Genomic DNA, 230686 nt, shown 5'->3' with positions numbered 1-230686 from the left:
CGCGAGAAGCCGTGGCGGGTGCGTTCGGCGGACTTCGACATGCGCCCTGATCCCGACGTCGCCGGGTCGCTGCACGCCGTGCAGGCGGTCGCGTCGGTCGGTCTGGAGTCGGAGTTCCTGCGCGCGATGGACTGGTTCTCGCGCATCGACCGTGAGAGCGACGAATGGGTGCAGGCGACGACGTTCACGCGCTCCTCGTTCTGGGCGACCGCCGAAGAGCTGGCACAGCTGAGCCGTGACGTGCAGGACCTCACCGATCGGTTCGCCGGCCGGCACGCCGACCCGTCGAAGCGTCCGGAGGGAGCGAGGTTCTCGAAGTTCTTCGCGGTGGTCAACCCTGAGCCCCTGGGTGACGCGAACGAGGAGCGTGACCGATGACCGGCCGACTCCGTCTTCCGGTCGCGTGGTCGGCCCCCGGGTTCCCGCGGCTGGCCGGCGCCTGGGTGGCCACGAACCTCGGCGACAGTGCGCTGTACCTCATGATCGCCGTGTGGGTGAAAGAGCTCACCGGGTCGGACGTCGCGGCCGGGTTCGTGTTCGTCGCGCTCGGGGTTCCCGCGATCCTCGCGCCGTTCATCGGCATGATGGCCGACCGGATGCCGCGCCGCCGGCTGCTCGTGATCAACAATGCCACGCTGGTGCCGGTGCTGCTGACACTGCTGCTCGTGTCGGGTCCGGGTCAGCTGTGGCTCGTCTACGCGGTGGTCGTCATCTACAGTGCGGCCGGGTATGTGACCGCCTCTGCGCAGTCCGGCATCATCCGGGCGATGCTGCGCGACGACCAGCTGGCCTCGGGCAACGGCATGCTGTCGACGATCGACAACGCCCTGCGACTGGTGTCGCCCCTCATCGGCACCGCCCTGTACGTGTGGCTCGGCGCTCCGGCGGTCATCGTGCTGACGGCGGCATGCTTCGCCGTCGCTGCGGTCGTCGTCGCCGGACTGCCGGTCGGGGCGGCGAAGCCCGAGCGCGAGCCCGGGCGCGGATACTTCCGCGAGCTGGCGGCCGGATTCGAGCAGCTGTTCGCGCCGCAGAGCCTGCGCGTGGTCACGATCGCGGTGGCGATCGGCTTCGGCGCCACCGGGCTGCTCAACATCGTGGTCTTCCCGGCACTGGACGCGATGCAGGCCGACCCTGCCGCGATCGGCGTCCTGGTGCCGATCCAGGGAGCGGGCGCCGTGATCGGCGGCCTGCTGTCGGCCACTCTCGTGACGCGCTGGGGCGAAGGGCGCACCGCCGCGCTCGGTCTGCTGCTGGTCGCGGCAGGCAGTGTGCCGTTCGCCTTCGGCTCGGTGATCGCCGGCGGCATCGGCATGTTCGTGCTGGGGCTCGGAATCCCGCCGACCGTGGTCGCCTTCGCGACGCTGCGCCAGCGTCTCACGCCCGACGCGCTGCAGGGCCGCACCGGAGCCGCCGGCAACGTCGTCATCAACCTGCCGCAGACGCTCGCGTCGGTGCTCGGCGCAGGTCTGCTGGCGGTCGTCGACTTCCGGGTGCTGATCTGGGTCTCGGTCGTCGCCGTCGTCCTCGGCGCAGCGACCGCCCTGCTGGCCCGTCGGACGGCGCCGGTGCTGCCCGCCGTGGCCTGAGGAACCAGGGGATGCCGCCACCCGGCCGGGTGGCGGCATCCCTCGCTTCCGCAACCGGGGCCTACGCGGCCTCGGCGACCGGCTCGCGCTCGTGCGGCTTCGCGGTGGGGATGACCAGCCCGGTCGCCGGACCTGTCAGGGCGCGCAGGGCGTACAGGATCGTCGCGAGATCGACGCCCTCCTGGATCAGTGCACCGGCGACTGCGGGGATCACGCCCGTCGTCGCGATGAGCATGAGGGCGATGCTCAGCGAGATGCCGATCCAGATCGCCGTGTACGCGACGCGCAGCGTGTGGCGCCCGATCGAGACCGCGTCGGCGATGCCGGCGAGCGAGTCCTTCAGCACGACGGCGTCCGCCGCCTCACCGGCGGCGGTCGACCCCTTCGCGCCCATCGCGATGCCGATGTCGGCCGCCGCGAGCACCGGCGCGTCATTGACGCCGTCGCCCACCATCATCACCGGACGCGGCCGCATCTGCGCCGCCAGATGCACCTTCTCGGGCGGCAGCAGCTCGGCGTGGACGTCGGTGATCCCGACGCCTCGAGCCACGGCATCCGCCGTCGCCTGGGCGTCGCCGGTGAGCATCGCGATCCGCTCGACGCCGGTGTCGCGCAGCCAGGCGACGACAGCGGCGGACTCGGGGCGCGGATCGTCCGCGAGCACAAGCGTGCCTGCGAAGCGTCCGTCGACCGCAACATACGCGGCCGCTTCGCCCTCGCGGATGCCACGCCGTACCGTGTCAGGCGCGAGCGAGGCCACGTACGCGGGCTTGCCGACGACCACCGTCCTCCCGCCGATCTGCGCCGTGACGCCGTTCGTCGCCACCTCATGCGCCTCGACGGCGGGAAGCAGGTGGATGCCGCGGGCCGCCGCCGCGCGGCGGATCCCGTCTGCGAGCACATGGCTGGAGTACTGCTCGGCCGAGGCCGCGAGCGTGAGCAGCTCGTCCTCGGCGAAACCGGCCGCCGGGACGACCGCGACCAGATCGGGCCGGCCCTCGGTGAGCGTGCCCGTCTTGTCGAAGGCGGCGGACCGGACGCGCGCCAGCTGCTCGATCACCGCGCCGCCCTTGACGATGATGCCCGCCTTGGCCGCTCTCGACAGGCCGCCGAGGAACGCCACGGGCGCGGCGATCAGCAGCGGGCACGGCGTCGCGAGCACCAGCACCTCGGCGAACCGGGTGGGATCGCCCGAGATCGCCCACGCCGCCCCCGCGATCACGAGCGACACCGCCGTGAAGGGGATCGCGAACCGGTCGGCCAGCCGCACCGTGGGCGCGCGATCCTCCTGCGCCTGCTTCACGAGCTCGACGATCTGCTGGTACTGGCTGTCGGCACTGCGACGCAGGGCGCGGATGCGCACCGCGCGCGACCCGTTCACCGACCCCGAGAGCACCTCGTCACCAGCCGAGCGACTCACCGGCAGGCTCTCACCGGTGAGCGACGACTCGTCGAACGAGCCGTCGTCGCTCAGCAGCGTGCCGTCGACCGGCACGATCTCGGCGGGTCGCACGAGCAGGACGTCGCCGACGCGCACGTCGGCGGCATCCGCGTCCTGCACCTCGTCACTGTCGGACTGCGGGTGCACGAGCACGTGCGCGACCTGCGGCGAACGGTCCAGCAACGACGTCAGCTCGCGCTTGGCGCGACGGCTGGCGTAGTCCTCGAGCGCCTCGCCGCCCGAGAGCATCAGCACGATCACGAGCGATGCCACATACTCGCCGACGGCCAGCGTCGCGATCATCGCCACGACCGCCAGCACGTCGAGCCCGACATGCCCGCGCATCACGTCGCGGATCATTCCGACGAGCGTCCACGCGATGATCAGGCTGACGTAGACGACCGCGATCCACTTCGTGGTGCGCTCGTACCCGGCTGCACCGAGCGCCAGCACCACGATGAGGACGACGATCGTGAGCCACACGATGGGGAATCGCACGAACCAGCGGAGGAACCTCATGCCTCACACCCTGGCACAGCAGGTGCGGCGGGGTCAGCCCGCCAGCTCGTGCAGGAGGAACGCGCCGAGGAACCCGATCGTCGCCCACAGCCCGGTCAGCGCGTGCTGCTCGTCGAAGGCCTCGGGGATCATCGTGTTGCACACCATCGCGAGCAGGCCGCCCGCCGCGATCGTCGTGATGAGCGCGACGAGGTTCGGCGGTGCGGCCTGGAACGCCGCGAACCCGAGCATCGCGGCCGCCACGGTGATGAGGGCGATGCCGACCCACAGCAGCGCGACGAACCGCCCGGTGCTGCCGCCGCGCTTCAAGGCGGCCGTCGACCCCAGTCCCTCGGGGATGTTGCTGATCGCGATCGCCGCCACGATCGGGATGCTGATCCCGCCCTGCAGCACCGACAGGCCCATGACGATCGACTCCGGGATGCCGTCGATGAGCGCTCCGATGGCGATCACGAGCCCCGCCCCGCTGGCCGCGCCGGCGGCGCCGGCGCGCCGCGCGACGATGCTCGCGCTGCCGTCGCCGTCCACGCCGGCGACGGGCTTGCGCTTCTTCGGCCTCGAGACGAGCTGGTCGGCGACGATGTACAGGATCGCGCCGCCGAGGAACCCCACGGTCGTCGGCACCAGCCCGCCGTCAGCGGCCGCCTCTTCGACGAGCTCGAAGGCGAGGGTCGAGATCAGCACGCCCGCGCCGAGCGCCATGATTCCGGCGACGACCCGCTGCGGGATGTCGATGAACCACGCGACACCGGCGCCGACGAGCAGCGTGCTGCCACCGATGATGCCGCTCAGCGCGGCGAGCCAGAGCCCATCCATGGCGCCAACCTAGTGGCGCCAAGACAGGATGCCCCGGCGAAACGCGTCGCCGGGGCATCCTGTCGATCGTCGCGCGTCAGACCTTCGCAGCCTCGCGCGTCCGCAGATCCTTGCGGAGGATCTTTCCGGCGCTGGACTTCGGGATCGCGTCGATGAACTCGACGCGGCGGATCTTCTTGTGCGGCGCGACCTGGTCCGCCACGAACGCCATGACCTCGTCGGCGGTGAGACCCGAGTCGGGCGCGGCGACGATGAAGGCCTTCGGGATCTCTTGCCTGTCGTCGTCGAGGACGCCGATGACGGCGGCATCCATCACCTTCGGGTGGCTCAGCAGCAGAGCCTCGAGCTCCGCGGGGGCGATCTGGTAGCCCTTGTACTTGATGAGCTCTTTCACCCGGTCGACGATCGAGAAGTAGCCGCCCTCGTGGTACACCGCGACGTCGCCGGTGTGGAGGAAGCCGTCGGCGTCGAGCGTCTCGGCCGTCGCCTCGGGCTTGTTGAGGTAGCCCAGCATGACGTTCGGGCCCTTGACCCACAGCTCGCCCGGCCTCGTCATGCCGTCGGGGCCGATCTCGGTGATCTCTTCACCGGTCTCGGTGTCGACGAGCTTGTTGAGCGTGTTGGGCAGCATGCCGCCGACCGAGCTGACCGGTTCGTCATCGCGGGCGTAGTACATCGCGTGCGACACCGGGCTCAGCTCGCTCATGCCGTACCCCTGCAGGAAGCGGGCGTGGATGCGGCGCCCGGCGACCTCGGCGGTCTCGCCGTCCAGCGGCGCCGCTCCCGAGAACACGGTGTGCACGCTCGAGATGTCGAACTGATCGACGATCGGGTGCTTCGCGAGCGCGACGGCGATCGGCGGCGCGATGTACAGGTACGTGCACTGGTACTTCTGGATGTTCGTGAGGAACTCGACCAGGTCGAACTTCGGCATCGTCACCAGGCTCGCGCGCTTGCGCAGCGCGAGGTTCAGCAGCACCGTCATGCCGTAGATGTGGAAGAACGGCAGCACCGCGAGCACGCGGTCTTCCGAGGTCAGGTTCATGTTCGGCACGCACTGGGCCACGTTCGCGACCAGGTTGCGGTGCGAGAGCATGACGCCCTTCGGGATCCCGGTCGTGCCCGACGAGTACGGCAGCACCGCGACGTGCGTGGCCGGGTCGAACGACACCTCCGGTGCCGGCGCACCCTCGCCCAGCAGTTCGCGCAGGTTCGGGTGGCCGGCAGCGCCGTCCAGCACGATGACGCGTTCGTGGGGAATGCCGACGGCCTCGGCTGCGGCGACGGCCTGGGGCAGCAGGGGACTGACCGTCACGAGCCAGGTGGCCCCGGCATCCTTCAACTGCTTCTCGATCTCTCCCGCGGTGTAGAGCGAGTTGATCGTGGTGACCGTCGCTCCGGCGCGCAGGATGCCGTGGAACACCGTCGCGAACGCCGGAACGTTCGGGCACAGCACGCCGACCACGGTGTCCAGACCCACCCCGCGCGCCGCGAGCGCACCGGCGAACAGATCGATCTGCGCGCGCAGTGCGCCGTAGCTCGTCTCGGCCCCGGTGGCGGGGTCGACGAGGGCGACACGGCCGAGGTCCTCGTCCGTCAGCGTCGCGAACAGGTAGTCGTAGACGCTGAGTTCGGGGATCTCGACATCGGGGTGGGTACTGGTGAACACCGGATCTCCTTTGATCGGTCGGGGTCGCGTAGCGCGGGTTGCGCCCATCATGCCACCTCGCACCGAGGATGTGGAACCGGATTCCGCTGCCTGTGGAACGCGGTCTCAGGCCAGTACGGCCTGCCGTCCTCCGGCGGCGAGACGCTCGGCGGCGAGACCCTCGGCCGCCTCGAGCGGCGTCACGCCCCGAGCCTCTGCCTCGTCGAAGATCCGGCGCACGGTGTCGCCGATGCGCCCGACGCGGCTCATGATCTCGGCGCGCGTGCCCAGCTGCTTGGCCTCGAGGTCCAGGTAGATCACACCGCCCGCGTTGACGACGAAGTCGGGGGCGTAGAGGATGCCGCGCCCGGCCAGTCGCGACGCTCCGCTGTGGTCGGCCAACGGGTTGTTCGCGGGCCCGCACACCGCCTTGGCGTCGAGCGCGTCGATGATCTCGTCGGTGAGCAGGCCGCCGATCCCGGCCGGGACGAACACGTCGGCGGGCACCAGGTGCTCCGCTCCCGGCTCCGCCCAGGCGGCACCGAGCTCGATGGCGAGGTCGCGCTTGGCAGGGTTGACATCGGTCACGGTGAGCCGGGCGCCCTCCGCCGACAGGCGGACGGCCAGGCGGCTTCCCACCTGACCGAGGCCCGAGATCGTGATGCGTCGGCCGTCGACATCGGCTGTGCCGGTGACGCGCTCCAGCGTGGCTCGCAGCGACTCGTACACGCCGAGGCTCGTCGGGCCGGCCGGCTCGCCCGAGCCACCGACCGCGTCGGGCAGGCCGACGACGTGCTCGGTGCGCTCACTCACGACCAGCATGTCTTCGGTGGTCGAGCCGACATCCTCGGCCGTGCGGTACAGGCCGTGCAGCGACTCGACCGCGTCGCCGAGGTCGAGGAACGCTGCCCGCCGGCGCTCCGTGTCGAGCACGGTCCCGGGTGGCAGCGCGATGACCGACTTGCCGCCGCCCGCGTCGAGGCCCGCCGCCGCGTTCTTGAGCGTCATGGCCGCCGACAGCCGCAGCGCGTCGCCGAGCGCGTCGCTCCAGTGCGGGTACGTCCACAGCCGTGCCCCGCCGAGCGCGGAGCCCAGCACCGAGGAATGCAGCGCCACGGCGATGAACAGTCCGCTGCGTCGTCCGGTGATCACCTCCACCCGTTCATGCGCGAAATCAGGCAGGGGCAGGGTGGTGTGCGTCATTGCGTGCTTCCTTCGGCGGGCTTCGTGGGCCGCTGGGTGGTGCTGCGGGTGCGGGTGGCGCGTCGCAGCGGACGACGCTGCGTCGCGGCATCCACTCTCATTCCACACCGGGGCGGCGGATTGTTCAACCGTTCGCGTGGCGATTGCGCAGATTGAAAGGTCGTGCGCGCATCTCGTGTACAGGCCGCGGCACAGTGCGCTGCTCATTAGGCTGTCGCCGTGACCGTGCTTCCCACTCGCAGCCTGCTCGTCCACGACGCCCTCCGTGCCGCCGGGATCGCCGGCGACATCGTCGTGCTTCCGGATGCCGCATCGACCGCAGTCCTCGCCGCCGAGGCGCTGGGTGTCGAGGTCGGCGCCATCGCCAACAGCCTGGTGTTCATGAGCGACGGCGAGCCGCTGCTCGTGATGACCAGCGGCGCGCACCGCGTGGACACGGCGGCGCTCGCCGAGCGGCTCGGACGCGGGAGGATCCAGCGTGCGAACCCGGATCAGGTCCGCGAGGCCACAGGCCAGGCCATCGGGGGTGTCGCGCCCACCGGGCACCCCGCGCCGCTCACGACGGTCGTCGACGAGGACCTTGCGCAGTATCCCGAGATCTGGGCGGCCGGCGGCACGCCGCACACGGTGTTTCCGCTGACCTACGACGAGCTGGTGCGCCTCACCGGCGGTACGGTGTCGAAGGTCGACTGATGGGGGCGGACGCGCGGGCCCGGGGTCTGCAAGCGGTCGCAGCCCTCAAGCGCGGCGACACCGACTCGGCGCTGGCGCTGATCGCGGCCGGAGCCGACGTCAACGTGCGCGACGACCGGCTCGACTCGGTGCTGCTGTACGCCGGGGCGAACGGTTACGACGACGTCGTGCGAGCGGCGCTCGCCGCCGGCGGCGACCTCGCCGTCACGAACCGGTACGGCGGCATCGCCGTGATCCCCGCCAGCGAGCGCGGGCACGTCTCGACCGTCGCGCTGCTGATCGAGGCGGGCGCGAACCTGGACCATGTCAACAACCTCGGCTGGACGGCACTCATCGAGGCGATCGTGCTGAGCGACGGCGGCCCCGCGCACCAGCGCATCGTCGAGCTGCTCCTCGACGGCGGGGCCGACCCGGCCCTCGCCGACGGCGACGGCGTCACCCCGCGCGAGCTCGCCGCGAGCCGCGGCTACGACGAGATCGTGGCGCTCCTCGACGCACACCTGTAGCCGCGGCGAGGAGCTACGCCCGCCTGGCGCGACCGATGCGGCGCTCGAGCTCGACGGCGGCCGCCTCGGCGCGCGCCGCGAGCTCGTCGGCGCGCGCATCGGCGTCGTCCGCAGGCCACGTGAGCGCGATCGCCGCCACCGGCCAGTCCGACGTCTCGCGCACGGCGACACCGACCGAGCGCATGCCCAGGGTGACCTCGCCGTCCTCTTCGGCGAACCCCCGCGTGCGCACCTCGCGCAGCAGCTCGCGCAGCTCTCTCGGCCGTCGGGGACCGCGGCCCGTGCGGTCGGCGAAGGCGGCGGCATCCGGGAACAGCGCCCGCACCTGCTCGCGAGGCAGTGCTGCGAGCATCGCCCGGCCGGTGGCGGTCAGGTGCGCGGGAAGACGCACGCCCACGTCGGTCACGAGCGCGGGCCGCCGGGGTGCGCGCTCCTCGACGATGTACAGCACATCGCGACCGTGCATGACGGCGAGGTGCGCGCTCTCTCCGGCCCGGTCTGCGAGGTCGGCGAGCACGGGACGGCCGAGGCGCGCGAGCGGCTCCTGACGCGAGTAGCCGCCGGCGAGCTCGAAGGCAGCGATCCCGAGACCCCACCGGCGATCCTCGGGCAGGTGCACGACGAACTGGTGCTCCTGGAGGGTCGCGAGCAGGTGGTACACGGTCGATCGCGGGATGCCGAGCGCGGTCGCGATCGTGCGCGCGGGGGTGGGCCCGCGCTGCCGGGCCAGGAACGACAGGATCCGCAGCGTGTGGTCGGCCGCCGGCACCTGCGGCCGGTCGGGCGATGGCGCCGCGTCTGGGATCACAGACACAGGATCCCACGACCCGCTGTCGCGCGGCACCCGCCCGGTGTGGAATCGAGGCATGACTGCTGAGCTCTCCGTCACCGTCGGCGCGACACCCCTGCGCCCCGAGGACGTCGTCGCCGTCGCCCGCCACGGTGCGCGGGTCGAGATCGCCCCGGAGGCGCTGGCGCGCGTCGCCGCCGCCCGCACGCTCGTGGAGGGTCTCGCCGACGATCCCGAACCGCATTACGGCATCTCGACAGGCTTCGGCGCGCTCGCCACGACGTTCATCGCCCCGGAGCGCCGCCTGCAGCTGCAGGCGAGCCTCATCCGCTCGCACGCCGCGGGCACCGGACCCGAGGTCGAGCGCGAGGTGGTCCGTGCCCTGATGCTGCTGCGCCTGCAGACGCTCGCCACCGGCCACACCGGCGTGCGCCCGGTGGTCGTCGAGACGTATGCCGCCATGCTGAACGCCGGCATCACCCCGATCGTGCGGGAGTACGGCTCGCTCGGCTGCTCGGGCGACCTCGCCCCGTTGTCGCATGTGGCCCTCGCCGCGATGGGCGAGGGACGCGTGCGCGACGCCGAGGGGATCGAGAGGGATGCCGCCGACGCGCTGGGTGCGGCATCCCTCGCTCCGCTCGTGCTCCGCGAGAAGGAGGGGCTCGCCCTCATCAACGGCACCGACGGCATGCTCGGGATGCTGCTGCTCGCGCTGCACGACCTGTCGATGCTGCTCGACACCGCCGACGTCGCCGCCGGCATGTCGGTCGAGTCGCAGCTGGGCACCGACGCGGTCTTCGCCGCCGACCTGCAGGCGCTGCGTCCGCAGGTGGGTCAGGCCGTGTCGGCCGCGAACCTTCGCGCCGTGCTCGCCGGATCGCCGATCGTCGCTTCGCACCGCGACCCCGCCGTGTGCACGCGGGTGCAGGACGCGTACTCGCTGCGCTGCTCGCCGCAGGTGCACGGTGCCGCCCGCGACACCGTCGACCACGCCGCGCTGATCGCGTCGCGCGAGCTCGCCGCCGCCGTCGACAACCCGGTCATCACCGACGACGGGCGCGTCGAGTCCAACGGCAACTTCCACGGCGCGCCCGTCGCGTACGTGCTGGACTTCCTCGCGATCGCCGTCGCCGACGTCGCCTCGATCTCGGAGCGCCGCACCGACCGTGCGCTGGACCGCGCACGCAGCAACGGACTGCCGCCGTTCCTCGCCGACGAGGTGGGCGTCGACTCCGGCCTCATGATCGCGCAGTACGCGGCCGCGGGCATCGTGTCGGAGCTCAAGCGCCTGGCCGTGCCGGCGTCCGTCGACTCCATCCCGTCGTCGGCGATGCAGGAGGACCATGTGTCGATGGGCTGGGCGGCGGCCCGCAAGCTGCGCCGCGCGCTCGACGGCCTCGCCCGCGTGCTCGCGATCGAGATTCTCACCGCTTCCCGTGCGCTCGACCTGCGGGCACCGCTGCAGCCTGGTGCCGCCACCGGCGCCGTCCGCGATCTCGTCCGCACGGTCGCCGGCGGCCCCGGACCCGACCGCTTCCTGTCGCCCGAGATGGAGGCGGTGACCGCGCTCGTCGCGTCCGGCGCCGTCGCCCGTGCGGCCTACTCGACCACCACGAAGGAGTGACGATGACTGTTTCGACAAGCTCGACCACCGAAGCGGGGGCGCGCACCGTCCGCGCCCCGCGCGGCGCCGAGCGCACCGCGAAGAGCTGGGGCGCCGAGGCCGCGAAGCGCATGCTCATGAACAACCTCGACCCCGAGGTCGCCGAGCACCCCGAGGATCTCGTCGTGTACGGCGGCACTGGCCGTGCCGCACGCAGCTGGCAGGCGTTCGACGCCATCGTGCGCACGCTCGACGAGCTCGAGCCCGACGAGACCCTGCTGGTGCAGTCGGGCAAGCCGGTCGGCGTGTTCCGCACGCACGAGTGGGCGCCGCGCGTGCTGATCGCCAACTCGAACCTCGTGGGGGACTGGGCGACGTGGCCCGAGTTCCGTCGTCTCGAGGCGCTGGGCCTCACGATGTACGGCCAGATGACCGCGGGCTCGTGGATCTACATCGGCACGCAGGGGATCCTCCAGGGCACGTACGAGACGTTCGCCGCCGTCGCCCGGTCGCTGGGCCGCGACGACCTGTCGGGCACGCTCACCCTCACCGGCGGCGCCGGCGGCATGGGCGGCGCGCAGCCGCTCGCCGTCACGCTCAACGGGGGAGCGGTGCTCATCGTCGACGTCGACGAGTCGCGCCTGGCCCGCCGCGTCGAGCACGGCTACCTCGACGAGTACACGACCGACCTCGACTCGGCTCTCGCCCGCGTCGTCGCCGCGAAGCAGGCCGGCGAAGCGCTCAGCGTGGGTGTCGTCGGCAACGCAGCCGAGGTGTTCGGCGATGTGCTGCTGCGCCAGCGCGCCGGCGAGCTCACGGTCGACATCGTCACCGACCAGACCAGCGCCCACGACCCCCTGGCGTACCTGCCGGTCGGCATCGCGTTCGAGGACTGGAAGGCCGAGGCATCCCGCGATCCCGAGGGCTTCACCGCCCGCGCCCGCGGCTCGATGGCCAAGCACGTCGCCGCCATGGTGGGATTCCAGGATGCCGGGGCCGAGGTCTTCGACTACGGCAACTCGATCCGCGCCGAGGCGCAGCTGGGCGGCTTCGACCGGGCGTTCGCGTTCCCCGGGTTCGTGCCGGCGTACATCCGCCCGCAGTTCGCCGAGGGCCGCGGACCGTTCCGCTGGGTGGCGCTGTCGGGAGACCCCGAAGACATCCGCAAGACCGACGAGGCGGTCAAGGCGCTGTTCCCCGACAACGCCGGGCTGGTGCGCTGGCTCGACAAGGCCGGCGACGCCGTGCACTTCGAGGGGCTGCCCGCCCGCATCTGCTGGCTCGGCTACAAGGAGCGCCACCTCGCCGGACTGAAGTTCAACGAGATGGTCGCCTCGGGAGAGCTGTCCGGGCCGATCGTGATCGGCCGCGACCACCTCGACGCCGGCTCGGTCGCGAGCCCGTACCGCGAGACCGAGGCGATGGCCGACGGCTCCGACGCGATCGCCGACTGGCCGCTGCTGAACGCCCTGCTCAACACCGCGTCCGGAGCGGCGTGGGTGTCGATCCATCACGGCGGCGGTGTGGGCATCGGGCGCAGCATCCATGCCGGGCAGGTCACGGTCGCCGACGGCACGGCGCTCGCCGCCGAGAAGCTCGAGCGCGTGCTGACGAACGACCCCGGCACCGGTGTGATGCGTCACGTGGACGCCGGGTATGACCGGGCTCGCGAGGTGGCGGTCGAGCGCGGCCTGCAGGTGCCGATGCTGGACGCCTGACGGCGGCATCCATGTCCCGAAGTTCACCGCCCTCAGGCCCCGCGGCGCGGCGAACTTCGGGACACGAAAGAGAGAGGGTGACATGACCGCGACACTCATCACCAACATCGGCGAGCTGACGACCAACGTCGCACGGCCCGGTGACGCCCTCGGGACGCTGCACGAGGCGGCGGTGCTGCTCGAGGGCGACCGCATCGCCTGGGCGGGCGCGGCGTCCGACGCACCGCACGCCGACGCGCTGGGAACAGTGGATGCCGGCGGCCGGGCGGTCATGCCGGGCTTCGTCGACAGCCACACGCACGTCGTGTTCGGCGGCGACCGGGCCGACGAGTTCGAGGCGCGCATGACCGGCACGCCGTATGCGGCCGGTGGCATACGGCGGACGGTCGCCGCGACGCGGGCCGCGAGCGACGAGGAGCTGCGCCGGCGCCTGAAGGGGTTCACGCGCGAGCTGCACGCGCAGGGGACGACGACGTTCGAGGTCAAGACGGGCTACGGGCTCACCGTCGACGACGAAGCGCGCCTGGCGCGGCTCGCGGCCGAGGTCACGCCCGAGGTCACCTACCTGGGCGCGCACGTCGTGCCTGCGGAGTACTCCGAGCGGCGCGACGAGTACGTCGACCTCGTGTGCGACGAGATGCTGCGCGCGTGCGCACCGCACGCCCGGTGGGTGGACGTGTTCTGCGAGCGCGGCGCCTTCACGCCCGAGGAGTCCCGCCGCGTCCTCGCCGCCGGGATGGCCCACGGCCTGCTGCCGCGCGTGCACGGCAACCAGCTCGGCCCCGGCGAGGGTGTGCGACTGGCCGTGGCGATGGGAGCGGCTTCCGTCGACCACTGCACGTACCTGTCGGACGACGACGTCGCGGCCCTCGCGGGCTCGTCGACCGTCGCGACGCTGCTGCCGGGGGTGGAGTTCTCGACGCGCCAGCCGTACCCCGACGCCCGCCGCCTCCTCGACGCCGGCGTCACCGTTGCGCTCGCCAGCGACTGCAACCCCGGCTCGAGCTTCACCAGCTCGATGCCGCTCATGATCGCCCTCGCCGTGCGCGAGATGGGAATGACGCCCGCCGAGGCGGTGTGGGCGGCGACCGCCGGTGGCGCCCAGGCGCTGCGACGCACCGACGTCGGCGTGGTGCGGCCCGGTGCGCGCGCCGATCTCGTGATGCTCGACGCCCCCACCCGTGTGCACCTCGCGTATCGCCCCGGCGTCCCGCTCGTCCACACGGTGTGGCTCGGCGGCACCCCGCTCTGACACCGCAGCCCCGGGCGGAGAGCCCTCAGGCGGTGGCTCCGGCTCAGGCGGGATCGAAGGCGATGTCCACGTAACCCGCGACGGGGTGGAAGCCCGCACGCGCGTTCACGGCGAGGATCGCGGCGTTGTCGGCCATGTTCTCGGTGCGCAGCGTCCGGAACCCGCGGCGGCGCATCTCGTCGGCGTGCACCTGCTTGACCCAGGTCGCCAGCCCGCGCCCGCGGTGAGCGGGGACGACGCCCGTGAACACGATGTGGGCGGCATCGCCGTCGCCCATCGCCGTCGTGAGTGCGACGTCCTCGTCGGCGATGCGCAGCACCACGGCCTGCCAGTCCTGTGTGAACCACGCGTCGAACATCTCGCGCTGCAGCAGCACGACGCCCGGCCCGGCGTCGGGCGCGTCCTCGCCGCGCTCGGTGAGGAACCGGTATAGGCGGTCGCGCTCGGCGCGGTCCGCGAGGTCGGGATGGTGCACCCTCGCACGCGGATCGGGAGGCTGGGTCGCCGGCGGCGATGCCGTGAGATCAAGACGGCTCACGATGTGCAGGCCGACTTCGGCGCCGCCGTGGCGGGCGGCGGTGCGGCGGCTCTCGGGGTCGTCCCTGTCGACGGACGTCACGAATCGACCGGACTCCCACGCCTCGCGCTCCGGGGCGAGCGCCTCCCACAGGGCCCGGCCGATCCCCGCGCCGCGGGCGGTCGGGGTGACCCGCACCCGGAACGGCGCGTAGGCACCGCGCCACGCCGCGCGACGGAGCAGGCTCGCGTGGCCGAGGATCGCGCCATGGTCGTCCTCGGCGACGACCACGCGGCCCGGAACCGACGAGAACACGCTGAGCTGGGTCGCCGCGCCCCCGAAGGGCACCGCATCACCGTCCCACAGGGCGTCCACGGCCGAGACGTCCTGCTCCGCGAGCGGTCGGATCCTCACCATCGCCGAGCGTCCTCTCGCCCCGGGCCGCGTCAGCGAGGCGTGTCGAAGGTCCAGTCGTCAGGGTCGAGCGCGGTCGCGACGTCCCAATCGTCCTCCTGCCACGTGAACGTCGCAACGGCGCATGTGGGCATGTGGGCGATGCCGTCGCCCGACAGCCGCCCGGCGAGCACGGTCATGCCCGGGTCGTGCGCGACGACCATGATCGACGGCATCCCCGCGGCGGCCGCGGCGGCCAGCAGCGTCGCGGCCGGCGCCCCGTACAGCGCCGGATCGCGCGAGACCGCGACGCCGAGCTCGGCAGCGAACGCCTCCGCCGTCGTGCGGGCGCGCAGCGCGGTGCTGGTGAGGATGACGTCGGGGCGGAATCCGGATGCCGCCAGCCGGGCCGCCATCACCGGGGCATCCCGCATGCCGCGGTCGTTGAGGGGACGGTCGTGATCGGCGAGGTCCGGGTCGCCCCAGTCCGACTTGGCGTGGCGCACCAGCGCCAGGCGGATCATGCGGCACTCCGGCGCGCCGCGAGGCCGGCGAGCAGCTCGAGGACGCACAGCGCGGCGAGGCGCACGGTGCGCCCGTCCGGGGCGTCGGCGGTGGCGTCGACCTCGGCGATGTCCGCGCTGTGCAGGCGCGGATCGGCGGCCGCCGCCCGCACGAGCGCCCGCAGCTCCCACGCCGCCAGCCCGCCGGGCACAGACGCGGGGCAGCCCGGCGCCACGGAGCGGTCGCACACGTCGACGTCGATGTCCAGGTGGATCGCGCCGCCTCCGGCGCCGGCGATCTGCACAGCTTCGTCCATGACAGAAGCGGCGCCCCGGCGGCGCACCTCGTCCATGGTGATGACCGTGATTCCGAGGTCGGCGGCGCGGCGCGCGTAGGCGGCCGAGTTCGCGAAGTCGGCGATGCCGAGTTGCACGACGCGGCGTCCGTCGAGCCCGTCCTCGACGAGCCGCCGCACGGGGGACCCATTCGACACGCCGTCGCGCAGGTCGAAGTGCGCGTCGATCGTGATGAGGCCGTCTGCGGCGGCGCCCTGCGTCACGGCGTAAGTGAGGGAGTTGTCGCCGCCGAGCGCAATCACGAGATCGGCCCGCCCGCGCAGTGCCCCCACCGCGGCGCGGACGGATGCCTCGCCCGCGGGCCCGTCCGGTTCGTCGACGTCGCCCGCGTCAGCGATGCGCAGCACCTCGTTCAGGTCGACCGGCGGTGGCCCGAGGAGGGTGGGGCTGTACCGGCGCAGCGCCTCGCGGATCGCGCCCGGGGTCGCGTGCGCCCCGGTGGGCGAGATCGAGGTGCGGTGCGCCGGGACGCCCAGCAGGACGGCATCCCACCCCCCGCCGGAGTCGATGCGCGGCCACGCGCCGGCGCGCGGCCAGAGTTCGTCGTGAGAGAGCGCCACGACTGAACGCTACCCGAGCAGGGCGTGCGCGACCGTGAAGATCGCGACGCCCGCGAGCGCCCCCACGATCGTGCCGTTGAGGCGGATGTACTGCAGGTCGCGGCCGACCATGAGCTCGATCTTCTCGGTGGTCTCGGCCGGGTCCCACCGCTCGACGGTGTCGGTGATGATCGAGGCGATGTCGTGCCGGTAGCGGTCGACGAGGAACACCGCGGCGTCGGTGACCCACGAGTCCACTCGGCGCTGCAGCGCGGGATCCGTCGTCATCCGCTCGCCGACCTCAACGAGCGCCGCCACGGCGCGTCGCCGCAGTCCGCTCTCGGGATCGGCGAGCGAGCGCAGCAGACCCGCCTTGGCCGTCGCCCAGGCTTCGGCCGCGAGCTCGCGCACCCGCGGGCTGTCGAACACGGCGAGCTTGGCATCCTCGAAGCGCCCGATGGTCGCGGGGTCGTGCTGCAGGTTGGAGGCGAGACGCTCGAGATAGCCGTCGATCGCGAGACGGGCGGGATGCCGGGGGTCGCGCTGCACCGCTCCGACGAACTTGACCGCCTCGTTGTAGACGGTGTCGTCGACGAGCCGGTGCGCCACCGACGGCACCCACGACGGCAGGCGCCGCGAGACGAGACCGGTGAAGGCGCGGTGGTTGGCGGCGAGCCATGCGGCGATGCTGTCGGCTGCGAGGTCGACGGCGCCGCGGTGCGCGCCGGCATCCACGATGCGCTGCAGCCATTCGCCCAGCGGCGGGCCCCACTCCGGGGCGATGAGGTGCTCGCGTGCGAGCTCTTCGATCACGTCGCGCACGTCGTCGTCGCTGAGCGCCTGCAGCACGCTGGACGCCATCACCGACGCCTCGGCGGCCACGCGCTCGGCATGCACGGGCGTGCCCAGCCACTCGCCGAGCCGCGCCGCGATGGGCGTCTCGACGAGCTTCGTGCGCACCACGTCGCCGCGCAGGAACTCCGTCTCGACGAACTCCCCGAGTGTGCGGCCGATCTCGTCCTTGCGGCTCGGGATGATCGCGGTGTGCGGGATCGGGATGCCCAGCGGATGCCGGAACAGCGCCGTGACCGCGAACCAGTCCGCCAGCGCGCCGACCATGCCGCCCTCGCCCGCGGCACGCAGGTACGCCAGCGCCGGCACCTCCTGCTGGAAGGCGAACGACACCGCGAACAGCGCCGCCATGAACAGCAGCGCTCCGAGCGCCACTCCCTTCATGCGCCGCAGAGCGCGGCGGCGCTCCTGATCGGCCGGGCTCAGGCCGACGGGCGAGGTCGCCGTCGCGGTGCCGGACACGTCAGTCCTCGACCGGACCGAGCCAGGCGGTCGCGACGGTGGAGTGCGCCGACTCGGGGTCGGACGGGTGGAAGAGTCCCGCCAGCACATCCCGGTACAAGCGGCCGAGTTCGTTGCCCGAGAAGTACGAGGACCCGCCCGCGACCAGCACCGCCTCGTCGACGACGGCCTTGGCGGCTGTCACTGCTCGGTGCTTGACGCCGGCGAGCAGCGCGAACCACTGGGATCCGCGATCGGCGAGCTCGTCCACGTCGCGGGCGAGCGAATCGATCTGCGGCGGCAGCGCGTCGTACGCGAGAGCCATGTCGGCGATGCGCCAGCGGATGTCGGGGTCCTGGCTGTAGGCCTTGCCGGTGCGCTTCGAGGTGCGCTTGGCGGCGGTGGCGACGGCGAGCTCGAGCGCACGCCGCGCGATGCCGGTGTACACGGAGGCGAGCAGCAGCTCGAAGACGCTGAAGATGCCGAACACGAGCGGGTCGGGGTTCGGCCCCGGCGCCAGACGTCGCACCACCCGGTCCGCGGGAGCGACCGCATCGTGGAGCTCGGTCGTGCGCGACTGCGTGCCGCGCATGCCGAGCGTGTCCCAGTCGTCGCGGACGACGACGCGGCCGGTCCGCACCTCCGAGCGCGGCACGAACGCGTACACCATCCGCGGCGCGTCGTCCGACGACGTGTCGAGGCCGTGCAGGCCCAGCTGCGTCCACACCGGCGAGAGCGACGTGAAGATCTTCGTGCCGGTGAACGAGTAGCCGCCGTCGGGGAGCGGTGCGGCATCCGTCCCGCTCCCGAACAGGACGAGATCGTTGCCGGCCTCGCTGATCCCGAACGCGAACACCTCGCCGTCCGCCGCGCCCTCCTGCACGAAGCGCAGGTCGTCGCTGCCGCGGTCGGCGAGCACTTTGGCGACGCCGGTCCACACCAGATGCATGTTGATCGCGAGGGCGGTGGCCGGCGCCGCACCCGCAAGACGCTGCTGAAGGATGGATGCCTCGGCCAGGCCCAGTCCCGAGCCCCCGAGCGCCTCCGGCACGAGGATCGCGAGGTACCCGGCCGCCTTCAGGTCGGCGAGGTCGTCGTCCGGGAAGGTGTTCTCGCGGTCGTGGACGGCGGCGCGGGCGCGGAAGCGCTCGAGTAGGTCATCGGGCAGGAACCGTGTCGGATCGAAGAGCGTCACCCCGCCATTCTTCCCCCGCCTGCGCGGTTCGGCGAGGAGGTGCCTCAGCGCAGCAGCGCGAGGACCGCCTCGATCGTCGCCTCGGGGCGGTCGCGGTGCGGCGAGTGTCCGGCGCCGTCGATCACGACGGCGGGCGAGAAATGGGCGTTGGCGGCGACCGCCGCCTCGACCGGCGTGTCGCGGAAGATCGAGCCCGTGCCGGCGGCGATCACGTCGACCGGGACCGCCACCTCCCGTGCGGCATCCGTCACGTCCCACGTCGGGTTCTGGGCAGTCGTCTGCTCGACGGCCCACCGGCTCGTCTGCTGCGAGGCGAGCGCCTTCAGCTCGATGTCCTGCGGGTGCCAGTGCGGGTGCGCGCGGCGAACCGCCTCTTGCGTCGGGTCGTCGAACGCGGCGGCGAGCCCCGCGCCGATCCCGGCACGATCGTCGGTCCCGAGCGCGATCGCGGGGTCGATGAGCAGCAGCCTGCGGGTCCAAGCGGGGTCGCCCGCCGCCGCGAGGACGGAGGCCGCCCCGCCCAGCGAGTGGCCGATGACGAGGTCCCAGGGTCCGCCGTCGGCGGGCCGGGCGGCCGCGACATCGCTCCCGTAGGCGGCAAGTGTGTAATCCAGCGCGCGCGGGGCGGCGCCGTGTCCGCGCAGATCCACGGCGTCGGCGCGCCAGCCGGCATCGGCGAGCGCCACACCGTAGCGCCACATCAGGGCGCCGGTGGAACCCAGTCCGTGCACGAGCAGCGCGCGGCGCTCGGCGGCGGCCGAGCCCCACGACAGGCGGGGGAGCGAGAGGGGCGCAGACATGCGCTCAGCCTAGGAGCAGAGCGCGAGACACCCTGCCCTGCGCGCCACCCGGCGTCACGCACGGCAGGATGGAGGCGGAGGTTGGCGTGATCTCGACGGAACTGGCGATGGCCCTGCGCGACGCGGGACTGGTGTGGCACCCGCACTCGGGCGACCGCTTCCAGCTCGACGAGCCCGAGTTCGAGGCCGACGTCTTCACGGTCAGCGAGATGACGATCGAGCCGCGGGAGTACCCGACCGGCCGCATCCTGGCCTTCAACGGCACCACCGAATGGGCACTCGACTCCGTCGCACTGGAAGACGCGCTGTGGCTGCCGCACGAGCACCAGCTGCGCGAGCTGCTGCGCGGCGCGTTCCGGTCGCTCACGCGGCTGCCCGACACGCACGAGGTCGAGATCGTCGTCGCGGGGGACCGCAAGGTCTTCGAGCACCCCGAACCCGCCGACGCCTACGCCCTCGCACTGTTGGAGCTGCTGCGACGTCTCGCCTGAGCCGGCGGGGGCGGCATCCACTTCCCGAAATCAGGAGATCTCGCGGACGCAGGCCGTTTCGTCGCAGACCGTCCTGTCTTCGCGAGATCTCCTGATCTGGGATGCCTCGCGGCCGAAGCGACCGACGGGCGCGGTCAGCCGATCGTCGGCACCGGCTCGGTGTCGGGGATGGGGCTCGCGCCCCGCTCGCGCAGATCGGGCTGATGCCGCACGAAGACGAGCGCCACGACCAGGGCGAGCGCACAGAACGAGGCCGCCGCCACGTACGCCGCCGTGACGCCGCCCGGACCGTCGATGAGGAAGCCGGCCACCGCGGAGCCGACCGCGGCGCCGATCAGCTGCCCGGTGCCGACCCAGCCGAACGCCTCGGCCGTGTCGCTGAACTTGACGCTCGCGGTCGTCATGGCCGACAGCACGCCCAGAGCCGGTGCGATGCCGATGCCCGCCACGAACAGGGTCGCGCCGATCCACCACACGTTCAGCCACAGGGTCGTGAGCACGAGGCCGAAGGTCACCACTGCCAGCCGGCGCACCATCGCCCAGCGCCCCATCGGCAGATGGCCGAACGCGAGCCCGCCTGCGAGGCTGCCGACCGAGAACACCGCGAGCACGAGACCGGCCTCGACGCCGCCGTGCGAGAACGTCGCCACGACGCTCGCCTCGACGGCCGAGAACGAGCCGATGAACAGGAAGCCGATGACCGTGGCGAGGAGGATCGGCGGACGTGTGAGCACCTTGCCCAGCGACCGCTTGCTGCGCGGGATGCGCACGCGGCCGACCTCGGGCGAGAGGATGAACCACGCGCACCCCGACAGCAGGATGACCACGACCAGCACGAGGCCGACGACCGTGCCGGCCTGCGTGGCGACGAAGGTGATCAGCACGGGCGCGAGGATCCAGATGATCTCCTGGAGCGACGCGTCCAGCGAGTACAGCCCCGTGAGCTGCTTCGAGTTGACGAGCTTGGGGTAGATGGTGCGCACGGCCGACACGATCGGCGGCGTCGACATCCCCGCGACGAACCCCAGCACGACGTACACCGGCACCGGCGCGATGAGGAACGCGATGGAGAGGAGGGATGCCGCCGACACGAGCGTCGTGAGCGTCAGGACCCGCCGCATGCCCCAGCGGCCCATCCACCGGCTGGTCACGGGGCCCGCGATCGCCTGGCCGATCGACACGGCCGCGAGGACGACTCCCGCGGCGCCGTACGAGCCGGTGATGCCCTCGATGTGGAGGAGGATCACCAGGCTGATCATGCCGTTGGGGAACCGCGCGACCAGCTGGGCCGAGATCATGCGGAGGACGCCAGGAGTGCGCAGAAGATCCCCGTAGCCGGCCACCAGACAACGTTACGCCACGGCCGTCGCACCACGACACGCCGACGACACGCCGACCAGGTGCGCGACACGCCGGGGACGCATTCCACAGCCGAATCCGATGTCGGACCCCGCGTCTACCGTCGGGGCTGTGGAGGGAAGCGGCCGTGGCTCCTGAAAGCCCCGTGATCCCGGCGGTTTCGAGAGCCCCAGGGCTGTGGATGAATCCGTGGAGAACCTGTGTTGTACATGGGGAGAACGGTGGAAAATCACACCGATGTAACTACTAGCCCTTGTGGTGCTTACGGATGTCGGTACCCATATGTAGTATTGGTCTCCCGGCGGGGGGACTGCCGGAGAAGTAACGACGGGAGCAGAATCGACATGGCGATCACGGTCTACACGAAGCCCGCATGCGTGCAGTGCACGGCGACCTACCGAGCCCTCGACTCGAAGGGCATCGAGTACGAAGTCCACGACCTCTCCGAGGACCCCACGGCCCTCGAGCAGGTCAAGGCGCTGGGGTACCTCCAGGCGCCGGTCGTCATCACCGATGAGGACCACTGGTCGGGCTTCCGTCCCGACAAGATCGACGAGCTCGCCGCGCGTCTGGCCTGAGGTTTCGGCGGCGCTCAACCACCGCCCTCAGGTCTGTCTCGTCGAAAGGGGGCAGGCATGAGCATTGTCGCGACGAGCGCACCGCTGCTGGTCTACTTCTCGAGCGTGTCGGGCAACACCGCGCGGTTCATCGAGAAGCTCGGCGCACGAGCAGTCCGGATCCCGCTCCATTCGACGGATCCGGCGCTCGTGGTCGACGAGCCGTACGTCCTGGTGACACCCACCTATGGCGGAGGCCAAGGGCGGGGAGTCGAGAAGGGCGCCGTTCCCAAGCAGGTCATCCGGTTCCTCAACGACGAGCGAAACCGCAGCCTGATCCGCGGAGTGATCTCCGCAGGGAACACCAACTTCGGCGAGCACTTCTGCATCGCCGGCGACATCATCAGCCGCAAGTGTCACGTGCCGCACTTGTACCGGCTAGAGGTATTCGGCACGCCTGAAGATGTGGAACGCGTGACCGCGGGATTGGAACGATGGTGGGAACTCTGACGCAGGCCGACTTCAAGACGGAGGCGCGCTTCGAGGGCATGGACTATCACGCCCTCAACGCGATGCTCAACCTGTACGACGCGAACGGGCAGATCCAGTTCGACGCCGACAAGCGCGCGGCGCGGGAGTACTTCCTGCAGCACGTGAACCAGAACACGGTGTTCTTCCACTCGCTCAAAGAGCGTCTGGACTACCTGGTCGAGAAGGAGTACTACGAGGGCGCGGTCCTCGACAAGTACTCGTTCGAGTTCATCCAGAAGCTCAACGACCTGGCCTACTCCAAGAAGTTCCGCTTCGAGACCTTCCTCGGGGCGTTCAAGTACTACACGAGCTACACGCTCAAGACCTTTGACGGAAAGCGGTACCTGGAGCGGTTCGAGGACCGCGTCGTGATGACCGCGCTGGCACTCGCGGACGGCGACGAGCGGCTCGCCGTCGGCCTCGTCGAAGAGATCATCTCGGGCCGCTTCCAGCCGGCCACCCCGACGTTCCTCAACGCCGGCAAGGCGCAGCGCGGCGAGCTCGTCTCGTGCTTCCTGCTGCGCATCGAAGACAACATGGAGTCGATCGCGCGCGGCATCAACTCCGCGCTGCAGCTGTCCAAGCGCGGCGGCGGCGTGGCGCTGCTGCTGTCGAACATCCGCGAGTCGGGCGCCCCGATCAAGCAGATCGAGAACCAGTCGAGCGGCATCATCCCCGTGATGAAGCTGCTCGAAGACTCCTTCTCGTACGCCAACCAGCTCGGTGCGCGTCAGGGCGCCGGCGCGGTCTACCTCAACGCGCACCACCCCGACATCATGCGGTTCCTCGACACCAAGCGCGAGAACGCCGACGAGAAGATCCGCATCAAGACGCTCTCGCTGGGTGTCGTCGTGCCCGACATCACGTTCGAGCTCGCCAAGAACGGCGAAGACATGTACCTGTTCTCGCCGTACGACGTCGAGCGCGTCTACGGCGTGCCGTTCGGCGACATCTCGGTCACCGAGAAGTACCGCGAGATGGTCGACGACCCGCGCATCAAGAAGACGAAGATCAACGCGCGCGAGTTCTTCCAGACCCTCGCCGAGATCCAGTTCGAGTCGGGTTACCCGTACATCATGTTCGAAGACACGGTGAACAAGGCCAACCCGATCAAGGGCCGGATCAACATGTCCAACCTGTGCTCCGAGATCCTGCAGGTCAACACGCCCACCACGTTCAACGAGGACCTGTCGTACGACCAGATCGGCAAGGACATCTCGTGCAACCTGGGCTCGCTCAACATCGCGCTGGCGATGGACGGCGGAGACCTGGCCAAGACCGTGGAGACCAGCATCCGCGCACTCACCGCGGTCAGCCAGCAGAGCCACATCGCCTCCGTCCGCTCGATCGAGGACGGCAACGACCGCTCGCACGCCATCGGCCTCGGCCAGATGAACCTGCACGGCTACCTCGCCCGTGAGCACGTGTACTACGGCTCGGAAGAGGGCGTCGACTTCACGAACATCTACTTCTACTCGGTGCTGTTCCACGCGCTCACCGCGTCCAACAAGATCGCGATCGAGCGCGGCGAGGTGTTCGACGGGTTCTGGGACTCGAAGTACGCCACCGGCGAGTTCTTCGACAAGTACCTCGAGCAGGAGTGGGCGCCCGCGACCGAGAAGGTCAAGGAGATGTTCGCCGGGCACCACATCCCGACGCAGGACGACTGGCGCGCGCTGAAGGCCTCGATCCAGCAGCACGGCATCTACAACCAGAACCTGCAGGCGGTTCCGCCGACCGGCTCGATCTCGTACATCAACAACTCGACGTCGTCGATCCACCCGATCGCGGCGAAGATCGAGATCCGCAAGGAAGGCAAGCTCGGTCGCGTCTACTATCCGGCGGCGTTCATGACGAACGACAACCTGGAGTACTACCAGGACGCCTACGAGATCGGCTACGAGAAGGTCATCGACACGTACGCCGCCGCCACCCAGCACGTCGACCAGGGCCTGTCGCTGACGCTGTTCTTCAAGGACACCGCCACCACGCGCGACATCAACAAGGCTCAGATCTACGCCTGGCGCAAGGGCATTAAGACGATCTACTACATCCGCCTCCGCCAGATGGCGCTGGAGGGTACGGACATGACCGAGTGCGTCTCGTGCACGCTTTGATGCTCTGACCAGGGATTTTTTGGAGAAGAAGGAAAGATGAGCGAGAAGCTCCAGCTCCTGAACCACGTTCAGGCGATCAACTGGAACCGCATCCAGGACGACAAGGACCTCGAGGTGTGGAACCGCCTCGTGAACAACTTCTGGCTGCCCGAGAAGGTGCCGCTGTCGAACGACATCCAGTCGTGGAACACGCTGACGCCCGACGAGCAGACCCTCACGATGCGGGTGTTCACGGGGCTCACCCTGCTCGACACGATCCAGGGCACGGTGGGCGCGGTGTCGCTGATCCCGGACGCGATCACGCCGCACGAAGAGGCCGTGTACACGAACATCGCGTTCATGGAGTCGGTGCACGCGAAGTCGTACTCGTCGATCTTCTCGACGCTGTGCTCGACGAAAGAGATCGACGAGGCGTTCCGCTGGTCGGTCGAGAACCCGAACCTTCAGAAGAAGGCTCAGATCGTCATGGAGTACTACCGCGGCGACGAGCCCCTCAAGCGCAAGGTCGCCTCGACCCTGCTGGAGTCGTTCCTGTTCTATTCGGGCTTCTACCTGCCGATGCACTGGTCGAGCCGCGCGAAGCTGACGAACACGGCCGACCTCATCCGCCTCATCATCCGCGACGAGGCCGTGCACGGGTACTACATCGGCTACAAATTCCAGCGTGGGCTCGAGACGATCGACCAGGCCAAGCGCGACGAGATCAAGGACTACACGTTCTCGCTGCTCTACGAGCTCTACGACAACGAGGTGCAGTACACGCAGGACCTCTACGACGGCGTCGGCCTCACCGAGGACGTCAAGAAGTTCCTGCACTACAACGCCAACAAGGCGCTCATGAACCTGGGCTACGAGGCGATGTTCCCCTCGACGGTCACCGACGTGAACCCGGCGATCCTGTCGGCCCTGTCGCCGAACGCCGATGAGAACCACGACTTCTTCTCGGGATCGGGCTCGTCGTATGTCATCGGCAAGGCCGAGGCCACCGAGGACGAGGACTGGGACTTCTGACCACCTCGTTCTGATCGACCTTTGAGATGGTGGATGCCGGGCGCCCGGCATCCACCATCTCAGTAGACCATGCCCATCGCGGCGCGCACCTCGTCGAGCGTGTGGTCGGCGACGGCGTTGGCCCGTGCGTTGCCCTCTCGGAGCACGGCAGCGGCGTCGGCGGACGACAGCGCGGCCCGTCTCTCGCGGTGCGGGCGCAGGTACTCGTTGACCGCCTCGGTGGTGAGCCGCTTGAGGGCGCCGCTTCCGGCCGCCCCGATCTCGGCGGCGACCTCGTGCGGCGTGCGGCCCTGGACGAGGGCCGCGGTGGCGAGCAGGCCGGCGACCCCGGGACGGTTCTCGGGGTCGTAGGCGATTTCGCGGTCGGAGTCGGTGCGGGCGCGGCGGATGGCAGCGGCGGTCTCGTCTTCGGTCATGCCGAGAGCGATGGCGTTGCCGTAGCTCTTCGACATCTTGCGCCCGTCGAGGCCGGGAAGCTCCGGCGCATCGGTCACCAGGGCGTCGACCATGATGATGCCGAACAGCGGACCGAGCAGCGCGCCGAGCCCGCCGAGGAAGTACACGATCACCACGGGCGAGTTGTACAGGTTCCACGGCAGGATCACGAGGCCGATGACCGCCGAGATGAGCGCGGCGCGACGGAAGTTCAGGTGCTTCGGGAACAGGTTCGTCAGCGCGTACGTCGGCGCCACGAAGTTGGCCATGAGGTTCACCGCGACCGTCAGGACGATGAGCGCGAGCGAGGCGAGCACGAGCAGCGCGGTGTGGGGGATCGCCGCCACGATGTCGGCGGGCGATTCGATGATGCGGCCGTCGATCGCGTACTGTGCGCCGGCGAGCGTGACGACGATGGCGCCGAACAGCAGCATGTTGGCCGGGATGCCCCAGAAGTTGCCGCGGACGATCGCCTTCTTGGACGTGGCGCCGCGCGTGAAGTCGCAGAAGTTGAGGACGAACGTGCCGTAGATCGCGATCCACAGCGCGGCGCCGCCGAAGATGTGGCCCCACATCTCGGCGCCCGTGAAGGCGCCCTCGGTCTGCCACGAGATCGTGAAGCCGGCCTCGGCGAGCATCCAGATCGCGAGAGCGAGGAAGGTGATGAGGATGATCGGCCCCGCGAAGGCCTCGTACTTGCGGATCATCTCCATGCCGTAGCTGACGATGATGACCTGCACGATCCACAGCGCGACGAACGTGATCCAGCCGAGAGTCGACAGGCCCAGGATGCTGTTCTCGTCGAGCGGCTGGAGGCCAGGGAAGACGGCGATGAGCGCGACGCGCAGCACGAGCGAGGCGAGGAAGGTCTGCACGCCGAACCATGCGATCGCCACGCCGCCGCGGACCAGGGCGGGGATCTGCGCGCCGTAGATGCCGAACGAGATGCGGCTCATGACGGGGAAGGGCACGCCAGTCTTCTCACCCATGAAGCCCGAGAGCGTCAGCAGCAGGAAGAGGAACACCGCCCCGATCGCGAGGGCGGCGAGCAGCTGCCAGCCACCCAGTCCCAGCGCGAAGAGCCCGATCGCGAAGGCGTAATTGCCGAGGCTGTGCACGTCGTTGGCCCACAGCGTGAAGATGCTGTAGGCGCTCCAGCTGCGGCCCGCGCGCTTGCTGGGGGGCGAGGTCGCGGTTGTACAGACGGGGGCTCGTCGACTCGGGGATCTCGTGGACCGTTCCGGTCATCGAGATCGCGGTGTGGGCGACGTGCTCGTTCGTCAGCTGTTCCGACACGGGGTTCTCCATCGATTCCGCGCGACGTCGATGTCGCGGCGCCCGATAAGTGTAAGAACGAAGCCAGGAATTCCACAAGGAAGAATTGCGTATCCACATCGTGGAATTCAGTGAGATTCGACCGAGCCGCGTAATAACCACGCCAGATCGTCGTCTCTAGGGCGGGGGAGACTGCCGGAGCCCCGGTCCGGCGCCCCGGCCGCGGGTCCCGAGCCCGTGGCTACCGGGGGAGCCGGCATCTCGCGTCGGCCCCCCGGTCAACTCAGCCCTGGACCACCCGTCAGCGTCGCGCCGACGCCGTGATCGTGAACTTCGCGTTGCGCGCGATCTGCCGCGTCGGTCCGACGAGGCGCTCGAGTGCCGGCCGGTACTGCAGCCCCGAGTTCCACACCGTCCACAGTTCGCCGCCGACGCGCAGCGCGCGTGCCGCCTCGGCGAACATCCGCGGCGCGATGCCCTCGTGCACGGCGGCGCCGGAATGGAACGGCGGGTTGAGCGCGATGAACGCCGCGGATCCGTCGGCTTGCGCGCCCAGCATGTCGTCGCGGACGATCGAGACGCGCTCGGCGACCCCGTTCGCCGCCGCGGTGGCGCGCGCCGAGGCCACGGCGACGGCCGACTGGTCGCACCCGATCACCTTGAGCGAAGGATGCCGCAGAGCCAGCGTCGTGGCGATGACGCCGGTCCCGCACGCGAGGTCGATGACGCTGCCGTCGGCCGGGAGGCGGGCCGGAAGATGGTCCAGCAGGAACCGGGTGCCGATGTCGACGGCGGTGCCTGCGAAGGCTCCGCCGAAAGCGCACACGACCAGCCCGTCGTGGGTCGCGCAGGCCGGAGCCGGGTCGCGGCCGGCCCCCGGGTCGCGCGCGATGAGGACGCGGGACTTCTGGCGGGCGAGGGTGACGTCCAGGTGTGCGAAGTCGGCGCGCAGCACATCGTTCATCACGAGTGTCATGTGCTTGACTCGGCCTCCTGCGAACACGACGACATCGCGTGACGCGTGCGCGGCGAGCAGGCCGGCGATGTCGCGGAGCGCGTCGAGCGAGCGCGGCAGACGGAGCAGCACGACACGCGCATCGCGCACGAGATCCGCGTCGAGCGCGCGGGATGCGAACGTCCCGTCCAACCCGGACGCGTTCGCGTTCGCGTGCAGCGCCCGCTCGCCGGTGAGCGGGTCCTGGTGGACGCGGATGCCGCGTGCGCCGGCCGCGGCAGAGCCGAGCGTGAGCGCACCATAGGCGTCGCCGATCACCACCAGCCGACCATCGTCCGCCTCGGCACGCGCGGCGGCGGATTCGTCGAGGATCAGCCGGTCGGCGGCATCCACCGCGACGAGATCGGGTGCCTCGACATCGGGCCGGCGGCGCAGGCTGTCGAGCGAGAACGTCACCGCTCCACGGTAGCGGGCTAGCATTTACCCCGTGTCGTCCGAGCGTCCCTTCAGTCCTGTCATCTCGCTGCTCACCGTGGCGAGCGTATGGGACGCGCACCTCGGCGCTCAGCTGCGAGACCTCGGGCTCACCACGCGCAAGTACGGTCTGCTCGCCCACATCCGCTCGACGCCGGGCATCTCGTTCAGTGAGCTGGCGCGTCGCTCGCAGGTGACGGTCCAGTCCGCCCACACGGCGGTGCAGGCGCTCGTCGGTGACGGGCTCGTCGCGGACGCCACCGCGCATGCGGGGGCCGCGTCGGACCTGCGCGTGACCGCGCGCGGAGGCGAGGTGCTGCAGGCCGCCGAGCAGCGGCTCGCCGCGCTCGACGCCGGGCTGGCCGCCGGGGCGCCGGACCTGGCGGCGGCGCTGCGGGGACTGCACGAGGAGCCGATCGGCCTCGCGGGCGAGGCGCACGGCTGACCTTCAGAAAGCCTGAAGCACTTTCAGTTAGGCTGAAGGTGTGTTCCGAACCCCTCACACCCTCTTCCGTGCCCTCGCGATCGCCGAGGCGATCTCGTGGACGCTCCTCATCGTCGGACTGATCGTCCGGGCCACGACCGACTGGGCGCTCGGCGTCACGATCGGCGGCGGCATCCACGGCTTCATCTTCCTGTCATACGGCGCGACCGTGATCCTGGTCGCCCTCAACAACCGCTGGCGCGTAGGGCCCACCGTCGTCGCGCTCGTGAGCGCCATCGTCCCGTACGCGACCATTCCCGCCGAGATCTGGCTGCAGCGCACCGGCCGGCTCGCGGGCGCGTGGCGCCTCGAAGCGACCGACGACCCGCGAGACGGACGCTGGTACGACCGGCTGATGCGCTGGTTCCTGCGCCGGCCCTGGGTGCTCGGCGTCCTCATCGCCCTCGCCGTAGTGGCGCTGTTCGCCGTGCTGCTCATCATCGGACCGCCCGGCGGACGCGACTGACTCGGGTGTGACCGGCTCAGCGGGGCGGCAGCTGCTGCAGCGTCCAGGTGTTGCCGTCGGGGTCGTCGAACTGCACGAACCGTCCCCACGCCTGCTCGTCCACCCCGCGGGCGTCGACGTCGACGCCCTTCAGATGTGCCAGAGCCTCGTCGGCGTCGGCGACCACGAGCTGCACCGTCTTCTGCCTGCCGGGCTCCAGATCGATGCCGAGACCCGTCCCGAACGCGATCGAGCAGGCAGAACCGGGTGGCGTCACCTGCACGAAGCGCAGACCGTCGAACGGGGTCTGGTCGTGGTCGACGTTCCAGCCGATCCGTTCGTAGAACTCCTTGGCGCGGTCGACATCCGTGACCGGCACGAAGATGAGCTCGATCTTCCAGTCCATGGTTCTCCCTCTTCTTGCTGAACGGGTCCCCTCCGAGCCTGACGCTACGCCCGGTCGCCGACATCCACGCGGTGTCGAACTGTTTCGCCCGCTGGGGAATACCTGCAGATCTCTCCCGTTGAACTTGACATCGCCTGTGTCAAGTTCATAACTTGATACCTGTCCACTCAAGTTTCAGGAGAGCGGGAATGCCCGAAGACTTCAACTCCCAGCCCGGTGACGGCAGCGCGTTCGACGACTTCCTGGCGCGCTACCTCGCGGGGGAGCGCGCCCGAGCGGAGCGCTCGATCGACCTCAGCCGCTTCCTCGGCGCACGCACGCAGGAGCTGCTGCAGCGCGCCGGCAAGTATGCGCTCGACCGCGGCCAGCGCGAGCTCGACGCCCTGCACGTGCTCCGCATCCTCGCCGCCGAGGCGCCCGCGCGCGAGGCGATCCGTGGCATCGGCGCCGACCCCGACGCGATCGTCCGGGCCACCGAGGAGCGTCTGCCGGCAGCATCCGCCCCAGCCGACGTCGACGGCGCCGTGATCACGCCGTCCGTGCAGCGTGCGCTGTTCCACTCGTTCCAGGTGGCGCGTTCGTCGGGTTCGACGTACGTCGACCCCGAGCACCTCTTCTTCGCCCTCGTGCTCGCGCAGGACACGCCCGCCGGCCAGGTGCTGGCGCGTGCCGGCGTCACCGCCGAGGCGCTCACGCAGGGGGCGCGCGAGACGGTGACGCCGTCGGGGACGACGTCGACCGACGGAGAGCAGGATGCCGCGGCATCCGCCTCTCCGATGCTCGACACCTACGGCACCGACCTGACCGCACGCGCACTCGCGGGCGAGCTCGACCCCGTGATCGGCCGCGCCGACGAGATCGAGCAGACGATCGAGATCCTCAGCCGCCGCACCAAGAACAACCCGGTGCTCGTCGGCGAGGCGGGCGTCGGCAAGACCGCGATCGTCGAGGGCCTGGCGCAGGCGATCGTCGACGGCGCCGTCCCCGAGCAGTTGCTCGGCAAGCGCGTCGTCGCCCTCGACCTGCCGGCCATGCTCGCCGGCACCCGCTACCGCGGCGACTTCGAGGAGCGCCTCACCAAGACGATGGACGAGATCTCCGCCCGCAAGGGCGAGCTCATCGTGTTCATCGACGAGGTGCACACCGTGGTGGGCGCCGGTGGTGCGGGCGACGGCGGCATGGACGCCGGCAACATCCTCAAGCCGCGTCTGGCACGTGGTGAGCTGCACCTCGTGGGCGCCACGACGCTCAAGGAGTACCGCGTCATCGAGAAGGACCCGGCGCTGGAGCGGCGCTTCCAGCCGGTGCGCGTCGGCGAGCCGTCGATCGAGGACGCCGTCCTGATCCTGCGCGGTCTCAAGCCCGCGTACGAGGAGCACCACGGCATCGTCTACACCGACGAGGCGCTGCGCGCCGCCGTCGAACTGAGCGACCGGTACCTGAGCGAGCGCGTGCTGCCCGACAAGGCCATCGACCTCATCGACCAGGCCGGCGCGCGCCTGCGGCTGAGCCTCGGATCGAAGGTGGACGTGAGCGCGCTCGTGGAGCGCCTCGCGACGCTGGAGGCCGACAAGAACGCCGCCGTCTCGGCCGAGCACTACGAAGAGGCCTCGCAGATCCGCGACCAGATCGCCGAGGTGCAGGAGCGCCTCGAGCGCGCCACCGCCGCCGGCGCCGCGACCACCACCGCCGCGATCGTCGACGAGCCCGAGATCGCGGCCGTGATCAGCCGGGCCACCGGCATCCCGGTCAACCGCCTCACCGAGACCGAGCGCGAGCGTCTCGCCTCGCTCGAGGACGAGCTGCACGATCGCGTGATCGGGCAGGACGACGCTGTGACGGCGGTCGCCAAGGCCGTGCGCCGCAACCGCACCGGCATGGGCGATGCCCGCCGCCCGGTGGGCTCGTTCCTGTTCCTCGGCCCCACCGGCGTCGGCAAGACCGAGCTGGCCAAGGCGCTCGCGGCGAGTCTCTTCGACGACGAGACCGCCGTCGTCCGCTTCGACATGAGCGAGTTCGGCGAGCGCCACACGGTGTCGCGTCTCGTCGGAGCCCCTCCCGGATACGTCGGGTACGACGAGGCCGGCCAGCTCACCGAGCGCGTGCGGCGCAACCCGTACTCGATCGTGCTGTTCGACGAGATCGAGAAGGCGCACCCCGACGTGTTCAACCTGTTGCTGCAGGTGCTCGACGACGGGCGCCTCACCGACGGGCAGGGCCGCACGGTCGACTTCCGCAACACGGTGGTCGTCATGACCTCGAACCTCGGGTCGGAGTTCCTCGCCTCGCGCGGCGGCGCCATCGGCTTCCTCGCCGACGGCGGCGGCTCGACGGGCTTCGGCTCGGAGAAGGACCTGCGCGACCGCGTGTTCGCGAAGCTCCGCGAGGCGATGCGGCCCGAGTTCCTCAACCGCATCGACGAGATCGTGCTGTTCCGCAAGCTCGAGAAGCCGCAGCTGCAGAGCATCGTGCGGCTGCTGCTGGCGGCTTCCGATTCCCGCCTCGCCAAGCGCGACGTGGGTCTGGTCGTCACCGACGAGGCCGTCGCCTGGCTCGCTGAGCACGGGTACGAGCCGGAGTACGGCGCCCGGCCGCTGCGCCGGCTGATCCAGCGCGAGGTCGACGACCGCATCGCCGATCTGTTCGTGACCGGCGCGCTGGTCGACGGCGGGACGGTGACGGTGGATGCCGCAGCCGACGCCTTGACGGTCCTCGCGGCCGCGCCGTTCGCGACCGCTGCCTGATCCGCGTCCGACACCCGCGATGTCCGCATCGCGGGTGTCGGCGGCTCCTGCCAGAGTGGGAGCATGACCCGCATCGGTGCGATCTTCAACCCGTACACCCACACCCCGGACGAGTTCCACGACGCCGTGACCGCGGCGGAGCGGGCGCGCCTGCCGGAACTGTGGATCTGGGAGGACTGCTTCCGGCAGTCGGCGTTCGCGACGGCGGGTGCCGCCCTCGCCTGGACGGAGTCGCTGCGCATCGGGATCGGCATCGCCCCCATGCCGCTGCGCAACGTCGCCGCCACGGCGATGGAGATCGCGAGCATCGAGAGGCTTTTTCCCGGGCGTCTGCTGCCGGGCGTCGGCCATGGCGTGCTCGAGTGGATGGGGCAGGCGGGTGCGCGCGTGGCGTCGCCGCTGACCCTGATGCGCGAGTACGTCCCCGCACTGCGCGGGCTGGTCGCCGGTGAGCAGGTCACGACGACGGGACGCTACGTCACGCTCGACGCGGTGCAGCTGAACCACCCGCCGGTCACGCCGCCGCCGGTGTACGCCGCTGCCGAGGGGCCGAAGACGCTGCGCCTGAGCGGCGAGGTCGCCGACGGCACGGTGCTCGACAGCGGTCACACCGCCGCGGAGTATCAGACCGCCGTCGCGGCGATCCGCGGCGCCCGTGCCGAGGCCAGTCGGGGCGACGGCCACGACGTCGTCGCCTATGTGGTCACGGCATTCGGCGCGGACTCCGAGGCACGCGCGATCGCGGACGTGGGCGACAAGCCCGACCCGGCCGAGCGCGCGCTGTGGGGGGACCCGGCGCAGGTCGCCGCGGGTGCCCGACGTTACTTCGACGCCGGCGTAGACGACGTCGTGCTGCTTCCGGCGTCGCGCGGCGACATCGCCGAGTTCTACGCCGCAGCCGGCGAGGTGGCCCGCATCGTGGTGGGCGCATGAGCGCGGTCGTCTCGCTCGGCATCGCCGCGGCTGCCGGCGCCGATGTCGCCGCGCACCTCGCGCCGGCGGTCGAGCAGGCAGGCTTCCACGGGCTGTGGGTCAACGACACGCCGGGTGCCGACGCGCTGGGCGTGCTCGCGGCAGCCGCGAGCGTGACAGACCGCCTGGTGCTCGCCACCGGCGTGCTGCCGGTGGACCGACGCGGCACCGATGAGATCCTCGACCGCGTCGCTCACCTGGGTCTGCCGCAGCATCGCCTCGTGCTGGGCATCGGCTCGGGCACGCGGCCGGCGGGGGCTCTCGCGCGCGTGACCGAGGCGGCAGCCGCGCTGGAGGTGCAGTCGCAGGCCCGCATCGTCGTCGGCGCCCTCGGTCCCCGGATGCGGCGGCTCGCGGTGACGGCCGCCGACGGCGTGCTGCTGAGCTGGCTCACGCCGCATGCCGCCCGCTCGCAGGCCCGTGAAGCGCACGATCTCGCGCCGGGCGGCCACGTCGCGCTGTACGTCCGCGCCGCGACGGATGCGGCAGCGATCTCGCGGCTGGATGACGAGGCCGACCGCTACGCAGGCTACCCGGCGTACGCGGCGAACTTCGAGCGGCTGGGGATCGCCGCGGGCGACACGGTGATGCGCCCTGACGACATCGCGGACAGCATTGCGGCGTATCGCGAGGCCGTCGACGAGGTCGTGCTGCGCGCGATCGTCGCCGACGACACGGTCGACGCCTACCTGTCCTTCGTCGCTGCGGCTGCCGCCGTTCTGTGAGCGTGTCGGCGGCCGGTGCGAGAATCCCCTCATGCTGCTGCAGGAGCTCGTGACGGTCACGGATGCCGTCGTCGCGACCTCGTCCCGTCTGGCCAAGGTCGCCGCGCTCGCCGACGTGCTGCGCAGGCTCGACCGTGCGGAGATCGTACCCGCCGTCGGGTTCCTGCTCGCCTCGCCGCGGCAGGGTCGCCTGGGCGTCGGATGGCGAAGCGTCACGAACCTCGACGTGCCTCATGCGCAGAACCCGTCCCTCACCCTGAATGAAGTGGATGCCGCCCTCGACGCGCTCGCCGGCACCGACGGACCCGGATCGGTCGCCGCGCGCTCCGCCGAGCTGGAGCGGCTCGCACGCCGCGCCACGGCAGGGGAGTGGGACCTGCTCGCACGCATCATGCTCGGCGAACTGCGCACGGGCGCGCTCGAGGGCGTCCTGCTCGATGCGGTCGCGAAGGCCTCCGACCGCACACCGGCCGCTGTGCGGCGCGCGGCCATGCTGTCGGGTGACCTGGGCGAGACCGCACTGCTCGCGCTCACCGGCACCGCCGACGGACTCGACGCCGTCGGACTCCGCGTCGGCCGTCCCGTCATGCCGATGCTCGCGTCGACAGCCGGCAGCATCGCCGACGCCCTGGATGGGCTGGCCGCGGGCGGCGACCGCGTGGCGGCATCCATCGAGTACAAGCTCGACGGTGCCCGCATCCAGGTGCACCGCGACGGCGACGAGGTGCACGTCTACACGCGCAGCCTGGCGGAGATCACCCACCGCGTCCCCGAGATCGTCGACGCCGTGCGCGAACTCCCTGCCGAGCGCGTGATCCTCGACGGCGAGACGCTCACTCTCGACGAAGACGGTGCACCGCGCCCTTTCCAGGACACGATGGCGCGGTTCGGCTCCGAGACCGAAGCGGCGGCCGTGCTGCGGCCGTGGTTCTTCGACATCCTGCACCTCGACGGCGACGACCTCATCGACGCGCCGCTCTCGACGCGGCTCGACGCGCTCGCCCGCGTCGCCGGTGAGGCGCGGATGCCCGGCATCATCACCGACGATCCGGCGGTGGCTGAGGAATTCTCGCGCGAAGCGCTGGCCGCCGGGCACGAGGGCGTGATGGTCAAGACTCTCGACGCGCCGTACGCTGCCGGGCGCCGCGGAAAGGGCTGGCTCAAAGTGAAGCCCGTGCTCACCTACGATCTCGTGGTGCTCGCCGTCGAGCCCGGCTCGGGACGCCGCACCGGGATGCTGTCGAATCTGCACCTGGGCGCGCTCGATCCGACGGGGGAGTTCGGCGAACCGGGCGGATTCGTCATGGTGGGCAAGACGTTCAAGGGCCTGACCGACGCCACCCTGCGCTGGCAGACCGAGCACTTCCCCACGATCGAGACGCACCGTTCCGCCTACGCCCTGCACGTGCAGCCCGTCACCGTCGTCGAGATCGCGATCGACGGCGTGCAGCGCTCGGCGCGCTACCCCGGCGGGGTCGCGCTGCGGTTCGCCCGTGTCAAGGGCTACCGCCCCGACAAGCGTCCCGACGAGGCCGACACGATCCAAGCCCTGCGCGCGCTGCTGCGGGGCTGAACCGCCTCGGCGCGGTGCCCGCCGCGTCGCCGTCGCGGTCGGTCGAATCGATGCTGGTGCATGCGATCGACCGCTGGCTACGATGCGGCTCGGGGAAAGACCGCGCCGCGCATCGATGCTGCGGCCGGCTGGGGAAGGGGAACACCACCATGGCTCGAACGCGCCCATTTCGCGTGCTCGCAGGACCGGCCGCAGCGCTGCTGCTGATCGGAGGAGGGGCGACTGCGGCGTTCGCCGATCAGCTCGTCATCGACGGGGACGGGCTCGCTCCCGTACTGGGGCCCGACGGCCAGGCCGCGGAGGTCGCCGCCTGCACCGACCAGCCCGTCACCTTCACGGTGCTCATCGCGGCGCGGCGGAACGGGGGAGACAACGTCACCTTCGCGAACGGAAGCACGGTCACGGTGTCCGTCGACTCCGCGGACGCGTCCATGACGGTGGCTCTGCCCGAGGATCCCACGATCACCGTGCTCAGCAACTGGCAGACGCGGACGAACGGCACCCTGTCAACGGACTACATCGCCGCGAGCATCACACTGCCTGCCCAGACTGCGGCAGGTGGCGGCGCGGTGACCTTCCGAGCCACCGGTCCACGCGTGTCCGATGGCCAAAACCACACGCAGACGAAAGACGTCTCCGTGAGCTGGGGTGCACCGCAGAAGTGCATCCTGGACAGCACGCCGCCGGTGGTGACGGTTCCCTCCGGGGTCACCGCCGAGGCGACAGGTTCCGCGGGCGCGGTCGTGACCTTCGTGGCCTCTGCGACGGACGAGACGGCGCCCGCCGCGCCGGAGGTGAGCTGCACGCCCGCCTCGGGATCGGTGTTCGCGCTCGGCGACACGAAGGTCGACTGTTCGGCCACCGACGCCGCGAACCACACCGCGACGGCGTCGTTCTTCGTCCATGTCGTCGACACGACGGCTCCAGTCGTCGGCCCGGTCACGGACATCGGCATCGAGGCCACGGGCGCAGGCACCCTCGTGACGTGGGATGCGCCGGCCGTCTTCGACGCTGTGTCCGACGGACTGAGCGCTGACTGCCTGCCGGCGTCGGGAGCGATCTTCCCCGTCGGGACCACGACCGTCACCTGCGCCGCCACCGACGCGGCGCACAACACCGGCTCGACGAGCTTCACCGTGACGGTGTCGGACACCACGGCCCCGAGCATCGTCGTTCCCGGTGACATCCAGCGCGAGGCCGACGGGCCGCTGGGCACGCAGGTCGCCTTCACGGCGACCGCGCTGGATCTCGTCGACGGTGCACTGCCGGTCCACTGCGTGCCCGCATCGGGCACGGTGTTCGCAGTCGGGGTCACCTCGGTCGAGTGCAGCGCCGCCGATGCGGCGGGCACCATCGCCGTGGGCCGCTTCGAGATCCGGATCGTGGACACCACCCCGCCGGTCGTCACCGTTCCGGCTCTCGACCCGATCGAGGCCACCGGACCAGGCGGCGCCCCGGCGAGCTTCACGTCGACGGCCTTCGACACCGTCGACGGCGCGCTTCCGGTGACCTGTGACGCGGCATCCGGCGACACCTTCGCACTCGGCGCGACGACCGTGACGTGCACAGCCGAGGATGCGGCGGGCAACGTCGGCGAAGCGAGCTTCGTCATCTCGGTCGTCGACACGACGGCGCCGGTGTTCGCGCCGCAGGCGGACCTCGAGGTCGAAGCGACCGGCCCGCTCGGCGCACCGGCGAGCTACGAACCCACCGCGACGGACCTCGTCGACGCCCAGGTCGAGGTCGTGTGCGACTCGGTCTCGGGGTCGACCTTCGCCCTGGGCGAGACGGCCGTGAGCTGTTCTGCCGCCGATCACGCGGGCAACACGGCGGTGCTCGCCTTCGTGGTCCGCGTCGTCGACACGAAGCCGCCGACCATCACGTGGGTGGGTGGACCCGTCGACGGAGCGACGTACGTGTACGGCAGCGTGCCGCCGGCCGGCTCGTGCACGGCGGTCGACCTCGTCGACGGTGCTGTGGCGTGCGCGGTCGGAGACAGCGGTCCCGCCACCGGCGCGCACACGCTCACCGCGACTGCGGTCGATGCACACGGCAACGCCGCGGCCGCGCAGCGCCACTACACGATCGCCGCGTGGACCCTCGGCGGCTTCTTCCAGCCTGTCGACGTGAACGGCACCTGGAACTCGGTGAAGGGCGGCGCCACGGTGCCGCTCAAGTTCGAGGCGTTCGCCGGCTCGACCGAGCTGACCTCCGTCACCGCGGTCCAGGGGTTCACGGTCAAGGGCGTCGCGTGCCCGGGCAGCGGCACCGCGACCGATGACATCGAGCTGACGACGACGGGCGGCACGAGCCTGCGTTACGACGCGACGGCCGGACAGTTCATCCAGAACTGGCAGACGCCCAAGTCGCCGGGTTCGTGCTACAAGGTCACGATGACCACGCTCGACGGATCGAGCATCAGCGCCCTGTTCAAGCTGAAGTAGACCGCGCACACGCGAGAGGCATCGGGACGCGGCATCCCGATGCCTCTCGCACTGCCCACCGAAGCGGTTCGGGCATGATGGCGTCATGCGCATCGTCGTGCTCACCGGTGCCGGCATCTCGGCCGAGAGCGGGATACCCACGTTCCGCGGCCCCGACGGACTGTGGGAGGGCCACCGCGTCGAGGACGTCGCGACGCCCGAAGGCTACGCTGCCGACCCCGACACGGTGCTCGCGTTCTACGACGCCCGGCGCCGCGCGTTGGCGGGCGTGGCGCCGGGCGCCGCTCACCGTGCGCTCGCGCGGCTGGAGGGTGCGATCGGCGACGATCTGCTCGTCGTGACGCAGAACGTCGACGACCTGCACGAACGCGCGGGCACCCGAAATCTCGTTCACATGCACGGAGAGCTGCGCCGTGCCCGGTGTCCGGCGTGCGGGGCGAGGCCGGCATGGGACGCCGACCTGATCGACCGGCCCGCGTGCCCCGGGTGCGGAGAACGGATGCTGCGACCCGATGTCGTGTGGTTCGGCGAGATGCCGTACGACCTCGATCGCATCGAGCAGGCGGTGGTCGCGTGCGAGGTGTTCGTATCGATCGGGACCTCGGGTGAGGTCTACCCCGCGGCGGGCTACATCGCGCTGGCCGCCGCATTCGGAGCGCGGACCGTGGAGCTCAACCTCGAGCCGACTGATCCGGCTGTGCCATTCGATGACGCGCGTGCGGGGCGGGCGGGGGAGCTCGTCCCGGCGTGGGTGGATGAGGTGCTCGCGGCGCGGGCGTGAACGACCCCGGCAGACCGAGGGCGCCGGGTGGAAGCATCCACCCGGCGCCCTCGATCACGAGCCGCGCGTCACATGCGCATGCCGCCGGACCTCACCCGCGACAGCGCATCGACGGTCGCCGCGAGGATCAGCACGCCACCGGTCACCAGCAGGTTGATGCCGGCGGGCAGGTTGAGCAGGCCGAGCCCATTGGTGATCGTCGCGATCACCAGTGCGCCGATGGCTGCGTGGACCAGGCGACCGCGCCCGCCGAAGAGGCTGACGCCGCCGACCACGGCCGCCGCGACACCCGACAGCACGATGTCGCGTCCGACGGTGGCGTCGACGGCGCCGACGCGGGCGACGCTGAGCAGACCTGAGAACACCGCGAGCGCCGAGCAGATCACGAACGCCCACCACTTGATCCAGCGGACCTTGACGCCCGAGCGGCGCGCGGCCTCGGCGTTGCCGCCGATCGCGTAGAGGTAGCGGCCGAACTTGGTGCGGTCGAGCAGGAACGTGCCCAGCCACAGCAGGGTCAGCACGATGGGAACCACGATCGGCACCCCGGCGACCTCGACGAGACCCTGGCCACGGTTCTCGTTGAGGAAGTAGACGACCACCCCTCCGCCGACCGCGATCGCCGCGAGCTTGATGAACACCAGCGACAGCGCACGGTTCGGCACTCCGGCGCGCCTGCGGCGCGCGCGGTCCCAGAACGCGGTGCCGCCGGAGATCAGCAGCATGATGACCAGCATCACCCAGCCGCCCCAGACCGGCAGGTTGCCGTTCTGCAGCGCGATCAGCTCGGGCACTTCGAGACGGAACTGGCCGCCCGAGCCGATGACGACGAGGGCCAGGCCCTGGAACCCGAGGAACAGACCCAGCGTGACGACGAACGAGGGGATGCCCACCCGTGCCACGAAGAAGCCGATCAGGGCGCCGGTCGCGAAGCCGAAGCCGAAGCCGATGAGCAGCGCGAGCGGCCACGGCACGTGGAACTGTGCGTTCAGCACCACGAACAGGGCCATGCCGACACCGCCGGTTACACCCGCTGACAGGTCGATCTCGCCGAGCAGGAGGACGAAGACGAGAGCGATGCCCAGCACCACGAGCGTCGCCGCCTGGTTCATGAGGTTCGCGAAGTTGCGCTCGGTGAGGAAGTAGGGGCTCAGGATCGAGAACAGGATGCCGAGCACGACAAGGCCGCCGACCGCGGGGAGCGCCCCCATGTCGCCGCCGCGCACGCGCTGCCACCATGCCGAGAGCTGGTCCGAGAGGCCGCCCTCCACGCCGCTGCCGATGAGGTCGCCGGCGACGGGATCGGGCGAGGCCTCAGTCCGGGTCACGCTGCTGGTCATTCCGCGCCTCCTTCGGTGCGAATCGTGGACGTGTCGATGATGCCGACGCCGCTCTGCGGCGACTTCGTGCCCGTGATGTAGCCGACGATGTCGTCGCGGGTGGTCTCGGCGGTCGGGATCTGCGCGACCATCTGCCCGAGGTAGAGGACCGCGATGTCGTCGGCGACGGCGAACACGTCGGCGAGGTTGTGGCTGATGAGCACGACGGCGACGCCCTGCTCGGAGAGCCGCTTCACGAGGTTGAGCACCTGCTCGGTCTGGGCGACGCCCAGGGCGGCGGTCGGCTCGTCGAGGATGACCACGCGGGCCTTCTTGAGCACGGCGCGGGCGATCGCGACCGTCTGGCGCTGACCTCCCGACAGGCTCGAGACCTTCTGGCGGACGGACTTGACCGTGCGCACCGACAGCGAGCGGAGCGTGTCGGACGCCTCTTTCTCCATGCGGCCCTCGTCGAAGGTGCCGAACGAGAGCTCCTCGCGACCGAGGAACATGTTCTGCACGATGTCGAGGTTGTCGCACAGTGCGAGGTCCTGGTAGACGACCTCGATGCCGAGACCCGCGGCATCGCGCGGGGCGTGCAGGTCGCGGTGCTGCCCGTCGATGAGGACTTCGCCCTCGTCGTAGGGCTGGACGCCCGCGAGGCCCTTGATGAGCGTGGACTTGCCGGCGCCGTTGTCGCCGACGAGGGCGGTCACCTTGCCGGGGCGCACGACGAGGTCGACGCCCTTGAGGACGCTCACCGGGCCGAAGGACTTCTTGATGCCGACCAGCTGGATGATCGGCTCCGCGTCGCTGCCGACGGAGGCATGGACGATGGGCGGGGAAATGGTGTCTGACATGCTCGCTTCCTTGCGGGGTTCGGGTCCGGGTTCACGGTGCATGCGAGGGCGCCGCGCCTGTCGACGCGACACCCTCGCTGTGCGGACGGGACCTTACTTGGTGACCCCGTACTGGTCGCACGCCGCCATGACGTCGGCGGTGCAGACGTCGTCGTACGACGCGTCGCCGGCGGCGACGACGTCCTTGACCTGGTCGGGTCCGACGAGCTGCGGGGTGACCTGGATGTACGGCGTGCCGTCGTCGAGCTTGGCGCTCGTGGAGGGCTTGTCACCGTTCAGCAGCGACACGGCGGTCTCGACCGCGGCGGTCGCCTCGTCCTTGACCGGCTTGTACACCGTGGCGGTCTGCCAGCCGAGCAGGATGTTCTGCAGGCCCGCGACGTTCGCGTCCTGACCCGACACGGCCACGCCGGTCAGGTTGTTGTCCTGCAGGACCTTGATGACGCCGGCCGCGTTGGTGTCGTTGGCGACCCACACGCCGTCGACCTTGCCGCCGAGCGAGGTGAGCGCCTGCTCGAAGTTGGTCTGCGACTTGGCCTGGTCCCACACACCGGTCGGCTCGGCGGCCGGCTTGATGCCCGCGGCCTCCATGACCGACACGGCGCCGTCGTGGAACATGGCGGCGTTGCCGTCGGTCGGGTCGCCGCCCATGTACACGACGACGGCGGTCGCCGGGTCCTTGCCGGCGGTCTTGAGGCCGTCGAGGACCGTCTGGCCCTCCATCTCTCCGACCTTCACGTTGTCGAACGAGACGTAGTAGTCGGCGCCGGTGAAGGGGCGGTCGTAGGCGATCACGGGGATGCCCTCGGCCTTCGCCTTCTCGGCGACGGCCTCGGCCGCGCCCTGGTAGTCGACGAGGAGCATGACGCCGCAGCCCTTGGTGAGCTGCTGGTCGGCGATCGTCGAGTACTTGTTGACGTCGCCCTGAGCGTTCTGGATGTCGGCGTCGAAGCCGGCGTCCTTCAGGCCCTCCTCGAGGTACTTGTGGTCGAAGTTCTCCCAGCGCGGCGACGAAGCCGCGTCAGGCAGGATGACACACGCGCGACCTGCGGTGTCGGCACCGGCGTCGGTGCTGCCGTTGTCGTCGCCGGAGTTGCTGCTGCTGGAACAGCCGGCGAGCGCCATGGCCGCGACACCCGTGAGGGCGGCGACGGCCAGGAGTGAAGACTTCTTCATCTTTTGCCTTTCGTCATTGAAGCGAGCGGGTGATCCAGGAGCGTCCCTGTGTTCATCGCTGAAGCGATCATTGACGATGACGATTCTTGTCGTCAAGTCTTGAACGTAACGCTTTGGCAACGCACAGGGATACGGAGCGATGTCGCCGGGCGCGAGATTGCGCAGAGAGCGCTTACCGTGCAGATTGCACAGCGTGCGGCATCCAAGCAGTCATTTCTGCGCAGCGCAAAGAGAGCGTCGATGGATGCCGCCACCGCCCGTGTTCGTCAAGTGAAGGCAGCGGCGGGTCGCACGATTCAGGCGCGTCCGGTCGCCGCGCGGGTGCGGCGTGACAGCGAGTCGACGATGACGGCGAGCACGAGCACCACGCCGGTGACCATGAACTGCACCGACGAGTCGAGGTTGAGCAGCGTCAGACCCGACGAGATGGACTGGATCACGACGATGCCGACGAGGGCCGAGAAGGCCGATCCGCGACCGCCGAACAGGCTCGTGCCGCCGATCACGGCCGCGGCGATCGCGTTGAGGTTTACGTCGCCGGTGCCCGAGCTCTGATTGGCCGAGGCGAGCCGCGCGGCCGCCAGGATGCCGCCCACCGCCGCGAGCGTCGAGCACAGGGCGAACACCGAGAGGTAGATGCGATCGACACGGATGCCCGCACGGCGGGCCGCCTCGACGGAGCCGCCGACGGCGTAGACGGAGCGCCCCCACCGCGTGCGCGTGAGCAGGAAGTTCATGACGACCACGAGAGCCAGGAAGAACAGGAACATCACGCCGACCCCACGGTCCAGCGAGAGATACCAGATCGCCGCCACCACGAACAGCAGCAGCAGGCCGCTGCGCACCGCGATCGACGCGTAGCCCTGGCTCACGAGGTTGGCTGCCGCCCGCCGCTGGGCGTGTCGCACACGGGACCACGCGTACACGCCGACGGAGACCACGGCGAGGGCGTACGCCGCCCAGGGCGGCAGGAACAGCTGCTGCGCGAACTGCACGATCCAGGAGTCGAACGGGATCGCGATCGACCCCGTCCTGCCGAGCACCCACAGCTGCAGCCCGAGGAACCCGAGCAGCCCGGCCAGCGTGATGACGAAGCTCGGCAGCCCGAATCGGGTGAACAGATAGCCGTAGAGGAGCCCGACCAGGCACCCGATCGCCAGGGCGGCGACGAGCGAGAGCACGAGGTTCCACTGCAGCTGCACGAAGGTGACCGCGAGCACCGCGGCCGCGAGCCCCGACACCGATCCGACCGACAGGTCGATCTCACCGACGAGCAGCACGACCACCACGCCCAGGGCGATGGTGCCGATCGCGGCACACTGCATCGTGAGGTTGACGAGGTTCTCGCTGGAGAGGAACGCCGGGTTGAGCGCCTCGAAGACCGTCCAGATGACGACGATGCCGAGGACGACCGGCAGCGCGCCGAGGTCGCCGCCGCGGATGCGCGCCACAAAGCCCTCGAGCAGTCCGCGGATGCTGCTGCCGCTGAGCAGCCGCTCGTCCGGGATCTGGTCGACGAGCCGCTCGTCGCCGCGCGCGCTCACCGGCGACCGTCCTCTCTGGGGCGCCGACGGGAGCCGGTGCTCGGCATCCGGATGACGGTGCCTCCGGTGTCCTCGTCGAGCGGCGCCTCGTCAGCGGCCGCCGGGTCTGCGGCCGCCGGGTCTGCGGCCGCCGGGTCGGCGACCGCCGGGCCGGGAGGACGGACACGGCCGGGCCGGGCGGGCGTCGCCGGCGCCCCGGGGGCCGCGGCCGCTGGAGGCGTCGCGCCGGACGCCGTCCACCGTGCGCCCGAATGGTCGACCGCACCCGTGATGGCGGCGATGAGCGTCTCGCTGGTGACGTCGGCCACGTTGTACACGCCGTTGTTGCGGCCCAGGCGCAGCACGACGACGCGATCGGCGACCGCGAGCACGTCGGCCATGTTGTGGCTGATGAGGATGACGCCGTGCCCGCGCTCGCGAAGCCGCTCGATGAGGTTCAGCACCTCGGCCGTCTGCGCGACGCCGAGCGCCGCCGTCGGCTCGTCGAGGATCACGACGCGCGGCTCGCCGATGAGCGACCGGGCGATCGCCACGGTCTGGCGCTGTCCGCCCGACAGCGAGGCGACGGGCACCCGCACCGAGGGGATCTTCGCCGAGAGCTCGCGCAGCAGCGTCCACGTGCGCTGCTCCATGTCGACCTCGTCGAGCGTCGCGCCGTCGCGCAGCTCGCGGCCCAACCACAGGTTGGCCACGACGTCGAGGTTGTCGCACAGGGCGAGGTCCTGGAAGATCGTCTCGATCCCGAGGTCCTGCGCGTCGGCGGGGGAGTCGATCTCGACGGGCTCGCCGTCGAACTCGATCGTGCCGGCATCCGGCGGATGCACCCCGGCGAGCACCTTGACGAGCGTGGACTTGCCCGCGCCGTTGTCGCCGACGAGCGCGACGACCTCGCCCTCGTTGACCCAGAAGTCCACGTCGGTGAGCGCTCGGACGGCGCCGAAGCGCTTGCCGATGCCGTGCATCGTGAGCACGCGCTCGCGTGGTCGTCCGGTCCGGGGGTGCGTCATCGACATCCTCGCGACCCTACTCGATGCCCGCGGCTGCGCACGCATCCGCATACGCCGGTGTGCAGATGTCGTCCACGGTCCAGAATCCGTCGGCGACGACGGTCTGCATGATGTTGTCGACGGTGACGGCGACGGGGTCGAGCAGCGTCGACGGCGTGCCCTGGATCTGCAGCGGCGCGGTCACCGTCTCGCCGTGCAGCAGCTTGACCGCGACCTCGGCGGCGAGCCGCGCCTGCGGCTTGATCGCCTTGTACACCGTCATGTACTGGTCGCCGGTCAACAGCCGCTGGATCGCCGAGAGCTCGGCGTCCTGACCCGTGACGATCGGCCACGGGTCGACGTTCGCGACCCGCAGCGCCGCGACCGCCCCGCCCGCGGTGGCGTCGTTGGCGGCGTACACGCCGGCGATCTGCCCGCGGTGCTGCGCGATCTGCCCCGACACCCACTCCTGCGCCTTCTCGGGGTTCCAGCCGGGCGTGTCGTACTCGGCCAGGACGTGCAGCCCGCTGTCGTCGATGATGCTGTGCGCGCCCTCTTTGAAGAGGGCCGCGTTGCTGTCGGTGGGCGAGCCGTTGACCATCAGGATGCCGCTGCCCTCGGCAGCTTCGTCGGTGCTGTCGCGCATGCCCTCGACGAACGCGGCGGCCTGCAGCACGCCGACCTTCTCGTTGTCGAACGACACGTAGTAGGCGAGGTCGCCGCCCGCGATGAGGCGGTCGTACGAGATCACCGGCACGCCGCGGGAGTTCGCCGAGGTCACGATGCTGACCGCCGCGTTGGCGTCCACGGGATCGAGCACCAGCACCCCGGCGCCGGCGGTGAGTGCCGACTCGGCCTGCTGCTGCTGCTTCGCCGCGTCCTGGTCGGCGTTCGCGTACAGCACCTTGTAGTCGCCGAGTTCGCCGACGCGCTCTTCGAACAGCGGCCGGTCGAAGGTCTCGTAGCGTGCGGTCTTGGCGTCGGGCAGCAGCAGCGCGATCGTGGAGTCGTCGGGCGTGCCCTTCGGCGCGGGTGTCGCGGTGCACGCGGCGAGCATCGCCACCCCGACGAGCAGAGTGGATGCCGCCACAGCGCGCGACAGGCCACCGTGCGAGGGCGTCGGGCGCCGTCGCGGCCTGAGCAGTCGCGTGAAGGGCATCGCAAGAGCCTAAGCCGTGATCGGCAGAGAGGACGCACCCGGGCCGGTGCCCGACAGCCCGTCGGGGCCGGCACCGGCATCGAGCCCGGCACCGGCGTCCAGCACCGTCACGTGGTCGAGGGCGATCGCGATGGCGCCGCGGGTCTCGGCCCATTCGCCGAACGAGGCGCCGACGATCTCGGGCAGCCCGTCGCCCGAGGGCAGGGCGGTGCGCTCCAGCGAGTGACGCATCGGGGCCATCAGGATCTCGCCCGCCTGACCGAGCTCTCCGCCGACGACGATCAGCTCCGGGTCGAACAGGTTGCACAGGCTCGCCGCGGCGATGCCGATGTGACGTCCGGCATCGGCGATCACGCGACGGGCGCTGCCGTCGCCCGCCTCGGCCGCCTGCAGCAGGTCACCCAGCCGGTGCATGCCCTCACTCGGGGGGAACAGCGACAGCAGCGCCGGCCCGCCCGCGTAGGTCTCGAGGCATCCGCGGTTGCTGCAGCGGCAGATCGGCCCGTTCTCGTCGAGGGTCACGTGCCCGATCTGCCCGGCCTTGCCGTTGACGCCCCGGAAGAGGTCGCCGTCGACGACGAGTCCCGCGCTGATCGTGTGGCCGACGCGGATGAAGACGGTGGATGCCGCAGCCCGGCCGTTCCCCTCGCGCGCTTCGGCGAGGCCGCCGAGGTTGGCCTCGCTGTCGACGTAGACCGGCCGGCCGATGCGGATCGACAGCGACTCGGCGACATCGACGCCCTCCCAGCCGCGCAGCAGGCCGGGCGTCGACACGCGGCCGGTGCGCGGGTCGATGGGAGCCGGAAGGGCGAGGCCGACCGCCAGCAGATCCGAGAGCGATCCGCCGATCGACTCCATCATGTCGCCGAGCAGCAGCGCGAGACGGTCGAGCTCGGAGTCGTGACGGTGGTCGAGCGGGAGTGGCAGCGACGACTGCGTGACGATCGTGCGCGCGGTGTCGGCGATCGCGATGTGCAGGTGGCGCGAGCTGTAGTGCACCCCGGCGACGAGACCGAGCCGCCGGGCGAGTGACACGAGGGTCGCTCGGCGCCCGCTGCTCGTGGTGAACGACGTGTGCAGCAGGCCGGAGGCCGTGAGCTCTTTGACGATGTTCGACACCGTCGCCGGCGACAGCCCCGTGCTTCCGGCGAGCTCGATCTGGGTGAGACGGCCGTGGCGCTTCAGAGACTCGACGACGCGCGCGCGATTGGCCTCGCGCAGCGAGGTCTGCGAGCCCGGCGGGGCGTTACGGCGTGCCACGGGTCACACTGTACCCGAGGGCGTGTTTCTGCGGCCCGATCGGCGGCGAACCGTGACCTGCGTCACCGTCGGGACGGCGCCAGCCGGATGAGGACGATGTTGCCCGACTCGTCGACCTCCGCGACGTCGGGGTGCGCCTTCACGAACTCCGAGAAGCTCTTGTGCCCGAGACCCTTCTCACTGAACGACGGGTCCAGCCGCTTGATGAGGCTCTTGACCGCCGAGGCGTGCTGCCACTCCACGCCCTCTTTGTCGCTCTCCAGCCGCAGCGCGCGCTCGAGCAGGCTCTCGACGGGGTCGGCCGACGCCTTCTTCGCGCGGCGCCCGCCCTTCGAGGAGCCGGTGGGGGCGGCATCCTTCTTCCCCGTCGGCGGGGCGGCGACGCCGGGGAGCGCGTCGTACGAATCGAACTGGTCGCACGCGGCGGCGAGCGACTTGGCCGTGGAGCCGGCGACCCCGACGCCCACGACGAAGCGGCCGAGACGCTTGCAGCGCTGGGCGAGCGGGACGTAGTCCGAGTCGCCGGCGACGATCACGACGTGCGTGAGATCGGGCAGGCGGAACATGTCTTCGACCGCGTCGACAGCGAGGCGGATGTCGGCCCCGTTCTTCGCGTACGCCGCCGCGGGGAACAGCTGCACGAGGTCGACGGCGCGGGCCACGAGCTGCGACCGGTACTCGGCATTCACGGGAGAGGACCAGTCCGCATACGCCCGCGTGAGCACGAGCGTGCCGAAGGAGGTCGCGTAGTCGATGATCGCGCCGACGTCGATCGTGGCGGTCGCCAGGCGCTCGGCGATCGCGGGGTCGGTGGGATCGGCGGCGATCTTCTGGCGGTCGCGCGAGTACGAGTTCTTGCCGTGGACGCGGTCGTACCACGACATCACGATGTTGTCGAAGTCGAGGTAGACGGCGACGCGGGCACCCTGCAGATCGGGCATGTCAGTCCTCTCCGGGATACCGCACGCCGACGAGCTCACGGATCTCGTCGAGCGTCGCCATGATCGCGACGGTCTCGTCGATCGGGAGCTCATCGGAGTCCGTGGCACCGGCCGCGACGATGCGCTCGGCCGCGAGCGCCTGGTACTGCATGCCGCGGCCCTCGATCTCGGAGCGGTACTCCTCGAGCACGCTGCCGTCGGGCGTGACGACGCGGAACGACGTCGGGGTGTACCAGACGCGGTCGATGTCGATGCGGGCATCGGTGCCGACGATCGAGGCGGCGTTGGGGCCTGCCGAGCGCGACGAGGTCAGGGTGGTCGACAGGGCGCCGTTGGCATGCGCCATGATCGTGGCGATCTCGGTGTCGGCGCCCGTCTCGCCGAGCCGCGCCGAGGCGACGACCGTGAGCGGCTCGCCCAGGATGTCCCACGCGAACGAGATCGGATAGATGCCGAGGTCGAGCAGGGCCCCGCCGCCGAGCTCCATCGCGTTCAGCCGGTGGGCCGGATCGCTCGTGACGCGCTGCGTGTGGTCGGCGGTGACCGCGCGGATCTCGCCGAGCACTCCCGAAGCGACGATCTCTCGGATGCGCAACATGTGCGGCAGGTACCGCGTCCACATCGCCTCCATCGCGAGCAGTCCGCGCTCCGCGGCCGCGTCCCGCACGGCCGCGGCCTCGGCGGCGTTCAGCGTGAACGGCTTCTCGACGAGGACGTGCTTGCCGGCTTCGAGGGCGAGGAGCGCGTTCGCGGCATGCATCGGATGCGGCGTGGCGACGTAGACGATGTCGACCTCCGGATCGGCGACGAGGTCCTCGTAGGAGCCGTGCGCGCGCGGGATGTCGTACTCGGCTGCGAACGCCTGGGCGGATTCGAGACGGCGCGAGCCCACCGCCGCCACGTCGAGCCCCGCCGTGCGCAGGTCGCTCGTGAAGGCGCGGGCGATGCCGCCGGGGCCGAGGATGCCCCAGCGGAGGGATGCCTGAGAAGTCATGAGACCGAGGCTAGCGGCCCGTCCCTGCTCGCGGGCGGTTCTACGGGGCGTTGATCTCGGCGAGCTGCCGACCCGTGTCGATCGTGGTCGCCGCGGCGACGCCGTCGAGCGCGCGTCGCAGGTCGTCGACGATGTCGCGGGGGTCTTCCAGGCCGATCGACAAGCGCACCGTGGTCGGCGAGATGTACGCCTCGGCGAGCTGCGCCGGCGACATGTGGCTGTGCGTCATCGATGCCGGGTGGGCCACGAGGCTGCGCGCATCGCCGATGTTGGCCACGAGGCGGACCACCTGCAGCCGCGAGATGAGGTCTTCGACCAGGCGGAAGTCGGCCTCGGCGTCACCCGTGGCGTTCACGTCGAACGCGAAGACCGAGCTCGCGCCGTCCGGCAGGTACGTCGCGGCGTTCGCCCGCCACGGGCTGGACTCCAGACCGGGGTGGTGCACGTGGGCGACGGCGGGGTGCTGCTCGAGGAACTGCGCGACCGTGAGCGCGGTCGCAGTGTGGCGCTCCATGCGCAGGTCGAGCGTCTCCAGCCCCTGCAGCAGCTGGAAGGCGTTGAACGCCGACAGCGACGGCCCGAGGTCGTGGACGTACTTGGTCTTGACGAGGGCGATGTAGGGCGAGCCGGTCTCGCCGAAGCGCTCGACGAGGCTGCCGTCGGGCACGCGCGCGTAGGTCTGCGTCAGCTGCGGCCAGCGCTCGGGCTCGGCCGTGAAGTCGAAGGTGCCGAGGTCGACGACGACACCGCCCAGCGACGTGCCGTGGCCGCCGAGGAACTTCGTCGCGGAGTGCACGACGATGTCGGCGCCGAAGTCCTTTGCGCGCTGCAGGTACGGCGTCGCGACGGTGTTGTCGATCACGAGCGGCACGCCCGCGCTCTTGGCGACGGCGGCGACGGCTCCGAGGTCGAGCACCTGCGCGATGGGGTTCGAGATGGATTCCGCGAACAGGGCGCGGGTGGTGGGGCGGACAGCCGCCTGCCATGCGGCGAGGTCGTCCTGGTCGACGAAGGTGACCTCGATGCCCCAATCGGCGAACGTGTCCTGCAGCAGGTCGACGGTGCCGCCGTACAGCTGGCGCGCCGCGACGATGTGCTCGCCCTGCTTGGCGAGCGCGAGCAGCGCCACCGCGACGGCCGCCTGGCCCGACGCCACGCCCGCCGCGCCGATGCCGCCCTCGAGCTCGGCGACGCGTCGTTCGAACACGAGCACCGTGGGGTTGGCGGCGCGGCTGTAGATGTTGCCGTCCTTGCGGAGGGCGAACAGGTCGCGCGCCTCGCTGAGCGAGGCGAACTCGAAGCCGTTCGACTGGTGGATCGAGGGCACCGCGGTGTTCTCGGCGAGGCCCGACACGAATCCGGCCTGCACCTGCGCCGTCGCGAAGGAGCGGGTGGCGGCGTGACGAGTCTCTTCAGGCATGGGAACCATTGTCGGGCCCGCGCCTGGATGCGTCCTCTCCGTGTGTCGTACTGTTGCGCGCCCGGGCCGGCGCCGCCGTGGACGGGGTACGCGCGCACGTGGAGGAGAGGTCGGGAGCGCTGGCGGACAATGGTGGGGTGGCGCAGCTCATCACCCCCGCAGACCTCCGCTCCCTGCTTCGTGCCGAGGCCCCGGTGCGCGTGCTCGATGTCCGCTATCGACTCGACAAGCCCGAAGGGCGCGACGACCACGAGGCCGGCCACGTGCCTGGCGCCGTCTACGTCGACCTGGAGTCCGAGCTGTCGCGTCATGGCCGGCCGGACGAGGGGCGGCATCCGCTTCCCGCCTTCGCCGACCTTCAGGCGGCCGTCCGCCGTTGGGGACTCCGCGCGGGCGACACGGTGGTCGTGTACGACGACGCGCGCGCTCTCGGCGCCTCACGTGCCTGGTGGCTGCTGACCCGCGCGGGCATCGCCGATGTGCGCCTGCTCGACGGTGGTCTGCGCGGATGGATCGAGGCGGGATTCGCGGTGGAGACCGGCACCGTGACGCCAGAGCCCGGCGACGCGGTGGTGCGCGAGATCGCCGAGCCCGTGCTCTCGATCGACGATGCGGCGGCCCTGCCGGCGAACGGGGTGCTCGTCGACGTGCGCGCCGCTGAGCGGTATCGCGGCGAGGTCGAACCCATCGACCCCGTCGCCGGACACATCCCTGGCGCCGTGAACCTCCCGACGAACGCCTACATGGATGGCGAGCGATTCCGGGATGCCGCGGCCCTCGCAGACCTGTTCGCCTCGGTGGGCGTCGTCCGAGGTGCCGACGCAGCGGCCTACTGCGGTTCGGGCGTCACCGCGGCGCAGGCGGTGTTCGCCGCGGAGCTCGCCGGCCTGGGGCTGGCGCTCTACCCGGGCTCGTGGAGCCAGTGGTCGAACACGCCCGGCCGGCCGGTCGCCACCGGTGCCTTCCCCGCCGAGGTCACCGGCACCGTCTGAGCCCGCCGACCTGCCGTCGCCCGCCGTCTCAGGGGACGAGCGTGATCTTGCCGTTCGCGCCTTCGGCGAGCGCGCGGTGCGCAGCGGCAGCCTCGGCCAGCGGGAACTCCGGGCCGAGCTCGACCGAGAAGGCCCCTGCCGCCAGCAGTGCGAGCACCACCGGCACCGCTTCGGCCCGCCAGGTCTGCTGCTGCGCGGTGAGCGGTTCGGGCGAACCGCCCGAGAACGCGCGGATCCCCAGGCCGCCGGCATCCGCCCCCCGCACGATCGTGGCGATGCGTTCGCGGTCGGCCACGAGCTCGAGCGACGTGTCGAGGGCTTCGTCGCTGCCTGCCGCGTCGATCGCGACGGTCACACCCTGGGGAGCCGCCTCGCGCACGCGGTCGGCGAGGCCGTCGCCGTAGGCGACCGGGACCGCGCCGAGCTCACGGAGCCTGTCGAACCGTGCGGGCGACGCGGTCGCGACGACCGTGGCGCCCCAGAGCACCGCGAACTGGACGATGGCCTGACCGACCGCGCCGGACCCGCCGTGGACCAGGAGCGTGTCGCCGGCGCCGACGGCGAGCGAGCGCACGGTCTGGTACGCCGTGCCGACCGGGATGCCGAGCGCGGCTCCTTCGGCGGCGCTGACGTTCGCGGGACGCGCGTGCACGTGTGCGGCGCGCACCACGACCTCGTCGGCATAGGCGCCATGCGCCCCGCCGAACACCACGGAGTCGCCCACGCGGAACCCGTCGACGCCCTCGCCGACGGCGGACACGACGCCGGCGCCGTCCGCACCGACCCGCCGGGGCTCGACGATCGCCGCTGACGGCCGCAGCCCTGCGCGCAGCTTGGCGTCGATGGGGTTCACACCCGCGGCCTCGACGCGGATCAGGAGCTCGCCCTCTCGGGCCACGGCGCCGGGCGCCGTGATCTCGTGCAGGACCTCAGGGCCCCCGAATTCGGTGTACGCGATCGCTCTGGTCATATCGTCGTGAATCCCTTCCGGTTCGTGGGTCATTCCCGTGTGACGCTCCGTGTCGCGTGCGGGCTATTCGCGCAGCGCCTTGCCGATCCGCTGCAGCGACACCGGCTCGGCCGTGCCGAGCGCCTGCGCGAACAGGCTCACCCGATACTCCTCGAGCAGCCACCGCGTGTGCACGATCGACGGCGGCGCGTCCGAAGTCGGCGGGATGGTGCCGCCGGCTTCGGTGTACAGCGCGCTCGCCCGCTCGAACTCGGTCATGCGCTGCCGGTCGCGCCCCGGGTTGTCGGCGAGCGCCGTGACCCGCTCCAGCGCGCCGCGCAGGTAGCGGGGAAGCTGCGCCAGCCGTGCGGTCCCGGTGCGCGAGACGAAGCCGGGGAACACGAGCCCCGCCAGCTGCGCCTTGACGTCGCCGAGCGCGCCCAGCAGCGTGAGCGAGTTCGCGTCGCGCATGCGGCGTTCGACGTCGCGTGCGGCGGTGAGGATGCGGGCGGTGAGCGACACCGTCTGGAACAGCTCGTCGACGATCACTGCCGACAGCGCGTCGCGCGCGGTCTCGAATCCCGCCTGCGTCCGCACGACGCCCGGTTGCGCGGCAGCGGGCGAGACGCGCGCGATGACGGCATCCGCGACCGCGACCCGGCAGTCCTCGACGAGCGCCTTGGCCGACGGATACGGGGATGCCGCCAGCGCGAGCTTCTCGGGCGACGTCAGGTGGTCGAGCACGTAGGCGGTGGGTGAGGGCACGGCCAGCAGCACGAGGCGTCGGACCCCGGCGCGCGTCGCACGCGCGGCGGCTTCGGGCGTCGCCTCGATGCGCAGAGCGACCGAGGCGCCCTCGTCGACGATCGCGGGGTAGCCGCGCACGACGCCGCCGGCCACGCGGGTGTCGACGACATCGGGCAGGTCGCCGAAGGTCCACTCGGTGAGTCCCGTGCGCTCGGCGAACGCCGGGCCGGACGGCGCGGCGCCAGGGGCGGGCTTTGCGGGGGCTGCCGGGCCGCGTGCGACGCGGGGCGGCGCGTTGAGCGAGCGCGACACCGACGCTCGCGCCCGATCCGACAGCCGGGACTGCAGCGCCGAGAGGTCGCGGTCGGAGCCGACGGCGCGGCCGCGCTCGTCGACCGCACGGAACGAGATCTGCAGGTGCCCGGAGACCCGCTCCATCTCGAAGTCGGCCGCGGTCACCGGCTGGTTGGCGACCCGCTGGATGCGCGCGGCGAGGGCATCTCGCAGCGGCGTGGGAGGAAGCCCGTCGTGCGACTCCGGCCCCAGGCCGGCGAGGTCCGCAGCGAAGGTCGCCGCCCAGTCCGCCGCGGGCACGACGTGCCGACGGATGGCCTTCGGCAGCGCCCGCAGCAGCGCCGTGATGAGCTCGTCGCGCATGCCCGGAACCTGCCAGTCGAAGCCGTCGGGCCGCAGCTGCGCGAGCAGGGCGAGCGGCACCACCGCGGTCACGCCGTCGTCGGGCGCGCCCGGCTCGAACCGGTAGGCGAGCGAGAGCACCTGATCGCCCTGCTGCCAGCGGGCGGGGAAGTCCCGTTCGTCGCCCCGCGAGGCCTCGTCGACGAGGTCTGCCTCGGTCATGTCGAGCAGCCGCGGCGTGCGGGTGGCGGCATCCTTCCACCACGACTCGAACGAGCGCGCGTCGAAGACGTCCTGCGGGAGTCTCGCGTCGTAGAACCGGAACACCGCCTCGTCGCCGACGAGGATGTCGCGGCGGCGTTCGCGCTCCTCGATCTTCTCGAGGCGCCGGCGCAGCTCGAGGTTGCGGCGTTCGAACGCGGTGAGGCGCTTGTCGAGGTGCGACAAGTCCCAGTCGCCCTCGACCAGCGCATGGCGCACGAACAGCTCGCGCGCGTACGGCCGGTCGAAGCGGGCCAGCTGCACGCGGCGTCTGGGCACGATCTCGACGCCGAAAAGAGTCACCTTCTCGTAGGCGGATGCTGCCCCGGACGCTTTGGACCAGTGCGGCTCGCTCAGCGAGCGCTTCACGAGATCGCCGGCCAGCGGCTCGGCCCACTCCGGGTCGATCGCGGCGACGGTGCGGGCGAACAGGCGGCTCGTCTCGACGACCTCCGCGGCCATCACCGCCTGCGGACGCTGCTTTCGCAGACCCGAGCCCGGGAAGATCGCGAAGCGCGTTCCCCGGGAGCCGAGGTACTCCGCGGGCGGGGTGCGGCGCTTGTCGCCGCCGCGGTCGACGGCGCCGCGGGTCGCAGTGCGCGCGGCGGAGCGCTGGTCGAGCACTCCGAGCTGCGACAGCAGGCCCGCGAGGATCGCCTTGTGCACGTCGTCGGGATCGGCGGTGGAGCCCTCCGCGACCGTGCGCGACGAGTGCCGCGGCGCACCGACCAGCGCGCTCAGCTGGCGGTGCACGTCGGCCCACTCCCGCACGCGCACGTAGTTGAGGTGCTCGGCGCGGCACAGGCGGCGGAACGCGCTGGAGCCGAGTTCGGCCTGCTTCTCCTGCAGGTGGTTCCACAGGTTCAGCAGGCTCAGGAAGTCGCTGGTCGGATCGGTGAACCGCGCGTGGAACCGGTCGGCCTCCTCGCGCCGTTCCTCGGGTCGCTCGCGGACGTCCTGGATCGACAGTCCCGCGACGATGGCCAGGACGTCGCGCAGCACGCCCGTGCGCTTCGCCTCGATCAGCATGCGCGCGAACCGCGGGTCGATCGGCAGGCGCGAGATCTCGCGGCCGAGGTCGGTGAGCGTGTGGTGGTCGCGTGCCGGCTTCACGGCTCCGAGCTCGACGAGCAGGTCGAACGCGGCCTTGACGCCCCGCGAGTCCGGAGGGGTGAGGAACGGGAACGACGTGATGTCGCCGAAGCCGAGCGACAGCATCTGCAGGATCACCGAGGCGAGGCTCGTGCGCAGGATCTCGGGTTCGGTGAACTCGGGACGCGCGGTGAAGTCGTCCTCGGCGTACAGGCGGATCGCCACGCCCGGGCTCGTGCGGCCGGCGCGCCCCGAGCGCTGCTGGGCCGACGCCTGCGAGACCGGCTCGATCGGCAGGCGCTGCACCTTGCTGCGGTTGCTGTAGCGCGAGATGCGCGCGGTGCCGGTGTCGACCACGTAGCGGATGCCGGGCACGGTGAGGCTCGTCTCGGCGACGTTCGTCGCCAGGATGACGCGGCGACGCACGCCGGCGACCTGCGACGGCTCGAAGACGCGGTGTTGCTCGGCGGCCGAGAGCCGCCCGTACAGCGGCAGCACCTCGGTGGGGGCGGCATCCTTCGTGTACAGACCGCGGACGGCGTCGGCGGCATCCCGGATCTCGGCCTCGCCGGGCAGGAACACCAGCACGTCGCCGGCGGGCTCGCGGTCGAGCTCGCGCAGGGCCGACGTGATGCCGTCGACGTCGTCGGACTCGTCATCGCCCTTCGCGGGCTTCTCCGGCGCGCGGTAGCGGATCTCGACGGGATACGTGCGACCGGAGACCTCGATGATGGGCGCGGGGGTCCCGTCGGGCTCGGCGAAGTGCTTCGCGAAGCTCTCGGGGTCGATCGTGGCGCTCGTGATGATGACCTTGAGGTCCGGCCGCTTCGTGAGGATGCGGCGCAGATATCCCAGGAGGAAGTCCACGTTGAGCGACCGCTCGTGCGCCTCGTCGACGATGATCGTGTCGTAGCGGCGCAGCAGCCGGTCGCGGTGGATCTCGTTGAGCAGGATGCCGTCGGTCATGAGCGCGATGCTCGTGTCGGCCGACACCTTGTCGGTGAAGCGCACCTTGTAGCCGACGGTCGTGCCCAGTGGCACCCGCAGCTCTTCGGCGACGCGCTCGGCGATCGTGCGGGCGGCCAGGCGGCGGGGCTGGGTGTGCGCGATGCGCGTGCGGCCGAGCTCGAGCGCGATCTTGGGCAGCTGCGTCGTCTTGCCCGAACCCGTGGCGCCGGCGACGATGACGACCTGGTGTTCGGTGATCGCGCGGGCGATCTCGTCGCGCGCGGCGCTGACCGGAAGCTCCGGCGGGTACGAGATGACAGGTGCGGGCGCAGACATAGCCTTCGATCGTATCCCGTCTCGCACGAGGCCAGCAGCGAACCGGCGCACCACGCTTTTCGGCGTTGAACTTCCCGTTCACAAGGCGTGGTGGAACTTCCTGTTCGCACGGCACGGTGGAACTTCCTGTTCACTCGGCGTGGTGGAACTTCCTGGGCGGTGAGCACACGTCAGGCCAGCTCGCTGACGTCGTCGGCTACGAGTTCCGCATCAGTCGCACCGCCGGCTCGAAGCACCTGCGGCTGCTGCGCGATGCGGGCTGCGTCGATGTCCGCGCCGAGGAGAACTGGCGATGGTACCGGCTCGACAAGACGGGGTTCGAGGCGCTCGAGCACGCCGTGGCAGATCTCCGCGCGAAGGTCGACAGCGCCATCGGGTGGGATGCGGACGAACGGCAGAAGCGCGATCCGCTTCGGGCGCTCGTGGGAGTGCCTTTCAAGGGTCCCGGGCGAACGCGACGGCCCGGGTTGCGGGGCACTCAGACGACCTTCGACATCCACCCGTCGCCGGACGACATTCCGCCCTGGCGCATGCCGATCGACCTCGGCTACGACGCCGTCGCGGACCTGCTGGATCCGGACCACGGGGGCCGCCGTAGGCTGGAGGCATGACAGTCCCCAGCGTGACCCTGAACGACGGCAACAAGATCCCGCAGCTCGGCTACGGCGTGTTCCGGGTGCCGCCGGCCGACACGGAGCGTGCCGTGAGCGAAGCCCTCGAGGTCGGCTACCGGCACATCGACACCGCCGCGATCTACGGCAACGAAGAGGGCGTGGGTGCGGCGATCGCCGCCAGCGGCCTCGCCCGCGACGAGCTGTTCATCACCACCAAGCTCTGGAACGACCGTCACGACGGCGACGAGCCGGACGCCGCCATCGCCGAGAGTCTCGACAAGCTCCGCCTCGAGCAGCTCGACCTGTACCTCGTGCACTGGCCGACCCCCGCCCACGACAACTACCTGCACGCATGGGAGAAGCTCATCGAGCTGCGCGGCAAGGGCCTGACCCGCAGCATCGGCGTGTCGAACCACCTCGTGCCGCACCTGGAGAAGATCGTCTCGGCGACCGGCGTCGTCCCCGCGGTGAACCAGATCGAGCTGCACCCCGCCTACCAGCAGCGCGACATCACCGACTGGGCGGCCGCCCACGACGTGAAGATCGAGTCGTGGGGCCCCCTCGGACAGGGCAAGTACGACCTGTTCGGCGCCGAGCCCGTCGCCGCGGCCGCCGCCGCGCACGGCAAGACGCCCGCTCAGGCCGTCCTGCGCTGGCACCTGCAGAAGGGCTTCATCGTCTTCCCGAAGTCCGTGCGTCGCGAGCGCCTCGAAGAGAACCTCGATGTGTTCGACTTCGAGCTCACCGCCGACGAGATCGCCGCGATCGACGCGATGGACCCGGGTGATGGCTCGGGCCGCGTGAGCGCGCACCCCGACGAGGTCAACTGACCGCGTCCTGGCGGAAGCGGATGCCGTGAACCCTCGCCTCGCGGATGCCACGAGCCCGTACCTGAGAGCCCACGCGGGCAATCCGGTCGCGTGGTATCCGTGGGGCGAGGAGGCGTTCGCCGAGGCCCGTCGGCGGGACGTGCCCGTCATGGTGTCGATCGGCTATTCGACCTGCCACTGGTGCCATGTGATGGCACGGGAATCGTTCGAGGATGCCGTGACCGCCGCCCAGCTGAACGACGGCTTCGTGTCGGTCAAGGTCGACCGCGAGGAGCACCCGGAGGTCGACGCCGCCTACATGGCCGCGGCGTCCGCCTTCACCCCGAACCTCGGCTGGCCGCTCACCGTCTTCGTCACGCCGGGGGGACGCCCGTTCTACGCGGGCACGTACTTCCCTCCCACCCCGCGCGCGGGCATCCCCGCGTTCCGGCAGGTGCTCGCCGCCGTGGACGAGGCGTGGACGCAGCGCCGCGACGAGATCGACCGGACCGCTGACGCGATCGCCGACGCTCTCGCGGAGGCGCGGACGTCCGCGCCGCGCGGGTCGGCGACGCCGACCGCGGACGAGCTCGTCGCCGCGGCCGACATGCTCGCCGCGCGAGAGGATCCCCGGCACGGCGGCTTCGGCGACCCGGCCGTGCCGGCGCCCAAGTTCCCGGTCGCCACCGCGCTGCGCTTCCTGCAGGCGCCGCTCGTCCGCGAGAGGGCGCCCGCGGCGGCCGCGGTCGCCGACCGGGCGCTCGCGGCGATGGCGGCCTCGCCGTTACGTGATCCGGTCGAGGGCGGGTTCTTCCGGTACGCGACACGACCGGACTGGACGGTGCCGCATTACGAGCGCATGCTCACCGACAACGCGCAGCTGCTGGATGTCGCACTCGACGCCGTCACCCCGCAGCCGGATGTCGCGCGCGGGATCGCCGCCTTCCTGGTCGACGTGCTGCAGCAGCCCGCCGGCGGCTTCGGCGCCGCGCAGGACTCCGAGTCGTGGATCGACGGCGCACGCAGCGAGGGCGGGTATTACGCGAGAGATGCCGGCGGCCGCGCGGACCTCGACGCCCCGGCCGTGGACGGCAAGGTCGTGACCGGCTGGAACGGGCTGGCGATCGGCGCCCTCGCGCGCGCGGGCGCGCGCGAAGACGAACCGGCGTGGATCGAGGCGGCGCGCTGGGCGGCCGACGCCGTGCTGCAGGCCAACACCGGCTCCGATGGCCGCTTCGTCCGGGCGTCGCTCGACGAGGTCCCGTCGCGGTCGCCTGCCACGCTCGCCGACCATGGGCAGTTCGCGGCCGGGCTGATCTCGCTTGCTGTCGCCACGGGTGAGGTCGCGTACGCCGTGCGCGCCCGGCAGCTGGTCGACGCCTGCTTCGCCGACGGGCGCCCTGCGGCCCCCGGCGGCGGGGACCCGGTGCTCGCGCAGCAGGGCATCGGCGCGCCGGATGCCGCATCCGACGCCGACGAGCCGTCCGGCGCCGCGTCGCTCGCGGGGGCGGCCGTAGCGCTGTGGCTGCTCGGCGCTGATGAAATCCGGGCCGATGAGAACCGGGCCGAAGGCTATCGCGAGCGCGCGGAGGACCTCGTGGCCGCGCACGCCGGTGCCGCGCTCGCGCAGCCCCTCGCCTACGGTGCGATGCTGCGGGTCGCGTCGGTCCTCGCCGTCGCGCCCCGGCAGGTCGTCGTCGTGACGCCCGACACCGGGGCCGACCTCGTAACCGCGGCACGCGGCATCCCTGCCGATCTGTTCACCGTGGTCACGCCGGCGGGCGCCGAAGCGTGGGCGGCCGCAGGGTTCGGGCTCTTCGCCGAGAAGAGTCTGCGAGAAGGGCTCGCTACCGCGTACGACTGCCGTGGCTTCGTCTGCCGGCTGCCGGTCACGGATCCGTCCGAGCTCGCCGACTAGATCCAGCCGGTCATCCAGGCGTGCATGTGCCAGAAGTCGTACGACACGTTCATGGCCGAGATCACCGGGTACCAGAACGCCGACAGCGCCAGCGCCACGACGAGGAACACGAGCACGAGTCGCTGACCCGTGGTGCGCCGATACGCGGTCGCGCCGGGCGGCCCGGCGATGTCCCTCAGCGCGAACGTGAGCGCCAGCAGCATGAACGGCAGGATCAGCACCGTGTAGAACTGGAACACGGTGCGGGCGGGCAGGAAGAGCCAGGGAAGGTAGGTCACCGCGACGCCCGTGAGCACGAGGGCGTATCGCCAGTCCCGCGCGACGACGAACCGGTACGCGAGGTACAGCACCGCCGCGACACCGGCGTACCAGATGAGCGGGTTCGGGATGGTCGAGATGACCTCGGCGCAGCCGTTCGCAGCCTCGCAGCCGTTGACGCCGTACGCATCGTGATGCCAGTACACGCCGGTCGGGCGCAGCAGCAGCGGCCACTGCCAGGCCGGACTCGCGTAGGTGTGGCCCGAGGTGATCTGCGACGTCGACCGGTACATCGCCTCGTGATACAGCCACAGGCTCTGCAGCGCGTTGCTGCCCGAGTGACGGTCGTACCCTCCGTCGGTGACGAGCCAGCCGGTCCATGAGGCGAGGTAGACGCCGACGGCGACGGGCACGAACAGCACGAAGGTCGCCAGGCCCTGGCGCACGGCATCCGTCGGCCAGAACAGCACACCGGCGCGGCGGCGCGCGAGCGCGTCGGTGACCACGAGGTACACGCCGAGACCCGCGAGCACCCACGCTCCGGACCACTTGACCGCGCTCGCCGCGCCGAGCGCCGCCCCGGCGGCGATGAGGCATGGGCGGTTCCACAGGATCGGTCCCCAGGACGGCGGCTCGTCGCCGTCGTAGCGGGCGGCGACGGTCGTCGCGATGCGCGTCATCGTGCGCTCGCGGTCGCGGATCACGAACAGGAACGCCAGCAGCACGAAGAACGTCAGCGACGTGTCGAGCAGGGCGATGCGGCTCATCGAGATCGCCAGGCCGTCCACGGCCATCAGCAGGCCCGCCACGACCGCGAACGTCGTGGAGCGCGTCAGTCGCTTGGCGATCAGCATCAGCAGCAGTACCGAGGCGGTGCCCAGCAGCGCGGTCGTGATGCGCCAGCCCCAGCCCGAGTCCGGGCCCAGCACGAGCATGCCCAGTCCGATGATCCACTTGCCCAGCGGCGGGTGCACGACGAACGACGGGTTCGATGTGAAGACGTTCGGGTCGCCGGCGAGGAAGCTCGCGTTGCCGTCGGACGGCCACGAGCCCTCGTAGCCGAGGTGCAGCATCGACCAGGCGTCCTTGACGTAGTACGTCTCGTCGAACTGGTTCATGAGGTCGTGCGCGGCGCCGAGGTTCCACAGCCGCAGGACGCCGGCGAGCACGACGACGAGCGCGGGGCCCAGCCAGCGGTACAGGCGCTGCGCCCGCGGGCTCGCGGCCACGCTCATCGCGAACCGGTCGTAGAGGGTCGGGCGCGGGGGCGGCAGCAGGGGCGCCGCAGGCTCGTCGGCACTGTGCTGGTCGGCACTGTGCTGGTCCACAGTCGGCCGCGGGGCATCCGTCACCCGGCCATCCTAGGCGGCGCACCCCGGGGCGACCTGGAACGCCCGAGTCTAGGCTGAGGGCGTGATCATCCTCGCGGCCACCCCCATCGGCAATCTCGGGGACGCGTCCCGCCGGCTCGTCGAAGCGCTGGAGTCGGCCACCGTGGTCGCCGCCGAAGACACGCGCACGACGCAGCGCCTGCTCGCGGCGCTCGGGATCGCCAACCGGCCCCGCCTCATCGCCCTTCACGACCACAACGAGAAGGATCGCGCGCCCGAGATCGTGGAGCTCGCCCGCGACGGGGACGTCCTCGTGCTGAGCGACGCCGGGATGCCGACCGTCAGCGACCCGGGTTACGGCGTCGTCGCCGCGGCCGCCGAGGCGGGAGTGATCGTGACCGCGATCCCTGGCCCGAGCGCCGTCGTGACCGCGCTCGCTGTCTCAGGCCTGCCGACCGACCGCTTCAGCTTCGAAGGATTCGTGCCCCGCAAGGCGGGGGAGCGGACGTCGACCCTGCGGGCGCTCGCCGCGGAGCCCCGCACGATGGTGTTCTTCGAGGCGCCTTCGCGGGTGGCATCCACACTCTCCGACATGGCAGCCGAGTTCGGGGCCGACCGGCGGGCGGCGGTCTGTCGCGAACTGACCAAGCTGCACGAGGAGGTCGCGCGGGGCACGCTCGACGAGCTGGTGTCGTGGGCCGAGGGTGGCGTGCGCGGCGAGCTCGTGATCGTCGTTGCCGGCGCGCCCGCGCGCGGCGTCGCGTTCCCCGACGCGGTCACCCAGGTGCTCGAGCTGGTGCGCGACGGAATGCGTCTGAAGGATGCCGCGGCCGAAGTGTCCGGGCTCACCGGACACTCCAGCCGCGAGCTGTATCAGGCGTCGCTCGCCGTGCGCGGCTGACGCTTCCGTCGCACGATCACGACCGCCACGCCGCTGGCGAGCAGCGCGAGTCCCAGCCATAGCGCGTCGAGCGTCATGCCGGTCGGCGGCAGCGGCGGAACAGGCGGCACAGGAGGCGTCGGAGGCACCGGAGGCTCGGGGGGTACCGGCGGTTCGAGCGGAGGCACCGGCGCGCACGCGGTCGTCGACGCGGTGCTCGTCGTCCCCGTGACCGTGACGCTGTTGAGCAGGCCGGACCCCTCGGTGTCGGACGTCACGATGCAGTCGGCCTGCTCGGGCGTGATCGTGGACGACACGGTCACCGTCGCGGTCACGGTGAAGGTGTGGACCGCCCCGGGCGGGATCACCGCCCCGGAGGTGATGAGCCTGACGTCGGCCCCGTTCCAGGCGGGGTCGACGGCCACGTCGTCCGAGGTGACGGTCGCCGACTGAACGGTGACCCCTTCGCCGAAGCGCGGCCCGTCACTGAGGTCGTAGGTGTCGGCCATGCCGCCCGGGTTGGTGACCGTGATCGTGTAGGCGATGACGAACGAGCCGTCGTCCTGCTGCGTCGGCCCGGAGGCGACCGTCTTCTCGATCTCGAGCGGCGCGCGAGACGCGTTGACGAACGAGCAGAACACCGTGCCCCGCAACGGGACGCCCACGGTGACCGACGACCCGTCGACGATGGGGTCCGCGTCCGAGCCCGTGCATTCGATCCCGGCGAGCTGCCAGTCCGTCAGCGCGGTGAGCTCGGTCACGGTGTAGGTGCCGGGGGCGATCGGTCCGGTCGAGTACGGGTCGGCGGCATCCGTCAGCGAGAACTCCGCGCCCTGCGGTCCCCACTCGAAGTCGAACTCCTGCGTCGCGCCCGCGGGAAGCGTGGTCTTGTCGACGAGGAGCGTGCCCCACTGCGTGTTCGTGAAGGTGCAGACGACGGTCTCGCCCGGGTCGACGTTCACCGTGCCGACCAGATCCTCGACGGTCGAGGCCGTGCCGTCGGCATCGCCGTCGGCGCAGACGAGGTCGGTGTTGTCGAAGCCGGTGGGCGTGGTCTCGCTCACCTCGTACGACCCGGGCGCCACGTCCTCGAAGGTCTCGGAGCCGGTGCCGTCGACCGTCGTGATCGAGAAGGCCCCGGGGTCGCGCCAGGTCCCCGTGAAGTCGAACGTGCCGTCGTCGCCGTCGACGTCCTTGACGACCACGATGCGCCCGGCGGCGGCGTTCTCGATCCCGCAGGCGACGGCGTCGCCGGGCTGCAGATCGAGGTCCGCGGCGTCGGCCGGGGTGGTCTGTCCGGCACGCGTCACCGTGCACTCGAACTCACCGGCGACCCAGCCGTCGGCATCGCTCTCGGTGAGCGCGTACTTCCCGGGCGGTACCGCGTCGAGGGTGGTGGTGCCGGTGCCGTCGACCGTCGTGACCTGCGTGTCGATCGGCTCTCCGGCCGGATCGGTCGGGGTCAGTACGAAGTCGAACGTGCCGTCGCCCCCGACCGTCGACTTCGTGATTGTGACGCCGACGGGCTGCGGCGCGTTCGCGATCACGCAGTCGAACGTCGTGCCGGCCTCGGCGATGAACGTGACGCTGGCGGGGTCGTCGTCCGAGTCCTCGACGCCCTCGCAGACGAACGGGCTCGGCTGCCAGCCGGGCACCGGCTGCTCCGAGATCGTGTACGTGCGGCCGGGACGAAGGCCGGTCCAGGTGGCCGTCTGCGAGGACGCGCCGGATCCCGAGATGGTCTGCGCGCCGCCGTCCGGGGTGACCCCGTCGGCCGGCGTCAGCGCGAACGGGAACGACCACTCGAAGCCCTCCGGGACGTCGGTGACGATCTTCGTGACCGACAGCGTCGCCGGCGTCGCAGTGTTGTCGATGTCGCAGGCGATCTGATCGCCGGGAGCGACCCGGAATCCGCTGACGTCGAGCGACTCGGAGGTGCTGTCGGCGTGGGTCACGGTGCACGCCAGCTCTCCCTGGACCCAGCCCGGGATCTCGCGCTCGACCAGCGAGTACAGGCCGCGCGGCGCGAGACCGGTGAAGGTGGCGACGCCGGTGCCATCCGCGGTGACCACGGACGAGACGATGGCGGGTGCCACCGGGTCCAGCGGCGTCAGGATGAACTGGAACGTCCCGTCGCCCTCGAGTGCCGTCTTCGTGATGCTGACGTCGATCGACTCGGGCTGGTTCGTGATGGCGCAGTCGAGCGCCTGATCGGGTTGGGCGACGAAGGTGACCGTCAGCGGGTCGACGTCGGCATCCTCGATTCCGGTGCAGGTCAGCTCACCTGCGGCCCACCCCGGCGCGGCCTGCTCGGCGATCGTGTACGTCCGTCCCGGCAGGAGGTTCGTCCACGTCGCCGTCTGCGAGGTCGGGCCGGTGCCCGAGATCGTCTGCGCGCCGCCGTCCGGAAGCACGCCGTCCGGCGGTGTCAGGGTGAAGCCGAACTCCCACGGGAGGTCGTCCGTCACGTCGGTCACGGTCTTCGTGAGCGAGAGGGATGCCGGCGCCGCCGTGTTCTCGGCGGTGCAGGTGATCTCATCGCCGGGTGCAAGCGTGAACTGCCATCCGATCGTGCCGGCGGCATCCGCGAGGCCACACGTCAACGTGCCGTCCCACCCGGCCGGCAGAGTCTCATCCAGGGAGTACGTGACCCCCGGGACGAGCTCGGCGAATGACACCGACGGGTCGTCCGACGAGACGGTCACGAACTGCGACGAACCGTCGTCGCCGGTCAGGGCGAAGTCGAACGACCACGGCGTGCCGTCGGCGAGTCCCGCGACCGTCTTCGAGAGGTTCAACGTGCCGAGCGCCGCGGTGTTGTGGAAGACGCACTGGGCGATGCCCTGATCCGGCAGATCGACCGTCGCCGTGAGCGTCTCGAGGTCGATCGTCGATCCGCCGCCGTCGGACACGTCGCACGTGATGTCGGTCAGGTCCCAGTCGGGCAGGTCGCTCAGCAGCTCGGTGATGTCATAGCTGCCAGCCTCCAGGCTGGGGCTGTCCCACGTGGCGAATCCGGGCCGCGGGTTCAGGGTGAACTGCTCGGTCGGGTCCTCGCCGCTGGGGCCGAAGTCGAACAGGAAGTCCTGGTCGTACTCGAACGGGTCGGTCTCTTTCACGACGAGGATGTGGCCGGGGACGACGTTGACGAAATAACAGCTCACCGTGTCGCCCGGTGCGAGGTCGAACTCCGCGCTCGTCGATCCGGCGGGGAAGACGGTGTCGACGCCGCCGATGGTGCAGATGAGCGAGCCGATCTCGGTGCCGTGGCGATCACCGATCTCGGACACCGAGTAATGCCCCGGCGGGATGCCCGTGAAGTCCTGGTAGTAGTTCGTGCCGTCGCCGACCTCGGTGTTGATCGAGAAGCTCTCGCCCCCCGGCCACGTGCCGGTGAACTCGAACGCGGTGTTCGGGTCGGTCCCGATCGCCTCTTTGCTGATGCGGATGCTGCCGAGCTGGGAGTTGGTGAACGTGCACGCGACATCAGCGCCCGCGACCGTCGTGACCTCGGCGAAAGCGTCGGATTCATTGATGACGGCGCCGGCACTGGTGCACGTGATGTCGGGACTCGTCATCCATCCGTCGGGGATCGTCTCGCCGATCGGGACGGTCGTGCCCGGCGGGAACGAGAACGTCTGACTCTGGCCGTCGGTCAGGGTGACGGGGGTCCCGGCGACGTCGAACGCGAACGACTGATCGGACCCGTCGGGCAGCGTCTGTTTCGTCACGGTGACCGTCGAGGTCGCGTTCGTGATGACGCAGTCCGTGGTGGTCAGCGGGAAGACGCTGAACGTGTCGGCGGGGTCGTCGAGGACGAAGGTCAGCGTCGCGCCCGTGCCGGGCTGTGTTGTCGTGCAGACCAGTGACTGCTGCACCCAACCCGGCGGCAGCGAGGTCTCGGACAGCTGATAGTCGGTGCTGCCCAGGACGCCCTCGAAGGTGTGCTTCTCTCGGATGCCGATCGTGTCCGAGATCTCGGTGGCGCCCGTCGCCGGGACGACGACGCCGCCTCCGCGTGAGACCTGATAGCCGAACTGATCAGCGCCGGCGTAGTCCGCGGGCGCCGCGTCCTTCGTGACGGTGAGCGTGCCGCAGTTGGCGATCACGAGCGGATCCTGCGCCACGAAGTAGTCCTGCGTCTGGGCGGTGAAGTCCGTGCCGGTCCGGCTCAGCGCGGTCGAGGCCCGGAACGTCGAGCACGTGGCGGGGCTGATGAGCCCGGCCGCCGAGAGGTCGACGGCGAACTCGCCGAAGGTCGCCTGCGGCTGGTTGCCGATCGGCGGCCCTTCGGTGCGGACGCCCACCGCCCACGCCGTCTGGATGACCTTGCCCGTGTTCAGCCACTGGCCGGTCCCGTTCGGGTTCGCGCACGCGTCGCCGGCGGTGGGCACCCAGGTGCGGGTGTGCATCGTGGCGGTGCTGACGCTCGAGTTGTACTCGAACACCATCATGAGGTCATCGCAGCGTCCCGGCTGCGGACCCTCCAGCAGCTGGAGCACGCTGAGACTGCCGTTGCCGACGGCGCGGGTCCAATAGGAGTACAGCACCACGTGGCGCCCGCCCTGCGCGTCGACGACCACCTCGTACGCGGAGGCCATGCTGCACAGGTCGCCCTTCGCATTGGTGTTCTGTGGTCCGGGGGCCCACGGGTTCGTGTTCGGCGTCTGACTGCCCGGGGAGCCGGTCGGATCGAGCGTGGTCGACTCGCATGCCGCGGCGAGGCTTACGTTGTCCCACTCCATGCTGGCGTCGAGGATGCCGGAGGAGCGGTTGCCCTGCGACGTGACGTAGGCGCCGGTCGGCGTGAAGGTGTAGCTCCCGTCGGCGGCGAGAGGCGTCAGGAACGAGTTCCAGTCGAAGGTGTTCGGCGGTGTGCCGCCCGTCTTGTTGCCGTCGATCTCGAACCCCGTCGCGAGGCCTGACGGCTGCAGAGTCGCGGCCGTGGCGGCTCCTGCGATACCGAAAGGAGTGGCCAGCGCGCCGACCAGCGCGCCGATGACGACAAGTGAGACGAACTGGATCCTGCGCATCGACATCCCTCCAGGCGGCGTGCGCACGTCCCCCACCCGTGGACCAGCACGCGTCGTGATCCAGACCATAGCGGAAGCCATCGGCCCGAGGGGAGGGGGTGAGAGTCACGGAGGTGTCATTTCGCCACATTCACCCGCCTCGGGTGACAGGGTCCCCGGCGCCGCGGACGGCGCCGGGGATCGGCATCCATCAGCCCTTCGTCTTGGCGACCTTCAGCTGGTGGACGGCCTTCTGCACGAGCTTGGCGGCGTCCTTCACCTCGCGTGCCGACGCCTGCGACGCCGCGACGACGACGTCGCCGATCGCCGTCGCCTCGTCCAGCTGTGCGAGTGATGCGGCCGTGTAACGTGTCCGCTCCACGGCCGCCGCGGCTGACAGCGCGTCCACGACGGCGGTCTTGTCGACCGGTGTACCGCCACCCGCCGACGCGGCGTCGACGAGACGCACGTCGTCCAGCACGCCCCAGGCGCCGGCCGAGAGGGAGAAGTCCGCCGAGATCTCGACCACGCCGTCCGCGCCGACGACGACGCCGGGCACCGTGGCGGTGTGGAAGTCATTCCACACCGTGAACTCCATCGGTGCGCTCCAGGTGCCCTCGGAGGTGCGGGCAGTCAGCGTCCGCGTGTCGGTCGCCGGGCTGTTCGTGCCCTGGGTCGTCGCCTGCAGCACGTAGGTGCCGGCCGGCACTCCGGTCACGGTCTGCGACGCCGACGTCCGATACGCCCAGCCGCTCCAGAACGTGACCGCATGGTCGCCGACCGCAGCGTCCGCGGTCTCTTGACGCGCCGCGGGATCGGTGAGGCGCCACGCGCTCATGTCGGCGCTCTCGAAACCGCCGTTGACGACGTGGTTCGCCGCCTCGACGGTGACGTCCGCGGTGAGCGCGAGGCCGGATGCCGTGCGCCCGGGGATCGCGTAGTGCCCAGGGCCGCGGATCCACCGGACGGCGGCGCTCCAGGTCACGAACTGCTGCTCGCTGGTGCGGTCGTTGTACGCGACCGCGACCGTGGCGGGCAGCTCGACGGGCGAGCCGTCGACGACGGTCAGCGACACGTCCTGGACCGACACGACCTCTCGCGGCGCGACGGCGCCGGTGCGGACGTACGCGAAGGTGCGCAGGGACTCCAGCGGTGTGCCGTCCCAGGCGAAGAGCGACTGGTTGTCCCACGCCGACCCGCCGTACGAGTCGCCGACATGAAGGGGGTCGTAGCCGCTCGCGGCGCTGGAGGCCCAGCCCGAGCCGAACTGCTCCCACAGCACGCGGTTCGCCTCGACCTGGTCGGCCGGACCGACCGGAAGCCACGCGGGCTCCCAGTAGTACACGCCCACGCCGGCATCACCGACGGCGGCGACCGCTGCGATCACGTCCCGCAGCTCGAACGCCTGCCCCTGGACGCTCACCGGGTACTGGCTCGTGGTGCCGCTCGCGCCGATCACATTCGGGTAGCCGTCGCCGTCCTCGAGCGTGCGGGCCCAGCTGGTCTCGGCGACCATGACCTTCTTGTCGTACGTCGTGGCGACCTGCGACAGCACCGCCGTCAGGTTGTCGAGCGTGCCGTGCCAGTACGGGTAATACGAGCTCGCGAAGACGTCGTAGTCCACGCCGTACTGCGCGAGCCCCGCCGCGTACTCGGCGTAGCGGCCGGGCGTCTCGGGGTTCGTGAAGTGGACGGCCACCAGTGCGTCGGGCAGCACCTCGCGCACCGCGGCGCTGCCCGCCGACACCAGCGCGGCGAACTGCGCGTCGATCGCCCGCCCGGCCCGCGTGTGGCCGGCGATCGCGTTGTTCGTCTCGTTGCCGATCTGCACCATGCGCACGTCCACACCCGCGTCCTCGAAGCGCTGCAGCGCGTCCGCGGTGAAATCGTGCAGCGCGGTCGCGGTGGCGGCGTCGTCGAGGCCTGCCCACGCCTTCGGCGCCAGCTGACGCGCGGGGTCCGCCCAGAAGTCGGAGTAGTGGAAGTCGACCAGCACGTCCAGTCCCGCGGCGGTCGCGCGTCCTCCGATGGCGACGGCGCGGTCGACGTCGACGGTGCCGCCGCCGTAGCCGCGGCCCGAGGCGTCGTACGGGTCGTTCCAGACCCGGATGCGCACCGAGTTCACGCCGTTGTCGGCGAGTACCTCGAAGATGTCGGCGGGGGCACCGGCCGCATCCCGGAACACCACACCGCTCGACTCGAGCGACAGGACGGTCGAGACGTCGACCCCCATCGCGAAGTCGTCGGCGAGTCCGTCCACCCTGTCGACGAAGATTCCGGCGTCCACGGGGTCTTCCACCGTGGCCGCCCACGCGGCCGGTGCCGCGGCACCCGCGACGAGAGTCGCCGCGAGCGCTCCGCCGAGCACCGCCTTCCGGGTTCTCGATGTCCAGCTCTGCACGTTCGCATTCCTCTCCTGAGGCAGCGTCGCCGAACGGTCCCGCGACGCTGCGGCTGTCGTCGGCGTGGCCGACGGTGATGGATGCCGGGCGCACCGGCGCGGCGGATTCAGCCCTTGACGGAACCCGCGGTGAGGCCGCCGACGATGTAGCGCTGCAGCGACAGGAACAGGACGAGGACCGGGATCGCGGCGATCACCGCACCGGCGGCGAACAGGCCCCAGTTCGACGCCAGCTGGTTCGAGACCCACTGGTACATGCCCACCGCGAGCGTCCAGTTCTCCTCGGAGACCAGGACGATCTTGGCGATGATGTAGTCGCCGAACGCGGCGATGAAGGCGAGCAGCGCGACCACCGCGAGGATGGGCGTCACGAGCGGCATGATGAGCCGCCAGAAGATCTGCGCGTGCGTGGCGCCGTCGATCTTGGCCGACTCGTCGATCTCGATCGGCACGGTGTTGAAGAAGCCGTACATGAGGAACGTGTTGACGCCCAGCGCGCCGCCGAGGTACACGCAGATGAGCGCGATCTTGGAGTTGAGGCCGAGCGCCGGGACGACTTCGCCGAGTGTCAGCAGCATGAGGAAGATCGCGACGAACGCGAGCGCCTGCGGGAACATCTGGATGATGAGCAGCCCGGTGAGGCCCGCCCGGCGGCCCGAGAAGCGGAAGCGCGAGAACGCGTACGCGGCAGCCGCCCCCATCAGCACCGCGCCGACCGACGAGACGCCGCCGATCAGCAGCGTGTTGCCCGCCCACGTCCAGAACTGGGTCTGGCCGAGCGCGAAGAAGTTCGACAGGTCGACGACGCTGAACAGCGCGTTGCTCGCCGCGAGCGTGCCGTGCGGATTGAGCGATGCCGACAGCACGTAGACCAGCGGGAACACCGCATAGAAGATCACCACGACCGCGAGGAGGTACTTCCAGCCGACGTCGAGCAGCCAGCGTCGGCGGCGCGCGCCGCGGCGCGGATCGCGGGACGAGGCGGGGGAGGCCGGGACAGTCGTTGCAGTGGACATCACTGGAACTCCTCGAGCTTGCGGGTCTGCCGGAACGCGATCGCCGAGATGCCGCCGACGACCGCGAACACGAGGATCGACAACGCGCTCGCGAGGCCGTAGTCGGCTGCGCCGCCGGACACTCCCGAGATGTCGTAGATGGCCGAGATCAGGATGTCGGTGGCGCCCAAGGCATACGGCGCGCCGGGGATCGACGGGCCGCCGTTGTTGAACATGTAGATGACCGTGAAGTTGTTGAAGCTGAACGCGAACGACGAGATCAGCAGCGGTGCGGTCGCCACGAGCACGAGCGGCAGGATGATCGACCGCAGCTGCCGGGTGCGCCCGGCGCCGTCGATCGATGCCGCCTCGAGGGTATCCTGCGGCAGCGCCTGCAGCGCCCCGGTGCAGACCAGGAAGTAGTACGGATAAGTGAGCCACAGGTTGACCCAGATGACCGCGGCGCGGGCGAGCCATGGATCACCCAGCCAGTTGATGTGCGCTCCGAAGAAGAGGTCGTTGATGACGCCGAACTCGGCATTGAACATGCCGCGGAACAGCAGCGCCGACATGAAGGCCGGGAACGCGTACGGGAGGATGTACAGGGTCCGCAGGAACCGGCGTCCCTTGATCCGCGCGTCGTTGTAGATGAGCGCGAGGATGAGTCCGAGGGCGAACGGCAGCAGCACCGACAGCGTCGCGAACACGAAGGTCCACACGGTGACCGACAGGAGGGTGCTCGCGAGGGCGGGATCGGTGAAGATCCGCAGGAAGTTGTCGAAGCCGACATTGACGTACCAGCCTGCCGGCAGCGTGGAGCCGTCCTCCGCGACGAACGAGCCGCTGTCGTTCGCGGTGTAGACGGTGCCGGTGGTGGTGTCGGTGATCGTCTGGGCGGCGGCATCCCACACCAGCGTCGATTCGTAGACGGCGCCGGTGGAGCCGTCGCGCGTGCGGATGGAGCCGTCGTTGGGGTCGTCTGAGACGGGCACGCGCAGTGCTGCGATCTGCGCCTGCAGCTCGGCGTCGGTGATGACCGTCGCCTTGGGGATGACCGTCCAGCCCGGCACCTCGGTGGGCGTGCCCGCCTGGCCGACCTTCGCACCGGGCACCTCGCCCAGCGGCTCCTCGGCGGTGCCGGCCAGGACGTCACCGTCGTCGACGATCGCGAAGCCGAGCTGATCGCCGCGCTGGAGCACCGACAGGGGGTACGTGGGGGAGTCCTCGACGCGTCGCTCGCCCTGGATCAGCGCCGCCTCGACCGCCTGCTGCTGCGTGCCGGCATGCCCGGTGCCGTAGTTCGTGAAGGCGATGTACGCGGTGTATCCGAAGATGAACACCTGGAAGACGAGCAGGAACACGAGGCCGGGCAACAGGTACTTCAGCGGCAGCGCGCGCCGGGTGAAGTACACGACGTCTGCCGCCAGCACGAGCACCAGCATCCCGCCGAACACGATCCACGATTCGGCGCGGAAGGCGCTCAGCAGCGTCATCACGCCGAAGGCGTTCACGAGCGCCATCAGCGCGAGCTTGACGAGGAACCCCCAGCCCGGGCCGCGCCAGCGGCGGGCGTGCGATTCGCGAGGCCTGGGGGCGGCACTCGACGAGGGCGAGGGGGTCGCCGGCGGCGAGGGAGGTGCATCCACCGTCATGCGTGTGCTCCTGAGGGTCTGACTCCCGCGTCGGCGCGGGAGGCGAGGTGGGTGGAGTCCGGGAGGCGGGGAGAGGCACTCGCCCGCCTCCCGGAGTCAGGGATCGGTCGCCGAGCGTGTCGAAGCGCCCTTCGACACGCTCAGGGACCGAAGGTCAGCGGGCTCAGCCCTTGACCGCGGCCTCGACGTCGGTGACCATCTTGTTCCACGTCGGCACGGGGTCGGCGCCGTTGATGATCTGCGACTGCGCGGCGTTCCAGAGGTCCCACACCGAGCCCATCTCGGGGATGCTCGGCATCGGCACGCCGTTCTGCGCCGAGGCGAGGAAGCCCGCGATGATCGGGTCGGAGGCGACCTCGGTGGCCAGCGTCGACCACGCGGGGATGCGCGGGTCGGCCTCGTAGAGCGCGCGCTGCGCCTCTTCGGTGCCGAGGTAGTCGACGAGGAACGACTGCGCGAGCAGCTTGTTCTTGGACTGCGAGCTCAGGTAGAAGCCCTGCACGCCGACGAACGGCGCCGCGGGCTGCCCGCCGGCGGACGGGATGGGGCTCACGACGATGTTCTTGACGTCCGGGTAGGCGCTGATCGCCCAGGGTCCCTGGATCGTGTACGGCGCCTTGCCCGTGTTGAAGAGCTCGTTGTTGATGTCGTAGTCGACGGTCGTCGAGATGTAGCCGGTGCCGCTGGTGCCGTTGGCGCCGAGCCACTGTGCGAACGCCTCACCCGCGGCGCCGCCCATCCCGACCTCGGTCGTGTACGAGCCCGACGCGTCCTGGACGAACACCGGGGCGCCGAAGGACGTCTGGAAGCCGTACATCGTGTAGCCGTCGCCGGTCTCGCCGTTGGTGTTGATGACGAACGGACGCTCGGTGCCGGCCGCGAGACCCTTCTGGATCATCTCGTCCCAGGTCGCCGGCGCCTCGCTGCCGACCAGGTCGGCGTTCTGCACGAGCGCGATCGTCTCGAGCGAGTACGGCAGGGCGTACAGCTGGCCGTCGTAGGTCATCGCCTCCAGCGCGACCGGCTCGAACTCGGACGCCTTGTCGCCGAGGTCGATCGTGTCGACGACGCCCGCAGCGACGAGCGCGCCGAGCCAGTCGTGCGCGCCGACGGTGATGTCGGGACCCTTGCCGGTCGGGACCTGGGCGATGAAGTCGTTGCGAAGATCCTCGAAGTTCTTCTTGACGATCTTCACGGTCGCGCCGGTCTCGTCCTCGAACGCCTTCGCGGCGTCCTTGACGGCGCCCTGGCGCTCCTCGTCGGTCCAGATGACGAGCTCGGCGCTGCTGCTGTCGCCCGAGCCGTCGCTGCTGCTGTCGTCGTTCGTGCTGCCGGAGCAGCCGGCGAGGACGACCGCTGCCGTGAGCGCCAGCGCTCCGAATGCGATCTGCTTGCGCATGGTTTTCCTTTCGGTGGTGGTGTGTGCAGAGGTGCGGGTCAGGGTGCGGCGCGGTGCGCCGGAGTGAGCCGGACGACGGCGAGGCCGCCGGCGGGGACGGTGAGGGTGCCGTCGACGGCCGCGCCGGAGATGAGCTCCACGCCGGTCGCCGGGAAGGTCGCCGGTTCGTCGCGATGGTTGATCGCCACGGCGAACTCCGCATCGTCGCCGCGGCGCAGCACGACTTCGAGACCCTCGGGGTGCGCGGCGGGCGTGACGCCGGCGTCGGCGTACACCTCGGTCATGACGGTGCGGAGGCCCTCGGCATCCAATCGCGTGCTGAGGTACCAGCCCACGCCGGAGCCGTGCACGTGCCGGGTGATCGCCGCGCCCCCGGCGCCGGGGCCGTCGAGGTAGGTGCCGACCGCCTCGGCGCCCTCGAGGACGATGTCCTCCTGCCAGGCGTCGGCGGAGAGGGATGCCGCACCGCGCCATCGCACGGCATGGCGGGCGCCCTCGCGCAGCGGCAGGAACTCCTCGACCACCAGCCCGAGCGCGTCGCGCAGCGGGGCGACGAAACCACCCGCGGGCACCGCGTCGTTCTCGTCGACGACGGCGGAGAAGAACGAGACGACGAGCGTGCCGCCCGACTCGACGTAGCGGGTGAGGTTCGCGGCGTCGGCGGCGCTCAGCATGTACTGCGCGGGCGCGACCACGAGCTTGTAGCCGGAGAGGTCCTGGCCGGGCAGGGCGAAGTCCGCCGTGATGCCGTCGCGCCACAGCCGCTCGTAGAAGGAACGGATGCGCTCGGCGTGCGACACGTCCACCGACGGGCGCCATTCGAGGTCCTGCGCCCAGAACGACTCGAAGTCCCACAGGATCGCCACGTCGGCGGCGACGCGAGAGCCGCGCACCTCCTCGAGACGCGCCAGCACATCGCCGAACTCCACGACTTCGCGCCACACGCGGGAAGACGTGCCGGCGTGCGGGATCATCGCGGAGTGGAACTTCTCGGCGCCGGAGCGTGACGCGCGCCACTGGAAGAACAGGATCGCGTCGGCGCCGCGCGCGAGGTGCGTGAGCGAGTTGCGTGCGAGCTCTCCGGGACGCTTGGCCACGTTGCGCGGCTGCCAATTGACCGCCGACGTGGAGTGCTCCATGAGGATCCACGGCTTGCCGCCGCCGACCGAGCGCGAGAGATCTGCAGCGATCGCGAGGCCGATCTCGCCCTCCGGATCCGCGGCGACCAGATAGTGGTCGTCCGAGACGATGTCGACCTCGCGCGCCCATGCCCACATGTCGGTGGTCCAGCTCTGGTTCGCCATGAAGTTCGTGGTGATGGGCTGCGACGCGTGTGCGCGGATCGCGTCGCGCTCGGCGATGAAGCACGCCCGCAGCTGATGGTCGGTGAAGCGGGCGAAGTCGAGACGCTGCGCGGGGTTGACCACCGAGGGCGCGGCGGCGGGTGCGCCGACGTGATCCCACGACCCGTAGTGCTGGCCCCAGAACGCGGTGCCCCACGCGGCGTTGAGCCCGTCGAGGCTTCCGTACTTGTCGCGCAGCCAGCCGCGGAAGGCGCGCACCGACTGCTCGGAGTAGTCCTCGCCGACCGGTACGCCGTACTCGTTGTGCACGTGCCACAGCACGACCGCCGGGTGGGAGCCGTAGCGCTCGGCGAGGGTCGAGGCGATGCGGACGATCGCCTCGCGGTACGCGGGAGAGGCGTGGGACGCCATGCCGCGGGCGCCGAAGCCCATCGTGACGCCGTCGCGCGTGACGACGCGGGCGTCGGGATGGTCGGCGAAGAACCACGCCGGGGGAGACGCGGTGGGGGTTCCGAGGTCGACCGAGATGCCGTTCTCGTGAAGCAGGTCGAGCAGCTCGTCGAGCCACGCGAAGTCGAAGACGCCCTCCGCGGTCTCGATCAGGGCCCACGCGAAGATGCCGACGCTGACCAGGTTGACCCCGGCCTCTCGCATGAGCGCGACGTCTTCGCGCCAGACCTCTTTCGGCCACTGCTCGGGGGTGTAGTCGCCGCCATAGGCGATTCCCCGGATCTCGGGCCAGCGGTCGGACGAGGTCATGGACGCTCCATCGGGTCGGTTCACGGGGTCACGGCGGGCTGCCGCAGCGGTCTCTCGTCGATCGACGACTGTGACCGGTCACAGTCTTGCTCGAGTGGATGCCGCACCGCATGATCCCGCCCGCAACCGTTACCCAACTGTGACCGGTCACAGCTCTCGCTGTGTCGGGCGCCGATTCGGCCCGTTCGCGGGGTAGAGTCGCTGGTCGTGGACGAGACGACGGTGCGGCGCAAGCCGACGATCCGCGATGTCGCAGCAGCGGCCGGGGTCTCGCGCGGCACGGTCTCGCGCGTGATCAACGGTGGACACTGGGTGTCGCCCGACGCGCGGTCGGCCGTGGAGGACGCGATCCGGCGCACCGGCTACACGGCGAACCACGCCGCCCGCAGCCTCGCGACGGGGCGGTCGGGCTCGCTCGCGTTCCTGCTCACCGAGCCGCAGCACCTGCTCTTCCAGGACCCCACGTTCGCTCTGCTGCTGCGCGGGGCGGCCGAGGCGCTCGCGCAGCGCTCCATGACGCTCGTGCTGCTGGTGGCCGGGACGCCGGCCGAACGCGCGGGCGTCGCCACCTTCGTCGGAGCGGGCCACGTGGACGGCGTGCTGCTGATCTCGTCGCACGAGGCCGATCCCCTCGTCGAGCAGCTGCTCGAAGCCGGCGTGCCCACCGTGTGCTGCGGCATCCCGCTCGGCCATGAGGCGAACGTCCCCACCGTCTCGGTCGACGAGATCGGGTCGGCCCGCGAGATGACGCGCTACCTGCGTGCGCAGGGCCATCGCCGCATCGCGATGATCGCCGGTCCCCACGACACCCCCGGCGGCCGCTTCCGACTGGTCGGATTCGAAGAAGAGATGGGTGCCGACTTCGACCGCGCACTCGTGGAAGAGGGCGACTACAGCCAGGAGTCCGGCGCCGTCGCCATGACCCGCCTGCTCGAACGCGCGACCGACATCGACGCCGTCTTCGCCGCGAGCGACCTCATGGCCGCCGGCGCCATCGCCGCGCTGCGCAAGGCCGGGCTGCGCGTGCCCGAAGACATCGCGGTCGCAGGGTTCGACGACTCGGGGCTCGCCGCCACGCACGAGCCGCCGTTGACCACCATGCGCCAGCCGTGGGAGCGGCTCAGCGAAGAGATGGTCTCGCTGCTGCTCGACGTGATCGCCGGCGGGCACCCGCAGCCCATCACTCTGCCGACGACGCTCGTGGTCCGCGACAGTGCGTGATGCGGACGGCTCTCGCCGTGCGCGGTGCGCGACGCGTGCGCGTCGCGTGAGTGTTACGTTTCCCGGCCTCGGCGCCCGCACGACCGGCCCGTCGGTCACAGCGCCGGGTGCGGCATCCACTCGAACTAGACTCTCCTGGTGACTTCCGGCCGCCAGTCCTTCTACATCACGACGCCGATCTACTATCCGAGCGACGTGCCGCACATCGGCCACGGCTACACGACCGTGGCGGTCGACACCCTCGCGCGCTGGCACCGCCAGGCGGGCGACGACACCTGGATGCTCACGGGCACCGACGAGCACGGCCAGAAGATGCTGCGGGCGGCGTCGGCGAACAACGTCACTCCGCAGGAATGGGTCGACAAGCTCGTCACCGAGGCGTGGTTCCCGCTGCTGAAGACCCTCGATGTCGCCAACGACGACTTCATCCGCACCACTCAGCCGCGCCACGAGGAGCGCGTGCAGCAGTTCGTGCAGGCGATCTACGACCGCGGCTACATCTACGCGGGCGAGTACGAGGCGCTGTACTGCGTGGGCTGCGAGGAGTTCAAGCCCGAGTCCGAGATCGTGGACGGCACCGGGGCGTTCGAGGGTCTGAAGGTCTGCGCGATCCACTCGAAGCCGCTGGAGCTGCTGCAGGAGAAGAACTACTTCTTCAAGCTGAGCGAGTTCCAGGACAAGCTGCTCGAGCTCTACGCCACCGTGCCCGACTTCGTGCGCCCCGACTCGGCGCGCAACGAGGTCGTGTCCTTCGTCAAGAACGGGCTGAAGGACCTGTCGATCTCGCGCTCGGCGTTCGACTGGGGCATCACGGTGCCCTGGGACGAGCAGCACGTCATCTACGTGTGGGTCGACGCGCTGCTGAACTACGCCACGGCCATCGGCTACGGCACCGACCCCGAGGAGTTCGCACGCCGCTGGCCCGCGTACCACGTGGTCGGCAAGGACATCCTGCGCTTCCACGCCGTCATCTGGCCGGCGATGCTGATGGCGGCGGGACTCGAGGTGCCGCGCGGCGTGTTCGCGCACGGCTGGCTGCTCGTCGGCGGCGAGAAGATGTCGAAGTCGAAGCTCACCGGCATCGCGCCCACCGAGATCACCGACGTGTTCGGCTCGGACGCGTACCGCTTCTACTTCCTGTCGGCGATCGCGTTCGGCCAGGACGGCTCGTTCTCGTGGGAGGACCTGTCGGCCCGGTACCAGGCAGAGCTCGCCAACGGCTTCGGCAACCTCGCGTCGCGCACGACCGCGATGATCGAGAAGTACTTCGAGGGCGTCGTGCCGCCTGCTGCGGCGTACGAACCGCGGGATGTCGCGATCCAGAAGACGGTGGCGGATGCCGCGACCGCCGCCGACGCGGCGATCGAGCGCTTCCGCATCGACGAGGCCATCTCGTCGATCTGGACCATCGTCGACGCGCTCAACCTCTACATCACCGAGAACGAGCCATGGGCGCTCGCCAAGGACGAGGCCCAGCGTGCGCGCCTGGGCACCGTGCTCTACACAGCCGCCGAGGGACTGCGCGCCCTTGCCGTGCTGCTGTCGCCGGTGATGCCCGAGTCGACCGAGAAGCTGTGGATCGCGCTCGGCGCCGCCGAGTCGATCGGACGCCTGCAGGACCAGCCGCTGCGTGAGGCGGGGGCGTGGGGCGTGCTTCGTCCTGGTTCGTCGGTGAACGGCCTGGCGCCGCTGTTCCCGCGCGTCGAGCAGACGGCGTAGGACGCGCAAGGGCGCCAGAATCCTGTCGGGGCGCAACGGATCTGGTGCGCCCCAACAGGATTCTGGCGCCGCTCACGAAAGGGGAGTGTGATGTCGGCATCGACCGACCCGTCGCAGTACGTGCGCGTGCGCGAGAAGGGCTCGCGCGACGTCTCATACCCCGACGCCCCCGAGCCCCTCGCGGTGCCGGTGTACGACAACCACGCGCACCTCGAGATCGAGGACGGTGTGGGCCTGTCGCTCGACGAGCAGCTGACGCGCGCCGGCGAGGTCGGCGTGATCGGCGTCGTACAGGCCGGTGGCGACATCGAGTCGAGCCGCTGGTCGGCGTGGGCCGCGGCATCCCATCCCCGCGTCCTCGCGGCCGTCGCGATCCACCCGAACGAAGCACCCGCGTACGCCGCGGCCGGACGTCTCGACGAGGCCCTCGGCGTCATCGACGAGCTCGCCGCGCAGCCGCGCGTGCGCGCGATCGGCGAGACCGGGCTGGACTTCTTCCGCACCGACGACGACGGCCGGCCGGCGCAGTTCGAGAGCTTCGAGGCGCACATCGCGCTCGCGAAGAAGCACGGCATCGCCATGCAGATCCACGACCGCGACGCCCACGAGGCCGTGCTCGAGACGCTTCAGCGAGTGGGTGCCCCCGAGCGCACGGTGTTCCACTGCTTCTCGGGCGACGCCGACATGGCTGCCGTTGCGCGCGAGCGCGGGTACTGGCTCTCGTTCGCGGGCAATGTGACGTTCAAGAACGCGCAGAACCTGCGCGACGCGCTTGCGGTGATCCCGCGTGAGCGCATCCTCGTCGAGACGGATGCCCCGTTCCTCACGCCCACCCCGCACCGGGGTCGCCCGAACGCGCCGTACCTGATCCCGGTGACCGTGCGCTTCATGGCCGCGGAGCTCGGGATCGACGTCGACGAGCTGTGCGCGCAGCTGGCCGCCAACACCCTCGAGGTGTACGGCGCGTTCGAGGGTTAGGTTCGGTCTGTGGACGCAGAGCTGTGGGACCTGGTGGATGCCGCCGGTCGTCCGCTCGGGATCACGCATCGCCGCGGCGATCCGGACCTTCCGGCCGGGAGCTATCACATCGTGTCGTCGGTGTGCGCGGTGCGAGAGGACGGGCGCGTCCTGATCTCGCAGCGCGCCGCGGTGAAGGACTTCGCCCTGGACTGGGAGTTCGCGGCGGGCAGCGCGCTCGCGGGTGAGACGAGCCGAGAGGCGGCGGCGCGCGAGCTGCGGGAAGAGACCGGGCTGATCGCCGCCGCGGACGCGCTCGTGTTCGTCGGGCGACGGATCGAGGCTACGGCGCTGTTCGACGTGTACGTCGCACACGACATCGACCCCGCGACGGTGCAGCTCGACCCCGCTGAGGTGGCTGATTCGGAGTGGGTGACGATGGACGAGGTGCGCGAGCGCTACCGCGCGGGCGTGTTCGCGGCGCCGTGGGTGGCCCGGTTCGACGAGCTGTGGCCCGCTCTGACGGCTGCGGTGCGCGCAGGCGCGGCGACGCGGTGACGGCCTTCGCGGCGTACTCCCCGGATGCCGGCGGTCACCCGCCTGCGCAGGTCTCGCTGCGACCGGCGACGAAGGGCGATGTCGAGGCGATCCTGCGCATCGAGGTCGTGTCGGGGCGCGCGGCCGGCTCGGTCGGCAGCGCGGAGGGCTACCGTCGCGCGATCGCCGATCCTCGCCGGTGCGTGGTGGTCGCTGAGACGACGGAGGCGGATCGCCGCTTCGTCATCGGGTGGGCCAAGACGCACCACCACGTGGAGGCGGTCGACCCTGCCCCACCGGGGCATTACCTCGGCGGCATCACCGTCGACCCGTCATGGCGTCGGCGCGGGGTCGCGGCGGCGCTCACGGATGCGAGGCTGCAGTGGATCGCGGCGCGTGCCGCGACGGCGTTATATGTCGTGAACGTCCAGAACCGCGCGTCGATCGACCTGCACCGGCGCTGGGGCTTCACCGAGGTGCTGCGCGCTCCCCGCCTGATGGGCGTCGAGTTCGACGGCGGCGTCGGTCTGCTGATGCGCGCGGATCTCGCGGGGCACGTCTGACGGCGCTCCCGCGCACCTCGCAGCGCGGCGGATCGGCGCGATCGGGACTGATGCGCCGCGGTGGGCCGCGCGCCAGCCGTGCGCGTCGGTCGCGGGGGATGGGACCCATCCGCCAGCCGGCGGCGACGATACGCGGAGGGCGCGGGCAGGGCGGTGCCAGAGGCTGAAAGCATGGCTGGTCAGCACCCGAGGTGCGACAAGACGCCCCGCCCGCGGTACCCACCATGCCCGGCGACGGCCGCCGTGTCACGTCGGTGCCGCGACCGAGATCTGCGTTAGCGCACGTGTCGACGGGCGGCGTCTCAGGATTGTGGCCGTGCGAGTGAGGGATGGATGCCGGCGGCCGCGGCCGCCGGCATCCACCCCGCTCCTCGTCCTGCGCCGAGCCAAGGGATTCGCGCCGAGACCGGGGACGTCGCCCGGTGTCTCGGCGAGTATCCCCTGGCTCGGCGGAACAGTGGGTTCCGCGAGCCGTGCGCCGCGGCGGGGGTACCGCCCGACCGGGGCTACGCCGCCTCGCCGACGGCGTCGCCGTCGGCCGCCGGGTCGTCCAGCACGGGCTTCGCGGCGGCGATGTTGCGGATCGGGCGCCACACCAGCGCCAGCGTGAGCGCCGAGCCGGCGAAGGCGAACCACCACGGCGCCGTGAGGCCCCATGTCTGGGCGATGAGTCCGCCCAGCAGCTGCCCGATCACGAGTCCGCCGAACACGCCCACCATGTTGACCGACGCGATCCGTCCCTGCAGCGACAGGGGCACGAGCCGCTGGCGGACCGTCGTCGAGATGGTGCCCCACACGAACGCGTACAGCCCGAACCCGAACATGATGACCAGCGCCACCACGCCGTTGGTCGTGACGGCGAACGAGAGGTGCATGAGCACCTCGAGCGACAGGCACACCCGCATCAGCGTCGAGAACGAGACGTGCTTCTCGAGCCAGCCGAAACTGAAGACCGCCACCATGCCGCCGAGCGCAGATGCCGTCGTCAGGGCGCCGTAGCCGATCGCTCCCATGCCGAGGTGCTCGGTCGCGTAGAGCACGAGCACGCTCCACGGCGCCGCCCACGTCACGTTGAACACCAGGATGATGAGCACGAGCGTGCGCACCGGCGGGTTGTGGCGCAGCCAGCGCAAGCCTTCGCGGATCGGATGCGGCTTCACCGGCGTGCCGTCGGCGCTCACCGTCGCGGCACCCGTGACCGCGGCATCCCTCTCCGGAACCGGGGTGTGCGAGATGCGCGAGATCAGCACCACCGCGAGGGCGACGCACAGGATCTGCAGCAGGAACGGCCAGAACGACCCGATCGCGAAGAGGAACGCGCCCAGCGGGGGACCGGCGAGCTGGTTGGCGACGAGGTAGCCGGCCTGCATGCGGGCATTGCCGATGCCGAGGTCGGCGGGCCGCACCATCATGGGCAGCAGCGTGCTGCCCGCCGAGTCGGCGAACACCTCGGCGGTGCCGTAGAGGAACGCCGTCGCGAGCACGATCCACACGGTCGCGTTCCCGGTGATGAGGAACACCACGAGCACCCCGACGATGACCGCGCGCATCCCGTTCGCGAGCATCACGAGGCGGCGCCGGTCGTGATGGTCCGCGACGGACCCGGCGAGCAGGCCGAACAGCAGCCAGGGGAGGAACTGCATCATGGCGCCGGAGGCGACGAGCACCGGCGACGAGGTCATCGAGGCGATGAGCAGCGGCGCCGCCGACAGGGCGATGCCGTCGCCGAGATTGCTGGTCCACGACGACGCCAGCAGCCACCGGAAATCCCTGCCCAGGCGGCGTGGTGCGATCAGTTCGCCGAGCGAGGGCATCCCAGCATCCTAGGCGAGCCGGGATGCCGCCACGCGCCGGCTCCCGTCAGCTCGTGGCCGGGGCGTCCTTGCGGTGGACGAACAGCGTCTCGGTCTGCTCGATGTCCATGCCCTTCGTCTCGGGCACGCGCCAGGCGACATAGACGAACGACAGGGCGGCGAACAGCGCGTACATGCCGTACGTGAGCGGCAGCGACCACGAGGACATGGCCGGGAACGAGATCGTGATGAGGAAGTTCGCGATCCACTGCGCTCCCGCCGCGACGCCGAGCGCCTTGCCGCGGATGCGGCTCGGGAAGATCTCGCCGAGCAGCACCCAGACCAGCGGCCCCCACGAGGCGCCGAACCCGACGACGAAGACGTTCGCCGCCACGAGGGCGATCGGACCCCACGGCGCAGGCAGCGTGACCGCGCCGTCGGCGTTGGTCTCGGAGAACACGAAGCACAGCGCCATCAGCCCGAGCGACACGGTCATCATCACCGAGCCGGTGAGCAGGATGGGCTTTCGGCCGACGCGGTCCACCAGGAAGATCGCGATCAGGGTGACCAGCACGTTCGTGATCGAGGTGACGACGCTGATCGTGAACGAGTCGCTCTCGTCGAAACCGACCGACTGCCACAGGCTCGTCGAGTAGTAGAAGATCACGTTGATGCCGACGAACTGCTGGAACACCGACAGGATGATGCCGACCCATACGATGCGCTGGAGACCCAGCACCGGGCCGCGGATCGACACGCCGGCGTTCTTGCGGTCGGCTTCGATGGCGTTCTGCAGCTCGCGGATGGTCTGGTCGAGGTCGGCGGGCGGCATGAGCCGCGAGAAGATCTCGCGCGCCTCGTCACGACGGCCCTTGGAGAGCAGGTAGCGGGGCGACTCCGGCACCGTGAACGACAGGATGCCGTACACGGCCGACGGGATCACCCCGACGAGGAACATCCACCGCCAGGCCTCGAGGCCGAACCACAGCACGTTGTCGGCACCGCCGGCGGCGTTCGCGAGCAGCGCGTCCGACAGCAGCGCCGCGAAGATGCCGATCGTGATCGCGAGCTGCTGCAGCGAGGCCAGGCCGCCGCGGATCTGGCGCGGCGCGATCTCGGCGATGTAGGCGGGCGCGACGACAGACGCGATGCCGATGCCGAGGCCGCCGACGACGCGCCACAGTGCGAGGTCCCACGGCGAGAACGCGAGACCGGCGCCGATCGACGAGACGAAGAACATGATCGCGCCGAGGAACATCACCCGGAGGCGCCCCCAGCGGTCGGACAGGTTGCCGGCGATGATCGCGCCCACCGCGCAGCCCAGCAGCGCGATCGCGACGACGAAGCCGGTGATGACGTCGTTGAGCGCGAAATCCTGCGAGATCGAGTCGACGGCGCCGTTGATCACCGACGAGTCGAAACCGAACAGGAATCCGCCGACGGCGGCGGCCACCGACAGGCCGATCGCGCGACGGCCGTAGGGGCTGCGGAGCGAGAAGGCGTCCGCCGGGATCGAGCCGGTCGTGTTCATGTCCGTCACGCTAGCGGTCGGTCGGAGCCGGTGCGAGGCCTTGCGTGCGCGAGTCGGCATGTGTCAGTGCGGATCGTCGGATGGACGGAAGCCGCGGCCACCGGCATCCCGTCGGTACTGTGGACGCATGCCCGTGACACTGCTGGGCGCGGCCGAGATCCGCGCGCTCGCCGCCGACCTCGACGTCACTCCGACCAAGAAGCTCGGGCAGAACTTCGTCGTGGACGCCAACACCGTCCGCAAGATCGTGCATGTCGCCGAGGTGCAGCCGGGCGACCGCGTGGTCGAAGTGGGACCGGGACTCGGGTCGCTGACGCTCGCGATCCTCGAGGCGGGCGCGTCGGTGACGGCGGTCGAGATCGACCACCGGCTCGCCGAGCGGCTGCCCGTCACCGCCGCGGCCCACGGTGTCGGGGACGGCGCCTTGACCGTGGTCGACGCGGACGCGCTGCGGGTCACCGAGCTGCCCGGCGACCCGACGGTGCTCGTGGCGAACCTGCCGTACAACGTGAGCGTGCCGGTGCTGCTGCACTTCCTCGAGACATTCCCGGGCCTGGAGCGCGGCGTGGTGATGGTGCAGGCCGAGGTCGGCGAGCGGCTCGCGGCGGCGCCCGGGTCGAAGACGTACGGCGCGCCGAGCGTCAAGGCCGCGTGGTACGGCCCGTGGCGTCTGGCCGGCACCGTGTCGCGCCAGGTGTTCTGGCCGGTGCCGAACGTCGACAGCGTGCTGGTGGGGTTCCGCCGCGACGCCGAGCCTCGCGGCGACGAAGAGCTGCGTGTGAAGACGTTCCGCATCGTCGACGCGGCGTTCCAGCAGCGGCGCAAGATGCTGCGCCAGGCGCTCGCGGGCGTCCTCGGCGGCTCGGCGGCAGAGGCGTCGGTCGTCCTGGAGCGCGCCGGGGTCGCGCCCACCGCCCGCGGCGAGCAGCTCACCGTCGACGACTACGTGCGCATCGCCCGCCTGGTCTGACACGCCGATCGCCAGGCCGGTGTGCGCGCAGACGCCGTGTGCACAGCGGAGGCTCCGAAACATGCCGGTAACATTTGTGCGTCCGCCGTCCCGTTCCACGGGCAGCTCGCCTCGCGGCGGACCGGAGTGATCCCATGCGACCCGAACAGCGCACCGCCGAGCACCCTGCTCCCGAACGCGTGCTGCTCCACCTCAGCGACACCCACCTGCGCGCCGCCCACACCCCGCGCCTGTTCGGCACGGTCGACGGCGCCGAGACGCTGGCCCGCGCGCTCGCGGCCATCGAAGAGAGCGGCCTCAGGCCGGACGCCGTCGTCTTCACCGGCGACCTCGCCGACCTGGGCGAGCCCGGAGCGTACGCCGACCTGCGCGCCCTCGTCGAGCCGGTCGCGGCCCGCGTCGGCGCGCGCGTGCTGTGGGTCATGGGCAACCACGACGACCCCGCCGCGTTCCGCGCCGGCCTGTACGGGCAGGACGCGGAAGAACCGGCCGACGCGCTGCGTCCGGTCGATCGCGTGGACGAACTGGACGGCCTGCGGATCGTGACGCTCGACACGTCCGTGCCCGGACACCACTACGGAGCGCTCGGCGACGAGCAGCTCGCCTGGCTCGCCGACGTGCTCGCCACCCCGTCACCGCTGGGGACGATCCTCGCCATGCACCACCCGCCGGTGCCCGCGGTGCTGCCGCTGGCGGCGAGCGTCGAGCTGCGGGATCAGCGGCGGCTGGCGGGGGTGCTCCGGGGAACCGACGTGCGGGCCATCATCGGCGGGCACCTTCACTACTCGACGTTCGCGACGTTCGCCGGAATCCCCGTGTCGGTCGCCTCGTCCACGTGCTACGCGCAGGACCTCACCGTTCCCGTCGGCGGCACGCGGCCGCAGGACGGCGCGCAGGCGTTCAACCTCATCCACGTGTACGACGACACGGTGGTGCACTCGATCGTTCCCGTCGACGCGCCGCGTCCGCTCGAGCACATCGATCCTGCCGAGGCGCAGCTCCGTCTGCGGGCAGCCGGCGTCCTCCCGCTCAGTGCCGCACGGAGGGATGAGCCGACCGCGCCGATTCCCGTGCTGCGCTGAGCTCGTCGCGCTCCCACGGTGCGCGCACCGGGAACATGCGCTCCAGCACGCTGCGGATCGCGCGCACGCGGATCTCTTCCGGCACCTCGGACTCCCCGCCGTCGTTGAGGCAGAACATGTCGACGTCGCACCGTTCGGCGAGCCGCTCCATGCGGCGCACTCCGCCGGCGAGCGTCGTCTGCGCGTAGCGCACGCGAGGCACCCGGGTCGCGATCGCACGCCCGGTCAGCAGGGCGTAGTAGTGGTACAGGCTGTTGGTCACCGAGATGTCGGTGGCGGAGCGGAAGCGGGATGCCGCCGTCCGCGCGAAATCGTCCGGGAAGGCCTGCTCGAGCTCGGTCATGACGCTTTTGCGCAGCGGTGCAGCGCAGTGCTCGAGGTCGCGCACGATGGTGCGTCCGAACCTCCCACGCAGGAGGGAGCGGTTCACACGCAGTCCGTTGTCGTGGCCGCTGCGGTGCAGAGCGGGCTCTCCTGCGCCGATCCGGACCTCGCACTCGACGAACTTCGTCACCCCGCCCGGGGTGAAGAACATCTCCGGCTCGACCGCGCGTCCGAAGAACATGTCGTCGTTCGAGTACAGGAAGTGCTCCGCGAGTCCCGGGATGCGGTGCAGCTGCGCCTCGACGGCGTGCGAGTTGTGCGTCGGCAGGACCGACGGGTCGGCGAAGAACTCCTCGCTGCGCACGATGGTGACCTTCGGGTGATCCAGCAGCCAGGCGGGCGCGGGGGAGTCGGTCGCGATGAAGATGCGGCGCACCCACGGCGCGTGCATGTGCACGCTGCGCAGCGCGTAGCGCAGTTCGTCGACGTGGCGGTAGCGCGCCGGTCCGTCATCGCCCTCGCCGACCACGTACTCCGACAGCTGTGCGGCGCGCTGGCGGCGGAAGTCGGTCGACGATCCGTCCACCCAGGAGAAGACGATGTCGACGTCCTCGGTGAACTCCAGGGGGTGCGGGTCGAACATGCCGGCGATCGTGCGCCACGTGCGGCCGTGTCGCTCGACGGACGTGAAGGCGAGGTCTTCGACGGGCGTCTCGCGGCGGGTGAAGTCGTTGTCCCGCGGCGCGCGGACCGTCTTCGCGCCGAAGCGCCAGAACTCCAGCGGGACGCCGAGAGACGGCCCGTAGCGGAGCGATCCCGAGCTGGTCACCCGTGGGCGGTAGAGGCGCACCCACGACGGCTCGGCACCCGGGAGCCGCGCATCGCACGCCAGGACGGGCGCCCGCCCCTTGGCCTTGAGGTACAGCGGATCGCGCGTGCAGACGGCCGCCAGCGCCGCCAGTGCCGCATCGCGCAGGCGCACGTCGACGACGAGTGCCGGAGTGGAGCGGTCGTGGCGGATCAGCAGCAGATCGATGCCGGCTGCCTCCAGCGTGTCGGCGATCAGCAGAAGATCGGCCTCCCGCGCCTCGAAGGGCGCGGTGTCGTCGTGCACCAGGTGCAGGATCCCCCGGTCGACGAAGATGTCGCCGCGGTCGAGGAGCACGCTCGAGGGCTCGGCGGTGTCCGACAGTGCAGACAGTAGCGTCATGCGTTCCTCCCCATCTTCAGGCGCCGGCGGCGCGTGGTGCGCGTCGTCGCAACCGTCACGATACGGAGACTGCGTTGCGATGAGATTTCGGGGAGAGTCCCTTGACAAGCGGGGCGCTGTTGTGGGTGGCGCGCGGGCGAACATCGCAGCGGCACTCCTGCGCCGTGCGGGCCGACGCCGATAGCCTGGACCGGTGACCGCAGACGACCGCTACCTGTCCCGCGGCGGAGACCTCCACCGCCCCTACACCGCCGCCGACGACCGCTACGTCGGCTTCCCTGAAGGACCGGCACAGTATCGCCGGGTCGGCTCGTCCGGACTGACGCTGCCGCCCGTGTCGCTGGGCCTGTGGTGGAACTTCGGCGACAACATCCCGTTCGACAACCAGCGCGCGCTGCTGCGCCACGCGTTCGACCGTGGGATCACGCACTTCGACCTGGCGAACAACTACGGCCCGCCCTACGGCACGGCCGAGACCAACTTCGGGCGCATGATGCGGGAGGACTTCGCGCCCTACCGCGACGAGCTCATCATCTCGTCCAAGGCGGGCTACGACATGTGGCACGGCCCGTACGGCAACGGCGGTTCGCGCAAGTACCTCATCGCCAGCGCCGAGCAGTCTCTCACGCGCATGAGCATCGACTACGTCGACATCTTCTACTCGCACCGTGTCGACCCCGATGTGCCCGTCGAAGAGACCGTCGGCGCCCTCGACACGCTGGTGCGCCAGGGCAAGGCGCTGTATGTCGGCATCTCGTCTTACAGCGCCGAGCGCACCGCCGCCGCGGCGGCGGTCGCCCGTTCCCTCGGCACACCGCTCGTGATCCACCAGCCCGCGTACTCGATCCTCAACCGCTGGGTCGAAGACGGCCTGACCGGAGTGCTGAAGCAGGAGGGCATGGGCGCGATCGCGTTCACACCCCTCGCGCAGGGCCTGCTGACCGACAAGTACCTGTCGGGCGGCTCCGCCGAGCGGGCACAGCAGCGGGGCTCGCTCCCGAAGGGCCCGCTGAGCGAGAGGGGCCTCGCGACCCTCCGCGGACTGGACGTGATCGCCAAGGAGCGCGGGCAGACCCTCGCGCAGATGGCGATCCAGTGGGTGCTGCGCGACCCGGTGGTCGCCTCGGCTCTCATCGGCGCTTCGCGTCCCGCCCAGCTCGACGAGAACCTCAAGGCCCTCGAGGGACCGGCGTTCACGACCGAGGAGCAGGAGCGCATCGACGCGCTGTCGGACGGCATCGACGTCGACCTCTGGGCGGAATCGGCGAACCGGTGAGCCAGGCCCTCGCCGCCGACGGCGTCCGCGTGCGGGCGCCGGGCAAGCTCAACCTCTTCTTCGAGGTCGGCGGCGTGCAGGACGACGGCTACCACGACGTCGCCTCGGCCTACCAGGCCGTGTCGCTCTTCGAGGACGTGTGGGCGACGCCGTCCGACGAGTTCACGGTGTCGATCTCGGGCACCGTGGACGTGTCGGGGGTGCCCGCGGACGACCGCAATCTCGCCGTGCGCGCCGCGAGGCTCGTCGCCCAGCGCATCGGGTACACCGGCGGCGTGCATCTCGACATCGTCAAGCACGTCCCTGTCGCGGGCGGCATGGGCGGGGGATCCGCGGATGCCGCAGCCGCCCTGGTCGCGTGCGACGCGCTGTGGGGGGCCGAGCTCGGCAGCGTCGAGCTGACCAAGCTCGCGGCGCGGCTCGGGGCCGATGTGCCCTTCGCGCTGATGGGCGGGACGGCGATCGGCACGGGACGAGGCGATCAGCTCAGTCCGGCGCTCGCGAAGGGGCGCTTCGACTGGGTTGTCGTGCCGTCCGACGCCGGTCTGTCGACGCCCGAGGTGTACGCGCACCTCGACGAGCTGCGCACGCACCCTGACATCGGCGCGTCGACGGGGGTGCCCGAGGTGGCCGCCCCGGTGCTGCACGCGCTGCGGGCCGGCGACCCCATCGCGCTCGCCGAGCACGCGCGCAACGACCTGCAGGTCGCCGCCCTGTCGCTGCGTCCTGAACTGCGCTCGGTGCTCGAGCTCGGCGAGGAGTCGGGGGCGCTCGCGGGCATGGTGTCGGGGTCCGGTCCTACACTGGCGTTCCTGGCGATCGACCCCGAGTCGGCGCTGGAGCTGCAGATCACCCTGTCGGCGGCGGGCTACGAGGCACTGCATGTGCACGGACCCGTCGCCGGCGCACGTGTGGTGCCGGCCTGAGCGCCGGCATCCATCTTCCGGTCCTGAGAGGAACACGCATGACGACGTCTGAGATCGCGCCCGTCGCCGCGGGAGAGTCCGACCGCGCCTCGTTCCGCGCCGGGCCCGTCGACGAGGAGTCGCGCGAGCGACTGGCCGCGAACGGCCTGGAGTATCGCCGTGTCGCCGTGGACGGCGACGATTACGCCGACTGGCTCCAGTCCGCCGCGCGCGGCTTCCAGGACGGCGAACGGTCGCCTGAGCAGGTGGCCGCCTCGCGCGAGCGCAGTGGCTACCGCCGCGTGACGGGCGTCTACGACCCGCTGGCCCCCGTGGCGCAGGCGCCTGTCGCGACGATCGCGTCGTGGATCGGCGATCTCACGGTTCCCGGCGCGGCGGTGATCCCGTCGTGCGCGATCTCGTCGGTCACCGTCTCGCCGACGCACCGGCGCCGGGGCATCGCCCGCGCGATGCTCGAGGGCGAGCTGCGTGCCACCCGCGACGCGGGCGTGCCCGTGGCGATGCTCACGGTCAGCGAGTCGCCGCTGTACGGCCGCTACGGCTTCGCCCCCGCTGCGTCGGCGACGGCGTGGACGATCGAGACGAAGCGGGCGGCCTGGATCGGTCCTCGTCCGGCCGGGCGGGTGGACTTCATCCCCCGTGACCGCGTCCGCGAGCTCATGCCGGTGCTGCACGAGCGCGTCCGGCATCGCACGGCGGGCGAGATCGACATCGCGGGCAGCTTCTGGGACATGTTCGCCGGCACGAATCCCGCTGCCGAGCGGACGGGTGAGAAGCGCGCGATCCAGTACGCCGATGCGTCCGGTGAGGTCCGTGGCGCCGCCGTCTACGCCGTCCGCGAGAACGAGTCCGACTTCACGAAGGGCACCGTCAGCGTGCACCACCTCGTGGCAGAGACCGATGACGCGTACGCCGCGCTGTGGCGCTTCCTGCTCGAGCTCGACCTCGTCGCCGAGGTGCAGGCGCAGAACCTGTCGCTCGACGAGCCGCTGCTGTGGATGATCGCCGATCAGCGTGCGGCCAGGATCACTGTGCGCGACCACCAGTACGTGCGGATCATCGACGTCGCGGCCGCGCTCGAGACGCGTCGCTACGGCGCCGCCGGACGTCTGGTGCTGGAGGTGTCCGACCCGCTCGGCTTCGCCACGGGCACTTACGTCCTTGACGTCGACGCCTCGGGCGCCGGGCGCGTGCGCCGCGTCGACGAGGGCGAGTCGGTGGATGCCGTCGTCCTGTCGCTCGGGATCGCCGAGCTGTCGGCGACCTACCTCGGCGGGGTGTCGGTGGCGACGCTGGCGGCCGCGGGACGCGTGGACGTGCGGGATGCCGGCGGTGCGGCATCCACGCGGTCCGAGGCCGTGGCGACTGCGAGCAGCGTGCTCGGCTGGCACACGGCGCCGCGACTCAGCATCTGGTACTGAACGGGTCTCAGCGTCGGCGCAAGAAGCCGAACAGACCGCCGCCCGCTGCCTCGGCCTCGTGGCCGGGGCAGCGGCGCGAGGCCGGGACGCCGGCCAGAGCCTCTTCGACGTGCTGGCCGCAGCCCGCCCACGTCGCCTTGCCGCACGTGGAGCACGTGACCTGTCTGCACATGATGTTTCCTCTCGGTCGGGTCTCTCGCGGCCGTCAGGCCAGCGCGAGGAAGAGCTTCTCGAGCTCGTCGGTGGTGAGCCCTTCGGCGTTCGCGGCACCTTCGGGGTCGGCGACGCAGTCGCGCATCGCCGTCGAGACGATCGCGAAGCCGGCGCGGTCCAGGGCGCTCGTGACAGCGGCCAGCTGCGTGACGACGTCGCGGCAGGACGCATCGGATTCGACCGCGGCGATCACACCGGCCAGCTGGCCGTGAGCGCGCTTGAGCCGGTTGGCGATGCGCTTGCGGGTCGCCGCCTGTTCTTCGGGGGTGCCGGTGATCATCATGCGAGGACTCCTTCTGCGGTGAGGACGCGGTCGAGGTCTGCGCCGAACCACTGACGCAGGGTCTGGATGCCGCCGGACAGCGACGCCGAGTCGAAGCCGCCTGCGACGAGGATCCGGTGGGCGATGTTCGAGCGCACGCCCGCGGCGCACAGCACCCGGACCGGTCGGCCTGCGGCGGCCGCGCGCACCTCGTCGAGTCGCTCGCGCAACTGGGTGTGCGGGATGTTGAGCGCGTCGGGGATGTGCCCGCTGGCGAACTCCGCCGCCGAACGCACGTCGAGCACGAGGCTGTCTGACGCGATCTGCTCCAGATCGGCGGCGTACCACAGGCGCAGGCGGCCGTTCAGGACGTTCTCGGCGACCATGCCGACGAGGTTCACGGCGTCCTTGGCCTGGCCGTAGACCGGCGAGTAGGCCAGGTCCAGGTCGATGAGATCGGGCGCCGTCATCCCGCCGCGCATCGCCGTCGCGAGCACGTCGATGCGCTTGTCGACGCCGTCGGCGCCCACCGCCTGTGCGCCCAGCAGCCGGCCGTCGGCCGCGTCGACGTGCACGACGAGGTGCAGCGGCTCGGCGCCCGGGAAGTAGCCCGCGTGCTGGTTCGGGTGCAGATGGAGTGTGCGGTACGCGATGCCCGAGGCGTCCAGGGCCGCGCGGTTCGCGCCCGTCATCGCGGCCGTCAGTCCACCGATGCGGATGATCGCGGTGCTCGCCGCGGTCGGGATGGAGCGGGCACCGCTCATGCCGAAGATGTCGTCCGCGATGAGCCGTCCGGCGCGGTTGGCCGGTCCCGCGAGCGCGACGGGGCGTGCGGCGCCGGTGACGGCGTCGGTCGAGAGCGTCGCGTCGCCTGCGGCCCAGATGCCGTCCGCCGAGGTCCGGCCGTGCGCGTCGACGACGATCGCACCTCGGACCGTCGCGATGCCGGCGGCTGCGGCGAACGCGGTGTCGGGGCGGACGCCGACCGAGAGCACGACGAGGTCGGCGTCGATCGCGGTGCCGTCCGAGAGCACGACGGCTGCGGCATCCCTCCCGTCCTCGATGCGCTCGGCGGCGGCGCCGTCGTGCACGCCGATCCCGAGTCCCACGAGCTCGTCGCGCACGAGGGTCGCGAGCTCGCGCTCGAGCGGGGGCAGCACGTGCGCCGCGAGTTCCACGACGGCGACGTCCAGTCCGGCATCGCGCAGCGCTTCGGCCGCCTCGAGCCCGATGAACCCCGCGCCGAGCACGACGGCGCGGCGATCGCCCGCCGTGACCCGCTCGCGCAGGGCCACGGCGTCACCGACGGTGCGCAGGGTGTGCACGCGCGGCGAGTCGATCCCCTGGATCGGCGGCCGCAGCGCGGCGGTGCCCGGTGCGAGCACCAGTGCGTCGTACGACAGCGTGCCGATCCCGTCGGGCGCCTGCACGGTCACCGTCCGCGCGTCGGCATCGACGGCGAGCACCTCGTGGCGGGTGCGGACGTCGAGGTTGAGGGCGGCGCGCAGCGACTCCGGCGTGTGCAGCAGGAGCGACGACGCATCCGCGATCTCGCCGCTGACGTGATACGGCAGGCCGCAGTTGGCGAACGACACCTCGTCTCCGCGTTCGAGCACGACGATCTCGGCGGTCTCGTCATGACGGCGGGCTCGTGCCGCCGCGCTCATTCCGGCGGCCACTCCGCCCACGATCACGATCCTCATATCGCTCCTTCAGGTACCCCCGGGGGTATCGGGGTGCAGGCTCGACCATACCCCAGGGGGTATCGACGATCAAATCGCGGCCGGGTCGGCGCCGCTACGTCGCCTAGCCTGGAGGCGACATGGCACATCTTCTGGGGGCCGAGGCCCTGCACCTGGAGTTCCCGACCAAGGTCGTCTTCGACCGGGTCTCGCTCGGCATCGACGAGGGCGACCGCATCGGCGTCGTCGGCCGCAACGGCGACGGCAAGTCGAGCCTGCTGGCGATGCTGGCCGGAAGGCTCGAGCCCGACAGCGGGCGCGTGACGGTCCGCGGCGGCGTCCGTGTCGGCGTGCTCGATCAGGCCGACACCCTCGATGACACGCTGACCATCCGCGAAGCCGTCGTGGGCGACCGCCCCGAGCATGAGTGGGCGGGCGATGCGCGCACGCGCGACGTCATCGCCGGCCTGCTCGCCGACCTCGACTGGGACGGGCCGGTCGCGGGCCTGTCCGGCGGCCAGCGCCGACGCGTGTCGCTCGCCGCGCTGCTGGTCGGCGATCACGAGGTGCTGTTCCTCGACGAGCCGACCAACCATCTCGACGTCGAGGCGATCGCGTGGCTCGCCGAACACGTCAAGCGGCGGTGGCCCGCGAACCAGGGCGGCCTGCTCGTGGTGACGCACGACCGGTGGTTCCTCGACGAGGTGTGCAACACCACGTGGGAGGTCCACGACCGCATCGTCGAGCCCTTCGAGGGCGGCTACGCGGCGTACATCCTGCAGCGCGTCGAGCGCGACCGTCAGGCGGCCGTCATCGAGCAGCGCCGGCAGAACCTCGCCCGCAAAGAGCTCGCCTGGCTGCGCCGCGGCGCGCCGGCCCGCACGTCGAAGCCCAAGTTCCGCATCGACGCCGCCAATGTGCTGATCGCCGACGTACCCGAGATCCGCAACGCGACCGAATTGCGCTCGCTCGCGGTGTCCCGACTCGGCAAGGACGTCGTCGACCTGCTCGACGCCGCCGTCTCATACGGCGACCGTGAGGTGCTGCACCCCGTGGAATGGCGCATCGCGCCGGGGGAGCGCACCGGGATCCTCGGCGTCAACGGCGCCGGCAAGTCCACCCTCCTGGGACTGGTGTCGGGCGATGTGGAACCCACCGCGGGCCGCGTCAAGCGTGGCAAGACCGTCAAGGTCGCCACGCTCACGCAGCGCCTCGACGAGCTCGAAGAGCACCTCGACGACCCGGTGCGCGTCGTCATCTCGCGGCTGCGCACCACGTACACGTTCGGCAGCGGCTCGAAGGCGCAGGAGCTCACGCCCGGGCAGCTGCTGGAGAGCATGGGCTTCCAGAGCGCCCAGCTCTCGACACCGGTGAAGGACCTCTCCGGCGGTCAGAAGCGCCGCCTGCAGCTGCTGCTGATCCTCCTCGAGCAGCCCAACGTGCTGATCCTCGACGAGCCCACGAACGATCTCGACACCGACATGCTCGCCGCCATCGAGGACCTGCTCGACTCCTGGCCGGGCACCCTGCTCGTCGTCTCGCACGACCGGTACTTCATCGAGCGCGTCACCGATCAGCAGTACGCGATCCTTGACGGGCACCTGCGCCATCTTCCCGGCGGTGTCGACGAGTACCTGCGACTGCGGGCGAGGTCGCTGGCGGACAAGACGGCGGGGTCGTCGAGCGAGGCGAACGGGGATGCCGGGCGCCCGGCATCCCCCGCGCCTTCGCTGTCGGGCGCCGAGCTGCGCGCTGCGCAGAAGGAGGTGGGCGCCCTCGAGCGACGGCTGGAGAAGCTGGAGTCGCAGATCGATGCCGCGCGCACCGCGCTCGCCGACCACGATCAGTCCGACTACGTCGGCCTGGGCGCGGAGATGTCGCGCATCGCCGAGCTGGAGAAGGAGCGCGACGGCGTCGAAGAGCGCTGGTTCGAGCTCACCGAGCAGATCGGCTGATTCGCACGTGGCCGTGCGCGTCGTGTGCTGGGACTGGAACGGCACGCTGCTCGACGATGTCGAACGGTGCCTGCGCGTGATGAACGCGGTGCTCGCAGAGTTCGGGCGGCCGGTGATCGCCGATGTCGACGCGTACCGCGCGGTGTTCCGCTTTCCGCTGGACAGGTTCTATGCCGACGTCGGCATAGAGGCGTCGCAGTATCGTTCCGCAGCCGGGCGGTATCTCGAGCTGCTCGAGGCGGACGCGACCGATGTGGCGCTTCATGCGGACGCTCAGGCGACGATCGACGCGCTCCGCGCCCGCGGGATCGCTCAGGTGCTCGCATCGGCCACCCGCGCACCGCTGCTGGCGGCGCAGCTGCGGCCGCACGACATCGCGCACTCGTTCGACGCCGTCCTCAGCATCACCGATGCCTATCAAGCCTCGAAGCGGGACGTCATCGCGACGTGGCTTGCGGACTCGCGCTACGACGCCGAGGAGGTGCTGCTCATCGGCGACACCAACCACGACCACGAGATCGCCGACGAGCTCGGCGCGCGCTTCGTGCACTTCGACAATGGCCACCAGGCGCTGCCGCACGGCTCGGCGCGGGTGCGGATCGGCGCCCTCGGTGAGCTGCTGACCGTGGTCGATGGCTGAGGGCGACGCTGACGTGACCAACGCTTAGCCATTGCGCTAACTGTTCCAACGTCGCATACTTATCCGTATGGCTAAGCATGAGGCGCTCGACGCGGTGTTCGTGGCGCTCGCCGATCCGACCAGACGCGCGGTGATCCGCCGTCTCGGCGAGGGGCCGGCGAGCGTGAGCGAGCTGGCCCGGCCCTTCGCGATCGCCCTGCCATCGTTCCTCAAGCACGTGCGGATGCTGGAGTCGTCCGGGTTGGTGCGTACCGCGAAATCGGGTCGCGTGCGCATGTGCATCCTAGACCGCGAACGGCTCGCCGTCGTGGACGGGTGGCTCGACGAGCAGCGACGCGTGTGGGAGGGCCGCACCGACCGTCTGTCCGCCTTCGTCACCGACCCGCAGGAGCAGTCATGACCGACATCGATCCCCGTCTCGATCTCACCCTCGACCGCGTGATCCGTGCGCCGCGCGACGTCGTGTGGCAAGCCTGGACCGACCCGGCCCAGGTGGCGCAGTGGTGGGTGCCGGCGCCGACGATCGCCCGCGTCGAGCAGCTGGACGTCCGCCCCGGCGGCGCCTTCGTCACGAGCATGAGCGACGACGGTGAGGAGTTCGTACCGCACACCGACGGCGTATTCCTCGTCGTCGACGACGGTGCCCGGCTGGTGTTCACGAATGCGATCGACAGCAGCTGGCACCCCGCCTCGCCTGCGCCTGTCGCGCTGACCGCCGAGATCGTGTTCGCCGAGCATCCCGACGGCACGGACTACCGGGTCGTCGTGCGGCATGCCGACCCTGGGACGCGCGACCGTCATGAGGAGCTCGGATTCTTCGACGGCTGGGGTGCCGTGACCGAGGCGCTCGCGGCGCTCGCCGAGAGCCGCGCGGCCTGAGCCGGCGGTTCCGAGGGCTCAGGCGCCGGCCGCGTCGAAGCCGAGGCTCAGTTTTCGCAGCAGGGCTGCCAGCCGGTCGCGGTCGGCGCGCGACAGCGACTCGAGAAGCATCGCCTCGGCGTCGACGAGACGCGTGATCGCGGCATCCACTCTGATCTGCCCCTCGTCGGTGAGCGTCACCAGCACGCTGCGGCCGTCGGCGGGATCGGCCTCGCGGCGCACGAGCCGGCGGCCCACCAGCCGGTCGATCCGGTTGGTCATCGTGCCGCTGGAGACGAGCGTCTGCTGCAGCAGCTGCTTCGGGCTCAGCTGGAAGGGCTCGCCGGCGCGACGCAGCGCCGACAGCACATCCCACTCCCACGGCTCGAGGTCGCTCCGGCGGAACGCGTCGCGCCGCGCACGGTCGAGGTGCCGCGAGAGCCGGTCGACCCGAGACAGCACGCCCAGCGGCGAGAAGTCGAGATCGGGGCGCTGGGCGACCCAGGCCTCCACGATGCGATCCACCTCGTCGCTCTGCGCCGTCATCCCCCCATTATCGCGAGCCCCGGCCACACCCCCCTTCCCGATTCTGTCGACAACGCGGTTTCTCGCCGAGACACCCCGCTGTCGCCGTCGACAACGGGGCTCCTCGACGAGAAACCGCGATGTCGACGCTCCAGGTGGGGAGAGGCCGAGGTCGGCGGAGGGGCGGGGGCGAGGGCGGGGCGGCGAGGGTGGGGGCGGGCACGTCGCGAGCGGATGCCGCGGCCCGCGTGTCTGGCAGACTTGACGGGTGGGCTCCGGCGACCGGGGGCCGCGTTCCGCCGTAGTGTAACGGCAGCACGACAGCCTTTGGAGCTGTGAGGTTCAGGTTCGAATCCTGGCGGCGGAGCATGACAGACACGACCCGCGATCCGTCGCTCGCCGTCATCGTCCTCGCCGCAGGCCAGGGCACGCGCATGAAGTCGTCGCTGCCCAAGATGCTCCATCGCATCGGCGGCCGACCGCTCGTGGGCCACGTGCTGACCGCTGCGGCCCTGCTCACCCCCGAGCGCACGCTCGTCGTGGTGCGCCACGAGCGCGACCTGGTGGCCGATGCCGTCGCCGAGATCGCTCCCGAGGCCGACATCGTCGACCAGGACGAGATCCCCGGCACCGGACGCGCGGTCGAAGTCGCGCTGGATCGGCTCGCCGGGTTCGAGGGCGACGTGCTGGTGCTCTCGGGCGACACTCCGCTGGTGGATGCCGTCACGCTGGCGTCGCTCGTCGACGCCCACCGCGCGGCCGACGCCGCGGTGACGCTCATGACCGCCGTCGTCGACGACGCGAACGGCTACGGCCGGATCATCCGCGACGAGGGCGGCGCCGTCGCGCGCATCGTCGAGCAGAAGGACGCCGACGAGGCCGAGCGCGCCGTCCGCGAGATCAACGCGGGCATGTACGTGTTCCGCGCCGAGACGCTCCGCACCCACCTGCCCGCGATCGGCACCGACAACGCGCAGGCCGAGAAGTACCTCACCGACGTCGCGGGGCTCGTCCGGCAGGAGGGCGGGCGGGTGGCAGCATCCATCGTCGACGACGTCACCGTCACCTTCGGGGTCAACGACCGCGTGCAGCTGGCCGAGGTCGCCCGTCTGCTCAACGCCCGCACCGTGCGCCACTGGCAGCTGGAGGGCGTGACCGTGCTCGACCCCGCCACGACGTGGATCGACGTGGACGCGACGCTCGCCCCCGACGTGACGGTGCTGCCCAACACGCACATCCTGCGGGCGACCACGATCGCCACGGGCGCGGTCGTCGGGCCCGATACGAGTCTCGTCGACTGCGAGGTGGGCGAGGATGCGACGATCACGCGCACCGACGCGACGCTCGCCGTGTTCGGCGCGAAGGCCACCGTCGGCCCGTTCGCGTACGTGCGGCCGGGCACGTACCTGGGCGACAAGGGCAAGATCGGCACCTTTGTCGAGATCAAGAACTCGACCATCGGCGAGAGCAGCAAGGTGCCGCACCTGTCGTACATCGGAGACACCACGATCGGCCGTCACGTCAACCTCGGCGCCGGCGCCATCACGGCGAACTACGACGACCTGACCAAGCACCGCACCGAGATCGGCGACGAGGTCCACTCCGGGTCGCACAACGTCTTCGTGGCGCCCGTTAGGATCGGAGACGGCGCGAAGACCGGGGCCGGGGCGGTCATCCGCAAGGATGTGCCCGCCGGTGCACTCGCTCTCAGCGTCGCCCCTCAGCGCAACGTCGAGGGGTGGGTCGAGAAGAACAGACCGGGTACCGGGGCGGCGGATGTCGCCGCCAAGGCCCGCAGCGCACAGAAGGCGGACGATGGCGCGCAAGAAGAAGACCGTTGAGCTCGACCGGGCGAATGACATCGCCCCCGGATTGGTCGCGAAGACCAAGAAGCGCCTCGTCGTGGCACGCGGCAGCTCTCATCCCGAGCTCGCGGCGCAGGTCGCCGAGCAGCTGAGCACCGAGCTGGTCCCGACCGAGTACCGCACGTTCGCGTCGGGAGAGATCCTCACGCGGTTCGAGGTCTCGATCCGCGGGTGCGACCTGTTCCTGATCCAGAGCTTCGGGCCGCCGGTCAACGAGTGGATGATGGAGACGCTCATCATGCTCGACGCCGCCAAGCGCGCGTCGGCCAAGCGGATCACCGTCGTCGCCCCGTACTTCCCGTACTCGCGTCAGGACAAGAAGGGCCGCGGCCGCGAGCCCATCAGCGCGCGCCTGGTCGCCGATCTCTTCAAGACCGCCGGTGCCGACCGCGTCATGAGCGTCGACCTGCACGCCGCGCAGATCCAGGGCTTCTTCGACGGCCCCGTCGACCACCTGTTCGCGAAGCCGGTGCTGCTGGAGTACTTCGAGAACACGCTCAGCGCCGAGGACCGCGCGCGCCTCACCGTCGTGTCGCCCGACACTGGCCGCGTGCGCGTCGCCGACCAGTGGTCCGACAGCCTGGGCGCGCCGCTCGCGATCATCCACAAGCGCCGCGACCCGAACGTCGCGAACCAGGTCACGGTGAACGAGATCGTCGGCGCCGTCGACGGCCGCGTCTGCCTGCTCGTCGACGACATGATCGACACGGGCGGCACGATCGTGAAGGCCGCAGAGGCGCTCAAGGCCAACGGCGCCGTCAAGGTGATCGTGGCGGCGACGCACGCGATCTTCAGCGATCCCGCTGCCACGCGACTGCAGAGCCCCGCCATCGACGAGGTCGTCGTGACCGACACGGTGCCGATCCCCGACGAGAAGCGCTTCCCGACGCTTACGATTCTGCCTATCGCCCCCTTGCTCGCCCGCGCGATCCACGAGGTGTTCGAGGACGGCTCCGTCACCAGCATGTTCGACGGGGCCGCCTGAGGCCACTGCGGAACGGGTGACGACCGGCGGCGACACACGGATGGAGCATCGATGTCGCAGCCGCTGGACTCTGCACGAACTGACGGGGCACCGCTGACCGAGGCGCGCCTGACCGTGCCTCGCCCGTGGGCGCTGGAGACGGGAGCCGTGCTGTCGCACCTCGCGACCGGTGCGCGCGGCCTCGACGCGGCCGATGCCGCGGCCCGCCTGGCGGTCGCCGGGCCGAACGAGCTGCCCGAGCCCGAGCGCAAGCCCGCGGTCGTGCGGTTCCTGGCGCACTTCAACGACACGCTCATCTACATCCTGCTGGCCGCCGCGGTCATCAAGGCGCTGATGGGGGACTGGCTCGACTTCTGGGTCATCATGGCGGTCGCGATCATCAATGCGGTGATCGGCTTCATCCAGGAGGGCAGGGCCGAGAAGGCGCTCGCCGGGATCCGCGGGATGCTGTCGTCAGATGCCACGGTGCGCCGCGACGGCGCGTGGGTCACGGTGCCCTCCGCCGACCTCGTCCCCGGCGACGTGGTACGACTCATGCCGGGCGACAAGGTGCCCGCCGACCTGCGGCTGATGCAGGCGTCGCGACTGCGCATCGACGAGGCGGCGCTCACGGGCGAGTCGGTTCCCTCGTCGAAGGAGGTCGGTCCGGTGCCCGTCGAGGCGGGCGTCGGCGACCGCGGCTCGATGGCGTTCTCGGGCACGATCGTGAGCGCCGGCCAGGGGCAGGGTGTCGTCACCGCGACCGGCGTCACGACCGAGATCGGCCGCATCCAGGCCCTCTCCGACGAAGCGGGGTCGCTCGCCACGCCGCTCACGCGTCAGCTCGACGGCTTCGGCCGGGTGCTCACCGTCGTGATCCTCGGGATGGCGGCCGTCATGCTGATGATCGGACGCTTCCTTCACGGGATGCCGTACGACGAGCTGATCTCGGCGGCCATCGGCTTCGCGGTCGCGGCGATCCCCGAGGGCCTTCCTGCTCTCGTCACGATCACGCTCGCGATCGGCGTGCAGCAGATGGCGCGCCGCAATGCGATCACGCGCAAGCTCCCCGCCGTCGAGGCGCTCGGATCGGTGACCACCGTGTGCTCCGACAAGACCGGCACGCTGACGAAGAACGAGATGACCGTGCGCAGCATCGTGACTCCGGTCGCCGCGTACGAGGTGTCGGGCCTCGGGTACTCGCCGGACGGCGCGATCCGCGCGACCGGCGGAGCCGACGTCGCGCGCGGCACCGGCGACCTCGCCGCGATCCTGTCGGTCGCGACGCTGTGCAACGACGCGCACATCGTGCAGGACGACGGCGGAGCCTGGACACTCGTCGGCGAGCCGACCGAGGGCGCCCTCAAGGTGGCGGCGATGAAGGGCGGGGTGGGCTCGGCCGGCGGCCGCCGCGTCGCCGTGATCCCGTTCGACTCGGCGCACAAGCTCATGGCGACGCTCAACGAGGCGGCGCGCACCGGCGGCGCCGACGGGGAGGTGTCGCGCGCGATCCTCGTCAAGGGCGCACCCGACCGGCTGCTGGAACGCTCGCTCACGCAGCGCGGCGCCGACGGGTCGGAACCGCTCGATCTCGCGCGGTGGGACGCGGTGCTCACCGAGCTCAGCGGGCAGGGGCTGCGAGTCCTCGCGGCGGCGCGCAAGCCCGTGCGCGCCACCACCGACGAGTTCGCGCTCGACGACCTCGTGGACCTGGAGTTCCTCGGCCTCTGGGGAATCGTCGATCCGCCGCGCCCGGAGGCGATCGAGGCGATCGCGGACTGCCACGCGGCCGGTATCGGCGTGAAGATGATCACGGGCGACCACGCCGGCACCGCGCTGGCCATCGCGAACGAGATGGGGCTCGCCGGCCCCGATGCGACGGTGCTCACCGGAGCCGAGCTCGAAGCGCTCAGCCAGGAGCAGCTGCGCGAGGTCGTGCGCGAGGTCGACGTGTACGCGCGCACCAGTCCCGAGCACAAGATCCGCATCGTCCGGGCGCTGCAGTCGCACGGCGAAGTCGTCGCGATGACCGGCGACGGCGTCAACGACGCGCCTGCGCTCACGCGTGCGGACGTCGGCATCGCGATGGGCATCAAGGGCACCGAGGCGACCAAGGAGGCCGCGGAGTTCGTCCTCGCCGACGACAACTTCGCGACGATCCGCAGCGCGATCGCCGAGGGGCGGCGCATCTACGACAACCTGCGCAAGTCGATCGTCTTCCTGCTGCCCACCAACGGGGCGCAGTCCCTGGTGATCCTCGTCGCCGTCGTGTTCGGCCTCGCACTGCCGGTCACGAGCGTGCAGGTGCTGTGGGTCAACATGATCACCGCTGTGACCCTGTCGCTCGCCCTCGCGTACGAGCCCGCCGAGCGGGGCATCATGCGGCGGCCGCCGCGCGCGAGCGGCGGCCCGATCGTCGACCGCGGCGAGCTCGGCTTCGTGATCGTGGTGTCTCTGCTGATCGGCGGAGCGACGATGGGCGTCTTCTACGGCGTCACCGCCGCCGGAGTGGACGTGGCGACCGCCCGCACCGAGGCCGTCCTGATGCTCGCCTTCGGACAGCTGGCCTATCTGTTCAACTGCCGGTTCCTGACGCGCTCCAGCCTCACCGTCGACGTGCTGCGCGGCAACCGCGTCGTGTGGTGGTCGGCGCTCGCCCTCGTCGTACTGCAGCTGATCTACACGTACGCCCCGTTCATGAACCTGCTGTTCGACTCGCGGCCCCTGCCGGCGGCATCCTGGATCCTTCCCCTCGCCGTGTCGATCGCGATCTTCTTCGCGGTCGAGGCGCTCAAGGCGGTGCGGCGGCGTTCATCTGCTTCTGCGGGTGCGCTCAAAGGCGGCTCATAGGACCGGTTGCGAGGATGCCTGCGGGCGCATACATCTCGCCCGGACGCTCACGAGCCAGGAGGACCACCATGATCCGCACCGCACTCGCTTCACATCCCGTCCGCGTCACCGCCGCCTTCGGTGCGGCCGCAGGCATCGTCCTGCTCGCGGGCTGCGCGCCGGCGGCGTCCGAGGCCGAAGAGCCTGCGACGGGCGCGACCTCGTCCGGCGACACGAGCGACACCGGCGACACCGCGGGCGACGGCTCGACCGGCACCGGCTCGACGGGGTCGACCGGGTCGTACGCAGACGGCACCTACACCGCCGAGGGCACGTACGCGACGCCGGAGTCGGTCGAGACGATCTCGGTCACCGTGACGCTGCAGGGTGACGTCGTCACCGACGTCGAGGTCACCGGCAACCCGCAGAAGCGGGAGTCCGAGGAGTACCAGGGCAAGTTCATCGGCGGCATCGCCGCGGTGGTCGTCGGGCAGGACATCGACGAGCTGCAGGTGAGCCGCGTAGCCGGTTCGTCGCTCACCAGCGACGGCTTCAACAAGGCGATCGAGACCATCAAGTCCGAGGCGGCGAGCTGATCATGGCCGCGTCGGCGCCGTGGCGCTTCGACGCGATCGGCACGACGTGGGAGATCGCGACCGCCGAACCCCTCCGAGACGCGACCCGAGACGCGGTGTGCGCCGTGATCGACGGCTTCGACCGGGGATGGTCGCGGTTCCGGGCCGATTCTGTCGTGTGCGCTCTCGCGCGCGGCGGAGGCTCTGTGCCGGCCCCGCCGGACGCCGCGCTCATGCTCGACGCCTTCGTGACGCTGGACGAGGCCACCGACGGGGCGGTCAATCCGCTGGTCGCGGCATCCCTCGACTCACTCGGCTACGACGCGGCGTATTCGCTCCGCGACCGCGGCGCGCTCGCCGCCCCCGCGGCGTGGCGTGAGCTGGTCACGTGGACCGACGACACCCTCGCGCTCGCCCTGCCGGCGACGATCGACGTGGGAGCCCTCGGCAAGGGACGACTCGTGGACCTCGTGCTCGATGTCGTCCGCGACGCCGTCGACGGCGATGTCGTCGTCGACGCGAGTGGCGATCTCGCCGTGCGCGGGCGTGCCGAGCGCGTCGGGCTGGAGCATCCGTTCGACCCCCGGCGCGCCATCGGCGTGTGGGAGGTGAAGGATGCCGCACTGTGCGCCTCGGCGACGGGCCGGCGTTCCTGGCCCTCGGCGTCGGGCGGCACGCTTCATCACGTGATCGATGCGCGCACCGGTCAGCCGGTGCGGACGTATGCCGCGACCTGGGCGGTGGCCGCCGACGCGATGACGGCGGACGCCGTGGCCACCGCGCTGTTCTTCGACGGCGGGCCCCGGCTCGCGCACGAGTGGGGCGCCGAATGGGTGCGCATGACGACCGACGGCCGCGTCGAGTGGTCGCCCGGCTGCCGGGCCGACCTGTTCGTCGGTGCGGACCGCGGTGCCCGACGGACCGTGCCCGCTCCGCGACCGAATAGCCTGGAACGGTGACCGAGCCCTCCTCCGGACACGTCGTCGCGGTCTCGCGCGACGACGCGCATCGCTTCAGCAAGCCCACGCGCGAGAGCATCACCCTGATCGCCGGGCTCGGCGTCGAGGGGGATGCCCACGCCGGCGTCACCGTGCAGCACCTCTCGCGCGTCAGACGGGACCCGACGACGCCGAACCTGCGGCAGGTGCACCTCATCCACGCCGAGCTGTTCGACGACATGGCCGCGCGCGGACACGTCGTGACGCCCGGCGCCCTGGGCGAGAACATCACGACGACGGGCGTCGACCTGCTGGGGCTGTCTCGCGGCACGCGCCTGCACCTCGGCGACGAGGCGGTGATCGAGATCACCGGCCTGCGCAACCCGTGCGCCCAGATCAACGGCATCTCGGAAGGACTCATGAAAGAGCTGGTCTATGTCGACGACGCGGGCGACACCGTGCGCCTCGCGGGCGTCATGTCGGTCGTCCTCACCGGGGGCACAGTCCGGCCGGGCGACGGCATCCGCGTCACTGCGCCGGCCGGCCGTCACGAGCCCCTGCAGCCGGTGTGACCCGATGGGCAACCTCACCGCGCTCTGGAACCGCGTCTACGCGGTGCTCGGCAAGCTGTCGATGTACCGCCTCGTGTACTTCGCGCTGGCGGCACTGGCCGTCGTGGCGCTGCTGCTGTCGTTCTTCGGCCTCGTCGGACCCGACCCCTGGCAGCTGATCGTCACGCTCGTGGTGCTGTCGGCGGTCTGCGTGGGGGTGGATGCCGCCGCCCAGCGAATGCTGAACCTTCCCTGGCGTCTCGAGTCGTCGCTCATCACCGCGCACATCCTGCTGTTCGTGCTGCGTCCGACACTCGAGCTCCTGGGCCTGGTCGGCATCGTGATCGCCGCTGCGGTGGCCTCGCTCTCGAAGTACGTGCTCGCCTGGCGAGGCCGGCACATCTTCAACCCGGCAGCCGTCGGCGCGACGGTGCTGACGCTGCTGAGCCTGGCGTGGCCCGATCTCGGCGCCTCGTCGTGGTGGGTGGGCACCCCCGCGCTCGCCGCACCGGTGATCCTGCTCGGGCTGGCGGTGCTGGTGCGCACCGAGAAGGTGCGCGTGATCTCGGTCTTCCTCGTGATCGCGGTGGCCGTCGCGGTGATCCGCACCGCGGCGATGTCTCAGTCGGCCGGGGTCGAGGTCGACACCTTCGATGTCCTGTGGCCCGTGCTGTGGTCCTCACCCTTCCTGTTCCTCGGCGCCTTCATGCTGTCCGAGCCGCTGACGCTCCCGCCTCGGCGCTGGCAGCAGTTCACGGTCGCCGCCGTGGTCGGCGTGCTGTGCGGCTGGCCCATCCCGATCGGCGAGATCACCCTGGGCCAGGAGCGGGCGCTGATGGTGGGCAACCTCGTCGCCTTCGCGTTCGCCCTGCGCACCGCCGTCCGGCTGACCCTGGTGTCGCGCACGGAACCCACCCCGACCGTGCAGGAGCTCACGTTCCGCGTGCACGACCGGCTGGCATTCCTGCCCGGCCAGTACCTGGAGCTCGAGGTGCCGCACCGTCACCCCGATGCCCGCGGCACGCGGCGCGAGTTCAGCATCGCCTCGGCGCCCGCCGACCTTCCGCTCGTGAAGGTCGCGTTCAAGGAGGGCAAGAGCGCGACGTCGCTGAGCTCGTACAAGCAGGCGCTCGCGCAGGTGCAGCCCGGCGACGCGCTGGCGATCACCGGTGTGTGGGGCGACTTCCTGCTGCCCAAGCGTGACACCGCGCCGATCCTCATGGTCGCCGCCGGCATCGGGGTCACGCCGTTCGTGTCGCAGCTGCGGCAGGCGACGGCCGCGGGAAGCGAGCGTGACGTCGTGCTCGTCTACGTCGCGTCGGACTCGTCCGAGCTCGCGTACCGCGAAGACATCGCCGCGTCCGGCGCCCGCGTCGTGGTCTTCACGCGCGACCGCCCGGCCGACCTCCCCGCCCACTGGGAGTGGGCCCAGGGTGTGCGGCTCGACGCGGACGGCCTCATGCGCGTCGTGCCCGACATCGCCTCGCGGCACGCATACATCTCGGGTCCTGCGGCCCTCATCGCCGATCTCGCGCCTGCGCTGGAGCGGGCCCGGTCGATCACGACCGACGCCTTCAGCGGGTACTGAACCGTCCGCCCCGGCCAGCCCCGGCCAGCCCCGGCCCATCGCGGCTCGTCGCGGATCGGGTCGGGTCGGGCGGAGAGGTCACGCGGCGTCGGTGGGGCGCGCGGGCAGGCGCACCTCGAACGTCGTGTCGCCGGGGGCGCTGTCGACGTGGATGCTGCCGCCGTGCGCGTCGACGATGGCCCGGGCGATCGAGAGCCCGAGGCCGGTGCCACCCGTCTGGCGGGCGCGTGAGCGATCGGCGCGCGAGAAGCGTTCGAACAGCTCGTCCTTGATCGCGGGGTCCACGCCCGGTCCGTCGTCGTGGACGATGAGGACGGCGTTGCTGCCCTCGCGGGCGACGCGCACGGTCACGACCGTGCCGGCCGGGGTGTGCGTGCGGGCGTTGGCGAGCAGGTTCGTGATGACCTGCTGCAGCCGCCCGGCGTCGCCGGCGATCGTCACGGGCTCCTCGCCGACCTCGAGCACCCAGTCGTGCTCGGCGGCGGTCGTGCGGATGTCGCCGACGGCGTCGATGGCGAGACGGGTCAGGTCGACGCTGCCGTAGACGAGCTCTTGACCCTCGTCGAGGCGCGCGAGCAGCAGCAGGTCCTCGACGAGCGAGGTCATCCGCAGCGACTGCGCCTGGATGCGCTCCAGCGACGACTCGGTCGTCTCGATGGTGCCGGCGTCCGGCGTCTCAGCCTGTCGAAGGGCGCGGCCGAGCGCCTTGAGCGAGAGCTCGGAGTAGCCGCGGATCGAAGCCAGCGGCGTCCGCAGCTCGTGGCTCGCGTCGGCCACGAAGGCGCGCATGCGCTCCTCGTTGCGCTGGCGGGCCGTGAGCGACTCGTCGACGTGGTCGAGCAGGCTGTTGAGCGCCGCCCCCACCCGCCCCACTTCGGTGCGCGGATCGGCCTCTGCGTCGGGCACGCGCTCGGTGATCGACACGGCGCCCTGGTCGAGCTTGAGGTTCGAGACGCGATCGGCCGTGTCGGCGACGGCGCGCAGCGGCGCGAGCCCGACGCGGATCGTCCAGGCCGTGGCGACGGTGAGCAGGATCAGGCCGCCGACGGTGAGCAGGGCGATCGTGGTGAGCATGCGCGTCATGGTGGCGGAGACGCCCGCACGCGACAGCCCGACGATCGCGAAGGCGTTGCCGCCGACGGGGACTCCCTCGATCCGGTACGTCCCGAGGTCCTCGACCGTGACGACGAACTGGCCGTGCTGCGTCGAGAGGCTCTTGTCGATCTCTTCGATCTGCGCCGCCGTGAGCGGGACCACGTCGCCGTCCTCGTCGACCACGGCGGCCGACGGGTCGGTCGTCGAGGTGCCGACGGCGAGGAAGTAGCCGGGTCGCCGGGGCTGCTGCTGCTGCAGGATCTCTTCGGCCGACTGACCGAGCACGATGTACCCGCGGACGAAATCCACGCTCTGCCGCGCGGCCTTCACGTCTGAATCCAGCTGCGCCTCCAGCACCCCCGCGAGGATCGCGCTGGTCGCCACCGCGACGAGCACCAGGATGAACGACGTGATCGACACGACCGTCGCGATGAGCTTGCGCTGCAGCGTCCACGGCCGGCGCAGACGCTCCTTCTTCGCGGAGGTCGCCTCGTCGCCCGCGCGCGGGGGAGCGGATGCCGCCACCGCCGGCGTCGCGGCGGTGGCGGCATCCCGATCCTCCGCCGGAGGCGTGGGAGAGGTGTCGGTCACTGCGGCGCCTTGATCATGTACCCCACGCCTCGCACGGTGTGGATGAGGGGCTCGTGGCCCGCGTCGATCTTCTTGCGCAGATACGAGATGTATAGCTCGACGACGCTGGAGCGTCCGCCGAAGTCGTAGTTCCACACGCGGTCGAGGATCTGCGCCTTCGACACGACGCGACGCTGGTTGCGCATGAGGTAGCGCAGCAGCTCGAACTCCGTCGCGGTCAGCTCGATCTCGGTGCCTGCTCGCTCGACCTCGTGGCTGTCCTCGTTGAGGGTGAGGTCTGCGACGCGGAGGATGGGCTCGGCGCCGGCCGCGTGGGCGGTGCCGGCGCGGCGCATGAGGCCGCGCAGCCGGGCGACGACCTCCTCCAGGCTGAACGGCTTGGTCACGTAGTCGTCGCCGCCCGCGGTGAGGCCGGCGACCCGGTCGGTGACCGCGTCCTTCGCGGTCAGGAACAGCACGGGGACGTCGTCGCCCGACTGGCGCAGCCGCTGCAGCACCGCCATGCCGTCGAGGTCGGGCATCATGATGTCGAGCACCATGGCGTCGGGCTCGAACTCGCGCGCGGTCTGCAGCGCCTCGAAGCCGGAGCCGGCGGTGCGCACCTCCCACCCCTCCATGCGCAGCGCCATCGACAGCAGGTCGGTGAGCATCTGCTCGTCGTCCACCACGAGCACGCGGAGGTTCGAGCCGTCGGGACGCAGAAGGGCGGGAGCGGGGGTCGTCATGCGTCCATTGTGAACGGCTTCCTATGTGGTTGCTATGGAGCGGGCTATGTTCCGGCTGTGAACCTCACCCACGTTTCGAATCGCGCACTTTGCAGTGTTTGCCCTCGGTCGGGCGCCGAGTGCGCGATTCGAACCGGGATGGATGCCGTCATTCATCAGTTCCTCATAGCTCGCGCTGGAAGTGCGCATGAGCGCTGTCCGTAGCGTCCTCACGACGGCCGGCATCCTGCCCGCCGGGAGGAGACCCCTAGACAGCTATGTTCATGACCTATCTGCGGCGGGAGCTTGCCGGCCGCAAGAAGCAGACGATCATCGTGGCGGCCGGCCTCGCGATCGCGATCGCCCTCGTGATGATCGTCAACTCGCTCGCCGCGGGGGTCAGCGCCGCGCAGGCGCAGGCGCTCCAGTCGGTATACGGAATCGGCACCGACCTGACGGTGACGGGCGCGCAGGCCGAGCCCGGGCAGGGCGGCGGCCAGCGCTTCGACTTCGGCGAGGACGGCGGCACCACCGGCGACGACGGCACCACCGAGCTCAGCCAGTCCCGGCTGATGACGGACTTCATGCGCGGCACGCTCGACGCGTCGACGCTCGACACGGTGACGGGGATCGACGGCGTCTCGGGGGCCTCCGCGGCGCTCAGCCTCACCAACACGACCTTCAACGGCGAGCTGCCGCAGCGCCCGACGGACTCGGGCGACGGATCCACCGACGCCGTGCAGGGCCCGCCGCAGCAGGGCGAGGGCGGCGGCGGCTTCGGCGGCGGCTCCTTCGATGTCGATTCGTTCACCGTGCTCGGCATCGACCCGTCGGCGGACGCGGTCGGCCCGCTCTCGGCCGTCGAACTCACGGACGGACGCGGCCTGGAGGCGTCGGACGAGGGTGCCTACGTCGCCGTGCTCGACTCGACGTACGCCACCACCTCCGACCTCGCGGTGGGCGACAGCATCGATGTCGGCGGCACCGACTTCGAGATCGTGGGAATCGTCACCTCCACGTCGGACTCGGCCGACACGGCGTCGAACGTCTACATCCCTCTCGACGTCGCGCAGGAGCTGTCGGGTGCCGGCGACGTCATCTCGACCGTCTACGTGCAGGCCGCGTCTTCGGACCAGATCAGCTCGGTGCAGACCTCGCTCGAAGCGGCCCTCCCGGACGCCACCGTCAGCTCGCAGGATGACCTCGCCTCGACCGTGTCGAGCTCTCTGTCCAGTGCCACGTCGCTCATCACCAACCTCGGCACGTGGCTGTCGATCATCGTTCTCGCGGTCGCGCTCGTGCTCGCCGTGCTGTTCACGATCTCGGGCGTCTCGCGGCGCACGCGGGAGTTCGGCACGCTCAAGGCGATCGGCTGGTCGAACGGTCGCGTCGTGGGGCAGGTCGCGGGGGAGTCGGTGGTCCAGGGGCTCATCGGCGGCATCATCGGTCTCGCCATCGGCTTCGCCGGCATCATCGCGATCAACCTCGTCTCGCCGACCATCTCGGCGGCGCCCTCCTCGCCGTCGCTCGGCGACGGCGGCGGGCCACAGATGGGCGGACCGGGCGGCGGCTTCATGGGCGCCGTGCAGCAGACGACGACCGACATCGTGCTGAGCGCGCCGATCACCGTGTGGGTCGTCGTGGCGGCGGTCGGCATCGCCGTCCTCGGCGGACTCGTCGCCGGCGCGTTCGGCGGCTGGCGCGCCGCGCGGCTGAGCCCCGCCGAAGCACTCCGATCGGTCGGCTGAGACGGCCGTGACCGACACGACACGCTGCGATGCGGCATCCACCCCTTCCCCTACCGAACCGGGAGACGACGACATGACCATGACCGACACCCAGCCGGCCGCGGACCCGGCTGCCGCGCCGCACGCCATCTACCGCCTCGAAGGCGTCACGCGCACGTACACCCAGAAGGGCCGCGTCGTGAAGGCCCTCGTCGGCGTGGACCTCGAGATCGAGGCGGGCGACTTCGTGACCATCCAGGGCCCCACCGGTGGCGGCAAGTCGACGCTGCTGCAGTTGCTGGGCGCGCTCGACCGGCCGACGACCGGCGCCGTGCACCTGGGCGACCTCGACATCGCGACGGCGACTGGCCGCGAGCTCGGCCGCATCCGCGCGCACGAGATCGGGTTCGTCTTCCAGGGGTTCAACCTCATTCCGACGCTCACTGCGCATGAGAACGTCGACATGGCGCTCGAACCGCTCGGTCTCTCGAAGGACGAGCGGACTGCCCGTGTGACCGAGGCGCTCGCGCACGTCGGGCTCGCCGAGCGCGGCGACCACCGACCCGGGGAGCTGTCGGGCGGTCAGCAGCAGCGCGTCGCGATCGCGCGCGCGATCGTCAAGCGCCCGCGCGTGCTGCTGGCCGACGAGCCGACGGGCAACCTCGACGAGAGCATGCGGGATGAGATCCTCGCGGTCCTGCAGAAGCTCAACGACGAGGGTCTCACTCTCATCGTCGTGACGCACGACTCCGCCGTCGCCCGGCGGGCGCGGCGCCGACTGCGTCTGGACAAGGGCGCGGTGCGCGACATCACGCGCTGAGCCGGGCCGGCTCTCAGCCGGCCGAGCGGGCGAAGGCCGCGATGCGATCGAAGAGCGCGTCGCGGCCTTCGTCGATCTGCTGCGCCTCGGGATGGGCGTCGAAGTACGCGAGGATGCGGCGTGCGCCCTCGTCGAACGTGATCGTGGTGCGGAACTCGGGGACGAGCTGCTGCACCTTCGACACGTCGAACACCATCGAGTGCGCCTTGTCGCCGATGAGCGTCGGTCCGAGCTCGGGCTCGAACGCCGCGATCGTCTCGGAGGCGACATGGACGAGGTCGAGGGATGCCGCACCCGCCGCGGCGGCGAGCCACCCGTAGATCTGGTTCCAGCTCGGCGCGTGGGTGCCGGTGATCGTGAATGCCTCGCCGATCGCGGCGGGGTTGCCGAGCAGCCCGGTGAACGCGACCGCGAAGTCGTCGCTGTGCGTGATGGTCCACAGGCTCGTGCCGTCGCCGTGCACGATGACAGGGCGCCCCTCGCGCATGCGCGCGATGTCGGTCCAGTGGCCGAGCGTCGGCAGCAGCCGCTCGTCGTAGGTGTGCGACGGGCGGATGATCGTGACCGGCAGCCCGCGCTCGCGGTGGGCCGCGACCAGGACGTCCTCGCAGGCGATCTTGTCGCGCGAGTACTGCCAGAACGGGTTGCGCAGCGGCGTCGACTCGGTCACCGGCAGCCGCCGCGGCGGCTTCTCGTACGCGGACGCCGAGCTGATGAACACGTACTGCCCCGTCCGCCCCTCGAACAGGTCGAGGTCGGTGGCGATGTGCTCGGGCGTGAACGCCAGGAACTCGGCCACGACGTCGTAGCGCTCGCCGTCGAGCGCGGCGCGCACGGATGCGGCATCGCGGATGTCCGCCTGGACGACGCGCACCTGGGGCGGCAGCGGCCGTCGCGCAGTGCCGCGGTTGAGGACGGTGACCTCGTGCCCGAGGTCGACGGAGCGGCGCACGCATGCCGCGCTGATGGTCCCGGTGCCGCCGATGTAGAGGATGCTCGTCACGCTGGCGAGCCTAGCCGCCGGCGGTGACACCGGGGGCCTGCACCGGCCTCGCACCTCGCGGAGAGCGAACACCCTGGATCGATGTCGGCGGCAGGTCCTACTCTGACCCCCATGAGCATCGACGAGTCCAACGTCAGCACTGCCGTCATCCGTCCGGGCGATTCCGACTGGGAGTCGGCCCGCAGATTCCACTCCGGCATCGGGGAGCCCGCTGCCATCATCCGTGCCACCTCGGTCGACGATGTGCGGGGCGCGCTGCGCTATGCCTCCGCCGAGCGGCTCGAAGTCATGATCCGCGGAGGCGGGCACAGCGCGTGGGGCGGGGTACCGGGCGGCCTGACGCTCGACATCTCGGCCCTCGACGACATCGCCGTCGACGGCACCCGCGTGCGGGTCGGCGGCGGCGCCCAGTGGGGTGCCGTGGCGCACGCGCTCGCGGCGCACGGCCTCGGCCTGAGCTCAGGCGACACCGCCTCCGTCGGCGTCGGCGGCCTGACGCTGGGTGGCGGCATCGGCTGGATGGTCCGCGCCTGGGGCCTCGCGTCCGACCAGCTGGTCGGCGCCGAGCTGGTCGCCGCGAACGGCGACGTGGTCGAGGTGTCCGATGCCACGCACCCCGAACTGATGTGGGCGCTGCGCGGCGGCGGCGGCAATTTCGGGGTCGTCACCCGGTTCGATTTCGAGGCGCACCCGCTCGACGGGGTCGTCGTCGGGGTCTACGGGATCGACGGCGACGTCGCCGCGACCCTCGGCGTGGTGCGCGACCTGCTCGCCGATGCGCCGCGCGAGCTCACCGTGACGTATATGGACGTGCCGCCGATGGACCCGAGCGCTCCGGCCGGTGCCGCGCTCACCGCCGTATGGGCGGGCACCGACGAGACCGCCGCACGCGCGGCGCTCGCCGCATTCGCGAACGCTTCCGGGGTGACCGAGCGCGAGTTCGGGGTGCAGGAGTACCCCGACGTGCTGATGGAGGCGCCCGAGTTCGACCCCGAGCATCCGATGCCCGGATTCGTGGGCGGCAACACGCTGCTGGCGGTGCTCGACGACGACACCATCGCTCAGCTCATCGGATTCCGCGCGCAGAATCCGGCGTCGGTCGTGCTGCTGCGCTCGCTCGGCGGCGCCTACGGCGACGTCGCGCAGGACGCCACGCCCTTCCCGGCTCGGGACGCGACGTGGTTCGCGATGGCCGGGGCATTCGACGTGCCCGGCATGCTCGACGCCGACGCGCGAGAGCGTGCCGTCGCCGTGTGGGGTGCCATCGAGGCGAAGGGCTCGGGCGTGTACGGCAACTTCATCGCGTCCGCCGACCCGTCTGTCGTGGCGCGCATGTATCCGCCCGCGACGATGGAGCGCCTCGCCGCCGTCAAGCGCCAGTGGGATCCGGGCAACGTCTTCTGCCGCAACCACAACGTCCGGCCGTGACGCCGATCGGCTGAAACGCCTGAGGGCGGGTCCCCGCTCGGGGACCCGCCCTCAGGCATTGTGGACGGAATCGTCAGTGCGTGTCCTCGGCCTCGATCTCGGAGCGGTCGGCCGACCACAGCGTGTGGAAGGTGCCCGGCTTGTCGATGCGCTTGTAGGTGTGCGCACCGAAGAAGTCGCGCTGCCCCTGGATGAGGGCGGCCGGCAGGCGCTCGGCGCGCAGACCGTCGTAGTACGCGAGCGACGACGAGAACGCGGGTGCCGGGATGCCGACCTTCGCCGACGTCGCGACGACCTCACGCCACGCGTCCTGCGCGCGGGTGAACACGTCGACGAAGAACGGCGCCGTGAGCAGCACCGACAGGTCCGGCGTCTCGACGTAGGCATCGGTGATGCGGTTGAGGAAGCGGGCGCGGATGATGCAGCCGCCGCGCCAGATCGCGGCGATCTTGCCGAGATCGATGTTCCAGCCGTACTCCGCGGCACCGGCGCGGATCTCGTCGAAGCCCTGCGAGTAGGCGACGATCTTCGACGCGTAGAGCGCGAGGCGCACCTGCTCGATGAACGCGTCGGCGTCGTCGGCCGTGAACCCCTCGTTGGGGCCGGGAAGGTCGCGCGAGATCTCTCGCTGCTCGGGGTGGCTCGACAGCGACCGGGCGAAGGTGGCTTCGGCGATGCCCGACACGGGGACGCCGAGTGACAGCGCGGTCTGCACGGTCCAGGCGCCGGTGCCCTTGGCGCCGGCCTGGTCGAGGATCACGTCGACGAGCGGCTTGCCCGTCTCGCCGTCGACCTGGCGGAGCACCTCGGCGGTGATCTCGATGAGGTAGGACTCGAGCTCGCCGCGGTTCCACTCGGCGAAGACCTCGGCGATCTCGGCGGGCGACTTGCCCGTGCCGCGGCGGATCAGGTCGTACGCCTCGGCGATGAGCTGCATGTCGGCGTACTCGATGCCGTTGTGGACCATCTTCACGAAGTGGCCGGCGCCGTCGTGGCCGACGTGTGTCACGCACGGCTCGCCTTCGGCGACAGCCGCGATCGAGCGCAGGATCGGACCGAGCGTGACCCACGACTCGTCCGAGCCGCCGGGCATGAGGGACGGGCCGAGCAGCGCGCCCTCCTCGCCGCCGGAGACGCCCATGCCGACGAAGTTCACACCGGTCTCGCGGACGGCCTTCTCGCGGCGGATCGTGTCGGTGAACAGCGCGTTGCCGCCGTCGACGATGATGTCGCCGGGCTCGAAGACCTCCAGCAGGGAGTCGATGACCGCGTCGGTGGGGCCTCCGGCCTTGACCATGATGATCGCGGTGCGCGGCTTCTGCAGCGACGCGGCGAACTCCTCGTAAGAGAAGGCGGGGACGAAGCCCGCCTCGGGGTGCTCGGCGACCAGTTCGTCGGTCTTCGCACGGCTGCGGTTGTACACCGCGACCGTGTTGCCCTCGCGCGAGGCCAGGTTGCGGGCGAGGTTCGACCCCATCACCGCAAGACCCACCACGCCGATGTTCGCTGCGTTCTCGGACACTCCAGCTCCTGTCGTCATTCCGTGATCCAGCCTAGAGTCTGGCCTGTCCGTGTTACACGAGATGGCCGGGGGCTCACGTCGTCCCGGGGGCCGTCGTGAGCAGCACGCGCTCGGGGCTGACGAGACGAGCCTAGTCGGCGTGGGGAGCACCGGCCGGTCCGATAGCGTGGGCGCGTGACGACGGCATTCCGGATCGTGGTGATGGGCCCGAGCGGCTCCGGAAAATCGGCGGCCGGCGGCGAGCTCGCTGCTGCGCTGGGCGTGCCCTTCTTCGACGCCGACGACCTGCATCCCGCGGCGAACGTCGCGAAGATGATGACGGGCACGCCGCTCGATGACGACGATCGGATGCCGTGGCTCGATGTCGTCGGAGCCACGCTGCACGACGCGCCCGGGGGAGCGGTGATGGCGTGCTCCGCGCTCGCACGGCGCTACCGCGACCGCATCCTCGCCGCGGCGCCGGACGTCGTGTTCGTCGAGCTGCGGGTTCCGCAGGCGGAGCTGTCGCGTCGCATGAACTCGCGGGAGCACTTCATGCCGCCGTCGCTGCTGATCTCGCAGCTGCAGACGCTGGAGCATCTTGAGCGCGATGAGCCCGGGATCGTCATCGCCGGCGACGTGCCGATGGCCGAGGTCGTCGCCTCGGCCGTCGAGGCGCTGGGCCGGTATCAGTCCTTGCGGTAGCCCGAACGGCCGAGGCCCCAGAACGCGAGGACCGTGCCGACGGCGCCGACCACGGCCATCGCGCCGATCAGCCAGAGCAGGGCGTGTGACCAGAAGCCGTAGTCCATGGGGTTCCTCCGTGGGAGCGGGAAGCAAGTGCGTTCCTCATCGTAGCGGGGGCGCTGGTAGACTCATGGCGAACTTCGGCGAGGGATTCCTCGCGCCTGCCGTCCGCGGTGGGCTGCGGCATCCGTGATCGACGCGGTGAAGCCGGCCTCAGGGCTTTCCTCACGCGCGCGCGTTCGAGTCGAATCACAGGCAGTCCCTGCCGCCCACATACCCAGGCCCGCTTCGCGCAGGCCCGCAGAGAACGGGGCCGTCGCGCCCCCGCAAGGAGAACCCATGTCGACTGAGACCGACACCAAGGTCCTGGCCGAGTTCCGCGAGAACTTCGGCAAGGGCTACGCCCGCCGCCTCCGCGCCGCCGGCAAGATCCCCGCCGTCATCTACGGTCACGGCACCGACCCCGTGCACGTCGCCCTTCCGGGCCACCAGGTGTCGCTGCTCATCCGTCGCGCCAACGCGGTGCTCGAGCTCGACCTCGACGGCAAGTCGCAGCTGACGCTGGTCAAGGACGTCCAGAAGGACCCGGTGCACCAGATCATCGAGCACATCGACCTCCTCGTCGTGAAGAAGGGCGAGAAGATCCAGGTCGACGTCCCCGTCGTCGTCGTGGGCGAGTCGTTCGCCGGCACCATCGCGAACCTCGACGCGCAGACCGTCGCGCTCGAGGTCGAGGCGACCCACATCCCCGAGCACATCGAGGTCGATGTCGAGGGCCTCGAAGAGGGCGCTCACATCACCGCCGGTGACCTCAAGCTGCCGAAGGGCGCCGCGCTCGTCGCCGACGCCGAGCTGCTCGTCGTCGCCATCTCGGTCCCGGCCGCGACCATCGCCGCCGAGGACGAGATCGCCGAGGCCGACGCCGAGGCCGCTGCCGAGCAGGCCGAGGCTGCGGAAGAAGCCGCCGCGGAGTAATCCCGTCACGAAGGCCCGCCACGACCGTCCGGTCCTGGCGGGCCTTCGTCATTCCCACGGCATACCGCCGCGGGCGCAACGCCGCGGGAAGCGGCGAGCGTCCGCCGCATGCCGAACGGGTACGCTCGTGGGGGCTCGCGGCCGTCCGCGCGGGCCGGAGAGGAGGCCGGCATGGCCGAGAACACGTGGCTCGTCGTCGGGCTCGGAAACCCCGGCCCCCGCTACGAGCTGACCCGGCACAATGTCGGCCAGCTCGTCGTCGACGAGCTCGCCGGCCGCCGCAGCGAGACCTTCAAGGCGCACAAGGCGAACGCGCGCGTCGTCGAGACCTGGCTGCGGCCGGGCGGGCCGAAGCTCGTGCTCGCGAAGGCCAACACCTTCATGAACGTGTCGGGCGGGCCGGTCGCGGGGCTCGCGAAGTTCTACGGCATCGATCCGTCGCACGTCGTCGTCGTGCACGACGAACTCGACATCCCGTTCGACACCATCAAGTTGAAGATCGGCGGCGGCCACGGCGGCCACAACGGCGTTCGCGACATCGCCAAGGCGCTGAACACGCCCGAGTTCCCGCGGGTGCGGGTGGGCATCGGCCGCCCGTCGGGGCGGCAGGATCCGGCCGACTGGGTGCTCGACCCGTTCGGGGCCACCGAGCGCAAGAACCTCCCGATCCTCGTCGGCGACGCCGCCGACGCCGTCGAGCAGCTGGTCGACGAAGGCCTTCTGGCCGCGCAGCAGAAGCACCACGCGCCGCGCGTGTGACAACGGCGGTCTGGCGAGACGACTCCCGGGTCAGCCGCCGATGCCGGTGCCCGCGGCGAGACCCGACATCAGCACGCCCTGCACGACACCGCCGAACACGATGGGCCCGATCGCTGCGACGACGATCGCGGCGATGCCGAGGCCGCGGCCGCGCCGGCTGACGGTGGCGACGATGCCCTGCACCAGCGCCCACACTCCGAGGACCGTGCCGAACCAGAACGACACCTCGCCCAGCAGCACCCAGTCCCGCACCGGCGTCAGGATGGACCAGTCCCAGCTTCCGTCCATGGGCAGGTACGCGAGCCCCTTGCCCGCCCCGAGACCGATGTTGAAGCCCGCGATGGCCCCGCCGACCGTCGCGCCCAGCGTGGCCACGAGGGCCAGCACGAGCGCCGTCAGCCCGAGACCGCTGCCGTGACGGGACGGTGCCGGTGGACGTGACGGTGCGGCCGGGGCCGCCGGCATCCCGAATCCCTGCGGTGCCGCGTAGCCGGCGGGCGGGGCGTACGCGCCCGACGAAGCCGGCGCCGCGCCGGACGGCGTCCCGAACGGGGGAGCACCCGGCGGTGCCCATCCACCCGGAGCAGCGGGCGGGTTCTGGGGCGCATCTGGCGTCGTCACGCCCCCGATCTTAGGAGCGCGACGGCGCCGGGGTCCCGTTCGCGCCGCGATGTCGGCGCCGCGCCGTAGACTCGTCCGGTGACAGTTCCCGGGATCGTGCGCGCCCTCGAACAGGCGGAAGCCTTCCGGGACGCGGTGGCCGCGGCATCCGTCGATGCCGACTTCTCACTCGTCGAAGGGCTCGACGCCCCGTTGCTGGCGGCGCTGATCGAGAAGCGGCGTGCCGCGGGCCGCCCGCCTCTCTTGCTGCTGATCGCGCCGACCGGTCGTCGCGCCGAGTCGCTCGGCCCCGCGCTGGGTGCGCTGCTGCCGGGCGCCGAGGTGCTGCACTTCCCCGCGTGGGAGACGCTCCCGCACGAGCGCCTGAGCCCCAGCACCGAGACGGTCGGCGCGCGGCTGGAGGTCCTGACGCGCGTCGCGCGATGGGATGCCGCGACCCCTCTCGTGATCACGGCCTCTGTGCGCGGCGCGCTGCAGCCGCTGGCAGGCGGGCTGACTGCTGTCGCTCCCGTCGGGCTCGTCCGTGGCGGGCGCGGCCAGGAGCTCGGCGATGTCGTGACGCGTCTTGTGGAGCTCGCGTACCACCGCGTCGACATGGTGTCGCGCCGCGGGGAGTTCGCCGTCCGCGGCGGCATCCTCGACGTGTTCCCGCCGACGGCGCCGCACCCCTACCGGGTGGAGTTCTTCGGCGACGAGGTCGACGAGATGCGCGCGTTCTCGGTGGCCGATCAGCGGTCGCTCCCGGGCGAGGTGCGCGAGATCTCCCTCATGGCCAGTCGGGAGCTGCTGCTGACCGACGGCGTGCGCGGGCGTGCGCGTCAGCTGAAGGACGAGTTCCCCGGCCTCACGGGCATGCTCGAGAAGATGGCCGAGGGCATCCCGGTCGAGGGCATGGAATCGCTGCTGCCGGCCGTGGTCGACAGCATCGTCACCCTCGTGGACTACCTGCCCGAAGGCGCCGGAGTCGCGCTGGTCGATCCCGAGCGCGCCGTCACGCGCGCGATCACGCTCGGCGAGACGAACCGCGAGTTCCTCGACGCGGCCTGGAGCGCGGCCACGGCGGGCGCGAAGACGCCCGTCGACCTCGGCGCGGGCGACTTCCTGTCGCTGCCCGAGCTGCGCGAGGCCACGCACGCCCGAAGCGGCGTGTGGTGGACGTTGAGCGCGTTCGATTCAGGAGAGGCGGATGCCGCAGCCGCCCTTCGACAGGCTCAGGGACAGGATTACGACGGCCCGATCAGCACCGACATCGATGTCGCGCTCGAAGCGTCGGCCGCCATCCGCGTCCCCGGGACGGCGGTCCCGTCGTTCCAGGGCAACGTCGAGGGCGCCACCGACCACGTGGGCGCGCTGCTCGCGGACGGCTGGCGGGTCGTGGTCGCGGCATCCGGAACCGGGCTCGTCGAGCGCGCACGCGACGTGCTCGCCGACCGGGGGATCGCGGCGCGCAAGGTGGACGAGGTGCTCCACGCCCCCGAGCCCGGCGTCGCGCATGTCGTCGTGAGTGTGCTCGAGCGGGGGTTCGAGTCGCCCGACGCGAAGCTCGCCGTGCTCACCGAGTCCGAGTTCTACGGCCGCACGATCGGCGGCGACACGCGCGTCGTCAAGAAGCTCGCGTCCCGCCGAAAGGCGGTCGTCGACCCGCTGCAGCTGAAGGCGGGCGACTACGTCGTGCATGCCACGCACGGCATCGGCAAGTTCGTCGAGCTCACGCAGCGCGAGGTCTCCAGCGGCGGGCGCAATGCCGTCAAGAGCGTGCGCGAGTACCTCGTGCTCGAATACGCGCCGTCCAAGCGCGGGTATCCCGGCGACAAGCTGTTCGTCCCGACCGATCAGCTCGATCTGCTGTCGCGGTACGTCGGCGGCGAGGCGCCGAGCCTGTCGAAGATGGGCGGCAGCGACTGGGCGCAGGCAAAGAGCAAGGCACGCAAGGCCGTCCGCGACATCGCCGTCGAGCTCGTCAAGCTGTACTCGGCGCGCATGGCGTCCAAGGGCCACGCGTTCGGGCCCGACACGCCGTGGCAGCGCGAGCTCGAAGAGGCGTTCCCGTTCGCCGAGACCCCCGACCAGCTCCAGACGATCGACGAGATCAAGGCCGACATGGAGAAGCCGATCCCGATGGACCGGCTGCTCTCGGGCGACGTCGGATTCGGCAAGACCGAGGTTGCGGTGCGCGCCGCCTTCAAGGCGATCCAGGACGGCAAGCAGGTCGCGATGCTCGTGCCGACGACCCTGCTCGTCAAGCAGCACATGGAGACGTTCACCGAGCGCTTCGCCGGGTTCCCGGTCAAGGTGCGTCCGCTGTCGCGGTTCCAGACCGACAAGCAGGCGCGCGAGACCCTCGCGGGTCTCACCGACGGGACGGTCGACATGGTGATCGGCACGCACCGCATCCTCACCGAGAAGGTGATCTTCAAGGACCTCGGGCTCATGATCATCGACGAGGAGCAGCGCTTCGGGGTCGAGCACAAGGACCAGCTGAAGAAGCTCAAGACCAACGTCGACATCCTCGCGATGAGCGCCACGCCCATCCCGCGCACGCTCGAGATGGCCGTGACCGGCATCCGTGAGATGTCGACGCTGCAGACCCCGCCCGAGGACCGGCATCCCATCCTGTCGTACGTCGGCCCGCGCAACGACAAGCAGATCGCCGCGGCGATCCGGCGCGAGCTGCTGCGCGAGGGCCAGGTGTTCTACGTCCACAACCGCGTGCAGTCGATCCAGCGCGTCGCGTCCGAGCTCGCCGAGCTCGTGCCCGAGGCTCGCATCGCCGTGGCCCACGGGCAGATGGGCGAGCACATGCTGGAGCAGGTCGTCGACGACTTCTGGGAGCGCAAGGCGGACGTGCTCGTGTCGACGACGATCATCGAGACCGGCCTCGACATCTCGAACGCGAACACGATCATCATCGACCGCGCCGACAAGTACGGCCTCAGCCAGCTGCACCAGCTGCGCGGCCGCGTCGGCCGTGCCCGGGAGCGCGCGTACGCGTACTTCCTCTACGACGACATGAAGCCGCTCAGCGAGACCGCGGCCGACCGTCTCGAGACGATCGCCGTCAACAATGACCTCGGCTCGGGCATGCAGGTGGCGCTCAAGGACCTCGAGATCCGCGGCGCCGGCAATCTGCTGGGCGCCGAGCAGGCCGGTCACATCGCGGGCGTCGGCTTCGACCTGTACCTGCGCATGATCGGCGAGGCCGTCGCGACGTTCCGCGGCGAAGAGACCGAGGGACCGACCGAGCTGCGCCTCGAGCTGCCCGTGCAGGCCCGCATCCCCGAGTCGTACATCGACAGCGAGCGCCTGCGGCTGGAGGCCTACCAGAAGCTGTCGGCCGCGGCATCCCTCACCGCCAAGGACGACGCGATCGACCTCGTGATCGAAGAGCTCACCGACCGCTACGGCGAACCGCCCTCCGAGGTCGAGGGGCTGCTCGCGATCGCGCGTCTGCGCCGCCGCGCCGCGCAGGCCGGCCTCGCGGACGTCGTCGCGATGGGGCCGAACCTGCGGGTGGCGCCGGCGAATCTGCCCGATTCGATGCGCGTGCGGCTGCAGCGCCTGTACCCGAAGGCGAAGCTCGTCGCGAACGGCGAGGCGATGGTCGTGCCGCTGCCGACGGCCGGCGGAGAGTCGCTGGGCGACACCGAACTGATCGCGTGGGTCGGTCAGCTGCTCGATCAGCTGTGGCCCGAGAAGAAGCCCGAGGCGGCGGCCGCGGACTCGTGAGCCGCTGACACGGTGCGGGGCGCCCCACCGGACGCCCCGCGCCGCGTCACATCCGCCTCACGCGCGGGTCGCTGAGAACCGCTGCTGCGCGGCGTCGTACTCGACGACGCGCACGCGCAGCTCGACGCCCGGATCGGCCGCCGTGCCGCGCACCAGGCCGGGCACGCCGGCGCACTCCACGAGAACGCCGAACGGCACGACCTTCGTCACTGTCGCGGTGACCACGTCACCGGCGGCGATGGTCTGCTCGCTCATGCATCCACCCCCTCTCGCTGTCGGGGCGAAGAAGGATGGGCCGATCACGAGCCGGTCGGGTCGCCTCTCCTTGTCGTGCCGCGCAGCGCGTCCGGCACCATCCCGATCTTCACGGCGGCGACGCTACCAGACGGTCGCGGTCGCGGGGCGCATGAAGACGGGGAACCGGATGCCGCGGCATCCGGTTCCCCGTCTGTGAAGCGCTCTGGCGTCAGATGACGCCCTGGGCGAGCATGGCGTGCGCGACGCGCTCGAAGCCCGCGCAGTTGGCGCCGGCGACGTAGTCGCCCGGACGGCCGTACTTCTCGGCGGCGGTGAAGGCGGCGTGGTGCACGTTCGCCATGATGCCGCGGAGCTTCGCCTCGCTGTCGTCGAAGTTCCAGCGCTGGCGGGCGGCGTTCTGGCTCATCTCGAGTGCCGAGGTGGCGACGCCGCCGGCGTTGGCCGCCTTGCCCGGCGCGAACAGCACTCCGGCGCCCTGCAGCACCTCGACGGCCTCGGGGGTCGAGGGCATGTTGGCGCCCTCGGCGACGGCGCGCACGCCGTTCGCGACGAGCGCGCGGGCGTCATCGGCATCGAGCTCGTTCTGGGTCGCCGACGGCACGGCCACGTCGACCGGGACCCGCCACGGGCGCTCGCCCTCGACGTAGGTCGCGCCCGGGCGCCGCGCCGCGTACTCCGAGATGCGGCCGCGCTCGACCTCTTTGATCTGGCGCAGCAGGTCGACGTCGATGCCGGCCTCGTCGAGGACGTAGCCCGACGAGTCCGACGCGGTCACCGCAGTGGCGCCGAGCTGGTGGGCCTTCTCGATCGCGTAGATCGCGACGTTGCCCGAGCCCGACACGCCGACGCGCTTGCCGTGCAGCGTCTCGCCGTGGACGGCGAGCATCTCTTCGACGAAGAACACCGCGCCGTAGCCGGTCGCCTCGGTGCGCACCTCTGCGCCGCCCCACTGCACACCCTTGCCGGTGAACATGCCCGACTCGTGGCGGTTGGTGATCTTGCGGTACTGGCCGAACAGGTACCCGATCTCGCGGGCGCCCACGCCGATGTCGCCCGCGGGGACGTCGGTGTGCTCGCCGAGGTGACGGTAGAGCTCGCTCATGAACGACTGGCAGAAGCGCATGATCTCGGCGTCGGACCGGCCGTGGGGGTCGAAGTCGCTGCCGCCCTTCGCGCCGCCGATGCCCTGCCCGGTGAGCGCGTTCTTGAAGATCTGCTCGAAGCCGAGGAACTTGATGATCGAGAGGTTCACCGAGGGGTGGAACCGCAGGCCGCCCTTGTACGGGCCGAGCACCGACGAGAACTGGATGCGGTAGCCGCGGTTGACCTGCAGGCGCCCGGCGTCGTCGACCCACGGCACCCGGAACATGATCTGCCGCTCGGGCTCGACGATCCGTTCGAGGATGCCGCCGTCGACGAACTCGGGGTGGGTGTCGAGCACCGGTGCGATCGACTCGAGCACTTCGTGGACGGCCTGGAGGAACTCGGGCTCGTGGGGGTTGCGGGCTTCGACAGTGTCCAGGACGAGCCGGATGGTGTCGTTGGAGGTCAGGGTGGTCACTGAGGACATGGGGTGGTGCTTTCGGAAGGCCAGCAGAAAGGGCGACGTCGTCGGCGCCTTTTCACCCTACATACCGTGCGGGCCGGGCTCGCACGTGTGACGCCCTGTGCGGCGGCTACGCTTGCCCTGATCCGATCCACGACGGCGGGAGACGGCGACGATGCGTTTCGAGCACCTCGGGGCTGAGCCCCGCATCCATCCGACGGCGGTCGTCGCGGCGACCGCGGTGATCAGCGGCGACGTCGCGATCGGGCCGGACTGCCAGATCCTGCACGGCGCGGTGATCACCGCCGAGGGCGGCGCGATCACCCTCGGTGCGAACGTCATCGTGATGGAGAACGCGCTCATCCGTGCGACCTCGACGAACCCGGTGCACATCGCCGACCACGTGCTGGTCGGCCCGATGGCGAGCGTGTCGGGCGCGGTGATCGAGGAAGAGGTGTTCCTGGCCACCGGTACCCGCGTCTTCAACGGCGCCCGCATCGGCGCCCGCAGCGAGGTGCGCATCAACGCCGTGGTGCACCTGCGGACGACGCTGCCCGCCGAGACGACCGTGCCGATCGGCTGGGTCGCGGTCGGCGATCCGCTGCAGGTGCTGCCGCCGGACCGCCACGAAGAGATCTGGGCGGCGCAGCGCGAGCTCGACTTCCCGGGCTACGTGTTCGGGCTCGACCGCGAGACCCCTGATCTGATGGTGCAGCTCACCGAGCGCTACGGCCGCAGCCTCGCCCGGCACGCCGACGACCGACGACTGGACTGAGCCTCTCGACGCCTGGCCTCAGCCGCGCTCGAGCGCCGCGGTGCGTCGCAGCCAGCTGGCCGGATCGGCCGCGTGGTAGATCTGCTCGGACGCCTCGATGCGGTCGAGGAAGCCGCGGTAGAGGGTCGCCTGGCGCAGCGCGCCGTAGGGTGCGAGCAGCTCCAGCGCCCGCGCGGGGTCAGACCCCGGGACGGCCGTGCGCCACGCGGAGGTCCAGTGCGTCGTGAGCCGGGATGCCGCGGCCGCCGGCATCCGCTCCATGAAGGCCGCGTGGTCCAGCAGCGGGTGGCCGATGCCGCTGTCGCCCCAGTCCAGCAGCACGAGGTGGTCGTCGTCGCCGCGCAGATTGCCCGGGTGGAAGTCGCCGTGGACGAGGGTGTCGGGCAGCCCGCACATCGCGAGGTCGGCCTCGAGCCGGGGGAGGCGCGCGATGAGGCTCGCCACCGCGGTGCGATCGTCCGCGTCGACGTCGTCGGCGAGGGCGAGAGTGCGCTCGGCCATCGGTGCGAGCGACGTCGGCGTCCACCGCGGCATCGGCGGCAGCGTCGCGGGATCGACGGACGACTGGATGCCGACGAGCAGGTCGATCATGCGCCGCGCGGTGTCGGGGCCGGCACCGTAGCGGTCGTCGCCGGGCACGTCTGCCAGCAGCACCGCGTCGTCGGCGCGGGCGAGGAGCCGCGGCACGGCGTACGCCTGCAGGCGCTCGAGCACCGCGCCCTCGTGCGAGAAGAACGGCGGCACGGCCTTGAGCCACACGATGCCGGAATCGGCGGCGAGGCGCCACAGCGCAGACAGGTTCCAGGTGCGGATCTGCTCAGGCTCACCGGTGACCGCGATGCCCTGCGCGGCGAGCGCCGCCTGCGCCCACAGCAGGTACCCGTCCGGTCCACCGGGCTTCGCCCACGCCATGCGCAGCGGCGCGTCGGCGATGAGCGAGGCCTCCCCGTCGTAGAGGGGGAGATCCGGCCGCTCCGAAACCTCGGCGACGTACACGACCTCTTCGGCGCGATCCCCCTCGCGCGGCGTCACCCGGGCGAGGCGCAGCAGCGTCGGCGTGATCCCGAGGGTGGCTCCTGCGGCGCCGAGCACGGCGGGAACTTCACGCCAGTCCCACTCCGGCTCGGAGCCGGGATCGGGCGCGACCGTGAACGGCGCGGTCACTCCGAGCGGCGTGCCGCCCGGGAGCACCAGCACCAGCCGGACCGAGAGCCCGGGCTCCGTGGCCACCGGCTCACCCGGTGTTCTGCAGACCGGCCGCGACGCCCGAGACCGAGAGCAGCAGCAGGCGCTGCAGCTCGGGATCGACAGGAGCATCCTGCGGCGCTTCGCGCAGGGCGCGCAGCGCCCGCAGCTGCAGCAGCGACAGCGCATCGACGTAGGGGCTGCGCATCTTGACGGCCCGCTGCAGCACCGGCTTGTTTCCGAGCAGCTCGGTGCCGCCGGTCACGCGGATCACCCAGTCGCGCGTGAGGTGCATCTCGTCGCGCACGAGGGCGGCCAGGTCGTCTCGGTCGCCGAGCTCGAGGTAGTGCCGGGCGATGCGGTCGTCGGTCTTCGCGAGGCTCATGGCGACGTTGTCGATCAGGGTGCGGAAGAGCGGCCACTCCTGGTAGGCGCGCTGCAGCAGCGGCTCGTCGCCGACGGTCTGCAGCGCGGTGCCCAGGCCGAACCAGCCCGCCAGGTTGATGCGTGCCTGCGTCCACGCGAACACCCAGGGGATGGCACGCAGGTCTTCGAGCGACTCGACCGACAGGCCGCGGCGGGCAGGCCGCGAGCCGAGAGCGAGCAGGCCGATCTCTTCCATCGGGGTGACGCGGGCGAACCAGGGTGCGAAGCCGGGCGCCTTGACGAGCGAGAAGAAGCGCTCGCGGGATGCCGCATCCATCGTGGCGGCGACGTCCGCATAGCGATCGGCGGCCGCGCGGTTGCGCTCCTCGTTCGAGGGAGCGGAGGCGAGCAGGATGGCGGCGGCGACCTGGTCGATGTGGCGGATGGCGATGGCCGGGTCGCCGTAGCGGGCGAAGATGACCTCGCCCTGCTCGGTGAGCTTGAACCGGCCGTCCACCGAGTGCGGCGGCTGGGCGAGGATGGCGGAGTTGGCGGGACCGCCGCCGCGACCGAGGGCGCCGCCGCGGCCGTGGAAGAGCGTCAGCTCGATGCGGTTCTCGTCGGCCCAGGCCGCGATCTCGGCCTGCGCCTGGTACAGCGCGAGGTTGGCGGCGACGGGGCCGACGTCCTTCGACGAGTCCGAATAGCCGAGCATGACCTCCAGCCGGCGGCCGGTCGCGTCCAGGCGCGCGGCGAACTCGGGGTGATCCACGATCTCGGCGAGGATGCGCGGCGCCGCCTGCAGATCGGCGAACGTCTCGAACAGCGGAATGACGTCGAGCACGGGCGGGGTGCCGTCGGGCCCGACGGCGAAGCGTGCCAGCTTGTGGACGTTGGCGAGGTCGTCGGCCGACTGCGTGAACGACACGATGTACCGGCCTGCGGCGCGCGGCCCGTAGCGCTCCTGCAGGAACGCGATCGTGCGGATGACGTCGAGCACCTCTTCGGCCAGCTCGCTGCGGGGCGCTCCCGACTCGAGCTCGGCGAGCACCTTGGCGTGCACGGCGGAGTGCTGACGGACCTCGAGCTCGGTCAGGTGGAAGCCGTACGTCTCGACCTGCCACAGCAGCTGCTGCAGGTGCCCGTACGCCTGACGCGGCGCACCCGCCTGCACGAGCGAGTCCTGCACGGTGCGCAGGTCGGCGAGCAGGTGCTCGGGGTCGCGGTACGCGAGGTCGGCGTTGCGCTTGCGCGTCGCGTCGATCTTGCGCGCGATGAGCAGCATGATGCGGCGGTGCGGCTCGTCGGGGGAGCGCTTGGCGATGTCTTTCGCGGCGTCCTCGTCGGCGGCACGCAGACGCTGCCACAGCGCGATCAGCGCGTCGCTCGGCGGCGTCGTCGCGGCATCGAGGGTGAGGGTGCGGCCGATGCGGCTGGCGGTGTGCTCCAGACCGAGCAGGACGTGCTCGCTCGCGATCGCGGACGCCTTGCGGGTGACGGATGCCGTCACGAAGGGGTTGCCGTCCCGGTCGCCGCCGACCCATGAGCCCACACGCACGAAGGGGCGCACGATGGGCGCCTTGCCGCCGGCATCCACACCCTGCAGGGCGTCGTCGATGCGGCGGTAGACGTGCGGGACGGCGGTGTAGAGCGTGTCGTCGAAGACGGCCATGACGGCGCGCACCTCGTCGGTGGGCGACGGCTTCTCGGGGCGCAGCGGCGCGGTGCGCCAGAGCGTGTCGATCTCTTCGAGCATGCGGCGCTGGGCGCGGCGCTCATCGGCGCCCCCGGACTGCGCGAGGTCGTGCTCGCCGAGGAGCGACGCGAGGCGGCGGATGCTGGTCGACACGGCGCGGCGGCGGGCCTCGGTCGGATGCGCGGTGAAGACGGGGTGGAAGCGCATGCTCTGCAGGTGCTCCAGGGCGGCGTCCGCGCCGACCTCGTCGGCGAGCTTGGCGTACGCGGACGCCACGGTGTCGGCCTGACCGCCGGACTCGGGGTGCCCGTTTCGCTCGCGCAGCACGCGCACGCGCTGATGCTCCTCGGCGAGGTTGACGAGGTGGAAATAGGCGGTGAAGGCCCGGGCGACCTCGTCGGCGCGGGCGATCGTGAACGAGTCGGCGATCGCTGCGGCACGGGCGAACGCCTCGGGCGTCTCGTCGGTGTAGGCCTGGATGGTCGCGGTGCGCAGGCGCTCGACGTCCTCGTACAGCCCGGGGGAGCCGCTCTCACGCAGCACCTGACCGAGGAGCGTGCCCAAGAGGCGCACGTCGCCGCGCATGCTCTCGGGAATACCCTGCTCGGCCTCGAATCGCCCGACGAGGTCGATCGCTTCGGTGTTGGTGAGTTCGCGCATCCATCCAGGCTAACGGTGCATCGTTTCGTCGTTGTCACGGCGGACGCTGTGTGACGACCGCTCCACAGGTGCCCTCGCTAGACTGGCCCGCGGAGCGCCGGGAAGTCTGGTCGGCACGTCCCTGTCGACCCTTCGCGTCGACCCGCGAACGCCCTCACGGAGGCCCGATGTCGCTTCTTCGCTCCGCCAGATTCCCCGCCATCGTCCTGCTCGTGGCCGCAGCCCTTGGGCTGGTGGTCGCCAATTCGCCCGCCGCCGGACCGGTGGATGCCGTCATGCATTCGTACCTCGGAATCCCGGGCGTCTTCGAGCTCAGCGTGTCGCACTGGATCAAGGACGGCCTGCTGGCGATCTTCTTCTTCGTGGTCGCCGTCGAGCTGCAGTACGAGCTCACCAGCGGCCAGCTGAACTCTGCGCGCAAGGCGCTGCAGCCGGCGATCGCCGCCGCCGGCGGCGTGGTGCTGCCGATCGTCCTCTACGCCGTCATCGCCTGGGGATCGGACGCGGTCGACGGCTGGCCGATCCCCACCGCCACCGATATCGCGTTCGCGCTCGGCGTGCTGGCGGTGTTCGGGAAGGGGCTGCCGTCGGCGCTGCGGGTGTTCCTGCTCGCCCTGGCGATCCTCGACGACATCGTCGGCATCGTCTTCATCGCCGTGCTCTTCACGTCCGACGTGAACTTCGGCGCGCTCGCCGGGGCCGCCGTCGCGGTGGTCGCGTTCGGCATCCTGAGCCGTCAGCTCGACACGCGGGCACGTGTGCCTATCGCGATCATGCTCGTCGTGCTCGCGATCGCGGCCTGGGTGCTCGTGTACCTCTCGGGCGTGCACGCGACGATCGCGGGCGTCGTGCTCGGGCTCGCAATGGCGCAGCGACCTGCGCTGCGCGTGCGGCACGAGCTGGAGCCGTGGGTGAACGTCATCGTGCTGCCCGTGTTCGCGTTCTCGGCGGCGCTCGTCGCGATCCCGTCGGTGCCGCTGTCACAGCTGTCGCCGGCGTTCTGGGGCGTGCTGGTGGCGCTGCCGGTCGGCAAGCTCGTGGGTATCTCGCTGTTCGGTTGGGTGTCGCTGCGCGTCGCGCACCGCGGGGGACCGCCTCCCTTGGCCTTCGCGGACCTGCTGGCCGCCGGAGCCCTCGGCGGCATCGGCTTCACGGTGTCGCTGCTGCTGTCCGAGCTCGCGTTCGCCGACGCGCCGCCGCTGCGCGACCAGGCGACGCTCGGCGTGCTGGCAGGGTCGGTCGTTTCGCTCCTCCTGGCCGCGGGGCTCGTATCGTGGCGGGCATGGCACCATCGACGCCTGACGGCGACCGCCCAGAAGCCCGCGTAGTCCCCACCGACCCCGACGCGCTCCGGGAGGCAGCGCTCGTCATGCACGCCGTGCGCGACCGGTGCGTCTGGACGCAGCAGATCGACCACCGCGCCCTCGTGCCGTACCTCGTGGAAGAGAGCGCCGAGCTCATCGACGCCGTCGAGGAGGGGTCACGGGACGAGCTGCGCGAAGAGCTCGGCGACCTGCTGTGGCAGGTGCTGTTCCACTCCGAGATCGCCTCGCGCGACCCCGAAGACCCGTTCGACATCGACGACGTCGCGCGCGGGCTCACCGACAAGATGGTGCGGCGGCATCCTCACGTCTTCGGCGACGCGATCGCGACCACGCCCGAAGAGGTGCTGGTGCATTGGAACGCCGCGAAGGCGGCCGAGAAGAGCGCACGGACGAGCGTGCTCGACGGGGTCAGTGAGCGGATGCCGAGCCTGGCGCTCGCGCAGAAGCTCCTGTCGAAGGCGTCCCAGGCCGGTGTCGTGCCGGCGGTGCCGTCCCGCGAGCCGCCGGCATCCGAGGCCGAGCTCGGCGACGCACTGCTCGCCCTCGTCGCGACCGCGCGGGCGAACGGGTGGGACGCCGAGCGGGCGCTCCGCGAGCGACTGCGCGCGCTGCAGTCCGAGATCCGCGCGTCCGAGGGCGCCTGAGCCCTCACCCAGATCAGGAGATCTCGCTGAGACAGGACGATTTCGCAACGAACGACCTGCGTACGCGAGATCTCCTGTTTTCGGCAAGCGAGGCCCAGCCAGCAGAATGGATGCGTGGCATCCGTGAACCCGCCGCGCGGCATGCGCGACTTCCTCCCCGCTGACAAGGCCCGCCGCGAGGGCGTCCTCGCCGTCATCCGTGAGCGCTACCGCGCGCACGGCTTCGACGAGATCGAGACGCCGGTCATGGAGGAGCACGCGCGGCTGCACGCCGGCATCGGCGGCGACAACGAGAAGCTCGCGTACAACGTGCTCAAGCGCGGTCTCGACGCCGATGCGATCCGGGCCGCGGCCGACGACCCGGCAGCGCTCACCGACCTCGGCCTGCGCTACGACCTCACCGTCCCTCTCGCGCGGTTCTACGCGAGCAACCGCGGACAGCTGCCGTCGGTCTTCCGGTCGATCCAGATCGCGCCGGTGTGGCGTGCCGAACGCCCCCAGAAGGGCCGCTACCGGCAGTTCGTGCAGTGCGACATCGACATCATCGGCGACGCGTCGGCGCGCGCCGAGGCCGAGCTCGCCGTCGCGACGCTCGACACGCTGGATGCGCTCGGCCTCGAGGGCGGCAGCATCCGCATCAACGACAGACGACTGCTGGATTGGATGCTGGATGACTTCGGCTTCGGCGCCGACGAGCGCCCCGGCGTCCTCATCACGATCGACAAGCTCGACAAGATCGGTCCTGACGGCATCGTGGCCGAACTGCGTGAGCGCGACGCGTCGGCGTCGGCGGTCGACGCGTTCGACGCCTTCCTGCGCCGCCCGCAGACGCTGGAGTACAACCCGTACGGCGAGCGCCAGATCCGCAAAGCCCTGCCCGAGGGCGCACCCGATGACATCGTCGCGCACCTCGTCGGAATCGGCGCGGCGGTGGCGGCCGCGCGCGGCGTCGACAGCCCGCTCGGCGACATCCCGCTCGTGTTCGACCCGTTCCTCGTGCGCGGCATGGGCTACTACACCGGCACGATCTTCGAGCTCGCCCACCCCTCGGTCGACTACTCGCTGGGCGGCGGCGGCCGCTACGACGGCATGATCGGCCGATTCCTCGGTCAGGACGTGCCCGCGGTCGGCTTCTCGATCGGCTTCGAGAGGATCGTCGACCTCGTCGCGGGTCGTGCGGATGCCGGCGCCGAGGCCGTCGTGCTGGTCCACGACCGCGACGTGACCGAGGGGGAGCTGCTCGCGCTCAAGGCCGCGCTCGTGCGACAGGGGTCCCGCGTGCGGCTGGAGCACCGCACGAAGAACCTCAAGGCCCTGCTGGAGCGCGCCGCCGCCGACGGCTACTCCGCGTTCGCGACGGTGTCGGCCGGCACCACGGCCGACGCGCTCGAGGTCAAGCCGCTCGCCTGATCCGGATGGCGCGGTAGGCCACGCCGACCGCGACCACGGCGACCCCGGCCGCTACGGACTGCCACGGCAGGGTCGCGGCCAGGACGAGGCATCCGATCCCTCCGATCACCTGCAGCGCCACCGGGTACCGCCGCGCGTCGCCGCGCTGCCGGAAGGCGGCGACGTTCGCGACGAAGTAGTACAGCAGCACGCCGAACGACGAGAAGCCGATCGCGCCGCGCAGGTCGACGAGCGCGACCAACGCGACGACGAGGGCGCCGGCGGTGAGCTCGGCGCGGTGCGGAACATGCCAGCGAGGGTGCACGCGGTCGAGGTACGCCGGCAGGTCGCGCTCGCGCGCCATCGCGAAAGCGGTGCGGCTGACGCCGGCGATGAGGGCGAGCAGGGCGCCCAGAGAGCCCGCGGCCGCTCCGACGCGCACGACGACGCCGATCCACTCCCAGCCCGAGCGCGCGGCCGCGTCGGCGACAGGCTCGGTGGATGCCGCGACCCCGGCTGGTCCGAGCGCCCCGAGCACCGCGACGGCGACGACGGCGTACACGGCGAGCGCGACGACGAACGCGATCACGATCGCACGCGGGATCACGCGCCGCGGCTCGCGCACCTCTTCGCCCATCGTGGCGATGCGCGCGTAGCCGGCGAAGGCGAAGAACAGCAGCCCCGCGGACTGCAGGACGCCGTACGCGCCCCCGGTCCACAGCGACCCGGGGGCGGACCCGTCCGAGAAGGCGCCGCCTGAGAATGCCGCGGTGACCGCGGCCCCGAGGGCGCCCAGGGTGATCACGACGATCACGCGCGCGGCGCCCGCTGTGCGGGTGACGCCGAACCAGTTCACGGCGGTGAGCGCGACGACCGCGCCGATCGCGACCGGGCGCTCCCAGCCGGCGGGTGCGGCGTACGCCGCGAACGTCAGCGCCATGGCCGCGCAGCTCGCGGTCTTGCCGACGACGAAGCCCCAGCCCGCGATGAATCCCCACCACGGACCGAGCTCCGCGCGTCCATAGGCGTACGCTCCTCCCGAGGTCGGGTGGGCGGCGGCGAGCTGCGCCGATGAGGTGGCGTTTCCGAACGCGACGACCGCGGCGATGGCAAGGCCGACGAGCAGACCCGTGCCGGCGGCATCCGCAGCCGGAGCCCAGACGGCGAACACGCCGGCGCCGACCATCGAGCCGAGGCCGATGAAGACGGCGTCGCCGAGGCCGAGCCGGCGCTGGAGTGCGGGAGGTGTCACGGGCCGAACCCTAGCGCGCCGAGGGGAACGGTCGGAGCTGCTCTCGCGCGGCCGGCGCGGATTGGCCAGGATGGGCGCATGACGACGCTGCAGATCCACACCGTTCTCGTGCCGTTCGGCCCCGCGACCGCGATCGAGCTGAGCGATGCCCAGGTCGACGAGCTGGGCGGCGGCAAGCGCGCCGCGGTCGTCGTCGCCGTGGGCGACAGCACCGCGCGGGTGCGCCTCGCCGTGATGGACGGCAAGAACGTCATCGGCCTCTCGAAGGCCGTTCGCGCCCAGCTCGGCGTCGACATCGGCGACGAGATCGACGCCACGGTCGCGCTCGACACGGCCGAGCGCGAGGTGGACGTGCCGGACGACCTCGCCGCCGCGCTGGAGGCTGCCGGGGTACGGGCGAGGTTCGACGCGCTGTCGTTCTCGCGCCGCAAGGAGCTGGCGCGCGGCGTCGCCGAGGCCAAGCGGCCCGATACCCGCGAGCGCCGCGTCGCCGCCGCCGTCGAGGGGCTCGCCGCGTCCTGACGACGGATGCCGGCGGCCGGGCGCACCGTCCCGTCACCGGCGTGACGGCATCCGTTCATCCGGGTGCGGTGGCATGGCCGCATGGCTCGCTCACGGGAGGTCGTGCCGCGCCCCGTCCTGGCGGGCGCCGCGGGGATCGCGATCGGGGCCGGGCTGGTCGTGCTGGGCGGCCGTGCGGTGCTGACCCGCCAGGCCGCGGTCGCCCGCCGCCGCATCGGCAAGCCTCTCGGCGAGGACGCCCTCGACGCCGACCGCGTGTGGGGCGGCCGCTTCGACGGACCGCCGCGCGAGCTCGTCGTGCTGGGCGACTCGATCGCCGCGGGTCTCGGCGCCGAGCGCTGCAAGGACACCCTGGGTGCCCGATTGGCCAAGGGTCTCGCCCGTGCCGAGCGTCGGCCGGTGCGGCTGCGGACGGCGGCGGTGGTCGGCGCCGAGACGTCGATGCTGGCGCCCCAGATCGACGCCCTGCCGCCCGGCTACCGCCCCGATGTCGCGGTGATCGTCGTCGGCGGCAACGACGTCACGCACCGTGTTCCCGTCTCGGCCTCGGTCGCGCAGCTCGAAGAGGCGATCGTGCGGCTGCAGGCGCGAGGCGCTGCCGTGGTCGTGGGCACGTGTCCTGACCTGTCGGCGCTGCGCCCCGTGCCGCAGCCGCTGCGGGCGCTGGGCGGGCGGCTCTCGCGACAGCTCGCCGCCGCCCAGGCCCAGGCCGCGCAGCGGCACGACGCGCACCCCGTGTCGCTGCGCCGTGCGGTGGGCCCGTTCTTCGTGACGCAGCCCGACGAGATGTTCAGCCTCGACCGCTTCCACCCGAGCGCCCTCGGCTACCGGCGCACCGCCGAGGCGCTGCTGCCCGCGGTGATCGCGGCACTGACCGACGGCGACGGGTGAGCAGCGACTCCCGCCTGTCGAACGGGAGTCGCCGCCGGGTCCGTGCGTCAGCTCGCGTACGAGGCCGCCCACTCCGCGACGCGGGCGGCGCTCTCCTGCTCGGACAGGTCCTCGACCCGGGTCATGATCGACCAGCGCACCCCGAAGGGGTCGCGCACGCTCGCGAACCGGTCGCCCGAGACGAACGTGGACGGCGCTTCGCGCACGGTGGCTCCGGCGGCGACGGCCCGCTGCGTCACGGTGTCGACGTCGGGCACGTAGATGCCGATGGAGTAGCAGTCCTCATCGCCCTCGGGCGCGGGCACCAGCCCGTACTCCGGCGAGGGCTCGCCGAGCTGCAGGATGCCGAGTCCGAAGTCCAGCCCCGCGTGGACGACGAGGCCGCCGACCTCGGTGACGTCCGTCACCCGCGCGCCGAACACGTCGCGGTAGAAGTCGATGGCCTCCTTCGCGCGGCGGATCGCGAGGAAGGGGGTGAGGGTGGTCGCCCCGTTCGGGCGGCCGTCGGTCGTGTGGACACCGGTCGCGCCGGTGGTGCTGTCTGCGGTCATGCTCCGATCGTCGCGGAGGGAGGGATGCCGCGGCTTGCAGATTCGCGACAACCTCTGCTGCCGCGACCGAGGCCTGTCCGAGCACCCCGCTAGCGTTGCCGCGTGACCGACCCCAACCGCGGTGTGCTCTACCCCGACCGCCTTCCGCACTTCACGCGGCTGCCGCCCGGGGAGGCGGCATCTGATCTCGTGGAGTGGTACTGGATCCCGCAGTGGGACCTGCCCGAGGGCGTCGAGTCGCGGCAGGCGGTGCTGTCGTACCCGGCGGCGAACCTCGCCGTCGAACCCGACGGCGTGACGCTGTGGGGAGTCACGACGCGCGCGGGCGAGCGTGTGCTGCGGGGGAGCGGTTGGGCGGTGGGGGCGCTGCTGAGGCCGGCCGCGCTCGCGCAGCTCACGGCGGCCCCGGCGTCGCTGGCGGACCAGCACATCGTGCTCGACGAGCCGGCGCTGCAGTCGGCCGTCGTCGCCGCGATGCCGGACGTGCAGGCGGCGGTCGCCATCGTCGAGGCGTGGCTCGTCGCGCGGGTGGGCGTCGTCACGCCCGAGGCGCGGCTCGCCAACGCGATGGCCGAGCTGCTGATGACGGACCCGACGACGCTGCGCCTGGACGATGCCGCCGAGCGTCTGCGCGTATCGGCGCGCACGCTGCAGCGGCTCGCGCATCGCACCGTGGGGCTGTCGCCGGCGGCCATGATCCGCCGTCGGCGCCTGCAGGAGGCGGCGCAGCGCGTGCGTGACGATCCGTCGGCCTCTCTCGCCGCGATCGCCGCGGACCTCGGCTATGCCGACCAGGCGCACCTCGCGAACGACTTCCGCAGGATGCTGGGGTTCACGCCGTCCGACTATCGCGGCGAGCGCTGACCGTCACACTGCGGCGGCCGCGGTCACCCGCTTCTTCTCGCGCACGTAGACCTCTCGGCGGACGCGGGCCACGACATCGCCCGCCGCGTCGGTGATGTCGGTCTCGAACCACTCCAGCACCTTCGCGCCGCCGCGGGCGCGCTCGCGCAGCTCGTCGGCCTTCTCGCGCGGCACCTCGAAGCGTGCCGTGAGCACGCCGCGGCCCGGCTTGACGAACTCGATCTCGCCGCGGGTGTCCCACACCACATAGTCCCGCCCGAGCTGGTGCATCACGAGCATGAAGTAGTAGGGGTCCGTCATCGCCGACATCGACCCGCCGAACGCGGTCTTCACGTAGTTGCGGGTGAACAGGTTGACGTGCAGCTCGACGGTGGCGCTCGTCCAGTCCGCCGAGAAGCGCCTCACGCGGATGCCGCTGAACAGGTTGGGGATCCACAGGCTCATGCCGACGGCGAGGCGGCGGGGAGTGACGCGCATGGGCCCCAGCATGGCCGACGCCCTCCGTGTGGTCCCAGTCGATTGGCGACTGTGCACAATTGTTCTACTTGTCATAGAATAAGTGTGTGCTGGTGCGAATCGATACGGAGAGCGATGCGCCGCTGTTCGCGCAGATCGCGGCCTCGGTGAGGGCGGACGCGGCGGCGGGCCGACTGCGCGCGGGCGATCGTCTTCCCGCAGCCCGCGACATCGCCGCCGCGCTCGGCGTCAACGTCCACACCGTGCTCCACGCCTACCAGGACCTCCGCGACGAAGGCCTCGTCGAGCTTCGCCGGGGGAGGGGTGCGGTCGTGACCGCGCAGGCCGAGGCGCTGCAGTCGCTCCACCACGACATCCGCGATCTCGTCGCCCGGGCGAGGGGGGCAGGGCTGTCGCCCGACGCCCTCGCCGCCCTGGTGCGAGAAGCCGGCCGCGACGAACACAAGGAGCACCGATGACCGCTGAACCCGACTCGCGAACCGGCGTCGACGACGCCGTGAGCGCCGAGCCCGCCGCCACCGCCGCTCCGAGTCCGGCCCCTGACACGGCGGTGCGTTGGCCGGCCGTCATCGCGTTCGTGCTGCTGGCCTGCGGTCTCGCGTGGGCCGTCGCGCTCCCGCTGTGGCTGGGCGAGGGGCTGCGCTCGCCGTTCGCCGGTCTTGTGCTCCCCGCCATGATGCTCACACCCGCCGCGGCGGCCCTCGTCGTGGTCTTCGCGTTCCGCGTCCCGGCGCGCGGTCGCGCGCGGTTCCTCGGACTGTGGCCGCTGCGGCCTGCCGGGCGGTTCGTCCTGTTCCTCGCTCTCGCTCTCGTGGTGCCCGTCCTGGTCGTGGTCGCCACCGCATTGCTCGCCGGCGCGCTCGGCCTCGTCCGTCTCGACCTCGTGGGATTCTCCGGCTACGCCGCGCAGCTCGCCGCGAGCGTTCCCGCCGGCTCGGCGCTGCCACCGGTGGCGCTGCTCGTCGCGCTGCAGTTCGTCGCGCTGCCGATGGGCGCCGTCGTCAACAGCGTGCTGGCACTGGGGGAGGAGCTCGGCTGGCGCGGCTGGCTGCAGACCGCGCTGCTGCCGCTCGGCACGTGGCCGGCTCTTCTCCTCACGGGCGTGGTCTGGGGCCTGTGGCACGCGCCGGTGATCCTGCTCGGGTACAACTTCGCGCGTCCCGACGTCGTCGGCGTGCTGCTCATGGTCGGCGGATGCGTGGCCTGGGGCGTGCTCTTCGGGTGGCTGCGGCTGCGCAGCGCATCGCTCTGGCCCGCGGTGCTCGCGCACGGCTCGCTCAACGCGGTCGGCGGGATCGTCTTCGTCCTCGTGGCCGCCGGCACCACGCCGGACCTCGGGCTCGTGGGCCCGCTGGGCGTCGCCTCATGGGCCGTGCTCGCGGTCGTGGTGGGCGTCATCGTCCTCATCCGCCAGTTCCGTCCCGGGGCGCTCGCCGCGCCGCGCACGCCCGCCGTCACTCCCACCGAAGGAGAACCCCGATGACCCGCTCCGACCTCCCCGTCCGACGCTTCCTGCTCGCGGGGGTATGGCTTCCCGTCGTGCTCGTCGCCGCGGGCGTGGTCGTCCAGCTGATCGCGCTCCCGCAGCTGCCGGCGACCGTCGCGGTGCACTGGAACGCCGCCGGCGAGGCGGACGGCTTCGCGCCGGCCTGGACTCAGCCCCTCATGACGGTGCTGTTCGGCCTCGGTCTGCCTCTTCTCATGGCATTCACGTCGCTCGGCGGTCTGCGACGCGGCGATCGCGGGCCGACGTATCGCCTGATGGGCGCGAGCGCTGCCGCGGTGTCGGCGCTGGTCACCGTCGCCCTCACCGGGACCCTCGTGATGCAGGTCGGGCTGGACGACGCGTCGCAGGCGCCCACGGTGTGGGCTCCGCTCGTCGCGTCGCTGGTCGTGGCGGCCGTCGTGGGCGTGGTCGCCTGGTTCCTGCAGCCGAGGACGGAATCGATGGATGCCGCCACCCGCCCGGTCGCGCCGCTCGCCCTCGGTCCGCACGAGCGCGTCCTCTGGATGAGGACGATCGCGATGACGACGGGCGCCGCCGTGCTGATCGTCGCGGCCGTGCTGCTGGTCGCGGTCGGCGCCGTGGTGGCGTGGGTGACCGGCGCGGAGCCCGCGATCGCGTGGCTGCTCACCGGTGTCGCCGTGATCCTGGTCTTCTTCGCGGCGACGACGCTCGCCTTCCACGTGCGCGTCGACGACAGCGGTCTTCAGGTCGTGTCGGTCCTCGGCTTCCCGCGGTTCCGCGTGCCACTCGGCGACGTCGACTCGGCCGCCCATGTGCTCGTCAACCCGATGGGGGAGTTCGGCGGGTGGGGCATGCGGATCGCGCCGCAGGGCCGCCGCTTCGGGATCGTGCTGCGCACTGGCGAGGCGCTCGAGGTCACGCGGCGCAACGGCCGCCGGTTCGTCGTGACGGTCGACGACGCCGCGACGGCCGCGGCGCTGCTGGAGGCCCTCGTGCAGCGGAGCGCCGCGAGGTCTTGACGCCCGCCGCGGCGCCGGTTTTGCTGGGGGCATGGCTGACCCGACCCCTGACACCTGGCGCCGCGTCGACGCCTACCTGACCGAGCTTCTCGTGGGGCACGATCCCGGCCTGGAGCGCGCGGTCGAAGACCAGAACGACGCGGGGCTGCCGGCGATCGAGGTCGCGCCGGTCAACGGCAAGCTGCTGCACCTGCTCGCCCGCATGTCGGGTGCGCGGCGCGTGCTCGAGATCGGCACGCTCGGCGCCTATTCGACGATCTGGCTCGCGCGCGCCGTCCCCGAGGATGGGCGCGTCGTGACGATCGAGGCCGAACCCCGCAACGCCGAGATCGCCCGCGCGAACCTCGACCGCGCCGGCGTCGGCGGCAAGGTCGAGATCCGGCTGGGGCGCGGCGCCGACGTGCTGCCGACGCTCGAGGGCGGCGAGCCGTTCGACCTCGTCTTCATCGACGCCGACAAGGAATCCAACACGATCTACCTCGACTGGGCGGCGCGGCTCGGCCGACCGGGCACCGTGGTGATGGTCGACAACGCGGTGCGCGGCGGCGAGATCGCCAACCCCGCGACCGAGAATCCGCAGATCATCGGCGTGCAGCGCGGGCTCGAGATGCTCGGCCGCGATCCCCGATTCGACGCGACGGCTCTGCAGACGCTCGACGCCAAGGGCTACGACGGGATCGCGCTGGCACTGGTCGTGTGACCCACGTGGTGACGATGGATGCCTCGGCCGCCGGCATCCCCGTCACGAGACGTGCCGGTTCAGTAGGCTGGGACCGGACCGACGAAGCTCCGACGATTCATCCTCCACGAACAAGGAGACCCCTGTGGCACTGATCGAGGCTGTAGGCGCGCGCGAGATCCTCGACTCGCGCGGAAACCCGACCGTCGAGGTGGAGGTGCTGCTCGACGACGGGACCGTCCAGCGCGCGGCCGTCCCCTCCGGCGCGTCGACCGGCGCATTCGAGGCGTACGAGCTGCGCGACGGCGACAAGGGCCGTTACGGCGGCAAGGGCGTCCTGAAGGCGATCGACGCCGTCATCGACGAGCTCGGCCCCGCCATCGAGGGCGTCGACGCGAGCGAGCAGCGCATCGTGGACGAGATCCTCAACGAGACCGACGGCACCTCCAACAAGGAGCGCACCGGCGCGAACGCGATCCTCGGGGTCTCGCTCGCGGTCGCCAAGGCCGCCGCCGATGCGGCCGACCTGCCGCTGTTCCGCTACCTCGGCGGGCCCAACGCGCACGTCCTGCCCGTGCCGCTGTTCAACGTCATCAACGGCGGCGAGCACGCCGACAACGGCATCGACTTCCAGGAGTTCTTCCTGGCCCCCATCGGCGCCGAGACGTACCGCGAGTCCCTGCGCTGGGGCACCGAGGTCTACCACGTCCTCAAGGGCGAGCTGAAGGCCGCCGGCTACGCGACGGGCCTCGGTGACGAGGGCGGCTTCGCCCCCGACCTCCCCAGCAACCGCGAGGGCCTCGACTTCCTCATCAAGGCGATCGAGAAGGCCGGCTTCACGCCGGGCACCGACGTGGCCGTCGGCCTCGACGTCGCCGCCACGGAGTTCTTCAAGGACGGCGTGTACACGGTCGAGGGCCAGGCCTGGTCGGCCGAGAAGCTGACCGACTACTTCTCGGACCTCGTCGACAACTACCCGATCGTCACGATCGAGGACGCCCTCGCCGAGGACGACTGGGACGCGTGGAAGGCCCTCACCGACAAGCTCGGCAAGAAGGTCCAGCTCGTCGGCGACGACCTGTTCGTCACCAACCCCGAGCGTCTGCAGCGCGGCATCGACCTGGGCGTCGCCAACGCGCTGCTGGTCAAGGTGAACCAGATCGGCACCCTCACCGAGACGCTCGACGCGGTGGCCCTGGCGACTCAGAACGGCTACCGCTCGATGCTGTCGCACCGCTCGGGTGAGACCGAGGACACGACCATCGCCGACCTCGCCGTCGCCGTGAACTGCGGTCAGATCAAGACCGGCGCGCCCGCTCGCAGCGAGCGTGTCGCGAAATACAATCAGCTTCTGCGCATCGAGGAAGAGCTCGGCGACGCCGCGGTCTTCGCGGGTCGCGGAGCGTTCCCCCGGTTCAAGGGCTGACGCGCAGCACGACTGCAGTTGACGACCGCACCGCGAAGCGGTCTGCGAACGGGAGGGGGAGCCGTGGCCAAGAGACCGGCGGCTCCCCCTTCCCGTCCCTCCGGATCGCCGGCGTCCCCGCGGACCGTTGACCGCCGACGCCCGGTGGCCGGTCGGCGCCCCGTCGACGTGCGCGGCTGGCTCGGCGGCATCCGGCTGTCCGGCTTCATGGTGATCATGCTGGGGCTCGTCGTCCTCGCGGCGTTCGTGCTCGTGCCGACGATCGGCACCTACGTCGACCAGCGGCAGCAGATCGCGGCGCTCGAGGCCGCCGTCGAGCTCAGCCGCGATGAGGTGGCCGATCTCGAGGCGCAGCGGGATCGCTGGCAGGACCCGGCGTACATCACCACGCAGGCACGCGAGCGTCTGTACTACGTCAAGCCCGGCGAGGTGGTGTACCTCGTCGACAACGATCTGCCGCCCGAGCTCGAGCCGCAGGAGCAGGCGCCGGTCAGCGACCAGGTCGAGGCGGCGCACACCGACTGGATGTCGCGGCTGGTGCGCTCGGTGACCGAGGCGGGCTTGGCGCAGACCGTCGCCCCGCTCGGGTTCGGCGTCCCCGACGGCACGCCCACCGACACGCCGACGGGCCCCGCCCCGACGGACACGTCCGGAGACGCGCCGACGCCGTGAATCGCGGGTGAGACGCTGTTGCGGGGTGTCACGGTCCAGGCTCGTCCCAGGCGGCCCCGATAGCCTGGGATCGTGACGACTCCGCCCTTCCCCCCTGTCAGCGACGCCGACCTCGCCGTGCTTCGCGAGCAGCTGGGCCGGCCCGCCCGCGGGGTCCTCGGCATCGCCGCGCGCTGCGTCTGCGGCAATCCCACCGTGGTGGCGACGTCTCCGCGGCTGCCCGACGGGTCGCCGTTCCCCACGTTCTACTACCTCACGCACCCCGCCGCGACCGCGGCGATGTCGACGCTCGAAGCCGACCACGTGATGCGCGAGCTCTCGGACGAGCTCGCCGATGAAGAGGTCGCCGCGGCCTACCTCCGCGCGCACGAGGCCTACCTGCGCGACCGGGCCGCATACGGCGAGGTCGAAGAGATCGACGGCATCTCGGCGGGCGGCATGCCCACCCGCGTCAAGTGCCTGCACGCGCTGGCCGGGCACGCGCTGGCGGCCGGCCCCGGGGTGAACCCCATCGGCGACCGGGCGCTCCAGCTGTCGTCGTGGTCGCCCGAGCGCTGCGTGTGCGCCCAGCCGGGTACGGCCGGATGACGCGTCGCCTCCTGGCAGCTCTCGCCTCGGCCGCCGTCGCGACGACCCTCGTCGTGGGCGTTCCGGCGATGGCCCAGGCGGTGACGCCGAACCCCACGCCCCCCTCGAGCTCCGGCGAGGACGAGGTGCGCAAGGCGCAGTACTGGCTCGATGACTACGGCATCGCCGAGGCGTGGCAGACCACGCGTGGCGAGGGCGTCAAGATCGCGATCATCGACACCGGCATCGGCCGCGCCCCGGCCGAGTTCGACGGCGCCGTCGCCGCCGGCACCGACGTGTCGGGCGTCGGCTCGTCGGACGGCCGCACCCCGGTCGGCGCGGTCGACGCCGACCACGGCAGCTGGGTCGCCTCGCTCGCCGCGGGACGCGGCACCGGCCCCGAGACCGGCGTGATCGGCGTGGCGCCCGAGGCTCAGCTGCTGGCGGTGTCGGTCGGATTCGGCTCGTCGGCGACCCGTTCGTTCGCCGACCAGATCGTCGACGCGATCCACTGGTCGGTCGACCACGGCGCCGACGTCATCAACATGTCGCTCACCACGAACGTGCCGGACTGGCCCGAGAGCTGGGACGAGGCGTTCCAGTACGCGTTCGACCACGACGTCGTGGTCGTCGTCGCAGCCGGCAACCGGGGGAGCGGCACGACCCGCGTGGGCGCACCGGCGACCATTCCGGGGGTCTTGACGGTCGGGGGTGTCGACCGAGCCGGCAAGGCGAGCGTCGACGCCTCGACCCAGGGCATCACGATCGGCGTCACCGCGCCGAGCGAAGAGCTCGTCGGCGTCTCGCCCGACGGCACGGTGGTCTCGTGGGACGGCACCAGCGGCGCCGCGCCCATCGTGGCGGGCATCGCCGCGCTCGTGCGTGCCGCGCATCCCGATCTCGACGCCGACAACGTCATCAACCGGATCGTCAAGACCGCGCATCCGGTGGGCGCCGATCCCGCCGACAAGCTGCTGTACGGCTTCGGACTGGTGGATGCCGCAGCCGCCGTGTCAGCGGATGTCGCGCGTGTCGACGCCAATCCGATGGGGAGCCTCAAGGACTGGGTGCGCCTGTACCGCCGGGCGCAGTCGCAGCCGCAGCCGACCGAATCGGCGGCATCCGTCGAGGTGCCGCCGCTGCCGAAGGCCGACACCGTCACACGCGCGTCATCGCCGCTCCTGCCGGACCGCGACACCGTCCTCTACGGGACCCTGCCGCTCACCTTGCTCACGGCGGCCGCTATACTGGTGGCGCTCGGCGTCACCGCTGCTGTCCGACGCATCCGATTGGCGTCCCGCACGCCGAGCCGCTGACACAGGAGGAGTACTCCAAACCGTGACCAACACCGTGCCCAAGATCCTCATCGTCGGTGGCGGATACGCAGGCTTCTACACGGCCTGGAAGCTTGAGAAGCACCTGCGCAAGGGCGAGGCGGACGTGACGATCGTCGATCCGCTGCCCTACATGACCTATCAGCCGTTCCTCCCCGAGGTCGCTGCCGGCTCGATCGAGGCGCGCCACGCGGTCGTGGCGCTGCGTCGCCACCTCAAGCGCACGCATGTCGTCGCCGCGAAGGTGACCGGCATCGACCACGCTCACAAGACGGCGACCATCACCCCGATCGCGGGCGAGCCCTACGAGTTCGAGTACGACCAGATCGTCGTCACCGCCGGCGCCGTGTCGCGCACCTTCCCGATCCCGGGCATCGCCGACAACGCGATCGGCCTGAAGACGATCGAAGAGGCGGTCGCGATCCGCGACAAGCTCATGTCGAACTTCGACAAGGCGTCGACGCTTCCCCCCGGGCCCGAGCGCGACCGCCTGCTGACGGTCGTCGTGGTCGGCGGCGGCTTCGCCGGCATCGAGGTGTTCGCCGAGCTGCGCTCGCTCGCGTCGTCGCTGGTCAAGAGCTACCCGCAGATCACGTTCGAAGACACGCACTTCCACCTGATCGAGGCGATGGGCCGGATCATGCCCGAGGTCTCGCTCAAGACGAGCGAGTGGGTGCTGAAGAACCTCGCCAAGCGCGGGGCGTCGGTCCACCTCGACACGCAGGTGCAGGGTGCGGTCGACGGCAACATCCAGCTGTCCACCGGCGAGGTCATCCCGACCGACCTGATCATCTGGACGGCCGGTGTCATGGCCAACCCGACCGTGGTCCGCGGCGGCGACCTGCCCGTCGAGGAGCGTGGCCGCATCCGCACCCGCGCCGACCTGCGCGTGGGCACCGAGGACGAGTTCGTCGAGGGCGCCTGGGCTGCCGGTGACGTCTCGGCTGTGCCCGATCTGTCGGGCGGCGGCGTCGGCGGGTACTGCGTGCCCAACGCGCAGCACGCCGTCCGCCAGGCGAAGCTCCTCGCGAAGAACCTGGTCGCGGTGCTCCGCGGCGAGCTTCCGCGTCAGTACTTCCACAAGAACCTCGGCGCGGTCGCAGGACTCGGTCTGTGGGTCGGCGTCTTCCAGTCCGGCAACCTGGCGCTGAAGGGCTGGATCGCGTGGCTCGCCCACCGCGGCTACCACGGCCTGGCCATGCCGTCCTGGGAGCGCAAGTGGCGCGTCCTGTGGGGCTGGTGGAACAACTTCTGGCTGGGTCGCGACCTCGTCAACCTGTCGACGGTGCAGAATCCTCGCTACGTCTTCGAGGAGTTCGCCGCACGTCCGCGTCCGGTCCCGCCCGTCGAGGCTCCGGCCGAGCCGGCCGCGCCGGCCAAGAAGGCGCCGGTCCGTGCGCCCCGCAAGACCGCTGCGCAGAAGGCGGCGGAGGCGGCGGAGGCCGAGAAGGTCGCCGCGAAGTAAAGTCGCACGGGTACCGCAGGCTCGTCTGAGAAGATGAGCCTGCGGCATTCGCGTCTGCGCGGACGGCGTCGGCCCCCGTAGCCCAATGGCAGAGGCAGGCGACTTAAAATCGCTTCAGTCTGGGTTCGAGTCCCAGCGGGGGCACCCGTGGTCCCTCTCGATCTCTCATGTGATCAGCGATAAACTTCGTGAAATCGGCGAAGGAGCCTGATATGACCGAGCAGAACGCGGCCCCCCAGACCGCTCCGCCCCGGGAGCCTCGCAAGAGCGGCTGGTTGTGGAAGTTCACGGCGCTCATGCTGGGCGCACCGCCGCTCGCCGTCTACGGCGCCGAAGAAGAGATCGAGGCAGAGCGCGCGGCACGGTCGGCCGACTGAACACGTGCCCGCGGCGCGGGTGTCACCGTCCGCCGCGGAACGCGTCAGGAGAGGGCGCGCGGTGGCCCTACGCTAGAGCAATGCGCGCGCACCCGAAGCGAGCCGTATGAGTCTCGATCTGCTGTCCATGCCCACGGCGACGAAGCCGTGGACCGAATCCGCGTCCTACTGGGGCGCCATGAGCCGTGCCGTCGATGAGGTGAGCGGCCCCGTCGCCGCGATCAATCTCGAGGCCCTCCGCTACAACGCCCTCGATCTCGTCGTCCGTGCCGGCGGCGTGCCGATCCGCGTCGCCAGCAAGTCCGTCCGCGTGCGGGAGGTGCTCGACGCCGTGCTGGCGCTGCCCGGCTACCACGGCATTCTCGCGTTCACGCTGCCCGAGGCTCTGTGGCTCGCACAGGACCGCGACGGAGTACGCGGGATCGACGACATCGTCCTCGGCTATCCGACCGTCGACCGAGCCGCGATCGCGGCACTCGCAGCCGACGAGGTCGCCTCCTCGCGCATCACGCTCATGGTCGACGACCTCGCACAGCTCGACCTCGTGGACGCGGTCGCCGCCCCGGGGACGCGCCCCGAGATCCGCGTGGCCATCGATGCCGACGCCTCGTGGCGCGCGCCCGGGCTCGGCCACATCGGCGTCTTCCGCTCGCCGGTGCACGAGGCGTCCGAGGTCGCGGCGCTCGCCCGCTCGATCGCGGCTCGCGACGGCTTCCGGCTGGTCGGGCTCATGATGTACGAGGCGCAGATCGCTGGGCAGGGCGACGCCACGGGATCGGGCGACGCCATGATCCGATGGATGCAGCGGCGCTCCGGGGCGGAGCTTCTGGACCGCCGTGCGGCCATCGTGTCGGCCCTGCGGGACATCGCCCCCCTCGAGTTCGTCAACGGCGGCGGCACGGGATCCCTCGAGCTGACGGCATCCGATCAATCCGTCACCGAGCTGACGGCCGGCAGCGGGCTGCTGGCGGGCCATCTCTTCGACGGCTACCGCGCCTTCGACCCCGCGCCGGCTGCGGCGTTCGCGCTGGAGGTCGTCCGCAAGCCGTCGCCCGACATCGCCACCGTCCTCGGCGGCGGATGGATCGCATCGGGGCCCGCCCTCGAGTCGCGGCAGCCGCGCGCCGTGTGGCCCGAAGGGCTGCGCATGGCTCCCCGAGAAGGTGCGGGCGAAGTGCAGACGCCGCTGCGCGGCGACGCTTCGCGGGCGCTGAAGGTAGGCGACCGGGTGTGGTTCCGCCACTCGAAGAGCGGCGAGCTCGCCGAACGCGTCGATCGGTACCACGTGGTCGACGGCAGCAGTCTTGTGGGGACGATCGCGACGTATCGCGGCGAAGGGAAGGCATTTCTGTGACCCGTCCAGGCGGAGTGTGGCGCAACTGGGGGCGCTCGGAATCTGTCAGGCCGCAGCGGATCGAATTCCCGCGCACGGTCGAGGCCGTGCAGCGGGCTGTGACGGCCGCGGCGGCGCGACGGATGCCGATCAAGGCAGTGGGCGCCGGGCACAGCTTCACCGGCATCGCCGTGGCACCGGGAGTGCTGCTGGAGCTGAGGGATCTCACCGGGCTCGTGTCGGTCGATCGCGAGCGCGGTCGCGTGACCCTGCTGGCGGGGACGCGTCTGCATCAGGTGCCGGCGCTGCTGGCGCCGCACGGGCTAGCGATGGAGAACCTCGGCGACATCGACCGTCAGTCGATCGCCGGCGCGATCTCGACCGGCACGCACGGAACGGGCGCGAGATTCGGCGGGATCGCAGCGCAGGTCGTCGGCGCGGCGCTGGTGACGGCGTCAGGGGATCTGCTGCGGATCGACGAGCACGAGAACCGCGAGCTGCTCCCGGCCGTGTCGCTCGGCCTGGGCGCGCTCGGCATCCTCGTCGAGGTCACATTGCAGTGCGTGCCGGCATTCGTGATCCATGCCGTGGAGCAGCCGGAGGCCCTCGACACCGTGCTGTCAGGGCTCGACGACCGTGTCGCGGCCGCCGACCACTTCGAGTTCTACTGGTTCCCGCACACCGACCGCGCGATGACGAAGACCAACACGCGGCTCCCGGAATCGGCGCCGCGCCACCCGCTCTCGCCCGTGGGCAAGTGGGTGGACGACACGCTCGTCGGGAGTGGGCTGCACCAGGTCGCGTGCACGGCGGGCACGCTCGTTCCTGCGCTGGTCCCGCCCATCAACCGGCTGTCGGCGAAGGTCTGGGGCGACCGCGAGTTCACGGATGCCTCTGCTCGCGTGTTCGCCACGAGCAGGTCCGTGCGGTTCCGGGAGATGGAGTACGCGCTGCCCGTCGAGAACGTGCGGCCGGCGTTCGACGCCGTCCGGGCACTGATCTCGGACCGCGGCTGGCGCATCGGCTTTCCCGTCGAGGTGCGATTCGCGGCACCGGACGACCGCTGGCTGTCGACGGCACACGGGCGTGCGTCAGGCTACATCGCGGTGCACCGCTACTGGCGGGACGATCCCACCGAGTACTTCGCAGCGGTCGAGCAGATCATGCTCGGCTTCGGCGGGCGACCCCACTGGGGCAAGATGCACACGCTCGGCGCGGACGCGCTCCGCGAACGATACCCGCGGTTCGACGATTTCACGGCGCTGAGGGATCGGCTCGACCCGGAGCGTCTGTTCCGCAACGCGTATCTCGACCGCGTCCTCGGTGGGTAACGGCTGAGAGTACGCATCGCGGCTCAGTCGGGGTGCGTGTGCGTCGATAGGATGAGGGCACTATCGAACGGAGACTCGGCAATGGAATGGCTGATTCCAGTCCTCATCGTGGTGGCGCTGATCGTCATCGCCGGCATCTACCTCTGGGCGACGTACAACTCCCTCGTCCAGCTGAACGTGCGCGTCGATGAGGCGTGGAGCGACATCACGGTGCAGCTGAAGCGCCGGGCCGACCTGCTGCCGAACCTCATCGAGGCCGTGAAGGGCTACGCCGCCCACGAGAAGGCCGTGTTCGAGAACGTCACCCGTGCGCGCGCCGAGACCCTGTCGGCAGCCGGTCCTGCCGACGCGGGTGTGGCCGAAGGTCACATGCAGCAGGCGCTGAAGTCGCTGTTCGCCGTCGCCGAGGCCTACCCGCAGCTGCAGGCCAGCCAGAACTTCCTGCAGCTCCAGCAGTCGATCGTCGACACCGAAGACAAGATCCAGGCTTCACGCCGCTTCTACAACGGCGGCGTACGCGAGCTCAACACCAAGATCAAGGTGTTCCCGAACAACATGTTCGCGCGCAACCTGGGCTTCCACGAGCGCGAGTTCTTCGAGGTCATCGACGGAGCCGCGATCTCGGAGCCGCCCCGCGTGCAGTTCTGACGCGGCTCCGATCAATGCGAGCGCCAGCGAGCGTTGATGCGAGCCGGGTCAGGGTTGAGCGAGCGAAGCGAGTCGAAGCCTCTCAGTCGGGCATGTCGGCTCTGAGCGCTAGCGTCGAGCCATGGTGCATCGGCTGACGCGAGAACAGGCCCGCCGCATCGCCCTCGACGGCCAGCTGCTGACCTCTGAGCGTCCCTCGGGGATCGTCGAGACGATCGATGCCCTGACGATCCTGCCGATCGATCCGACCTCGGCGATCGCGCCGAGCGTCGATCTCATCCTGTGGAGCCGGCTCGGCTGGCCCTATTCGCCCGCCGACCTCGTGCGCCTGTTCGAAGAGGACCGCGCCGTGTTCGAGTGGGGCGGCTTCTATCGAGCGATGACCGACCTGCCGCTGCTGCTGCCCGAGATGCGGCGTCGGCCCGAGTCCGTCCGCGCCCGAGAATGGCTCGCGGCGAACGACTCGTTTCGCCGTGAAGCCCTGGCGAGACTTCGCGCCGAGGGGCCGCTGCATCCCTCCGACATCCCCGATACCGCACAGGTGTCGTGGCGATCGTCCGGCTGGACCGACAATCGCAACAGCCAGCAGCTCATGGAGATGCTCGCGCTGTGCGGTGACGTCGCGGTCTCGTCGAGAGACGCCGCCGGTCGGCTGTACGACGTCGCGGATCGTGTCTATCCGGCGGACGTTCCGCAGCTCTCCGACGAGGATGCCGCCCGTGAGCGCGGGGAGCGGCGCCTGGCCTCGCTCGGCATCGCGCGTGCCAAGGGGCTCGCCCAGCCGATCGAGCCCATCGGAGCGGGCGAGCTGGGAGAGGAGGCGGTGGTGGAGGGGCTCGACGGCGTCTGGCGCGTGGACCCGGAGGCGCTCGAGCATGTCGACGCCTTCCCGCCGCGCACGGCGTTGCTTTCGCCGCTCGACCGGGCGGTGTTCGACCGCCGCCGCCTCGAAGAGCTGTTCGGCTACGAGTACATCCTCGAGATGTACAAGCCGGCCGCGAAGCGGCGGTGGGGATACTTCGCGCTGCCGATCCTGCACGGCGACCGCTTCGTCGGAAAGCTCGACGCGAAAGCAGACCGCAAGGCCGGTGTGCTGCGCGTCTTCGCCGTCCACGAGGACGAACCGTTCGACGACACGACCCGCTCCGCCGTCGAGGACGAGATCCGGGACCTCGCCCGCTGGCTCGAGCTCGCGCCGGTTGGTGTGGGTTTCGGCTGATCGTGCCTAACGCACGCTGACGACGATCCGGCCGTCCTCATCGTCGATGTCGCCACGCAGCGTCCAGGTGTCGGTGCGATAGGTGAACGTGGCCGTCGCGCCATCGCGTGTCGTACCGGTGACCGTGGCGACGAGCACCCCTCCGGTCGCGTCGAACGAGCTGCTGTCGGGCGAGATCGCGACGGTCGGACGCTGCTCGATGCGAAAGGCGACTCCGGTGAGCTCCGCGAGGTCGGCCGCCCACGGGATGACGATGCCGCAGTGGTCCGGCACCGTGGTCGCAGGCTGCGTGCAGGCGTCCGCGTACGCGTGGAGCTGGCGCTCCACGGCCGTCGGGAGGTCGACAGCGGGCTGGGCGGACGGCGTGACGGTCGACGACGCGGCGGTCGTGGGTGCGGCGGGCCTGGGCTGGTCCGCCGACACCAGCCACCAGGCGACGCCGGCGAGCACGAGCACCACCGCGCCGGCGAGAACGCCTCCGACGATCACGCTGCGCTTCACGCCTGCAACGTTAACCCGTGAGTTCCTCGGCGGCGAGCTCGCCGGCGTCGGGCTCGTCGTCGGCGAGCGGGACGGGTGCCGACGGCCCGGCCTCATGCCTCGTCGCCTCGGGGAGCACGAGCGCGAGATCTGCTGTCGCGTCGCCCCACTGCGAGACCGAGATCTGCTCCAGCCCCTGCCAGGAGGCCGCCAGCCGCAGCTGATCCGCGAGGAGCGTCGCCGCCTCCTGAGGGCGCGAGGGCTCCCACCATGCCGACTGCACCCGCAGAGTCGAGGCGGCTCGATCGGCTTTCAGATCGACGCGGCCGACGATGTCGTCGCCGATGAGGACGGGCAGCGAGTAGTACCCGTACCGCCGCTTGGGTGCGGGCGTGTAGATCTCGATGCGGTACTCGAAGTCGAACAGTCGTTCAGCCCGGTCGCGGAACCACACGACCGGGTCGAAGGGCGTGAGGATCGCCGCCGCGTCGATGCGCCGCGGCACCGTCGCGTCGCGGTGCATCCACGCCGGCGACGGGCGCCCGGCGCTCGTCCACCCTTCTACCGTGACCGGCTGAAGCTCGCCGGCGTCGACGAGATCGCCGACGGCCGCCAGCACGGCCTTGCGGTCGGCGATGCGCCAGTAGTCGGCGAGGTCTGCGGCCGTCGAGACGCCGTACGCGCGTGCGGCGCGGGAGACGAGCTCGCGCACGGCGTCCTCGCGCGCGATGTCGGCGTTGAGGGCCTCCTCCGGGATGACCTGCCCGGCCAGCGCGTAGCGTCGTTCGAAGCCGCGCCGTCCGGCGATGGCGACCTCGCCGAAGAGCCACAGGTGCTCCAGTGCGTGCTTGACCACGTCCCAGTCCCACCACGGGCCGCGGGCGCCCTTCTTCGCATCGTGCTCGATCTGCGCGGGCCGCAGCGGGCCGCGATCTGCGAGCTCTGCACGCACCCAGTCGACGATGTCGCGGTTCGTGTCGAACCACCCGCCGGGCTTGCTGCCGTACTTGTCGCGCAGCGCGTCCATGCGGAAGCGGAAGAGGCCCCAGTCCGCTGCCGGGATGAAGGCCGCCACGTGCGCCCAGTACTCGACGTACGGCGCGCGCCGGGCGAACAGCAGGCGGTCGAGGGCCCGGGGGTCGTACGCGCCCACTCGGGCGAACAGCGGCATGTAGTGCGAGCGCGCGAAGACGTTGACGGAATCGATCTGCAGCGTCGCCATGCGCATGAGCGCGGCGTTGAGCTGACGGGTGCCGGCGACGTCGGGGCGCGGCCGGGCGAACCCCTGGGCGGCGAGCGCGACCCGCCGGGCTTCTGCGGCGCTGAGTGTGGACCTCACGGGCGCCACAGTAGTCGTGACCTCCGACACTTCGGCAGGCTCAGCGCATCGCACTTCGGCAGGCTCAGCGCATCGCACTTCGGCAGGCTCAGCGCATCGCACTTCGGCAGGCTCAGCGCATCGCACGGCGGGGACTCGGGCGCGCCGCCCTTCCGGGCGGGGGTTCATGGCCGCCGCGGAATGTGACGCGCCTAGACTGGGCGGATGAGGAGAAGGTGCGAATGAGCGGCTCCGATGACAAGCCCAGAGGCTCGCTGTTCGACGCGATCCGCGATCGCAGCAGGGTCGTCTCGACCGAGACCTCCGAGGCGGTACCCCACGGCCTGAGGGTCGCCACCGCCTACGCGTGGCGCTTCCTGGTGCTGGCCGCGGCGATCGGCGTGGCCGTGTGGCTCGTCATCCAGCTGAAGCTGCTGGTCATCCCGCTCCTCGTCGCGATCCTCATCACCGCCCTGCTGTGGCCTGCTTTCGCCTGGCTGCTGCGCCATCACGTCCCGCGCTGGCTCGCGATCGTCATCTCTGTCGTCGGCACGCTCGCCATCGTCACCGGGCTCCTGTGGCTCGTGGTGTGGCAGATCGTGACGCAGTGGGACTCGGTGCAGGCGAGCACCGAGGCCGCGGTCGAGCAGTTCCGGCAGTATCTGCTGAGCGGGCCGTTCGACATCTCCGAGAAGGACATCAATGACTGGCTGACGGCGGCTGGTGCGTTCCTGCGGGAGCAGGCCGAGCTGCTGTGGTCCGGCGCCCTCGCGATCGGCACGACGATCGGCCACGTCGCCACGGGCGCCGTGCTCGCGCTGTTCATCCTGCTGTGCCTCCTCGCCGACGGCGGCGGCATCTGGCGCTGGACGCTCCGTCTCTTCCCGAAGAAGGCGCGTCCCGCGGCCGACGGCGCCGGGCGTGCGGGCTGGATCACCGTGGTCAACTACGCCCGGACGCAGCTGCTGGTCGCCACCATCGACGCCGTCGGCATCGGCCTGGGCGCGGCGCTGCTGGGGGTGCCGCTGGCCATCCCGGTCGCCGTGCTGGTGTTCCTCGGCGCGTTCGTGCCGATCGTCGGGGCCGTGGTCACGGGCACCGTGGCCGTCTTCCTCGCGCTCGTCTACAACGGTCCCTGGATCGCCCTGTGGATGCTCGTGGTCGTGCTCGGCGTGCAGCAGCTGGAAGGACACGTCCTGCAGCCCCTCCTGATGGGATCGGCCGTCAAGGTCCACCCGCTGGCGGTCGTGCTGGTGGTCGCCGGGGGAGCGATGATCGCCGGCATCCCGGGAGCCCTCTTCGCCGTCCCTCTCGCCGCCTTCGTCAACGTCGTGGCGGTGTACATCGGCGAACGCTCGTGGCTGACCGGCCAGAGACCCACCGGCGACTTCATCTGGAGCACCGTCCCCCGACCCAGGAGAACCCGTTCGTGAGCACGCCCCCCTCGTCCGTCGCACATCGTCCCACTCTGGCGGATTTCGAGGATGCCGCAACCACCCTCGAAGGCGTGATCACCCACACGCCGATCGACGAATCGCAGCACCTGTCCGATCTGCTGGGGGTGCCGGTGCACCTGAAGCTCGAGAACCTGCAGCGCACCGGCTCGTTCAAGATCCGCGGTGCGACGTACCGGCTCTCGCGCCTGACCCCCGAAGAGCGTGAGCGCGGTGTCGTCGCCGCCTCTGCCGGCAATCACGCGCAGGGCGTCGCCCTCGCGGCGAAAGCGCTCGGGATCCCCGCGACGATCTTCATGCCGCTGGGCGTGCCCGTGCCGAAGCTGCTCGCGACCCGGGGCTACGGCGCAGACGTCGTGCTCGAGGGTGCCACCGTCGAGACCCCCCTGCGCCTGGCAGCCGAGTTCGCCGAGCGCACCGGGGCCGTGTTCATCCACCCCTTCGACCACCCGGACGTGATCGCCGGGCAGGGCACCCTCGGTCTCGAGCTGATGGACGAGGTGCCCGATCTCGACACGATCGTGCTGGGCATCGGCGGCGGCGGGCTGATCGCGGGCGTCGCTGCGGCCGCCAAGGCCCGCGCGGCGGCTGAGGGGCGCACGGTGCGGATCATCGGCGTGCAGGCCGAGAACTCGGCCGCCTACCCGCCCTCGCTGGTGGCAGGACACCCCGTCGACGTGCCCACGACTCCGACGATCGCCGACGGCATCGCGGTGGCGCGTCCGGGCGATCTGCCGTTCGAGATGATCCGCGACCTCGTCGACGAGATCGTCACGGTGTCGGAGGACGACATCGCGCGCGCCCTGCTCGTGCTGCTGGAGCGCGCGAAGCAGGTCGTCGAGCCGGCGGGCGCCGTCGGCGTGGCCGCGATCCTCGCCGGCAAGGTCGTCGCGACCGGGCCCACCGTGACCGTGCTGTCGGGCGGCAACATCGACCCGCTGCTGCTGCAGCGCGTCGTCGCACACGGGTTGGCGGCATCCGGTCGGTATATGACGCTGCGGATCCCGCTGCCGGACCGCCCGGGGCAGCTCGCGCGCGTTTCGGACCTGCTGGCGATCGCCGGGGCGAACGTCATCGAGGTGCTGCACACGCGCCACGGCCAGGGCCTGCAGATCAGTGAGGTGATCCTGCAGCTGAGCGTCGAGACGCGCGGCGAGGAGCACCGCGCCCACGTCATCTCGGTGCTCGAAGAGGCCGGGTTCAGCCCGACCGTCGTGCTGGATTAGCCGAAGGAACGGCCGGCGGCTGAGCGGTGCTCACCCGCCGGCCGGACGTGTCACTGGCCGTTGTAGGTCTCGACCTTGACGATCTCGACCGCGATCTCGCGACCGTTGGGGGCGGTGTAGGACGTCTTCTCGCCCTCTTTGCGGCCGAGGATCGCGGTGCCGAGCGGCGAGGCCTCGCTGTAGACGTCGAGCTCCGAGCCGACGGCGATCTCGCGGTTGCCGAGCAGGAAGACCTCTTCGCCGCCGGCGACGATCGCGGTGATGACGGTGCCGGGCTCCACGACGCCGTTGCTCTCAGGCGCCTCGCTCACGGTGGCGGTCTTCAGGAGCTGCTGGAGGGTGCGGATGCGCGCCTCCTGCTTGCCCTGCTCGTCCTTGGCGGCGTGGTAGCCGCCGTTCTCTTTCAGGTCGCCCTCTTCGCGGGCGGCCTCGATGCGCTTGGCGATCTCTTCGCGACCGGTCGTCGAGAGCTGCTCGAGCTCGGCGGCCAGACGGTCGTATGCGTCCTGCGTGAGGAACGTCACGGGTGCATCGTTGGACACGGCTGACTCCTTGGGGTCCGGGGGATAAACCGAACGCCCCGGCTCACGGCCAGGGCGCGATTGTTCGATGTCTGACGCCAGACTACGTCACCCGGCGCGGCCAGGCAAAACGTCGCGCCGCACGGTGGAGGATGTCAGCTCGGGATCACCCAGCAGGAGTTGACGAATCCGGTCGTCGCGAGGTCTGTCGTGGGGATGACCTCTCGGAATGCCCTGGAGTGCTGTTCGGAGGCGGGGATCTCGACGACCCGCCACCCCACGATGCCGTGCTCCTGGTCCTGCGCCTCGATGGCGCACGCGACCGCGGATCCGGGCGGCGAGGTGATCTGGAACCCGAGCGAGACCGAGTGCTGGTCGACGACCTCGAACGCGGTCGTGTCCGAGTCGACGTCATCGAGCGCGCCGCTCACGGTGAACCAGCCGAAGAGGCCCACGACGGCCACGGCCAGGGCGATGCCGCCGCCGATCAGCCAGCGACGGGCGGGGGAGCGACGACGGCCGTAGCGGTCGTCGAGCATGTCCTGGGTGGTCATGCCGCTCCTCTCGTCGCCGCGGCCGTCCGTCGCGGATCGGCCGGAAGATTAGGCTGGAACTCCAGGCTATGCGCTTCCGGGCATCGCCGATGACCGTGCCCGTGCGAGCGGGCGGAGCGAGGACCCTCATGCATCACGCGATCGCCGCCTTCGTCAGCACCGCGCTGGTCGGTGCGGCGGCGAGTCCGACGCCCACGCCGAGCCCGACCGCACCGGTCGACCCGGACCTGGTGACACCCGGCGTGGTCGGATTCCTCGCGACAGCGTTCGTCGCCATCGCCGTGATCCTGCTCGTCTGGGACATGATGCGGCGCATCCGTCGGGGCCGCGTCCGCGCCGACATCCGTGAGGAGCTGGATGCCGAGCAGCAGGCTGCTCGTGCCGCAGCGGCCACCGAGACCGACGACGACCAGATCGACGCTGCCGGCGACGACGTGGGCGAGGACCCGAAGCGACCGCGCGGCTAAGCGTGCGGCATCCCGCCTCCGCACGCCGGATCGGCTGCGCTCAGCCGGGCAGCCCGAGCGAAGGCGACAGCGGTTCGAGCGCGATCAGCAGGCACGCCGTCCAGTGGCACAGGAACGCCAGCACGGTGCACACGTGGAAGATCTCGTGGAATCCGAAGTGGCCGGGCCAGGGATTGGGCCGCTTGAGCGCGTAGACAACCGCGCCGCCGGTGTAGAGCAGTCCGCCGATGATGACGAGGATCATCATGGCCGCGTTCGCCTGGAACAGGTCGACGATGTACATGACCGCCGCCCAGCCCAGCACGAGGTACAGGGCGACGTAGAGCCAGCGTGGCGCGTTGATCCAGAAGACGCGGAACAGGATGCCGAGGAGGGCGCCCGTCCACACCAGGATGAGCAGCAATGCCCCCTTCTGCGGCGGGAGCGCGAGCGTCGCGATCGGCGTGTACGTTCCGGCGATCAGCAGCAGGATGTTGGCGTGGTCGATCCGCTTGAGGATCGCCTTGGTCTTCGGCTTCCAGTTGAAGCGGTGGTAGAGCGCCGAGTTGCCGAACAGCAGCAGCGAGGTCGCCATGAAGACGGCCGAGGCCCACTTCGCCGGCGCACCCTGCGCGAGCACGATCAGCACGATGCCGGCCGCGATCGCGACCGGGAAGGTGCCCGCGTGGATCCAGCCGCGCCAGCTGGGTTTGATCTCGGGCGCTGCCGCATCCACGGCGGCCGCGTCCATGAGCGGCAGCACGGGGACCTCGGGGGCCTGGGGAAGGCGGCGACGGCGGCTCATGCTCCCAGCGTAGGACCCGGTGCATGCCGCGCGGGGAACATACTCGGTCTCAGGGATGCCGGGACTCGGTGCCACGCTAGGGACAGGCCCTCGTGCGGGGTAGCGTAGGCGTGTGGCGCGCGGCGAGACGAACGAGGGCAGGGGGCCCCTGTACCGCCTCTACATCAACCGTCTGCGCCGGCGGCTGGATCCGGCATCCGCTCCGCGCCATGTCGCGATGATGATCGACGGCAACCGTCGCTGGGCCAAGCAGCTCGGCTACGACTCCGCCGCGCACGGCCACCGTGCCGGCGCCGCGAAGATGAAGGAGTTCCTGCGCTGGTGCGACGACGTCGGCATCCGCGTCGTCTCGCTGTACCTCCTGTCCAACGACAACCTGCGCAAGCGGGACTCGCGCGAGCTGTCCGACCTCATCGAGATCATCGCGCAGCTGGCCGACGAGCTCTCGCACGAGCGCGACTGGCGCGTGAAGCACGTCGGCCGCGCCGACGCGCTGCCGGCCGATCTCGCGCGTGTGCTCGCCGACGTCGAGGAGCGCACGAAGGGCAACCCCGGCATGCACGTCAACCTCGCCGTCGGCTACGGCGGCCGAGGAGAGATCGTCGACGCGGTGCGCAGCATCATCGCGCAGCACCAGCAGGAGGGCGGCTCGCTCGAAGACCTCGCCGCGAGCCTCACTCCCGAGCAGATCGGCGAGCACCTCTACACGGGCGGTCAGCCGGACCCCGACCTCGTCATCCGCACATCCGGCGAGCAGAGGCTGAGCGACTTCCTGCTGTGGCAGTCCGCGCACAGCGAGTTCTACTTCGTCGAGGCGCTGGGCCCGGATCTGCGCGAAGTCGACTTCCTGCGCGCGATCCGGGACTTCACGTCGCGCGACCGCCGGTACGGCGGCTGACAGCCCGGCCGAGCAGTCACGGAATCCGCGTGCGCGGGTGCTCGCCCGCTCTGCCAGAATGATCGGCGTGACGGATCTGGAGTCGTATCTCGCGTCGTTCGACGGCGAGCCGGGCTATCTCGACTGGGCCGCGTTCGGTCCCCTCTCACCCGCGGTGCGCAGCGAGGCGCAGGGCGACACCGAGCTGCTGGGATCGGGACGCCGCACCAGCATCGACCTCGTCGCCGATCACGTGCGCGAGGCCCGCGAACTCGTCGCGGAGCTGATCGGTGGGGATGTCTCGCAGGTCGTGCTGCAGCCGTCGACGACGTACGGCCTGATGCACGCGATCTATGGACTCGCGGGCGGGCTGATGCTCGGGCGCGGCGAGTTCCCGAGCCTCACCGTTGCGGCCTCCCGCGCGGCCGAGGCGCTCGGCTCGCTGCAGCTGCAGTGGCTCGACCCGGCCGACGGCCTCATCACCCCCGACCTCGTGCGCGATGCGCTCACCGACGACACTCGAGCCGTCGCCGTGAGCCTCGTCGATTTCCGCACCGGCTACCGGACAGACCTCGAGGCGCTCCGCGACGTGATCGGCGACCGCCTGCTGATCGTCGACGCGGTGCAGGGCTTCGGCATGGTGGACGTCGACTATCTCGCGGCGGACGTGGTGTGCGGCCACGGCTACAAGTGGCTGCGCGCCGGGCGCGGCACCGGCTTCGCCTGGTTCAGTGATCGCGCGCTGGAACGAATCGCCCCGGTGCTGTCGGGCTTCCGCGGCGTCGACGGCGACCTGCCTCTCGACGCCGTGCCCGGCCCGGCGGACTCGGCGCAGGCGTTCTCGATCTCGGGCGCCGACACGCTGGCCGCCGCGCGCCTGGCGACGGCGCTGAGAGAGGTCGTCGACGTCGGCGTGGCCGCCATCGAGGCCGAGCTGACGGCGCGCGCGTCCGACGTGATGTTCTTCGCAGACCGCTACGAGGTCCCCGTCGTCACCCCTCGCGCGCCCGAGCGCCGCGCCGGCATCGTGACGCTGGAGCCGGCTCCGCAGGACGCCGCACCGCTGGCGGCATCCCTCGCCAACCATGGCCTCACGGTCACCACGCGCGCCGGCAGACTGCGCGTCGCGCCCCACGTGGGCACCGGCGCGGACACGCTGCGACTGTTCGGGGACGCGCTGGCGGCGTTCGCCTCGACCCGGGTGTGGTGAGGGATGCCGGCGGCCGGGGCCGCCGGCATCCCCTCTCGAATTAACCTGCTCTTAACCGGATTCGTGCGTGTCGACGGTGCGCGATGTCGCAGGCTCGTCGTACTTTGATCGCATCGGGCAAGGAGCCCGGTCGAGTCGGCCTCAGGATCGCGACTCGTGACTCACCGGTCGACTCGTGACTGCCGGGTGAACCACCCGGGGCGGGAGTGGGTTGTGACCACACGAGCACCACACGAGCAGCGCGGTCAGGATCTCGGGCAGGACGCCCTGTCTGATCGGGATCTTCCCGATCAGGACCTGCGCACCTACGTCCTCGACACGTCGGTGCTGCTGAGCGATCCGCGGGCCTTCTTCCGCTTCGCCGAGCACAACGTCGTGATCCCGGTGGTCGTGGTCACCGAGCTCGAAGGCAAGCGCCACGACCCCGAGATCGGCTACTTCGCCCGGCAGGCGCTGCGACACCTCGACGAGCTGCGCGTCGAGCACGGCCGTCTCGACTTCCCGGTTCCGGTCGGCCAGGGCGGCACCCTGCGGGTGGAGCTCAACAACACCGACTCGTCCGTCCTGCCCTCGGGCATGCGCCTCGGCGACAACGACAGCCGCATCCTGGCGGTCGCGATGCACCTCGCACAGGACGGGCAAGAGGTCACGGTCGTGTCCAAGGACCTGCCGATGCGGGTGAAGGCCGCCTCCCTCGGCGTCAGCGCGGAGGAGTACCTGGCCGAGCAGGCCGTGGACTCGGGCTGGACCGGCATCGCCGAGATCGACGTGTCGGGCGACGACATCAGCGACCTGTACGAGAGTGAGGTCGCCACCGGGGACGACGTCAAGGGCCTGCCGGTCAACACCGGCCTGATCATCCACTCGGAGCGCGGCTCCGCCCTCGGGCGTGTGGTGGGCGACGGGGAGTACCGGCTCGTGCGCGGCGACCGGGAGGTGTTCGGTCTGCACGGCCGATCGGCCGAGCAGCGCATCGCCATCGACCTGCTGCTCGACCCCGAGGTCGGCATCGTGTCGCTCGGCGGCCGCGCGGGCACCGGCAAGTCGGCGCTCGCGCTGTGTGCGGGACTGGAAGCAGTGCTCGAACGGCAGCAGCAGCGCAGGATCATCGTGTTCCGGCCGCTCTTCGCGGTGGGCGGACAGGAACTCGGCTACCTCCCCGGCGACCAGCAAGAGAAGATGAACCCGTGGGGGCAGGCGGTCTACGACACGCTCGGCTCGGTCGTCTCGGGCAACGTCCTCGATGAGGTCGTCGAGCGGGGGCTCCTCGAGGTGCTGCCGCTCACCCACATCCGCGGACGCTCCCTGCACGACGCCTTCGTGATCGTGGACGAGGCGCAGTCGCTCGAGCGCAACGTGCTGCTCACGGTGCTGAGCCGCATCGGCCAGAACTCGCGCGTCGTCCTCACCCACGACGTCGGCCAGCGCGACAACCTCCGCGTCGGCCGTCACGATGGCGTCGCGTCGGTGATCGAGACGCTCAAGGGGCACGGTCTGTTCGGCCACGTCACGCTGGTGCGGTCGGAGCGCTCCGCGATCGCGGCATTGGTGACCGATCTGCTGGAGGCCGGCGAGCTGGCCTGAGCATCCGTCGCGTCGGCATCGACACAGGAGGAGACGGACCGGGATGCCTCGTCCCGGTTCGTCTCCCGGTCCATCGCCCGTTCCGCGCATGAGAAGAGTCTCATCACGAACCGGTGCTGTGGGCCCTGGGCGTCTGTCACCATGGAGGGGAGGAACTGCGAGAGCAGAGGACTGGGGAACAGACTGTGGACGCACGTACGGGGCTCGTGATCGGCGGCATGACCGCTGTCGCGGCGAGCGTCGCTGTCGTCTGCGTCGTCGCCATGGCCAACACTGCCGCGCTGAAGGACTCACCCGCCACAACTGTCGCGGCGGCCAAGATCCTCGTACCCGCCGCATCACCCACCTCGGCTCCGAAGACGACGCCGACCGCGCAGGCGGTCGTGACGCCCGAGCAGACGACGCAGGCCGAGGTCGTCGCAGCGCCCGACCCGACCGAGGTCGAGCCGAGCACCACCACGACTCCGGTCACCGAGACCGTCGTCCCCTCGCACGTCGACCCGGCGCCTGCCGCCCCGGTCGAGCCTGTGGTCCCCGCACCCGCCGAGGGCCCGGCTGACGTCGACTCGGCGATCGAGGCCGCGCGCGCGACCGGCACGTGGGAGTCGCTGCGGTCGTGGGCCGAGCGCCACGGGTGGTCGACCGGGCGCATCGACGCACTCATCGAGCGCCTCTCACGCGGCGACGACAACGAGCGTCTCGATCTCACGCAGGGTCACGACGACACCCCGCCCGCGCAGAAGCAGAGCGGTACGGCTGATCGCACCGGAGGAGCGACGGCCGAGCTTCAGCCGCAGGATCAGAGCGGCAGCCGTCTCACGACCACCACAGAGCACCCCGCGAAAGCGGGTTCGAACGGGCGCGGCGACGACGCCGTCCCGACACCGAAGAAAGACCAGTCGCGCAATTCCCCAGATAGGCGCGACTGACCGCGGTCGGATCCCCCAGTCCGGCCCTTCACAGCCCCCGGCGTCCCCCAGCGCCGGGGGCTTCTTCGTGCCTGCGGGGGCGGCGAAGCGCCGCGCCGATCACTCCCAGCGGTAGCCGGCGCCTCGCACGGTCACGATGTGGTCGGGGCCCAGCTTGCCGCGCAGGTAGCGCACGTAGACGTCGACGACGTTCGATCCCGGGTCGAAATCCAGTCCCCACACCCGGCTGAGCAGCAGTTCGCGGCTGAGGACCCGCCCGGGGTTGCGCAGGAACTGCTCCGCGAGTGCGAACTCACGTGCAGACAGGTCGACCTCGCGATCGGCGACCGTCGCCCGCCGCGCGAGGATGTCGAGCACGACGTCTCCGTGTGCGACCGACACCCCCTGCTGCGGCAGGCTCTCGCGCAGGCGCGACCGCACTCGGGCCAGCAGCTCTTCGAAGGTGAAGGGCTTGGGGACGTAGTCATTGGCGCCGGCATCCAATCCTGCAACCGTGTCGCGCGTGCTCGAACGAGCCGTCAGCATGATCACGGGCACGGTGGAGCCGCGCGCTCGAAGGGCGCGCAGCACCTCGAACCCGTCCATGGTGGGAAGCCCGACATCGAGCAGTACGAGGTCGGCGTCCCCGCGCAGGGTGGCGTCGAGGGCTTCGGGGCCGTCGTCGACGATCATGGTCTCGTAGCCCGCCGATTCGAGCCCGCGACTGACGAACGCGGCGATCCGCGGCTCGTCCTCGACGATGAGGATCCGCGTCATCCCGATGCCTCCCGCTGCAGCACGACGTCGCCCGCACGCACGGGTGCCGGCAGCTCGGCTTCCGACAAAGGCAGATGAATGGTGAAGGTGGCCCCGCCGCCGGCGGTGTCGGTGACGGCGCAGTGGCCACCGTGGCCCTTGGCGATCGCGTCCACGATCGCGAGCCCGAGCCCCGAGCCGCCCACGGTGCGATGCACGTGGGCCCGGTCGAAGCGCCGGAAGATGCGGGCCCGCGCCGCGGGCGGGATGCCTGCGCCATGGTCGCGCACCCAGAGTCGTGCGCCGTCGGGGCCGATCGAGCTTCCGATCTCGATCGGGCTGCCGACAGGAGTGTACTTGGCCGCGTTGTCGGCGAGCTGCAGCCAGGCCTGCAGCAGGCGGTCGCTGTCACCGGTGGCCGTGCCCGTGGCGTGCGACTCGACGGTCCAGGTGTGGCCGGGGATCACCGCGACGAGTTCGCCCACGCGGGCCGTGAGGGCCGCGAGATCGACGTCTGTCGTCGTGTACGAGTCGGCTTCTGCGGCCGCGAGCAGGTCGATGTCCTCGACGAGCCGCGCGAGACGGTCGAGCTCCGAGATGCCGATGTCGCGTGCGGACGCGACGTCCACGGCATCGCGGGGGTTCATGAGCTCGAGATGACCGCGGACGATGGTGATGGGCGTCTTGAGCTCGTGGCGGACGTCGTCGAGCAGCTGCCGCTGCACGTCGACCGACCCTTCGAGCCTGTCGAGCATGGAGTTGACCGTGCGCGACAGGTCGGCGATGTCGTCGTTGCCGTGCGGTTCCAGGCGGGCTGACAGGTCGGTGATCGAGATCGCATCGGCGGTCTCGCGCAGATGTCGGATGGGCGACAGCAGGCGGCCGGTGACGAACCAGCCGACCACGCCGATCGCCGCCAGGACGGCCAGCGCGGCGATCAGGTACGTCGTCATCGCGAACATGATCGGCTGCAGTTCGTCACCGAGGTTGATCGCGCGGATGTACAGTCCCTGATGCGGATCGCCGTGCATCGACACCGGGATCGCGATGTACCGCAGGGTCTCGCCGTCCGTCACGATGGTGCCCTGCTTCGTCTCGCCCTCGGCGGTGTCGGCGATCGCGCGATCGATCAGCTCCTGATTGTGGTCGATCTGGAAGCCCGTCAGCGTCGACGGCACCCAGCGCGGCACGCCGTCCACCAAGGCCAGCGACGCCTCGTTCGTGGCGGGGACGAGACGGGCGACGACAGCGTTGAGGTACTCGTCGATCGAGTCGAAGTTGCCGATATCCAGCCCGTCGGAGGCCTCCGAGGCGCCGTCCCGCGCATCGGCCGCGGTCGTGTCCTCTGCCACGTCCTGCAGCGACTTGACCTGTGTCACCAGGCGATTGTCGACGGCCTTGATCGCCTGACCGCGCTGCACCAGGAACGTCACGCTGCCGACGATCGCGAGCCCCACGCAGGCCACAGCGAGGATCGCCGAAAGGATCCTGACGCGCGCGGGGATCGGGCGGGTCGACCGGGACATGTCCCGATTATCCCGCTGCAGCAGGACTGGCGGCATAGGGGACGATTCAGCCCGGGTGCGTCATCGACAGCAGGTCGAGCTTCTCGTCGAGCTGCTCCAGCGTCAGCTCGCCGCGCTCGACGTAGCCGAGGTCGAGGACGGCCTCGCGCACCGTGATGCCCTTCGCGACCGAGTGCTTGGCGATCTTGGCGGCCGCCTCGTACCCGATGAGCTTGTTGAGCGGCGTCACGATCGAGGGCGACATGCCCGCGTAGGCCGCCGCGCGCTCGACGTTGGCCTCCAGGCCGGTGATCGTCTTGTCCGCGAGGACGCGCGACACGTTGGCGAGCAGCTCGATCGACTCGAGCACCGCGCTGCCCATGATGGGGATCGCCACGTTCAGCTCGAAGGCGCCGGACGCCCCGGCCCAGGCTACGGTCGCATCGTTGCCGATCACGCGGGCGCACACCATCAGCGTCGCCTCGGGGACGACCGGGTTGACCTTGCCGGGCATGATCGACGAGCCGGGCTGCAGGTCGGGGATGTGCAGTTCGCCGAGACCCGTGTTCGGGCCCGAGCCCATCCAGCGCAGGTCGTTGTTGATCTTCGTGAGCGAGACCGCGATGGTGCGCAGGGCTCCGGAGGCCTCCACCAGCCCGTCGCGGTTGGCCTGGGCCTCGAAGTGGTCCTTCGCCTCGGTGATCGGCAGCTCGGTGTCGGCGACGATGAGCTCGATCACGCGCTGCGGGAAGCCGAGAGGCGTGTTGATCCCGGTGCCGACGGCCGTGCCGCCGAGCGGGACCTCCGCGACACGGGGGATGACCGCCTGCACGCGCTCGATGCCCAGGCGGATCTGGCGTGCGTAGCCGCCGAACTCCTGGCCGAGCGTGACGGGGGTGGCATCCATGAGGTGCGTGCGACCCGACTTCACGACCTCTTTCCACGCCTCGGCCTTCGCTTCGAGCGCGACGGCGAGGTGGTCGAGCGCCGGGATGAGGTCGTCGATGATCTCTTGCGTGACGGCGATGTGCACCGACGTCGGGAAGACGTCGTTGGAGGACTGCGAGGCGTTGACGTGGTCGTTCGGGTGCACCGTCGCGCCGAGGGCCTGCGTCGCCAGTGTCGCGAGCACCTCGTTCATGTTCATGTTCGACGACGTGCCGCTGCCGGTCTGGTAGACGTCGATCGGGAACTGGTCGGCGAACTCGCCGGCGATGATGCGGTCGGCGGCGCCCGAGATGGCATCGGCGATCTCGCCGTCGAGCGTGCCCAGCTCTTTGTTGGCGAGCGCGGCGGCCTTCTTGATGCGGGCGAGCGCGACGATCTGTGCCGGCTCGAGGCGGTCGCCCGAGATCGGGAAGTTCTCGACGGCGCGCTGGGTCTGCGCGGCGTAGAGCGCGTCCTTGGGCACGCGCACCTCGCCCATCGTGTCGTGCTCGATGCGGTACTCGGTGTCGGTCACTGCTGCTCCTCCAGGTGAGACGGGGTCGGGGCGTCGGCGTCGAGCCCCACGGTCACGATGGGCACGACGGCGCCCTCGGCGAGTCGGTAATTGGCGCCGACGATGCCGACGCGGCCTTCGGCGACGGCGCTGCTGATGAGCTCCGACGAACGCAGGATGTCGGCGACCGTGTTGCGCAGGTGCTCACGACCCACGAGCTCGGCGTCGATGTCGTCCGCACGGGCGGCGCCGGTCTCGACGGCGACGTGACGAGCGGCGGGCACGATCGGCGCGATCAGCCGCCAGATGTGCGGCGGCAGCGGTGCGGCGTCGATCGCGGTGCCGTCGATCGCGGCGCGCACGGCTCCGCAGCCGTCGTGGGCGAGGACCACGACGAGCGGCACTTCCAGGATGGCGACGGCATACTCGATGCTCGCGACGATCGACTCGCCCACGACCTGACCGGCGTTGCGGACGACGAACAGATCGCCGAGGCCCTTGTCGAAGATGATCTCCGCCGCCAGGCGCGAGTCCGAGCAGCCGAACAGCACCGCACGCGGGTGCTGCACCGCTGCCGTCTCGGCGCGTCGGTCGACGTCCTGCCGGGGGTGGTTCGGCTGGCCGGCGACGAAGCGGGCGTTGCCGCGCAGCATCTCGTTCCAGACCTTCGAAGGGGTCGGGGCGTCGCTCACGGGGCCTCCTGGCGAAGTGCGGTGATCTGATCGGTCACAGAGCGCGCGGTCTCTTCCAGCGCGTCCTTCGTGGTCGCGCCGTAGATGAGCACGGTGTCGGTGCCGGCGTCGGTCGCGAGTGCGACCGTGATGTTGCCGGTGCGCTCGGGGTCGAGCGAGTAGCGGTCCCAGGTGACGCCGTCGATCGTCACGGTGTCCGTCGGCGCGGAGCCGGACAGCATTCTCGCGACCCACGACTCGTCCGCGTCGAAGCCCTGGGCGACGTTGACGAATCCGCGCTCGTTCTCGTCGACCGGCGCGTAGACGACGTTGAAGACCTGCACCCGGCTCTCTCGTTCGGCGCCCGCGAGGTTGACGACCCAGTCCTTCGACATCGCGGGAACGATCACGGTGCGGCCCTCAGCCGTCGAGACGTCCTCCGCGGCGGCGGCGACGTCGATCGCGGGCCGCTCCGGAGCCGACCCGCGGGGGACGGCGAAGACGACGACGGCGACCACCGCGAGGGTCGCCAGCAGCGCCGCGACGAGGTTGCGGACGTTCTGACTGGACCGGTAGACGCGCGAGGACTCCGCCTTGCGCGCTGCGGTCTCGTCCGGCGTCTCGGGGCGACCGAGCTCGGCGACGACGCGGGGCTCCCGTGCCATCAGCGCGTCTCTTCCTGGTCGGCGCGGGCGGCGCCGTCGGCGGAAGCGCGCGCGGCGTCGAGCCGGCGCTTCGCACCGAGCAGCCACTCCTCGCAGCGCGCGGCGAGCGCCTCGCCTCGCTCCCACAGGGCCAGCGAGTGCTCGAGCGTGGGAGCACCCTGCTCGAGCTCGGCCACGACGCGGACGAGCTCGTCCCGCGCCTGCTCGAACGAGAGCGACGCCACGTCGGAGGGTGCTTCGGTCGACGCGGTCATGACTCCCAGTCTAGTTGCGGCTCCGACACCCTTCGTTCGGGCTGCGGGGTCGCCTCCGCGACCTCGCCCTCCGAGTGAGCCGCGAACGAGCCGCGCCCCACCGTGACGACGAGGGGAGTGGATGCCGGAGCCTGTGCCGCATCGCGCACGATGGTCCCGTCGCCGAGGTGGGCGATCGCGTAACCGCGGGCCAGCGTCGAGGCGGGAGAGAGCGCGCGGAGCGTCGCACGCAGTTCGGCCGTGCGCCGTTCATGCTGCTGCAGAGCGCGGTCGACCCGGTCGCGTCCGCGGGCGGCGAGCAGCTCGATCTCGTGGGCACGCGTCGTGAGCATCGCGTCGGGGGTCCGCAGCACCGGGCGCGACCGCAGCTGCTCGAGCTGGGCGATGTCGTGGCCGACGCGCTGGGTGAGCCGCATGGTCAGCCGAGCGCGCAGCTGACCCACCAGAGCGCGCTGCTCGGCGACGTCCGGCACGACGCGCTTGGCGGCGTCGGTCGGAGTCGACGCCCGCAGATCGGCGACGTCGTCCAGCAGGGGATGGTCGTTCTCGTGACCGATGGCGCTCACGACCGGAGTGGACGCCGCGGCCACGGCACGCAGCATCCGCTCGTCACTGAAGCCGAGAAGAGTCTGCGGGTCGCCGCCTCCGCGTGCGATGACGATCACGTCCACCTCGGGATCGGCATCGAGCGCCTTGAGCGCCGCGATCGTCTCGGGAACGCACCGATCACCCTGTACCGCCGCGTACTTCGTGCGGAACCGCACCTGCGGCCAGCGCAGCTCGGCGTTCCGGTGGACGTCCTTCTCGGCATCGGAGTTCTCACCCGTGATGAGCCCGATGAGGTGAGGAAGGAAGGGGAGCGCCTTCTTGCGTGCCGGATCGAAGAGCCCTTCGGCGCGCAGCTGCGCGCGCAGACGTTCGAGGCGCTCCAGCTGGTCGCCCAGGCCCAGGTGGCGCATCGCCGACACCGAGAAGCCGAAGTCGCCGCTCTTGACGTAGTAGTCGGCCTTGACGCACGCGACGACGTGATCGCCCACCTTGAGGTCGCCGGGCAGTCGGTCGCGCGTCGACGACCAGATGCGGAACGAGATCGTGGCGTCGGTGACGAGGTCTTTCAACCGCCCGAAGACGTTGCCGCCGCGCAGATTGAACGCGGTGATCTCGCCCTCGACCCATACCGAGCCCCACGTCTGCACGAATCCGCGGATCGTGTCGTTGAGCCGGGCGACCGAGGTCGGCGCCTCCGACGTCGATTCGCGGGGCCGCACCGAGTCGGCGGGCGGCGGCTGGCCGGGGACGGCCGCGGGCTGGAACGCGGTCATGGCGCGTGCACCGCGGAGCGAAGACAGGTGGGGGATTCCACCCGGTCACGCTAGCGCACGCCGGCGACACCGGGCCCGCCCGGCCGCCGGGCTCGCGTCCAGGCCGCGCCCTTAGACTCGAAGGGTGAGCAGCAGCACCGTGAGCATGCCCGTCCCGCGCGTCCCGCGGCGTCGTGAGCCGCTCCAGGACGTCGCGGGCCCCGGACGCAAGCGGGTCCTCCTCGCCTCGCCTCGCGGGTACTGCGCCGGCGTGGACCGCGCCGTCATCGCCGTCGAGAAGGCGCTCGAGCGCTTCGGCGCACCGGTGTACGTGCGCAAGCAGATCGTGCACAACATCCATGTCGTCACCGAGCTCGAGAAGCAGGGCGCGATCTTCGTCGACGAGGTCGACGAAGTGCCCGAGGGCGCACACGTCGTGTTCAGCGCGCACGGGGTCTCGCCGGCGGTCGTGAACGCGGCATCCGATCGAGGACTCCGTGCCATCGACGCGACGTGTCCGCTCGTGACCAAGGTGCACCGCGAGGCCGTGCGGTTCGCGCGCGACGACTTCGAGATCCTCCTCATCGGCCACGAGGGCCACGAAGAGGTCGAGGGCACCGCCGGCGAGGCGCCGGAGCACGTCACGATCGTGAACTCGCCCGAGGAGGCCGACGCCATCGAGGTGCGCGACCCGTCGAAGGTCGTGTGGCTGTCGCAGACGACCCTGTCGGTCGACGAGACGATGGAGACCGTCCGCCGGCTGCGCGCGAGGTTCCCCCAGCTGCAGGATCCGCCGTCGGACGACATCTGCTACGCCACTCAGAACCGGCAGGTCGCCATCAAGAAGGTGGCGAAGGACGCCGACCTCGTGATCGTCGTCGGCTCCGCCAACTCGTCCAACAGCGTGCGTCTCGTCGAGGTCGCGCTCGAGCACGGCGCCAAGGCCGCTTACCGTGTCGACTACGCCGACGAGGTCGAGCAGGCGTGGCTCGACGGCGTCGAGACCGTCGGCGTCACCAGCGGCGCCTCGGTGCCGGAGGTGCTCGTGCAGCAGGTTCTCGACGACCTCGCCGCCGCCGGGTACCGCGACGTCGAGCAGGTGCGCACCGCCGAAGAGGACCTCATGTTCTCGCTGCCGAAAGAACTGCGACAGGATGCCGCCGGCAAGCGCGACGACCGCGCCCTGGGCGGACGGAGCCGCGCATGAGCGACGACGACGCAGCGGCCCGACCCGGCTCGCACGGTACGGAGTCATCGCGACCCAGGCCTCAATACGGCGAGTACGCCAGTCCAGAGGAGCAGCGCGCCCGCATCCAGCAGCCGGCGCCGGAGTGGCAGCAGCCCGTGACGCCGCCGACCCCGGTCGTCACCGATGCCGCGGACGCCGGCATCCCCTCGGCCGCGCCCCGCGCCGAACGCGTCGTCGGCGCGGCACCGCGCCCGCGCACGGTGGACCGTGTCGTGACGATCGCCCTGCTCGTGTACGGGCTGTTCAACGTGGTCACCTCGATCCCGTCGTTCCTCGACTACGCCGCCTACGCCGACACGATGTTCACGGTGCTGGGCCTCGACGTCACGCTGTCGGATCCCGCCGCCGGCCGGCCCTACGGCATCGCCGCGGCCGTGGTGCTCGCGGCGGGGTGGCTCGCGACGGCCCTGGTGTCGCTGTGGAGCATGAGACGAGGCCGGCTGACCTGGTGGATCCCGCTGTCGGCGGGCATCCTGTTCACGTTCGTGACCGGCATCCTCCTCGCGATCCCGCTGATGAGCGACCCGGCCGTGCTCGACGCCCTGATGGGCTCCGCCGGCGCCTGAGCCCCGGCAGGCACCCCCGCGCGCGATACTCGGGGGGACGAAGCGTGCGTCCGGTTGAACCGCCCGGCCGTGCGTCTCGTGTCCTCAGCGGAGGTGACGGATGCCGCGAACCAGGTTCGACGGCGGGTCGGCGGCCGACGGCGGCAGAGCGACGCGACGCGACGCTGTGCGGCTGGAGGCGCTGTACGACGCGCACGCGGCGCCGCTGTGGCGCTACGTCGTGCACCTGACCGGGGATCGGGCCGGCGCGGACGACATCGTGCAGGAGACGCTGCTTCGGGCCTGGCGCACGCCGAGGATCCTCGACGACGACCCGTCGGCGACGCGGTCCTGGATGTTCACCGTGGCGCGCCACCTCGTGATCGACGAAGCCCGCAGCGCGCATCGGCGTCGTGAGATCGATGTCGCCGAGGTCCCGGAACGCGTCGCCGGCGACCGCACCGACGCACTGTTCGAGGCGATCCTCGTCGAGGAGGCCCTGGCCGCGCTCACGGCCGAGCACCGTGCCGTCGTCGTGCGGGCGTACTACCGCGGGCTGTCGGTCGCCGAGATGGCGGACGACCTCGAGATCCCGCCGGGCACGGTCAAATCCCGGTTGCACTACGGTCTGCGGGCGCTGCGTCTCGCCCTGCAGGAGAAGGGGGTGACGCGATGACCCCCGATCACCCCGTGTTCGCCGACTGGGACGCCGCGTACGTGGTCGGAGCGCTGAGCGCTGCGGACCGCCGGCTGTACGAAGGCCACCTCGACGAGTGCCCGCAGTGCCGCGAGGCACTGGCCGAGCTCGCGCCGACGCTCGGGCTGCTCGCCCGCGTGTCGCCTGACCGCGCCGAGGCCCTCCTGGACGGCACCCCGTCGGAAGGCGACAGCGGTCGCGGTCCGGATCCCACGGCGAGGGCGCGGCTCGTCGCCGTCGGGGCCCGCGAACTGCGGCGTCGGCGCATCGTCGTGTGGGGTGGCGCGCTCGCTGCGGCGGCCGTGATCGCCGTGGTGGTCGGGTTCGGCATCACGGCCGCGGTCGCTCCCGCGGTGCGCCCGGCCGAGACGATCGCGCTGCAGCCGGTCACTGCGGTTCCGCTCACCGCGAGTGTGCGGCTCACCGACGTCGCATGGGGGACGCGCATCGACATGACCTGCAGTTACGGCGACAGCGACGACCCGTACGCCTCCGCCGAGGAGTGGCCGTATGTGCTCGTGGTCACCTCGACCGACGGCACGTCGAGCGAGCTGTCTTCGTGGCGCGCGGGCCCGGGGTCGACGTCGCGGCTGCAGGCGGGCACCGCACTCGACCCGGATGAGATCGCGACGATCGAGGTGCGCGCCGTCGCCGACGGCAAGGTGCTGGCGCGCGGAGAGCCCTGACCGGTCCGCGACCGCTGCCGCTCGCTACGATGGGCGGATGCCTCGACTCGTCGCCGTCTGCGTGGTCCGACGGCTGCGTCCCGATGCCGGATCGGTCGGCGTCACCGCGATCGACAAGGGCCCCGTCGACGGTCCGATCCGCGTCGGGGCGTACGGCGTGCGTGCGGACGTCCAGGCCGATCGCAAGCATCACGGAGGGCTCGACAAGGCCCTGTATGCGTACGCCGCCGAGGACGCGGCGTTCTGGGAGTCTGAGCTCGGCCGGGAACTGCCGCCGGGATGGTTCGGCGAGAATCTCCGTGTCGAAGGCCTCGATGTCAACGCCGCGCGCATCGGCGAGCGCTGGCGCATCGGCGATCGCGTCGAGGTAGAGGTCACCATGCCCCGCACGCCGTGCCAGACGTTCGCCCGATGGGTGGGCGGCGGTGACGCCCGCGGATGGGTCAAGCGCTTCTCGAACGAGCGCCGGCTCGGACCTTACCTGCGCGTCGTGCAGGGCGGCCACGTGCAGGCCGGGGACGAGATCGTCGTCGTCCACCGGCCGGACGGCGCCCCAGGCCTTCTGGACCGCTACATCGATCCGGAGTGACCAGGCGGGCAGGACGCCTCCGCAAACGGAGGATGCCCCGGCCCTGACCCCGCGCGGGGTCGAAGCCGAGGCATCCGATCAGAGGAGCGTTACGCGCCCAGGCTCTTGCCGGCCGAGCCGAGCTGCTGGGTCGCCTCGACCACGCGGGCGGCCATCGCCGACTCGGCGATCTTGCCCCACGCGCGCGGGTCGTAGGCCTTCTTGTTGCCCACCTCGCCGTCGACCTTGAGGACGCCGTCGTAGTTCTGGAACATGAAGCCGGCCACCGAACGGGTGAACGCGTACTGCGTGTCGGTGTCGATGTTCATCTTCACGACGCCGTTCGCGACGGCTTCGGCGATCTCGGCGTCGGTCGAGCCGCTGCCGCCGTGGAAGACCAGGTCGAGGGGCTTCGCGCCGGTGCCGAACTGCGAGGCGATGCCCGCCTGGATCTCGCCGAGGAGCTCGGGCTTGAGCTTCACGTTGCCGGGCTTGTAGACGCCGTGCACGTTGCCGAAGGTCAGGGCGGCGATCCAGCGGCCCTGCTCGCCGAGGCCGAGCGCCTCGACGACCTGCGCGACGTCGCCCGTCGTGGTGTAGAGGGCGTCGTTCGTGCCCTCGTGCTTGACGCCGTCCTCTTCGCCGCCGACGACGCCGATCTCGACCTCGAGGATCGCGTTGATCGCCTTGATGCGGGGGAGCAGCTCCTTGGCGATCTCGATGTTCTCGGCCAGCGGCACGGCCGAGCCGTCCCACATGTGCGACTGGAAGATGGGGTTGCCGCCGTCGGCCACGACCTGCTCGGACGCCTTGATGAGCGGAAGCACGAAGTCCTCGAGCGCCGGCTTCGGGCAGTGGTCGGTGTGCAGGGCGACGGTGATCGGGTAGCTCTTGGCGACCTCGTGGACGTAGGCGGCGAACGCGAGGGCGCCGGTGGCACGGGCCTTCACGGTGTGGCCGGCGAAGTAGTCCGCGCCGCCCGTCGTGACCTGGAGGATGCCGTCCGAACCGGCCTCGGTGAGGCCCTGGAGGACGGCGTTGACCGACTGCGAGCTGGCGGCGTTGATGGCGGGATACGCGAAGCCACCGGCCTTCGCGCGGTCCAGCATGTCGGCGTACTGCTCTGGGGTGGCGACGGGCATGAGTGCTCCCTTTGTAGATGCGGGCGTCAGAGGGAATCCTACCGAAGGCGAAATTCGTGAGTCGGATGCCGGCGCCGGGTGGTGACGGGGAAAACCGCGTCCCTGCCTCCGGTGAAAGAAACGCGATTCCTTCGCTCGCAGGGGCTCGAAAGTCCGCCGGAAGGCGCCGTCCGCTGGCTAGGCTGACCGCATGGTGAGCCTGACCGCGGATATGAGTCCTCTGCACCCCGACCGAAACCTCGCACTGGAACTGGTGCGGGCAACCGAGGCGGCGGCGATCCGCGCGGTGCCGTTCATCGGCCGTGGCGCCAAGGAGGCCGCCGACGGTGCGGCCGTCGACGCGATGCGCGCGTTCTTCACCACGGTCAACTTCGACGGCACGATCGTGATCGGCGAGGGCGAGAAGGACGAGGCGCCCATGCTCTACAACGGGGAACGCGTCGGCAACGGCCGCGGCCCGCAGGCGGACGTCGCGGTGGACCCGATCGACGGCACCTCGCTGACCGCCGCCGGCCGCAACAACGCGCTGTCGGTCATCGCGGTGTCGGACCACGGCACGATGCTCGACGCCTCCAGCGTCTTCTACATGGACAAGCTCGTGACCGGCCCCGCCGGCGTCGGCGTCGTCGACATCCGTCTGCCGATCGGCGAGAACATCCGGCTGCTCGCCAAGGCACTGGGCAAGCCCGTCGATGAGATCGTCGTCTCGGTGCTGCACCGCCCCCGCCACGAGCAGCTGATCGACGAGATCCGCGCCGCCGGCGCCGGCACCCGACTGATGAGTGACGGCGATGTTGCCGGCGGCATCAACGCCGCACGCCACAACGCCCGCACCGACATGTGCGTCGGCATCGGCGGCAGCCCCGAGGGCATCGTCACCGCGTGCGCGATCAAGGCCCTCGGCGGCCACATCCAGGGCCGGCTGTGGGCGCGCGACGACGACGAGAAGCAGCGCGGGCTCGACGCCGGCCTCAAGCTCGACGGGTACGTCTACGAGGCCGACGACCTGGTCAAGGGCAACAACACGATCTTCGTCGCCACGGGTGTCACGGACGGCGCGCTCGTCGCCGGCGTCCGCCGCGAAGGCGGGTACGTGTACACCGAGAGCGTGGTGCTGCGCGGTGCGTCGGGCACGCTGCGCCGCATCTCGTCGGAGCACCTCGTCTCCAAGTGGCTGTGATGAGGGTGCTGTGTCCCGTGGTGCGCATGTGACACGTGATGCTGCTGTGACGGTTTCGTGATCCCGGTTCCGGGGAACTCTGGCAGAATCGACATGGTGTCGAGGGGGACACGAAGTGTTCCTGACGCAAGGAGTTGACGATGTCTGCGCAGTCCGGTGACTCATCGCAGCCCCAGACGGGCGCGCACGCCGTGGTCGCGAACGCGATCGACCCCGCCCGTCGCCCTGACGTCCTGCTGCGTGTCCGGCGGGACGAGGGGCACGAGATCAGCGCCTGGTGGATGATCGGCGCCTTCGTCGGCGTCTCGGCCGCCGTGATCCTGCTGCTGAGCTTCGTTCCCGGCGGCGCCTGACCGGACCGCTCGTGCGCTGGCCGCTGTGAAGGCGATGAGCGCCCGCTCGCGGTCAGTCCTCCCGTCGCGGTCAGTCCTCCCGTCGCGGTCGGTCGTCCCGTCGCGGTCGGTCGCCCCGTCGAGGTCGGTCGCCCCGTCGAGGTCGGTCGTCCCGTCGAGTTCAGTCGTCTTGGCGAGTTCAGTCGTCCCGTCGTAGGCGCGCTCAGTCGTCGTGCGCGGCGATGCGGTCGCGCACCTCTCCGAGTTCGGCCGTGGCGGCAGGGGAGCCGGCCACCGCGACGGATGACTCCAGCCCGGGCAGCGTCCCGTCGAGCAGTTCCGGCGCCGTGAGGCGTCGGGGGCTCTTCTCGATCGTCGTGGGCTCGCCCACCGCGTCGAGCTTCGTGGCGTCGATGCCCGGAAACTTGCGGGCACTCACGAGCACGCGTGTCTCGAGCGAGCCGGCGAACCGGTTGTAGCTGTCGACGGTGCGCTCGATCGCACGGCGCAGGTCGTCGGCGTGCGACGCGAGCGAGCCGAGTCGCTCGTACAGCTGGTTGCCGAGATCGAACAGGGCACGCGCCTCTTGCGACACGTCCTGCTGCGTCCAGGTGTAGGCGACGGTCTTGAGCACCGCCCACAGATTCACCGGAGACGCGAGCGCGACCCGTTTGCCGAAGGCGTAGTCCAGGAGTGCCGGATCCTCTTCGAGCGCCGCCGCGAGCAGCGACTCGCTGGGGACGAAGCACACCACGAACTCAGGGCTCGATGACAGGCCGGCCCAGTACGTCTTGCGCGCGAGGGCGTCCACGTGCGCGCGCACCGCTTTGACGTGCTTGCCGAGCAGGCTCTGGCGTCGCGCGCCCTCGGCGCCCTGCGCGGTCAGCGGGATCGCGCTGGCTTCGAGGTAGGCATCCAGCGGGACCTTGGCGTCGACGGCGATCGCCTTGTCTCCCGGGAGCCGGATCACCATGTCGGGCCGCCCGGCGCCGGCATCCGTCGTGATCGACGCCTGCAGGTCGAAGTCGACATGGCGCGTGAGCCCCGCCGCCTCGACGACCCGGCGCAGCTGGGTCTCGCCCCACACACCGCGCGTGCTTCCCGAGCGCAGCGCGCCGGCGAGCGACTCGGTCGTCGCGCGCAGCGCTTCGTCGGACTCGTGGGCGCGGCGCAACTGCTCGGCGAGCGTGCCGAACTGGGTGTGCCGGTCTCGCTCGAGGTCATCGACCTTGGCGTGCATGGCCGCGAGCGTCTCTTGCACCGGCGCCAGGGCGCGCAGCACCGATTGCTCGCGTCGCTCTCGCTCCTCTCGCTGCGCCTGGTCGTGCCGCGCCTGCCCCGCGAGCTCGCGATACAGCAGCTGCTGGTGCTCGAGTTGCGCCTGCACGCCCTGTCGCGAGGCCTCCGCGGCTGCCAGGCGTGCCACAAGGTCGGCCTGCTCGCGCGCGCTCCGCGCGGCACCCCTGGCGAGGCCCATCGCCCATCCGGCGACGGCGCCGAGCACGAGGGCGACGATCACCACGACACTGACCACGACTGCGTCCATGCCCACATCGTGCCCGAGGGCTCCGACATCGTGCCGACCTGCGGTGCGGCATCCACTCGCCCCACTCCGAATATCGGACTATCACCCCTCTTCCGGAACGGAGGCGTCGAGGAGTCCGGAAACAGCGCGATTGTCCGATATTCGGAGCGAGGGGAATGCGGGACTGCCGGCGCGCCGGAGCGCCGGCGCGCCGGAGCGCCGGCGCGCCGGAACGTGCGGCGCCGCCGTGCCGTGCGGACAGCAGCCCGGCTACGCGGCCGCGAACGACACGGGCGGGGCGTCGGCCGTCGCGATCTGCGAAACGCGCACTCCGACCGCCTCGGCGAGCTCGGTGATCGTGCCGGCGCCGACGCGGTGTGCGGCATCCATCATCACGTGGGCGCACGCGAGCGCGTCGGCGGTCGCGTTGTGATGGGGGAAGTCGGCGAACCCGGCCTCGGCGGCGACGAACGGCAGCCGGTACGAGTCGAGGCGGTACACCTTCCGCGCGACCTGCAGACTGCACGCGTACCTGTAGGGCGGGCACTCGTCGCCGGTGGCGTCGCACGCGCGCTTGATCACGGCCATGTCGAAGCCGGCGTTGTGGGCGACGAGGACGTCGTCGCCGGTGAAGGCGACGAGGTCGGCGAGCTGCTCGCTCCAGCCTGCGGCGTCCACGACGTCCTCGGGCTGGATCCCGTGGATGCGCACGTTCAGGTCGAAGAACACGTCGTGACCGGCGGGCGGGCGGATGAGCCATCCCGTCTTGTCGACGACCTCGCCGTCCCGCACCCTCACGAGTCCGACGGCACACGCCGACGCATTGCTGGAGTTCGCCGTCTCGAAGTCGATCGCGGTGAAATCCAGTGCCACTCCCTCAGACTCACCCGGCGTCGTCATCAACCCGGGGAGGCGCGCCGCGCGCGGGCATCGTCATAGGGTCGGAGCATGGCCAGTCGCGAAGAGATGTCCTTGTCGTTCGGCGCCGCCGCGAGCGCCTACGAGTCGGGGCGGCCCGACTACCCGCGCGAAGCGGTGGACTGGATGCTGGAGCCTGTGCGCGAGCTCGACCGTGCGCTGCGCGTGGCCGATGTGGGCGCCGGCACGGGAAAGCTCACCCGCACGATCGTCGAGGCCGGGGCCGAGGTCGTCGCGATCGAGCCCGATCCTGAGATGCTCATCACGCTGCGCGAGAACGTCCACGGCGTCCCGACCTTCGTGGGGACGGCGGAGCGGCTGCCGCTTCCCGACGCATCGGTCGACGCGGTGCTGCTCGGCCAGGCGTGGCACTGGGTCGACGTCGAGGCCGCGTCGGCCGAGACGGGGCGTGTGCTTCGCGCCGGTGGCGTGCTGGGCCTCGTGTGGAACATCCGCGACGAGTCCGACCCCTGGGTGGCACGACTCACCGCCGCGATGCACGGCAGCCACGCCGAAGAGATGCTCGCCGGCGACGGACCGCGGGTGGCCGCGCCCTTCCACGGGCTCGAGGAGCGGCGGTGGGCGTGGACGCGCACTCTCACGAAGCCCGCGCTGCTCGACATGGTGGCATCCCGCAGTTACATCATCACCGCGACCGACGCCGAGCGAGCCGAGATCCTCGCCGGCGTCGCGGACCTGTTCGATGAGCGTGCCCGCGCCGAGGCTTCTGCTGAGACCATCAGCCTGCCTTATCTCACGCGGGCGTACCGAAGCATCCGTCCCTGATGAGGCTGCCGCTCGCTCGGGGTGCGTTCGCACGGCACCGACGACGTGCCGGTACCGCGTATCGGTGGCGGGGCGTACCGTGGCGTGATGAGTGCGCACACTGCGATTCCCTACCTGACTGTCCACGACGGTGCCGCTGCGCTCGAGTTCTATCAGCAGGCGTTCGGAGCGGCGGTCCGGGAGCGGTACGACGACCGGAATCGCATCGCTCACGCCACGCTGGTGATCGGCGGGGCAAGGCTGTTCGTCTCCGACGAGTTCGCCGAACTCGGCGCCCTATCGCCGCGGACGCTCGGCGGCTCCACCGTCGCGGTCGTTCTCGGCGTGCCGGATCCGGACGCGACATATGCCGCTGCCGTCGATGCGGGAGCAGCCCCCGACCGTCCCGTCGCGGTCGACGGAAGCGGGGCACGGTCGGGCTGGCTCACCGATCCCTTCGGGCACCGCTGGAACATCCGCACCGCGAGCGAGGCGTCCGACACCGACGGCGCATGATCGTGACGGCGATCCGGGCGGCTTGTTTCGACCTCGACGGCACCCTGCTGCGCGACGATCTCGTCGACGGCGTCGTGAGGCGGGTCGCCGACGCGGGAGTGGTGGATGCCGCGGCCCCGAGTCTCGCCATGGCGCTGCACGCCGAGATCGAGGCCGAGTCGTTCGAGCTCTACGAAGAGTCGCTCGAGGTGCTCGACGCGATGCGTGCGGGACCCTGACGCGGCCGCGACGAAGGGTGAGGCATCCCTCGCCAACTAGACTGGGTGCCCGTGGCTCTCACCATCGGAATCGTCGGACTCCCGAACGTCGGCAAGTCGACCCTCTTCAACGCCCTGACCAAGAACCAGGTGCTCGCGGCGAACTACCCGTTCGCGACGATCGAGCCCAACATCGGTGTGGTCAACCTGCCCGACCCGCGGCTCGACAAGCTCGCCGAGATCTTCGGCTCGGAGCGGATCCTTCCCGCGGCCGTGTCGTTCGTCGACATCGCGGGCATCGTGCGCGGAGCCTCGGAAGGCGAGGGGCTGGGGAACAAGTTCCTCGCGAACATCCGCGAGGCCGACGCGATCGCCCAGGTGGTGCGCGGCTTCGCCGACGACGATGTCGTGCACGTCGACGGGGCGGTGAACCCGCAGAGCGACATGGAGACCATCAACGCCGAGCTGCAGCTGGCCGACCTCGAGACGCTCGAGAAGGCGATCACCCGGTACGAGAAGGAAGTGCGCGGCAAGAAGCTGGACCCCGTGGTCCTCCAGACGGCTGTCGAGGCGCGCGACGCGCTGCAGCGCGGTGAGCTGCTGTCGGCGTCGAAGATCGACCTCGCCCCGATCAAGGAGCTCGGCCTGCTCACCGCCAAGCCTTTCATCTTCGTGTTCAACGTCGACGAGGCGGTGCTCACGGATGCCGCACGCAAGGCAGAGCTCGAGGCCCTGGTCGCTCCCGCCACGGCCGTCTTCCTCGACGCGAAGATCGAGTCCGAGCTCATCGACCTCGACCCCGAGGAGGCCGCGGAGCTGCTCGCGTCGACCGGCCAGGACGAGTCGGGGCTGGACCAGCTGGCGCGGATCGGGTTCGACACGCTCGGCCTGCAGACCTACCTCACCGCCGGCCCCAAAGAGGCCCGCGCCTGGACGATCGGCAAGGGCTGGAAGGCGCCGCAGGCCGCCGGCGTCATCCACACCGACTTCGAGAAGGGCTTCATCAAGGCCGAGGTCATCTCGTTCGAGGACCTCGTCGAGACGGGGTCGGTGGTCGAGGCCCGCTCGAAGGGCAAGGCACGCCTCGAGGGCAAGGACTACGTCATGCAGGACGGCGACGTCGTGGAGTTCCGCTTCAACGTCTGACCTTCCCGCGCTCGGCGAGTCCGGGCGCCCCAGAAACACCCACGCGAGAGGAACCACACCTTGGCCGACACCCAGATCTTCGAACCCGACGGCCGCGCCATCCCCTTCGTCGACGAGGGCACCCACAGCGGGCCCGCGGTGGTGCTGATCCCGGGACGCGGTCTGAACATCAGCTATCTGGGCCCGCTGGCCCACGCCCTGACCGACGAGGACTTCCGGATCGTGCGCATCGGCCCGCGGCACCCGTCGTCGGCGGCCGACGCGGCGGTGTCGATGCACGACCTCGCGCAGGACGTCGTCGACGTCATGGACCACATCGGCCTCGGCCACGCCTGGGTCGGCGGCCATGCCTTCGGCGGCTCGGTGGCCCGCACCGTCTCGCTCGATCACGGGAGTCGCGTCGGCGGCGTGCTGCTGCTCGGCGTCGAGGGGGCTGAGCAGACCGACGAGCTGAACGCCGACGGCGCCCAGATTCCCGAGGGTGCGCGCGACGTCGAGGTCGACGCGATGCAGCGGGCGGCTCAGGATGCCACGCCCGACGTCGAGTGGTCGACATTGGCGCCGGCCGTGCCGGTCCTGGTGATCCAGGGCACCGAAGACACGCTCACCCCCGTCGCGAACGGCGAACGGCTGCAGGCATCGGCTCCCGACCGCGTGAGCGTCGTCGCGGTCGAGGGCGGCGGGCACCTCTTTCCTGTGACGCACGTCGGTGCGACGTCGTGGCCGATCGAGGACTACCTCGACTGGGACTGACGTGCGAGTCCCCGCGGACGTGGCGACGGCGACGGTCGCGTGAACGCGTGGTCCACGGTCAGCGCGCGGCGAACTCGGCCAGTCGCGCACGGCCCCCGCCGATGTGCTCCCGCACGCGCGCCACGGCTCTGAGAACCTCGGGGTCGTCGGCGCGGTCCTCGGGGATACGAGCGGGATTGAGAGTCGTCCGGTTCGCCCACCCCCGCAGATCGGCCTCCTTCGACATCGCCTGCGAGGCATCCCCGCCGATGACCTGCATGGCGGCCCAGTCCTTCGGCGTGTCGGCGTACGGGGAAGGGCGGCAGATCCGGTTCTTCTCGGCATCGTCGTCGCGCGTCGCCTCGACGTAGCCGACGAGGGCGGCTCCGAAGCAGGGGAACCCCACACGCACGGGCTGAGGGGTGATGGCCTCGGGCCTCCAGATGGGCCGCAGGCCGGGGTACTTCAGGCCCTCCGCAGCACAGTGGACGACGAGCGCATCGGCCGGCGTGCGCACGTCGCCGCTGTCGAAGCGCAGGCGGCCGGGTGCGGCAGCCCGAAGGTGCCCGCGACGTACGACGTCGTCGATCGTCCGCACCAGATCGAGCTCCCACGCGGCGAGCGTCGGCGTCTTGGCCATCGCGGGGATGACGCCGGTATCGATTCGGAGCATGATCCCGGCGTCCTCGAGCCGCAGAAACACATCGTCCGGGTCGCGGGACGCGGCGGCCGCAGCCATCGTCTGAGCACCCATCCCCAGGAAGATCGCCGGATCCGGCTGGACGACAGCGCGGTTGAGCAGCCACGGATCCCTCGGGCGCACCCAGGTGATTGCACTGGACGAGACGCCGCCCTGGAGCAGCCACACGCACGTGTCGATGGCGGTCTTGCCCGCGCCCACGACGACGTATCGGGACGGCGCGGCGTCCGTCGAAGCCAGATCGTTGACGGCGACGACGCGCGCGCCGTCCTCGACCGCGAACGGGGGAGGCGTCGTGGAGGGGATGTCGGGCGACAGGTATCGCGCGTCGACCACGCGGGCACGAGGCGCGTGGAAACGTTCGCCGCTGAGCGCGGATCGGAAGCGCCTGTCGCCCAGGTACTCGGTGCGCCCGTGGAACACGACGCGTCCTGTCGCGAGCAGGCGATCGAGCACTCGGGCGTAGTAGTCGCATACCTCGGCGACGCCGGCCCGCTCATGCAGTCCGCGCTCGGGTCCGGTGCTCTGCACGCGGCCGCACCCGAGCAGCGTCGAGGCCACACCGTAGAACGCCGAGGCCTGGTGCAGCCGGACGAATCCATACGCATCGAGCCAATGCCCGCCTGCTCCCAGGCGACGGTCGACGAGTGCGACCGTCGCGTCCGCATGGGCTCCGACGAGCGCGTCGACGAACGCCATCCCCATGGCCCCCGCGCCGACGACGACGTAGTCGACATCGACTTCCGTCTCCATGGGCTCATCAGAGCAGTACTCGGGACGCAGGTCAATGGGATGCGGTCACATGACGGTCGCCGTGACGCACCGGCCGTGTCGGTGGTGCCGCGTACGCTCTGTGGCATGGCCACGCTCGACGATCTGCGCGCTGTCGCGGCGAGCCTCCCCGGCAGCGAGGAACGCGCGACCACGGGCGGCGCTGCGTGGTTCGTCCGCAACAAGCTCTATGCGTGGGAGTGTCACCCGTGGCCCAGCATCCCCGACGACATGCGGGCGATCGTGGCATGGGAACTCGTCGTCGGCGTGAAGGTCGCCGATTCCGACGACGCGCTCGCCCTGCGCGAGATGGAACCCCAGGTGTTCCTGCGGTCCACGACGCGCTGGGGCGAGCCGAAGATCGCGTTCCGCATGGCCGGCATCGACTCCGAGCACTTCGCCGAGCTCGTGACGGAGGCGTGGCGCGTGCAGGCGCCGAAGTATCTGAGGCGCTTGTATGACGAATCGATCGAGGCGGAATAGTCAGGGATGGCGGGCACACCCGGCGGGTTCGAGTTCACGGTCTTCGGCGACCGGGTCGAGGTGCGCCATCACGGCCGCCGCGCGGCGACGCTCCGAGGCGGCACGGCGCAGAAGTTCCTCGCCGATGTCGAGACGGCCGACCCGCAGCACGTGATGGCCCGAGTCACCGGTCAGTACAAGCACGGCAACGAGCGCAGGCCCCACCGGCCGTGATGATGAGGCTGGCGCCGCGTGCCCTTGGTGCGGCATCCTTCGAGGAGTCCCTTGAGAGAGGATTCCGCTGATGCGCAACCCGTTCCAGATCACGCTGCTGGCGGTCGCCGGTTTCGCGTTCGTGCTCGCCTACATGGTGTGGGGAGTCATCGCGCAGGTCACCGACTACGTGGACTATGACCCGGTCGAGGCGACCGTGCTGTGGGGCTGGACCACAGCCCTCGCGATCGTGGGCGCGGTCGCCATCCTGGGGGCGCTGGTGATCGCGGGGGTGGGCTGGGAGCAGCGCAGATCGCGGGAGCGTGAACCGCTCGACGCCGTTCCGACCCGCTGAGCCTCGGCGCCCACGCTGCCGCGTCGGCGCCTCGGGTCGGGTCAGTGTTCGCCGGGATCGCGTGTCGCGCTGCGGATCGCGAAGAACGCCACGAGCGAGAGGATGCCGGCGGTGCCGACGATCGCGCAGACCATGGCCGATGTGTCCGGTGGAGCCAGCATGAGCGCGCCGATCACGATGAGTGCGCAGACGACGAACGTGCTCAGCGTCGCGCCGAAGCTCACGAGATGCTTCACCTTCGGCAGAGCCGGGCGCAGGGTCAGGAGGGTCATCCACATGAAGAACAGGAGTATCGGCGTGGTCACGGCGACCGCGACAGGCGCGGGGACGAACCCGCCGCCGCCTCGTCCGGGCAGATAGACCTCCTGGTCCCATTGGGCGAAGAGGTCGAGCCAGTTCCGCGTCACCAACCACGCCGTCAGCGCCGTGACGACCGCCATGAACACGAAGACAGCGGGCGCGAACGTGTCGCGACGTCGTTTCGTCCCGTCCGCTGTCTCAGTCATCGGATCGATGCTACTTCGGGCAGCGAAGCCCGACGCACGGGCGCGACGCGGCGTCAACCCCCTCCCGCCACGGTCGACCATGGGGTGTGGTCGGAGCATGCACAGTGACGACATCCACCGCCTCGAACTCACGCCGCTCGCCGATCGCTCATGGCGCCTCTGCGACAGCAGCGTCGCGGGGACCGACGCGACGAGCGTCGTGGCGTATGTCGAGCTGCACGATGACGGCGTGTACGAGGTGGTGTGGGTGTCGGTGGGCATCGGCTCTGCCCGCTTCCTGACGCTCGAATCGCTGTTCCGCGCTGCCCTGCGGCTCCTCGAGCAGTCGGTCAGCTTCGGGCCGTTCAAGCCGTCGCCCATCCCGCATCGGCCTCCCGCGCACGCGTGACGGCGTGTCGGCGCCCGGTGGCAGGATGGGCGCATGCCTGAGTCACCAGAAGTCGAGGCGCTGTCGCAGTTCCTCGCCGACACGGCATCCGGTCGCGAGATCCTCGGTGTCGACGTGTTGGAGTTCCGCACCGTCAAGACCCGCGCCATGCCGCCGACGACCCTCGAAGGTCGAACGGTCACGGGTGCGGCCCGTCACGGCAAGCACGTCGAACTGCTGCTCGACGGCGCCAGCCTCATCGTGTCGCTCGGTCGTCATGGGTGGATGCGATGGCTCGACGCCGGCGAGCCCGAGCCCGGTCCCGAGCAGCCGCCGGCTCTCGCGACGTTCGCGCTCTCCGGCGACGCGACGCTGCAGGCGACGGACGCCGGCAACTGGGTGTCTCTCGGACTCCACGTGGTCGGCGGCGCACAGGATGTGTCCGCGATCGCGAAGCTCGGGCCGGACCCCGCCGACCCGGCGTTCACGCGCGCCGACTTCGATCACGCACTCGGCGGGCGCCGCAAGCAGGTGAAGGCGATCCTCCAAGAGCAGGAGTCCCTCGCAGGCATCGGCAACGCCTACTCGGACGAGATCCTGCATCTCGCTCGGGTGTCGCCGGTCGTGCACGCGTCCGCCCTCGACGACGTCGGCGCCGACCGGCTGTACCAGGCCACGGTCTCGACGATCCGAGGTGCGATCGACGCGCAGCGGGGCATCCCGATCGACCAGCTCAAGGCGCGCAAGGTCGCGTCGATGCGCGTGCACGGGCGCGCGGGTGAGTCATGCCCGGTGTGCGGCGACACGATCCGCGACTTCTCCTTCGCGAGCACGACCGCGCAGTACTGCCCGACCTGCCAGACCGGCGGAGCACTGCTGTGACCGGCCCCGGCATCTCGTCCGCGGGTAGCATGGGGAGCATGACCACTCCGCAGCAGCCGGCCACCATCACCCTCGCGCCCGTGCCGGACGACAAGAACCTCCTCACCGTCGTCGAGGCCGGCGACTCGTGCTGCGGCGGCGGCAGCTGCAGCATCGGCTGAGTGCTGAGCGCTTCTTCGTGAATCGCCGGTCGAGGTCGTGATGACCGACGAGCAACTGCACATCCCGAAGGCCGTCACACGCGTCCTGATGTCGGAAGAGGCCGTCTACGGCCTCATCCTCGTGTCCGGCATGATCGTGGTCAGCGGCACATTGGTCGGCACGTCGGGCAACGCTCTGGCGACGGTCGCGATCACCGTCGTGGTCTTCTACCTCGCGCACGTCTACGCGGGCACGCTCGGTCGCCTTGCCGCCACGGAGGGCGGCGCTGAGCTGGGTACGAGCATCCGCGAGGCCGCGCGTCATTCGGTGGGCATGCTGCTGGCCTCGATCGCTCCGCTCGTGATCCTCCTGCTGGGCACGACCGACCTCATCGACGACATGCTCTCGATCTGGACGGCGCTCGTGGTCAACGCGATCCTGCTGGGAGTGTTCGGGTGGATCGCCGTCGCCCGCTGGACGAGCCGCTTCTGGCCGCGTCTGCTGAGCGCCCTCATCACCGCCGGCTTCGGCGTGATCCTGATCGGCCTGAAGGCGTTCATCCACCACTGATGTCGCCCACGGGCGGCGTCGTCCGCTGTGCAGCTTCGCGCAGCGCCGTCGCGATCGCCGGACTCAGCCCCGGCACATCGTCCACCGGCACCGCCAATGCCTGCAGCGCGCGGCTGAAGTAGTTGCGCACGCCCGCGGCGAGGGCGATGTCGACGATCTGCCGGTCGCTGAACCCCGCGTCGCGCAGACGCTGTGCGTCGGCGTCCGTCATGGCGGCAGCATCCGTCGAGAGCTTCTCGGCGAACTCGAGGACGGCGAGGTCCGCGTCGTCCAGCCCGCTGCCGGGCTCGTCCCGCACCAGGTGCGCCAGTTCGTCCTCGTCGAAGAGCCCGGCTCGCAGAGTCTTGCGTCCGTGGGCGAGCAGACAGTGCTGTGAGCCGATCGCGCGCGCCGCCCCCAAGGTGGCGAGTTCGTAGGTGCGCAGACCGATCGACGGCACGATGGCGCGGACCAGCGTCTCGAACGCCTGATGGGCCTCGGGATTGACCGCCATGGCTCTGGTGTGGCCGTAAACGAGGCCGTCCTCGCGCAGATCCGCCGAGTACATGTCGGCGACGTGGCCCGTTGCGGTGTCGAGGGCAGGGGTGGTGACGATCATGGATGCCTCCAGCACGTGAGTCGGGTGCATCCAGAATCACGGATGCCCCGCCTCCTGTCGAGGGAGCGGGGCATCCGTGAGATACGTCGGCGGGGGTCAGTGGCCCGCGGGCACGCCTTCGGGCTGGTCCGCCGGCTTGCGGATGAGGAACGCGCCGACCAGCAGCGGCAGCGACAGGATCGCCGCCGTGAGGAAGGCCGCGTGCGTCCCCGCGGCGCCCGCGGTCACCGTGTCGGCTCCCGCCTCGGTCGCGCCGGCGGTGGCGGCCGCCATCACGCCGAACATCAGCGCGATCCCCGCAGCGCCGGCGACCTGCTGCACGGTGCCGAGGACGGCCGATCCGTACGAGTAGAACTTCGGCTGCAGCGAGCCGAGCGACGCCGTGAACAGCGGCGTGAACGAGAACGCGAGTCCGATCGACAGCACGGTCTGAGCGACGGCGAGCACCCACACCGGGGTGGTCGCGGTGAAGGTCGTGTAGAACCACAGCATGGCACTCGTGATCACGGCGCCCGGGACGAGCAGGATGCGCGTGCCCCAACGGTCGTAGACGCGGCCGATCAGTGGACCGGCGAGGCCCATGGCGAGCGCGCCCGGCAGCACGACGAGGCCCGTCGTGAGCGGGTCGACGCCCAGCACGTCCTGGACGTAGAGCGGCACCACCGTGATCGCGCCGAAGAACGCCATCGACATGACGGCCATCTGCGCGATCGACAGCGAGAAGTTCGCACTCGTGAAGACCCGCAGGTCGAGCAGCGCGTCGTCCTTGCGCTGCAGCACGACCTGGCGCCAGCCGAACAGGCCGAGCGACACGACGCCGACGACGAGGGCCACGATGAGCGTCGTGGTGGACGCGGCGCTCGCGGCTGCGGCATCCGCACCGCTGCCGTGGCCGCCCGCTCCGAGCTGGCTCAGGCCGAACACCAGGCCGCCGAATCCGAGGGCCGACAGGATGACCGACAGCACGTCGATCGGCGCGTGGGTGGTCTCGCCGAGGTTGTGGATCCACCGGGCGCCGACGACCAGCGCGACGACGGCGATCGGCAGCACGACGCCGAAGATCCAGCGCCATTCGAAGCTGTTCAGCAGCGCGCCGGCGAGGGTGGGGCCGATCGCCGGAGCGAGTGACATCACGATGCTGACGCGGCCCATCATGCGGCCGCGGATCGCGGGCGGCACGACCGTCATCAGCGTCGTCATGAGCAGCGGCATCATGATGGCGGTGCCCGATGCCTGCACGACGCGCGCGACGAGCAGCATCGTGAAGCCCGGCGACAGGAACGCGATGAGCGTGCCCACCGAGAACAGCCCCATGGCCGCGACGAACATCGTGCGGGTCGTGAAGCGGCGCAGCAGGAAGCCGGTGATCGGGATGACCACCGCCATGGTCAGCATGAACGCGGTCGTCAGCCACTGCGCGGCGAGCGCGGTGATGCCGAGGTCGGTGATGAGGTGCGGGATCGCCACACCCATCGTCGTCTCGTTGAGGATGGCGACGAAGGCGGCTGCGAGCAGCAGCCACACGACGCGGCTCTCTTCGGGGCGCAGCGCGGGCGCGGCGCCGGTGACGGGGGCAGCGGGGATGCTGCCGGTTCCGGGTGTCGTCTCGATGGCGGCCATGGGTCGTCTCCTCGCGGCTCGGATGGACAGCAATGTGCCATCCGAGGATGGCAAGCCTCCAACGTAACCGCGGGGTCCGACATCGCATTCCCGATCCGGGGAATGCGATCTCGGCGGAGCTGCCGCGGTCAGCTGTCGGCGGGGTGCTCTTCCGGCGCGTCCCAGTCCTCCGAGCCGATCGCGTCGGTCGGCTCGGCCACGGGCTCGCGCTCTTCGAGGCTGTGGGGCAGCGGGTTCACGATCTCTTCGTGCGGGATCGCCTTCAGCTCGTCGATCTCTGCGCGGAGCTCCGCGAGGTCGCTGCCGTCGTGCTCGGGTGCGTCAGGAGTCGAGGTCATACCGCGAGCCTAGCGGCGCGGCCGCCGATGTCGAGGCGCTCAGTAGGCTGACGGGGTGAGCATGCGCGGCGGTGGCGGGGGAGGGCATCCCGGCTTCCGGCCGGTCGACACCGAGGCGCAGCGGCGGGCGAACGCCTCCGCGCCGCGCATCGAGAACCTCGGCGGGCGCGTGGTCGCGCTGTTCCGCCCCTACCTGTGGTCGATCGTCGTCACGGGCGTGCTCGTCGTCGCCGGTGCCGGCATCGCGGTGATCCCGCCCCTGCTGGTGCAGCGCGTGTTCGACGACGCGCTGTTCCCGGTCGACGGATCGGCCCCCGATCTGCGGCTGCTGTGGTGTCTCGTGCTCGGCATGATCGCGCTGTTCCTCCTCGGAGCGGCCGTCGGCGTGGTGCAGACGTGGCTGACCTCGACGGTCGGCAACCGGGTCACGGGCGACCTGCGCACGAAGCTGTTCGACCACCTGCAGTCCATGGAACTAGCGTTCTTCACGCGCACCAAGACGGGTGTCATCCAGTCGCGCCTGCAGAACGACGTCGGCGGCGTCTCGGGCGTGCTGACCAACACCGTCACCAGCATCCTCGGCAACGCCGTGACCGTCGTCGCGTCGCTCGTCGCGATGATCATCATCGACTGGCGCCTCACGATCATCGCGGTCGTGCTGATGCCGTTCCTCGTGATCGTGCAGCGCCGCGTCGGCCAGGTGCGCGCGCGCATCGCCGGCGAGACCCAGGAGTCGCTGTCGGAGCTGACGTCGATCACGCAGGAGACGCTGAGCGTGTCGGGGATCCTGCTCTCGAAGTCGTTCAACCGCCAGCGCACCGAGTCCGCCCGCTATGCCGACGAGAACCGCAACCAGGTGCGGCTGCAGGTGCGCCGGGCGATGAGCGGCCAGGGCTTCTTCGCGGTCGTGCAGGTGCTGATGGCGAGCGTCCCGGCGATCATCTACCTGGTGTCGGGCTACTTCATCTCGGACGGCTCCGACACGGTCACCGCGGGCACGATCGTCGCCTTCACGACGGTGCAGGCGCGGCTGCTCATGCCTCTCATGGGGCTCATGCGCGTCTCGCTCGACCTGCAGACCTCGTCGGCGCTGTTCGCGCGCATCTTCGAGTACCTCGACCTGGTGCCGGCGATCACCGACGCGCCCGACGCGATCGACGCCGCGCAGGCGCCGGGCCCGCAGGGGCGGATCGAGTTCCGCGACGTGGTCTTCCGATATCCGGATGCCGCACCCGACGCCCGTCCGACGCTGCGCGGGGTCTCGTTCACGGCCGAGCCGGGTCAGCACGTCGCGTTCGTCGGACCGTCCGGGGCCGGCAAGACGACGGTCCTGTACCTGACCCCGCGGCTCTACGAGGCCTCGGGAGGGACGGTGCTCTTCGCCGGGGAGGATGTGCGACGCCTCCGGCAGGAGTCGATCATCGACAGCGTCGGGATCGTCTCGCAGGAGACCTACCTCTTCCACGCCACGATCCGCGAGAATCTGCGCTACGCCAAGCCGGACGCGACCGACGCCGAGCTCGAGGCCGCGTGCCGCGCGGCGAACATCCATCACGTGATCGCCGGATTCGAGAAGGGCTACGACACCGTGGTCGGCGAACGGGGCTACCGGCTGTCCGGCGGCGAGAAGCAGCGCATCGCGATCGCCCGTGTGCTGCTCAAGGACCCGCCGGTGCTGCTGCTCGACGAGGCGACGTCCGCGCTCGACACGGTGTCGGAGCGCGTCGTGCAAGAGGCTCTGGATGCCGCCGCCCGCGGCCGTACGACGCTCACGATCGCGCACCGCCTGTCCACCGTGATCGGCGCAGACGTCATCCACGTGGTCGAGGCGGGACGCATCGCCGAATCCGGGACGCACGCGGAGCTGATCGCCGCCGGCGGCCTCTACGCCGAGCTCGCGGCGCAGCAGCTGGCGTCTTCTCGCATCCTCGAGGCCGAAGAGGCGCTCGAGAGCGAGGACTGACCGCGCGCATCCCGCCCCGTGGCGGCGTCACCAGAGCCGTGCGGCCGTGATCGCCATGGCGGCCGGATCGGCGAGCTCGGTCCCGTCGGCGCGCGCCCACAGGGTGCGGACGAACGCGCCGAGCTCCCGCCGGTAGCGGGGATCGGCGTGATCGCGCGCGAGCTCGACGAGCGGCGGCAGATCCATCGCCAGGATGAGTCGCACGCGCGAGGCTGCCGCGCGGGGCTGACCGGCGGCATCCAGCACCTCGATCCCGCCCGCGAGCGCCTCGAGGTAGTCCCGCAGCACGGGAAGCTCGTCCTTGTGCTGCGTGATCGATGACCCGTCGGCGCGCTCGCGCCACTCGACGACGACATCGGGGATCACATCGAACGCGCGGGCGCGCGTGTAGAGCTGCTGGGCGACGATCTGATCCTCGTAGGCCTTGCCCACGGGGAAGCGCAGGCCGGTGCGCCGCCACAGCTCGGTGCGGCTCACCTTGGACCAGGCGACGATGTTGCCCGAGGCGTCGGGGTGCGCGTCGAGCGTGGTGCCGGTGCGTGCGGGGTCGGTGGCGGCGGCGACCCACGGCTGCACGGATCCGGCGACGTAGTGGCCGTCGCCCTCGGGGCGCAGCCGCACATAGGCGCCCAGCGCGAAGTCGCTCCCGCTGGCGGTGACGGTGCCGACGAGCCGTTCCAGCGCGCGGGGCGTGTAGCGGTCGTCGGCGTCGAGGAACCCGAGCAGCGGCGTGCGGACCAGGTCGAGCCCGGTGTTGCGGGCCGCGCTCAAGCCGCCGCGCTCGCGGTGGTGCACGACCTGGAAGCGGTCGTCGGCGGCCGCAGCGTCGTCGAAGAGGGCGCCGGTGTCGTCGCTCGAGGCGTCATCGACCAGGATCGCGGCCCAGTCGGTCAGAGTCTGTGCCCGCAGCGACTCGAGCGCCTCGGCGGCGTAGAGCCCCACGTCGTAGCCGGGAACGATGACGGTGACGACAGGGGTCTGCACGTCCCCGATCCTATGCGGCGATCCGAGGGCGGCGGCGCGCTGGCGTCATCCGCCGACGGCGGCGACCGACTCCTCGACGGCATCGGCGACGGCATCCAGCGAGGCGTTCAGCCAGCGCGGGAACGTGAAGCGCACGGCGGTCTGCGCGACCTCGGGCGCCACGCCCATCGCGACCAGCACGTGCGACGGCTCGTCGCTGCCGGCGGCGCACGCCGATCCGCTCGACGACACCACACCGCGCCGCTCGAGCTCGAGCAGGACGGCCTCGCCGCTCGTCCCCGCGAACGTGAAGCTCGCGGTGCCGGGGAGCCGGTGCACGGGGTCGCCGGTGAGCCGCGCCGACGGCACGCGCTCGAGCACACGCGCGACGAACCTGTCGCGGATCGCGGTGACCCGCGTGGATGCCTCGTCCCGTTCGGCCTCGGCGAGCTCGAGCGCGGTGGCCAGGCCCACGGCGCCGGCGACATCCTCGGTGCCGCTGCGGCGTCCCCGTTCCTGACCGCCGCCGTGGAGCAGCGGCTCGAGCGGGATGCGACCTCGCACGCCGAGCACGCCGGTGCCCTTCGGGGCGCCGATCTTGTGGCCGGCCAGCGAGATCGCGTCGTGGCCGAGCACATCGGCCGACAGCGGAAGCCAGCCCGCCGCCTGGACGGCATCGAGATGGAAGGGGATGCCGCGCTCGTGCACGGTCGCAGCGAGAGCCGCGGCATCCTGGATCGTCCCGATCTCGTTGTTGGCGTAGCCGACGGAGACGAGCGCGGTGTCATCGCGCAGGCTTGCGGCGACGGCATCCACCCCCACCCGGCCGAACCCGTCGACGGGCACGAGCGCCACCTCGAACCCGTGCACCCGCCGCAGGTAGTCGACCGACTCCAGCACCGACTCGTGCTCGATCGGCGTGGTGACGACGTGACCGCCGCCGCCCCGGGCGAGCGCGGCGGCGATCGCGATGCCCTTGATCGCCAGGTTGTTCGCCTCGGTGCCGCCGCTCGTGAAGACGACGTCGCCGGCGCGCAGCCCGAGCACCCGTGCCACGCGCGCCCGCGCGTCGGCCAGGGCGTCGGCCGCCGCCTCGCCCACAGTGTGGTGGCTCGAGGGGTTGCCGTACCAGCGCGTGAGGTAGGGCATCATCGCTTCGAGCACCTCGGGCCGGACCGGTGTGGTCGCCGCGTTGTCGAGGTAGAGCAGGCTCATCGGGGCTCCTCAGGGCCGACCGGCGGTCAGGCCGCGTCGATCCGGACGTCGAGGCCGAGATCGAGCGCTCGCGCCGAATGCGTGAGGGCGCCGACCGAGATGACGTCGACGCCGGTCTCGGCGATGGCGCGGACCGTCTCGAGCGAGACGCCGCCCGAGGCCTCCACCGTCGCACGGCCGGCCACCCGGGCGACACCGGTGCGCAGGTCGTCGAGCGTGAAGTTGTCGAGCATGATCGTGCCGATCCCGGCCGCGAGCACCGGCTCGATCTGGTCGAGGCGGTCCACCTCGACCTCGATGTGCGTCGTGTGGGGGAGGAAGTCCTTCGCCGCGAGCAGTGCGTCCGTGGTCGAGACCCCCTTCTGCGCGAGCACGGCGAGGTGGTTGTCCTTGGCCATCACCGCGTCCGAGAGCGAGTGACGGTGGTTGCGGCCGCCGCCGTCGCGCACCGCTTTGCGCTCGAACGCGCGCAGTCCCGGCGTGGTCTTGCGGGTGTCGACGATGCGGGCGCCGGTGTGTGCGACCTCGGCGACGTACGCGCCGGTGAGGGTCGCGATGCCCGACATGCGCTGCGCGAAATTGAGCCCGATGCGCTCGGCCGTGAGCACGCCGCGCGCGGGGCCGGTCACGACCGCGAGGACGGCGCCCGGTTCGAACCACTCTCCGTCTTCGACCACGAGGTCGACGGCGATGCGGGGGTCGGTGAGGCGGAACGCCGCCTCGAACACCTCGCCGCCCGAGAACACGCCCCTCTCGCGAGCGACCAGTTCGGCGCGGGCGACCGCGGTCTCGGGGATCAGCGCCTCGCTGGTGAGGTCGCCCCACGGTGCGTCCTCGTCGAGGGCGGCTGCCACCGCGCGGTCGATCACGGCTCGTGTCAGCATGCGACGGCCTCCTTCTCGGGCGGGGCGACGGGCGCGGGGGCGTCGTCGCTGCGGTAGTGGGCACCGACCGAGCTGCGGCGGGCGCGCGCGGCCGCGACGGCGCGCTCGGCGACGAGAAGCAGGTTCTCGTCCTCGAAGTCGTGTTCGGTGCGCGGCGTGCGTGATTGCGCCCGCCAGGACGCGATGAGGGATGCCGCGTGGCCGAGGCCCGGCTCGTCGCGCACGAGTCCCGCGTCCTCCCACATGAGCTCCTGCAGCGCGGTGCGCGAGAAGGGCGCCGGCGCTTCCCCCGCAGTCCCGACGCGCCCCGATCTGCCTGGTTCCGCAGTCACATCGTGCGCGGCGCGAGACTCTGCGGACGCCGCTCGCGACTGCGGAGCAGCAGCGGCGGTCGGCCAGGTGCCGGATGCCGCGTCCGCAGCGATCGCGTCGCCCGCGCGCGCGCCGAACACCGCGCCCTCCAGCAGCGAGTTCGAGGCGAGACGGTTGGCGCCGTGCACGCCGGTGCGGGCGGACTCGCCGACGGCGTACAGACCGGGAAGGGTGGTGCGGCCGAACAGGTCGGTGGCGACACCTCCCATGAGGAAGTGCGCCGCCGGCTTCACGGGGATCGGCTCGCGCGCCCAGTCGAGTCCGCGCTCGCGGATGACCGCGTCGATCGTCGGGAACCGCCGCGAGAGGAAGGCGGCGCGCTCGGCGGGGTCGGAGGAGTGCAGGTGAGTGGCGTCGAGGAAGACAGGACGTCCGTCCTGCGCCTCCATCTGGTGGGCGATCGCCCGGGCCACGATGTCGCGCGGAGCGAGTTCGCCGTCAGGGTGGGCATCGAAGGCGAAGCGGCGGCCGTGCTCGTCGACGAGCGTCGCGCCCTCGCCTCGGACCGCCTCCGACACCAGGAACGAGTCGCCCGCCGCGAGGACCGTCGGGTGGAATTGGTAGAACTCGAGGTCGCGTACCGCCGCGCCCGCGCGGATCGCGCCGGCGATGCCGTCGCCGGTGGCCACCTCGGGGTTCGTGGAGTGCGCGTAGAGCTCCCCGGCGCCGCCGGTCGCGAGGACCACGGCGTCGGCCGCGAGCGACTCACGTCGTCCGGGGGCGGTGTCGGACTCGCCGACGATGAGTTCGACGCCGGCGACGCGGCCGCCCGACACGATGAGGTCGACGAGGAACGCGTGCTCGACGACCTCGACCGCGCTCGCACGCAGGCGCGCCACGAGCGCCTTCTCGATCGCTGTGCCCGTGGCATCGCCGCCGGCATGGAGGATGCGCGGGTAGGAGTGCGCCGCCTCCAGCCCCTTCACGAAACCGCCGCCGGCGTCGCGGTCGAACGCGACGCCCAGTGCGACGAGTTCGCGGATGCGTTCGGGGCCCTCGTCGACGAGCACGCGCACGGCGTCCTCGTCGCTGAGCCCCGCTCCCGCCACGAGCGTGTCGCGCACGTGGTCCTCTGCGCGGTCGTCGTCGAACATGACCCCCGCGATGCCGCCCTGCGCGAACCGCGTGTTGGCGTGCTCGAGCACGTCCTTGGTCACGAGCGTCACCCGGCAGCCGTGCTCCACGGCGTGCAGCGCGGTCAGCAGCCCCGCGATGCCGGAGCCGACGACGATCGCGTGGGGCGCATCCGTTGTCATGAGGCGTGCTCCCAATCGGCCGCGGGTGCTGCCGGCGGCTTGGCCGCCAGCATCCGCTCCAGGGCGAGACGCGCCGGGTCCGCCACCGACGCGGGGACCGAGATGCGGTTGCGCACCTCGCCGGCCACGAGACCCTCGAGCACCCACGCGAGGTAGCCGGGGTGGATGCGGTACATGGTCGAGCAGGGGCATACGACCGGGTCGAGGCAGAAGATCGTGTGCTGCGGGTGCTCGGCGGCGAGGCGCTGCACGAGGTTCACCTCGGTGCCGATCGCGAACGTGGTCGGCTCGGTGGCGGCCTCGATCGCCTTGCGGATGTAGTCGGTCGAGCCCGACTCGTCGGCGGCATCCACGACCTCCATCGGGCACTCCGGGTGCACGATGACGCGCACACCGGCGTGCTCGGCACGCGCCTTCTCGATCTGGTCGACCGAGAAGCGGCGGTGCACCGAGCAGAAGCCGTGCCAGAGGATCACGCGGGCGTCTTCCAGGGTCTCGGCGGACGAGCCGCCGTACGGCTTGCGCGGGTTCCACATCGGCATCTGCTCCAGCGGCACGCCCATCGCCTTGGCGGTGTTGCGGCCGAGGTGCTGGTCGGGGAAGAAGAGCACCCGGCGACCGCGCTCGAACGCCCACTCCAGGACGGTGCGCGCGTTGGACGACGTGCAGACGATGCCGCCGTGGCGCCCCACGAACCCCTTGATGGTGGCGCTGGAGTTCATGTACGTCACCGGCACGACCGGCACCAGGCCTTCGGCGTCCTTCGCGTCCATGTCGCCGTAGATGTCGGCGAGCTGCTCCCACGCCTCTTCGACCTGGTCGATGTCGGCCATGTCGGCCATCGAGCAGCCCGCGGCGAGGTTGGGGAGGATCACGGCCTGCTCGGGACGCGACAGCAGGTCGGCGGTCTCGGCCATGAAGTGGACGCCGCAGAAGACGATCGCCTCGGCGTCGGGGTGCTCGAGAGCGGCGTTCGCGAGCTGGAACGAGTCGCCCACGTAGTCGGCGTGCACGACGACCTCTTCGCGCTGGTAGAAGTGGCCGAGCACGACGACACGGTCGCCGAGCGTCGCCTTGGCGGCACGGACGCGCTCGGCGAGCTCGGCCTCGGACGCCTCGCGGTACTCGCGCGGCAGCTCGCCCTGGCGCGGCGACCCGGTCGGGATGACGTCGCCCATCGACGAGCCGGGGCCGTAGCCCGGGCGGGTGTCGAAGTCCCATGGGCCGGCGGCGAGGTCGGTGTTGCAGGTCTCGCCCTGCAGCGCGCCCGAGACGATCGCCTGGATCTCGTGGTCCACAGAGGGATCGAGTTCGGGCCGGGGCTGGAGGGTGATGTTGACGGCGGGCATGTCGGCGCTCCGTTCGGGGTGGGTCAGTGGGCGATGTCGAGCGGGCCGCGGTCGGCGAGCTCGACGTCCTGGTTGTAGCGGTACAGTCGCGCTGGGCGGTGGCTGCCGGTGCGGAAGCGGTCGGTCGGGATGAGGGTGCCGGAGTTCTCGACCTGGCGACGGAAGTTCGCGGGGTCGAGCCGGCGTCCCAGGATGGCCTCGTAGACCTCGCGAAGGTCGGCGAGCGTGAACTCGTCGGCGAGCAGGCCGTGCGCGATGCGGCTGTAGCCCACCTTGTTGCGCAGGCGCCACAGTGCGTAGTCGACGATCTCGTTGTGGTCGAACGCCAGCTTGGGGAGCGCGGCGGCGTCGAACCACTGCACGTTCTCGGTCGCGAACAGCGGCTCGACGGCATCCTCCGAGATCTCGTCGGCCCGGATGAGAGCCCAGTAGACGATCGACACGACGCGGGTGGGAGAGCGGTCGACGGCGCCGAACGCGTACAGCTGCTCGAGATAGCTCGGTGCCAGCCCGGTCGTCTCGGCGAGGGTGCGGGATGCCGCGGCGTCGAGGCTCTCCTCGACGTCGAGCCATCCGCCGGGCAGTGCCCACTGGCCTTCGTGCGGGTCACGGGTGCGGCGGACGAGCGGGATGGCGACGCGTGCGGCATCGCCGCCGTCGAGGCGGCGCAGGGCGAAGATCACGGTCGAGACGGCGACGCGTGTGGCATCGACCGGAACCGGGGCGGCTTCGGTGGGGGACGGGATGCTGGCGGCTGTTCTGGTCATGGTGACTCTAACTAGGTCCGATCATAGTGTCAGAGTGACCAGAAGCCAAACCCGCGGCGTCATGATTTCAGGCGGCATCACCGGATGCGAACCGTTGCCAAGACGTGACGAATCCGAGATGCGTCGCCGATGAATGTTTGTTAGGTTTACGTTCAAACGTTTGTTAGGGAACAGAACTAATGAACGTCCGGGTGCCCTGCACTCCTCCCTGCAATGCCGCACGAGAGAAAGAACCAATGATGATTCGAAACGCGAAGCGCCGCGCCGCGCTTCTCGCCGTCGCCGGGGCAGCGATCCTCGGTCTCGGCCTGTCGGGCTGTGCCGGTGGAGGCGGGGGCAACGACTCCTCCTCCTCCGAAGGACGCACGCTGCGGGTCTGGGCAGGAAGCCAGACTCCGATCGAGGCGAACTTCAACCCGTTCTCGCCGACGGTGCTCCACGCCGCTCTTGGCCCCATCTACGAGCCGCTCTTCTTCTACAACAAGACCGCCGACGACGCGCCGTCGCCCATGCTCGGCGAGAGCTTCGAGTACAACGAGGATGGCACCGTCATCACCGTCAAGCTCAAGGACGGCGTGAAGTGGAGCGACGGCGAGGACTTCTCGGCCGAAGACGCCGCGTTCACGTTCAACTACGAGCCCAACCACCGCGACGGCCTCGTCTCGGCCGAGGCGCCGGACGACACCACGCTCGTCCTGACGTACTCGACCCCGCAGTACACGAACGAGTTCCAGATTCTCGGCACCACCTGGATCCTGCCGGAGCACATCTGGAAGGACGTCGACGACTACTCGACGTTCACCGACGAGGACCCGGTCGGCACCGGCCCCTACGTGGTCGAGAACGTGACGGACGCGTCCTACACCGTCGTCGCGAACGAGAACTTCCGCGATGAGGGCGTGCCCGCCATCAAGAAGGTGCAGTACATCGGCATCGACGCGAACCAGTCGGCGCAGGACCTGCTGACGGCCGGCAAGCTCGACTGGACCGGCATGTTCGTGCCCAACCCCGAGTCGGTCACCGACAAGGGCGTCATCAGCATGATCAACACGCCGCAGGACCCGACGGTCCTGTACACGTGCTCGAACGCCGAGCTCGGCTGCACCGGCCCGCAGACCGACGTCGCCGTCCGCCAGGCGCTCAACGTCGCGATCGACCGCGGCACCATCAAAGAGAAGGCGTTCGTCGGCCTCACCGGCGACATCTCGCCCGCCTTCACGCTGATGCCGCGTGACGCCAAGTGGCTGGCCGACCCGGCCAACGAGACGAGCCCGCAGTCGCCCGATGCAGCCGCCGCAGGAGAGATCCTCGAGGCCGCGGGCTACACCAAGGGCGGCGACGGCTTCTACGGCAAGGACGGCACGCCGATCGAGCTGAGCCTCATCTCGGTGGACGGCTGGACCGACTACAACGACGCCGCGAAGCTCATCGCCGAGGAGGCCGCCGAGGCCGGCATCAAGGTCACCGCCTCGACTGTGCAGTGGCAGGAGTTCTCGGACGCCCGTCAGACCGGTCAGTACCAGCTGATCATGGGCGGCGTCATCGGCACCTCGGTGGCCGACCCGTTCCAGATCTACAAGGACTGGTTCACCGGTGAGTCGACCTCGCAGGTCGGCGAGGAGGTCCCGACCGGGCGCTGGAACTTCAGCCGCTACGACAACCCCGTCGTCAACGAGGCCGTGGCCGCTGCCGCCGCCACCAACGACGAGGCCGTCAAGAAGGAGGCGTACGCCAAGGTCCAGACCGAGATCGTGCGCGACCTGCCCTACATCCCGCTGGTCATCAACGCCACCCAGACGTTCTACAACTCGAAGGACTTCACGGGCTGGCCGACCGAGGACGACCTGTACGCCTTCCCGCCCGCGTGGGGCTCGGTGGCGGCCGGCTATATCCTCCAGCACCTGGAGCCGGTGAAGTAATGCAGAACCGGGCAGAAGCCGCGGCACGGAGGAGCAGGCCGCAATGAAGTTCTATGCGCGGCGGATCGCGTTCTATGTGGTGACACTGTGGGCGACGATCTCCCTCAACTTCCTCCTGCCGAGGCTTCTGCCCGGCGACCCCGCCGACATCATGATCGCCAAGATGCAGCGTGCCGGCGGCGAGATCAGCGAGACCCAGATCCGCAACATCAAGGCCCTGCTCGGGGGCACTGATCAGTCGATGTGGGAGCAGTACATCAACTACTGGAGTCGGCTGCTTCAGGGGGATCTCGGCATCTCCATCACGAAGTACCCCACGCCCGTGGTGGACCTCATCTCCGCGGCGCTGCCGTGGACGGTGATCCTCGTCGGGCTCGCCACCGTCATCTCCTTCGTGCTGGGCATCGGAATCGGCGCGTGGGTCGGCTGGCGCCGCGGCACCTGGGTCGACCACCTGGTGCCCTTCACGACGGTGCTGCAGTCCATCCCCTACTTCTGGCTCGCGCTCGTGCTGGTCGCGGTCTTCTCGGTGGCGCTGGGGTGGTTCCCGATCATCGGCGGCTACGACGTGTTCGAGTATCCCGATGGTCCTGAGTGGAGCTGGTCGTTCATCGGCAATGCCATCTACCACGGCTTCCTGCCGGCGCTCACGATCGTGATCAGCTCGGTCGGCGGCTGGCTGCTGGGCATGCGCAACATGATGGTGTCGACCGTCTCGGAGGATTACATCGTCACCGCCGAGGCGAAGGGGCTGAAGCCCATGCGCATCCTCCGCACGTACGCCACCCGCAACGCCGCCATCCCCTCGATCGCCGGCTTCAGCATCTCGCTCGGCTTCGTGGTCGCCGGCTCGATCGTCATGGAGCAGGTGTTCACGTACCCCGGCGTCGGCAAGCTGATGATCCAGTCCGTGCAGAACAGCGATTACGCACTCATGCAGGGCGTGTTCCTCGTGATCACCGTCGCGGTGCTCGCGGCGAACTTCATCATGGACCTCGTCTACGGCTTCATCGACCCGAGGGCGCGCCACAATGTCTGAGAAAACCGAAGTGACCGACCCGCGCACCGCCGTCGACGAGCCCCAGACGCTGTCGGACCGCACCATCGATCCGGCCATCATCGCGCCCGGCGCCATCATGACGCCGCCGGCGACGGTCGACATCGTCACCGCCCGCGACGAGGCCCGCGCTGCGCGCCGCGGCATTCGTCAGCTCCTGCCGCGCATGTCGCTCAAGCTGGCGATCGGCCTCGTGATCGTCGTCGGCATCGTGCTGTTCGCGATCATCGCGCCGATCTTCGCACAGGACCCCCGCGACTCCGACAACCCGGCCCTGCAGCCGCCCAGCCCGGAGCACATCCTCGGCACGACGAAGCTCGGCTACGACGTCTTCGCGCAGCTCGCCACGGGCGCGCAGGGGTCGCTCATGGTCGGGTTCATCGCCGGCCTCATCGCGCTCGTGCTGTCGCTGATCTTCGGAATCGTCGCCGGCTACAAGGGCGGCTGGTGGGATGAGATCCTGTCGCTGTTCACGAACATCATGCTCGTGATCCCCGGACTCCCGCTCGTCATGGTGATCTCGAGCTATATGCCCGTGCGCAGCTGGCTGTTCATCGCGCTCGTCCTCGGCATCACCGGGTGGGCCGGCTCCGCGGTCGTGCTGCGGGCGCAGTCACGCTCGCTGCGCTCGCGCGACTACGTCGCGGCGAGCCGCGTCGCGGGGGAGAAGACCGGCCGCATCATCACGGTCGAGATCCTTCCCAACCTGCTGCCGCTGCTGACCGCGCAGTTCCTCTTCGCCATCATCTTCGCGATCCTCGGCGAGGCGGGCCTCTCGTACCTGGGCCTGGGGCCGACCGGATCGATCACGTGGGGCACCATGCTCAACGACGCGCAGAGCGGGCAGGCGCTCGGCACGGGGGCGTGGTGGTGGTTCGTGCCGCCCGGCCTCATGATCGCGCTGCTCGGCGCCGGACTGTCGCTCATCAACTTCTCGATCGACGAGATCATCAACCCGAAGCTGCGGCTGGCGCCGCAGAACGCCCGCCGGGTGCGTCAGGCCAAGCGCGCGGGCCGAGGCGTCGAGGCCGCGCACACCCCGAACGGAGCAGAGGCATGACCGGCGAGGCCGTTCTGACGGCGACCGATGTGTCGATCGAGTACGAGGTCGATCCGCCGGTGAAGGCGGTGCGCAACGTGTCGTTGACGCTGAACCGGGGCGAGATCCTGGGGCTGGCGGGGGAATCGGGATGCGGCAAGACGACACTCGCATACGGCATGAACCGGCTGCTCAAGCCGCCGGCGCTGATGACCGCGGGCGAGGTCGTTTTCCACGACCGGTCCGGGGTGGACATCGACGTGGTCGCGCTCGCCGACGAGGAGCTGCGGCAATTCCGGTGGGACAAGGTGTCGATGGTGTTCCAGGGGGCGATGAACTCGCTGAACCCGGTGATCAACATCCGTGCGCAGCTGTTCGACGTGTTCACGACGCACCGGCCCGACATGTCGAAGCGGCAGAAGCAGGCGCGCAGCGAGGAGCTGCTGGAGCTCGTGGGCGTCGACCCGAAGCGTCTGTCGAGTTTCCCGCATGAGCTGTCGGGCGGGATGCGCCAGCGCGTCATGATCGCGATGGCGCTGGCGCTCGACCCGCAGGTGATGATCATGGACGAGCCGACGACGGCGCTGGACGTCGTCGTGCAGCGGGGCATCATCCGGGAGATCATGCGGCTGCGCGAGAAGCTCGGGTTCGCCGTCATCTTCATCACCCATGACCTGCCGATGCTGATCGAGATCAGCGACCGCATCGCGGTGATGCTGCAAGGAGAGATCGTGGAGCTGGGGACGGCCACCGAGGTCTACCGGAACCCGCAGCACGAGTACACCAAGAGGCTGCTGTCGAGCTTCCCGAGCCTGCGGGGCGAGCGGGGCGACTTCGTCCGCACGGGTTCTCAGTCGGTGTCCGCGACACTCGGTGCGGCATCCGTTCCCGAAGGAGGTGCCGCATGAGCGCCGAACCCACCGCGCTCGCGTCACGCACGCTGGAGGCACGCAATCTGGTGAAGGACTTCCGGCTGCGCAGCGGGCTGAAGTTCTCGACCCTGCACGCCGTGAAGGACGTCTCGTTCACGCTCGAAGCCGGGCGCACGATCGCGCTGGTCGGCGAGTCGGGCTCGGGCAAGTCGACGATCGCGAGGATGCTCGCCCGTCTGGAGACGCCCACGAGCGGGCAGATCCTGCTGGACGGCAAGCCGGCGGGGAAGGGCGGACGCGAGACGGCGCGGTACCGAGGCGACGTGCAGATGGTGTTCCAGGACCCGTTCGCGTCGCTGAACCCGTTCCACTCCATCGCGCATCACTTGGAGAGGCCGCTCAAGATCCACAACCCGGGCATCGGGCGGGTCGAGCTGCGCCGGCGGGTGCTGGAGCTGCTCGACCGGGTGCGGCTGGTGCCCAGTGACCGGATGGCCGAGCGCCGTCCGCACGAGCTGTCGGGCGGGCAGCGGCAGCGGGTCGCGATCGCCCGCGCCCTGGCGCCGGGAGCGCAGTTCATCATCGCCGACGAACCGGTCTCGATGCTCGACGTGTCGATCCGGCTGGGTGTGCTCAACCTTCTCGCGCAGCTCCAGCGCGAAGACCATCTCGGCGTCCTCTACATCACCCACGATCTGGCCACCGCGCGCCACTTCTCCGACGAGATCCTCGTGATGTACCACGGCGACATCGTGGAGCGCGGCCCGGCCGATCGGGTCATCCTCGACCCTCAGCACGACTACACACGCACCCTGCTGGGTGCGGCGCCTGATCCCGAGAACCAGGGGATGCTGCGAGACGAGGTGCGCAGGGAGCTCGCCGGCCGGCAGCCCTGAGCCGCGCGTCGCGGTCGTCTCCCAGGCTCGGTGCGTAGCCTGGCGAGACGCTCCGGACGCGTGGAAAGGGATGGGCAATGATCGTCGTCGACGTGCTGATCATCCTGATCCTCGTCGGCGCCTTGATCGCCGGCATCCATCGCGGCTTCTTCGCGAGCATCGGCACGCTCGCGGGTCTCGCAGCGGGCGCGGTCGCGGCGTTCTGGCTCACGCCGCTGGTGAGCGCCTGGGTGCCGTCGCCGCTCTGGCGCGGGCCGGCGGTGCTGGTCACCGCGATCGGCCTGGTCGCGCTCGGCGCCGCCGCAGGTGCCGCACTGGGCGCCGTGCTGAGGTCGGGCGCGGACCGTCTGAAGCTCGGCGGGCTGGAACGCGCCCTGGGCGGCGTGGCGTCGGTGGTGGCAGCCGGACTCGCCCTCGCCCTCGTCGGCCCGGCGATCGCGGTGGCGGGCATTCCGGTGGTGTCGTCGGCCGTCGCGTCGTCGAACGTGCTGCGCGGGATCGAGGCGGCGACGCCGGATCCCGTGGCCGCGGCGCTGGCCGAACTGCGCGGCGCGGTGCTCGACGACGGCCTTCCGGGACTCGGCACGCTTCTCGCGCCGGGGACGGTCGACCCCGCGCCGCCTGTCGCGCTCGACGATCCCGCACTGCAGACCGCCGCAGCGTCGGTCGCCCGCGTGTCGGGCAACGCCTACGCGTGCGGGCGCGGGTCCAGCGGCAGCGGTTTCGTCATCGCCGCCGATCGCGTCGTCACCAACGCGCACGTCGTCGCGGGCGTCGACACACCCATCGTGGAGCTGCCGGGCGTGCCCGCGCGCGAGGGGCGGGTCGTCTACTTCGACCCGACCGACGACCTCGCGGTGATCGCGGTGGACGACCTCGACGCGCGTCCGCTGCCGTTCTCGCCCACGCTCGCGGCAGGCGACGCGGCGGTCGTGCAGGGCTACCCGTACGGCGGCCCGTTCACGATGGTGACGGCGGGCGTGCGCTCGGTGGGCACCGCCAACGTGCCGGACGTGTACGACGCGTCGTGGAACCCCCGCGAAATCTATGCGCTCGACGCCGAGGTCCGCCCCGGCAACTCGGGTGGACCGCTGCTGACCGCCGACGGTTCGGTGGCCGGTGTCGTGTTCGCACGCGCCGAGAACGACCCCCAGCTCGGGTACGCGATGACGATGGCCGAGCTCACGCCGGTCGCGGCACAGGCGGCGTCCTTCACCGACCGCGTCTCGTCAGGACACTGCGTCGACTGACGGCGCCTGCGGGGCACCGCGCACCCTGCCGTGTGGACCGGTCCGCGCCCGGTATGCTGGCACGGCAAGTCAACACGGCCACAACCCGGGCGGGAGAGCCTCGGCAGCGCGATCGCCGAGCACCGAAGGAGCAAGCCTCCCCGCCAATCTCTCAGGTACGCGTACCGCTCGGGCAGGCCGACTCTGAAAAGTGATTCGCGCACCGCGGATCCGCCGACGGTGAAAGTCCGCCCTTCGGGTCGGGCGAAGCTCTCAGGCTCATGACAGAGGGGGAGTTCACAGGCGTCGCCAGGCGCCTGCCCGCCCACGACCGGGAGAACTCGATGACAGAACTTCGCACCACCGCCCTGCACGACCGACATGAGGCGCTCGGCGCCTCGTTCACCGACTTCGGCGGCTGGCTCATGCCGGTGCGCTACACGTCCGACCTCGCCGAGCACCACGCGGTGCGCACCGCGGCGGGCTTGTTCGACATCTCGCACATGGCCGAGTTCCTCGTGGAAGGGCCGGATGCCGGCGCCTTCCTCGACTACGCCCTGGCCGGACGGCTGTCCGCGCTCGTCGACGACCAGGCCAAGTACTCCCTGCTGCTCGACGCCGACGGCGGCATCGTCGATGACGTGATCGTGTATCGGCACCATGCCGACCGGCTGATGGTGGTCGCGAACGCGGGGAACCGGGATGCTGTCGCCGCGGCGTTCACCGATCGCTCCGCCGGATACGACGTGACGATCGACGATGCGACCGATCGCATCGCGCTGATCGCCGTGCAGGGCCCGGCTTCGCAGGCGATCTTGGAGGCGACGCCTCAGATCGGTGCACCGCGCACGCCGTACGACGAGCTGAAGTACTACCGCATGACCCATGCCGATTTCACCCCCGCGGGCGAGGACGCGGTGCCGATGCACATCGGACGCACCGGCTACACCGGCGAGGACGGCTTCGAGCTCTACATCCGCGCATCGGCCGCTCCTGAGCTGTGGGATGCCCTCCTCGCCGCCGGCGCGCCGCGGGGACTCGTGCCCGCAGGACTTGCCGCTCGCGACACGCTGCGCCTGGAGGCGGGCATGCCGCTGTACGGACACGAGCTGTCGCTCGACATCGTCCCCGCCCAGGCAGGCCTCGGCCGCGTGGTCGCCGCCGACAAGCCGGAGTTCGTCGGCAAGCGCGCGCTCGCCGCCGTCGTGGCTCCGGACGCGCCCGTCCTCGTCGGCCTCGTCGCCGAGGGCCGCCGCGCCGGACGCGCGGGATACGTCGTGCTCGACGAGGCCGGCGAGACGGTGGGCGAGATCACCAGCGGCGCGCTGAGCCCGACGCTGGGTCATCCCATCGCCATGGCCTTCGTCACCCCGACGTCGAGCGCGCTCGACACCCAGCTCTTCATCGATGTCCGCGGCACCCGCATCCCCGCGATCGTGACCGCACTGCCGTTCTACCAGCGAGCCCGCTGAACACGCACCGGAGGAACCCCATGACCGATCTGACCGCCCTCAAGTACACCGCCGAGCACGAGTGGGTCACCCTGGACGGCGACACCGCGACCGTCGGCATCACCGAGTACGCCGCCGACAAGCTCGGAGACGTCGTGTTCGTCGAGCTGCCCGCCGTCGGCACCGCCGTGACCGCGGCGACGGTCGTCGGCGAGATCGAGTCGACCAAGTCGGTCGGCGAGCTCTACGCACCGCTGACGGGCGAGGTCGTCGCGGTCAACGACGCCGTCGTCGACGACCCGTCGCTCGTGAACGCCGACCCGTTCGGCGCCGGCTGGCTCGTGAAGATCACCGTGGATCCTGCCGCCGTCGAGGGCCTCCTCGACCGCGACGCGTACATCTCGCTCACGGGCGGCGCCGAATGACGGGTATGCGTCGCGCAGAGCGTGCCGGGGCGTTCGCCGACCGCCACATCGGCACGGATGCCGCAGCCCAGCGCACGATGCTCGACGCCCTGGGCTACGACAGCGTCGATGCTCTCGTCGAGGCAGCGGTGCCGGCATCCATCCACGCGAAGCCCCGCTCCACGAGCGACATCCCACCCGCCGCCACCGAGGCCGAGGCGCTCGCCGAGCTGCGCGCGCTGGCCTCGCAGAACCGCGTCGCCCGCCCGATGATCGGCCTCGGGTACTCCGACACGTTCACGCCCTCGGTCATCGCGCGCAACGTGCTCGAGAACCCGTCCTGGTACACCGCGTACACGCCGTATCAGCCCGAGATCTCGCAGGGGCGCCTGGAGGCGCTCATCAACTTCCAGACGATGGTGACCGACCTCACCGGTCTCGCGACGGCCAACGCGTCGATGCTCGACGAGGCGACCGCGGTCGTCGAGGGCATGCTGGTCGCCCGCCGCGGCTCGAAGTCGGCCTCGAACGTGTTCGTGGTCGACGCCGACGCGCTGCCGCAGACCCGCGCCCTGCTCGCGCATCGCGCTGCCGCCGTCGGCATCGAGCTCGTCGAGCTCGACCTCGCCCACGGTGCGACCCTGCCTGACGAGTGCTTCGGCGTCCTGGTGCAGTATCCGGGCGCGTCGGGTCGCGTGTGGGATCCCGCTGGAGTCGTGGATGCCGCACACGTCGCCGGCGCGCTGGTCGTGGTCGCGGCCGACCTCCTGGCCCTCACGCTGCTGCGCTCGCCCGGCTCGCTGGGCGCCGACGTCGCCGTGGGCACCACTCAGCGCTTCGGCGTGCCGCTCGGCTTCGGCGGACCCCACGCCGGCTACATGGCGGTGCGCCAGGGGCTGGAGCGCCAGCTGCCCGGGCGTCTGGTCGGCGTCTCGCAGGACGCCGCCGGCCACCCCGCGTACCGTCTCGCGCTGCAGACGCGCGAGCAGCACATCCGCCGCGAGAAGGCGACGTCGAACATCTGCACGTCGCAGGTGCTCCTCGCGGTGATGGCGTCGATGTACGCCGTCTACCACGGCCCCGACGGGCTGCGGGCGATCGCCACCGACGTCGCGAAGAAGGCCGAGGCACTGGCGGAGCGGCTTCGCTCGTACGGGCTCTCGCTGCGGACGGACTCCTTCTTCGACACCATCCGGGTGGCGACGCCCGGGCCGTCGCGCCGGGTGATCGAGCGTGCGCGCGAGCGCGGCTATCAGCTGGCGTGGATCGACGACGCGACCGTCGGCGTCTCGGTCGACGAGACGACGACCGCCGACGACCTCGCCGCCGTCGCGTGGGCCTTCGGCCTGCCCGAGGGCGAGTTCGCCGGTGCCGGCGCGCAGGGCGAGCGCGAGCTTCCGTTCGGGGATGCCGCACCGCTTGCCGCGGTGCCGGCCGAGCTGCACCGGCTCGAAGAGTTCCTCACGCACCCGGTGTTCAACTCGCACCGCTCCGAGACGGCGATGATGCGCTACCTCAAGCAGCTGTCGGACCGCGACTACGCTCTCGACCGGGGCATGATCCCGCTCGGCTCGTGCACCATGAAGCTCAACGCGGCCACCGAGATGGCAGCGGTGTCGTGGCCCGAGTTCTCGCGCGTGCACCCGTTCGCGCCCGAAGAGGATGTGCACGGCTACCTCGCGATGATCGAGCAGCTCGAGGTGTGGCTCGCCGAGGTCACGGGGTACGACGCGGTGTCGCTGCAGCCGAACGCCGGCTCGCAGGGTGAGCTCGCGGGTCTCATGGCGATCCGCGGCTACCACCGCGCCAACGGCGACCTCGCACGCACCGTCTGCCTCATCCCGTCGTCGGCGCACGGCACGAACGCGGCGTCGGCCGTGCTCGCCGGCATGCGCGTCGTCGTGGTCGCGTGCGACGACGCCGGCAACGTGGATCTCGACGATCTTCGTGCCAAGATCGCGACCCACGCCGACGAGCTCGCGGCGCTCATGATCACCTACCCGTCGACGCACGGCGTGTACGAGCACGACGTGCTCGAGATCACGCAGGCCGTGCACGACGCCGGCGGGCAGGTCTACGTCGACGGCGCGAACCTCAACGCCCTGCTCGGCTACGCGCGTTTCGGCGACCTGGGCGGCGATGTGTCGCATCTCAACCTGCACAAGACGTTCGCGATCCCGCACGGCGGCGGCGGGCCCGGTGTCGGCCCGGTCGCGGCCAAGGCGCACCTCGCGCCCTATCTGCCCTCGCACCCCTTCTCGCAGCGTCGTGACCACCCGGGCGGGGTGTTCGACGGCGGGCCGATCTCGGCCGCGCCGCACGGTTCGGCGGGCATCCTGCCGATCTCGTGGGCGTACGTGCGCATGATGGGCGCTGAGGGCCTCCGTCGCGCCACCGCGGCGGCGGTGCTGTCGGCCAACTACATCGCATTCCGGCTCCGTGACCACTTCCCGGTGCTGTACGCGGGCGAGGCCGGGCTCGTCGCGCACGAGTGCATCCTCGATCTGCGCCCGCTGCGCGACGCGACCGGTGTCACGGTCGACGACGTGGCCAAGCGTCTCATCGACTACGGGTTCCACGCGCCGACGATGTCGTTCCCGGTCGCGGGCACGCTCATGGTCGAGCCGACCGAGTCCGAGGACCTCGGTGAGATCGAGCGGTTCATCGAGGCCATGATCGCGATCAAGGCCGAGGCGGACCGCGTCGCGGCGGGGGAGTGGCCGCAGGCGGACAACCCGCTGGTGAACGCCCCGCACACGGCCGAGTCGGTCGTCGCGGGCGAGTGGGAGCACCCGTACTCGCGCGAGACCGCGGTATACCCCGTGCACGCCCTCGTGCGGACGAAGTACTGGCCGCCGGTGCGCCGCATCGACCAGGCGTACGGCGACCGCAACCTCGTCTGCGCGTGCCCGCCGATCGAGGCCTTCGCCTGAGCGACCTCTGACGACGGGATGCCGGAGCCCCCGGCATCCCGTCGCTCTCCGTCGTGCGGATCAGAGCCTGTCTGTGAGACCGGACCGCGTGGACGAGACCGCGGGGTTCACCCACGGTCTCGTCCATGGGCTACGGTCTCACCGGGACGCAGCTGTGTGCGCGGGGCGGGAGGGCGGCGGCGCGGGATCAGTCGGGCTTGCGCGTCGCGTGCGGCGGGCGTGCCATGAGTGCGCGCCGCATCGATGTCAGGGCACTGACGTTCTCGGGGGCGATCACGGGCAGCCCCATTCCGTGCAGAAGGCTGCGCAGCGGCGTGAAGGTGGTGGCGTCGGTCCACCCCCAGTGCGCGATCGCGTCCAGGTTCTCGCGCAGCCGGGCGTCCCGCGCTCGCTGATTCTTCAGCGCAGCGGCCGGGTCGCCGTATCGCCCGTCGAATTTCAGGTCGCCGTCCGCCTCGCCGCCGAGCGAGTAGCGCTCCCAGACGAAGTCGCCCCGGTCGATCTCGCCGGTAGAGGCTCGGAACGACACCTGCAGCTCGGGTGCCGGAAGGCCGAGCCACTCGATGACCGCGCGGCTGACCGACTCGATCGACGACTCGGCGAGCGCCGTCGCCCGGCTGAGCGCCCAGCGCGCGATGTCGCGGCCACGACGGCTTGATCGCTTTTCGTTCATCTCGGTCAGCACGTCGCTCGACAGGTCCGCGTCCAGCCGCAGCATCGCGTCGGCGACAGCCAACCCGATCGCCGGATGCCGGGACCGCGCGAGGTCGACCGCGGTCTCTGCGGGTGAGGTCACCGCGATACTGCCCGCCATGAGCAGTCCGCGGTCATCGCGGGTGGTGTGCGTCCGGACGCCGGACACCAACCCCGACTCACCCGATGCGGGCGCGAGGACGTGGACGATCACCGGGTCGCCGAACACGGGCCCACCCAATAGTGCGGCAGCTGACTCGTGGGAAGGAATGGCGTCCGGGCGCGCCAGCAACGTGGCATGCACGCGTGCGAGGTACCGGGTCCAGGGTGCGAGTGCGTGCCACTTCTCGAACGGGGCGTACACACCCCGTTGCACCTTCACGAGGTCGCCGCGCGCGACGGCTCGTTCCGGATGCGGCACCTCGTCGGAGCGGAGGAGCATCACCGGCGACGGCCGGGCCTGTATCGGCAATGCGAGCAACGGCATCCTTCGACACTGGCCGACCCTTGCCCGTCAGGCGATGCCACCCGGCTCGGTTGTGGACGGTCCGAGCCGCGCCGCCCCTGTGGAGGAACCTCCGCGCCCCGGTGAGACCGTACCCGGGGGACGAGACCTTGGGGTTCGCCCACGGTCTCGTCGCCCCACATCGGTCTCGCTGGAGAGTGCGCGGGCAGGCAGGGACGGGGCAGGCAGGGACGGGATGCCGGAGCCCCCGGCATCCCGTCGCTCTCAGCTGCTCGGGGTCGGCGTGGTGCTCGGCGTCGGGGTGGGGGCGGGCGCGAACACGCCGGGCCACAGCGCGGCGGCGAGGGGGTAGCCGACGAACGCGACGATGTCGAGGATCGTGTGGGCGATGACGAGGGGCATGACGCGTCCCCACCGGCGGTAGCACCAGCCGAACACGAGACCCATCACGACGTTGCCGACGATCGCGCCGAAGCCCTGGTAGGCGTGATACGCGCCGCGCAGCGCCGCCGACGTCAGGATGATCGTCCAGTCGTTCCATCCGAGCCTGCGCAGCCGGTCGAACAGGTAGCCGATGAAGATGACCTCTTCGGTGAGCCCGGCGCGCAGCGCCGACAGCACGAGCAGCGGGATCGTCCACCAGGCGGCATCCAGGGGAGAGGCCACGACCGCGACGGTGATGCCGAGTGCGCGGCCGGCGGCGTACAGCGCCAGGCCGGGCAGGCCGATCACGGCCGCCAGCAGGATGCCGCGCCCGAGGTCGCCGCCGAAGCGCGTGAAGTCCAGGCCGATGCGCCGCAGCGCGTTGCTGCCGGGCTCCCACAGCAGGTAGACGACCAGAGCCACCAGCGCGAGCGCGAAGAACACCGAGAGCAGCTGGTAGACGACGTCCCACACCGCCTGCGCGTCGCGCGAGGGGTTCACCTGCGCCTGCTGCGAGCCCAGCGGCACGGGAGCCAGCAGCCTGCGCACGAGCGACAGCACCGAGTACAGCGCGGACTGGCCCACGGTGACGGCCAGGACGATCCAGATCTCCCACGTGAGACGGCGCCGCTGATACCGAGTGCTGGAGGGCAGGGTACTCGATACCACACCATCAACGGGCGGGAAAGAGGGGGTCATCTTGTCAGATTGTCACACTTCGCGTCGATTGAGTTAAGGCTCTGTAACGTTTTGGCCGATCGTTTTGACCATCTCACCAGCGATGCTTATCGTTTTCCCATCCGCGCGCCCGTCCGGCTTCGCTAGACGCGCGCGCACAAACCCTGCACAGGAGGAACAGTGAGAATGAAGCGCATCTCGGCTGCGGTGGCGCTCACCGCAGTCGGCGCACTGGCGATCTCGGGTTGCGCCGCCGGCAACGGTGGCGACAACAGCTCGGGCGACGACTCCGGTCTCGTCGAGGGCTCGTCGATCACGGCGGCGTGGAACCAGGCGTTCTACTCGATGAACGGCAACACGTCGTTCGGCAACGCCACGGCGAACAACAACATCAACTACCTCGTCCTCGGCGGCTTCAACTACTACGACAACACCCCGAAGCTCATCGAGGACAAGTCGTTCGGTTCGTACGAGAAGCTGTCGGACGACCCGCTGACGATCAAGTACACGATCGCCGACGGCGTCAAGTGGTCCGACGGTGTGGACGTGGACGCGTCCGACCTCCTGCTGAACTGGGCCGCACTGTCGCGCGCCCTCGACACGCCGGACTTCGACCCCACGCAGTACCAGGACGCCGAGACCGGTGAGTTCACCGGCGACCTCCCCACGGACGTCGTCTACTTCGACTCGGGCGCCACGCCGGACGCCGGCCTCGGTCTCGTCTCGCAGACGCCTGAGGTCAGCGACGACAACAAGTCGATCACCCTCGTGTACGACGCTCCGTTCGTCGACTGGGAGCTCTCGTTCCCGAGCCCGCTCCCCGCGCACGTCATCGGTGAGAAGGCCCTCAACCTCGACGACGCTCAGGAAGCCAAGGATGCCGTCGTCTCGGCGATCCAGGACAACGACGCCGCGGCCCTCGCGCCGATCTCGTCGTTCTGGAACTCGGGCTTCAACTTCACCGAGATGCCCGACGACGCCGAGCTCGTCACCGCGAGCGGCCCGTACATGATCACGGACTTCGTCGCCGACCAGTTCGTGACGCTCAAGGCGAACCCCGAGTACACGGGTGAGAACACGCCGAACATCGAAGAGATCACCATCCGCTTCATCCCGGACCCGCTCGCTGCGGTCCAGGCGCTGCAGAACGGTGAGGTCGACGTCATCTCGCCCCAGGCCACGGCCGACATCAAGACGGCGCTCGACGCGGTCGACGGAATCACCGTCAAGACCGGTGTCGAGGGCACGTACGAGCACGTCGACCTGCAGTTCGACCAGGGCAAGAACAGCCAGAACATCTTCTCGAACGCGAAGGCTCGCGAGGCGTTCCTCAAGACGATCCCCCGCCAGGAGATCCTCGACACGCTGATCAAGCCGATCGCCGGCGACGACGCGCTCCTGCGCAGCTCGCAGCTGTTCGTCCCGGGCGCCGAGGGCTACGACGAGGCCGTCAAGACCAACGGTTCTGACGCCTACGCCGAGGTCGACATCGAGGGCGCGAAGGCGCTGCTGGCCGAGTCGGGCATCACCGACACCTCGGTCTGCATCCTCTACGCGTCGAACAACCCGCGTCGTGTCAACGAGTTCGCGCTGATCCAGCAGTCCGCTGCGCAGGCCGGCTTCAACGTCACGGACTGCGGTTCCGAGAAGTGGGGCGGCCTCCTGGGCACCGCCGGTGCATACGACGCGTCGCTCTTCGGGTGGCAGTCGACCAGCCTCGGTGTGACCAACTCGCTGCCGACCTTCCAGACCGGTGCGATCAACAACTTGAACTTCTACTCGAACGCTGAGGTCGACGACCTCGTCGCTCAGCTGAACGTGGAGTTCGACGCCGACAAGCAGATCGAACTGCAGCTCGAGATGGACAAGCTGCTGTGGGGCGACTTCTACGGCGTGACCATCTTCCAGTTCCCGGGCGTCACCGCCTTCAGCGACCGTGTGGAGGGCATCGACCCGTCGATCCTCGCCCCCACGATCTTCTGGAACGCGTGGGACTGGGCCGTCACCGACTCGGGAGAGTGATCGTCACACGGTAGTCAGCGTGCTACGGCACTGACCACCGAGGTGGGGTGCAGGTCCCCCTGGGGGACCTGCACCTCGCCGCGTTACACTCCTCTCAGCGGCGGGCATGAGGTCGGCAGCACGCCGACCTCTCGCCTGCGCTGATTCATCGATTGGCAGGCGGCCACAACATGGCTTCATTCATCATCCGGCGGTTGATCGCATCGATCTTCGTGCTCTTCGCCGCGACATTCCTGATGTATCTGCTGGTGTCGTACTCGGGAGACCCCCTAGACGACCTGCGGCAGAGCAACGCTCCGAACAAGGCGCAACTCATCGAGGCGCGCACCAAGCTCCTCAACCTCGACGTCCCCCCACCGCTGCGCTACTTCCTCTGGCTCGGCGGTCTCTTCCGCGGCGACTTCGGAATCTCGATCCAGAACCAACCCGTGAACGCGCTTCTGGGGAATGCGATCACCGCAACGCTGACGTTGGTGACCACCGCTACGGTGGTCGCGATCGTCCTCGGGATCACCGTCGGCATCGTTTCGGCGCTCCGTCAGTACACCGGGTTTGACTACAGCGTCACCCTCATGGCGTTTCTTTTCTTCTCGCTCCCGATCTTCTGGGTCGCCGTCCTTCTCAAGCAGTACGGTGCCATCCAGCTGAACAACTGGCTGGCATCACCGACGATCGCCGTTCCAGTAATAATCGGGCTTGCTCTAATCGCGGGCCTGCTCTGGATGTCACTTCTCGGCGGTCGCTGGAAGCGTCGACTCATCGTGTTTGTCACCTCGACGGTGGCCACGGGCGCGGTCCTTACCTTCTTGTCGGTGACGGAGTGGTTTGCCGATCCGAGCATCGGCATCGTGGTTTACGCGTTCCTCGCCTTCGGCATCGCCGTCGGCGTCACCGCGATCTCGACGGGCTTGCGCAACCGCAAGGCGCTGTACGCGTCGCTCATCGTCGCGGTGATCGGCATCGCGCTCTACTTCCCGATGATGAACTACATCCTCAACGGGATGACGCTGTGGTTCTTCCTGCTGCTGGCGGTTCTCGCGGTCGTGGTGAGCGGGGCCATCGGCTGGTTCATGGGCGCCCCCGACCGCGGGCCAGTCGTGCGCACGACGGCGATCGTCGGATTTTTGGTTGCCGCTTTCATCGCGCTCGACAAGTACATGTCGTACTGGCAGGCGTACGCGAACTCGAGCCGCGTGCGCGGTCGTCCGATCGCGACCGTCGGCTCGTCGACACCGGGCCTCGGCGGCAACTTCTGGGTGCAGGGCATTGACCTGTATACCCACCTGCTGCTGCCCACGATCGCGATCATCTTGATCTCGTTCGCGAGCTACACCCGCTACTCGCGGGCGAGCCTGCTCGAGGTCATGAACCAGGACTACATCCGCACCGCGCGCTCCAAGGGTCTCACCGAGCGCACGGTCGTCGTCCGTCACGCGTTCCGCAACGCCCTCATCCCCATCACCACGATCATCGCGTTCGATGTCGGCGCGCTCATCGGCGGCGCGGTCATCACTGAGACGGTGTTCGGCTGGGTCGGTATGGGGAGATTGTTCGTCACCGCCCTTGATGCCCACGACCCCAACCCGGTCATGGCGTTCTTCGTGGTGACGGGCACGCTCGCAGTTATTTTCAACCTCATCGCGGACCTGGTGTACGCGGCGCTGGACCCGAGAATCAAGGTGGGCTGACATGAACACTTCCATCACCGAAGAGCCCGGGACCGAGACGCAGGCGCTGGCCGAGATCTCGATCGAGCAGAAAGAGACCGAGGGTCTCAGCCAGGGGCAGATTGTCCGGCGGCGATTCTTCCGGCACCGCGCAGCGATGATCTCGATCATCGTTCTTGCCTTCATCATTGTGCTGGCGTTCACGTCTGTAGGTGTGGCGCTGTGGGGGATCCGCATTCCCGGATGGTGGCAGTACTCGTGGGAGGAGATCCCGCCAAAGGTGAACAACGGCGAGCCGACCATGACTTTGTGGCCTCTGCAGTTCGGCGACCACCCGTTCGGCCAGGACGAAGTAGGCCGTGACATCTTCGCGGTCGTCATGCGCGGCACCCAGCAATCCATCATGGTGATGGTGATCGCGGGCGTGGTCGCTACTGTCATCGGCGTCGTGATTGGTGCTGTCGCGGGCTATTACGGCAAGTGGACCGATTCGGTGCTGATGCGCTTCACAGACATCATCATCACGATCCCCCTGATCGTGATCGGCTCCGTGCTGGGAAACGCGCTTGGTAGCCTCGGTGCTGCCGTGTTGGGCGTGGTGATCGGCCTGTTTGCGTGGACGACGATGGCTCGATTGGTGCGCGGCGAGTTCCTCAGCCTGCGCGAGCGCGAGTTCGTCGACGCCGCGCGGGTGTCGGGTGCACGCGACCGCCGGATCATCTTCCGCCATATCCTGCCGAATGCAGTTGGCGTCATCGTCGTGAACGCAACCCTTCTGATGGCGGGCGCGATCCTGCTCGAGTCGGCGCTGAGCTTCCTCGGGTTTGGAGTGCTTCCACCCGACACCTCGCTTGGCAAGATCATCTCCGAGAACCAGGCCGCGTTCTCCACGCGCCCGTGGCTCTTCTGGTGGCCGGGTCTGTTCATCATCGCGATCGCGCTGTGCGTCAACTTCATCGGCGACGGTCTGCGCGACGCGTTCGACCCGCGCCAGAAGAAGATGCCGAGCGAGCGGGCGATGGCACGCGCCGGCCGCGCGAGCGGACCGCTGGCTCCGGCCGTCGACACCACGCCCGCGACGGACGCTCCGTCGGTCACGGTCATGGGGGCGGCGGTGTACACGAGTGAAGACATCGTGAGCTATCACGACATCCGACCCGAGCACCCCGGCGACCCGACGGACGAACCGCTCAACCCGGAGCGGTGACGACGTGGTGCTAGACCAGCAGACCGATCGTGGTCGCCGCGGCCAGCGCCGCGACGACCGCGATCGTCGCCCAGTGCCACGTCACGGTGGCGGCTTCCGGGTCGACGCCGCTGGCGAACGCACCGGCATCGCGCAGCCGCTCCCAGTGGCCGCGGATCAGCTGGGCGAGATTGCCGGTCGGCACCGAGATCGCATCGGCGGGCCGCAGGCCTCCCGACTCGCCGCGGGCGGATCCGCTCACTCCGTCGAAGTCCTTCGGGGCGAGACCGAGCGTGCGGTGACGCCCCGGCGACGGGGCGGCCCACACCGCCACGCGCCCCTGGGCGGTGTGGAGTGTGAGCGAGAAGCGCGTGTCGATCGCGACGATCGACGGCCACGGGACGAAGTGCGTGCGCAGCACGTTCTCGACCGTGATGCCGTGCTCCTGCACCCGCAGGCTCGGACGCCAGAACAGCGCCCAGGCCACGACGGCGCCGAGCATGATCGGCCACACGTATCGCAGCGCGGTCGCGGGATCCGACCACACCAGCCCGATGGCGCCGAGGGCGCACACCACGATGGTCACGACAGCGAGGATGCGGCCGAAGACCGGCCGATAGAAGACCTCCTGGAAAGACATGACTTCAAGCTTTGCAGATGGGACACCACCGAATGACTGACACCACGGGCGTCGAGGCCGAAACCACGGCTTCGCACGAGGCCCTCCCTGAGACGATCCTCAAGGTAGAGAACCTGGGCGTCGAGTTCTGGGTCGAAGGCGAGTTCTACCCCGCCGCCATCGACATGAACTACGAAGTGCGACGCGGCGAGGTGCTCGCCATCGTCGGAGAGTCCGGCTCCGGCAAGAGCACCAGCTCGATGTCGCTGCTGGGCCTGCTGCCCGAGAACGCGCGCGTCACCGGCTCGATCAAGCTCCTCGGCCGCGAGCTGCGCGGCGCCGACCCGGTGACGCTGAGGTCGCTGCGCGGCAACGAGATCGCCGTGATCTTCCAGGAGCCGATGACCGCGCTGAACCCGGTCTACACGATCGGCTTCCAGATCATGGAGTCGCTGCGCTCGCACGACCGCGGGCTCGCCCCGAGCGTCGCGAAAGAGAAGGCGATCGACCTGCTGCGCATGGTCGAGATGCCCAACCCCGAGCAGTCGTTCAACAAGTACCCGCACCAGCTGTCCGGCGGTCAGCGCCAGCGTGCGATGATCGCGCAGTCGATCTCGTGCGACCCGCTGCTGCTGATCGCCGACGAGCCCACCACCGCCCTCGACGTGACGGTGCAGGCCGAGGTACTCGACCTGCTGCGCAACCTTCACAAGCGCCTCGACTCCGCGATCATCCTCATCACGCACGACATGGGCGTGGTGGCGGACCTCGCCGACCGCATCATGGTGATGAAGAACGGCGTCGTGGTCGAGTCGGGCTCGGTCGAGCAGATCTTCCACGACCCCAAGCACCCGTACACGCAGCAGCTGCTGGCCTCCGTGCCGCACCTGGGTCTCGGCGTGCTCGAGACGGAGGCCACCGTCGCCGATGAGGTCGTCACCGAGACGTCGGCGGTGCCGTCCGTCTCGGCGATCCGCGAGCGCGCGACCGAGGTCGCCGACGAGATCATCGAGACCCGCACCCCGGTGCTGGCGTTCGAAGACGTCGCGATCGACTACCCCAAGCGCGGCCGCATCCCGGCCTTCCGCGCCGCGGAGCACATCGATCTCGCGATCTACCCGGGCGAGATCGTCGGCCTCGTGGGCGAGTCGGGATCGGGCAAGACGACGCTGGGCCGCGCTGCGATCGGCCTGCTGCCCATCGCGGAGGGCAAGCTCACCGCGGTCGGCACCGACATCTCGAAGCCGAGCCAGAAGGACCTCTTCGCGATCCGCCGTCGCACCGGCATCGTGTTCCAGGACCCGGCGTCGTCGCTGAACCCGCGCATGCCGATCGGCGAGTCCATCGGCGAGCCGATCCTGCTGGCCGGCGTCGCCAAGGGCAAGGACCTCGACAAGCGCGTCGAAGAGCTGCTGAGCCAGGTCGAGCTGCCCCGTTCGTACCGCAACCGCTTCCCGCACGAGCTCTCGGGCGGTCAGCGGCAGCGTGTCGGCATCGCGCGCGCCCTGGCGCTCGCGCCCGAGCTGCTGGTCGCCGACGAGCCGACCTCGGCTCTCGACGTGTCGGTGCAGGCCCGCTTCCTCGACCTGCTGCAGGAGCTGCAGCAGCAGCTGCAGTTCGCGTGCCTGTTCATCAGCCACGACCTCGCCGTCGTCGACATCCTGTCGCACCGCATCGCGGTGATGCACCACGGCAAGCTCGTCGAGACCGGCACGCGCGACCAGATCCTGCGCGGCGCGACCGACCCCTACACGCAGCGTCTGATCGCCGCCGTGCCGGTGCCGAACCCCGAAGAGCAGCGTGTGCGCCGCGAGGCGCGCGCCGCGCTGCTCGCGGCGACGGGTGGCGCTGAGAGCTGAGGCCGACTCACGAAAGGGCCCTGCTCGACCACTTGGTCAAGCAGGGCCCTTCTTGGCCTGCTACGAGGAAATCAACCCCAGCTCACGCATTGCGTGGTGACGTTCACGACTTCGCTTCCCGGGTCGTTCCACTTCTGCCACCAGGCGTCGTTCAGCCCGAAGTTGAGCGTGTACGACGTTCCCGGGTTGATCGTGATGTAGTTCCCGTACATCGCCTGTTCCTTGGTCGCGCCGTAGCCGATAATCGCCTGATCCACGGAAACAGTGAACTTCACCTGTGCGAACTTGCCCGCGGGGCACGTGACGTGCACGGGGGACCACCATCCGCTGGCGTTGGCAGCTCCGACGGGTGCGACACTCGCCGCTGCAATTCCAAGTGCCACCGCGATACCTGCGATCGTACGACGTTTGGGCGACTGATTTTTCTTCAGAGGGGATTTCATAGGAGTGAGAGTAACTCGCGCTCGGATCAGATGTAAAGCTCAAATGGCGGATATTTTTGAGATCATTCTCGCGCACGCATTTCGAGTAGCGTGGCGCTGGGACGCGTGTAACCTTCCGCCACGCCAGGCATCTTGTTTTCGTCTGAGATGCAGGAAGGCAATGTCGACAAAGCGGTGCAGGCGGGCTTCTCCCAACCTGGTCGTTCAGACGATGGCGTCCACTACGGATGCGGATGCGGGTGCGGGGCAGGGAGGTATACACGTCACCGAGCGGGGCCGAGGACCGCTGTTGCTGGCAGAGCCGCACGACGGGTAACAAAAAGGTAACGAAGTGCCGAAATGTGTCCCGCGCCGGTCCGTCCCGGACATATCTAAGCAGCGGCGAGCTCGACACCAACTAGTGAAGGAGTTGTCAGGGTGTCGACTTGTTTGTCCTGTCGTGTTTCTCAATTGAGTCGCAATGGCTAACGGGTGGGTTTAGTGCGCGCATCTTCACGCCATCTTTTCGGCGCGCGTCAATGGCTCTCGGATTAGGTGAGTGTGGCTGACTTATTGCGTTGTGTATTCGTGTCACCGTGGGACTGTTGATCTATTGCTGTCGGAAAGGCCCTGAGGCGCGCGCCGCGCTGCTCGCCGCGACGGGCGGTGCCGAGAGCTGATCCGAGCCCGCCTGGACGCCTCCGGAAGGAGATGTCCAGGTGCGCCCGATAGAATGGGGGATGCCGGCATTCCGGCATCCCCCTTCTCTTTCAAGGATTCCCTCATGGCGCGCGCCCTCCGTCCGGACCTCCGCAACGTCGCGATCGTCGCCCACGTCGACCACGGCAAGACCACTCTCGTGGATGCGATGCTCCGCCAGACCGGCTCGTTCGGAGAGCACGCTCACGTCGAGGAGCGGGCGATGGACTCGAACGACCTCGAGCGCGAGAAGGGCATCACGATCCTCGCCAAGAACACGGCGATCACCTACAACGGCGCGCACACCGACGTGCCGGTGACGATCAACGTGATCGACACGCCCGGCCACGCCGACTTCGGCGGCGAGGTCGAGCGCGGCCTGTCCATGGTCGACGGTGTCGTCCTGCTCGTCGACGCCAGCGAGGGCCCGCTGCCGCAGACCCGCTTCGTGCTGCGCAAGGCGCTCGAGGCCAAGCTCCCCGTGATCCTCCTGGTCAACAAGACCGACCGCCCCGACGCCCGCATCGCCGAGGTCGAAGAAGAGGCGCACGACCTGCTCCTCGGCCTCGCGTCCGACCTGCACGAGGACGTCCCCGACCTCGACGTCGACGCGCTGCTCGATGTGCCCGTCGTGTACGCGTCGGGTCGTGCCGGTGCCGCGTCGCGCACGCGTCCCGCCAACGGCGAGCTTCCCGACAACGCCGACCTCGAGCCCCTGTTCGAGGCGATCCTCGAGCACGTCCCGGCGCCGTCGTTCGACGACGAGGCTCCGCTGCAGGCGTGGGTGACGAACCTCGACTCCAGCCCCTTCCTCGGCCGCCTCGCGCTGCTGCGCGTCTTCAACGGCACGCTGAAGAAGGGGCAGACAGTCGCGTGGGTGCGCCACGACGGCTCGCACTCGAACGCACGCATCACCGAGCTGCTGAAGACCCGCGCGCTCGAGCGCTACCCGGCCGAAGAGGCCGGCCCGGGCGACATCGTCGCCATCGCCGGCATCGAAGAGATCACGATCGGCGAGACCATCGCCGACCCCGAGGACGTCCGCCCGCTCCCGGCGATCACGGTCGACGACCCCGCCATCTCGATGACCATCGGCACCAACACCTCCCCGCTGGTCGGCAAGGTCAAGGGCCACAAGGTCACCGCGCGCATGGTCAAGGACCGCCTCGACCGCGAGCTCATCGGCAACGTGTCGCTCAAGGTCGTCGACATCGGCCGCCCCGACGCATGGGAGGTGCAGGGCCGCGGCGAGCTGGCTCTCGCGATCCTCGTCGAGAACATGCGCCGCGAGGGCTTCGAGCTGACCGTCGGCAAGCCGCAGGTCGTCACGCGCAAGGGCGAGGACGGCAAGGTCAAGGAGCCGTACGAGCACCTGACGATCGACGCGCCCGAGGAGTACCTCGGTGCGATCACGCAGCTGCTGGCCGCCCGCAAGGGCCGTATGGAGACCATGACGAACCACGGCACCGGCTGGGTGCGCATGGAGTTCGTCGTACCCTCGCGCGGTCTCATCGGCTTCCGCACCGAGTTCCTCTCGACCACGCGCGGCACCGGCATCGCCAACGCGATCTCGCACGGCTACGACGACTGGGCCGGGCACATCGTGGCGCGTCAGAACGGCTCGATCGTCGCCGACCGCGCGGGCGTGGCGACGCCGTTCGCAATGATGGCGCTGCAGGAGCGCATGAGCTTCTTCATCCAGCCCACCGAAGAGGTGTACGAGGGCATGGTCGTGGGCGAGAACACGCGCGCCGACGACATGGACGTCAACATCACCAAGGAGAAGAAGCTCACCAACATGCGCTCGTCGACGGCCGACGAGCTCGAGCGTCTGACTCCGCCGCGCCAGCTGTCGCTGGAAGAGAGCCTCGAGTTCGCGCGTGACGACGAATGCGTCGAGGTGACGCCCGAGAAGGTGCGCATCCGCAAGGTCGTCCTCGACGCCACCGAGCGCGGTCGCGCAGCCTCGCGTCTGAAGCGCCAGGACGCCAACGCCTGAGAAGAATCGAATGGATGCCGCGACCCCGGGCCTGTCCAAGGCCCAGGGTCGCGGCATCCACTTTCTCAACGGATCGTGACGGTCACCGGTGCCGCCGCCGTCGACCCGGCCGCGTTGGACAGCACCGCGCTGAACGTATAGGTGCCGGGCGGAAGCGTTCCGATCCGGGTCACCACATGCTGCGCGTCGGGCGTCGCGGCGATCAGCGACTGCCGGTCGATCTCGACCCCGTCCTGGTACAGGACGTACTCCGTCGCGTTGGTGCCCCACCAGAGGTCGGCGGTGACGGTGAGGTCACCGGTGCGCACCCCTGTGGCCGAGAGCACGCCGCGTCCCGGTGCGGCGTCGGTGACCCGGACCGTGTGCGTGCGTGAGACGCTCTCGCCGTACGGGTTGAGCGCGACGACCCGGTAGTCGTACGTGCCGTCGCCGCGCCCGGCGATGTCGAAGGCGACGTGCTGTGCCGTGGGCGTCGCCGCGTCGAGCCGCTGCGCGGCGATCAGCGTGCCGTTCTCGTACAGCTTCACCACGGTCGCGTTCTGCCCCCACCACAGATCGGCGAGGATCCGGTACGTGCCGTCCCGCAGTCCGGTGTCGCGCCCGTCGTCGTCAGAGACGGTGAACGCCCCCGGTGCGCGGGCGGCTCCCGGAGTTCCCGATTCGAGGATGCCGGCGCCCGCTCCCGCGCGGACGATCGCGGCCACATCCTGCACGAGGTCGAGCGTGTACGGGTAGGCGGCAGCCGGGTGCCACCTCACCGCCGACGACAGCGGGACGGAGGCTGTCGCGTTGTACGCGGCGAGCACGTCGACCTGTTCGCCGTCCACGAGCGTGTCCGTGGCACGCAGCTCTGTGCCGCCCCAGCCGGCGATGACCCGTGACACGCTCGCCGGGTCGACGAGCTCGATCGCATTCGACTCGGCGACGATGCTGCTCTCCTTGCCCGCGCCCCAGAAGTACTGGAAGAACGGGTGCTCCCCGGTGGAGGCCGCGGTGGTCGCCGCGGTCTGCTCGTACAGGTTGTTGTAGACGTGGACGTCGCCGAAGCGCACGCGCGGGCCGCGCTGACCGATGTCGGTCCAGCGGTTGTGATGCTGCGTGACGCGGTGCTGTCCGCGGTCCTGGGTGCGTGAGTCCGACGAGCCGATGATGTCGGTCTTGTCGTGGTGCTGGAACCAGTTCCACGACATCGTCACGAGGTCGGAGCCGTGTGTGATGTCGAGCAGGCCGTCGTGCACCTCGAACGGGCGACCGTAGACGGTCGGAAGACTCTCCGCGGCGTGGTCCCCGTCGTCGAACGTGCTGTGGTCGACCCACACGCTGGTGGAGGTCCACACCGAGAGGTTGTCGTAGGCGGAGTTCCAGTTGCCGCCGGCATCCCCGGCATCCCACTGCGGGAAGCAGTCGTACGCGTCGGAGAGCGTGAGGTTGCGCACGATCACGTTGTGCGCGTCGCGGATCCGCAGGGATGCGCCGACCACCCGCGCGTCGTCGCCCACGCCGACGAGCGTCACGTTGGATCCGATGTGCTGCAGCGTCATCGTCGCCTGCAGTGCCGCGGCCGCGACGCGGGCCTGCTCGAGCGGACCGGACGGGTCGACGCCCGGCCCGAAGGCGGCGATGTAGTCGTCCATCGAGAACGGCGTTCCGGCACCCGGCACGGTCACCTGCGACGCGATGGCCTCGCAGGTGATCCGGGTGCCGTCGCTGCGCAGCCACGGGTCGATCGTGCCGGTGACGTACACGATCCGCGGCACCTGGTTGTAGCGGGCGTCGTTCTGGGAACCGCCCGGGGCGCCCGCGAGCGCGTCGCGCAGCTCCTGCCAGGTGTCGACGACGTACACGTCGGCGGGAGCGGCGGACGCTCCGCCGGTGACCGGTTCCGCCTCGCGCGGCACGCGTTCGGGAGACGTCGTCCCCGTCCACGAGGCCCAGCCATCGCCGGCGGGGAGGACCTCGACACCGAGGTCCGTCGCGCCGGAGTCGGCTGCGGCAGGGGGAGGGGCCGCCGACGCGGCGGCGGCCGTCATCGGCGCGACCGCGATCGCCGCGGCGGCGACGATCGCGACGAGACAGCGGCCTCGCGGCTGTCGGCGGGCAGGCAGGGGCAACGGCGTTCTCATGGGACTCCTTCGTCCTCGGCAGAATCCGTGATGAGAACGGGCGCACCGGCACCCACAAGCGAGGAAGCGTTTTCTGCGGTGCACCCCAGCATGCTGGGGATCGGTGCCGAGCGCAAGCAGCGATCGCGCGGTCCGCTCGCCGCCCGGTGGAGCGCGAGCGTTGGGGAAGTCCGTCGCTACGATCGACCTCGTGACTCTCGACCCCCACTTCGACGAAGCACACGGGGCGGCCCAGGCGCGTCGGGCGGTGCGCGAGGCGCTCGGCGTCGCGCTGGCGACGAGCGCCTACGGCATCTCGTTCGGCGCCCTCGCCGTCGCGGCCGGGCTCGACGTCTGGCAGACCTGCGTGCTGAGCCTCGCGATGTTCACGGGCGGATCGCAGTACGCGTTCGTGGGCATCATCGGCGCGGGCGGGCTCGCAGCCGTCCCGTCCGCGATCGCGTCGGCGGCGCTGCTGGGCGTGCGCAACATCGCGTACGGCATCCGCATGTCGCCCGTGATCGGCGCCGGCTTCTTCAAGCGCGCCGCAGCGGCCCAGTTCACGATCGACGAGTCGACCGCCGTGTCGCTCGCGCAGTCGACGCAGCGGGCGCGCACGCTCGGCTTCTGGGTGACCGGAATCGGCATCTACGTCGGCTGGAACCTTTCGACACTCGCCGGGGCGCTCCTCGGCGACGTGCTGGGCGATCCGCGTGCGTACGGATTGGATGCCGCAGCCGCCGCCGCGTTCCTCGCGTTGCTGTGGCCTCGACTGCGTGCCCGTCAGCCCATCGTCGTCGGCGTCGCGGCCGCGGTGATCGCGACCGTGCTCACTCCCGTGCTCATGCCCGGGCTGCCGGTGATCGTCGCCGCGCTCGTGGCGATCCTGGTGGGGTGGACGAACTGGCTGGGCCGTGACGACCGCACCGCCCCGGAACCCGACGACGTGGCGGAGAGGGAGGGTCTGCCGTGACCATGTGGACCGCGGTGCTCGTGGCATCCATCGTCTGCGTAGCCCTCAAGACCGTCGGCTATCTGATCCCACCCCGCTGGGTCGAGGCGCCGCGGCCGATGCGGATCGCCGATCTGCTCACGGTGGCGCTGCTGGCCGCCCTCGTCGCGGTGCAGACCCTCGGTGCAGGGCAGGGCGTCGTCGTCGACGCCCGCGTGCCGGCCGTGCTCGTCGCCGCGGGCCTGCTGCTGCTGCGCGCGCCGTTCCTGGTCGTCGTGGTCGCCGCGGCCGTCGTGGCGGCGCTGCTGCGACTGTGGGGCTGGGCGGCGTGAGACCTAGACTTGCCCAGTGAGGTTCTCCTGGTCCCGGTTCGGCACGTGGGTGGTCGCATTCGTCGTCGGCGCCGTCTACGGCGTCGCCGGGACGGTCGCCCAGGCGTATCGGCTCGGGTGGTTCCCACTCGGACTGGTGCTCGCTCTCGTCGGCGTGATCGCGCTGCTGATCGCCGTGCGGCTGCTGACCGCAGACCGGTGGGCGGCGCTGGCGACCGGCCTGGGCGTGATGATCGCGACGCTCGTGTTCTCGGGCGCGGGGCCGGGGGGCTCGGTCGTGGTGCCGCAGGCGCCGGCGGGCGAGTTCAACCCCGGCATCCTCTGGACGATCATCGTGCCGCTCGCCGCGACCGTCGTCATCGCGTGGCCCGACTCCCTGCCGCGCATGGCGGCGCTCGAGTGGGACGCTCCCGAAGAGGGCTGACCCGCCCGGGTGACGACGCACGGCGGACCGGCCGTCGGTGCCGCGGCTAGACTGACCGTGTGACGTACGTGATCGCCCTTCCCTGCGTGGACGTCAAGGACCGCGCCTGCATCGACGAGTGTCCGGTGGACTGCATCTACGAGGGCGACCGGTCGCTGTACATCCACCCGGACGAGTGCGTCGACTGCGGCGCCTGCGAGCCGGTGTGCCCCGTCGAGGCGATCTACTACGAGGACGACCTGCCCGACGAGTGGCAGGACTACTACAAGGCCAACGTGGAGTTCTTCGACGACATCGGCTCGCCCGGCGGCGCTGCCAAGGTCGGCGTGATCCACAAGGACCACCCGATCATCGAGGCGCTGCCCCCGCAGGAACACTGACGTGGGTGTCGCGGACCTTGCCGACTACCCCTGGGATGCAGTGGCGCCGTACGCGGAGCGCGCCCGTTCCCACCCCGACGGACTGGTCGATCTGTCGATCGGATCGCCCGTGGACCCGACGCCCGCTGTCGTGGCGGACGCGCTGCGTGCGGCCACCGACGCCCACGCGTATCCGCAGACCGTCGGCACGCCCGCGCTGCGCGAGGCGATCGTGCGCTGGTACGAGCGTCGTCGCGGCGTGGCGGGCCTGACGCCGGCTCACGTGCTGCCGACGGTGGGCTCGAAGGAGCTCGTGGCCCTGTTGCCGCTGCTGCTCGGCCTCGGCCCCGGCGACGTCGTCGTGCATCCCCGCGCGGCCTACCCGACCTACGAGGTGGGCGCACGGCTGGTCGGGGCGACGCCGCTCGCCTCGGACGATCCCGCGGAGTGGCCGGCGCAGACGCGACTGGTGTGGGTGAACTCCCCGGGCAATCCCGACGGTCGCGTGCTCGATGTCGCCTCGCTTCGCACTGCCGCGGCGCGTGCGCGGGAGCTCGGCGCCGTGCTCGCATCCGACGAGTGCTACGCGGAGCTCGGCTGGGACGCTCCGTGGGACGTGCACCCCGTCCCCTCGGCGCTGGATCCGCGGGTGACGGAGGGCGACGTGCGCGGCATCCTCTCGATCTACTCGCTCAGCAAGCAGTCGAACCTCGCGGGTTACCGTGCCGCCTTCCTCGCCGGCGATCCGGCGATCGTCGCGCGACTGCTGACGGTGCGCAAGCACCTCGGCCTGATGCTGCCGCTGCCCGTCCAGGCGGCCATGACGGCGGCGCTCGACGACGACGCGCACGTCGCCGCGCAGCGCGAGCTCTATCGTCGCCGGCGCGCGGTGCTCAAGCCCGCGGTGGAGGCTGCCGGCTTCCATGTCGACGGCAGCGAGGGCGGGCTGTATCTGTGGGCGACCGAGGGCCGCGACGCGTGGGACAGCCTCGGCCGCCTCGCCGACCTCGGGATCCTGGCGGGCCCCGGGCACTTCTACGGCACGCACTTCCCGCAGCACGTCCGACTGTCGCTGACGGCCACCGATGAACGCATCGCGGCGGCGGCGGAGCGATTGCGCGCCGTCTCGGTGCTCGAGGACTGACGATTCCTCCATCGGATGCCTCGTCCCTTTGGCTGTGTCAGCAGTAGGCGCGGCAGCGGACTAGGCTGTAAGAACGCGGCGACGCGGCATCTCCCGTCCCGCATCTCCGTTCTGAGGCAGTAGCCGTCACGGCATCGCCCAGAACAGGACGACACCCCCGGCACGACCAGAAATCGCGAGGAGGCGCCGTGAACGACGCGGGCACCCAGCAGGAGAAGGCCACCCTCACGATCGGTGACACCACCGCCGAGTTCCCGCTGCTGCGGGGGACCGACGGGACGCCGAGCGTGGACTTCTCCACCTTCACCCGCCAGACCGGCCACACCGCTCTCGACTACGGCTTCGTGAACACCGCCGCGACCAAGTCGGCGATCACCTACATCGACGGCGACCAGGGCATCCTGCGCTACCGCGGGTACCCGATCGAGCAGCTGGCCAAGAACAGCACGTACCTCGAAGTCGCGTGGCTGCTCATCTACGGCGAGCTGCCGACGGCCGACGAGCTGGCCGAGTTCGATGAGAAGATCCGCCGGCACACCCTGCTGCACGAGGACCTGAAGCGGTTCTTCTCGGCGCTGCCGCACACGGCGCACCCGATGTCCGTGCTCTCGTCGGCGGTCTCAGCGCTGTCGACCTACTACGAGCACCAGTCCGACCCGAACAATCCCGAGCACGTCGAGCTCAACACGATCCGCATGCTCGCGAAGCTGCCGGTGATCGCGGCGTACGCGCACAAGAAGAGCATCGGGCAGGCCTTCCTGTACCCCGACAACTCGCTCGGCTTCGTCGACAACTTCCTCAAGCTCAACTTCGGCGTGCTGTCCGAGGTCTACGACGTCGACCCGGTCATGTCGCGCGCGCTCGAGCGCCTGCTGATCCTGCACGAGGACCACGAGCAGAACGCCTCGACGTCGACCGTGCGGCTGGTCGGCTCGACGGGCGCCAACCAGTTCTCGTCGATCTCGGCCGGCATCAACGCTCTCTACGGCCCGTTGCACGGCGGCGCCAACGAGGCTGTGCTCGACATGCTGGCCCGGATCCGCGACTCGGGCGAGAGCGTGCAGCGCTTCGTCGAGCGGGTGAAGAACAAAGAAGACGGCGTCAAGCTGATGGGTTTCGGCCATCGCGTTTACAAGAACTATGACCCGCGCGCGAAGCTCGTCAAGGAGTCGGCCGACGAGGTGCTGTCGGCCCTCGGCGTCAGCGACCCGCTGCTGGATCTCGCGAAGGAGCTCGAAGAGATCGCGCTCAACGACGCGTACTTCCAGGACCGCCGCCTGTACCCCAACGTCGACTTCTACACCGGCGTGATCTACAAGGCGATGGGATTCCCGACGCGCATGTTCACGGTGCTGTTCGCGATCGGCCGGCTTCCCGGCTGGCTCGCGCAGTGGCGTGAGGCGGCGAGCGACCCGCAGACCAAGATCGGCCGGCCGCAGCAGCTGTACGTCGGCGCTCCCGAGCGCACGTATCCCGGCCTCGGCTGAGGAAGAGATGAAGGATGCCGCGCCCCGAGGGGTGCGGCATCCTTCATCTCTGCGGCCGCCGCGGTGCGCCTCAGGCGGCTTCCGCGAAGACCGGTGACTCCTCGGACGTCTCGGACGGGCGCTCGGCGGCAGCATCCCCCCGCCGAGGCCTGACCGCGAGCACGATGACCGCTGCCACGACCGCGGCACCCGCGATGCTCAGCCACGCCACCGCGTACCGGTCGAATGCGGGGGAGTCTCCGGTCGCGACGGACCCGAAGACGACCGCCGTCGTGAACGCGGATCCGATCGCCGAGCCGATCGTGCGAAGGTTGGCGTTGACACCTGTGGCGATGCCGGTGCGGTCGGCCGGGACGCTCTCGACGATGATGCTCGCGGCCGAGGCGTATGCCAGGCCGATGCCGACGCCGAAGACCCCGCCTGAGATCGCGAGCGCGACGAGTGTGCTGTGCTCGATGACCGCCAGCACGACGCCGCCGGCCATGAGCAGGCCCCCGATCGCCATCATCACCCGCAGGGGGATGACGCGCGCGATCGCCCCCGCGGCGAAGCCCACGCTCGACATGCCGACCAGGATCTCGCGATCAACGCGATCCGCCGTTGAGCGACGAGGGCCGCCGGCTGCTGCCGGCGGCCCTCGTAGTGGTGCGAAGTCAGGCGTGCAGAGCCTCGTTGAGGGTCACGCCCACCCCCACCCGGCGCACCGCTTCGACCGCGCCGGTCAGCGAGTTGCGGCGGAAGAGCAGGCCGTCCCGACCTGAGAGGTCGGCGCCCTTCGCTGTCGTCGGCGAGCCGTCCGCGCGGCGAGGCTCGTTCACGAGGACGACCTTCGTGCCCGCCGTGACGTAGAGCCCGGCCTCGACGACGCAGTCGTCGCCGAGCGAGATGCCGATCCCGGCGTTCGCACCGAGGAGCGTTCGCGCGCCGACCGACACCTGGTGCGTCCCGCCGCCGGAGAGCGTCCCCATGATCGACGCCCCACCGCCGATGTCGCTGCCGTCGCCGACGACGACACCCTGCGAGATGCGTCCTTCCACCATGCTCGCGCCGAGGGTGCCCGCGTTGAAGTTGACGAAGCCTTCGTGCATGACGGTCGTCCCGGGCGACAGGTACGCGCCCAGGCGCACGCGCGAAGCGTCCGCGATCCGGACTCCGGGCGGCGTGACGTAATCGAGCAGGCGGGGGAACTTGTCGAGCCCCTGCACCTGGATCCCCTCGCGCGCGAGGAAAGGGCGCAGTCGCGTGAGCGCGTCGGGGTGGACAGGGCCGGCCGTGGTCCATGCGACGTTGGGCAGGAAGGCGAAGACGCCGTCGAGATTGACGGTGTTCGGCTCGGCGAGCCGGTGCGACAGAGCGTGCAGGCGCAGATAGGCGTCGGAGGTCGAGATCGGTGCGGCGTCGAGGTCGACCTCGATCGTGACGATCTCGACCTCGACGGCACGACGCGGGTCCGGGACGGCGAGGCGATCGATCTCGTCGGGCGGCAGCTGCGGGTCGTACCCGAGCGGGATGCGTCCTGCGACGGGGGAGGGGAACCATGTGTCGAGCACGGTTCCGTCTTCGGCGATCGTGGCGAGGCCCGCGCCCCACACCCAGCGTTCTTCGGTCATGTGTCAACGCTAGCGCGGGACCTGAAGGGATGCCGGTCCCGCGTCATCGCGGGCGGTCCGGGCGCGACACGCCCGGGCTCCGGCACTGTTTGGACGGACCCCTCCGGCGCACGTAAAGTAATTCGAGTTCGCCCCAAAGGGTAGAGCGAAGGGCCTGGCGGTCCGGCTCCCCTCAAGCAGTGAACAACCCATCCGATCCCGCTCCTGGCGGGTCGTCCGGTTCCGGTCTAGGATGGGTGTCTTCCACTCCTTCGGATCGTTGGTCGATCGTGTCGGCGGCTTCGGCTCGTCGACATGCCGATTTGACAAGCGAGACGGGGTGTGTAAGATGGAGAAGTTGCCCAGTCGGGGTGGCGGGCCTGGTGGTCTGTTGCTGGTTGGTGCGTCCGATCTTTGAGAACTCAACAGCGTGCACTTGTCAAATGCCAATTATTTTCTCTGTCGACCGTGTTTAACGGTTGGTGGGGGTTTTTGGATCAATTCATGGATGTCAGTTTGATATTCGTTTTTGGTCATGGTTGAACTCGCTGGCTGGTGATCGTTTTTCCCGATCCTGGTTG

207 protein-coding genes, 2 tRNA genes, 2 pseudogenes and 2 riboswitches (1 of these 213 cut by a window edge) are annotated in these 230686 nt (G+C 70.6%); of the genes and pseudogenes, 123 read left to right on the top strand and 88 right to left on the bottom strand.

The window, feature by feature from the left end; all coding sequences use genetic code 11:
• Together IF188_RS12405 and IF188_RS12400 are read left to right on the top strand one after the other, a co-directional pair.
• Positions 1–378 carry the 3' portion of an ArsR/SmtB family transcription factor gene (locus IF188_RS12405; protein ID WP_191172116.1) on the top strand. It extends 216 nt beyond the left edge of the window, so only the last 378 of its 594 coding nucleotides appear in the window; its start codon lies off the left edge, out of view; its stop codon occupies positions 376–378.
• Complete coding sequence (locus tag IF188_RS12400) at positions 375–1589, top strand: MFS transporter (protein ID WP_191172115.1); 1215 nt, start codon at positions 375–377, stop codon at positions 1587–1589. The genes IF188_RS12405 and IF188_RS12400 overlap by 4 nt, the downstream gene beginning before the upstream one ends.
• Positions 1590–1650: 61 nt before the next feature.
• Here the strand turns inward: IF188_RS12400 and IF188_RS12395 are convergent, their stop codons facing one another.
• From IF188_RS12395 to IF188_RS12380, 4 genes are all read right to left on the bottom strand, one after another.
• Entirely contained in the window at positions 1651–3549 is a 1899-nt protein-coding gene (locus IF188_RS12395) for a heavy metal translocating P-type ATPase (protein WP_191172114.1), read from the bottom strand.
• 33 nt (positions 3550–3582) lie between these two features.
• A complete protein-coding gene (locus IF188_RS12390) occupies positions 3583–4365 on the bottom strand; it encodes a ZIP family metal transporter (protein ID WP_191172113.1) in 783 nt (260 codons plus the stop codon).
• Between the two features lie 76 nt (positions 4366–4441).
• Positions 4442–6034 (bottom strand): AMP-binding protein, encoded by a 1593-nt coding sequence (locus IF188_RS12385; protein WP_191172112.1) that lies wholly within the window; start codon positions 6032–6034, stop codon positions 4442–4444.
• A gap of 105 nt (positions 6035–6139) precedes the next feature.
• Complete coding sequence (locus IF188_RS12380; protein ID WP_191172111.1) at positions 6140–7216, bottom strand: Glu/Leu/Phe/Val dehydrogenase family protein; 1077 nt, start codon at positions 7214–7216, stop codon at positions 6140–6142.
• A gap of 219 nt (positions 7217–7435) precedes the next feature.
• Between IF188_RS12380 and IF188_RS12375 the strand changes: the two genes are divergently transcribed.
• Both IF188_RS12375 and IF188_RS12370 read left to right on the top strand, forming a co-directional pair.
• Positions 7436–7909, top strand: coding sequence for a YbaK/EbsC family protein (locus tag IF188_RS12375; protein WP_191172110.1), 474 nt, complete (start codon positions 7436–7438; stop codon positions 7907–7909).
• On the top strand, positions 7909–8415 hold the full coding sequence (locus tag IF188_RS12370; RefSeq protein ID WP_191172109.1) for an ankyrin repeat domain-containing protein: 507 nt from the start codon (positions 7909–7911) through the stop codon (positions 8413–8415). Before IF188_RS12375 ends, IF188_RS12370 begins: the two co-directional genes overlap by 1 nt.
• A gap of 13 nt (positions 8416–8428) precedes the next feature.
• Here IF188_RS12370 and IF188_RS12365 read toward each other — a convergent pair whose 3' ends face one another.
• Positions 8429–9229, bottom strand: a complete 801-nt coding sequence (locus tag IF188_RS12365) for an IclR family transcriptional regulator (protein ID WP_396652777.1) — start codon at positions 9227–9229, stop codon at positions 8429–8431.
• Positions 9230–9281: 52 nt separating this feature from the next.
• Between IF188_RS12365 and hutH the strand changes: the two genes are divergently transcribed.
• The 3 genes from hutH (at position 9282) to hutI (ending at position 13778) form a co-directional block, all read left to right on the top strand.
• Positions 9282–10829, top strand: coding sequence for a histidine ammonia-lyase (hutH, locus tag IF188_RS12360; RefSeq protein ID WP_191172107.1), 1548 nt, complete (start codon positions 9282–9284; stop codon positions 10827–10829).
• 2 nt (positions 10830–10831) lie between these two features.
• Entirely contained in the window at positions 10832–12526 is a 1695-nt protein-coding gene (hutU, locus tag IF188_RS12355; protein ID WP_191172106.1) for a urocanate hydratase, read from the top strand.
• An 82-nt stretch (positions 12527–12608) separates the two neighbouring features.
• Positions 12609–13778, top strand: coding sequence for an imidazolonepropionase (hutI, locus tag IF188_RS12350; RefSeq protein WP_191172105.1), 1170 nt, complete (start codon positions 12609–12611; stop codon positions 13776–13778).
• A 43-nt stretch (positions 13779–13821) separates the two neighbouring features.
• Here hutI and IF188_RS12345 read toward each other — a convergent pair whose 3' ends face one another.
• From IF188_RS12345 to IF188_RS12320, 6 genes are all read right to left on the bottom strand, one after another.
• Positions 13822–14712, bottom strand: a complete 891-nt coding sequence (locus IF188_RS12345) for a GNAT family N-acetyltransferase (RefSeq protein ID WP_191172104.1) — start codon at positions 14710–14712, stop codon at positions 13822–13824.
• A 29-nt stretch (positions 14713–14741) separates the two neighbouring features.
• Positions 14742–15212 carry a SixA phosphatase family protein gene (locus IF188_RS12340; protein ID WP_191172103.1) on the bottom strand — a complete coding sequence of 157 codons (471 nt, stop codon included), beginning with the start codon at positions 15210–15212 and terminating at the stop codon, positions 14742–14744.
• Entirely contained in the window at positions 15209–16108 is a 900-nt protein-coding gene (locus tag IF188_RS12335) for an arginase family protein (protein WP_191172102.1), read from the bottom strand. Before IF188_RS12335 ends, IF188_RS12340 begins: the two co-directional genes overlap by 4 nt.
• Before the next feature lie 9 nt (positions 16109–16117).
• Positions 16118–17323: a DUF445 domain-containing protein gene (locus IF188_RS12330; protein ID WP_224751826.1), complete on the bottom strand. Its 1206-nt coding sequence runs from the start codon at positions 17321–17323 to the stop codon at positions 16118–16120.
• 79 nt (positions 17324–17402) lie between these two features.
• On the bottom strand, positions 17403–18575 hold the full coding sequence (locus IF188_RS12325; protein WP_191172100.1) for an acyl-CoA dehydrogenase family protein: 1173 nt from the start codon (positions 18573–18575) through the stop codon (positions 17403–17405).
• Positions 18576–18619: 44 nt separating this feature from the next.
• Positions 18620–19375, bottom strand: a complete 756-nt coding sequence (locus IF188_RS12320; RefSeq protein WP_191172099.1) for an alpha/beta fold hydrolase — start codon at positions 19373–19375, stop codon at positions 18620–18622.
• A gap of 86 nt (positions 19376–19461) precedes the next feature.
• On the opposite strand from IF188_RS12320, the gene IF188_RS12315 reads away from it, so the two are divergent.
• A complete protein-coding gene (locus IF188_RS12315) occupies positions 19462–19866 on the top strand; it encodes a pilus assembly protein CpaE (RefSeq protein ID WP_191172098.1) in 405 nt (134 codons plus the stop codon).
• Positions 19867–20000: 134 nt separating this feature from the next.
• Here IF188_RS12315 and IF188_RS12310 read toward each other — a convergent pair whose 3' ends face one another.
• Positions 20001–21209, bottom strand: a complete 1209-nt coding sequence (locus IF188_RS12310; RefSeq protein WP_191172097.1) for an MFS transporter — start codon at positions 21207–21209, stop codon at positions 20001–20003.
• Between the two features lie 360 nt (positions 21210–21569).
• On the opposite strand from IF188_RS12310, the gene nrdH reads away from it, so the two are divergent.
• The 4 genes from nrdH to nrdF are packed head-to-tail and all read left to right on the top strand — an operon-like array spanning position 21570 to position 25441.
• Entirely contained in the window at positions 21570–21803 is a 234-nt protein-coding gene (nrdH, locus tag IF188_RS12305; protein ID WP_018172442.1) for a glutaredoxin-like protein NrdH, read from the top strand.
• Between the two features lie 57 nt (positions 21804–21860).
• The gene (gene nrdI / locus IF188_RS12300) at positions 21861–22292 is read left to right on the top strand and encodes a class Ib ribonucleoside-diphosphate reductase assembly flavoprotein NrdI (protein WP_191172096.1); all 432 of its coding nucleotides are present in this window, start codon (positions 21861–21863) and stop codon (positions 22290–22292) included.
• A complete protein-coding gene (nrdE, locus tag IF188_RS12295) occupies positions 22277–24430 on the top strand; it encodes a class 1b ribonucleoside-diphosphate reductase subunit alpha (RefSeq protein ID WP_191172095.1) in 2154 nt (717 codons plus the stop codon). Before nrdI ends, nrdE begins: the two co-directional genes overlap by 16 nt.
• A 36-nt stretch (positions 24431–24466) precedes the next feature.
• Positions 24467–25441, top strand: coding sequence for a class 1b ribonucleoside-diphosphate reductase subunit beta (nrdF, locus tag IF188_RS12290; protein ID WP_191172094.1), 975 nt, complete (start codon positions 24467–24469; stop codon positions 25439–25441).
• Between the two features lie 59 nt (positions 25442–25500).
• Here the strand turns inward: nrdF and IF188_RS20170 are convergent, their stop codons facing one another.
• From IF188_RS20170 to IF188_RS12280, 3 genes and pseudogenes are all read right to left on the bottom strand, one after another.
• Positions 25501–25950, bottom strand: coding sequence for a tryptophan--tRNA ligase (locus tag IF188_RS20170; RefSeq protein WP_224751822.1), 450 nt, complete (start codon positions 25948–25950; stop codon positions 25501–25503).
• Positions 25942–27124, bottom strand: a pseudogene (locus IF188_RS12285) (cytosine permease); the annotation flags it as partial. The pseudogene IF188_RS12285 and the gene IF188_RS20170, both read right to left, overlap by 9 nt.
• 328 nt (positions 27125–27452) lie before the next feature.
• Complete coding sequence (locus IF188_RS12280) at positions 27453–28562, bottom strand: class I SAM-dependent methyltransferase (protein WP_191172093.1); 1110 nt, start codon at positions 28560–28562, stop codon at positions 27453–27455.
• 31 nt (positions 28563–28593) lie between these two features.
• On the opposite strand from IF188_RS12280, the gene IF188_RS12275 reads away from it, so the two are divergent.
• Entirely contained in the window at positions 28594–29025 is a 432-nt protein-coding gene (locus IF188_RS12275; protein ID WP_191172092.1) for a MarR family winged helix-turn-helix transcriptional regulator, read from the top strand.
• A 40-nt stretch (positions 29026–29065) separates the two neighbouring features.
• Positions 29066–29530, top strand: coding sequence for a DUF3817 domain-containing protein (locus IF188_RS12270; protein ID WP_191172091.1), 465 nt, complete (start codon positions 29066–29068; stop codon positions 29528–29530).
• A 16-nt stretch (positions 29531–29546) separates the two neighbouring features.
• Here the strand turns inward: IF188_RS12270 and IF188_RS12265 are convergent, their stop codons facing one another.
• Positions 29547–29915: a VOC family protein gene (locus IF188_RS12265; RefSeq protein ID WP_191172090.1), complete on the bottom strand. Its 369-nt coding sequence runs from the start codon at positions 29913–29915 to the stop codon at positions 29547–29549.
• Between the two features lie 188 nt (positions 29916–30103).
• Between IF188_RS12265 and IF188_RS12260 the strand changes: the two genes are divergently transcribed.
• From IF188_RS12260 to IF188_RS12235, 6 genes are all read left to right on the top strand, one after another.
• Positions 30104–32659 carry an ATP-dependent Clp protease ATP-binding subunit gene (locus IF188_RS12260; protein WP_191172089.1) on the top strand — a complete coding sequence of 852 codons (2556 nt, stop codon included), beginning with the start codon at positions 30104–30106 and terminating at the stop codon, positions 32657–32659.
• A gap of 63 nt (positions 32660–32722) precedes the next feature.
• Positions 32723–33592 (top strand): LLM class flavin-dependent oxidoreductase, encoded by an 870-nt coding sequence (locus IF188_RS12255; protein WP_191172088.1) that lies wholly within the window; start codon positions 32723–32725, stop codon positions 33590–33592.
• Positions 33589–34356 carry an LLM class flavin-dependent oxidoreductase gene (locus IF188_RS12250; RefSeq protein ID WP_191172087.1) on the top strand — a complete coding sequence of 256 codons (768 nt, stop codon included), beginning with the start codon at positions 33589–33591 and terminating at the stop codon, positions 34354–34356. Before IF188_RS12255 ends, IF188_RS12250 begins: the two co-directional genes overlap by 4 nt.
• 31 nt (positions 34357–34387) lie before the next feature.
• Positions 34388–35929 (top strand): ATP-dependent DNA ligase, encoded by a 1542-nt coding sequence (locus IF188_RS12245; RefSeq protein ID WP_191172086.1) that lies wholly within the window; start codon positions 34388–34390, stop codon positions 35927–35929.
• A 149-nt stretch (positions 35930–36078) separates the two neighbouring features.
• Positions 36079–38373, top strand: coding sequence for an HYR domain-containing protein (locus tag IF188_RS12240; RefSeq protein WP_191172085.1), 2295 nt, complete (start codon positions 36079–36081; stop codon positions 38371–38373).
• A gap of 85 nt (positions 38374–38458) precedes the next feature.
• Positions 38459–39154 (top strand): NAD-dependent deacylase, encoded by a 696-nt coding sequence (locus IF188_RS12235; RefSeq protein WP_191172084.1) that lies wholly within the window; start codon positions 38459–38461, stop codon positions 39152–39154.
• A 68-nt stretch (positions 39155–39222) separates the two neighbouring features.
• Here the strand turns inward: IF188_RS12235 and IF188_RS12230 are convergent, their stop codons facing one another.
• The 10 genes and pseudogenes from IF188_RS12230 to IF188_RS12185 form a co-directional block, all read right to left on the bottom strand.
• Positions 39223–40494: a sugar ABC transporter permease gene (locus tag IF188_RS12230; protein WP_191172083.1), complete on the bottom strand. Its 1272-nt coding sequence runs from the start codon at positions 40492–40494 to the stop codon at positions 39223–39225.
• Positions 40491–41333, bottom strand: coding sequence for an ATP-binding cassette domain-containing protein (locus IF188_RS12225; RefSeq protein ID WP_191172082.1), 843 nt, complete (start codon positions 41331–41333; stop codon positions 40491–40493). The genes IF188_RS12230 and IF188_RS12225 overlap by 4 nt, the downstream gene beginning before the upstream one ends.
• Before the next feature lie 93 nt (positions 41334–41426).
• Positions 41427–42509 (bottom strand): sugar ABC transporter substrate-binding protein, encoded by a 1083-nt coding sequence (locus tag IF188_RS12220; RefSeq protein ID WP_191172081.1) that lies wholly within the window; start codon positions 42507–42509, stop codon positions 41427–41429.
• A 296-nt stretch (positions 42510–42805) separates the two neighbouring features.
• Complete coding sequence (locus IF188_RS12215) at positions 42806–44002, bottom strand: sugar ABC transporter permease (RefSeq protein WP_224751820.1); 1197 nt, start codon at positions 44000–44002, stop codon at positions 42806–42808.
• Between the two features lie 302 nt (positions 44003–44304).
• Positions 44305–45066: pseudogene (locus IF188_RS12210) on the bottom strand (ATP-binding cassette domain-containing protein); the annotation flags it as partial.
• Between the two features lie 10 nt (positions 45067–45076).
• Positions 45077–46198, bottom strand: a complete 1122-nt coding sequence (locus IF188_RS12205; protein WP_191172078.1) for a sugar ABC transporter substrate-binding protein — start codon at positions 46196–46198, stop codon at positions 45077–45079.
• 9 nt (positions 46199–46207) lie between these two features.
• Positions 46208–47458, bottom strand: a complete 1251-nt coding sequence (locus IF188_RS12200) for an ROK family transcriptional regulator (protein WP_191172077.1) — start codon at positions 47456–47458, stop codon at positions 46208–46210.
• A 62-nt stretch (positions 47459–47520) separates the two neighbouring features.
• Entirely contained in the window at positions 47521–48399 is an 879-nt protein-coding gene (locus IF188_RS12195) for an NYN domain-containing protein (RefSeq protein WP_191172076.1), read from the bottom strand.
• Position 48400: 1 nt separating this feature from the next.
• The gene (locus IF188_RS12190; protein WP_191172075.1) at positions 48401–49393 is read right to left on the bottom strand and encodes a Gfo/Idh/MocA family protein; all 993 of its coding nucleotides are present in this window, start codon (positions 49391–49393) and stop codon (positions 48401–48403) included.
• A gap of 40 nt (positions 49394–49433) precedes the next feature.
• Positions 49434–50813, bottom strand: a complete 1380-nt coding sequence (locus IF188_RS12185) for an O-acetylhomoserine aminocarboxypropyltransferase/cysteine synthase family protein (protein WP_191172074.1) — start codon at positions 50811–50813, stop codon at positions 49434–49436.
• Between the two features lie 137 nt (positions 50814–50950).
• Here IF188_RS12185 and IF188_RS12180 point away from each other — a divergent pair, with 137 nt between their 5' ends.
• A complete protein-coding gene (locus IF188_RS12180; protein WP_191172073.1) occupies positions 50951–51805 on the top strand; it encodes a sulfurtransferase in 855 nt (284 codons plus the stop codon).
• A gap of 28 nt (positions 51806–51833) precedes the next feature.
• Here the strand turns inward: IF188_RS12180 and IF188_RS12175 are convergent, their stop codons facing one another.
• Positions 51834–52775: a quinone oxidoreductase family protein gene (locus tag IF188_RS12175; RefSeq protein ID WP_191172072.1), complete on the bottom strand. Its 942-nt coding sequence runs from the start codon at positions 52773–52775 to the stop codon at positions 51834–51836.
• Between the two features lie 63 nt (positions 52776–52838).
• The gene (gene hrpA, locus IF188_RS12170; RefSeq protein WP_191172071.1) at positions 52839–56774 is read right to left on the bottom strand and encodes an ATP-dependent RNA helicase HrpA; all 3936 of its coding nucleotides are present in this window, start codon (positions 56772–56774) and stop codon (positions 52839–52841) included.
• A 116-nt stretch (positions 56775–56890) separates the two neighbouring features.
• Here hrpA and IF188_RS12165 point away from each other — a divergent pair, with 116 nt between their 5' ends.
• Genes IF188_RS12165 through IF188_RS12155 form a run of 3 tightly spaced genes read left to right on the top strand, consistent with a single transcriptional unit; the run spans position 56891 to position 60115 of the window.
• Complete coding sequence (locus IF188_RS12165; protein WP_191172070.1) at positions 56891–57385, top strand: ArsR/SmtB family transcription factor; 495 nt, start codon at positions 56891–56893, stop codon at positions 57383–57385.
• Positions 57382–58218 carry an aldo/keto reductase gene (locus IF188_RS12160; RefSeq protein ID WP_191172069.1) on the top strand — a complete coding sequence of 279 codons (837 nt, stop codon included), beginning with the start codon at positions 57382–57384 and terminating at the stop codon, positions 58216–58218. Before IF188_RS12165 ends, IF188_RS12160 begins: the two co-directional genes overlap by 4 nt.
• A gap of 25 nt (positions 58219–58243) precedes the next feature.
• Entirely contained in the window at positions 58244–60115 is a 1872-nt protein-coding gene (locus IF188_RS12155; protein ID WP_191172068.1) for a thioredoxin domain-containing protein, read from the top strand.
• On the opposite strand, the gene IF188_RS12150 is transcribed toward IF188_RS12155, so the two are convergent.
• The gene (locus tag IF188_RS12150) at positions 60112–61608 is read right to left on the bottom strand and encodes a dolichyl-phosphate-mannose--protein mannosyltransferase (RefSeq protein WP_224751815.1); all 1497 of its coding nucleotides are present in this window, start codon (positions 61606–61608) and stop codon (positions 60112–60114) included. The two genes, IF188_RS12155 and IF188_RS12150, sit on opposite strands and share 4 nt — an antisense overlap.
• Before the next feature lie 178 nt (positions 61609–61786).
• Between IF188_RS12150 and rsmI the strand changes: the two genes are divergently transcribed.
• Positions 61787–62605 (top strand): 16S rRNA (cytidine(1402)-2'-O)-methyltransferase, encoded by an 819-nt coding sequence (gene rsmI / locus IF188_RS12145; RefSeq protein ID WP_191172066.1) that lies wholly within the window; start codon positions 61787–61789, stop codon positions 62603–62605.
• Here the strand turns inward: rsmI and IF188_RS12140 are convergent.
• The 6 genes from IF188_RS12140 to IF188_RS12115 all read right to left on the bottom strand — a co-directional run bounded on the left by IF188_RS12140 (position 62578) and on the right by IF188_RS12115 (position 76106).
• Positions 62578–67617, bottom strand: coding sequence for a prealbumin-like fold domain-containing protein (locus tag IF188_RS12140; RefSeq protein WP_191172065.1), 5040 nt, complete (start codon positions 67615–67617; stop codon positions 62578–62580). The genes rsmI and IF188_RS12140 overlap by 28 nt on opposite strands.
• A gap of 190 nt (positions 67618–67807) precedes the next feature.
• Complete coding sequence (locus IF188_RS12135) at positions 67808–69997, bottom strand: glycosyl hydrolase 53 family protein (protein WP_318152869.1); 2190 nt, start codon at positions 69995–69997, stop codon at positions 67808–67810.
• Between the two features lie 107 nt (positions 69998–70104).
• Positions 70105–71013, bottom strand: a complete 909-nt coding sequence (locus IF188_RS12130) for a sugar ABC transporter permease (protein ID WP_191172064.1) — start codon at positions 71011–71013, stop codon at positions 70105–70107.
• Positions 71013–72644 (bottom strand): ABC transporter permease subunit, encoded by a 1632-nt coding sequence (locus tag IF188_RS12125; protein WP_191172063.1) that lies wholly within the window; start codon positions 72642–72644, stop codon positions 71013–71015. The genes IF188_RS12130 and IF188_RS12125 overlap by 1 nt, the downstream gene beginning before the upstream one ends.
• A 163-nt stretch (positions 72645–72807) precedes the next feature.
• The gene (locus tag IF188_RS12120) at positions 72808–74043 is read right to left on the bottom strand and encodes a sugar ABC transporter substrate-binding protein (protein WP_191172062.1); all 1236 of its coding nucleotides are present in this window, start codon (positions 74041–74043) and stop codon (positions 72808–72810) included.
• A gap of 38 nt (positions 74044–74081) precedes the next feature.
• Entirely contained in the window at positions 74082–76106 is a 2025-nt protein-coding gene (locus tag IF188_RS12115) for a beta-galactosidase (protein WP_191172061.1), read from the bottom strand.
• A gap of 207 nt (positions 76107–76313) precedes the next feature.
• Between IF188_RS12115 and IF188_RS12110 the strand changes: the two genes are divergently transcribed.
• The 5 genes from IF188_RS12110 (at position 76314) to IF188_RS12090 (ending at position 81103) form a co-directional block, all read left to right on the top strand.
• Positions 76314–77327, top strand: coding sequence for a LacI family DNA-binding transcriptional regulator (locus IF188_RS12110; RefSeq protein ID WP_191172060.1), 1014 nt, complete (start codon positions 76314–76316; stop codon positions 77325–77327).
• 138 nt (positions 77328–77465) lie between these two features.
• Positions 77466–79046 carry a methionine--tRNA ligase gene (gene metG, locus IF188_RS12105; protein WP_191172059.1) on the top strand — a complete coding sequence of 527 codons (1581 nt, stop codon included), beginning with the start codon at positions 77466–77468 and terminating at the stop codon, positions 79044–79046.
• 90 nt (positions 79047–79136) lie between these two features.
• Entirely contained in the window at positions 79137–80024 is an 888-nt protein-coding gene (locus tag IF188_RS12100; RefSeq protein WP_191172058.1) for a TatD family hydrolase, read from the top strand.
• Positions 80025–80033: 9 nt separating this feature from the next.
• A complete protein-coding gene (locus IF188_RS12095) occupies positions 80034–80561 on the top strand; it encodes an NUDIX hydrolase (RefSeq protein WP_191172057.1) in 528 nt (175 codons plus the stop codon).
• The gene (locus IF188_RS12090; RefSeq protein ID WP_318152868.1) at positions 80558–81103 is read left to right on the top strand and encodes a GNAT family N-acetyltransferase; all 546 of its coding nucleotides are present in this window, start codon (positions 80558–80560) and stop codon (positions 81101–81103) included. Before IF188_RS12095 ends, IF188_RS12090 begins: the two co-directional genes overlap by 4 nt.
• 506 nt (positions 81104–81609) lie before the next feature.
• On the opposite strand, the gene IF188_RS12085 is transcribed toward IF188_RS12090, so the two are convergent.
• Positions 81610–82917, bottom strand: a complete 1308-nt coding sequence (locus IF188_RS12085; RefSeq protein WP_191172056.1) for an MFS transporter — start codon at positions 82915–82917, stop codon at positions 81610–81612.
• A gap of 46 nt (positions 82918–82963) precedes the next feature.
• Positions 82964–84427: a sugar porter family MFS transporter gene (locus tag IF188_RS12080; RefSeq protein ID WP_191172055.1), complete on the bottom strand. Its 1464-nt coding sequence runs from the start codon at positions 84425–84427 to the stop codon at positions 82964–82966.
• 127 nt (positions 84428–84554) lie between these two features.
• On the opposite strand from IF188_RS12080, the gene rsmA reads away from it, so the two are divergent.
• Both rsmA and IF188_RS12070 read left to right on the top strand, forming a co-directional pair.
• Positions 84555–85397, top strand: coding sequence for a 16S rRNA (adenine(1518)-N(6)/adenine(1519)-N(6))-dimethyltransferase RsmA (gene rsmA / locus IF188_RS12075; RefSeq protein WP_191172054.1), 843 nt, complete (start codon positions 84555–84557; stop codon positions 85395–85397).
• A gap of 134 nt (positions 85398–85531) precedes the next feature.
• Complete coding sequence (locus tag IF188_RS12070; protein ID WP_191172053.1) at positions 85532–86479, top strand: phosphodiesterase; 948 nt, start codon at positions 85532–85534, stop codon at positions 86477–86479.
• Here IF188_RS12070 and IF188_RS12065 read toward each other — a convergent pair.
• On the bottom strand, positions 86427–88013 hold the full coding sequence (locus IF188_RS12065; RefSeq protein WP_191172052.1) for a stealth conserved region 3 domain-containing protein: 1587 nt from the start codon (positions 88011–88013) through the stop codon (positions 86427–86429). The two genes, IF188_RS12070 and IF188_RS12065, sit on opposite strands and share 53 nt — an antisense overlap.
• Positions 88014–88206: 193 nt before the next feature.
• Here IF188_RS12065 and IF188_RS12060 point away from each other — a divergent pair, with 193 nt between their 5' ends.
• Genes IF188_RS12060 through IF188_RS12050 form a run of 3 tightly spaced genes read left to right on the top strand, consistent with a single transcriptional unit; the run spans position 88207 to position 91636 of the window.
• Positions 88207–89289 (top strand): aldo/keto reductase, encoded by a 1083-nt coding sequence (locus tag IF188_RS12060; protein ID WP_191172051.1) that lies wholly within the window; start codon positions 88207–88209, stop codon positions 89287–89289.
• Entirely contained in the window at positions 89286–90215 is a 930-nt protein-coding gene (locus tag IF188_RS12055; RefSeq protein WP_191172050.1) for a 4-(cytidine 5'-diphospho)-2-C-methyl-D-erythritol kinase, read from the top strand. Before IF188_RS12060 ends, IF188_RS12055 begins: the two co-directional genes overlap by 4 nt.
• 38 nt (positions 90216–90253) lie before the next feature.
• The gene (locus IF188_RS12050; RefSeq protein ID WP_191172049.1) at positions 90254–91636 is read left to right on the top strand and encodes a GNAT family N-acetyltransferase; all 1383 of its coding nucleotides are present in this window, start codon (positions 90254–90256) and stop codon (positions 91634–91636) included.
• A 7-nt stretch (positions 91637–91643) separates the two neighbouring features.
• On the opposite strand, the gene IF188_RS12045 is transcribed toward IF188_RS12050, so the two are convergent.
• Genes IF188_RS12045 through IF188_RS12035 form a run of 3 tightly spaced genes read right to left on the bottom strand, consistent with a single transcriptional unit; the run spans position 91644 to position 93814 of the window.
• Positions 91644–91808 (bottom strand): hypothetical protein, encoded by a 165-nt coding sequence (locus tag IF188_RS12045; RefSeq protein ID WP_191172048.1) that lies wholly within the window; start codon positions 91806–91808, stop codon positions 91644–91646.
• Positions 91809–91841: 33 nt separating this feature from the next.
• Positions 91842–92132: a metal-sensitive transcriptional regulator gene (locus IF188_RS12040; RefSeq protein ID WP_191172047.1), complete on the bottom strand. Its 291-nt coding sequence runs from the start codon at positions 92130–92132 to the stop codon at positions 91842–91844.
• Positions 92129–93814, bottom strand: a complete 1686-nt coding sequence (locus tag IF188_RS12035) for an FAD-dependent oxidoreductase (protein WP_191172046.1) — start codon at positions 93812–93814, stop codon at positions 92129–92131. Before IF188_RS12035 ends, IF188_RS12040 begins: the two co-directional genes overlap by 4 nt.
• Before the next feature lie 119 nt (positions 93815–93933).
• Here IF188_RS12035 and IF188_RS12030 point away from each other — a divergent pair, with 119 nt between their 5' ends.
• The 4 genes from IF188_RS12030 to IF188_RS12015 all read left to right on the top strand — a co-directional run bounded on the left by IF188_RS12030 (position 93934) and on the right by IF188_RS12015 (position 97267).
• On the top strand, positions 93934–95748 hold the full coding sequence (locus IF188_RS12030; protein ID WP_191172045.1) for an ABC-F family ATP-binding cassette domain-containing protein: 1815 nt from the start codon (positions 93934–93936) through the stop codon (positions 95746–95748).
• Positions 95749–95755: 7 nt separating this feature from the next.
• Positions 95756–96388, top strand: a complete 633-nt coding sequence (locus IF188_RS12025; protein WP_191172044.1) for an HAD family hydrolase — start codon at positions 95756–95758, stop codon at positions 96386–96388.
• 67 nt (positions 96389–96455) lie between these two features.
• Positions 96456–96788, top strand: a complete 333-nt coding sequence (locus IF188_RS12020) for an ArsR/SmtB family transcription factor (RefSeq protein WP_191172043.1) — start codon at positions 96456–96458, stop codon at positions 96786–96788.
• Positions 96785–97267 (top strand): SRPBCC domain-containing protein, encoded by a 483-nt coding sequence (locus tag IF188_RS12015; protein WP_191172042.1) that lies wholly within the window; start codon positions 96785–96787, stop codon positions 97265–97267. Before IF188_RS12020 ends, IF188_RS12015 begins: the two co-directional genes overlap by 4 nt.
• An 18-nt stretch (positions 97268–97285) precedes the next feature.
• On the opposite strand, the gene IF188_RS12010 is transcribed toward IF188_RS12015, so the two are convergent.
• Positions 97286–97792, bottom strand: a complete 507-nt coding sequence (locus tag IF188_RS12010; RefSeq protein WP_191172041.1) for a MarR family winged helix-turn-helix transcriptional regulator — start codon at positions 97790–97792, stop codon at positions 97286–97288.
• 274 nt (positions 97793–98066) lie between these two features.
• On the opposite strand from IF188_RS12010, the gene IF188_RS12005 reads away from it, so the two are divergent.
• The 8 genes from IF188_RS12005 to IF188_RS11970 all read left to right on the top strand — a co-directional run bounded on the left by IF188_RS12005 (position 98067) and on the right by IF188_RS11970 (position 107081).
• A tRNA-Gln gene (locus IF188_RS12005) sits at positions 98067–98138 on the top strand.
• Between the two features lies 1 nt (position 98139).
• A complete protein-coding gene (gene glmU, locus IF188_RS12000) occupies positions 98140–99612 on the top strand; it encodes a bifunctional UDP-N-acetylglucosamine diphosphorylase/glucosamine-1-phosphate N-acetyltransferase GlmU (protein WP_191172040.1) in 1473 nt (490 codons plus the stop codon).
• On the top strand, positions 99587–100621 hold the full coding sequence (locus IF188_RS11995) for a ribose-phosphate diphosphokinase (protein ID WP_191172039.1): 1035 nt from the start codon (positions 99587–99589) through the stop codon (positions 100619–100621). The genes glmU and IF188_RS11995 overlap by 26 nt, the downstream gene beginning before the upstream one ends.
• Before the next feature lie 51 nt (positions 100622–100672).
• Positions 100673–103450 (top strand): HAD-IC family P-type ATPase, encoded by a 2778-nt coding sequence (locus tag IF188_RS11990; protein ID WP_224751788.1) that lies wholly within the window; start codon positions 100673–100675, stop codon positions 103448–103450.
• Positions 103451–103518: 68 nt separating this feature from the next.
• Positions 103519–104025, top strand: a complete 507-nt coding sequence (locus IF188_RS11985) for an FMN-binding protein (RefSeq protein WP_191172038.1) — start codon at positions 103519–103521, stop codon at positions 104023–104025.
• A gap of 2 nt (positions 104026–104027) precedes the next feature.
• Positions 104028–104963: an FAD:protein FMN transferase gene (locus IF188_RS11980; protein ID WP_191172037.1), complete on the top strand. Its 936-nt coding sequence runs from the start codon at positions 104028–104030 to the stop codon at positions 104961–104963.
• A complete protein-coding gene (locus tag IF188_RS11975; protein ID WP_191172036.1) occupies positions 104960–105514 on the top strand; it encodes an MOSC domain-containing protein in 555 nt (184 codons plus the stop codon). Before IF188_RS11980 ends, IF188_RS11975 begins: the two co-directional genes overlap by 4 nt.
• A 4-nt stretch (positions 105515–105518) precedes the next feature.
• The gene (locus IF188_RS11970) at positions 105519–107081 is read left to right on the top strand and encodes an FAD-dependent oxidoreductase (RefSeq protein WP_191172035.1); all 1563 of its coding nucleotides are present in this window, start codon (positions 105519–105521) and stop codon (positions 107079–107081) included.
• A 78-nt stretch (positions 107082–107159) separates the two neighbouring features.
• Here IF188_RS11970 and IF188_RS11965 read toward each other — a convergent pair whose 3' ends face one another.
• Entirely contained in the window at positions 107160–108767 is a 1608-nt protein-coding gene (locus IF188_RS11965; RefSeq protein ID WP_318152867.1) for a sensor histidine kinase, read from the bottom strand.
• Entirely contained in the window at positions 108764–109492 is a 729-nt protein-coding gene (locus tag IF188_RS11960; RefSeq protein ID WP_191172034.1) for a response regulator transcription factor, read from the bottom strand. Before IF188_RS11960 ends, IF188_RS11965 begins: the two co-directional genes overlap by 4 nt.
• A gap of 257 nt (positions 109493–109749) precedes the next feature.
• Here IF188_RS11960 and IF188_RS11955 point away from each other — a divergent pair, with 257 nt between their 5' ends.
• Positions 109750–111219: an ABC transporter permease gene (locus IF188_RS11955; protein ID WP_191172033.1), complete on the top strand. Its 1470-nt coding sequence runs from the start codon at positions 109750–109752 to the stop codon at positions 111217–111219.
• Between the two features lie 73 nt (positions 111220–111292).
• Positions 111293–112018, top strand: a complete 726-nt coding sequence (locus tag IF188_RS11950) for an ABC transporter ATP-binding protein (protein WP_191172032.1) — start codon at positions 111293–111295, stop codon at positions 112016–112018.
• Positions 112019–112031: 13 nt separating this feature from the next.
• Here the strand turns inward: IF188_RS11950 and IF188_RS11945 are convergent, their stop codons facing one another.
• Complete coding sequence (locus IF188_RS11945; RefSeq protein ID WP_191172031.1) at positions 112032–113021, bottom strand: NAD-dependent epimerase/dehydratase family protein; 990 nt, start codon at positions 113019–113021, stop codon at positions 112032–112034.
• 111 nt (positions 113022–113132) lie between these two features.
• Between IF188_RS11945 and IF188_RS11940 the strand changes: the two genes are divergently transcribed.
• Complete coding sequence (locus IF188_RS11940) at positions 113133–114449, top strand: FAD-binding oxidoreductase (RefSeq protein ID WP_191172030.1); 1317 nt, start codon at positions 113133–113135, stop codon at positions 114447–114449.
• Positions 114450–114522: 73 nt separating this feature from the next.
• On the opposite strand, the gene gndA is transcribed toward IF188_RS11940, so the two are convergent.
• Entirely contained in the window at positions 114523–115989 is a 1467-nt protein-coding gene (gene gndA / locus IF188_RS11935; protein WP_191172029.1) for an NADP-dependent phosphogluconate dehydrogenase, read from the bottom strand.
• Between the two features lie 156 nt (positions 115990–116145).
• On the opposite strand from gndA, the gene IF188_RS11930 reads away from it, so the two are divergent.
• Positions 116146–116655 carry a gluconokinase gene (locus tag IF188_RS11930; RefSeq protein ID WP_318152866.1) on the top strand — a complete coding sequence of 170 codons (510 nt, stop codon included), beginning with the start codon at positions 116146–116148 and terminating at the stop codon, positions 116653–116655.
• Here IF188_RS11930 and IF188_RS20400 read toward each other — a convergent pair.
• Positions 116640–116762: a hypothetical protein gene (locus IF188_RS20400; protein WP_263575379.1), complete on the bottom strand. Its 123-nt coding sequence runs from the start codon at positions 116760–116762 to the stop codon at positions 116640–116642. The genes IF188_RS11930 and IF188_RS20400 overlap by 16 nt on opposite strands.
• A 274-nt stretch (positions 116763–117036) precedes the next feature.
• On the opposite strand from IF188_RS20400, the gene IF188_RS11925 reads away from it, so the two are divergent.
• Positions 117037–117672 carry a 50S ribosomal protein L25/general stress protein Ctc gene (locus IF188_RS11925; protein ID WP_191172028.1) on the top strand — a complete coding sequence of 212 codons (636 nt, stop codon included), beginning with the start codon at positions 117037–117039 and terminating at the stop codon, positions 117670–117672.
• Between the two features lie 171 nt (positions 117673–117843).
• Entirely contained in the window at positions 117844–118431 is a 588-nt protein-coding gene (pth, locus tag IF188_RS11920) for an aminoacyl-tRNA hydrolase (RefSeq protein WP_191172027.1), read from the top strand.
• 30 nt (positions 118432–118461) lie between these two features.
• On the opposite strand, the gene IF188_RS11915 is transcribed toward pth, so the two are convergent.
• On the bottom strand, positions 118462–119052 hold the full coding sequence (locus IF188_RS11915) for a hypothetical protein (RefSeq protein WP_191172026.1): 591 nt from the start codon (positions 119050–119052) through the stop codon (positions 118462–118464).
• Positions 119053–119130: 78 nt separating this feature from the next.
• Between IF188_RS11915 and mfd the strand changes: the two genes are divergently transcribed.
• The gene (gene mfd, locus IF188_RS11910; protein WP_191172025.1) at positions 119131–122778 is read left to right on the top strand and encodes a transcription-repair coupling factor; all 3648 of its coding nucleotides are present in this window, start codon (positions 119131–119133) and stop codon (positions 122776–122778) included.
• A 57-nt stretch (positions 122779–122835) separates the two neighbouring features.
• Here the strand turns inward: mfd and IF188_RS11905 are convergent, their stop codons facing one another.
• Positions 122836–123033 carry a S1 RNA-binding domain-containing protein gene (locus tag IF188_RS11905; RefSeq protein ID WP_191172024.1) on the bottom strand — a complete coding sequence of 66 codons (198 nt, stop codon included), beginning with the start codon at positions 123031–123033 and terminating at the stop codon, positions 122836–122838.
• 211 nt (positions 123034–123244) lie between these two features.
• Positions 123245–124606 (bottom strand): NADP-specific glutamate dehydrogenase, encoded by a 1362-nt coding sequence (gdhA, locus tag IF188_RS11900; protein WP_191172023.1) that lies wholly within the window; start codon positions 124604–124606, stop codon positions 123245–123247.
• A gap of 151 nt (positions 124607–124757) precedes the next feature.
• Between gdhA and IF188_RS11895 the strand changes: the two genes are divergently transcribed.
• On the top strand, positions 124758–125357 hold the full coding sequence (locus IF188_RS11895; protein WP_191172022.1) for a gamma carbonic anhydrase family protein: 600 nt from the start codon (positions 124758–124760) through the stop codon (positions 125355–125357).
• Positions 125358–125375: 18 nt separating this feature from the next.
• Here IF188_RS11895 and IF188_RS11890 read toward each other — a convergent pair whose 3' ends face one another.
• Both IF188_RS11890 and IF188_RS11885 read right to left on the bottom strand, forming a co-directional pair.
• Entirely contained in the window at positions 125376–126587 is a 1212-nt protein-coding gene (locus IF188_RS11890; RefSeq protein ID WP_191172021.1) for a phosphotransferase, read from the bottom strand.
• A 4-nt stretch (positions 126588–126591) separates the two neighbouring features.
• Positions 126592–129264, bottom strand: coding sequence for a phosphoenolpyruvate carboxylase (locus IF188_RS11885; RefSeq protein ID WP_191172020.1), 2673 nt, complete (start codon positions 129262–129264; stop codon positions 126592–126594).
• Between the two features lie 167 nt (positions 129265–129431).
• Here IF188_RS11885 and nhaA point away from each other — a divergent pair, with 167 nt between their 5' ends.
• The 3 genes from nhaA (at position 129432) to hisS (ending at position 132643) form a co-directional block, all read left to right on the top strand.
• On the top strand, positions 129432–130592 hold the full coding sequence (gene nhaA / locus IF188_RS11880; protein WP_191172019.1) for a Na+/H+ antiporter NhaA: 1161 nt from the start codon (positions 129432–129434) through the stop codon (positions 130590–130592).
• Entirely contained in the window at positions 130547–131233 is a 687-nt protein-coding gene (locus IF188_RS11875) for a MazG family protein (protein ID WP_191172018.1), read from the top strand. The genes nhaA and IF188_RS11875 overlap by 46 nt, the downstream gene beginning before the upstream one ends.
• A gap of 141 nt (positions 131234–131374) precedes the next feature.
• Positions 131375–132643: a histidine--tRNA ligase gene (gene hisS / locus IF188_RS11870; protein WP_224751806.1), complete on the top strand. Its 1269-nt coding sequence runs from the start codon at positions 131375–131377 to the stop codon at positions 132641–132643.
• Here the strand turns inward: hisS and IF188_RS11865 are convergent.
• Positions 132627–133874, bottom strand: a complete 1248-nt coding sequence (locus IF188_RS11865) for an APC family permease (RefSeq protein ID WP_191172016.1) — start codon at positions 133872–133874, stop codon at positions 132627–132629. The genes hisS and IF188_RS11865 overlap by 17 nt on opposite strands.
• A gap of 78 nt (positions 133875–133952) precedes the next feature.
• Between IF188_RS11865 and IF188_RS11860 the strand changes: the two genes are divergently transcribed.
• Both IF188_RS11860 and IF188_RS11855 read left to right on the top strand, forming a co-directional pair.
• Positions 133953–134396, top strand: coding sequence for a YdeI/OmpD-associated family protein (locus IF188_RS11860; RefSeq protein WP_191172015.1), 444 nt, complete (start codon positions 133953–133955; stop codon positions 134394–134396).
• Positions 134397–134477: 81 nt separating this feature from the next.
• The gene (locus IF188_RS11855) at positions 134478–135287 is read left to right on the top strand and encodes an SGNH/GDSL hydrolase family protein (RefSeq protein WP_191172014.1); all 810 of its coding nucleotides are present in this window, start codon (positions 134478–134480) and stop codon (positions 135285–135287) included.
• 47 nt (positions 135288–135334) lie between these two features.
• Here IF188_RS11855 and IF188_RS11850 read toward each other — a convergent pair whose 3' ends face one another.
• Positions 135335–135838 (bottom strand): VOC family protein, encoded by a 504-nt coding sequence (locus IF188_RS11850; RefSeq protein ID WP_191172013.1) that lies wholly within the window; start codon positions 135836–135838, stop codon positions 135335–135337.
• A 102-nt stretch (positions 135839–135940) separates the two neighbouring features.
• Between IF188_RS11850 and IF188_RS11845 the strand changes: the two genes are divergently transcribed.
• Positions 135941–136702 carry a helix-turn-helix domain-containing protein gene (locus tag IF188_RS11845; RefSeq protein WP_191172012.1) on the top strand — a complete coding sequence of 254 codons (762 nt, stop codon included), beginning with the start codon at positions 135941–135943 and terminating at the stop codon, positions 136700–136702.
• Between the two features lie 3 nt (positions 136703–136705).
• On the opposite strand, the gene IF188_RS11840 is transcribed toward IF188_RS11845, so the two are convergent.
• Positions 136706–137179, bottom strand: a complete 474-nt coding sequence (locus tag IF188_RS11840) for a DUF4442 domain-containing protein (RefSeq protein ID WP_191172011.1) — start codon at positions 137177–137179, stop codon at positions 136706–136708.
• A gap of 86 nt (positions 137180–137265) precedes the next feature.
• On the opposite strand from IF188_RS11840, the gene IF188_RS11835 reads away from it, so the two are divergent.
• From IF188_RS11835 to IF188_RS11765, 15 genes are all read left to right on the top strand, one after another.
• Positions 137266–137637 (top strand): GntR family transcriptional regulator, encoded by a 372-nt coding sequence (locus IF188_RS11835; protein ID WP_191172010.1) that lies wholly within the window; start codon positions 137266–137268, stop codon positions 137635–137637.
• A complete protein-coding gene (locus IF188_RS11830) occupies positions 137634–138662 on the top strand; it encodes a CPBP family intramembrane glutamic endopeptidase (protein ID WP_191172009.1) in 1029 nt (342 codons plus the stop codon). The genes IF188_RS11835 and IF188_RS11830 overlap by 4 nt, the downstream gene beginning before the upstream one ends.
• Entirely contained in the window at positions 138659–139666 is a 1008-nt protein-coding gene (locus tag IF188_RS11825) for a DUF1648 domain-containing protein (RefSeq protein WP_191172008.1), read from the top strand. The genes IF188_RS11830 and IF188_RS11825 overlap by 4 nt, the downstream gene beginning before the upstream one ends.
• 31 nt (positions 139667–139697) lie before the next feature.
• Positions 139698–140366 carry an O-methyltransferase gene (locus IF188_RS11820; RefSeq protein WP_191172007.1) on the top strand — a complete coding sequence of 223 codons (669 nt, stop codon included), beginning with the start codon at positions 139698–139700 and terminating at the stop codon, positions 140364–140366.
• A gap of 124 nt (positions 140367–140490) precedes the next feature.
• Positions 140491–141771 carry a phosphopyruvate hydratase gene (gene eno, locus IF188_RS11815; RefSeq protein ID WP_191172006.1) on the top strand — a complete coding sequence of 427 codons (1281 nt, stop codon included), beginning with the start codon at positions 140491–140493 and terminating at the stop codon, positions 141769–141771.
• 144 nt (positions 141772–141915) lie between these two features.
• A complete protein-coding gene (locus tag IF188_RS11810; RefSeq protein WP_191172005.1) occupies positions 141916–142443 on the top strand; it encodes an FtsB family cell division protein in 528 nt (175 codons plus the stop codon).
• A 72-nt stretch (positions 142444–142515) separates the two neighbouring features.
• Positions 142516–143031, top strand: a complete 516-nt coding sequence (locus IF188_RS11805) for a DUF501 domain-containing protein (protein WP_191172004.1) — start codon at positions 142516–142518, stop codon at positions 143029–143031.
• The gene (locus IF188_RS11800) at positions 143028–144326 is read left to right on the top strand and encodes a S8 family peptidase (protein WP_191172003.1); all 1299 of its coding nucleotides are present in this window, start codon (positions 143028–143030) and stop codon (positions 144324–144326) included. The genes IF188_RS11805 and IF188_RS11800 overlap by 4 nt, the downstream gene beginning before the upstream one ends.
• Before the next feature lie 34 nt (positions 144327–144360).
• Complete coding sequence (locus tag IF188_RS11795; protein ID WP_191172162.1) at positions 144361–145809, top strand: NAD(P)/FAD-dependent oxidoreductase; 1449 nt, start codon at positions 144361–144363, stop codon at positions 145807–145809.
• A 71-nt stretch (positions 145810–145880) separates the two neighbouring features.
• Positions 145881–145953: transfer RNA gene (locus tag IF188_RS11790), tRNA-Leu, on the top strand.
• 68 nt (positions 145954–146021) lie between these two features.
• Positions 146022–146186 (top strand): hypothetical protein, encoded by a 165-nt coding sequence (locus IF188_RS11785; protein WP_191172002.1) that lies wholly within the window; start codon positions 146022–146024, stop codon positions 146184–146186.
• A 106-nt stretch (positions 146187–146292) separates the two neighbouring features.
• On the top strand, positions 146293–147540 hold the full coding sequence (locus IF188_RS11780; protein WP_191172001.1) for an alanine racemase: 1248 nt from the start codon (positions 146293–146295) through the stop codon (positions 147538–147540).
• Positions 147537–148850 carry a D-arabinono-1,4-lactone oxidase gene (locus IF188_RS11775; RefSeq protein WP_191172000.1) on the top strand — a complete coding sequence of 438 codons (1314 nt, stop codon included), beginning with the start codon at positions 147537–147539 and terminating at the stop codon, positions 148848–148850. The genes IF188_RS11780 and IF188_RS11775 overlap by 4 nt, the downstream gene beginning before the upstream one ends.
• A gap of 81 nt (positions 148851–148931) precedes the next feature.
• Positions 148932–149498, top strand: a complete 567-nt coding sequence (locus IF188_RS11770; protein ID WP_191171999.1) for a LemA family protein — start codon at positions 148932–148934, stop codon at positions 149496–149498.
• A gap of 121 nt (positions 149499–149619) precedes the next feature.
• Positions 149620–150717 (top strand): DNA glycosylase AlkZ-like family protein, encoded by a 1098-nt coding sequence (locus IF188_RS11765; protein WP_191171998.1) that lies wholly within the window; start codon positions 149620–149622, stop codon positions 150715–150717.
• A 6-nt stretch (positions 150718–150723) separates the two neighbouring features.
• Here the strand turns inward: IF188_RS11765 and IF188_RS11760 are convergent, their stop codons facing one another.
• Both IF188_RS11760 and IF188_RS11755 read right to left on the bottom strand, forming a co-directional pair.
• Positions 150724–151218, bottom strand: a complete 495-nt coding sequence (locus IF188_RS11760) for a flagellar basal body-associated FliL family protein (RefSeq protein ID WP_191171997.1) — start codon at positions 151216–151218, stop codon at positions 150724–150726.
• Between the two features lie 10 nt (positions 151219–151228).
• On the bottom strand, positions 151229–152536 hold the full coding sequence (locus tag IF188_RS11755; protein WP_191171996.1) for a winged helix-turn-helix domain-containing protein: 1308 nt from the start codon (positions 152534–152536) through the stop codon (positions 151229–151231).
• A gap of 221 nt (positions 152537–152757) precedes the next feature.
• Here IF188_RS11755 and IF188_RS11750 point away from each other — a divergent pair, with 221 nt between their 5' ends.
• Both IF188_RS11750 and ilvA read left to right on the top strand, forming a co-directional pair.
• On the top strand, positions 152758–153948 hold the full coding sequence (locus IF188_RS11750; RefSeq protein WP_191171995.1) for an AI-2E family transporter: 1191 nt from the start codon (positions 152758–152760) through the stop codon (positions 153946–153948).
• Positions 153945–155195 (top strand): threonine ammonia-lyase, encoded by a 1251-nt coding sequence (ilvA, locus tag IF188_RS11745; RefSeq protein WP_191171994.1) that lies wholly within the window; start codon positions 153945–153947, stop codon positions 155193–155195. The genes IF188_RS11750 and ilvA overlap by 4 nt, the downstream gene beginning before the upstream one ends.
• 50 nt (positions 155196–155245) lie before the next feature.
• On the opposite strand, the gene greA is transcribed toward ilvA, so the two are convergent.
• Positions 155246–155737, bottom strand: coding sequence for a transcription elongation factor GreA (greA, locus tag IF188_RS11740; RefSeq protein WP_191171993.1), 492 nt, complete (start codon positions 155735–155737; stop codon positions 155246–155248).
• A 134-nt stretch (positions 155738–155871) separates the two neighbouring features.
• On the bottom strand, positions 155872–156270 hold the full coding sequence (locus tag IF188_RS11735) for a DUF4307 domain-containing protein (protein WP_191171992.1): 399 nt from the start codon (positions 156268–156270) through the stop codon (positions 155872–155874).
• Between the two features lie 128 nt (positions 156271–156398).
• Here IF188_RS11735 and IF188_RS11730 point away from each other — a divergent pair, with 128 nt between their 5' ends.
• The gene (locus IF188_RS11730) at positions 156399–156737 is read left to right on the top strand and encodes a hypothetical protein (RefSeq protein ID WP_191171991.1); all 339 of its coding nucleotides are present in this window, start codon (positions 156399–156401) and stop codon (positions 156735–156737) included.
• Between the two features lie 40 nt (positions 156738–156777).
• Here IF188_RS11730 and trhA read toward each other — a convergent pair whose 3' ends face one another.
• Entirely contained in the window at positions 156778–157521 is a 744-nt protein-coding gene (trhA, locus tag IF188_RS11725; protein WP_191171990.1) for a PAQR family membrane homeostasis protein TrhA, read from the bottom strand.
• A gap of 112 nt (positions 157522–157633) precedes the next feature.
• Between trhA and IF188_RS11720 the strand changes: the two genes are divergently transcribed.
• The 4 genes from IF188_RS11720 to IF188_RS11705 all read left to right on the top strand — a co-directional run bounded on the left by IF188_RS11720 (position 157634) and on the right by IF188_RS11705 (position 162121).
• Positions 157634–158419, top strand: a complete 786-nt coding sequence (locus IF188_RS11720) for an isoprenyl transferase (RefSeq protein WP_191171989.1) — start codon at positions 157634–157636, stop codon at positions 158417–158419.
• A gap of 58 nt (positions 158420–158477) precedes the next feature.
• Positions 158478–159608, top strand: coding sequence for an aminotransferase class V-fold PLP-dependent enzyme (locus IF188_RS11715; protein ID WP_224751787.1), 1131 nt, complete (start codon positions 158478–158480; stop codon positions 159606–159608).
• A gap of 213 nt (positions 159609–159821) precedes the next feature.
• The gene (locus IF188_RS11710) at positions 159822–161192 is read left to right on the top strand and encodes a PhoH family protein (RefSeq protein ID WP_396652772.1); all 1371 of its coding nucleotides are present in this window, start codon (positions 159822–159824) and stop codon (positions 161190–161192) included.
• Between the two features lie 185 nt (positions 161193–161377).
• Entirely contained in the window at positions 161378–162121 is a 744-nt protein-coding gene (locus IF188_RS11705; protein ID WP_191171987.1) for a hypothetical protein, read from the top strand.
• A gap of 99 nt (positions 162122–162220) precedes the next feature.
• Here IF188_RS11705 and IF188_RS11700 read toward each other — a convergent pair whose 3' ends face one another.
• Genes IF188_RS11700 through xseA form a run of 7 tightly spaced genes read right to left on the bottom strand, consistent with a single transcriptional unit; the run spans position 162221 to position 168714 of the window.
• Entirely contained in the window at positions 162221–162877 is a 657-nt protein-coding gene (locus IF188_RS11700) for a response regulator transcription factor (RefSeq protein WP_191171986.1), read from the bottom strand.
• Positions 162874–164382: a sensor histidine kinase gene (locus tag IF188_RS11695; protein WP_191171985.1), complete on the bottom strand. Its 1509-nt coding sequence runs from the start codon at positions 164380–164382 to the stop codon at positions 162874–162876. Before IF188_RS11695 ends, IF188_RS11700 begins: the two co-directional genes overlap by 4 nt.
• A gap of 46 nt (positions 164383–164428) precedes the next feature.
• Positions 164429–165823, bottom strand: coding sequence for a class II fumarate hydratase (locus IF188_RS11690; RefSeq protein WP_191171984.1), 1395 nt, complete (start codon positions 165821–165823; stop codon positions 164429–164431).
• Positions 165820–166494 (bottom strand): carbonic anhydrase, encoded by a 675-nt coding sequence (locus IF188_RS11685; RefSeq protein ID WP_318152865.1) that lies wholly within the window; start codon positions 166492–166494, stop codon positions 165820–165822. Before IF188_RS11685 ends, IF188_RS11690 begins: the two co-directional genes overlap by 4 nt.
• The gene (locus tag IF188_RS11680) at positions 166491–167138 is read right to left on the bottom strand and encodes a DUF4245 family protein (protein ID WP_191171983.1); all 648 of its coding nucleotides are present in this window, start codon (positions 167136–167138) and stop codon (positions 166491–166493) included. Before IF188_RS11680 ends, IF188_RS11685 begins: the two co-directional genes overlap by 4 nt.
• Positions 167138–167392 carry an exodeoxyribonuclease VII small subunit gene (locus tag IF188_RS11675; protein WP_191171982.1) on the bottom strand — a complete coding sequence of 85 codons (255 nt, stop codon included), beginning with the start codon at positions 167390–167392 and terminating at the stop codon, positions 167138–167140. Before IF188_RS11675 ends, IF188_RS11680 begins: the two co-directional genes overlap by 1 nt.
• A complete protein-coding gene (gene xseA / locus IF188_RS11670; RefSeq protein WP_191171981.1) occupies positions 167389–168714 on the bottom strand; it encodes an exodeoxyribonuclease VII large subunit in 1326 nt (441 codons plus the stop codon). The genes IF188_RS11675 and xseA overlap by 4 nt, the downstream gene beginning before the upstream one ends.
• A 145-nt stretch (positions 168715–168859) precedes the next feature.
• On the opposite strand from xseA, the gene IF188_RS11665 reads away from it, so the two are divergent.
• The 5 genes from IF188_RS11665 to IF188_RS11645 all read left to right on the top strand — a co-directional run bounded on the left by IF188_RS11665 (position 168860) and on the right by IF188_RS11645 (position 172459).
• A complete protein-coding gene (locus IF188_RS11665) occupies positions 168860–169900 on the top strand; it encodes a 4-hydroxy-3-methylbut-2-enyl diphosphate reductase (RefSeq protein WP_191172159.1) in 1041 nt (346 codons plus the stop codon).
• Positions 169897–170508 carry a DUF6264 family protein gene (locus IF188_RS11660; protein ID WP_191171980.1) on the top strand — a complete coding sequence of 204 codons (612 nt, stop codon included), beginning with the start codon at positions 169897–169899 and terminating at the stop codon, positions 170506–170508. Before IF188_RS11665 ends, IF188_RS11660 begins: the two co-directional genes overlap by 4 nt.
• A gap of 100 nt (positions 170509–170608) precedes the next feature.
• On the top strand, positions 170609–171163 hold the full coding sequence (locus IF188_RS11655) for a sigma-70 family RNA polymerase sigma factor (RefSeq protein WP_191171979.1): 555 nt from the start codon (positions 170609–170611) through the stop codon (positions 171161–171163).
• Positions 171160–171870 carry an anti-sigma factor family protein gene (locus tag IF188_RS11650; protein WP_191171978.1) on the top strand — a complete coding sequence of 237 codons (711 nt, stop codon included), beginning with the start codon at positions 171160–171162 and terminating at the stop codon, positions 171868–171870. The genes IF188_RS11655 and IF188_RS11650 overlap by 4 nt, the downstream gene beginning before the upstream one ends.
• Positions 171871–171907: 37 nt before the next feature.
• The gene (locus IF188_RS11645) at positions 171908–172459 is read left to right on the top strand and encodes an MOSC domain-containing protein (RefSeq protein ID WP_191171977.1); all 552 of its coding nucleotides are present in this window, start codon (positions 171908–171910) and stop codon (positions 172457–172459) included.
• An 89-nt stretch (positions 172460–172548) separates the two neighbouring features.
• On the opposite strand, the gene fbaA is transcribed toward IF188_RS11645, so the two are convergent.
• Entirely contained in the window at positions 172549–173580 is a 1032-nt protein-coding gene (fbaA, locus tag IF188_RS11640) for a class II fructose-bisphosphate aldolase (protein WP_191171976.1), read from the bottom strand.
• 190 nt (positions 173581–173770) lie between these two features.
• On the opposite strand from fbaA, the gene glpX reads away from it, so the two are divergent.
• Positions 173771–174760 carry a class II fructose-bisphosphatase gene (glpX, locus tag IF188_RS11635; RefSeq protein WP_191171975.1) on the top strand — a complete coding sequence of 330 codons (990 nt, stop codon included), beginning with the start codon at positions 173771–173773 and terminating at the stop codon, positions 174758–174760.
• A gap of 140 nt (positions 174761–174900) precedes the next feature.
• The gene (locus IF188_RS11630; protein WP_191171974.1) at positions 174901–175113 is read left to right on the top strand and encodes a UDP-N-acetylmuramyl pentapeptide phosphotransferase; all 213 of its coding nucleotides are present in this window, start codon (positions 174901–174903) and stop codon (positions 175111–175113) included.
• A gap of 202 nt (positions 175114–175315) precedes the next feature.
• On the opposite strand, the gene IF188_RS11625 is transcribed toward IF188_RS11630, so the two are convergent.
• Positions 175316–176638 (bottom strand): DNA recombination protein RmuC, encoded by a 1323-nt coding sequence (locus IF188_RS11625; RefSeq protein WP_191171973.1) that lies wholly within the window; start codon positions 176636–176638, stop codon positions 175316–175318.
• Between the two features lie 249 nt (positions 176639–176887).
• A complete protein-coding gene (locus IF188_RS11620; protein WP_191171972.1) occupies positions 176888–177490 on the bottom strand; it encodes a 3'-5' exonuclease in 603 nt (200 codons plus the stop codon).
• Positions 177491–177565: 75 nt separating this feature from the next.
• Here IF188_RS11620 and IF188_RS11615 point away from each other — a divergent pair, with 75 nt between their 5' ends.
• The 5 genes from IF188_RS11615 (at position 177566) to IF188_RS11595 (ending at position 180912) form a co-directional block, all read left to right on the top strand.
• Positions 177566–178321, top strand: a complete 756-nt coding sequence (locus tag IF188_RS11615; RefSeq protein WP_191171971.1) for a class I SAM-dependent methyltransferase — start codon at positions 177566–177568, stop codon at positions 178319–178321.
• Between the two features lie 87 nt (positions 178322–178408).
• Complete coding sequence (locus IF188_RS11610; RefSeq protein WP_191171970.1) at positions 178409–178816, top strand: VOC family protein; 408 nt, start codon at positions 178409–178411, stop codon at positions 178814–178816.
• On the top strand, positions 178813–179034 hold the full coding sequence (locus tag IF188_RS11605) for a hypothetical protein (RefSeq protein WP_191171969.1): 222 nt from the start codon (positions 178813–178815) through the stop codon (positions 179032–179034). The genes IF188_RS11610 and IF188_RS11605 overlap by 4 nt, the downstream gene beginning before the upstream one ends.
• Before the next feature lie 51 nt (positions 179035–179085).
• The gene (gene ychF, locus IF188_RS11600; protein ID WP_191171968.1) at positions 179086–180159 is read left to right on the top strand and encodes a redox-regulated ATPase YchF; all 1074 of its coding nucleotides are present in this window, start codon (positions 179086–179088) and stop codon (positions 180157–180159) included.
• A 60-nt stretch (positions 180160–180219) separates the two neighbouring features.
• On the top strand, positions 180220–180912 hold the full coding sequence (locus tag IF188_RS11595) for an alpha/beta fold hydrolase (protein WP_191171967.1): 693 nt from the start codon (positions 180220–180222) through the stop codon (positions 180910–180912).
• A gap of 58 nt (positions 180913–180970) precedes the next feature.
• Here the strand turns inward: IF188_RS11595 and IF188_RS11590 are convergent, their stop codons facing one another.
• Positions 180971–182344: a pyridine nucleotide-disulfide oxidoreductase gene (locus tag IF188_RS11590; protein ID WP_191171966.1), complete on the bottom strand. Its 1374-nt coding sequence runs from the start codon at positions 182342–182344 to the stop codon at positions 180971–180973.
• A 105-nt stretch (positions 182345–182449) separates the two neighbouring features.
• Between IF188_RS11590 and IF188_RS11585 the strand changes: the two genes are divergently transcribed.
• The 3 genes from IF188_RS11585 (at position 182450) to IF188_RS11575 (ending at position 183392) form a co-directional block, all read left to right on the top strand.
• Entirely contained in the window at positions 182450–182845 is a 396-nt protein-coding gene (locus tag IF188_RS11585; protein WP_191171965.1) for an MmcQ/YjbR family DNA-binding protein, read from the top strand.
• 6 nt (positions 182846–182851) lie between these two features.
• Positions 182852–183058, top strand: a complete 207-nt coding sequence (locus IF188_RS11580; protein ID WP_191171964.1) for a hypothetical protein — start codon at positions 182852–182854, stop codon at positions 183056–183058.
• Between the two features lie 70 nt (positions 183059–183128).
• Entirely contained in the window at positions 183129–183392 is a 264-nt protein-coding gene (locus tag IF188_RS11575; RefSeq protein WP_191171963.1) for a hypothetical protein, read from the top strand.
• 41 nt (positions 183393–183433) lie between these two features.
• Here the strand turns inward: IF188_RS11575 and IF188_RS11570 are convergent, their stop codons facing one another.
• Complete coding sequence (locus IF188_RS11570; RefSeq protein ID WP_191171962.1) at positions 183434–183898, bottom strand: hypothetical protein; 465 nt, start codon at positions 183896–183898, stop codon at positions 183434–183436.
• Between the two features lie 97 nt (positions 183899–183995).
• Here IF188_RS11570 and IF188_RS11565 point away from each other — a divergent pair, with 97 nt between their 5' ends.
• From IF188_RS11565 to IF188_RS11555, 4 genes are read left to right on the top strand one after another with little or no spacing between them, the layout of a single operon-like run.
• Positions 183996–184286: a hypothetical protein gene (locus IF188_RS11565; RefSeq protein ID WP_191171961.1), complete on the top strand. Its 291-nt coding sequence runs from the start codon at positions 183996–183998 to the stop codon at positions 184284–184286.
• Between the two features lie 33 nt (positions 184287–184319).
• Positions 184320–185147 (top strand): DNA-formamidopyrimidine glycosylase family protein, encoded by an 828-nt coding sequence (locus tag IF188_RS11560; RefSeq protein WP_191171960.1) that lies wholly within the window; start codon positions 184320–184322, stop codon positions 185145–185147.
• A gap of 38 nt (positions 185148–185185) precedes the next feature.
• Complete coding sequence (locus tag IF188_RS20395) at positions 185186–185308, top strand: hypothetical protein (protein ID WP_263575378.1); 123 nt, start codon at positions 185186–185188, stop codon at positions 185306–185308.
• A 40-nt stretch (positions 185309–185348) separates the two neighbouring features.
• The gene (locus tag IF188_RS11555; protein ID WP_191171959.1) at positions 185349–185858 is read left to right on the top strand and encodes a hypothetical protein; all 510 of its coding nucleotides are present in this window, start codon (positions 185349–185351) and stop codon (positions 185856–185858) included.
• On the opposite strand, the gene IF188_RS11550 is transcribed toward IF188_RS11555, so the two are convergent.
• The 3 genes from IF188_RS11550 to IF188_RS11540 all read right to left on the bottom strand — a co-directional run bounded on the left by IF188_RS11550 (position 185845) and on the right by IF188_RS11540 (position 188414).
• On the bottom strand, positions 185845–186486 hold the full coding sequence (locus tag IF188_RS11550; RefSeq protein ID WP_224751785.1) for a carboxymuconolactone decarboxylase family protein: 642 nt from the start codon (positions 186484–186486) through the stop codon (positions 185845–185847). The genes IF188_RS11555 and IF188_RS11550 overlap by 14 nt on opposite strands.
• Positions 186487–186552: 66 nt before the next feature.
• Positions 186553–188076: an MDR family MFS transporter gene (locus IF188_RS11545; RefSeq protein WP_191171958.1), complete on the bottom strand. Its 1524-nt coding sequence runs from the start codon at positions 188074–188076 to the stop codon at positions 186553–186555.
• A gap of 128 nt (positions 188077–188204) precedes the next feature.
• Complete coding sequence (locus tag IF188_RS11540) at positions 188205–188414, bottom strand: hypothetical protein (protein ID WP_191171957.1); 210 nt, start codon at positions 188412–188414, stop codon at positions 188205–188207.
• 61 nt (positions 188415–188475) lie between these two features.
• Between IF188_RS11540 and IF188_RS11535 the strand changes: the two genes are divergently transcribed.
• Positions 188476–190377, top strand: a complete 1902-nt coding sequence (locus IF188_RS11535) for an ABC transporter ATP-binding protein (protein WP_191172157.1) — start codon at positions 188476–188478, stop codon at positions 190375–190377.
• 27 nt (positions 190378–190404) lie between these two features.
• Here the strand turns inward: IF188_RS11535 and IF188_RS11530 are convergent, their stop codons facing one another.
• From IF188_RS11530 to IF188_RS11505, 6 genes are read right to left on the bottom strand one after another with little or no spacing between them, the layout of a single operon-like run.
• On the bottom strand, positions 190405–191361 hold the full coding sequence (locus tag IF188_RS11530; RefSeq protein ID WP_191171956.1) for a glycosyltransferase family 2 protein: 957 nt from the start codon (positions 191359–191361) through the stop codon (positions 190405–190407).
• A 45-nt stretch (positions 191362–191406) separates the two neighbouring features.
• The gene (locus tag IF188_RS11525) at positions 191407–192549 is read right to left on the bottom strand and encodes a cysteine desulfurase family protein (protein WP_191172156.1); all 1143 of its coding nucleotides are present in this window, start codon (positions 192547–192549) and stop codon (positions 191407–191409) included.
• 32 nt (positions 192550–192581) lie between these two features.
• Entirely contained in the window at positions 192582–193439 is an 858-nt protein-coding gene (gene nadC, locus IF188_RS11520; protein WP_191171955.1) for a carboxylating nicotinate-nucleotide diphosphorylase, read from the bottom strand.
• On the bottom strand, positions 193433–195067 hold the full coding sequence (nadB, locus tag IF188_RS11515; protein WP_191171954.1) for an L-aspartate oxidase: 1635 nt from the start codon (positions 195065–195067) through the stop codon (positions 193433–193435). Before nadB ends, nadC begins: the two co-directional genes overlap by 7 nt.
• Positions 195064–196416 (bottom strand): quinolinate synthase NadA, encoded by a 1353-nt coding sequence (gene nadA / locus IF188_RS11510; protein ID WP_191171953.1) that lies wholly within the window; start codon positions 196414–196416, stop codon positions 195064–195066. The genes nadB and nadA overlap by 4 nt, the downstream gene beginning before the upstream one ends.
• 23 nt (positions 196417–196439) lie before the next feature.
• Positions 196440–197183 (bottom strand): NUDIX hydrolase, encoded by a 744-nt coding sequence (locus IF188_RS11505; RefSeq protein WP_224751784.1) that lies wholly within the window; start codon positions 197181–197183, stop codon positions 196440–196442.
• A gap of 236 nt (positions 197184–197419) precedes the next feature.
• Here IF188_RS11505 and IF188_RS11500 point away from each other — a divergent pair, with 236 nt between their 5' ends.
• The 9 genes from IF188_RS11500 to gcvP all read left to right on the top strand — a co-directional run bounded on the left by IF188_RS11500 (position 197420) and on the right by gcvP (position 208983).
• Positions 197420–199102, top strand: coding sequence for an ABC transporter substrate-binding protein (locus tag IF188_RS11500; protein WP_224751783.1), 1683 nt, complete (start codon positions 197420–197422; stop codon positions 199100–199102).
• Between the two features lie 43 nt (positions 199103–199145).
• Positions 199146–200141 carry an ABC transporter permease gene (locus tag IF188_RS11495; protein ID WP_191171952.1) on the top strand — a complete coding sequence of 332 codons (996 nt, stop codon included), beginning with the start codon at positions 199146–199148 and terminating at the stop codon, positions 200139–200141.
• 10 nt (positions 200142–200151) lie between these two features.
• The gene (locus IF188_RS11490) at positions 200152–201219 is read left to right on the top strand and encodes an ABC transporter permease (protein WP_191171951.1); all 1068 of its coding nucleotides are present in this window, start codon (positions 200152–200154) and stop codon (positions 201217–201219) included.
• The gene (locus tag IF188_RS11485; RefSeq protein ID WP_191171950.1) at positions 201216–202106 is read left to right on the top strand and encodes an ABC transporter ATP-binding protein; all 891 of its coding nucleotides are present in this window, start codon (positions 201216–201218) and stop codon (positions 202104–202106) included. The genes IF188_RS11490 and IF188_RS11485 overlap by 4 nt, the downstream gene beginning before the upstream one ends.
• The gene (locus tag IF188_RS11480) at positions 202103–202966 is read left to right on the top strand and encodes an ABC transporter ATP-binding protein (RefSeq protein ID WP_191171949.1); all 864 of its coding nucleotides are present in this window, start codon (positions 202103–202105) and stop codon (positions 202964–202966) included. Before IF188_RS11485 ends, IF188_RS11480 begins: the two co-directional genes overlap by 4 nt.
• Positions 202967–203043: 77 nt before the next feature.
• On the top strand, positions 203044–204216 hold the full coding sequence (locus IF188_RS11475) for a MarP family serine protease (RefSeq protein ID WP_191171948.1): 1173 nt from the start codon (positions 203044–203046) through the stop codon (positions 204214–204216).
• 80 nt (positions 204217–204296) lie between these two features.
• Positions 204297–204393, top strand: a riboswitch (glycine riboswitch).
• 1 nt (position 204394) lies between these two features.
• A riboswitch (glycine riboswitch) is annotated at positions 204395–204490 on the top strand.
• 49 nt (positions 204491–204539) lie between these two features.
• Complete coding sequence (gene gcvT / locus IF188_RS11470; protein WP_191171947.1) at positions 204540–205667, top strand: glycine cleavage system aminomethyltransferase GcvT; 1128 nt, start codon at positions 204540–204542, stop codon at positions 205665–205667.
• 20 nt (positions 205668–205687) lie between these two features.
• A complete protein-coding gene (gene gcvH, locus IF188_RS11465; RefSeq protein WP_191171946.1) occupies positions 205688–206071 on the top strand; it encodes a glycine cleavage system protein GcvH in 384 nt (127 codons plus the stop codon).
• A 5-nt stretch (positions 206072–206076) separates the two neighbouring features.
• On the top strand, positions 206077–208983 hold the full coding sequence (gcvP, locus tag IF188_RS11460) for an aminomethyl-transferring glycine dehydrogenase (protein ID WP_191171945.1): 2907 nt from the start codon (positions 206077–206079) through the stop codon (positions 208981–208983).
• A gap of 187 nt (positions 208984–209170) precedes the next feature.
• On the opposite strand, the gene IF188_RS11455 is transcribed toward gcvP, so the two are convergent.
• Together IF188_RS11455 and IF188_RS11450 are read right to left on the bottom strand one after the other, a co-directional pair.
• Positions 209171–210163, bottom strand: coding sequence for a hypothetical protein (locus IF188_RS11455; protein ID WP_191171944.1), 993 nt, complete (start codon positions 210161–210163; stop codon positions 209171–209173).
• 243 nt (positions 210164–210406) lie between these two features.
• Positions 210407–211264: a CPBP family intramembrane glutamic endopeptidase gene (locus IF188_RS11450; protein WP_224751782.1), complete on the bottom strand. Its 858-nt coding sequence runs from the start codon at positions 211262–211264 to the stop codon at positions 210407–210409.
• Positions 211265–211429: 165 nt separating this feature from the next.
• On the opposite strand from IF188_RS11450, the gene IF188_RS11445 reads away from it, so the two are divergent.
• The 3 genes from IF188_RS11445 to IF188_RS11435 all read left to right on the top strand — a co-directional run bounded on the left by IF188_RS11445 (position 211430) and on the right by IF188_RS11435 (position 216139).
• Positions 211430–213265 (top strand): ABC transporter family substrate-binding protein, encoded by a 1836-nt coding sequence (locus IF188_RS11445; protein WP_191171942.1) that lies wholly within the window; start codon positions 211430–211432, stop codon positions 213263–213265.
• Between the two features lie 170 nt (positions 213266–213435).
• Entirely contained in the window at positions 213436–214953 is a 1518-nt protein-coding gene (locus tag IF188_RS11440; protein ID WP_191171941.1) for an ABC transporter permease, read from the top strand.
• 1 nt (position 214954) lies between these two features.
• Positions 214955–216139 (top strand): ABC transporter permease, encoded by a 1185-nt coding sequence (locus IF188_RS11435; RefSeq protein ID WP_191171940.1) that lies wholly within the window; start codon positions 214955–214957, stop codon positions 216137–216139.
• 10 nt (positions 216140–216149) lie between these two features.
• Here the strand turns inward: IF188_RS11435 and IF188_RS11430 are convergent, their stop codons facing one another.
• Positions 216150–216758, bottom strand: a complete 609-nt coding sequence (locus tag IF188_RS11430) for a PH domain-containing protein (RefSeq protein ID WP_191171939.1) — start codon at positions 216756–216758, stop codon at positions 216150–216152.
• A gap of 32 nt (positions 216759–216790) precedes the next feature.
• Here IF188_RS11430 and IF188_RS11425 point away from each other — a divergent pair, with 32 nt between their 5' ends.
• Positions 216791–218596, top strand: a complete 1806-nt coding sequence (locus IF188_RS11425) for a dipeptide ABC transporter ATP-binding protein (RefSeq protein WP_191171938.1) — start codon at positions 216791–216793, stop codon at positions 218594–218596.
• A 71-nt stretch (positions 218597–218667) separates the two neighbouring features.
• On the opposite strand, the gene IF188_RS11420 is transcribed toward IF188_RS11425, so the two are convergent.
• A complete protein-coding gene (locus tag IF188_RS11420; RefSeq protein WP_191171937.1) occupies positions 218668–219039 on the bottom strand; it encodes a hypothetical protein in 372 nt (123 codons plus the stop codon).
• Positions 219040–219802: 763 nt separating this feature from the next.
• On the opposite strand from IF188_RS11420, the gene typA reads away from it, so the two are divergent.
• On the top strand, positions 219803–221716 hold the full coding sequence (gene typA / locus IF188_RS11415; protein WP_191171936.1) for a translational GTPase TypA: 1914 nt from the start codon (positions 219803–219805) through the stop codon (positions 221714–221716).
• 65 nt (positions 221717–221781) lie between these two features.
• Here typA and IF188_RS11410 read toward each other — a convergent pair whose 3' ends face one another.
• Complete coding sequence (locus IF188_RS11410) at positions 221782–223839, bottom strand: pectate lyase family protein (protein WP_191171935.1); 2058 nt, start codon at positions 223837–223839, stop codon at positions 221782–221784.
• Positions 223840–224029: 190 nt separating this feature from the next.
• Here IF188_RS11410 and IF188_RS11405 point away from each other — a divergent pair, with 190 nt between their 5' ends.
• The 6 genes from IF188_RS11405 (at position 224030) to IF188_RS11380 (ending at position 228516) form a co-directional block, all read left to right on the top strand.
• Positions 224030–224791 carry an AzlC family ABC transporter permease gene (locus tag IF188_RS11405; RefSeq protein WP_191171934.1) on the top strand — a complete coding sequence of 254 codons (762 nt, stop codon included), beginning with the start codon at positions 224030–224032 and terminating at the stop codon, positions 224789–224791.
• Positions 224788–225102 (top strand): AzlD domain-containing protein, encoded by a 315-nt coding sequence (locus IF188_RS11400; protein ID WP_191171933.1) that lies wholly within the window; start codon positions 224788–224790, stop codon positions 225100–225102. The genes IF188_RS11405 and IF188_RS11400 overlap by 4 nt, the downstream gene beginning before the upstream one ends.
• Before the next feature lie 16 nt (positions 225103–225118).
• Positions 225119–225526 (top strand): DUF6113 family protein, encoded by a 408-nt coding sequence (locus tag IF188_RS11395; RefSeq protein ID WP_191171932.1) that lies wholly within the window; start codon positions 225119–225121, stop codon positions 225524–225526.
• Positions 225527–225585: 59 nt separating this feature from the next.
• On the top strand, positions 225586–225906 hold the full coding sequence (gene fdxA, locus IF188_RS11390; RefSeq protein ID WP_018170155.1) for a ferredoxin: 321 nt from the start codon (positions 225586–225588) through the stop codon (positions 225904–225906).
• A 1-nt stretch (position 225907) separates the two neighbouring features.
• Positions 225908–227029, top strand: coding sequence for a succinyldiaminopimelate transaminase (gene dapC / locus IF188_RS11385; protein ID WP_191171931.1), 1122 nt, complete (start codon positions 225908–225910; stop codon positions 227027–227029).
• A gap of 188 nt (positions 227030–227217) precedes the next feature.
• Complete coding sequence (locus IF188_RS11380; protein ID WP_191171930.1) at positions 227218–228516, top strand: citrate synthase; 1299 nt, start codon at positions 227218–227220, stop codon at positions 228514–228516.
• A gap of 70 nt (positions 228517–228586) precedes the next feature.
• On the opposite strand, the gene IF188_RS11375 is transcribed toward IF188_RS11380, so the two are convergent.
• Positions 228587–229081, bottom strand: coding sequence for an MFS transporter (locus tag IF188_RS11375; RefSeq protein ID WP_191171929.1), 495 nt, complete (start codon positions 229079–229081; stop codon positions 228587–228589).
• 88 nt (positions 229082–229169) lie between these two features.
• The gene (gene dapD, locus IF188_RS11370; RefSeq protein WP_191171928.1) at positions 229170–230126 is read right to left on the bottom strand and encodes a 2,3,4,5-tetrahydropyridine-2,6-dicarboxylate N-succinyltransferase; all 957 of its coding nucleotides are present in this window, start codon (positions 230124–230126) and stop codon (positions 229170–229172) included.
• Positions 230127–230686: the final 560 nt, after the last annotated feature.

Origin of the sequence: Microbacterium helvum, from assembly GCF_014779795.1 — a bacterium.
GTDB lineage: Bacteria > Actinomycetota > Actinomycetes > Actinomycetales > Microbacteriaceae > Microbacterium > Microbacterium helvum.
This window is presented reverse-complemented; position numbering and strand designations above follow the sequence as displayed.

What these genes read in the sequence shown, in the direction of transcription:
- IF188_RS11455 (WP_191171944.1), bottom strand. Translation starts at nt 210,163, where the DNA reads ATGCCGTTGCTCGCATTGCCGATACAGGCCCGGCCGTCGCCGGTGATG.
- IF188_RS11645 (WP_191171977.1), top strand. Translation starts at nt 171,908, where the DNA reads ATGCCTCGACTCGTCGCCGTCTGCGTGGTCCGACGGCTGCGTCCCGAT.
- IF188_RS11885 (WP_191172020.1), bottom strand. Translation starts at nt 129,264, where the DNA reads ATGCGCGAACTCACCAACACCGAAGCGATCGACCTCGTCGGGCGATTC.
- IF188_RS12380 (WP_191172111.1), bottom strand. Translation starts at nt 7,216, where the DNA reads ATGACGCACACCACCCTGCCCCTGCCTGATTTCGCGCATGAACGGGTG.
- IF188_RS11990 (WP_224751788.1), top strand. Translation starts at nt 100,673, where the DNA reads ATGTCGCAGCCGCTGGACTCTGCACGAACTGACGGGGCACCGCTGACC.
- IF188_RS11785 (WP_191172002.1), top strand. Translation starts at nt 146,022, where the DNA reads ATGACCGAGCAGAACGCGGCCCCCCAGACCGCTCCGCCCCGGGAGCCT.
- IF188_RS11980 (WP_191172037.1), top strand. Translation starts at nt 104,028, where the DNA reads ATGGCCGCGTCGGCGCCGTGGCGCTTCGACGCGATCGGCACGACGTGG.
- IF188_RS11435 (WP_191171940.1), top strand. Translation starts at nt 214,955, where the DNA reads ATGAACACTTCCATCACCGAAGAGCCCGGGACCGAGACGCAGGCGCTG.
- IF188_RS12220 (WP_191172081.1), bottom strand. Translation starts at nt 42,509, where the DNA reads ATGAAGAAGTCTTCACTCCTGGCCGTCGCCGCCCTCACGGGTGTCGCG.
- dapD (WP_191171928.1), bottom strand. Translation starts at nt 230,126, where the DNA reads ATGACCGAAGAACGCTGGGTGTGGGGCGCGGGCCTCGCCACGATCGCC.
- IF188_RS11570 (WP_191171962.1), bottom strand. Translation starts at nt 183,898, where the DNA reads ATGACTGAGACAGCGGACGGGACGAAACGACGTCGCGACACGTTCGCG.
- IF188_RS11625 (WP_191171973.1), bottom strand. Translation starts at nt 176,638, where the DNA reads ATGGACGCAGTCGTGGTCAGTGTCGTGGTGATCGTCGCCCTCGTGCTC.
- IF188_RS11430 (WP_191171939.1), bottom strand. Translation starts at nt 216,758, where the DNA reads ATGTCTTTCCAGGAGGTCTTCTATCGGCCGGTCTTCGGCCGCATCCTC.
- IF188_RS11555 (WP_191171959.1), top strand. Translation starts at nt 185,349, where the DNA reads ATGACCGACGAGCAACTGCACATCCCGAAGGCCGTCACACGCGTCCTG.
- IF188_RS11940 (WP_191172030.1), top strand. Translation starts at nt 113,133, where the DNA reads ATGAGCATCGACGAGTCCAACGTCAGCACTGCCGTCATCCGTCCGGGC.
- IF188_RS11475 (WP_191171948.1), top strand. Translation starts at nt 203,044, where the DNA reads ATGATCGTCGTCGACGTGCTGATCATCCTGATCCTCGTCGGCGCCTTG.
- IF188_RS12370 (WP_191172109.1), top strand. Translation starts at nt 7,909, where the DNA reads ATGGGGGCGGACGCGCGGGCCCGGGGTCTGCAAGCGGTCGCAGCCCTC.
- IF188_RS12240 (WP_191172085.1), top strand. Translation starts at nt 36,079, where the DNA reads ATGGCTCGAACGCGCCCATTTCGCGTGCTCGCAGGACCGGCCGCAGCG.
- IF188_RS11680 (WP_191171983.1), bottom strand. Translation starts at nt 167,138, where the DNA reads ATGGCACGGGAGCCCCGCGTCGTCGCCGAGCTCGGTCGCCCCGAGACG.
- IF188_RS11485 (WP_191171950.1), top strand. Translation starts at nt 201,216, where the DNA reads ATGACCGGCGAGGCCGTTCTGACGGCGACCGATGTGTCGATCGAGTAC.
- IF188_RS11955 (WP_191172033.1), top strand. Translation starts at nt 109,750, where the DNA reads ATGTTCATGACCTATCTGCGGCGGGAGCTTGCCGGCCGCAAGAAGCAG.
- nrdE (WP_191172095.1), top strand. Translation starts at nt 22,277, where the DNA reads ATGGTGGGAACTCTGACGCAGGCCGACTTCAAGACGGAGGCGCGCTTC.
- gcvH (WP_191171946.1), top strand. Translation starts at nt 205,688, where the DNA reads ATGACCGATCTGACCGCCCTCAAGTACACCGCCGAGCACGAGTGGGTC.
- hrpA (WP_191172071.1), bottom strand. Translation starts at nt 56,774, where the DNA reads ATGTCTGCGCCCGCACCTGTCATCTCGTACCCGCCGGAGCTTCCGGTC.
- IF188_RS12250 (WP_191172087.1), top strand. Translation starts at nt 33,589, where the DNA reads ATGAGCGCGGTCGTCTCGCTCGGCATCGCCGCGGCTGCCGGCGCCGAT.
- IF188_RS11840 (WP_191172011.1), bottom strand. Translation starts at nt 137,179, where the DNA reads ATGCGCGTCACTCCCCGCCGCCTCGCCGTCGGCATGAGCCTGTGGATC.
- IF188_RS12115 (WP_191172061.1), bottom strand. Translation starts at nt 76,106, where the DNA reads ATGACCTCGTCCGACCGCTGGCCCGAGATCCGGGGAATCGCCTATGGC.
- IF188_RS12070 (WP_191172053.1), top strand. Translation starts at nt 85,532, where the DNA reads ATGCGACCCGAACAGCGCACCGCCGAGCACCCTGCTCCCGAACGCGTG.
- IF188_RS11860 (WP_191172015.1), top strand. Translation starts at nt 133,953, where the DNA reads ATGACGACGCTGCAGATCCACACCGTTCTCGTGCCGTTCGGCCCCGCG.
- IF188_RS12235 (WP_191172084.1), top strand. Translation starts at nt 38,459, where the DNA reads ATGCGCATCGTCGTGCTCACCGGTGCCGGCATCTCGGCCGAGAGCGGG.
- IF188_RS12195 (WP_191172076.1), bottom strand. Translation starts at nt 48,399, where the DNA reads ATGCCCGATCTGCAGGGTGCCCGCGTCGCCGTCTACCTCGACTTCGAC.
- IF188_RS12040 (WP_191172047.1), bottom strand. Translation starts at nt 92,132, where the DNA reads ATGATGATCACCGGCACCCCCGAAGAACAGGCGGCGACCCGCAAGCGC.
- rsmA (WP_191172054.1), top strand. Translation starts at nt 84,555, where the DNA reads ATGCCCGTGACACTGCTGGGCGCGGCCGAGATCCGCGCGCTCGCCGCC.
- IF188_RS11480 (WP_191171949.1), top strand. Translation starts at nt 202,103, where the DNA reads ATGAGCGCCGAACCCACCGCGCTCGCGTCACGCACGCTGGAGGCACGC.
- IF188_RS11445 (WP_191171942.1), top strand. Translation starts at nt 211,430, where the DNA reads ATGAAGCGCATCTCGGCTGCGGTGGCGCTCACCGCAGTCGGCGCACTG.
- IF188_RS11495 (WP_191171952.1), top strand. Translation starts at nt 199,146, where the DNA reads ATGAAGTTCTATGCGCGGCGGATCGCGTTCTATGTGGTGACACTGTGG.
- IF188_RS12160 (WP_191172069.1), top strand. Translation starts at nt 57,382, where the DNA reads ATGACAGTCCCCAGCGTGACCCTGAACGACGGCAACAAGATCCCGCAG.
- IF188_RS12345 (WP_191172104.1), bottom strand. Translation starts at nt 14,712, where the DNA reads ATGGTGAGGATCCGACCGCTCGCGGAGCAGGACGTCTCGGCCGTGGAC.
- xseA (WP_191171981.1), bottom strand. Translation starts at nt 168,714, where the DNA reads ATGACCGCGTTCCAGCCCGCGGCCGTCCCCGGCCAGCCGCCGCCCGCC.
- nadB (WP_191171954.1), bottom strand. Translation starts at nt 195,067, where the DNA reads ATGACAACGGATGCGCCCCACGCGATCGTCGTCGGCTCCGGCATCGCG.
- IF188_RS11440 (WP_191171941.1), top strand. Translation starts at nt 213,436, where the DNA reads ATGGCTTCATTCATCATCCGGCGGTTGATCGCATCGATCTTCGTGCTC.
- IF188_RS11575 (WP_191171963.1), top strand. Translation starts at nt 183,129, where the DNA reads ATGCGCAACCCGTTCCAGATCACGCTGCTGGCGGTCGCCGGTTTCGCG.
- nrdF (WP_191172094.1), top strand. Translation starts at nt 24,467, where the DNA reads ATGAGCGAGAAGCTCCAGCTCCTGAACCACGTTCAGGCGATCAACTGG.
- IF188_RS12230 (WP_191172083.1), bottom strand. Translation starts at nt 40,494, where the DNA reads ATGACCAGCAGCGTGACCCGGACTGAGGCCTCGCCCGATCCCGTCGCC.
- IF188_RS12015 (WP_191172042.1), top strand. Translation starts at nt 96,785, where the DNA reads ATGACCGACATCGATCCCCGTCTCGATCTCACCCTCGACCGCGTGATC.
- IF188_RS12085 (WP_191172056.1), bottom strand. Translation starts at nt 82,917, where the DNA reads ATGCCCTCGCTCGGCGAACTGATCGCACCACGCCGCCTGGGCAGGGAT.
- IF188_RS11700 (WP_191171986.1), bottom strand. Translation starts at nt 162,877, where the DNA reads ATGACGCGGATCCTCATCGTCGAGGACGAGCCGCGGATCGCCGCGTTC.
- IF188_RS11715 (WP_224751787.1), top strand. Translation starts at nt 158,478, where the DNA reads ATGATCGGCGTGACGGATCTGGAGTCGTATCTCGCGTCGTTCGACGGC.
- IF188_RS11875 (WP_191172018.1), top strand. Translation starts at nt 130,547, where the DNA reads ATGGCACCATCGACGCCTGACGGCGACCGCCCAGAAGCCCGCGTAGTC.
- IF188_RS12190 (WP_191172075.1), bottom strand. Translation starts at nt 49,393, where the DNA reads ATGACTTCTCAGGCATCCCTCCGCTGGGGCATCCTCGGCCCCGGCGGC.
- IF188_RS11995 (WP_191172039.1), top strand. Translation starts at nt 99,587, where the DNA reads ATGGCGCGCAAGAAGAAGACCGTTGAGCTCGACCGGGCGAATGACATC.
- IF188_RS11410 (WP_191171935.1), bottom strand. Translation starts at nt 223,839, where the DNA reads ATGAGAACGCCGTTGCCCCTGCCTGCCCGCCGACAGCCGCGAGGCCGC.
- IF188_RS11735 (WP_191171992.1), bottom strand. Translation starts at nt 156,270, where the DNA reads ATGACCACCCAGGACATGCTCGACGACCGCTACGGCCGTCGTCGCTCC.
- IF188_RS11675 (WP_191171982.1), bottom strand. Translation starts at nt 167,392, where the DNA reads ATGACCGCGTCGACCGAAGCACCCTCCGACGTGGCGTCGCTCTCGTTC.
- IF188_RS11655 (WP_191171979.1), top strand. Translation starts at nt 170,609, where the DNA reads ATGCCGCGAACCAGGTTCGACGGCGGGTCGGCGGCCGACGGCGGCAGA.
- IF188_RS11665 (WP_191172159.1), top strand. Translation starts at nt 168,860, where the DNA reads ATGCCCGTCCCGCGCGTCCCGCGGCGTCGTGAGCCGCTCCAGGACGTC.
- IF188_RS12130 (WP_191172064.1), bottom strand. Translation starts at nt 71,013, where the DNA reads ATGTCCACTGCAACGACTGTCCCGGCCTCCCCCGCCTCGTCCCGCGAT.
- IF188_RS12030 (WP_191172045.1), top strand. Translation starts at nt 93,934, where the DNA reads ATGGCACATCTTCTGGGGGCCGAGGCCCTGCACCTGGAGTTCCCGACC.
- IF188_RS12390 (WP_191172113.1), bottom strand. Translation starts at nt 4,365, where the DNA reads ATGGATGGGCTCTGGCTCGCCGCGCTGAGCGGCATCATCGGTGGCAGC.
- IF188_RS11780 (WP_191172001.1), top strand. Translation starts at nt 146,293, where the DNA reads ATGAGTCTCGATCTGCTGTCCATGCCCACGGCGACGAAGCCGTGGACC.
- hutH (WP_191172107.1), top strand. Translation starts at nt 9,282, where the DNA reads ATGACTGCTGAGCTCTCCGTCACCGTCGGCGCGACACCCCTGCGCCCC.
- IF188_RS11545 (WP_191171958.1), bottom strand. Translation starts at nt 188,076, where the DNA reads ATGGCCGCCATCGAGACGACACCCGGAACCGGCAGCATCCCCGCTGCC.
- gcvT (WP_191171947.1), top strand. Translation starts at nt 204,540, where the DNA reads ATGACAGAACTTCGCACCACCGCCCTGCACGACCGACATGAGGCGCTC.
- IF188_RS11770 (WP_191171999.1), top strand. Translation starts at nt 148,932, where the DNA reads ATGGAATGGCTGATTCCAGTCCTCATCGTGGTGGCGCTGATCGTCATC.
- IF188_RS11580 (WP_191171964.1), top strand. Translation starts at nt 182,852, where the DNA reads ATGGCGGGCACACCCGGCGGGTTCGAGTTCACGGTCTTCGGCGACCGG.
- IF188_RS11730 (WP_191171991.1), top strand. Translation starts at nt 156,399, where the DNA reads ATGCATCACGCGATCGCCGCCTTCGTCAGCACCGCGCTGGTCGGTGCG.
- IF188_RS11985 (WP_191172038.1), top strand. Translation starts at nt 103,519, where the DNA reads ATGATCCGCACCGCACTCGCTTCACATCCCGTCCGCGTCACCGCCGCC.
- IF188_RS11590 (WP_191171966.1), bottom strand. Translation starts at nt 182,344, where the DNA reads ATGGAGACGGAAGTCGATGTCGACTACGTCGTCGTCGGCGCGGGGGCC.
- IF188_RS11825 (WP_191172008.1), top strand. Translation starts at nt 138,659, where the DNA reads ATGACCCGCTCCGACCTCCCCGTCCGACGCTTCCTGCTCGCGGGGGTA.
- IF188_RS11800 (WP_191172003.1), top strand. Translation starts at nt 143,028, where the DNA reads ATGACGCGTCGCCTCCTGGCAGCTCTCGCCTCGGCCGCCGTCGCGACG.
- IF188_RS12150 (WP_224751815.1), bottom strand. Translation starts at nt 61,608, where the DNA reads ATGAGCGTGGCCGCGAGCCCGCGGGCGCAGCGCCTGTACCGCTGGCTG.
- IF188_RS12045 (WP_191172048.1), bottom strand. Translation starts at nt 91,808, where the DNA reads ATGTGCAGACAGGTCACGTGCTCCACGTGCGGCAAGGCGACGTGGGCG.
- IF188_RS11895 (WP_191172022.1), top strand. Translation starts at nt 124,758, where the DNA reads ATGCGTTTCGAGCACCTCGGGGCTGAGCCCCGCATCCATCCGACGGCG.
- glpX (WP_191171975.1), top strand. Translation starts at nt 173,771, where the DNA reads ATGGTGAGCCTGACCGCGGATATGAGTCCTCTGCACCCCGACCGAAAC.
- IF188_RS12050 (WP_191172049.1), top strand. Translation starts at nt 90,254, where the DNA reads ATGACGACGTCTGAGATCGCGCCCGTCGCCGCGGGAGAGTCCGACCGC.
- IF188_RS11660 (WP_191171980.1), top strand. Translation starts at nt 169,897, where the DNA reads ATGAGCGACGACGACGCAGCGGCCCGACCCGGCTCGCACGGTACGGAG.
- fbaA (WP_191171976.1), bottom strand. Translation starts at nt 173,580, where the DNA reads ATGCCCGTCGCCACCCCAGAGCAGTACGCCGACATGCTGGACCGCGCG.
- IF188_RS11560 (WP_191171960.1), top strand. Translation starts at nt 184,320, where the DNA reads ATGCCTGAGTCACCAGAAGTCGAGGCGCTGTCGCAGTTCCTCGCCGAC.
- IF188_RS20170 (WP_224751822.1), bottom strand. Translation starts at nt 25,950, where the DNA reads ATGGTCGACGCCCTGGTGACCGATGCGCCGGAGCTTCCCGGCCTCGAC.
- IF188_RS11565 (WP_191171961.1), top strand. Translation starts at nt 183,996, where the DNA reads ATGCACAGTGACGACATCCACCGCCTCGAACTCACGCCGCTCGCCGAT.
- IF188_RS20400 (WP_263575379.1), bottom strand. Translation starts at nt 116,762, where the DNA reads ATGGACTACGGCTTCTGGTCACACGCCCTGCTCTGGCTGATCGGCGCG.
- hutU (WP_191172106.1), top strand. Translation starts at nt 10,832, where the DNA reads ATGACTGTTTCGACAAGCTCGACCACCGAAGCGGGGGCGCGCACCGTC.
- IF188_RS12225 (WP_191172082.1), bottom strand. Translation starts at nt 41,333, where the DNA reads ATGTCAGACACCATTTCCCCGCCCATCGTCCATGCCTCCGTCGGCAGC.
- nadC (WP_191171955.1), bottom strand. Translation starts at nt 193,439, where the DNA reads ATGCTGACACGAGCCGTGATCGACCGCGCGGTGGCAGCCGCCCTCGAC.
- IF188_RS12245 (WP_191172086.1), top strand. Translation starts at nt 34,388, where the DNA reads ATGCTGCTGCAGGAGCTCGTGACGGTCACGGATGCCGTCGTCGCGACC.
- IF188_RS11630 (WP_191171974.1), top strand. Translation starts at nt 174,901, where the DNA reads ATGTCTGCGCAGTCCGGTGACTCATCGCAGCCCCAGACGGGCGCGCAC.
- IF188_RS11610 (WP_191171970.1), top strand. Translation starts at nt 178,409, where the DNA reads ATGAGTGCGCACACTGCGATTCCCTACCTGACTGTCCACGACGGTGCC.
- IF188_RS11550 (WP_224751785.1), bottom strand. Translation starts at nt 186,486, where the DNA reads ATGCACCCGACTCACGTGCTGGAGGCATCCATGATCGTCACCACCCCT.
- gndA (WP_191172029.1), bottom strand. Translation starts at nt 115,989, where the DNA reads ATGACGACAGGAGCTGGAGTGTCCGAGAACGCAGCGAACATCGGCGTG.
- nadA (WP_191171953.1), bottom strand. Translation starts at nt 196,416, where the DNA reads ATGCCCGCCGTCAACATCACCCTCCAGCCCCGGCCCGAACTCGATCCC.
- IF188_RS11970 (WP_191172035.1), top strand. Translation starts at nt 105,519, where the DNA reads ATGGGCAACCTCACCGCGCTCTGGAACCGCGTCTACGCGGTGCTCGGC.
- nhaA (WP_191172019.1), top strand. Translation starts at nt 129,432, where the DNA reads ATGTCGCTTCTTCGCTCCGCCAGATTCCCCGCCATCGTCCTGCTCGTG.
- glmU (WP_191172040.1), top strand. Translation starts at nt 98,140, where the DNA reads ATGACAGACACGACCCGCGATCCGTCGCTCGCCGTCATCGTCCTCGCC.
- IF188_RS12065 (WP_191172052.1), bottom strand. Translation starts at nt 88,013, where the DNA reads ATGACGCTACTGTCTGCACTGTCGGACACCGCCGAGCCCTCGAGCGTG.
- IF188_RS12330 (WP_224751826.1), bottom strand. Translation starts at nt 17,323, where the DNA reads ATGAAGGGAGTGGCGCTCGGAGCGCTGCTGTTCATGGCGGCGCTGTTC.
- IF188_RS11960 (WP_191172034.1), bottom strand. Translation starts at nt 109,492, where the DNA reads ATGACGACCCCCGCTCCCGCCCTTCTGCGTCCCGACGGCTCGAACCTC.
- IF188_RS12140 (WP_191172065.1), bottom strand. Translation starts at nt 67,617, where the DNA reads ATGCGCAGGATCCAGTTCGTCTCACTTGTCGTCATCGGCGCGCTGGTC.
- IF188_RS11820 (WP_191172007.1), top strand. Translation starts at nt 139,698, where the DNA reads ATGGCTGACCCGACCCCTGACACCTGGCGCCGCGTCGACGCCTACCTG.
- trhA (WP_191171990.1), bottom strand. Translation starts at nt 157,521, where the DNA reads ATGAGCCGCCGTCGCCGCCTTCCCCAGGCCCCCGAGGTCCCCGTGCTG.
- hisS (WP_224751806.1), top strand. Translation starts at nt 131,375, where the DNA reads ATGCGCGACTTCCTCCCCGCTGACAAGGCCCGCCGCGAGGGCGTCCTC.
- IF188_RS12125 (WP_191172063.1), bottom strand. Translation starts at nt 72,644, where the DNA reads ATGACGGTGGATGCACCTCCCTCGCCGCCGGCGACCCCCTCGCCCTCG.
- IF188_RS12255 (WP_191172088.1), top strand. Translation starts at nt 32,723, where the DNA reads ATGACCCGCATCGGTGCGATCTTCAACCCGTACACCCACACCCCGGAC.
- IF188_RS11830 (WP_191172009.1), top strand. Translation starts at nt 137,634, where the DNA reads ATGACCGCTGAACCCGACTCGCGAACCGGCGTCGACGACGCCGTGAGC.
- IF188_RS12100 (WP_191172058.1), top strand. Translation starts at nt 79,137, where the DNA reads ATGTCGGCATCGACCGACCCGTCGCAGTACGTGCGCGTGCGCGAGAAG.
- IF188_RS12265 (WP_191172090.1), bottom strand. Translation starts at nt 29,915, where the DNA reads ATGGACTGGAAGATCGAGCTCATCTTCGTGCCGGTCACGGATGTCGAC.
- IF188_RS11540 (WP_191171957.1), bottom strand. Translation starts at nt 188,414, where the DNA reads ATGACCTCGACTCCTGACGCACCCGAGCACGACGGCAGCGACCTCGCG.
- pth (WP_191172027.1), top strand. Translation starts at nt 117,844, where the DNA reads ATGGCCGAGAACACGTGGCTCGTCGTCGGGCTCGGAAACCCCGGCCCC.
- gdhA (WP_191172023.1), bottom strand. Translation starts at nt 124,606, where the DNA reads ATGTCCTCAGTGACCACCCTGACCTCCAACGACACCATCCGGCTCGTC.
- IF188_RS11535 (WP_191172157.1), top strand. Translation starts at nt 188,476, where the DNA reads ATGCGCGGCGGTGGCGGGGGAGGGCATCCCGGCTTCCGGCCGGTCGAC.
- IF188_RS11585 (WP_191171965.1), top strand. Translation starts at nt 182,450, where the DNA reads ATGGCCACGCTCGACGATCTGCGCGCTGTCGCGGCGAGCCTCCCCGGC.
- IF188_RS12010 (WP_191172041.1), bottom strand. Translation starts at nt 97,792, where the DNA reads ATGACGGCGCAGAGCGACGAGGTGGATCGCATCGTGGAGGCCTGGGTC.
- IF188_RS11375 (WP_191171929.1), bottom strand. Translation starts at nt 229,081, where the DNA reads ATGTCGAGCGTGGGCTTCGCCGCGGGGGCGATCGCGCGCGTCATCCCC.
- IF188_RS12320 (WP_191172099.1), bottom strand. Translation starts at nt 19,375, where the DNA reads ATGTCTGCGCCCCTCTCGCTCCCCCGCCTGTCGTGGGGCTCGGCCGCC.
- IF188_RS12395 (WP_191172114.1), bottom strand. Translation starts at nt 3,549, where the DNA reads ATGAGGTTCCTCCGCTGGTTCGTGCGATTCCCCATCGTGTGGCTCACG.
- IF188_RS12120 (WP_191172062.1), bottom strand. Translation starts at nt 74,043, where the DNA reads ATGCGCAAGCAGATCGCATTCGGAGCGCTGGCGCTCACGGCAGCGGTC.
- IF188_RS11505 (WP_224751784.1), bottom strand. Translation starts at nt 197,183, where the DNA reads ATGACCAGAACAGCCGCCAGCATCCCGTCCCCCACCGAAGCCGCCCCG.
- IF188_RS11855 (WP_191172014.1), top strand. Translation starts at nt 134,478, where the DNA reads ATGGCTCGCTCACGGGAGGTCGTGCCGCGCCCCGTCCTGGCGGGCGCC.
- IF188_RS11420 (WP_191171937.1), bottom strand. Translation starts at nt 219,039, where the DNA reads ATGAAATCCCCTCTGAAGAAAAATCAGTCGCCCAAACGTCGTACGATC.
- IF188_RS20395 (WP_263575378.1), top strand. Translation starts at nt 185,186, where the DNA reads ATGACCACTCCGCAGCAGCCGGCCACCATCACCCTCGCGCCCGTGCCG.
- IF188_RS12205 (WP_191172078.1), bottom strand. Translation starts at nt 46,198, where the DNA reads ATGCCCTTCACGCGACTGCTCAGGCCGCGACGGCGCCCGACGCCCTCG.
- IF188_RS11615 (WP_191171971.1), top strand. Translation starts at nt 177,566, where the DNA reads ATGGCCAGTCGCGAAGAGATGTCCTTGTCGTTCGGCGCCGCCGCGAGC.
- IF188_RS11905 (WP_191172024.1), bottom strand. Translation starts at nt 123,033, where the DNA reads ATGAGCGAGCAGACCATCGCCGCCGGTGACGTGGTCACCGCGACAGTG.
- typA (WP_191171936.1), top strand. Translation starts at nt 219,803, where the DNA reads ATGGCGCGCGCCCTCCGTCCGGACCTCCGCAACGTCGCGATCGTCGCC.
- IF188_RS11650 (WP_191171978.1), top strand. Translation starts at nt 171,160, where the DNA reads ATGACCCCCGATCACCCCGTGTTCGCCGACTGGGACGCCGCGTACGTG.
- IF188_RS11425 (WP_191171938.1), top strand. Translation starts at nt 216,791, where the DNA reads ATGACTGACACCACGGGCGTCGAGGCCGAAACCACGGCTTCGCACGAG.
- IF188_RS11950 (WP_191172032.1), top strand. Translation starts at nt 111,293, where the DNA reads ATGACCATGACCGACACCCAGCCGGCCGCGGACCCGGCTGCCGCGCCG.
- IF188_RS11765 (WP_191171998.1), top strand. Translation starts at nt 149,620, where the DNA reads ATGGTGCATCGGCTGACGCGAGAACAGGCCCGCCGCATCGCCCTCGAC.
- nrdI (WP_191172096.1), top strand. Translation starts at nt 21,861, where the DNA reads ATGAGCATTGTCGCGACGAGCGCACCGCTGCTGGTCTACTTCTCGAGC.
- IF188_RS11450 (WP_224751782.1), bottom strand. Translation starts at nt 211,264, where the DNA reads ATGACCCCCTCTTTCCCGCCCGTTGATGGTGTGGTATCGAGTACCCTG.
- IF188_RS11695 (WP_191171985.1), bottom strand. Translation starts at nt 164,382, where the DNA reads ATGTCCCGGTCGACCCGCCCGATCCCCGCGCGCGTCAGGATCCTTTCG.
- IF188_RS12340 (WP_191172103.1), bottom strand. Translation starts at nt 15,212, where the DNA reads ATGATCCGCCTGGCGCTGGTGCGCCACGCCAAGTCGGACTGGGGCGAC.
- IF188_RS11750 (WP_191171995.1), top strand. Translation starts at nt 152,758, where the DNA reads ATGAGCGGCTCCGATGACAAGCCCAGAGGCTCGCTGTTCGACGCGATC.
- IF188_RS12400 (WP_191172115.1), top strand. Translation starts at nt 375, where the DNA reads ATGACCGGCCGACTCCGTCTTCCGGTCGCGTGGTCGGCCCCCGGGTTC.
- IF188_RS11500 (WP_224751783.1), top strand. Translation starts at nt 197,420, where the DNA reads ATGATGATTCGAAACGCGAAGCGCCGCGCCGCGCTTCTCGCCGTCGCC.
- gcvP (WP_191171945.1), top strand. Translation starts at nt 206,077, where the DNA reads ATGCGTCGCGCAGAGCGTGCCGGGGCGTTCGCCGACCGCCACATCGGC.
- IF188_RS12080 (WP_191172055.1), bottom strand. Translation starts at nt 84,427, where the DNA reads ATGAACACGACCGGCTCGATCCCGGCGGACGCCTTCTCGCTCCGCAGC.
- hutI (WP_191172105.1), top strand. Translation starts at nt 12,609, where the DNA reads ATGACCGCGACACTCATCACCAACATCGGCGAGCTGACGACCAACGTC.
- IF188_RS11850 (WP_191172013.1), bottom strand. Translation starts at nt 135,838, where the DNA reads ATGACCGCAGACAGCACCACCGGCGCGACCGGTGTCCACACGACCGAC.
- IF188_RS11925 (WP_191172028.1), top strand. Translation starts at nt 117,037, where the DNA reads ATGTCGACTGAGACCGACACCAAGGTCCTGGCCGAGTTCCGCGAGAAC.
- IF188_RS12185 (WP_191172074.1), bottom strand. Translation starts at nt 50,813, where the DNA reads ATGCCTGAAGAGACTCGTCACGCCGCCACCCGCTCCTTCGCGACGGCG.
- IF188_RS12260 (WP_191172089.1), top strand. Translation starts at nt 30,104, where the DNA reads ATGCCCGAAGACTTCAACTCCCAGCCCGGTGACGGCAGCGCGTTCGAC.
- IF188_RS12020 (WP_191172043.1), top strand. Translation starts at nt 96,456, where the DNA reads ATGGCTAAGCATGAGGCGCTCGACGCGGTGTTCGTGGCGCTCGCCGAT.
- IF188_RS12035 (WP_191172046.1), bottom strand. Translation starts at nt 93,814, where the DNA reads ATGAGGATCGTGATCGTGGGCGGAGTGGCCGCCGGAATGAGCGCGGCG.
- IF188_RS11605 (WP_191171969.1), top strand. Translation starts at nt 178,813, where the DNA reads ATGATCGTGACGGCGATCCGGGCGGCTTGTTTCGACCTCGACGGCACC.
- nrdH (WP_018172442.1), top strand. Translation starts at nt 21,570, where the DNA reads ATGGCGATCACGGTCTACACGAAGCCCGCATGCGTGCAGTGCACGGCG.
- IF188_RS12175 (WP_191172072.1), bottom strand. Translation starts at nt 52,775, where the DNA reads ATGACCAGAGCGATCGCGTACACCGAATTCGGGGGCCCTGAGGTCCTG.